We start from the raw sequence: 230,686 nt of genomic DNA on the forward strand, positions 1-230,686 counted from the left end.
GCGAACACCGGCGAAACCTCCGCCAGCTCACACCCCATCCCGACCCACTGACTCCCCTGACCCGGGAAGACAAACACCGTCCGCCCCACACCATCCGGGGCGACCTCGCCGGTGATCACGCCGGGCGCCGGCTGTCCCGTGGCGACGGCCGTCAGGCCCGACGCAAGCGCGTCCCGGTCCGTGCCGAGCACGACGGCCCGGTGCTCCAACGCCGCACGCGTCGTCGCCAACGACCACGCCACATCACCCACCGGCAACTCCGGCCGCGCCACCACATGTTCACGCAACCGGCCCGCCTGACCGGCAAGCGCCACCGCACTCTGACCCGACACCACCCACGCGGGAAGTCCCTCACCGGCCAGGACACGCGGCGCGTCACCCGCCACCACCTCCGGACGGCCCGAGCCCTCCGGCGCCTCCTCCAGGATCAGGTGCGCGTTAGTGCCGCTCACACCGAACGCCGACACACCCGCCCGACGCGGCCGCTCACCCGCCGGCCACTCCACCGCTTCCCGCAGCAGCCGCACGTTCCCCGACTCCCAGTCCACATGCGGCGACGGGTTCTCGGCGAACAGCGTCTTCGGCAGCACACCGTGCCGCAGTGCCAGCACCATCTTGATCACACCGGCCACACCGCTCGCGCAGCCGGAGTGCCCGATGTTGGACTTCACCGACCCCAGCCACAACGGCCGGTCGGCCGCACGGTCCTCGGCCTGCCCGTACGTCGCCAGCAGCGCCTGCGCCTCGATCGGGTCGCCCAGCGTCGTCCCCGTCCCGTGCGCCTCCACCGCGTCCACGTCCGCCGCGGTCAGGCCCGCGTCGGCCAGCGCCGAGTGGATGACGCGGTACTGCGAGGGCCCGTTCGGGGCGGTGATGCCGTTGGAGGCGCCGTCCTGGTTGACCGCGCTGCCCCGGATCACGCCCAGCACCTGATGGCCGTTGCGGCGGGCGTCCGAGAGCCGCTCCAGCGCGATGATGCCGGCGCCCTCGCCCCAGCCGATGCCGTCGGCCTCGGCGGCGAAGGACTTGCACCGGCCGTCCGCGGCCATGCCACCCTGCTGGGAGAACTCGAGGTACGCGTCGGGCATGACCAGCACCTCGACGCCGCCCGCCAGGGCGAGGGAGCACTCGCCCGACCGCAGCGAGCGCACCGCCAGGTGCAGCGCCACGAGCGAGGACGAGCAGGCGGTGTCGATCGTCACGGCCGGACCGGTCAGGCCCAGCGTGTAGGAGATGCGCCCGGAGACGACGGCGGTCAGGCCGCCCGTCATCTTGTAGCCCTCGGCGCCGCTGCCGTTGCCAGCCACGCCCGAGCCGTAGGCGGTGCCGCTCGCACCGACGAACACACCCGTGTCGGAACCCTTCAGCGACGTCGGGTCGATGCCGGCCCGCTCGACCGCTTCCCAGGCGACCTCCAGCAGAATCCGCTGCTGCGGGTCCATCGCCAGCGCCTCGCGCGGGCTGATCCCGAAGAACCCGGCGTCGAACTCGGCCGCGTCGTAGAGGAATCCGCCTACCCGAGCGTACCCCTCACCGGCGCGCGCGTCGGGGTTGCCGTAGGCGCGCTCCCACTCCACCCAGCCGCGGTCGGTCGGGAAGCCGCCCATGGCGTCCGTCCCGGCGGCGAGCAGGTCCCAGAACCGGTCGGGGCCGGTGATCCCTCCGGCGTAGCGGCAGCCGAGGCCGACGACGGCGATCGGCTCGCGCTCGCCGGCTTCCAGCTCCTTGACGCGCTCGCGGGTCCGATACAGATCGGCAGCGAGCTTCTTCAGAGTGTCAAGCAGCTGCTTGTCGCCGCCCGACGTCTGCGGACCACCGGTCATTACGAAAGCCCCAATTCCTTGTTGATGAAGTCCAGGACCTCGCCGGCGTCGGCGTCGTCCAGTCGTCCGGCCAGCGTCTGCTGCTCGTTCTGCCGTGGTTGCTCGGCGTCGCCCAGCCAGCGGGAGAGCACGTTCCTCAGCCGCAGGGTCACGTCGCGCCGGGCGCCGCTGCCGCCCGGCACCGCCGCGAGCGCGGCCTCCAGCCGATCGAGCCCGTCGAGCACCGGGTCGGCGCCGTTGCCGGCCCGGGTGTCGTCGGTGGCCGTGGGTCGCAGGCCGAGTTCGCCGTGCAGGTATTCGGCGAGTTCGGCCGGGGTCGGATGGTCGAAGACGAGGGTGGCGGGCAGCCGCCGCCCGGTGGCACCGGTGATCCGGTTGCGCAGGTCGATGGCCATGACCGAGTCGAAGCCGAGGTGGCCGAACGGCCGGCCCTTCGGCAGTGCTCCGGCTGTGTGGCCGAGCACGGCGGCTGCCTGGTCGCACACGATCTCCACGAGCCGGCGCAGCTGCTCCGCGTGGGACAGGCCGGCGAGCTGTTCGGTCAGGCCGGTGCCGCCCTCCGCTCCGGTCCCGGGGCCGGAGTCCGCCGGTGCCGGACGGGTCCCGGCGTCCGGCAGGTCGGCGAGGAGTCGGCTGGGACGGTGCAGGGTGAACGTCGGGCCGAACACCGGCCAGTCGATGTCCGCGACGGTGACCGCGTCCTCGCCCGCGTCCAGCGCCTGGCCGAGGGCCAGGACAGCGAGTTCCGGGGCCATGGCCCGGACCCCGTAGCGGTTGAGCCGGGTGCTCACGCTGCCGCCGCCCATGCCGCCGCCGCCCCACAGGCCCCAGGAGAGCGTCGTGGCCGGGCGTCCGGCGGCGCGGCGCGCGGAGGCGAGGCCGTCGAGGTAGCCGTTGGCGGCGGCGTAGCCGGTCTGGTCGCTCCCGCCCCAGACGGCCGCGCCGGAGGAGAACAGCACGAAGTCGTCGAGTTCGCGGTCGGCGGTCAGCTCATCCAGCCAGCAGGCGCCACCGGCCTTGGGGGCGCACACCTCGGCCAGGCCAGCCACGGTGGTCTCGCCGACGGAGCCTCCCTGACCGACGCCGGCGGTGTGCAGCACCGTGGACAGGGCCGGGCCGCCGGCGGCGTCGATCCGGGCCAGCAGTGCAGCGACCTCGGCCCGCTCGGCGACGTCGCAGGCGACGACGTCGACGGCGCTGCCCCGGGCAGCCAGGTCGGCGGCGCGGGCGGGGACGCCCTCGGCGGCCGGGCCGCGACGGCCGGTCAGCACGATGCGGCGCGTGCCGCGGTCGGCCAGCCAGCGTGCGACGTGCTCGCCGATGGCGCCGGTGCCGCCGGTGACCAGCACCGTGCCGCGCGGGGACCATGCGGCGCCGGTCGCCGGGGCCTGCGGCTGCCCGGCGCGGACCAGCCGTCGCCCGTAGGCACCGGACGGGCGCAGCGCCACCTGGTCCTCGCCGTCGCCGCCGGCGAGGACGGTTGTGAGGCGTCGCAGGGCGGGGCCATTGTCGTCGGGCCGCTGCGGCAGGTCGATCAGGCCGCCCCACAGGTCGGGGTGGGCGAGAGCGACCGTGCGGCCGAGCGCCCAGATCTGGGCGTGGACGGGCGGGCCGGCCGGTTCGCCGTCGGTGGCGGCGGCCGCGCCGCGGGTCAGGACCCACAGAGGTGCGGCGGGCGTGTCCTTTTCGTCGCGCCGGCCGGCCACGGCCTGGGCCAGGGCCAGGGTGGCGGCCAGGGCGCGCGGTACGCCGGGGTGGGCGTCGAGCGGCGCGTCGGCGTCGTCGTCGAGGGCGAGCGCGGAGACGACGCCGGAGAGGTCGTCGATGCCGGTGGGCAGCACGGCGGCCAGTGCCTCGCGGTCGGCGGTGTCGATGCTCGTCACGTCCACCGTGAGGACCCGGGCGCCGGCGGCCGTCAGGGCGTCGACCACGTCCGGTGCGGCGCCGACGAGCAGCCAGGTGCCGGTCAGCGCGGTGCCTTGGTCGGGCAGGGCCGTCCAGGCGATGCGGTAGCGCCAGCTGGCGACGGCCGACTCGGCGCGTTCGCGGTGGCGCCAGCCGGTCAGCGCGCCCAGGGCCGGGTCGGCCTGGTCGACGCCGAGCAGTTCGGCGAGCGCGGCGGCGTCACCACGCTCGACGGCGCTCCAGAAGCCCGCTTCGGCCGGGGTGCTCGCGGTGACCGGTCCGGTCAACGGCTCGGTGGGCGCCGGCCAGAACCGGTCCCGCCGGAAGGCGTAGGTGGGCAGCTCCACGGTCGTTCCGCGGCCGAGCACCGCCAGCCAGTCGACGGGCAGGCCCCGCACGTAGGCCTCGGCGAACGAGGTCAGCAGACGGTCCGCGCCGCCCTCCTCGCGCCGCAGCGTGCCCACCACGACCGGGGAGCGCTCCTCCAGGCTGTCGGCGATCGCCGGGGTCAGCACCGGGTGCGGGGAGACCTCCAGGAACACTCCGTGCCCGGCCTCATCGAGGATCCGCACGGCGCGGTCGAACTCGACCGTCTCGCGGAGCGACGCGTACCAGTAGGACGCATTCATCTCCGGGCCCGACAACCACTCCCCCGTCATGGCCGAGACCATCGGGATGCGGGCCCCGACCGGCGTGACGCCCTGCAGGACGGACAGAATCTCCTCGCGCAGCTCGTCCACATGCGCACTGTGCGACGCGTAATCCACCGGAATCATCCGGGCGCGCACCGATTCGGGGCACGCCCCGGCGAGTTCGCGGAGCGCGTCCACGTCACCGGAAACGACCGTCGCTGACGGGCCGTTCACCGCCGCAACCGACAACCGCCCGCCGTAGGGAGCGATCCGCGCGCGGACGCTGTCGACCGGCTCGGCGATCGACAGCATGCCGCCCCGACCCGCCAGCGTCTTCAGGATCCTGCTCCGCAGAGCAACAACCTTCGCGGCGTCCTGGAGGGACAGGATCCCGGCTACGGCAGCCGCCGCGATCTCGCCCTGCGAGTGGCCGACCACCGCATCCGGAGCAACGCCGGCCGCCTCCCACAGCGCGGCCAGCGACACCATCACCGCCCACAGCGCGGGCTGCACCACATCCGCAGCCTCGAAACCATGACGACCCGCCAGAACGTCGTCCAACTCCCACTCCACGAAAGGAGCAAGAGCCGCCGCACACTCCGCCAACCTCGCCGCGAACACCGGCGACGCCTCGGCCAACTCCCGGCCCATGCCGACCCACTGACTGCCCTGCCCCGGGAAGACGAACACCGCCCGCCCCACACCGTCCGGGGCGACCTCGCCGGTGATCACGCCGGGGAGCGGCCGGCCCGTGGCAACGGCCGCCAGGCCCGCCGCGAGCTCGATCCGGTCGGTGCCCAGCACCACCGCACGCTGCTCGAACGCCGACCGCGTCGTCACCAGCGACCACGCGACATCGCCGACCGGCAACTCCGGCCGCGCCACCACGTGCTCCCGCAACCGGCCGGCCTGACCGGCAAGCGTCTGCACGTCACGGCCGGAAAGCACCCATGCCGGGAGGCGGCGCGACAGGACCGGCGCGACGTTCTCGGTGGCGTCGTCGAGGACGGGCTCCGGCTCGGCCGGCGCCTCTTCCAGGATCACGTGCGCGTTGGTGCCGCTGATCCCGAAGGCCGACACACCCGCCCGACGCGGCCGATCACCCGCAGGCCACTCCACCGCCTCCTGCAACAGCCGCACATTCCCCGACGCCCAATCAACGTGCGACGACGGCTCCTCGGCGTGCAGCGTCTTCGGCAGCGTGCCGTGCCGCAACGCCATCACCATCTTGATCACACCCGCCACACCAGCAGCCTGCTGCGCATGCCCGATGTTCGACTTCACCGAACCCAGCCACAACGGCCGATCCTCGAACCGCTCCTGACCGTACGTCGCCAGCAGCGCACCAGCCTCAATCGGGTCGCCCAACTCCGTACCGGTGCCGTGCGCCTCCACCACATCCACATCCGCCGCCGACAGCCGCGCGTTGGCCAGCGCCGCGCGGATCACCCGCTGCTGCGATGGGCCGTTGGGCGCCGTGAGGCCGTTGGAGGCGCCGTCCTGGTTGATCGCGCTGCCGCGCACCACACCGAGCACCCGGTGGCCGTTGCGGCGCGCGTCGGAGAGGCGTTCGAGCACGACGATGCCGACGCCTTCGCCCATGCCCATGCCGTCCGCGCCCTCGCCGAATGCCTTGCAGCGGCCGTCGGCCGACAGGGCCCGCAGCCGCGAGAAGCCGACGAACTCGCCCGGGTCGGCCATCACCGTCACACCACCGGCCAGGGCGACGTCGCATTCACCGCGCAGCGACTGGACCGCCTGGTGCAGCGCGACCAGCGACGACGAGCACGCCGTGTCCACCGTCACCGCCGGGCCCACCAGGCCCAGGGAGTAGGCGATCCGACCCGACAGCACACTCATCGCCGTGCCGGTCATGCGGTGTCCTTCGGACCCCGCCGTCTCCTCGACCACACCGAGGTAGGCGGAGCGGGCCGCGCCGACGAAGACGCCCGTCGCGGAGCCGTGCAACGCCTGCGGATCGATCCCCGCCCGCTCGACGGCCTCCCACGACGTCTCCAGCAACAGCCGCTGCTGCGGGTCCATGGCCAACGCCTCGCGCGGACTGATCCCGAAGAACCCCGCGTCGAACTCGGCGGCCCCGGTCAGGAAGCCGCCCTCCGCGACATAGGTCTTGCCCTCGGCGTCGGGGTCCGGGTCGAACAGACCATCGGTGTTCCAGCCGCGGTCCACCGGGAAGCCGCCGATCGCGTCCCCGTGCTCGGCGAGGAGCGTCCAGAGCTCCTCGGGGGTCCGGATGCCGCCGGGGTAGCGGCAGGCCATGCCGACGATCGCGATCGGTTCGGCCGGGGCGGCGACCACGGCGGGCGCCGGTCCGGTCGCGGCCGTCCCGGCGCCGAACAGCCGGGACAGGATCTCCTCGGCCAGGGCGGCCGGGTTGGGCTGGTCGAACACGACCGTGGCCGGCAGCCGGACGCCCGCGGCGGCGTTCAGCCGGTTGCGCAGTTCGACGGCGGTCAGCGAGTCGAAGCCCAGCTCCCGGAAGGCGCGCGTGGTCGGGACGTCGGCCGCGGAGCCATGGCCGAGGGCGGCGGCCGTGTGCGCGCGGACCAGTTCCACCACCGCGCGTCGGCGCTCGGCCGCGGTCAGGCCGGCGAGACTGCGGGACAGTTCGCTCGTGGGTTCGCCCGGCTGCGTCACCCGGGCGGCCGCCGTGCCCCGGTCCTCCTGCTCCTGTGCCTCGGGGATGGCGTCCAGCAGCGGGCGCGGGCGCGCCGCGCGGAACACCGGCGCGAACTTCTCCCATGTCACATCGGCGAGAGCGATGAACGTCTCGTCGTCCGCGAGCACTTGGTCCAGTGCTGTCAACGCCCGCTCGGTCTCCAGGAAGTTCATCCCCTGCCGGCGCAGCCGCCGGGGCGTCACCCGGCCGGGGCTGTGGTCCATCAGGTCGTCGACCGCGTCCCAGTCCCGGGAGTCCCAGACGCCCCAGGCGATCGACGTTCCCGGCAGACCCCGGGCCCGACGGTCCTCGGCCAGGCCGTCCAGGAACGCGTTCCCCGCCGCGTACGGGCCGTGGTCGTTGCTGCCCCACGTCGCGGAGATCGACGAGAACAGCACGAACTCGTCCACGTCCAGCCCGGCTGTCGCCTCGTCGAGGTGGGTGGCGCCGGCCGCCTTCGCGCCGAGGGCCGCGGCCAGGCCCTCCCGGGTGGTGTCCTCGACCCGGGCCAGGTAGCCGGTGTTGGCCGAGTGCAGCACCGTCGACAGGCCCGGTCCGGAGGCCTCGATCCAGGCGACGAGGTCGGTGACGTCACGGCGGACCCCGGTGTCGCAGCTGACGATGTCGACGGCCGTCCCGGCGGCCGCCATCGCGGCCGCGAGTTGCACCGCGCCCTCCGCGTACGAGCCGGAACGGCTCGTCAGCACGACGCGCTGCGTGTCGCGCTCGGAGAGCCAGCGCGCGACGCAGGCGCCGATCGAGCCGGTGCCGCCGGTCAGCAGCACGGTGCCACGGGCCCGCCAGGGACCGCTGCCGGCCGATCGCGGCTCGGCCCGGACCAGGCGGCGCGCGAAAGTGCCGGACGCGCGCAGGGCGACCTGGTCCTCCGTACCGTCCGCGAGGACCGCGACGAGCCGGGCCCCGGTCTGCGCGTCGAACACCGGCGGGAGGTCGACCAACCCACCCCAGCGATCCGGGAGTTCCATGCCGATGACGCGGCCCATGCCCCACAGCTGGGTCTGCACCGGATCGGTCGTCACCTCGTCCGGTCCGGTCTGCACCGCGCCCCGGGTCAGCAGCCACAGCGGGGCGTCGATGCCGGCCCGGCGCAGCGCCTGGACGAGATCGACCGTTGCGGCCGTGCCGCGCGGGACCCACGGATACGCCGGGTCGTGTCCCTCCTCCAGCGCCAGCAGGGACACCACACCCGACACGGCGCCGGTGGCCGCCTCGCCGAGCGTCTCGACTCCGGTGCGGACGACCTGTGCGCCATGGTCGGTCAGCGTCTGGGCGCACGCGTCGGCAACGGCGCCCTCGCCGACCAGGAGCCAGGTGCCGCGCAGGGCCGGGACACCGGGCACGGCCGCGCCCGACTGCTGCCACCGGATCCGGTAGCGCCAGTCGTCGACGCCCGCCGCACTCGCCGACTGGGCCGGGGCCGCCGGCCAGTACCGCTGGCGCTGGAAGGCGTAGGTCGGCAGCTCGACGGCCTCGCCATCGCCGAGCACCGCCGCCCAGTCGACGGCCGCGCCGCCCGTGTACGCCTCGGCGAGCGAGGCCAGCAGGCGGTCGGCGCCGCCCTCGTCGCGGCGCAGCGTGCCGACCACGACCGGGGAGCGCTCCTCCAGGCTGTCGGCGATCGCCGGGGTCAGCACCGGGTGCGGGGAGACCTCCAGGAACACTCCGTGCCCGGCCTCATCGAGGATCCGCACGGCGCGGTCGAACTCGACCGTCTCGCGGAGCGACGCGTACCAGTAGGACGGATCCAGCTCCGGACCCGACAACCACTCGCCGCTCAGGGCCGAAACCATCGGGATCCGCGCCTCATGGGGCTGGATCCCGTGCAGCGTCTCCAGGATCTCCTCGCGCAGTTCGTCCACGTGCGCACTGTGCGAGGCGTAGTCCACCGGGATCACCCGCGTACGGACGAATTCCGGGCACGACTCCGCGAGTTCGCGCAGCGCATCCGCATCACCGGACACGACCGTCGCCGACGGGCCGTTCACCGCCGCAACCGATAGGCGGGTGCCGAACGGCGCGATCCGCGCGCGGACACCCTCCACCGGCTCGGCGACCGACAGCATCCCGCCGCGCCCCGCCAACACCGTCAGAGTCCTGCTCCGCAGGGCGACGACCTTCGCCGCGTCCTCGAGGGACAGGATCCCCGCGACAGCGGCGGCGGCGATCTCACCCTGCGAATGGCCCACCACCGCGTCCGGGGTGACACCGGCCGCCTCCCAGACCGCGGCCAGCGACACCATCACCGCCCACAACGCCGGCTGCACCACATCCGCAGCCTCAAAACCATAACGACCAGCCAGAACATCGCCCAACTCCCACTCCACGAAAGGAGAAAGAGCCTCGGCACACTCCGCCAACCTGGCCGCGAACACCGGCGAAACCTCCGCCAGCTCACGCCCCATACCAACCCACTGACTCCCCTGACCCGGGAAGACAAACACCGCCCGCCCCACACCACCAGGAGCAAGTCCGCCGGTCACCACACCAGGCGCCGGCTGCCCCGTGGCCACCGCCGCCAGACCCGCCGCAAGCTCACCCCGGCCGCTGCCGAGCACCACCGCACGCTGCTCGAACGCCGACCGGGTCCTCGCCAGCGACCACGCCACATCGCCCACCGGCAACCCCGGCCGCGCCACCACATGTTCACGCAACCGGCCCGCCTGATTGGCAAGCGCCGCCGCACTACGACCCGACACCGCCCACGCCGATGCCGCCGTCGACAGGACGGGCGCCGCGCGTTCGTCGTCCGCCGCCTCCGTCGCGGCCGGTGCCTCCTCCAGGATCAGGTGCACGTTCGTCCCGCTGGCGCCGAACGCCGAGACCCCGGCCCGCCGCACCCGGTCACCCGTCGGCCACTCGACCGGCTCCTGGAGCAGCCGCACGTTCCCCGACGCCCAATCGACGTGCGAGGACGGCTCCTCGGCGTGCAGCGTCCTCGGCAGCGTGCCGTGCCGCAGCGCCATCACCATCTTCATCACGCCCGCGACACCGGCGGCCTGCTGCGCGTGGCCGATGTTGGACTTCAGCGAGCCGAGCCACAGCGGCCGGTCCTCGGCACGCCCCTGCCCGTACGTGGCCAGCAGCGCACCAGCCTCGATCGGGTCGCCCAGCGTGGTGCCGGTGCCGTGCGCCTCCACCACGTCCACGTCGGACGCCGTCAGGCGGGCGTCGGCCAGGGCGGCACGGATGACCCGCCGCTGCGCGGGCGCGCTCGGCGCCGTGAGGCCGTTCGACGCGCCGTCCTGGTTCATCGCGCTGCCGCGGATCACCGCGAGTACACGGTGCCCGTTGCGCCGCGCGTCGGACAGTCGTTCCAGCAGCAGGAGCCCGGCGCCCTCGCCCCAGCCCGTGCCGTCGGCGCCCTCGGCGAAGGCCTTGCAGCGTCCGTCGGAGGCGAGGCCCTGCTGCCGGGCGAAGTCGGCGAACATCACCGGGGTGGACATCACCATCACGCCGCCGGCGAGAGCCAGCGAGCACTCGCCCGACCGCAGTGCCCGGGCCGCCAGGTGGACGGCGGCCAGCGACGACGAACATGCCGTGTCGACGGTCACCGCGGGTCCGGTGAGACCCAGCGTGTACGACACCCGGCCGGAGAGCACGCTGATCGCGCTGCCGGTCACCAGGTGCCCCTCGCTGTGACCGTGCTCGCGTGCGTACCAGTCGTAGCCCGACGCACTCGCCCCGACGAACACGCCGGTGTGCGAGCCGCGCAGTGTCCGCGGGTCGAACCCGGCGCGCTCCAGCGTCTCCCAGGCGACCTCCATCACGATGCGCTGCTGCGGGTCCATCGCGAGCGCCTCGCGCGGGCTGATCTCGAAGAACGCGGCGTCGAACTCGGTCGCGTCCGGCAGGAAGCCGCCGCGGCTCTCGTAGCCGTGGGCCGCCGCGTCGCCCGGGTCCCAGCCCCGGTCGGTGGGGAAGTCACCGACCGCGTCGGTCCCGGTGGCCACCAGGTTCCACAACTCGTCCGGCGTGCGCACGCCACCCGGGTAGCGGCAGCCCATGCCGACGACGGCGATGGGTTCGCCGGTCACGGTCTCCAACTCGCTGACACGCTCGCGGCTCTCGTGCAACTCGGCCGTGACGCGCTTCAGGAAATACCGGAGCTTGTCCTCGCTCACGCGTTCCACCTCGGGGTGCTCGGACTGTGGGTGCTCGATCCGGGCAGCGCTCGGGCGGCCCGCGGCAAGGTCGGTGGTGCGGTCATTTGATGCCGAACTCCTTGCCCAGGAGGTCGAAGACCTCGTCGTCGTCCGCGGCGGCGAGGCGCTCGGAGACGCCCTGGCCGGTGCCGGTACCGATGCCGGCGGCATGTCGCTGGAGTCGTTGCCACTTCGCGGTCAGTGCGGCGAGCTGCGCCGCGATCGCGTCGTCGTCCTCGTCTGTCCCGTCGGGGTCCTCGCCGAGCCGTTCCAGGAGGCCCGACAACGAGGCGTCCAGCCGGTCGAGCTCCGTGAGAACGGAATCCTGGCCGACGCCGAGGGCCCGCAGCAGGTGTGCGGCGAGGGCGGACGACGTCGGGTGCTCGAAGACGACGGTGGAGGGCAGGGTCACCCCGGTGGCGGCGGTGAGCCGGTTGCGCAGTTCGATGGCCGTCAGGGAGTCGAAGCCCAGGTCCCGAAAGGCGCGTTCGGCGTCGATGTCGGCGGTGCTCTCGTGGGACAGCACCCGCGCGGCCTCCGTGCGCACCAGGTCCGTCGCCACGGCCAGCCGGCGGGCGGCGGGCAGGGTGAGGACGGTGCGGGCGAACTCGGGGACGGCGCCGTCGTCGGCGGCGGCCCGGTCCGCCGCCGGGGCGGCCGCTTCCGGCAGGTCGGCGAGCAGCGGGCTCGGGCGGTGCAGCGTGAACGCGGGCGCGAAGGTCCGCCAGTCCACGTCGGCGATCGTCACGAGCGCATCGCGGCCGTCCATCGCCTGGCCCAGCGCCCGCACCGCGGTCCTCGGGTCCAGGACGCCCAGGCCGTGCCGGACGGAGGATTGCGCGGGGGCGCCGCCGGCCCAGGGGCCCCAGGCGACGGAGGTGGCGACCTGCCCGCGGGCGCGACGCTGCTCCGCGAGGGCGTCGACGAAGGCGCTCCCCGTGGCGTAGCCGGGCACCAGGGTGCTGCCCCAGGTCGCGGCGACCGAGGAGAACAGGACGAAGTCGTCCAGCTCCAGGTCCGCGGTCAGCTCGTCCAGCCAGCGGGCCCCGGCCGACCGGGCGCCCGCGACGACTGCGAGCTCCGCCACGGTGGTGTCCGCGACGGGGGTGGCCTGTCCGGCGCCGACGGCGTGCACGACACCACGCAGTGCGGGGCCGCCGTCGGCGGTGATCTGCCGGAGCAGGCCGTCGAGTTCGGCGCGCTGGGTGGTATCGCAGGCGGCGATGGACAGTTCGGCGCCGGAGGCGGCCACGTCGGCGGCGAGCTGTGCGACGTCGGTGGTCAGCGGTTCGCCCGCGGCGAGCACGACGCGTTCGGCCCCGCGCCCGGCGAGCCAGCGACCGACCTCGGCGCCGATCGCGCCGGTGCCTCCGGTGACCAGCACGGTGCCGCGTCCGGGGCGGGGGGTGCCGGTTGCCGCGGCGGCGCGCACGAGGCGGCGGGCCAGGACGCCCTGCGGGCGCAGGGCCGACTGGTCCTCGCCGACGGCGCCGGACAGCAGGGCGGCCAGCCGGGTGCCGGTCCGGATGTCCCAGCCGTCCGCGGGCGGCAGGTCGATCAGTCCGCCCCAGTGCTCGGGGTGTTCGAGTCCGGCGACCCGGCCCAGTCCCCAGACCTGGGCCTGGGCCGGGCTGCCGGCCTCGCCGGGTCCGGTGGCGACCGCGCCGGAGGTGAGCACCCACAGCCGGGCACCGGGCGTGCCGGCGCCGAAGAGCTGGATGAGGTCGAGCGTGGCGGCGACGCCCCGGGTCATGGTCGGGTGGTCGTGGTCCGGGGTCTCGTCCAGGGCCAGCAGGGACACCACACCGGCGATGGACGGGTGCGCGGCGAGGGCGTCGCGGTCGATGTCCGGCAGGGTGACGACCTCGGTGGCGCCGTGGTCGGTCAGCGCCCGGGCGACCCGGTGGGCGGTGCCGGGGTCGGCGGCCGCGCCGACCAGCAGCCAGGTCCCGGACAGCGCCGGGGGTTCGGGGCGGTCGGCGACGCGGGTCCAGGTGATCCGGTAGCGCAGGCCGGTCAGCGCGTCGTCGGCCGCGGGGGCGGCCGGGCGGGCGGGTTCGGGCCAGTAGCGGCTGCGCTGGAAGGCGTAGGTGGGCAGTTCGACGGACGTGCCGGGGCCGTGCACCGCCGCCCAGTCGACGGGCGCCCCGGCCGTGTACGCGGTGGCGAGCGAGGTGAGCAGGCGTCGGGCCCCGCCGTCCTGGCGCCGCAGCGTGCCGGTGACGGCCGCCGTGTCGCCGAGGGTGTCGTCGACGGCGCCGATCAGCGCCGGGTGTCCGGACACCTCGATGAACACGCGGTGCCCGCTTTCGCCGAGGGTCCGGACGGCCTGTTCGAACTCGACGGTGCCGCGCAGGCTCGCGTACCAGTAGTGGGCGTCCAGTTCCTGGCCGGCCTGCCACTGCCCGGTGAACGCGGAGACCAGCGGGACCAGGGCGGCGCGCGGCTCGATGTCCGCCAGCGCGGTGAGGATCTCCTCCCGCAGCTCCTCCACCTGGGCGCTGTGCGACGCGTAGGCGATCGGGACCCGTGTGGTCCGGCAGGTCGCCGGACAGGCGGCCGCGAACTCGTCGAGCGCGTCGGGGGCGCCGGAGACCACGCAGGACCGGGGGCCGTTGACCGTCGCGAGCGACAGCCGTCCCTCGAATCCGGTGAGCCGTTCCCGCACCACGTCGGCCGACTCCGCGACCGACAGCATGCCGCCGCGTCCGTCCAGTGTCCGCAGCGCCCTGCTGCGCAGGGCGGCGACCTTCGCGCCGTCGGCCAGGGACAGGGCCCCGGCGACGGTCGCCGCGGCGATCTCGCCCAGCGAGTGGCCGACGACCGCGTCCGGGGACACCCCGGCCGCCTGCCACACGGCCGCCAGCGACACCGACACCGCCCACACGGCTGGCTGGAGCACGTCGGCCGCAAGGAAGTCGTGCCGGCCGGCCAGGACGTCCGCAAGGTCCCAGTCGACGTACGGTGCCAGGGCCGCCGCGCACTGGGCGAGCCGTTCGCGGAAGACCGGTGAGACCTCGGCCAGTTCCCGGCCCATGCCGACCCACTGGCTGCCGTGGCCGGGGAAGACGAACACGGTGCGGCCGGTCCCGCCGGGCGCCACGGAGCCGGTGACCACGTCGGCCGCGGACTGTCCGATGGCCACCGCCGCGAGTCCCGGCAGCAGCTCGGCGTGGTCCGCCCCCAGGACCACGGCACGGTGTTCGAACGGCGGGCGCGTCGTGGCCAGTGACCAGGCCACGTCGCCGACGGGCAGGTCCGGGCGGGTCAGCGCGAACTCGCGCAGCCGGCCCGCCTGGGCCGCCAGGGCGCGGGGGTCCCGGGCGCCGACCGGCCAGGCGACCGGCCCGCTGGACAGCACCGGGCCTGGACCGGCGTCCGTCGTCGCGGGTTCCGGGCGGGCAGGCGGTTCCTCGACGATGACGTGGGCGTTGGTGCCGCTGACGCCGAAGCCGGAGACGCCCGCCCGTCGGGGCCGGTCGCCGTCCGGCGCCCAGTCGACGGGCCGGTGCAGCAGGGCGACGTGGCCGGCGGACCAGTCGACGTGCGAGGACGGCGTGTCGGCGTGCAGCGTGCGCGGCAGCTGCCCGTGCCGCAGGGCCAGGACGATCTTCATGATCCCGGCGACGCCGGCGGCGGCCTGGGTGTGCCCGATGTTGGACTTGACCGAGCCCAGCCACAGCGGCCGGTCCGCCGGCCGGTCCTGCCCGTAGGTCGCGAGCAGGGCCTGGGCCTCGATCGGGTCGCCCAGCTCGGTGCCGGTGCCGTGCGCCTCGACGGCGTCCACGTCGGCCGGTGCCAGCCCGGCGCCGGCCAGCGCGGCGCGGATGACCCGCTGCTGGGAGGGGCCGCTGGGGGCGGTGAGCCCGTTGGACGCGCCGTCCTGGTTGACGGCGCTGCCACGGACCAGTGCCAGGACCCGGTGGCCGTTGCGGCGGGCGTCGGAGAGCCGCTCGACCGCGAGGACGCCGACCCCTTCGGCCATGCCCATGCCGTCGGCCCCGGTGCCGAACGCCTTGCACCGGCCGTCGGCCGCCAGGCCGCGCTGCTGGGAAAAGCCGACGAGGTCGCGCGGAGTGGGCATCACGGTGACGCCGCCGACCAGGGCGAGGTCGCACTCGCCGACGCGCAGCGCCTGGGCGGCGGAGTGCAGGGCGACCAGCGACGAGGAGCAGGCCGTGTCGACGGTGAATGCGGGGCCCTCCAGGCCGAGGAGGTAGGAGACGCGGCCGGACAGCACGCTGGTGGCGGTGCCGATCATGGCTTGGCCCTCCAGGTGGTGGCCAGCCTGCCCGGCGGCGCCGGCGGTGAGGTGGTCGTAGCCGGAGCCGAAGCCGCCGACGAACACGCCGGTGCGGCTGCCGCGCAGGCCGGTGGGGTCGATGCCGCCGCGCTCCAGGGTCTCCCAGACGACCTCCAGCAGCAGCCGCTGCTGCGGGTCCATGGCCAGCGCCTCGCGCGGGCTGATGCCGAAGAAGCCGGCGTCGAACTCGGCGGCCTCGTGCAGGAATCCGCCCTCGCGGGCGTAGAAGGTGCCCGGCCGGTCGCAGTCCGGGTCGTAGAGGGCGGCCAGGTCCCAGCCCCGGTCGGTGGGCAGGCCGGTGATGGCGTCCCGGCCGGCATCAAGCAGCTGCCACAGCTGTTCGGGGGTGTGGATGCCGCCGGGCAGGCGGCATCCCATGGCGACGATCGCGACCGGGTCGGCGAGCGGGTCCGCGCCGGTGGCGCGCGACGGTCCGGCCGGGGCAGCGGCGGTGTCCGGCCCGCCGCCGACCAGCCGGGTGCGCAGGTGCGTGGCGAGCACGAGCGGGTCCGGGAAGTCGTACAGCAGGGTGGCGGGCAGCGCCAGGCCGGCGGCCGTGCTGAGCCGGTTGCGCAGTTCGACCGAGGTGAGGGAGTCGAGGCCGAGTTCGCTGAAGGCGCGGCCGGGCTCGATGTCCGCTGCCGAGGCGTACCCCATCACGGTGGCGGCCTCGTCCCGGATCAGGTCGCAGAGCAGGCGGTCCTGCGCGTCGGCGGACGTCATCGCCGACAGCCGGGCGGCCAGGGGGCGGTCCGCGTCGGCCGTCTCCGGCGCCGGGGCCGCCGCGTCCGCCCCGTCGGCGGCCCGGATCTCGGGCAGGTCCCGCATCAGCGGGGCCCGGCGCAGCTGTTCAGAGCCGCGGGCAGTGGCCATCGCGGCGAAGTCGACAGCCATGAGCGACAGCACGGCCAGCCGCGGGTCGCGGTCCTCGACGGCGACGGCGAGGGCGCGGACCGCGTCCTCGGGCTCCATCAGGACCTCCCACTTGTTGCGGGCGAGCCGTCGGCGGGCGCCTTCGCTGGCCTGGCCGACGCCGCCGCCCGCCCACGGGCCCCACGCCAGCGAGGTGGCGGGCAGTCCGCGGGCGCGGCGCTGTTCGGCGAGCGCGTCCAGGTAGGCGTTGGCGGCGGCGTAGTTGCCCTGTCCGCCGTTGCCGAAGGTGGCGGAGATGGAGGAGCAGAGGACGAAGGCGTCGAGCTCCAGGTGGGCGGTGAGCTCGTCGAGGTGGGCGGCGCCGCCGGCCTTGCCGTCGAAGGTGCGGGCCAGGCGGGCGGCGTCCAGGCGGTCCAGAACGCCGTCGTCCAGGGCGCCGGCGGCGTGCAGCACGGTGGACAGGGCCGGTCCGGTGGCGGCGATGCGCTCGAGCACGGTAGCGAGCGCGGGGCGGTCGGCGGTGTCGCAGGCGAGGACGTCCACGGCTGCGCCGGCGGCGGCGAGTTCGGCGGCGAGTGCCGCGGTGTCCGCGGCGGCGGGGCCCGAGCGGCTGGTGAGGACGATGCGGCGGGCGCCGCGCTCGGCAGCGAGCCAGCGGGCGGCGTGGCCGCCGATGTGGCCGGTGCCGCCGGTGACGAGGACGGTGCCCCGGGCTGCCAAGGGCTGCCGGTCCGCGGCGCGGGGCGGCTTCGGGGCATGGGCGAGGCGTCGCAACCGCAGGCCGTCGGCGCGCAGCGCGACCTCGTTCTCGTCGCGGGCGGCGAGGACGGCGGCCAGGCGGGCGGCGGCGCGGTTGTCGAACCGGGCGGGGTCGGTGGGCAGATCGACCAGCCCGCCCCAGCGGTCGGGGTGTTCGGCGGCGACGGTCCGTCCCAGGGCCCAGACGGGGGCCTGCTGCGGGTCGGCGGCGCCCGCGCCGGGGTCGGTGGAGACGGCGCCCGCCGTCAGGACCCACAGCGGGGCCGCGACGGCGGCGTCGCCGAGGGCCTGGACCAGGGCCAGGGTGGCGGCGAGGCCGCGGGCCACGGCGGGGTGGGCGGCGAGCGGGCCGGTGTCGAGGGCCAGCAGGGAGACCGCTCCGGCGGGTTCGGCGCCGTCCAGCGCGGCGGCGATGCGCTCCGCGTAGCCGGTGCGGTCGGCCTCGGCGGTGTCCAGCTCGACGATGACTATCCGGGCGCCACGGTCGGCGAGCGCCGCGGTGCAGGGGTACGCGGAGTGTCCGGCGGGGGTGAGCACGAGCCAGGTGCCGGTGAGCAGGGCGGAGGCGGGCTCGGGGGCGTGGGCCCACTCGATCACGAACCGCCAGTCGTCGGTGGGGTCGGCGGCCGGGTCCTGCGCGGCGGGGGTCGCCGGGGCGGGCCGGGTGGCCGGCCAGAAGCGGCGGTGCTGGAAGGCGTACGTCGGCAGTTCGACACGCCGTGCGGCAGCCTGCAGGGCGGCGGACGCGGGCAGCACGGCGACCCAGTCGACCGGCAGGCCATGGACGAACGCGGTGCCGAGCGAGCGCAGCAGCCGGTCGGCGCCGCCGTCGTCGCGGCGCAGCGTGTCGATCACCACCGGGTCGGTCAGGCCGGTCCGCCCGGCCAGCACCTCTTCGACGGCGGGCAGCAGCACCGGGTGCGCGGAGACCTCCAGAAAGGCCCGGTGTCCGGATGCAGCGAGGGCTTCGACGGCCTCGCCGAAGCGGACGGTGCGCCGCACGTTGGCGTACCAGTACGGCGGCCCCAGCTCCTCGCCGTCCATCACACGCCCGTGGACCGTCGAGAAGAACGGGATGTCGCCCGGGCGCGGCTCGATGCCGGCCAGCAGCTCCGGAAGCGTCTGCGCCAGCGGCTCGCACAGCCGGGAGTGCGCCACGAAGTCGGTCACCGGCACGCGCCAGCGCATCGCCTTGCGCCGGCGCAGCACCCGTTCGAATTCGACGAGCGCGTCGGGCTCGCCGGAGACGACGGTCGCGGCGGGCGCGTTCACCGCCGCGACGGCGAGCCGGTCGCCGAAGGGTTCCAGCAACTCCCGTACCAGCTCGACCGGCAGCACGACCGAGAGCATGCCGCCCTCGACGCCCAGCCACGCCAGCGCCGCCGCGCGGACGGCGACGATCCGGGCGGCGTCCTCCAGGGTCAGCACGCCGGCGACCGTCGCCGCGGCGATCTCGCCCTGGGAGTGGCCGACCACGGTGTCGGGGGCGACGCCGGCCGCCCGCCACACGGCGGCGAGCGAGACCATCACCGCCCACAGCACCGGTTGCATCACCGCGGCCCCGTCGAGCGCGGGGGCGTCCGGGTCGCCGGCGAGCACGGCGTGGGGGTCCCAGTCGACGTACGGCCGCAGGGCCTGCGCGCACTCGGCGAAGCGCGCTGCGAACACCGGTGACTGCGCCGACAGCTGCCGGCCCATCCCCGCCCACTGGCTGCCCTGGCCGGGGAAGACGAATACCGTCCGGCCCTCGCGGGCCGTGCTCTCGCCGATGAGGGCGTGGTCGGCATTCTGTCCGGTCATCAGGGCGGCCAGGCCCTGGCCGAGTTCGGCGTGGTCGGTGCCGATGACCACGGCGCGGTGGTCGAAGGGGCTGCGGGTGGTGGCGAGCGACAAGGCCACGGCGCCGGGCGGCGGTGTGTCGGGGGCGAGGGCGAACTCGTGCAGCCGGCCGGCCTGCGCGGCCAGGGCGTCCCGGCCGCGGGCGGTGACCGGCCAGGCGGTGACGGCCGTATCGGCGGCGAGCAGCGACTGTCCCGCAGGGGCGGCAGGGTCGTCGTACGGCGGGTTCGCCTGTTCGGGGAGCTGCTCGATGAGGACATGCACGTTGGTGCCGCTCATGCCGAACGCGGAGACGCCCGCGCGACGCGGCACGCCCTCCGGCGTCGTCCACGGCCGCCGTTCGGTCAGCAGCCGCACCGCGCCCGACTCCCAGTCGATCTCCCGGGAGGGCTCGTCCGCGTGCAGGGTGCGCGGCAGCGTCCCGTGCCGCATCCCCAGCACCATCTTGATGAGGCCCGCGAGGCCGGCGGCGGTCTGGGTGTGGCCGATGTTGGACTTCGCCGAGCCGAGCCACAGCGGCCGGTCGGCAGGCCGGTCCTGCCCGTAGGTGGCCAGCAGGGCGTGGGCCTCGACGGGGTCGCCGAGGGGGGTTCCGGTGCCGTGCGCCTCGACCGCGTCGACCTGGCCGGGCGTCAGGCCCGAGGCCTCCAGGGCGGCGCGGATCACGCGTTGCTGGGACAGCCCACTGGGCGCGGTGAGGCCGTTGGAGGCGCCGTCCTGGTTGACCGCGGTCCCCCGCACGACCGCCAGGACGGGGTGGCCGAGGCGCCGCGCGTCGGAGAGCCTTTCGACCGCGATGGTCGCCGCCCCCTCGGACAGGCCCATGCCGTCGGCACCGGCGGCGAAGGGCTTGCAGCGGCCGTCCGGGGCGAGGCCGCGCTGCCGGGAGAAGCCGACCAGCTGGCTGGGGGTGGACATCACCATCACGCCGCCGACCAGGGCGAGCGCGCACTCGCCCGCTCGCAGTGCCTGGCCCGCCAGGTGCAGGGCGACCAGTCCGGAGGAGCACGCGGTGTCGATGGTGACGGCGGGCCCCTCCAGTCCGAGGGCGTAGGCGACGCGGCCGGAGATGATGCTGCTGGAGTGGCCGGTGACCAGGTATCCCTCGGCGGCCGGGTCGTCCTCGGCCAGTCCGTCGCCGTAGCCGGTCAGGGTGGCGCCGGCGAACACGCCGACGGGGGTGCCGCGCAGCGATTCCGGGGCGATGCCGGCGCGCTCCAGCGCCTCCCAGGAGGTCTCCAGCAGCAGCCGCTGCTGGGGGTCCATGGCGAGCGCCTCGCGCGGGTTGATGCCGAAGAAGGCGGCATCGAAGTCGGGGGCGTCGTGGAGGAAGCCGCCCCGGTGGGTCACGGACTTGCCCTGACGGATGGGGTCCGGGTCGTAGAGGTCGGGGTCCCAGCCGCGGTCGGTGGGCAGGCCCCCGATCACGTCGGCGCCGGAGGCGAGCAGGCCCCAGTACTGGTCGGGGGTGGTGACGCCGCCGGGTAACCGGCAGCCGATGCCGACGATGGCGAGCGGTTCGCCGGGAGCGGACGCGGCAGCGGACGCGGCGGGCGTGGTGGTGGCGTCGGTGCCGAGGGCGGTCGCGGCGAGGTGGGCGCCCAGCGAGGCCGGGGTGGGGTGGTCGAAGACGATCGTGGACGGCAGCCGCAGACCAGTGGCCGTGGCCAGCCGCTTGCGCAGCTCGACCGCGGTCAGCGAGTCGAAGCCCAGGTCGCGGAAGGCGCGGTGGCCGGCGATGTCGCCGGCGTCGCGGTGGCCGAGGACGGCCGCCGCGTGGCTGCGCACCAGGTCCGTGGCCAGGCGTTCCTGTTCGGGCGTGCCGGCCGTGTCGGCCAGGGCGCGGGTGAAGTCGTTCGCGGGGGCGTCCGCAGTGTCCGCGACCACGGCGGACGACCCGGTGGCGGCCGCGCCGCTGTCGAGGGCGTGGCGGGCCTCGGGGATGCGGTCCAGCAGGGCGCTTCGACGGGCCGCGGTGAAGACCGGCGCGAATTCCGCCCAGGCCATGTCGGCGAGGGCCAGGTAGGGGCCGGTGACGCCGGACCCGTCGGCGAGGACGCGTCCGAGCACATCCAGCGCGCGGCCGGGGTCCAGGAACCGAGTGCCCTGGCGGCGCAGGACGTCCCCGGTGATGGTGGCCGGCCCGTGCGGGCCGAAGGCATCCGGCGCCGCCCAGTCGCGCGTATCCCACACGCCCCAGCCGAGCGAGAGCGCGCCGTCGCCGCGCGCCCTGCGCCGCTCGGCGAGCGCGTCGAGGTGGGCGTTGGCGGCGGCGTAGGCGCCGTGCTCGGCGCTGCCCCAGGCGGCGGCAATCGACGAGAACAGGATGAACTCGTCTGCCTCGGTGACCAGTTCGTCGAGGTGGTCGGCGCCGGCCGCCTTGCCGGCCAGAGAGGCGGCCAGGCCCGCGAGGTCGGTGTCGTCGAGGCGGGTGAGGTGGAAGGCGTTGGCCGCGTGCAGCACGGTGGACAGGCGTGGCCCGGTGGCGGCGGTGCGGGCGAGGAGCGCGGCCACGGACGGGCGGTCGGCGAGGTCGCAGGCGATGACTTCGACCGCAGTACCGGCGGCGGCGAGGGCGGCGGCATGGGCCGCGAGCGCCATGCTCGGCCCGGAGCGGGTGGGCAGCACGAGGCGCGGGGCGCCGCGCCCGGCCAGCCACGCGGTCAGGTGCGGGCCGATGGAGCCGGTGGCGCCGGTGACGAGCACCGTGCCGCGCGGGGACCAGGTGCCGGCAGGCCCGACCGGGTCGGGGGCGGTGCGCGACGCACGGACCAGTCGCCGGGCGAACGCTCCGGCGTGGCGGACCGCCACCTGGTCCTCGGCGCCGTCGGCGAGGACGGCGGCGAGGCGGGCGGCGACCCGGTCGTCCCACTGCTCGGGCAGGTCGACCAGTCCGCCCCAGCGGTCGGGGTGTTCCAGCGCGGCGACCCGGCCGAGTCCCCAGATCTGTGCCTGGACCGGCGTGGGCGGTGCGTCGTCGCGAGCGGCGGAGACAGCGCCGCGGGTGACCGCCCAGAGCGGGGCGCTGATCGCAGCGTCGCCGAGCGCCTGCACCAGGGCCAGGGTGGCGGCGGTGCCGTGCGGAACGGCGGGGGCGCCGGGCAGCGGCCGGGTGTCCAGCGCGAGCAGCGACAGCACACCGGCCGGCGCCGCGGGCGCTCCGGGGAGGGCGGAGGCGAGCTGTGCTGTGAGGTCGGCGGCGAGCGCGGTGCGGTCCACCGCCTCGGTGCTCAGCACCACGGCCTCGGCGCCGTGCGCGGTCAGGGCCGCGACGTGGCGGGCCGGGTCGGTACCGTCGCGGGTGACGACCAGCCACGTCCCGGTGAGGGCGGGGGAGGTGGGGCCGAGCGGCTCCCACGCCGTGCGGTAGCGCCAGGTGTTCTCCGCGTCGGCGACCGCGGCCGCCGACGCGGCCTCGGCACGGCGGGGCCAGTAGCGGCTGCGCTGGAAGGCATAGGTGGGCAGGTCGACTCGCTCGGCGCGGGGCAGTACTGCGGCCCAGTCCACGGTCGCGCCGTGCGCGTACGCCTCGCCGAGGGAGGCCAGCAGCCTGGGGGCGCCGCCGTCGTCGCGGCGCAGCGTGCCGACGACCACGGGGTCGCGGTCCGCCAGTTCCTCGCCGACGGCCATGGCCAGCACGGGGTGCGGGGACACCTCGACGAAGGTGTCGTACCCGTCGTTGCCGAGCGTGCGGACGGCCCGGGCGAACTCGACGGTCTCGCGCAGGCTGGCGTACCAGTAGGCAGGGTCGAGCTCCGGCCCGGAGAGCCACTGCCCGTTCATCGCAGAGATCATCGGGATGCATGCTTCCCGGGGCTCGATTCCCGCCAGGGCGGTGGTGATGCCGTCGCGCAGCTCCTCGACGTGCGCGCTGTGCGAGGCGTAGTCCACCGGGAGGATGCGGGTGCGGACGCCGTGGTACCGCGCCGCCAGCTCGTGCAGCGCGTCCGGATCGCCGGCGACCACCGTGGCCGAAGGGCCGTTGACCGCCGCCACCGACAGGCGCTGCCCGAACGGCTCCAGCCAGCCGCGGACAGTGTCGGCCGCGCCGTCGACGGCCAGCATCCCGCCGCGCCCGGCGAGCGCCGTCAGGGTCCTGCTCCGCAGGGCGACGACCTTCGCCGCGTCCTCGAGGGACAGGATCCCCGCGACAGCGGCGGCGGCGATCTCACCCTGCGAATGGCCGACCACCGCATCCGGCACCACACCGGTCGCCTGCCACACCGCGGCCAGCGACACCATCACCGCCCACAACGCCGGCTGCACCACATCCGCAGCCTCAAAACCATGACGACCCGCCAGGACATCGTCCAACTCCCAGTCCACGAAAGGAGCAAGAGCCTCGGCACACTCCGCCAACCTGGCCGCGAACACCGGGGACGCCTCCGCCAGTTCGCGGCCCATGCCGACCCACTGACCGCCCTGACCCGGGAAGACGAACACCGTCCGGCCGGAGCCCTCGGCCCGGGCCTCGCCCGTCACGACGTCCGCGGCGGGCTCCCCGGCGGCCAGCGCGGCCAGGCCGTCGGTCACGCCGGGGCCCAGCACCACGGCGCGGTGCTCGAACGCGGTCCGGGTCGTGGCCAGCGACCAGGCGACCTCGGCGGTCGCAGGCCGAGGGTGCGCGGCGAGGTACGCGGAGAGCTTCCGGGCCTGCGCGGCCAGCGCCTGCGGCGTGCGCCCGGACAGCACCCAGGCGGTCGCCCCGGGCAGGACGGGCGGGACGGGCAGCTCGCCGGGCTCCGTCGTCGGTTCCTGCGGCTCCGGTGCCTCCTCCAGCACCAGGTGCGCGTTGGTGCCGCTGAGGCCGAACGCCGAGACCGCCGCCCGCCGGGGGCTGTCGTCCGCGCACCGCGGCCAGTCCACCGGCTGCTGCAGCAACCGAATCCGGCCGGCCGTCCAGTCGACGTGCTCCGAGGGCCGCACGGAGTGCAGGGTGCGGGGCAGCACGCCGTGCCGCAACGCCATCACCATCTTGATGACGCCGGCGACGCCGGCCGCGGCCTGGGTGTGCCCGATGTTGGACTTCACAGACCCCAGCCACAGCGGCCGGTCCTCGGTCCGCCCCTCCGCCTGCCCGTAGGTCTCCAGCAGGGCCTGTGCCTCGATGGGGTCGCCCAGCCGGGTGCCCGTCCCGTGCGCCTCCACGGCGTCCACGTCGGCCGCCTTCACCTGCGCATTGTCCAGGGCGTCCCGGATGACGCCGCGCTGCGACCGCCCGTTCGGAGCGGTCAGCCCGTTGGAGGCACCATCCTGGTTGACCGCGCTGCCGCGGATCACCGCCAGGACGGGGTGCCCCGCCCGCCGCGCGTCCGACAGCCGCTCCAGGACCACCATGCCGGCGCCCTCGCCCCAGCCCGTGCCGTCGGCGTCCGCCGAGAACGGCTTGCAGCGGCCATCCGCGGCCAGTCCCTGCTGCCGGGAGAACTCCCGGAACAGCACCGGCGAGGACATCAGGGTCACGCCGCCCGCCAGAGCAAGGTCGCATTCCTCGGTGCGCAGCGCCTGCACCGCCAGGTGCAGGGCCACCAACGAGGAGGAACAGGCCGTGTCCACGGTCACGGCAGGGCCGACCAGGCCGAGCGTGAAGGAGATCCGGCCGGAGAGCACGCTGTTGGCAGTGCCGGTCAGCAGATGGCCGGTGGCCTCGGCGAAGTCCAGGTCCCCGCCACTCCCGTAGGCCGCGGCGGAGGAGTAGACACCCGTGAACACGCCGGTGCGAGAGCCGTGGAGCGCGGCCGGGTCGATGCCGGCGCGTTCCACCGCCTCCCAGGAGGTCTCCAGCAGCAGTCGCTGCTGCGGGTCCATCGCCAGGGCCTCGCGCGGGCTGATCCCGAAGAACGCGGCGTCGAAGTCGGCCGCCTCGTACAGGAATCCGCCCTCGCGGGTGGTGGAGCCGGGCAGGTCCGGGGAGTCGTAGAGCCCCGCAGTGTCCCAGCCACGGTCGGCGGGAAAGCCGGCGACCGCGTCGGTGCCGTCCGCGACCAGCCGCCACAGCGCCTCGGGACCGTCGACGCCGCCGGGGTACCGGCAGCCCATGCCCACGACGGCGATGGGCTCGTGCCTGAGCCTGTGCAGCTCCGTCCGAGTGCTGCGCAGTTTGGCAGTCACGACCTTGAGGTAATCGCGAAGCTGCTGTTCGTCGGCCATGCCGGACCTGCTCCCCCGTACCGAAACTGCGAGTCAACGTGTGGCTGCATGCGTGCACGACGAACACAGCCCTGCCACCGAATACGTGCTCTTCACGACATTGCTTCCGCCGGGAACCCGCGGAAGGCCGTGACCGACCGCTCCTCGCGGTGGCCACGCTTCTCCGCGGCGCCCGACAGTGGTTCCTGCGCGGCCCCGGCGCAGGAGTCGGTTTCAGTCCTCGCAGGGCGAGGACGTCCGTACCGTCAGGACGCGACCTTGGCCGCCTCGTTGGCGGCCTGCTCGCCCTCGCCGCCCTCGCCGCCCTCGGCCACGATCGGCTGGGCGGGCACGCTCAGGCCCGGGATGGACAGCTCCGGAACGGCCTTGACGGCCTCGAAACCGGCCTCGATGGCCTCGGTGAGGGTCGGCGTGACCTCGTCCTCGAAGTCGATTCGGGTGACGGGAACGTCAGCATTCGTCGGGAGGGTGTCGTCGACGAACGAGACGTCGGCGCAACTCGCCTCCTTCAGGGTGACCTTTTCCCGATCGTTTATTTCCCGGTTCAGGACAAGCGAGAATCGGTGCGTCATGGTTGGCTACTCCTCTAGTGAATGCGAGAGTCATTCTTCAGGCATATTGTTGGCCGATTTTGACATCATCGGCGCCTCAATAAAGGCGCAAGATCCCACGGGAATTCCAGGCACAGACCAGAAATCGAGTCCTCTGACGGGAAGCGCCCTATTCGGACGGCGGCCCTGCGAAGCACGGACTCACGGGCAGGACAAAATCCTCCGGAGTGGCAGGTTCCCCTATACCGGGTTCCTCACCGCGCTCCGGCCGTCGCATGTCAGGCGCCGCCGCGAGCGACACCCCGGCCACCCTTGCCACCTGGCACAGCGAGGCATCCGGTTTCCCCTGAGGAGCTCCGCCGCATGCAGCCGTCCCGCCGCACCGTTCAGCGGACAGGCCTTGCCATCCCGGCCGTAACGGAATCCCGATACCGCCACGGATACAGACGAACGCCGCAACTCAACAATCGTCCGCACACTGGGGCGGGTTGACACCGCGACCGCTCGGTCCGACAGGGACACGGGACTGGAGAATCCGGAATGCCGCTTCGGCGCGAGCAACCCCCGCCGACAGCCGACCAGCTACCCTCGGCGCCCGTTCCGGACGCCTCGACTGCACCGCCCGGCCCCGACCGTCAACCGAGCCGACCGGAATCAGACCGGCACGCAAGAGCTCCCCCATACTAAACTCCCCCTTCGAAAACCACTCCGAGCCAAGTCCGCACCATGCCGGGAGAACACCGCATGCGGAATCACCGGCATTGATTACTTCATTCGCAGGCCCCGGAAGCAGAATTCAGCACTCTACTTTTCCATTCCCCCGGATCCAGCCGATGCCCAACTGCGATACAACAGCAGTTGAAGCCCCCTGGCTAGTCATGGCCCATCCGGCCCCCCCTCAGGGATTCCGGTCAGTATCAACTCTGCACTGAGCATATACGTAGGCACTAAGGTCACGCAAGATCTTTCTTTCCCATCCCTTCACATCGCTCACTGCAGTCGTACCTGCCACAGCAGACGCAGTTCGGATATCCGACAAGGTGGGTTCCGCTTTCTCATCCTCCTGCTCAAATAGCGGATGGTTTCGTCTCTCCCCCTCTTTCCCGCCGGTGGCGGGTCGTCGTGCTGAGCCCGGAGTCGTCCGGAGGGGGCGGGGGCCGGCTGCGCTGCCGGCGGGGTCGGTGGTGGTCACCACCAGCCGGATTGCTCCGTCGCCCCCCGCCAGCCCAGGCGGGCTTCGGCAGCCCATCAGGTGACGGTGCGTCCGTTGTGGAAGGTGCGGGTGACCGGTTGCCGGTCGCCGGGCCTGCCAGGGCCGCGCCAGGCCAGTTCGCGGGCAGCGACTACGGATCGGAAGGCATCTCTGTGCTTGCCAGGTACCGTGGCCCCGCTGGAGGGCCATGACGAACGGCAGGCGGGCATCGGACAGTTCGCGGCGGAAGCTGCCGTGGCCGCCGTAGGCACGGTCGGCCGCCACCGTCCGGAAGGACACCCCCGCTTCCACGGCCCGGCGGGCCGGAGCGGCCCCGATCGGCAGCTTCGTACGGAACTGTGGATCATTCCTCCCGTGCGGGAAGTGATGGGCGGGTGCAGGGGACGGCATGCAGCGGGCAGGAGACGCGCTCGTCCGCCCAGCAGGTAGTCACTGTCACAACCCCGCGGTCGATCTTGCCGACCGAGCCCAGGTACTGGGCTGCTTGCCCGCATGTGCGGCCGCACTGCCGTCCTTGCGGCCCCCCGGAGTCGTCGACCACCAGCACCCCGCCCTCGTGCGGGGCGGTGGCAGGATCTGCGAGCAGCAGCTCCAGCCGACAGGCAGCGCGTCGAACCACCCGACGCCGCGCAGCCGTTCGCGCACCGCGTCCAGCGACAGCGCGGTCACCCAACCGGAACATGACGGCGGGGGCCCGCGCCGCCTGCTCCGGTCTCGCGCCACATACCGCTTCAGACAGCGAACGATCTCTCTCCGGGTCTTCCCCTCCGCCACACGCCGCTCGTAGTACACCTGCGTGCGCGCATCCCAGCGCAGCCGGGACTGCACGATCCGGTACAGCGCGGCATTGGCCTGCCGGTCACCACCCCGGTTGAGCCGATAGCGACGCCGGCGGCCGGAGGAGCACTCGACGGGGCTGCCCCCGCACAGCGCCGCGAACGACGCCTCACTGCACAAGCGTTCCGGATTGTCGCCCATCGTGATCAGCAAGGTGGCGGCACTGTCCGGGCCGATACCCACCGGGACGAGCAACTGCGGGAAATGGCTCTCCAACAGCTCGGCCAGGCGCCGCTCCAGATCCCGGATCTGCCCCGTCAGCTGCCCGATCCGCCGAGCCAACAGACACAGCGTGATGCGGGTGGCCCGCGCCACGGCGTCCCTCTCACCGTCGGCACCCTCACCTTCGCCGAACTGCGCGCAAACGCGGACGAGAGCCGGCGTCCTCAGGCCGGCCAGCCGCTCACGCAGATCGGGATCTGCGGTGATCAGAACCGCCTTGAGCTGATTGACCGCCTGCGTACGGGCCTTGGTCGCGGAGTCCTTGGCTAACTTGAACAGACGGGCACACTGCACCGGTCCATCCCCGGACTTGGCCTGGGAGTGGGCGCGACCGCTGAGCACCGCCCGCGCCGCCTCCTGCGCATCCACTGCGTCCGACTTGCCCCGCCGCCGGCGTACCGAGCGATCGGGGCGGTTCACCTCGAACACCTCAACCTGGTGTGCCAGCAGGCAGCGGGACAGGGCCGCTCCGTAGCTGCCAGACCCTTCCACCCCGGCCCTGCGCACCGTACCCAGCCCACTGGCCCACGCCCAGAGTTCGCGATAGCCCGCCGCTGTGGCGGGGAAGGATCTGGTGTCCATGACCACCCCCACCATGGAAAGCACGGCCGCCACATGGGCGTCCCGGTGCGTGTCGACACCGAGGACGACCTCGCCCTCAACAACCGGCCACATCCTTGTACTTGGGATAGCCAGGAAGCACCTCCTGCTCTATAGCCTGCCGGTCCGCGCCACCGGACCGGCAGGGCGGTCAGCGGTGAGACAGTGCCCAGTTCACGGCACGCATACCCTCGAGACACGCCCGGAGCAGTCCGGTGGCAGTGCTCCCACGCTGGAGGTCGGCGAAGGTAGGACAAGACACCCGGTCCGAGATGTCACGAGCCAGAGCCCGGCACGGCAGCACAACACCCCCTATACCCAGGTCCCGACGGCCCGCGATCGCTCGAAGCACTGATTCCAGAACGTAGTTTTCTTGCGGACCAGCGCGCTGACTGCTCCGCTCCCTCGGCGGTGGCACGCAGCCAGCCTGTCGACGTGGCCAGCCGACAATCACGCCGACTCCGACCGCTCGACCTCGTTAAGTTTCCCGCACACGCCCCGTCAGCGGTCTGGTCGCGGGGGTGGGGTTCGAGGGCTTGGCCGCAGCCCATCGCGGGATGAAGTGGGCTTCCGGTGTCGCTTGCGGCGTCCTGCAGCACAGCGCCGCGGCGTTCAGCGAGTTCGCAGGCGACAGCCAGGCCGAGCCCGGCGCCGCCGGAGGTGGCCGGGGGGTGGGTCCAGAGGCAGGCAACCAGGCGGGCAGGCGGGCGTGCTCGGGGGCGTGCAAGTACTGCGGGCCCGGGTGAAGTGGAAGAGGCCCCGTGGGCGTGAGAAGGCCCCGCCCCGAGATGGCGCACGTCATCGGCCAACTTCCTCCATAGCACCGGTCACAGTGGTCGCGTAGTTATTCTGTGGTGCCGGGCGGCCCGGGACGTGCCGGGGAAAGGCGCGGCCGAAGAGGGTGTCTTGACCGGGGTGTGCAGTACTCCTCTGGTGGCTGCCCGGCCAGCCGTCCCCGTGTTGCGGAAACCATTCACCGGCGCTGCGGCCGCGATTGCGCGGCCAGTGGCCCCTCGGGTATGTGGCCGAGATGCAAGCGCAATGACCGGACAGGAATGGACCAGGCCAACCTGACCGGATCCGTACGGCCAAATCGGGCCGTTACGCGGACCCTTGCCCGGCCTCTAACGTCAAGGGCTTGAAGTATCTGCTTCACCGCCCGCCCCGGGCCGGAACGGCTCGTCAACTCGCCAGACCGGAAAAGCACAGCCCGTCGTGGAGATTCGCCGCGCGGCGACGGGCTGCCGCAGTGCGCAGAGCGGCGCCCGCTGTGCGAAAAGTCCCGGAAGACCTCCCCAGCGAACCAGTATGCCTCTGTGGCCGAGGAGTGAGTGATCATGACGACCACGTACACCGCTGCAACGCCCTACTGTGCCGATGTCTCCGACATACTCATCCAGGACGTGGTGGCCACGGCGGGGCTCACCGTGGATCTCGGGGTGACGACCCCGGTCGCCGCCTTCGCCAACCCGCACACCGCCGCGGCCCACGAAGCACTGGTCATCGCCAAGCGTCCCGGGCACAGCGCGACGGAGCTGCTGTGGCTCCGGCGCGACGCCACGTCGCGCTCCGGATGGGCCGCGAGCCCCCTCTCGCACGCCAAGGGTCTGTCGGAGGTGGTGGGCCCCTGGCCGGCAGGCCCGGACAAGGAGACCTTGGCCTGCTTCTTCCGCTGCGACGACGGCGTGTTCACGGCGCTGCTGCACGCCGACGGCCGCGGCTGGGGCACTCCTGTCAAGGCGGGCGATGACGTACAGAAGATGTGCCGGCTCAGCATCCGCCCCGCCGTCCGACGCCCTCATTCAGGCCGAGCTCGACCCGCCGTCCAGTACGACGGGTCCTCCGCCCGGCGTGCGCATCCGCGATGCTCGACCCGACCATCGACTTCCTGGCCGCACCCCGATCGCATCCACTCCCTGGCAGGCCCCAAGGCCACTCGGCGAACCCCGACTCGCACGCGACAGAGCTCCCGACTGACACGCGCCAGCGGGGGCTCTGCAGCGCCTGTTCTGTCACACGCGTGTCACGGACACCACCGACGCGCCCGGACCACAAGGACCCCGTCTACGCGAACGGCACCGTCTCGGACCACGTGGACGTCAGAAGACGGCTCCGCCTACCTGTGCCAGGTGGTCCCGAGCGCGGCGCCCAGCACGAGTACGGGGGCGTCGTCGGGACCATCAATCCGGTGCTGCAGGGTCTTCTCACTCACCCGGCCACGCTACCGACTCTCTGACAAGATCCTGACACCTGGGTCAGGAAGAGCTGCCGGATTGCGACCGCCGGGCGCGTCCGAGGTGGGGTTTGCGCAGGTCAGGGCCTCGCTGTGGAGATGGTGTGGACGACCGGGTAACCCGGCTCGTCGTAGCTCACCATGATCCGCCGGTACGGACGCGGGTGCCTTGCTCGTGACCAGGACCGGGGCGTCTACCGGCCCATCAAAGCGGCCTTGCAGGGTGTGTCAATATCTCACTCACCCCCTTCACGCTCTCAGATCTCACCGACTAACGCGGGCGTCACTGCCACGCAGTCCTGATGGCCCGATCGTGGTGTCAGGGTTCGCGCCCGCCTGCCGCTCCAACCCTGACATCCGCTCTACCCAACGTTGTTGCTGGTGAATGAAGGTTCATTAGGCAAGTGCGTTGTCGGGCAACGAGGTGTCGGCTGCTTTCGGCCGTGGGACTGGTGGGCTCGCAAGTTGAGGTGTCGCGTATTCCTCGTGCCGATGTGGGCACTGGGGGGACGGCACCCGACTGGTGCTGACCTCTCCCGAGCCCGGATCACTTGCGAAGCCGAGAACGGTACTCGCCCGGGGCCGTGCCTCGGGCACGTCTGAAGGCACGGCTGAAAGCGTGCGGAGAGCCGTATCCGACCGCGCCGGAGATCGACTCGACCGGCTCATCGGTATCGCGGAGCCGGACGGACGCCAGGTCGATGCGCCACTGCGTCACGTACGCGCCCGGCGTCTGTCCGAGGGCGGACCGGAAGCGCCTGGACAGTGTCGCCCGGGAGACGCTCGTCGCAGCGGCCAGGGTCTCCGTGGTCCAGGGGTGTTCCGGTTGGGCGTGGACACATGCCAGAGCGTCGCGCACGACCGGATCACGCATCGCTCCCAGCCATGAGCCGGACTGTTCCTGCGGGTGGCGGGCCAGCCAGGCGCGTACGAACTGGACGAGCAGAAGGTCGATGATGCTGTTGATGGCGGCGGTGGTGCCGATCTGCGGCTGTGCGAGCTCCGCAGCGAGAAGTTCGACGGTCCTTCTGAGCTGCGCGTTCTCCCGGGCTGTGACGTGCATCGGCCGAGCGAGGGAGGTAAGCACCGGTGTGCGCACCTCCGGGTCCTGCTCGTAGTGCAGCACGATCACTTCCGTCTGCACCGGCGCCGAGCCCAGACGCAGGGCTCGGCCATCGCCAAAAGACCGGGCCGCCGCCTCACGGTCGCAGGAACCCATCGTCACGCCGGCGCCGCCGGCTATCCCGTGTGCGGTGCCCGGCGACACCAGGACGGCGTCTCCGGCCTGCACCTGAAGAGGTTTCTCGCCTGGGATGTGGAGCCACATGGTGCCGCGGGACACCACGTGCAGTGCCGCTCCTGGAGAGGAGTCCAGCCACAGGCCCCAGGTTCCTCCGGCCTTCAGCATGACCCCGAGCGCCCCACGCGCACCCGAAACACGCAAGACCTCCGCCAGCACATCCATGGGTCCATTCTCGTCCACCACGGCGAACCGCCCACCGGCGGGCGAGGCGCATGTGTCCTCGTCCACAGCGTCAGGCCACGTCAAGAACGGCCTTTCCGTGCACCTTCCGCGCGAACAGCGCCTGGACGGCGTCGTCCACGTCCTGCCAGTCGCCTCGCAGTCCGACCGGTGCCGAGAGCCTCCCGGCGGCCATGAGGCCCAGCAGGTCCGTCAGCTCCCCGCTGGTCGGCGTCATGTCGCCGTAGGTGGCGATGCTGCGGGGTTCGCCGAAGCCGAACAAGGTCCCTGACGGGAACGTGGTTTCCTGCCCCGAGGAGTAACCGACCAGGTGGATGGTGCCGCCCTCGGCGAGGGAACTCCACGCCTGGGCCACCAGCGGCCCGCCGACCGTGTCCAGGACGAGGTCGAACCGGTCCCCGGTCCCGGCCAAGTCGGTCAGGACCCTGTCGGCCCCGAGTTCACGGAGCCCGGCGGCCCGCTCCGGCGAACCGACGAGTGCCGTCACCCGGGCGCCCGCCAGCGCCGCCAGCTGGACGGCGAAGTGCCCCACGCCCCCGCTGGCGCCGGTGATCAGAACGTTGCGCGCCAGCAGGGAACGCTTGCGCAGCACCCGGAATGGGGTGACTCCGGCGATCCCCAGCGCGGCGGCGTCGGCCAGGTCCACGCCCTCGGGGACGGTGCCGAGCGAGGCGGGGCTGACTGCCACCCGCTCCGCCCACGCGTGGGGAGCCATTCCCACTGCGACGCGCGTACCTTCGGGCGGCCCCGAGCCGTCGGATGCGGCGCGCACCACGACGCCGGCCGCGTCGTGACCGTGCACAGCGCCGGCCGGCCACTGGTCCACGTAATTCAGCTCTCCGAAGTTGAGACCGATATGCCGTATCTCCACCAACGTCTCACCGGCGGACGGTACGGGCTCATCGACGTCGGCGAACCGGACGGGTCCGGCCTCACTGTGATCGACCACAAGGGCGCGCATAAGGGGTGTGATTCCTTCTCTCGTAGGTGCGCCTGAACACTCGGCGCGGCAACAGATCGAGTGCGCAAATGCTGCACTGCCGCCTTCTTGGAACCCTTTCGCAGGACCGGGACAGCGAACAGACCCGTGAGAATCAATCAGTTGACGATCTGTGTCAGTGCGACTCGCGGCGCGTCGAGCCCTGCACCTATCCGGTGGATGACGCTGTGACGGGCAGACATGCGGGGCCGAGTTCGCCGATGCCGATGCCGATGCCGCTGTCCGGGTGGATGGCCGGGTACAGAGCACGAGGCTGCCACGGAGGCCCCGCTTCAGGGGGCAGCCGCCCGAGCCCTGCGGCTTTGAAGGCGAGCAGAGTGATCCGGAGGGTGTGACGGTGATCCGGATAGCCGGTCAGCTGTCCGAGCGCGTCGTGCGTGACCACGACGTCCGGGCGGAACTGTCTTATGTGCCGCACGACCTGGCCAGCGGCCTCGTCGAGAGGTAGGCCGACGAGCCGGGCCCGGCCGGGGGCGGACGACGGGTTGCGGGCATCGGTGTGGCCGAGCATGCGCGGTTCGCCCGCGCCGAGCACACGCAGGGCGTCGGTGAGTTCGACCGCGCGGGGACTGTCCACTGACGCTGCCATCGCCCAGGCCCTCCTCGACAACGACCAGGCAGACCTCGTCGCTGTCGGCCGCGCCTTCATCGCGAACCCCGACCTCGTGCAGCGCTGGCAGACCCAGGCACCCCTGAACCAGCCCGACGTGAACACGTTCTACGGAGGCGACCACCGCGGTTACACCGACTACCCGTCCATGTAACGAGGGCCCGGGGGACCAACGAAGTCACCCTCGATCGCCGAGGAGACCGGCGAAGCCTCCCAAGCCGTCATCGGTGCCCGCGGCACCAACCCCCGCAAGAGCGACAGCCACACCTGGCAGGACGTCCACGCCGAGGTCGCCGACGTCATCATCACGGGCATGGTCGCCCTCGCCCGCATGCGCCCCGACGACGCCGAGCCCTACCTCCGACGTCGTGATCAGTAAGGTGGCGGCGCTATCCGGGCCGATTCCCACCGGGACAAGCAGCTGCGGAAAGTGACGCTCCACCAGCCCAGTCAGGTGCCGCTCCAGGTCACGAATCTGCCTGGTCAGCTGATCGATCCGCTGGGCCAACAGGCGCCTCCTCCGCTCCGCGCAACTCCCGGTCGGCAGCCTCCAGGGCGCCCAAGGCGACGACGGCGTGCCGCAGTAGGGCACGACCCGAGCCGGTCAGCCGGACACCGCCGGCGTAGCGGTCGAAGAGCCGGGCGCCGGTCACCTGTTCCAGCGCGGCCATCTGCCGGGAGACGGCCGACTGCGTGTACCCGAGCGCGTCTGCCGCGGCCGTGAAGGTACCCCGCTCCGCCACCTCGCGCAGCACCCGCAACCCGACCAGCGTCATCTCCATGAGGGCCCTCCATGAGTAATCGGCATATCCATGATGCCGAACATTCGTTGGCGGAATGCCCCCTCGTTCCTAGCGTGGAGGGCATGAACGAGCACCCCGCCAACGGAACTTCCGGACTGGGCGGCCGGTTGCCCCTCCTTCCTCCCGATGCCCTCGATGAAGCACAGCGCACTGCGCGACCGTCTGCTCGCCACGCGGGCGCGCAACGCGGAAGAGGGCGGACTGCACGGCCGCCCTGCCCGACGGGTGGTTCATCGGCCGTTCAACGCCCTGCTGCGCACTCCGCGCATCGCCCGGCCTCTGCTGGAGTGGGCCCAGGCGCTCACCCGGGCCGGCATTCCGGCGGATGTCCGAGAGGTGGTCATCCTCACCGTGGCCGCTCACTGGCGGGCCGAGTACGCGCTGTACGCCCACACTGCGGCTGCCGAGAAGGCCGACCTGCCCGGCCCGGCCATCGCATCCCTGCTCCACGCTCCCTGCGGTCTGCGTCCCGACGCTGAACTCGCCCACCGTCTGGCCACTGCGCTGGTCCGCGACCATCGCGTGGCGGACGGCCTCTATGACGAGGCAGCAGCGGCGTTCGGCAAGAACACACGCATCGCCCTGGTCAACCTCGTCGGCCCTGCTGGCCTCCTGGCCTGTTCCAGGTACCGGCTCCCTCCCCGGACCACACCCAGGCACCCGCCACCTGAACGCCGACACGCAGGCGACGCTGGCGACGCTGGCGACGCTGGCGACGCTGGCGACGCTGGCGACCCAACCCAAAGAATCCAGAAAAGAGAAGGAAGGCAATAGATCATGCCTCTGATCAACATCTACCTGCGCCAGGGGACCACCTCCGAGTACCGCCGGAATGTGTCCCTGGGCATCCACAAGGCGATGGTCAACGTGCTGAAGGTCCCCCAGGACGACCAGTTCCACGTCTTCCACGAGGTCTCGCCCGACGACTTCCAGATGCAGCCGGTCGTGTTCGGCCTGCGCCGCAGCGAGCGCGCCATGTTCATCCAGCTGTCCCTCAACCACCGCACCGCCGAGCAGAAGGCCGAACTGTTCCAGGCGATCGTCAACAACCTTGGGCTGTTCGCCGACGTCCCCGAAGAGGACATCCTGATGACGATCACCGAAACAGCCAGAGAGAACTGGTGGGCTGCCGGCCGCGTCGTCAACCCCACCACCGGCTACGACGAGCGCATGAACGACGTCCTCACTGGCGCCGAGGCCACGAGCTGAGGCGAGCGCCGACCGCCCCGCCCACGTCCTGCTCGAGCTCGAACACGACCGCACTGGCCGAGCACGAAGATCACGAAGAGTCGCGAGACGTTACCGAGAAAGGGTCATTGCACTGCCCCGTACCCATCCACAGGCCCTTTTCGCCTCATCTCTCTGCTCAGCTCCACGTTCCGGGCCACATTGCGTGGCAGTTCGTCGTCTCGTACGGCGTGCCCGGGTTGGGCTGCGTATTGGTCTGTCCGGGTGATATTCGAGTCAATGCGGTAGCGCTCTATTGGCCATTTCGGGTTAATGGTGGGGACCGTTTTCCGGTGGGTTGCCCATCTCTCCGGGGAGAGATGGGCAACCCCTGTGGTGCGCGGGTGCGTGGTACATGTCGGCGTGCCCTCTTTCTGTCCCGGTGTGCAAGCGGTGTCCGGTTCGCGTATACCGGCGCCGTGCGACGCGGGCCCCGGCGGGAGTTCTTGGGCGGCCCTCTCAGCTGAGAGAGGTTTGTCATGGAACCGATTACGGGTTGGTGGGGAGCTCCGGCGGTAGCCGGCGGGGTTCGGCCGGTTGTACCGGCCGGTGGATCCGAGGTGGCCGCGGTACGGGGGCTTGCGGTCGCGCCCTTCAGTGCGGCGTTCTCCACGGTGACCATCCCGGCGGGCACGAGCCCGCTGGCGGTGACGGTGGCGCCGAACGGCAACGTCTACGTCGGCAACGCCAATTCCAACAACGTGACGGTGATCAGCAGCACCACGAACACCGTCCTGGCCACCGTCCCCACCGGTTCGAACCCGGCCATGATCGCGGTGGCGCCGAACGGCAACGTCTACGTCACCAACCAGAGCTCGAGCAACGTGACGGTGATCAGCAGCGCCACGAACACCGTCCTGGCCACCGTCCCCGTCGGCGGGGGCCCGTTCGCACTGGCGGTGGCGCCGAACGGCAACGTCTACGTCGCCAACAGCACTTCGAACAACGTGACGGTGATCAGCAGCGCCACGAACACGGTCCTGGCCACCGTCCCCGTCGGCGCGGTCCCGGACGCGGTGGCGGTGGCGGCGAACGGCAACGTCTACGTCGCGAACCGGAACGCGAACACCGTGACGGTGATCAGCAGCGCCACGAACACCGTCCTGACCACCCTCCCCACCGGTGGTTTCCCGGGCGCGGCGGCGGTGGCGCAAAACGGCAACGTCTACATCGCCAACCAGACCTCGAACAACGTGACGGTGATCGACAGCGCCACGAACACCGTCCTGGCCACCGTCCCCGCCGGCACGGTCCCGGGAGTGATTGCGGTGGCGCAGAACGGCAACGTCTACGTCACCAACACCGTTTCCAACAACGTGACGGTGATCGACAGCGCCACGAACACGGTCCTGGCCACCGTCCCCACCGGCGGGGGCCCGTTCGGAGTGGCGGTGGCGCCGACCGGCAACGTCTACGTCGGCAACAGCAATTCCAACAACGTGACGGTGATCAGCAGCACCACGAACACAGTCCTGGCCACGGTCCCCGTCGGCGCGTTCCCGTTCTCGGTGGCGGCAGCGCAGAACAGCAATGTCTACGTCACCAACGCCAATTCGGCCAACGTGACGGAGATTTCGCCGTTGACGGTGACGACCTCACCGGCGTCGCCGGTGTGCGGGCAGCCGGTGACGTTCAACATTTCCGGGGGGACTCCCAACGGGACGGCGGTGGTGGACTTCGGGGACGCCAGCCCCACGGTCACCGTCCCCCTGGACGCCACCGGGAGCGGGCAGACCACCCACACCTACACCGCGGGTACGTTCACCGCGACCGTGAACGGCAACCCCACCTCCGTCACCCTGAGCCCCAACCCCACAACGACGGCGCTGTCGGTGACGCCGAACCCCTCCACCTGCGGGCAGAGCGTGACCGTGTGCGCCACCATCACCCCGGCACCAGCCACCACCTCCGTGCCGACCGGCACGGTCACCTTCACCCTCCCCAACGGCCAGACTCAGATCGTCCCCGTCAACGCATCGGGGCAGGCCTGCTTCACCACCACCGCCCTGACCACCGGCACCCTCACCGCCACCTATAGCGGTGACAGCTGCTTCACCGGCTCCCCCGCCGGCACCCCCGTCACCGTGAACCCCACCCCCACCACGCTGACCGCGCAGCCAGGCACGATCCGGCTCCGGCTGACCCCGCTGCCCGAGTTCTACATCCCCACCCTCAGCGCCACCCTGACGACCACCTCGGGGATGCCGGTGGCCGGTCAGCCGGTGACCTTCACCGCCACCACGCTCTTCGGACCGGTCAACCTCGGCACCGCCGTCACCGACGCCAATGGCACCGCCACCCTCCACAACGCCGTCGTCCCCGTCTTCGCCGTCGCCACCCCCTTCTACACCGCCACCTTCCCCGGCACTGCCTGCTACACCGCCGCCACCGCCCACAACATCCTGCTGTTCATCCCCCTCCCCGGCTGACCTCGCCGGATCCGAGCTCGGCCCCCACCGGCGCCACCGCCACCCCCGCTCCGGCCCGGGCCCACCACATGAGCTCCCAGACCGACACATCGAACGTGGCGGGCGTCTTGTGCAGGATGACGTCGTCGTCTCGCAGGGGGTACCGACGCTGCATCCACGCCAGGCGGTTGACGACCGAACGGTGCTCGATCATCACGCCCTTCGGAGTGCCGGTGGAGCCCGAGGTGTACAGGACATAGGCCAGGTCCGTGGGCCGGGACGTGGCCGGAACGGGCCCTGCGGCGCGCTCCGGGTCTGCGTCGGAGGCGTCACCCTGCGCTGAAGCGGCGGCCGGCACGGGCCGGATGCCCAGCGAACCGAGGAGGCCCTCGGACTCCTCGTTGCAGATGGCCATCCGTGCCTGGCAGTCCGTCAGCAAGGACCGGACGCGTTCCTGCGGGTGCTGCGGGTCGACGGGTACGTAGGCGCCCCCCGCCGCATGTACGGCGTGCACCGCGATCAGGAACTCCCTGGACCGCGGCAGCAGAACCGGCACGCACTCCTCCGGCCGCAGCCCGGCGTCCCGCAGCCGCTGAGCGAGCCGGGAAACGCGCCCGAGGAATTCCGCGTAGGTCAGCGTATGGGTGCGCCCGTCGGCATCGGACCCGACGACGGCCGGGCGGTCCGGTGTGCGGACGGCCTGCGCCGCGACCAGCCGGTCGAGGGTCGCCGTCTCGTCGAGTTCGGCCGTGTGAGGGCGTTCGAACGCATCGATGCGGGCGGTTTCGTCGGGGCCGAGCATCGCCAGCGTACGCAGCGGTGCATCGGCCGACCGCAGTCCCCCGTCGATGAGCCGGATGACATGTCCCATCGCCGCCTCGACGCGGAAGGCGTCGTCGAAGACGTCGTCGGCGTAGAAGAGGTCCACGTCGAGCGAGCCGTCGCTCTCGTGTTCGCGCACGACGATGTTGACGGCGTCGAGCGAGTACCCGGAGGAGAGAACGGTCAGCTCGACGTCGTCCGGCCGGTCGAGCGGGCTGTCGGGAACCGTGATGTACGAATAGGTGACGTCGAACAGGCCCTGCCCCCGATGGCCTTCGTCGCGCAGCGCGGCGAGCAGTTCGCCCAGTGGGAACCGTTGATGGGACGTGAGGTCCCAGACGTCCGAGCGGATCCGGTCGGCGAGGTCGAGCAGCGTGCTGTGCTCGTCGACGGGCACGTGGAGGGGCAGAATGTTCGCGACATCCGACATGGTCGCGAGGTCCTCCGGAGTCCGCCGGTTGAGCAGGGGGACTCCGAGGACGATGTCGCCGTCGTGGTGCAGCCGGCGCAGACAGGTGGCGAGGGCGGCCGCGGTCACCGCGAAGATCGAGCGCCCCGTGTCCCGTACGCGGTCGGCGAGGTGGGAATCGACGTGGACGGACCGCCGCAGCCTGCGCCGGCCGCTCACGGTCGCGGCACGGGGGAACAGCGCGGGCGACAGCCCGCCCACCGCGGCGACCAGCGCATCCCTGTCGGCCTGCCGGCTCGGTGAAACGCGGTACGCGCGGTCCGCCGCGATGACGTCAAGGCAACTGGGCGCCGGGGCGGATGCGTCCGGGGCCTGGCCGTCGTGGGCCTCGAAGTGCTCGCAGATCTCCTTGAGCATGAGGTTGATGCCCCATGCGTCGGCCACGGCGTGATGGAGACGGCAGTACACGACCAGCGAGTCGGCGTCGTCGATCAGGATCGTCGTCTGCACGAGCGGTCCGTCCAGAGCGATGACGGTCTCGGTGGTCCGGTCGATCCACCGCCGGCAGGCGTCTCCCGGATCGGGGGCGTCGCGGAAGGACACAACCTCGACGTCCGGGTAGTCGGGCAGCACCTGTTGCCGCCACTCGTCGCCGTGCGGTGCGAGTCACAGTCGCATGGCGTCATGCCGACGCGCGGTGCGGAGGATCGCCGCCTTCATCCGGTCGACGTCTGTGATGCCACGCAGCCGGAGGTAGCCGCTGGGCTGGGCGACGGGTCGGTCGGGGTAGGTCAGCGCGGCCGTGACGACGTCCTGCTGATAGCTGCTCAGCGGCCACGTCGTCCCGGCTGCCGGGGTACGTTCGGCGCTCTCTCGAGGCGTCGGGTCCGCGGCGGGGAGAGGTGCGGGGGCTGACGCCGGAGCCGGGGCCGGCGTCGCGGGCGTGGGAGCCTGCGGCAGCAGTGTGAGCAGGTGCTCCACCAGCGCCGCCGGGGTCTTGTGGTCGAAGACGGCGCTCGTGGAGACGGGAAGCCCGGTGGTGTTCTTGAGGCGGTTGCGGAAGGCGACGGCGCCCAGAGAGTCGAACCCGAGGTCCTTGAAGTTCACGTCGTGGCCGACGGCCTCCGGTGTGTCATGCCCCAGAACGGTCGCGGCGACGCTGCGCACCAGGGCGAGCAGCGCCGCGCGCCGCTCGTCCTGGGTCATGCGGCCGAGGCCGTCGCCGAGCCGCGGGGCATCGTCCGCGCGCAGGCCGTTGCTCGCCACGCGCAGTCCGGGCCGTACGAATCCGCCGAGGACCGAGGGCCGTTCCCCCGCGCCCTGAGCCGCCCGGGTCCGTCCGGACGGCAGGTCGAGACGCGCGGGGACAAGCAGCGAACGACCGTTGCGCAACGCGGCGTCGAACAGCGCCAGCCCCTCCTCGGACGACATCGCCGAGAAACCCAGGCTGCGCAGACGGGCGTGGTCCATCTCGCTGAGGTGGCCGGTCATCCCGGTCTCCTGCGCCCACACGCCCCAAGCGAGGGAGGTCGCGGGGAGCCCGCGCTGGCGCCGGTGCTCGGCAAGTGCGTCGAGGAATGTGTTGGCCACGTTCGTACGCGGTACGCACCGCCTGCTCGAAGCGCACCGTCCGGCGCAGATTGCGGTACCAGTAGGCGGAGCCGAGTGCGTTCCCCTCCATCGGCTGTCCGGTGACGGTGGAGAGAAACTCAATGTCGCAGGGGGCCGGTTCGACTCCCGCCAGCGCCTGGCGCAGATCCTCCCGGAGTTCCTCGACGTAGGAGGAGTGTGAGGCGTAGTCGACGGGTATGCGGCGCACCCGTATGTCCTCGGCCTCGCAGCTGCGTACGAACGCGTCGAGTGCCGTCGCCTCGCCGGACACCACTGTCGTGCGCGGCCCGTTGACGGCGGCGATGCCCAGGCGGTCGCCCCAGCGCTCCAGGAGGGGTGCCACCTCGTCGGCGCTCAGCGCCAGGGACGCCATGCCGCCCGTCCCCGCGATGGCCACGATGGCCTTGCTGCGCAGGGTGACGATCTTCACCGCGTCCCGGAGCGAGAGCGCGCCGGCGATATGGGCCGCCGCGATCTCGCCCTGCGAATGCCCGATCACCGCCCGGGGCCAGATGCCGAACGCCTGCCAGGTGCGCGCGAGGGAGACCATGACGGCGAACAAGGCAGGTTGGACGACGTCGACGCGGTCCAGGCCCGGCGCCTGAGGCCCGCCCCGCAGGACATCGAGCAGCGACCAGTCGACGAACTCGGCGAAGGCGCATTCGCACTCCTCGATCGCCTCTTTGAACACGGCGCTGGTGCGGAGCAGTTCACCCGCCATCTGCATCCACTGCGAGCCCTGGCCGGGGAACACGAAGTCGACGGAGCCGACCGCCCCGGCCTTCCCGGTGACGGTAGCCGTGTGCGGCCGGCCCTCGGCGAGCGCGGCGAGCCCCTCCAGAGCCTGGTCGCGGCCATCCGCCAGCAGCACGGAGCGGTGGTCGAGGCGGGCCCGGCCGGTGGCCAGTGTGTGGGCGACATCGGCGAGGCGGAGTTCAGGGCGCTCGGTGAGGTGTGCGAGCAGCTTGGCGGACTGTGCGCGCAGCGCCGCCTCCGTCTTGGCCGAGAGGACGAGCGGCACGACTCCCTGGTCCTCCGGCTGCACTGCGCGCGCGGCGTCCCATGCCCGCTGCGGGGGTGCCTGCTGCACGATGACGTGGGCATTGGTCCCGCTGATACCGAACGACGACACGGCTGCGCGTCGCGGGTGGTGTGTCTCCCATTCGCCCCTGACCGGCCAGGGGGTGGTCTCGGACGTCACCCGCACGGTCCCCGCAGACCAGTCGACGGCGCCCGTCACGCGCGACAGGTGCAGGGTCCCGGGCAGCTCGGCGCGGCGTACCGCCTCGACCATCTTGATGACGCCGGCGACGCCCGCCGATGCCTGGGGGTGGCCGATGTTGGACTTGACCGACCCTACGAGGAGCGGGTCGTCAGCCGACCGGGCGGCGCCATAAGCGGCGATGAGGGCGCGTGCTTCGATCGGGTCGCCGACCTTCGTGCCCGTGCCGTGGGCCTCCACGACGGCGATGTCGCCCGGGGCCAGTCCGGCGTCGGCGAGGGCGTCGCGTATCACGCGTTGCTGGCCTGCCTCGCTCGGGGCCGACAGGCCGTCGGACGCGCCGTCCTGGCCGATCCCAGTGCCAGGCAGCAGCGCCAGTACGGTGTGACCACGACGCCGCGCGTCCGAGAGCCGTTCCAGAACCAGGACCCCGGCCCCTTCCGACACGCCGAACCCGTCGGCCTCGGCCGAGAACGGCTTGCTGCGGCCGTCGGGGGCGAGAGCCCCGAGCTGCCCGAAGCCGACGAGGATGCTCGGCGCGCAGACCACGTTGGCGCCGCCCGTGAGCGCAAGTGAGCACTCGCCGGCCCTCAGCGCCCGGACCGCCAGGTGGATGGCAGTGAGGGACGACGAGCAGGCGGTGTCGACCGTGACGGCCGGCCCCTCCAGGCCCAGCGCGTAGGAGACGCGCCCCGAGGCCACGCTCGGGGCGGTGCCCGTCGTCAGATGCCCGGAGTGGTCCGCCTCCCCGGCGAACACTCTCGGGCCGTATTCCTGGGCCACCACTCCGAAGTAGACCCCGGTGCGCGTGCCCGCGAGCCGCGTCGGATCGATTCCGGCGCGTTCGAGCGCCTCCCAGGAGGTCTCCAGAAGGATCCGCTGCTGCGGGTCCATGCCCAGCGCCTCACGGGGGCTGATGCCGAAGAACGACGCGTCGAAGTCTGCGACACCGTCGATGAACGCCCCGCCCCGCGCATACGTCGCCCCGGGAGCTCCCGTGTCGGGATTGGTGAGAGCCTGCACATCCCAACCGCGGTCGGTGGGGAACCCCGGAGCCGTGGCGCTGCCGCCGTGCGCGACGAAGTTCCACAGCTCTTCCGGTGAGGAAAGCGACGGTGGAAAGCGGCAGCCCATTCCGACGACGGCAATTGGTTCCGCAGACGAACGAGGTGTCGACATGGCTGTGACACTAACTACCGCGATCAATTCCGGGATGTCCCTGGAAGAAGGGACAGCGCGCATCACGGAATTGCGCTAGATCAGGTCGCGGGCATTCGGCGTTCGCTGTGGCTGAACGTCAGCGAGAGAGCCGCTCGCCGACCGTGGCCAGCGCGTTGACTGCGGCCCGTACGGAGGGGCGCACGGAGCCCTCAGCCCGCCACACCGCATAGACACGGCGGGTCAGTTCCGGCTCGACGGGAACGACTCGGATACCCGTAGGGAGCGGTCCGAGCCCAAGGGTGGGCACCATGGCCAGTCCCACGCCCGCTGAAACGAGGGCCAGTTGTGTGGGGTGTTCGTTGACCGTGTGCACGATGCGCGGCTCGGTGCCCTGCTCCCGCATGGTGAACAGCAGCCATTCGTGACATGTCGAGCGTCGGACCCTGCTGATCCACCGCTCGTCGACCAGCTCGCTCATCCGCACGGTCGTCTGTCCGGCCAGCCGGTGGTCTTCGGAAAGGGCCACCCGGGCCGTGTCCGTCATGAGCAGTTTCTTGCGGACCGCGTCCGGCCAGCCAATCGGCACGTGGTCCCAGTCCTGGACCAGCCCGACGTCCAGGTCCCCGCGCTCCACCTGGATCAGCGGCGAGTCGAAATCCATCTCACGTATGTGGAGCTGGAGTTCTGGGGCGCGCTTGGTGAGCAGGCGGAGTGCGTGTGGCACCAGACCACGGGCAGCGGTGGGAAAAGCGCCTAGCGTGAGCTCGCCCAGAGGCGCGCTTCGGTATGCCTGGAGCTCGGCCTCGGTCTCGTCGACCAGTGCGAGGATCTGCCCCGCGCGAACGGCCAGCAACTGGGCGATGGAGGTCAGTTCGACTCCGCGGCCGCTGCGCTTCACCAGCTGGTGTCCGGTCTCCTGCTCGAACTTGCGGATCTGCTGGGAGATGGCCGAGGTGGTGACGTGCATCCGAGGAGCGGATCACCTCGGCTCTCGCCGGCATCTGCAACGCCACTACCCCGTTGTTCACCCTTCTCGTGGCATTGAGCGTGCTGCCCGGAGAGCGGCCCAACAGGAACCGGCTCGTGGGCATGGCCATCGGGTTCCTCGGCGTGCTGGTGGTCTTCGGGATTTGGAACGGTGCGAACGTCGGCGACCCTGTGGGGGCCGGCATGGCATTGGGCGCCGCCCTGAGCATGGGTGCCGGATGGGTCTACGTCCGTCGGTTCCTCACCGACTCGGGCCACTCCAGCGTGGCACTGTCCACTGCCCAGGTCACCGCGGGTGCCGTCGAACTCGCCCTGGTCACACCCTTCCTCACCTCGGCACCCACATCTTTCCCTGTCGTACAGACGCTGTCCCTGATCGTGCTCGGTACCCTGGGGACCGGTCTGGCCTTCCTGATCCAATACGGGCTGGTGCGGGACGCGGGCGCCACAGTGGCGTCCATGGTGACCTACCTGGTGCCCATCGTCTCCACTGCCGCGGGTGTGGTCATCCTCGGCGAGATGCTGAAATGGCATCAGCCGGTCGGCGAACTGGTCATCCTGGCGGGCGCCGCACTGGCGCAGCGCCCAGCGTCTTCTGCGTCCGGGAAACACCGCGAACGAGGCAAGTGACCGCACGCGTGGTGAGGCTGCGGCCGACCGACCGGTGCGGCGTGCTGCCGTCCGGTGGGCACGAGGCTGTGCAGCCGACGATGCCGCATGTGGCGTGGTGAACACCCCCGCCTTCGGGCAGCGGCCCCGGAGGATTGTCCGGCTCCCCCTGCGGGCGACCGGCCTGTGCGACGCGGCCACGGACCAGTCGGTGCGAGCGGTTGCGTTCCGTTGTCCAGGATCACCGGATGGCTCTGGATTCGTTCGCGCGGTGGTGCCGGATGGCCGGGGTACTTTGGTAGCCGCCGATCTCTTCACGGGCGGCTCGGCGATCGAGTGGTCGTCAGCTGCTGGGGCGACGGGTACACCGAAGGCAGGTCCCTGCCACGCTATCCCGCGCTGTACGGCGGCAGCTGCCGGGTGATGCGGTCGAACAGCTCCGTCAGCGGCTCGCCGATGTCCCGCCCGAACTCGGTCAGCCCGTAGGTGACCTGGGGCGGCGTCGTCGGCTCGACCTCCCGCCAGACCAAGCCGTCCTGGACCAGCGCGCGCAGGGTCTGAGCGAGCATCTTCTCGCTGATGCCCTGGATGCTCTCGCGCAGCTCGTAGAACCGGAGGTCGTTGCTCCGCAAGGAGATCAGCACCCAGATGCCCCACCTGCTGGTCACATGGTCGACCACATTTCGCGCGGGGCAGTTGATGTGTAACACGTCATATCGCTTCCCCGCCTCGGCCTGTCTGCGCTGCACGCCTTCCGTCACGTCATGAGCTTACTTCAAGGTACGTCCTTACGAAATGTTAGCCATCCTTCCTAACGTGCAGGCAACAGAGGACATCTGACGAGGAGCTGATCATGATCGTGGTGACCGGGGCTACCGGGAATATCGGCCGGCCGTTGACGCAGGCACTGGCCGCGGCGGGCCAGCAGGTGACGGCCGTGTCCCGGCACACGGCGGCGATACCGAACGGCGTCCGCCACGTGGCGGCCGACCTGACCGAGCCGGCCGGCCTCAAGCCCACGCTGGCCGGAGCGAAGGCATTGCTCTGTTAACTGCACCATCCTCGCCTCGTTGGTCACGGTGTTACAGGCCGCGATCAGGGAGCAAGTGATGGATGTACGCAATGAGTTGATGGAGGGGCAGCGAGTCATTCCCCGCCTCGGACGAGTCGTCGAGGTGAGCCGGGCACATCCGCCGTACGCGGTTCTCGACCCGGTGGGAGCCGAGGTCGAGCCGGTCAGGGCGTTTCTGCGGGACCTGGCGCTCGGGGATTCCAGCCCGCTGACCTGCCGGAGCTACGGCTACGGGATGCTGCGGTGGTTCCGCCTGCTTTGGCTGCTGGGCACCGGGTGGGACCGCGCGACGGAGTCCGAGGTCGCGGTGCTGACGGGTTGGCTTCGCTCGGCGGCCAACCCACAGCGCCAACGGCACAGGGCCGACACCCCGGTGGCCGGAGCGGTCAATCTCCGCACGGGCAAGGCGTCTCTGGGTGCCGGGTACGCGCCGCGGACCATCAACCACGCCCTGACGGTGATCAGCGGGTTCTACGAGTTCCACGCCCATCAGGGGCACGGTCCGGTCATGAACCCGGTGCCGCACTCGCCGCAGCGGCGCCGGGCTCTGGGACACCGTAGTCCGTTGGAGCCCACGCCGTTGGTCGGACGGGCTCGGTTGCGGCAGCGGGTGTCCGACCGGCCGCCGCGCTCCATTCCCGACCGGTTGTGGGACGAACTGTTCGGCGCGATGAACTGCGACCGGGACCGGGCACTGCTGGAGATCTACGTCTCCAGCGGCGCCCGTGCCGAGGAACTTCTCGGCATCGCGGTCGGTGATATCGACTGGTCCCGCCAGCGCATCTACGTAATCACCAAAGGCACGCGGGCCAGGGAAGCGGTGCCGGTCTCCCCGCAGGGGCTGTTCCGCCTGGCCCTCTATCTCGACACGGCGGGCACGCCCACCGGGGGTGCACCGGTCTGGCGGACCATCCGCGGACCCGAGCGTCCACTGACCTACTGGGCGATGCGCCGTGTCATGCAGCGGGCGAACATGCTGCTGGGCACGAACTGGTCCCTTCACGATCTGCGGCACACCGCCGCTTACCGCATGGCCAACAGCGGGAAACTCACACTCCCCGAGGTCCAGACGATCATGCGGCACTCGGACATCCACACCACCAGCCGCTATCTGGCCGTCCATATCGAGGAGCTTTTCGACAAGCTCACCGAGCACTACTCCGCGCCCCGGCCGCCGCGGCACTACCCCGCGGGCTACGCCACTGCGGACATCGAGGCGGTCTTCGGTGGCTGACCTGACGCGCCCCACCACCGGAGTCAGCCGCCGCCACGTCCAGGTCAGCGACGAGCCCGGCTTCGCAGACCGCTTCGTCGCAGGCCAGATCGAGGCCCGCCCAGCCTCCCCGACCACACGGCCCCGCCCCTTCGGTGACCTGTCCACCGCCTCGTCACAGCGCATCGGCGAACTCGCTCACGACGTCTGTACAGCAGCTGTCGCGCAGACCGCCGATCAGCATCGGGCTTCAACCCGGCGTGTCCTGGCCTACCTTGACCGGTTCGAGGGCAGCACCTGGCAGCACCGCTGGGACGCCAGCCCACTGGGCCGGGGCGATATCAACGCCGCTGACCTGGGCACCAACCGGTACGGGCAGAACTACAGCATCGGCGTCAAGGCGCTGTTCTGCCTGCGGATCGTCCAGCCCACGCTGCTGGTGATGAAGAAGCACAACTTCAACGGGTTCGCCGACCAGTTCATCGCTGCCCAGAAGGACCCGCTGCTGGAGAAGTACTCCGAACACGTCACCGCCCATGACATCTCCTGGCCGCATAAACGTGAAGCCCTCTTCGACGTGTGCTCCCTGCTCGCGGTCCAGGGCATCGGCTTCGCGGATCTCACCCCTGCGGCCCTGCTCCACCACGCCCACGAATCGCGGAAGGTCAAAACCGCCCTGCGGCCGGGAAAGAAGGACGCCAACGTGTTCGCCGGTCGCGCTTCCTGGAACGTCCTCCACGCGATGGGGCACTTCTCGCCCAGCACACCCGCCACCATGCGTCAGGCACTGCACCGCGGCCAACTCACCCTCGAGGAACTCGTCGACCGTCACACCATCCGCAACCAGAGCGTCCGCCGGCTCCTGCTCGACTACTTCCACCGCCGCAAGGCAGACACCGACTACGCCTCTCTGGTCAATATCGTCCGACACCTCGCCCACGACTTCTGGGCCGGCATCGAAGAGATCAACCCCGAGCAAGCCGATCTGAGCATCCCGGCTGACCTCTACAGCACCTGGCGCAAGAAGATCGGCATTCGCAAGGACGGCAAGCCCCGCATCGGCGTCGACGCCATCGTCATCGCCGTCCGCAGTTTCTACTACGACCTGCACACCTGGGCCGCCGATGAACCCGACCGCTGGGCGCCCTGGGTCGCCTCATGTCCTGTCCCGCCCAGTGAACTGCGCGGACTGGCAAAGCGCCGCCGCCGGATCAACGAGCGGTCCGCCGACCGAACCCGACAGCGACAGCCACTCCTGCCACTTCTCGTCCGACACGTCGAAGAGCGCTACGACCACACCCGCACTCTCCTGGAACAGGCATCAGCATCAGCCACCAACGCGCCCTTCACCCACGTCGGCCGCACCTACCGCCGCGTCCTGACCGAGGAGGATCTCACACTCACTCGCGACGGCCACCGCACGCCCGTCCGTGTCCGGGACGACACCGGGCAGCTGATCATGATCGAAGCAGAGGAGGAGACAGCCTTCTGGGACTGGGCCGCGGTCGAAACCTTGCGTCATTCGGGCGTCCGCATCGAGGAGATGTGCGAGGTCAGTCACCTCAGTATCCGTCACTACCAACGCAATAGCGGCGAGATGGTCGCCCTCCTGGTCGTCAGCCCGTCCAAGACCGACCGGGAGCGCGTCGTCCCGATGTCCGCCGAGCTGTTCCACGTCATCGCCTCCGTCATCCGACGGCACACCCGAGACGGTAACCCCGTCCCGCTCCTGCGGCGCTTCGACCCGCACGACAAGGTCTGGAGCCCTCCCATGCCGTTCCTGTTCCAGCGCAAGATCGGCTCAACCCGCAGCGTGCTCAGCCCGGTAACCGTCCTGAGCATGCTCGAACGGCGCTGCAAGGACCTCGCTGAACGTCATCCCGCGTTCCGTTCAGTCAAGTTCACCCCGCACGACTTCCGCCGCATCTTCACCACTGAGCTCGTCAACAGCGGGCTACCGATCCACATCGGTGCCGCCCTTCTCGGCCATCTCAACGTCCAGACAACTCGTGGTTACGTCGCTGTCTTCGACGAAGACGTCATCCGCCACTATCTCGCCCACCTCAACGAGCGTCGCCGACTCCGCCCCGACGACGAATACCGTGGCGTAACGAGCGACGAGTGGGAAGAGTTCGAAGAGCACTTCGACAAACGCAAGGTCGAACTCGGCGCATGCGGACGCCCGTACGGCACCCCCTGCCAGCACGAGCACGCCTGCATCCGCTGCCCCATGCTCCAGGTCGACCCGAAGATGATCAGTCGCCTCGACGACCTCGAAGCCGACCTCATCACCCGCCTAGCCCGCGCCAAATCCGAAGGCTGGGCCGGTGAGATCGAGGGGCTCGACCTCACGCTCCAACTCCTCCGTACCAAAAGGGACGATACCCGGCGCCGGGCACAACGCCCGCTCGTCGACCTCGGTATCCCCACGCCCCGCATGCAAACCAAGGAGCAGTGAAACGTGACTACCAGGTCCGGCGATCGTGATGATCTCCCAACTCGGCCGGGGTCGGCTGCGGGTCGGGGCGCAACTTTGAGAGCGCAAGGCGAAGACTGCGTGAAACGCCACGAAGGTCCCAAGTCGTAACGGACTGGGGACCCCCGCGGCGTCATTGCCAGCAGAACTCAGCTTGGTTGGTCTCCGGTGTACCGGAAGATCTCGTTGCGGGAGTTGACGCCCCACACGGTGCCGTCAGCGCCCGCACCGATGTCGCTCAGACCGCCAGGGATCTTCACCCACGGGCTGGCGTCATTGTTCGTGTACCGGTAGATGCCGCCAGCGGAATCGACACCCCACACATTGGTCCTGGATCCGGCCGAGATCGCCGTGAGACTCCCAGAGATCAACTTCCAATCAGCCATACCGAATTCGCTCCTCTTCGCCTTGGACGTTGCATTCAGGTACTTGGCGAACAGGAGATGCAGCCAAACAGGATAGTATGCCACCAGATCATCACAATATTCCTGAAACCGATGTTTGAGGCTCGGTCATCCCCTGGAAGCAAGGCGCGCGGGCAGTCGGCCTGGGAGCCGTCTGACCGGAATCGGGTACCTCAGATAGCGGATCGACATGGCGCTCGGCCTGTGTAGCCGCGGTCATAGCGTCGGCGGCACCTGGGCCTTCGTGATCTTGGAGAAGTGGCACTCTGACCGGTCCATCACTCGACCGAATGAAGTGCAGAGAAGTTCCTCCTGCTGTCCGGCGACCTGCACGCCGCCGGGGCCAACCCGGCGGACATCATCGGCCAAGCCGCGGCCAGCGGGGTCCGCCGAGTCGTCCTGCTCTCCACGCTGGGCGTGGTGACCAGACCCTTCGGCCCCACGCGGATCGCGATGCGCGCGCTGGAGGACATGCTGCGGGAGTCCGGCCTGGAGTGGGCCATCCTGCGGCCGGGTGGCTTCGCCTCCAACGCCCTGTGGTGGGCCGAGTCCGTCCGCGCGCAACAGGTCGTCGCCGCACCTTTCGGCGACGTCGGGGTGCCGATCATCGACCCGACGGACATCGCCGCGGTCGCGGCGGCCTGCCTGCTGGAGGACCGGCACGCCGGCGGCGTGTACGAGCTGACCGGCCCTGAGGTGATCACGCCGCGCCAGCAGGCGGAGGCCATCGCCGGCGCGCTGGGCTCGCCGGTGAGGTTTCACGAGCTCACCCGCGACGAGGCCAGGACCGCCATGACCCAGAGCATGCCGGCGGAACTCGCCGACGACACTCTGGACATCCTCGGCTCCCCGAACCCAGCCGAGCTGCGCGTCAGCCCGGACGTCCAGCAGGTCCTCGGCCGCACCCCGCGCCCCTTCACCGAATGGGCCGCCCGCAACGTCGCCGCGTTCCGCTGAGACTGCTCAGCACCGCCGGAACTGCTCCTCGTACTCCGCGATCCAGTGCTGATGATCGAGGAGCCTGTTATTTCCGCGGGAGGCTTCGCGCGCTGGGTCGCTTCGAAGCGACGCAACATAGCGCGGGATCGCCGGTTAGCCAAACCGGCGATCGCACGGATCATTAAGAGTCCACCGCCGCTTCTTGAACACGCGCAGAAAACCCGTATCAGCCGTGTTTAGGCGACACCACTCTCACGCCGGAGAATGCGAAATGCACAAACAAGCCAACGAGGTGCAGGGCGCCCGATATAGCCCTACGAGCATCCGCGCAACCTGGGACGGAACGGGGAGCGTGGGGGAGGCTTCCAGGGCGTTGGGGTTCTCGCGAGCCAAGGGGTACGACCTGGTTCGTCGCGGGGAATTCCCGTGCCGTGTGCTGCGCATCGGCCGTAGTGCACGTGTCGTCACCGCGTCCCTTCTCCGCGTGCTCGAAAGTGGAGAGCCGGAGTACAGCGGTGCCCTCACCAGACATTGCGCGTCGTCGTGACCCGCCACGCACGAACCCCCGCCGGAGCAAGCGACTACTGTTGGCGGATCTGGCCCGCTGTGTTCCACTCCTCGCCCGCCGAGTACGCCGAGCCAGCCCGCGGACTGGAGGAGCGGATGGTCGCCGACCTGACCGCTGAGGAGGTCGACCGGTCCGGGAGGCTCTGCATTGCACAGGGCGGTCCCTCACCTGGCCTGGGCCGTGCAAGGAGCGCGAGAGACAGGTGAAGGTCTCCCGGTCGTTGTCTGGCCGTGTACGTCAGCTACGGCCGACGGAACGCTCGGATCGCAGACTCGCCCCCACCACACCAGCTCTTGCGATCCCACCACCGCACAACCGTCGGGGACTGCCACACGACGTTCGTTCCGCTGAAGCTTGGTGGACGCGGGCCGGGAACCGGCTGGGACCTGCACGAGTACCGCCATTCCGCCCTCACCCACCTCGGAGAACAGGGCGCCTCCCTGCTGATGCTGATGGCGAAGTCGAGGCACAAGAAACCGGAGAACGTCCGCCGCTACTTCAAGCCGTCCCCCGAGGCGATCTCGGAGCTGACCAGCCTCCTTGCGCCCGGCGACGCACGCCGCTGACGCCACGGCAGCGAGCAGGGCCCTCCGGGTGGCCAGGCGCCATCGAAAAGGCACGACGCTGGGACGGTCCGTCGAGTACCAGCCGGTCTTGCAGGATTCGATTCCCTCGGTGGGCGACCAGCTTCGACAGCGACATCTACAAGCGCCGAAGCGATCTGCTTATGGCTCCGACCGCCCTCCGCCGGAGGGAACACGGCCGAGCGGCTGGACGGCGCGCTTGAGGTGATCGCGCAGCCATTGCGATGCGGGGTCTTCGTCGACCCGCCGGTGCCATCGGAGTTCCACGTCGGTGGTGGGCAGGGCGAGGGGGACTTCGTGGTGACGCAGGGGGATGCCTTGCTCGATCAGGTGCGCGGCCGTGAGGTGGGGGATGAGGCAGATGGCGTCTCCTTCGAGGGTTGCGAGGGCTCCGGCGGTGTAGGAGGGGACGACTGCCGCGACATGGCGCGAGCGTCCGGCCTGCTCAAGGGCGTCGTCGAGTGGACCTGCGGCGAGGCCGCGTCGCGAGGCGGAGATGTGGGGGTGGGCGCACAGGTCGTTGATGGTGAGCTGGGCCGAGCGTCCCAGGTCGGAGTCGGCGGCGACGACGGCCACGAAGCGGGCGGTAAACAGCTTTGCGGTGTGGATGTCCACGGGCGGAGGACCCATCACACCGACGTCAAGGTCGACGGTGCCGTCGCGCAGGAGGTCGGGCTCCTTGGAGTTCTGAGCCAGGAAGCGGAGTTGTACTCCGGGGGCGTCCGCGGTGACCCGGCGGAGCAGTCGGGGCACAAGGATCGGCACGAGGGCGTCGTTGAGGCGGATAGAAAAGGCGCGCTGCCAGGATCGCGGGTCGCTGTCGGCGGTGTCGGCCCGTAGTTCGGCGGCGGCATCGAGCAAGGCTTTGACGCGGGATGCCGAGCGCTGCGCGAACGGCGTGGGTACGAGGCCCTGACCGGCCCGGACGAGGATTGGGTCGTTCATCGCGCGTCGCAGTCGGCCGAGTGCCCTGCTGGTTGCCGGTGCGGACAGGTGCAGGCGTACTGCGGCCTCTGCGACGCTGCCGGTGTCCATGAGCGCGTCGAAGACGCGCAGGAGGTTGAGATCCAGGTCCTCCGCCACAGCCGTCCCCTCCGTGCGTTTGGTGCAATTATTCTCTTACGAGAATGCATTGGGAATTATGCCCAGGCTGACGGAAGCTGGTCCTCGGGGAGGCGGAAACGTCTCTCGACAAGCCATCTGTCGCGCAGCCCTTCCCTGCGGGCGCGGACCAGCATCTACCGGGACCGGAGTTGACGTCATGCCCAGGATCGTGCGCCCGACCGCCTACGGCACGCCCGAGGTGCTCGCCGTGATCAGCGTGGCCGTCCCGCGAGCCGCCGCCGACGGCGTCGTCGTCCGGGTCTGGGCCGCCGGGGTGAACCCCATCGACTGGAAGCTGTACAGCGGCGCGTTCCACGCCGTGGACGACGACCATAAGGACGCCGCCGGAATCGTCGCCTCGATGCCCTCGATCGGTCTGGAGTGCGCCGGTGTCGTCACCGAGGTCGGCGCGGAGGTCACTGGGGTGGGCATCGGCGACGAGGTCATCGCGTATCCGGTGACGGCCGCCTACGCCGACTATGTGACCGCCCCGGCCACGTCGATCTTCCGCAAGCCCGCCGGCCTCGGCTGGGCGGAGGCGGGGTCGCTGATGCTGACCGGCACCACCGCGGTCCACGCGCTGGAAGCCGCGGGGGTGGGTACCGGCGACACGGTCCTCGTCCACGGCGGGTCCGGTGGGGTGGGGTTGATGGGGGTGCAACTCGCCGCCGCTCGGGGGGCCACGGTGATCGCCACCGCCGCGGAGCGCAATCATCCGCTGCTGCGCGACCTCGGCGCCACTCCCGTCGTATACGGTCCCGGGCTCGCCGACCGGGTGCGCGCCGCCGCACCGCGGGGCGTCAGTGCCGCGGTCGACTTCGCCGGCACCGACGAGGCACTCGACGTCTCGCTGGAGCTGGTGGCCGACCGGCAGCGGATCGCCTCCATCACCGGTTCCCCGCGACGCGAGGAAGCCGGCATCAAGCTGCTCGGCTACGGGCCGGGACAGGACGCCGGCACCGAAGTCCGCGCAGCCGCCCGCCGCGGTCTCGTCGAGCGCGCCGGCTCCGGGGAGCTGCGGGTCGTCGTGGCCGCCACCTACCCGCTCGCCGAGGCCGCGAAAGCCCACCGCGCCGGCCTTGCGGGGCACGTACCGGGCAAGCTCGTCCTCATCCCCTGAACATACGTGGGCCCGCGCGCCGAGCCCCGCAACGTGGAGCTTCACCCGGCCGTTGTCCTGCACCGCGATGCTGACCTTCGCGGTCGGCCCCGCCTCCGCGAGGTGCTCCTCAACGGGCTTGTCCAGGCTCAGGCCCGCGAGAACGTCCTCTCCCGCATAGCCTCCCACTCGGGCCCGACCAGGAGACAGGCGTCCGCGGGCCGGACCAGCGGTGCGAGGGGAAGGCGAACACGTCGCGGCACACCAGGGCTCGGTGCAGCTGCTCCAGTACGCACACCATGTAGGCGTCCCGGTGCACCGCGCCGTACTCCTCGACGAGACTTTGCCGTACGACGCCGCCTGCTCGTCAGTCAGAAGAACTCCGCTGGCATACGCCCGAAAGAAACGGCGTCCGCGACCGCTCGTGGATCTTCGGGCGAACTGCCCCGCAGGCCACCGCGCGGCGGCGTGCTGTTCGCCGTCGGCGGCCGGAACGGAGAGGTGTTCCCAGAGGTCAGTCGTCGTCGGTGCCGTGCTTGTCGCGCAGGGGCCGCAGGCCGCCGGGCTGCCGGATGCCGTTTTCCGCCGGCCGAACCGGCTCACCTCCGCCTGGGCGGAGCGGACCGGAGGTGAACCGAGGTGCAGGCCACAGATCCCGAAGCATCTCCGCGTTCGCGGAGCGGACCTTCGCGACCTGCGCCGTTGGGAGCGCATTGCTTGTTCTTTACTTCTTGAGGGGGCGAGGGTGAGTAGTCCGCAGCCGTAGGCGCGGCCTTGGCCGATGCCGGTGGTGAGGAGGGTTCGTAGGGCTTGGGGGTTGGTGACGTCGAGGGCTCCTTCGTAGGTGGCGGTGGTGAGGGCGACGCGGATGGGCTTGTCCTGGTGGTCGTGTTTGCCGAAGGTGTTCTTGCCGCGGTGGCGGAGCTGGAGTTGGAGGGGGATTCGCCATCGGGGCCGATGTCGTTCGGGCCGCCTGCCGGGGGGTGAGCGACCCGCCGACGTCCTGGTAGGCAGCTCCCCGCTCCGACACAGCCCACTCCCCTGCCGGAGCGCCCGAGCTCCGCACATGTCCTCGGCCCTTCGCCGACAACGACGTTCCTGCATACTGCCCTACTCTCATGCCACAGCCGCCAGCGCCGGTCCGGAGCGGCTCAGGCGGCTGGACGGTGCTCAGCAGTAGGGCTCCAGCCGCCGAAGCGGGCCACCAGCTTCCGGGCGGTGCCGCCGTCCAGACCAAGGGCGCCGGCGACCTGCTCGGCGGTCACCTCCAGCCGGCTCATTGCCGCCGCACACCTGGCAAGGACCTGTCCCGCAATCCCACGTTGCCCACGGGCTGAGGGGCATGCTCTGTCCGGATCAGCTTCGATGCCCCCCGCCGAGCGAAGCGAGCGTCCGAGGTCTCCCGCGAGGATGCGGGGGTGTCGCCACCACCACAGGCCGGGGCCGGGGCCGGGCAACCTGTGGAACTGGTGGAGTGCTTGGCCGCCGTTGCCGATGGTCGCGGCCTCGTACCGGTCGTCCAGAACTTTGAACTGTGGCTTCGTTGATTTCCAGGAACAGCGTTTGTCGACGGTCTTCGGAGGCGGTTGGCGATCATGAGGCTCCGAGATGCCGAGCAGAAATGACAGCAGCGCCGGTGGCGGAGTCTGAGGAACATCCACGTCAGGGCGCGTGCCCCCTGGCGGACGCTGGCGGTCACCCCGTTCGATGCGGTGGCTTGTAGAGGTCGTCAAGGCGGAGTGGCGCGGGCTGGGGCAGGGGTGTGCCGTCCGTCGGCAGGCAGGACTGGAGGAAGTAGGCGAGCAGGCGGCGGGATGCGGCCATGGAGGCCGCCGGGGACTCTCGCGCGACGCCGTTGTTGGCCAGGAGCAGGAGGGTGACGTCGCTGGCGTCGAAGTCGTTGCGCAGTTGTCCGGTGTCCTTCGCACGCTGTACCAGCTGAGCGAGGCATGCCTCGGCGCGGGCACGCTCACGATGGACGTCGGGCGCGTCGGGGAATTGGGAGAGGAACGCGGCGCTGAACCCGCGGTCCTGGGCCTGCATCATGCACACCTTGGTGAGGACGTTGCGAAGTCCGCGCCAGGGATCGTCGTCCTGAAGGGCCTCGTCGAGGGCTGCGACGCACTGGCCGAGTTGTTCGGAGAACGCAGCGGCGATCAGCGAGCCGCGTGTCGGGAAGTGCCGGTAGAGAGTGGCGGCACCCACGCCCGCTCTGCGGGCGATTGCGCTGGAAGATACGTCGGTGCCCTTGAGGGCGTACGCCTCGCGGGCGGCCTGGAGGAGCCGGGCGCGGTTGTGCCGGGCGTCGGCTCTCTGTCCCGGGACGGGCGAACCGGAGGCGGAGGGGGGCGAGTTCCGAGACAGTTGGCCAGGCATGTCTCCCACTTAATCACAAACGGAAGGGGTCGACCGTTTAGCGGGTTAGCGTGACTTGGTGCCGCGGTGCCCCGCGGTCACCTCTCTGCCGCAGAGGTGAGCGGCTGCGAGTTCTCTTGCTGAACGACGCGCATGTGTACGGAGGTTGTTGTCCGTGTTTGCTGTGCAGTACCACCGCTATGGCCGTTCCGAGGTCCTTGGCGTCGAGGAGGTCGAAGAGCCACACGCCGGGCCAGGTCAGGTCCGCATCACGGTGCGTGCCACCGGCGTCACCCCTGCTGACTGGTACCTGCGCTCAGGGATGCTGCGGGACATCGCCACCGTGGACTTCCCCCACATACCCGGCATGGATGCCGCGGGAATTGTCGACGAGGTGGGAGAGGGGGTGACCGGCACCGCCGCGGGCGACGCGGTCTTCGGCCTCGTCCCCTTCGTGGATCAGGGAGGCGCCGCGGCCCAGTACGCCGTGCTGGAGGCATGGGCACCCAAGCCGCGCTCGTGGTCCTTCGAAGAAGCGGGCGGCGCCGCCGGCAACATCGACACAGCCACGCGCGTACTGGAGGCCCTGGGAGCCTCCGACGGCATGACGTTGCTGATCGAGGGCGCCGCCGGAGGCGTCGGCACCATCACCGCGCAACTCGCCCGGGCCCGCGGCCTCACCGTGATCGGCACCGCGAGCGAAGGCAACCACGGCTTCCTCGACCAGCTCGGCGTCGTACCGGTCACCTACGGGGCGGGGCTGGCCGATCGCCTTGCCCCACTGGCTCCGCACGGTGTCGATGTGGTTCTGGACGCGGCCGGTAAGGGCTCTCTTGCCGAACTGGTGGCCATCACCGGCGACCCGCACCGCGTGGTGACCATCGCAGACTTCGACGCCGACCGGCACGGAGTGCGGTACCTCCGCTCCGAAGCCGACGAGTCGCCGGGCTGGGCAGGACTACCGCTGGCTGCCGACCTCGCCGACCACGGCCGCCTCACCGTCCCACTGCACGCCGTGTTCCCACTGAAGGAGGCTGCCACAGCTCATGACGTCAGCGCCACCGGCCACGCGCGCGGCAAAATCGTCCTCACCGTGCCCTGACATGGCGGACGATTCGGCCCGCAACCAGCGGCCCGCAGCAAGGCGGCCACGGCTACGGTGGCCTTCGCCAGCGCGATCCGGGCCGGACCGCACGCTGGCGCCGGCCACCACGCTGTACCGACCCGAACTGCCATAGCCCGCATGGACCGGTGCCCGCCGTCGGCCACTCATTTGTCGTCGGCGGCGTCTTTGCCGCGCAGGGGCCGCAGGCCGCCGGGCAGGTCGGGAAGCTGGAAGGAGTAGCGGCCTGGACCCCGGCGAACGCCCGCCGGTCCCCTGTCTCCTGGATCTCCCGGCTGCGTACGGGCCGTCCCGTCACGCTCGCCGTAGTGCTCGAGACACGACGGGTCCGTAATCTCCCATTGCTCCGCCAGATACCCGGGCGACCTCCGTCGGCGCCTGCCGCAGGTCCGGCAGAAACCGGCCCAGGTACCGCACGTTCGTCAGCTGGACCGCGACCGTTAGCCGGTTGTGTGCACGCCGCTTGGCCTGCACCGCAACCCGGCCACGTCGTCCAGGAAGAAGTACCTCTCCCACTCCGTACGGGAGGGCGCCCCGTAGAACGCCCCGTACCTGGCTACCTGCTTAAGCGACAGGGACTCACCACCACAAGAACTCTCCGAAGACCGACGACATCGACCCGCTCGGCGCACCAGCAGCACACAGCCGCCCCGCACGACCACGGCCGCCGATACCGGCCTCTCAACCATGCCTTTTCCCTTCATCCCGGGAACCCCATCAGCCAGTCCGGCAGCCCTGTCCGGTCCGAATCGGGAACGACCTGTCAGGAGCACCCGCGGGGCTGGTCCCCTGGTAGGGGAGGTCCCACGCTTGTTCGTCACCTGCCCTCACCCGCGGGGTTGACCCAGCCGGCGAGCGGCCCCGTCCGGCGAGCCCGCCCCCGTCCCACGCGTGTCGACCTGAGAGCCGCCCGCCACAGCCCGCACCGCGTCGAATGACATCGCGTCCCGGACGCCGGGTTGACAGCTTCGGATGCCGGGAGTCCGGTTTCGCCAGGCCGGGTTGCAGCTTTCGGCCCGCGCCAACCCGGCGGGCCGAACCAGTAACCGGCTCCGCCGCGCCAGGTACGGGCGCAGCGGATGTCGCCCAGTCCAGCGGCACGAACCCCCGAGACAACTGCCTGTGGAGTCGATGGGCCCCGCGTACACAGCCGTAATGCTGGTTCCGCACCCGACGCCGCATCACACTGCCGAACGATCAGGCGCCAGGTTCACCAGTTGCCGATCTGCGCACCAGGCAGTTCTCTCTGCGCAGGCGGAGCTCGCGGTTCTCACCTGCGAGAACTTAACGGTGCGCGGGACTCGGGCAGCCGACATCCGGTCTTAGCCCGCTGCGTTCTCGGCGGCGGCAATCGTCTGGCGCAGAAGGCGGCGCGCGGTCTCCAGGTCGGCGGCACGCTGGTCGAGGACGTTCAGCTGGTCGCGGAGGCTGGTGAGAACGCCGGGACAGGGGCGCAGCGTCGCCTCGTCAGAGGTGCAGGGCAGGACCTGGCGGATGATGCGGGTGGGCAGGCCGGCGGCCAGCAGGGCGCGGATGCGCCGCACCGTCTCCACCGTCTGGACGTCCTACTCGCGATAGCCGTTGGCGCGGCGCTCTGAGTGGATCAGCTCCATCCGCTCGTAGTAGCGCAGCAAGCGCTCGCTGACTCCGGCACGACGCGACAGTTCCCCGATCAGCACCGACGAGCTCCCTCCAGCTTGACCTTCCCACAGTGTCAGGGAGCAACAGTGCACTGGTCGGCCGCATTCCGGGCCGATCGTCAAGGAGGAGTGAATCATTGATCATCGATGCGCACAGCCACGTCCACGACCCCGTCGAGACGCATGTGGGGCTACTGGACGAGGCCGGGGTGGACCACGCCGTGCTGTTCGCCACCCGCCCACACCCGGAGCGGGCCGGTGACCTTACCTCGCTGCGCCGGGAGATGGCGATCCTGGACGAGGCCATCGGGGGGCGGGCCGGCACGGCCGAGGGGTATCGCGGCGCGTGGCGGGAATTGGACGCCGCACTCGCCGCACGGCCGGAGCGGTTCATCGGCTTCCTGTCCGTACCGCTGGACCTGGAGCCGGAACAGATTGCCGCGACCGTGGAACGCGAGGTCGTCGGGCGTGGGCTGCACGGGATCGGTGAGCTGACACCGCCGCCGGGACGGGCAGGGATGATCGAACCGGTGCTCCAGGCGGCGGCCGATCACGGTCGGCTGCCCGTGGTCGTGCACGGATTCGCCCCGACCACGGCGGACGATCTGATGACGCTGGCGGCGCTCGCCGGCCGGTATCCGACGGTTCCGCTGGTGGTCAGCCAGCTCGGAGGGCTGAACTGGATGGAGGCCATCGAGCTGGTCCGGGACACCCCGAACATGTATCTGGAGCTGTCCACGGCCAACATCGTCTTCGCGGTCCGGCTGGCCATCAAGGAGATCCCGGACCGGACCTTGTTCGGCTCGGACGCCCCGTACGGCGACCCGGTCCTGGCCCGGGCGATGGTGGAGCGGGTCACCAGCCCGGGTGAGGTACGCGACCGGGTGCTCGGCGGGACGATCGCCGAATTGGCCGGGCTCGACTGAGGCAGGCCCGACGTCACCACGTCCGACCCCGACAGGTTGAGCGCTTCAGATGACGAACATGGGTCTGGGTTCCCTGGTTGACGTGTCCTGGTGCGGTGGGTAGACCCATGGGCCCGACTCACCCCACCCGACAGGGAGCCCTATGAACCGCACGCGCCGCCTGGCGGCCCTCGCCTGCCCCCTCCTGCTGCTTTCCGCGGCCGCGTGCATCCCGCTACGACTCATGAGGACGCCAAGCCGTCGGCCGAGCCGAGCGCGACGTCCTCCGAATTCCGCTTCCTGATAGGCCATGGCCTGACCTGGTCGACCTCCGTGGGAGGGCCGCTCGTCCAGGTGACGTGATGTGCCTTGGTCTGGGGCAGCTTCGATCTGACGCCACGATGTTGCATCCGATGCAACTACGGGAGCGGGCGTGGATGGGTCGATGCGCGGGGTGCGATGCGCCTGGTGGTTCCGGGGAAGGTGCGGGCGCTGGATCCGGCGCCGGCGATGTTCGACGCGATGCTGACGGGCTGGGCCCGGCAGCAACAGAGCCGCCTGCTGGGGAGGAAGACGATCGCGGACCGTGTGAGCATGGTGCGCCGCCGCAGCGCCGGCCTCGCCGCCTTCGGCAACGGTCATCTCCAGACAGCGCCGGTGGAGCTGGAGCTTGCCCCAGCGGTCATCTACGAACGAAGGGAAGATCAACACGCCACGCCGTCAGACGCCTGGCCAGTTACGGCAGATCAGTCCGTCGCCTCGCGGACGTCCTTTCCCTGCTCGGCGAACGTCTTAAAGTCCTGCATGTGCTGTTGCGACTGCTTGCGGAAGGCGCCGGGCATCAGAAGTCCCACCAGCTTCATCAGAAAGCCGCTGAACCGGTATTCGTTCTCGCTCTCCCAGAGCGTCGTTTCCGGGCCGGCTTCGGTCAGCCGGTCGCGCACGGCGCTCCACATGCCCTCGCCGACGATCTCGCGGTCGAAGTGAACGACGCTCGATTTCGGGATCTCGCGCAGGTCTGCCGGTTCCCGGCGTGTGATGGTCTCGGTGCACTCGATCTTCCGCTGGCCCATCTGCATCACGACCCGCGACTTGGTGCCGAGCTGCCCGTGCTCCCCACTCAGCGGCTCGTGCAGCACCAGGCCCCGCAGCCATTTCGGCAGGTGTGCCGGGTCGGCGAGCAGCTGGACCACCTTCTCCCGCGGCAGGGCGATCTCGATGGAGACGGTGTATTTCATGGCACGCATCATTCTTTTCCTTTGGGACAACGTGCTTTTGCACTGCTCGTCGTGCTCCTCGGCTGAGGGCACTGCATTCTGTGTCCGTAAAGTAAAGGTAGCGAGGTACGGGGCGAGTATCTCCAGTACCTCTGTCTGTCGGCCCTGTTCGCCGAGCAGCCGTGCCCACTCCCGCGCGCAGAACCACTCCCCATGGCTGGCCCAGAACTCCACCTTCTCGGCATGGCCGAGTTCGAGAAGTCGAGAAGCCAGATGCGGCGGAATGCAACCAGACTACTTCCGGGCCCGATAGTCAAGATCAGCAGCGTCCACAGCGCGTACCGTAGCTACTCCCCCTGACACGACCTCCAGCTCCGAATATCGCCTACTGGGGATGACGCCCCCACCAGCTGGCGCCTCGAAATGGACCGCGCAGCGCCGCGAGCAGTACGCCAACGACCTGGGCGCCGACCGCAGCCTCGTGGCCGTCAGCCTGGGCCCCAACCGGACCAAGGGCGACAAGGACCCCGCCGAGTGGATGCCACCTGCCAAGGACGCCACCTGCACCTACACCACCGACTGGCTCAACCGCGAAACTCCGCTGGAAGCTGACCACCGACCCCACCGAAGCCAAGGCCCTGCGGACGATCCCGGCCGGCTGCCCGGATGCGACGGTGACGTTCACGCCGGCACCGTAGCCGCACTGACCGCCACAGACCATGGGCCCGGCGCCCCGTCCCGAAGCGCCCGCGCATCCCAAAAGAAGCTTCCGGCCGAGGCGCGGGGCGAGTGGTGGCACCCCTTTCACGGCCCGCGCATGGTTGGAGTCGACGGCGGCCCGCGACCAGTCCAGGCGCGCAGCCGTGTTCAACTCGGCCAGCAGCACCAGGCTCGCAGCTACATATGTCATCTGAACGTGGGTCGAAGCGGGTCGTCCGGAAGCAGATCGGCGCGGCACCCTGCCCACGGGGCGCACGCCAGGAGGTCCAGAGGCCCCGCGGTCGGTCAGCCGATACGGCGTTGAAGGTAGCCGGGAGCGGGGTGATGCCGGCCAATGAGGGCACCCGCTGGTCTGGCGCGACTCTTGGGCTTTGAAGATGCCCCCTCTAGGGCTATGGGAGCGGTATCTGCCGCGAGAGATCAGCTCTCGGCAGCCTCTTGCCATGTCCGATTTGAGGGCTAGTATCACTTATATGAATACTTCGCAAGCGGACGTGTACTTGACACTCAGCGGCCGCATCACCTTCGAACAGGGCATCAGCGTCGCCCAAGGCGCTCAAGTGATTGGCATGCTCCAGTCCCCCTCAGCACACCAACAATCACAATCAGTCCCCGAGCCTCTTGCCCTTCCCCCGCCACCGGCCTTGGAACCGGAAGAAGAAGCCCCGAAAGCTCCTGCGCTTGAGGAGGCTCGCCCACCGGGTCGCGCCGAGGGCCCGCGGCAAGCGCTGGAATTCTCCGGCGCGAAGACCATCCCAGAGAAGATGACTGCCTTCGCCGCCTATCTCTCTCAGGAAGAGGGACGCGAGACATTCACCCAGAGTGATATCAGACGGCTTTTTCAGCGAGCGCGCGAGCGCATCCCGTCACACTTCTCCCGAGAATTCGATCAGGCCGTGCGCGCAGGGTGGATCCACGAGGGGAAGGCCAAGGGCGAGCACTACCTCGGGGACGCAGCGAAGGACGTCCTCATAACCAAGTTTGATGCCCTTCGGGGCAAACGTGGCGACCGGCAGGACAGCGTCAGTTCCGCGGGGCGAGGAAGAATCAAAAGAAAATCTCGCTCCGTGCCCGTGCCGGAGGCATTCGCGGATCTCGACCACATCCCGTCAGGGATCGAGGGCATCACGCCGTATTTCCGGGTCAAGCTGAAGCGGGACAAGCTTCTCTGGGCCCTCAAGCTAGCCAAGGTTCTCGGCCTTGAGGGGCTGCAGTACTCCGAAGCCGCCTGGCTCACCGACAAGCTGGGTGATGCCATACGGACACGAGACATGAATGGCCACTTCACCGGGCTCCAGCGCGTCGGTTACGCCAACCGCTCGATGGGAGACAACAGCATGCGGATAACGGAAGCGGGCGAGGAGTACCTCGAGTCGCTGTCTCCGCCGTGAAACCGAGGTGTAGAGGAGTAGGCCCCAGAGACCAGAGCGTAGCGAAGGCGCCTGACGCCATCCCCTCACCACTCTTGCGAGCCTGGCAGGGACCGCGCTTCAGGCGCCTGCGAGGCGAGAGGTACAACCCCGAGCTAGAGATCGACACTTCGGGCTGCCAGCGGCAATCCCAACCCTCTGCGGCCCCTCCTAATGCTCCGCCAGAAGTAGTAAATGCCCGCCCGGCTGCGGCGGTGTAGCCCTCCGGCGGGGCGGCTCCACCGCCGCAACAACGGAACGTTCGAGTGTCCCTGCAGAGACGGAAGCGGCGAGCCGGAGCACAACCAAGACCTGTCGAACAAGGCACAGCGCAACCCCGCTGCCCGCGCTCTCACACTGGTCTCACCAACAGGGTCGACTCCCCTGGACACAAGGCCTGACCTGCCGTCTACGCCCATGTCCTGGACCACCTGGACCGCACAAGACGGTATCTACAACCTGTGCCAGGTGGTCCCGAGCGCGGCGCCCAGCACGAGTACGGGGGCGTCGTCGGGACCACCAATCCGGTGCTGCAGGGTCTTCTCACTCACCCGGCCACGCTACCGACTCTTTGACGCGATCCTTACACCCGGGTCAGGACGAGCCGTCGGAGCGTGGGCCGCCAACCGCACCCGAAGCGGGGTTTGCGCAGGTCAGAGCCTCATCGCGTAGACGACGTAGACGACGTGGACGACCGCGTGACCCGGCTCGTGGTAGCGCACCATGATCCGCTGGTACGGATGCGGTGCCACGCCCGTGACCAGGACCCGGGTGTCTCCGCCCCGGAGAAGCGGCGTTGCAGGGTGCGCGCCGACACCTCACTCACGCGCTCCACGCTCTCAGATCTCACCCGGGCCCCTGTCTGCGAGCACATCCACGCCGCCGGATACAGCCTTCCGACACCGCGCTTTGAGCGCAGGTGACCCGGCGCTGCCTCTCGCCACTACGCCCCAGCATGAGGTCATCCGCACCTGGCAACTGCACCTCGCCGATTGCCGCGGCCGGGACGGCTCACCTCCGCCTGCGCAGAGCGCCCGGGGCCCGGTGCCGGGGGCGGGGATTCCCGCCCCCGGTCCACCTCCGCCTGCGCGGAGAGCACGTTCTTGATCCCGGCAGCCCGCACCCGGCAGGCTTCCTTCAGGATGCGGGAGGACAGCTTGCCTTCAGCGAACCACGGGTAGCACTCGGGATGGACGGCCCGCCATTCCCTCTCCAGCGTCGGCGCGGACCGCGGAATCTTGGTCAGCTCGTCGCCGGTGATGCCGTAGGTCTTCTCCGCCTCCTGCTGCGCCTGCTTCCTCTGCACCGTCTCCAGGCAGAAGTTCTCCACCACCCGCGACAGACCGCAGTGACGGCCCAACATCACGGCCTGCTCCGTGGTGGGGGCAAGTTCGAACCAAAGCCCCTGCCCAGCAGATAGCAGCCCCACACCATCTGGGCACAATGTCCAACGAACCCGAGTAGAAGGACCCCACACCGTGGACCTGGACGAGATGTTCGGCGAAGGCTGGTGCATAACCCTCGCCCCCCACCCACTCACCGAAACCCTCCACCTCATGGGCGTCGCCAACCCCGTCCCCTGCCCCGAGGGCGTGAACCAAGCCGCACACTTCCTCCAAGAGCACCAGGGCGAAGGCGACTTCATCCTCGGCCGCGAAATGCCCGGCGACTGGACCCTCACCATCGAATTCGAAAGCTGGATCGGCTTCGATGACAACGTACTGCGCACCCTCGCCGCCGGCGGCCGCACCGCCATCAGCGCCTACCGCGACCCCGACACGAAGACGGCCACCATCGCCCACGACGGCGCCATCCTCGGCCGCCTCGAACTGTCCGGCGGCTACTTCGACGGGCCCTCCGACAGCGTAGACATCACCCGCCCCGTCGTCCGCTCCCTCACCGCGGCCGGCTTCGACGCCTCCGACGCCTGCGAACCCACCGGCGAAGCCGACACCGAAGAACCCGAAGGCTGCCTCATCCTCGCCGTACGCGTCCTGACCGGCATCACCCTCACCGCAGCCAACTTCGAGGGTCCCTGGACCGGCGGCCTCCGCACCGCCTTCTAACCCGGGGATCGGCTCACGCACCCTGGCCCGCCCGCTGCCCATAGTCGTCATCAGCCCTGGAGGGCTCACAACCGGTGCCCCTAGGGCTCCAGCAGTGGGGCGATCTTCCAGCAGTGGAGATCTTTTGAAAGCTGCGCGCGGCGTGTATCGGGCAGGCCGTGGGCGGCGACCGTTTGCAGTGCTTCGGGGCTGTTGGAGGTCTCAGCGTCCGAGGCGATGATTCCGGGCCAGTCGCCGCATGACCAGTACAGCCGATGCCGTCCGGGCGCCAGGGGGAGGAACCCCACCAGATTCGCCCTGTCTGTCGAGTGCATCGTCTCCGGGGTCAGGACAGCCGGTTCCTGCTGTTCCTGGTCTCCTCGGATGTCGAGGAGGTCAAGGGTCAGGGACGGCATCTGCGACAGGTCGCCTTCGTCGTCGCGGTAAAAGGTCCGGTAGAAGGGGTCTGCGGTCTGGGCGGCCCGCACGATCTGGAGGACTTCGCCGGCAGCGATGATGATCTCGTCCTGGATCAGGGGGATTTCGTAGACATTCAGGTCCGGTGCACACGCGTCCTTCGTGCCGACGGCAACGCAGACGGCTTCCTCCCCGCCCTGTGGTGGGAGCACTCCCCGCATGTAGGTGTTCCCGTGCAACGGGAGGGACAGGTGGCGCAGGACCAGGTGGACCACCTGTGTCTGTATGCGGGTGCTGTAGAGAGAGGAGGAAGGCGTCAACGTCGACTCCGATCAGCAGATCAGACAGATTCGGTCACACCCCGCATTTGGCGCGGCGGACCTTGGTCACGGCCTTCTCCGGGGTGTCGGCGACGCCGATGATGTCAGTGTCGATGACGCTGAAGCGAGGGGGTGATCGTCGTTTTCCGAGTGCTTGAACTGGGTCCGCTCACGACATCCATCCGCCCCGATGACCGTGAGATCGTCGAAACGGTCGTCCGGTACCAGTTTCTCGTCAACGTGCACGACGACGATCCCGCCCAGCGGCAGATCCACCACACGACGTGCTTCTAGCAGGTCCTGGTACTCATACCCGCGATGCGCGGCAGTCAGGTCACCCATGTCATGTGCATTATCGCCGTCGTGCGCCTACAGGAGAGAAGTGACGAAAGCCAGGAAGACGACCGTTTAGAGAAAGGGAAGGACGTCAGGATCCCACCGAGGTCCCGGGCGCAGTTCGCGCTGAGGCCGGAAGTATACGCGGGGCGATGCACCGCGTGACAGAGCCGGACCGCAGCACACGCAACGTCAGCCACCGAGCTTTTTCAACCTGGACGCCGCCACAGACCTGCCCCCGGACTGTTCGGTGACCCGGTGCAGGTTCTGTCTGGCACATGGTCATAGTTCGATGGCCCGCACTCGTCTCATGCTGCTGCGACTGGTGAGGAACTGGGTGACTGTGGCTGGTACGTCCTGCCAAACTTTAAGTGGAAACGTGGATGGGCAACAAGCGAGCGATGTGGGGCTGTTAATGAAACGTCGTGTCGGCCCGACGGGATGCATCTATTCGACCGTCGCACCGGCTTGAACGTGCTCTTTGATGAGGTCGACGCCCCCGAGACCCAGTGGGCACGTGCTCCCCGCCAGGTATCGATCGCCCTGACCAACGCCTGCGACCAGCTCGTCGTCGGCAGCCGCCGCGCGCTCGCCGACCTGCCTGCCGTGCGCACCCGGTGGCAGCACGCCACCTCACCCGCGCCGGAGAGCCTCCCGGCCTGCGCCCGCTTGCGGGGCGCGCAGCGGGCGCAAGCCCGGCCGCGGGATCGTCTGTGGCCTCGGTCCGCAGCGGCGGTGGCCGTGTTCATCGAGATCCGCGTCTGGAAAACGCTGTTTGAGCGGGCGTTGGACGGCGGCGATGTCTCCGTGGCCGCACAGGTTGACCCATCGGCGTCTCGGAACGTCGCCGGTACGGTCGTGCTGCTGCTCTCACTCGCCGCGATGGGGCTGCTCATGAAGGTCCTTGGGTGAATCAGGGCAGGTCAGGGGCGTTGTCAGTGGGGTGCGGCATGATGCGGGTACGAAAGTTTCACGGGGTGATCGCAGGCACCCCGTGAGGTCGCCCGCGCACATTCCAACCACGCCTGTCGAACGGCACGTTGGCGCCACTTCGGTGTACGAGTTCGCTCCGCCGGAATCGATCACCGAGCCGTGTCGCCGGCGCCGCGCCATACGTGGGCGACAAGCGCACGCCACACCTGGGTAACAAGCGGCGGTCGGGGTGCGATTCACCCCGTGCGACGCCCCTAGGATGAACGGCGTACGGTCAACACGACTTGACGGTGCCGGACGGACAGGACAACGGGGAGACAATGGCCAGCCCGACCCAGGCCCCAGAACAGGCCACGGCCCATGAGCCCCACCCCTACATCGGGGGGCGCAATGCCGCGCTGCGCGCGCTCACCGGGTGGCGGATGGAGCGGCCGGGCGCGCCTCGGGTCGTCATCCTGACCGGAAGTCCGGGCACCGGGTGTTCGCGGCTGCTCACGGGGTTCCTGATGCTCTGCGACCCGGAGTTTCGCAAAGGGCTCGTCGAGCTGGACGCGTTCGATCCGGCGACCGTGCCTCCGGACTTGCCCGCACCCGCGGTGCCGAGCGTCGCCGGGCTGACGGCAGCGCAGACCCTGTGGCTGCTCGCCGATCACTACGGGTTGTCCGCGACCCGCACCGCCGACATCTTCCCCGAACTCGGTCAACTCCCGTTGTCCGGGCGGCCGGTGACGATAGTGGTGCCGGATGTGGACCGGGCCGGGCCGGTGCGTGGGGCGGGTGAGCCCGCCCACGTGGTGCGGGACGTGCTGAAACCCCTCGCCGCCATCGAGTCCATACGCCTTCTCGCCGACGTGCCCCGGGAGTTCGCCGTCGAGCTTGCCGAGGGCCTGCCGCCCGGCGTGGCCCAGATCATCGACCTCGACGCACCCGAGTGGGCCGACCCCGAAGGGCTTGTGCTGCAGGCCGAGGCGATGCTCAACCCTCAATTCGGCGCCCCGGAACTGCCATTCACGACCGAGCCTGACGCTCGACGTGCGCTCGCCGAGGTGATCGCCCGGCACGCGGGGGACGGCGCGGGCAGCCGCCTGACCGTGCATCTCGCCGTGCAGTCGATCCTGATGCACCCGGAGGGGTTCGACCCGGCGGATGCGAGCCAACTGCCCGGCAGCGTCGGCGAAGTGCTCGATCTGCACGCCCAGCGACTTGACACCCACCCCCGCACCCTGCGGCAGATCCTCGCGCCCCTTGCCCTTGCCGAGGGCGTGCCCGTGCATCTGCTGACCCCGCTCGCCTCCGCCGTCGCCGATCGGGACATGAGCGAGGACATGGCGCGGGGGATGCTGCTCGTCGCCCCCTTCATCCGCCCCATCGAGAGGGCCGGCGAAGGCATCCCCGAGGACGAGCGGATGCTCCTTGGATTGCAGCACCCGGGCATCGGCGAGGCCGTTCGGGCAGGCATTCCGGATGTTCCGGGCGCTCAGGTGCGTATCGCCATGGAGTTGCTGGAGGCCGTACCCCATCAGGACTGGGCGAAGGCAGGGACGTACGTTCGCGATCACATCGCGGGACACACCCTGGAGGCCGGTTTGCTCCCCCGGCTCCTCACCGACCCCGGCCTGTTCGCCCACGCCGATCCGGTGCGGTTGCGCGCCGCGGTGGAGGCCGTACCCCCGGAGCAGTTGGACGCACCGGCGCGCACGTATCTGCGTACGGCCCCGCTGCTCACCCGCACCCAGGCACCCGCCATCCTTCGAGCGGCGCTCCTGGAGTCCGCATTTGTCGAAGACGGACTGCCGGAGTACGCGGCGGTGTTGCGCCGCACGGTACCCGAGCTTCCCTGGCACACCCTGTGGAGCGTACCGGTCGCCGGGGTCGACGCCGTGACCGTCGGCAAACTGCCCCCGTCCGCGGCCGCGTCGGACAGCGCCGCGGACGCGCCTGCAAAGCAGGAGCCTCCGGAGTCGGCCCCGCTCGCGGTCGCCGTGAGCGCGGTGCCTCAAGGCACCCCGGGTTCAAGCCCGTTGAAGGCCGACGATCCCAAGGCCCCCGCCCTGCTGGTGCAGGACCTCGCCACCGGCTCCGTCATCGATGCCGACCCGACCCAGATCCTGCGCCCCTCGGATGACGAGCGCGCCACGGGGCGGCTCGGGTTCAGCCGCGGCGCCGACTATGTGCGCGTCTGGCGTCGCGGCGAGCAGAAGGGCGACGAGAAGATCGTCACGGCCCTGATCTCCGCCACGCCCTTCACGGGAACCGACCTCTCCCCCGACGGCATCCTCCTCGTTGCCACGGAAAGCGGTGTGAAGGCGCTGCAGATCCGCCCGGCGCAGCCCTATGCCACGACCGCGCGGCGCTCCGTAACCGCCCCCCAGGCAGCCGAGCCCGAGCCCGCACAGGCCCCCGAGCCCAAACCGGAAGCCGCACAGGCTCCACAAGCCCCCGGGCCCGATGCCCACCCGACCGCCTGACACCCACCCACCGCAGACCGTTAGGCTCAAAGGCCCCGAAGCCCCGAAGCCTCTCGAAGGCGCCCGCATCAGACCGCCTGCACTCAGGCCCACTCGGACGAGGGCCGCGGAGCTCGCCCGGCACCGGCCCCGGCCGCACCGGCCCGGCCGCACCCGCCCCGCCCCGCCCGAAGACTCGATGGGAGTTCCCGTGATCAGCCAGGAGCAGGCGCTCGCGACCGCCGAGGGGTGGCTCAACCCGGAGGGACAGGAGCGCCGTGAGGTGCGGATGCAGGAGTTCGATCTGGGCTGGGTGGTGTGGGCCGCGGCCCCGCCGGCCGAGCGTGACCCGGTCACGGGCAAGCGCCGGCCGCCGGCCACGATCGGCCACTCCTGCGGTGTGGTCGACCGCCGCACCGGCGAGCTGAGCACCTGGCCGTCCGTGCCGGTCGAGGAGGTCGAGGAGGTCGTGCGGATGTATCAGCAAAAGCACGGCGGCGGCCAGGAGGCCGCGCCGCCCGCGCAGCCGCCGGTCACCGGCCCCGGCAACACCACGGTCATCACCTACGTCGACCCGCGCACCGGCGAGGAGACGAGCCTCGTCAAGAACTCCGCCCCCGGTGAGCCGCACTCCGAGTACCAGGCCCTGGTGGAGATCGATACCCTCGGCGTCCCCGCGCAGAACGTGGTCGCGATCCACACCGACCTCAGCTCCAGCCTGCTCCCCGGCGGGTACCCGGGCCGGCTGATCGGCCGTGTCTACCCCAACGCCCGGTTCTCCTGCACGCAGGAGTACGGCCTGCGGGGCGAGGAGCGCGCCGAGGCGATCGCCGGGCTGATCCAGCACGTCGAGATGATGCACCAGGTCGCGGGACAGCAGCCGCCGCCACGGCCTCACCGCGCGCCGGTGCCGACCGAGCCGCTCCGCGATGTTGCCCTGGGCCGCGAGCTGACGGAGGCTTTCGGCGCTGACGACGTATGCCACTGCCGGGCACATGCTCGCGCGTCTCCCGCATGACGGCCGAGGCGTCATGGCCGTCCGCAAGGACAAGAAAGGCCGCTTGACCGCCGCGCCCACCCTCACGCCACCATGCACCGACGCGACCGGCGGCCTCTTCCTCGGGAATTCCGGGGGTGCCGGTGGTTGGCTCGGACACGATGCCCCTCCTGGCTTGTGCCGACTCTTTGCAGCAGGGGACGGGGCACAGATGCGTGTACAACGTGCAGGGTGTCACGCGGTCACCCGCACTGCTCTACGACCCCGACTACCCGCCCAGGAGTGGGATCGACGAGCGGTCGATGCCCGCAGGCAGGGCAAAGCCCGCACGGTAGAAGTCCGGCATGTCAACGTCATCAAGGGCCGCCGCCAGTTGCGGCGTGCTGCCCTCCGGCGAGTCATGGATGCTCACGACGTCACCCACCGGGTTGTACTCGAAGACGTAGTGCAGTTGACCGTCGCTGTCGTAGGAATTCTTCTCGATTCTTTTCAACTGCCGCTGAAGGTCGATCTGTAGCGTCATCAGTGCAGCATCGTAGGTGTTGACTCGCTCCAAGTGGACCAGATATCCGGCAAGATGACCTGAATTCGCGTACCTGTGAGAGACGCTCCAGCGATAATTGCCGATGGTCTGAACGGTCAACTGGATCCCGAAGGGGATGCCCGGATGGTGCAACAGGTGATCAGTCCTGACGCTATCCGGATCGCTCGTCCAGTAATCAACGTGGAAAAGGCGGCCGGAATCGTAGAATTCGGCGAACAGAGGTGCGTCGGATTCGTTGAACTGGGCCCGCGTGTAGTCGCCCTCGTCCAGGGCTTCCTCGCGAGTGACCTCTTCCCCGGGGTAGATTCCCCAATCCAGGTAGAAGCGCTGAAGTTTACTGGACACTTTGACCTCACAATTCCATGCTCGGGTACATGGCGTACCTGCTGCTCTCGCGCATGACCGAAAAATCGATTCCCGGCAGACCGAATTCTTCAGTCAGTCTATATGCCTCGCTCGCGAAGGTGCGATCAGGATCGCCAGGGACCCTGTCCAGCAGGAAGCTAGGGACGAAACCCTTGTTGTTGTAGCTGCGGAGGTCCTTCCGCAGCTTGCGACTTCCCTCCAACGTGTTGCGATCGATGAGGCCTTGCTTGCACTTCTCCACGTATGTGTCGAATGCTTCGTCCGACACGAAGATCGCGAAGTCGACATCCTTTGCATCCGGCTTTCGCAGGGAAGAACCTTGTACCACGATACTGCCGTCGGGGAGGCCGAATTCCCGGGCGAGATCTCGCAGTCGAGAGGTGAAATGATCGAATTTCTCTTTACTCTCGAAGTGGTACGGATAGCCCCGAGGTTCGATCTCATTGGACCAGTTTTGCATCTGCTCGATTATATTGGCGTCGGCTATGAGGGTATCCCCCTCCTTTGCCTTTTTGTTCTTTATGGCGGCCACGTTGACGAAATCCGCGATCTGTAGCGGACTGAGTCCGAGCTCTTGGCCGACACGGAACACCCTGATCAGGTCTCCCGGGATCGACGGGAGGGGTGTGGCGTTGCTGCCCGAGTTCAGAGGGATGAAGCTCTGCGACCCCGTCAGCGGATCGGTATAGACGATCTGGCCGTTCTGATTCGTCGCGGCCAGTGGGTGGCTTTGGTTGTTGGTGTCCTGCGTGATGAAGACCCTTTGAGCGCCGTGCCCCTCGCTGGCGAGCGAGCTTTCCAGCTCGCTGATCGTGGTGCTTTGCTGCTGATTGGGCCGTGGAGCGCCGCCGGTCGCGTCGCGTGTGGCGGTCGCCTCGGGGGTCGACTGGGCCTCCGCCCGCTGCGAATCGGGCTGGTCTGACGATTCCGGCTGAGTTTCGTTGTCTTCCTGGGTTTCGTTGTTCGTCTGGTCGTTGCTCTCCTCGGGGGCGCGCGACGGTGTGCGGTCGGTTCCGGCCGGTTCGGCCTCGGGCGTACGGTCGGAGCCCTCTGGGTCGGCCGGAGGACGTCGGTCCGTGCCCGTCGGGTCCGATGGGGGTGTGCGGTTGGGGTCTGTGGGATGGGACGGACCCGACTGAGGTGCCTGGGTGGGCGGCGTGTTCTGGTCAGGACCTTGGGGCGGGGACGTGGTCTGGTTCTGATTGGCCAATGTTTGTGCCAACTGATCGACGAAGTTCAGGTGATTCCGAATCTCCGCGTCCTGGATCTGCTGGCTCGGCGTGCGGTACTTGCTGAGTGCCGTCTTGATTTGAGACTCGGTCTTGCCTTCCGCTCGCATCCTTTCAGCCTCGGCCGCCTCCAGATCCTTGAGGTCCGGGTCCGCCCGATAGGTCGTGCTGTAGTAGACGGGAACACCGTCCATCGCCTGGGAATCGTCGATTGTCCTGGAGCAGTTGGCGTGGCCGGCGGGATCACCGGACTCGGCGGTGGGCAGGCCACAAGGCTCACGTTCGGTGTATAGGCCCTTTACCTTGACTTTGGTCTGCTTCCGAGCTTCGCGATTCTCGTTGAGCTGGTCGATCCAATTGAGGATGTGGGACTCGGAGTGCAGCGGGCCGGCGCCGTCCATGGCAGGGGGAACCGACGAATCGACGATGTAGTGACTTTCCATGGTGTCCGGGTCGAAAACTTCTACGACCGCGTCATTCTTGCCGGAGAAGTCGGGCGAATTTCTCTCCGTCTCCTCAAGCAGCCGCTTGAGGTCCTCCACATCCCGACGGTTCGTCCCGTCGGGGTGCGATGCGAGTTCACGTCGCCAGGGATCCGTTGGTTCGTGGAACTTTCCGTCGTTGTCCCGCAGTACGTCGGCCAAGGGCACCCGGGGCGGGTCGCTTTGCAGCTGCGCCCACTGCCGCATCTGTGCCTGGACCGGGTCCAGACCGATCCGATGGACGTCGTGCGCGTCTCGAAGGTCGCCCTGTGCCGTGTCCTGAGGACGGTTCGGATGCGCATCGGTCCGTGCTTCCGGATCGGGAAGGCTCTGGTTCCGCTGCTCGCGAGTGGCTTCCGCGCTCGGGTCGTTGGACTCATTGGCCGAACCGGCCGGGCGCTGGGGCGATGTGTGGTCGGTAGCGGCAGGTGTGGTCTGGCGCTGGTTTTGCGTGGTGGGCTGGTTGGTGGCCTCGATGGGTCGACGACTGGCGTCCAACGGGATCGCGAAGACGCCGTTGTTGCCGCTGTGGAGCGGGGTGGTGCTGCTCTGGCCCGTCTGCGGGTCGGCGTAGACGATCTGGCCGTTGTGGTTGACCACGTTCCAGGCGTGGGCACGGCCGTCGGTGTTCTGGGTGATGATCACGGCCTGTGAGCCGTGGCCCTCGTTGAGGAGGGTGGTCTCCAGGTTGTTGTACGCGTCGCGGCCGTCGCCGAAGTCGTCAAACTCGGCGCCCAGGGCGCTCTCGATACGGTCGCGGCCGTTGGGCTCGGGAGTGTCGGCGGGGGTGCCGTCCTCATTCGGGCTGCGGCGGGCGGCGACCGTGGGGTTGCCCGCGTACGACCCCACGAACGCCAGGGATCCGTCGGGGTAGTTGACGCCGCGGCCGGACTCGTCGGGGTTCTGGCCGCGCAGATCGTCGACCCAGGTGCCCTCGCGCGGGTCGGGGGCCTGCTGGAACGAGCCGTCCTCGTTGCGCGGGAATCCCTCCTGCTGCGCGCGGTTGTCAGCGTCGGTGGGGTCGTCGTAGCCATCCGGCGGACCGGAGGGGCGCGTGGCGGTGGACGGGAAGACCGGTTCCCTCGACTCCGGTTGCTGGTCGGCGTCTTGAGGGTTCTGAGTGTCGTGGGGTTCGTGGGTGTCCTGGGAATCCTGAGGGGCTTGGGATTCCTGGCTGTCCTCCGTGTCCTGCGCGTTGTCGGGCTGTGGGCTGTCCTCGTCCGTCGCGTCCGAGTCCTGGGTCGTTTCCGAGTCCCGATCCGTGGTGGAGTCCGCGTCCGGGGCGGTCTCGGATGCCTGTTCCGGGTTGGACTCCTGGATGGTGCTCGTGTCCTGGATGGTGCTCGTGTCCGGGGTGGTGTTCGTGTCCGCAGAGGTGTCCTCGTTCTGCGGTGGTGTCGTCTCCCGGGTCGGCGTCGTTTCGGGGGCCGACGTCGTCTCCGGCGTTGCGGAGGATTCCGGGGTCGTCGACGGCGGTGCTGTGTCGGTGCTGCCGTCGTGCGCGTTCTGTTCGGTGGTCGAGTCGTCGTTGTCAGAGGGCGTCTCATCAGTGGACGGCTCAGTGGACGGCGAGGTGTTGGAAGGGCCGTCCGACTGAGCGTCGGGAGTTGACTGATCCGTCGGCGAGTCGGGGCCCGAGCTGTTGTTGGTGTCCGGAGTGTTCTGGGTGGACGGTTGAGGCGTCGACGGGGTCAGGAAGTACGGAGTGATCGGGTTCCGATTGGCGTCCAGCGGGGTGTAGAAGACCTCTTGGGCACCCAGGTGAATCGGATTCTCGCTGACGACGCCTGTTTGCGCGTCGACGAACAGGATCTGGCCGTTGTGGTTGACCGCGGCGAAGGCATGGCCGCCACCGCCGGGCCAGTTGACGCCGATCACCGCTGCCGAGCCATGCCCGGCCTGCGACAGCTCGTAGGCGATACGTGCGTACGGGTTGGGATGGTCCTTGCCCGCATACGTGCTGGGTGCGCCGGCCCAACGCGCCTGGTTGTCGACCGAGTCGCGCTCCGCGGAAAGGGTGTTCAGGCTGCCGTCCGCATTGAGGTCCAAGGTGCGCGGGGCGGACACCGTCGGACGGCCGAACCATGTCTCGAGGAACGAGCGGGTGCAGTCGGCGCAGTTGTTGGATCGGCCGGGCACCCCCACGCCGCCGTCGTTCTGCAGACCGACCCAGTTTCCTTGCCGCGGGTCCGCGTACACCTGTGGGGTGCCGCCGGGGTTCCTCGGGTGGGCGTTCTCAAGGTCCTGCTGATGGGTGGGGTCGGGTGTGGTCAGGCCTTCGAACGGGATGTTCAGGTCGTTACGGATGTCCGAAAGGTTGTCTGCCTGGGGCGGAGGCGGGGGCGTCGTGGGTTGCTCGGGCGCGCTGTCGTCAGCGGGAGGCTGGTTCTGATCGGGCGTCTGGTTGGTGGCGTCCGGCTGCTGACTGTCCGGCTGTTGGTTGTTCGGTGCCGGCATCCCCTGGTCGTTCGGCGTGGGAGTGGGGGACTCGGCCGGTGACTGCTGGTCCGTCGGACGGTTCGTCGGCTGCTCGCCGCGGGGCGGCGTGGTCGGGCGCCCAGGCGTCTCGGTCCGCGGATTCTCGGCACGCGGCGTGTCAGTGCGTGGTGGTGTGGTCGGGCGGCTGGGCGCTTCGGTACGCGGTGTGTCAGTGCGCGGCGTCTCGGTGCGCGGCGGCGATGCGGGTCGGTTCTGCTGGGTGCCCCGCGACGGCGTCGAGGGCCTGGTGCTCGGCTGTTCCGTACGCGACGTCGTGGCGCTGGGCGTGGCGGCCCGCCGTGTCGTCGTGGGGTTGCCTGCCGCCGGCGCCTGCGTCGGGATGGGGCCGGCCGCCGGTGCTGGCATGGCACCCGGGGTCGACGTTGAGGGCGTCGCGGACGACGGGGCCGCCTGCTGCGGGATGCCCGCCTCACCGGGCTGCGTACCGGGGGCCAGGGGCGCCGCCGTGGCGGTGGTGCTCATGAGGCCGAGGTGTTCGTCGTCCGGGTTTTGCGGGGTCGGTGTTGACGGTGTCGGCGCGTGACCCTGACCAGGGCTGGGGTTTGCGGTGGGCGTGTTGCCGGGCATGGCACCGCTCGGCATGGAGACGCGGCCGCTGCCCTGGTTCTGGTTGTCGTTGTTGTTGCCGTCGTTGGAGTCGCCCGGTATCGGGCCCTGGGCCGGTGCGGGCATGGTGGTGACCGAGTCGCGGTCGACCTGGTGCACGCCCGGTGCGGGGCGGGAGTTGTCGGGAGCCGGGGCCGGTGCGGCCTCGGGGCGGTCTGTCTCCGGCGGCGGGGACGGCATGGGCGCGGGCTCGGTGTGGCGCGGGTCCGGGATCGACGCGCCCTGCTCCGGGGTGTGGACGTCGACGCCTTCCGGGCGGCTCGGGCGAGCGCTGTCCGGAGTGGTGTCCGCCGCCGAGGAGCCATCGGCATCCGGCGTGGTGCCCGGGCCCTCGATGGGCGAGGAGTTGGAGGGCATGGACGGCTCGTTGCCCGGTGCAGTGCTCGGCGGGGCGTCCGGTGTGCTGTCCGGACGGGCGGCGTCAGGGGTGGTGTCGGGGGCCGGACCGCCCTCGACGTCCGGCCTCGTCGTGGTGGACGGCGTGGACGAGTCCGGAGACGGGTCGGGGGTGGACGAGTCGTCGCCCAGAGGGCGACCGATGCTCTCGTTGTAGGCCTGGGTGCCCACGTCGAAGGGGCTGGGCGCGTCGGAGCCACGGCTTGGTGAGGACGAGGACGACGAGGGGTTCGACGAGTCCGGGCTGCCGGTGCTGTCCGTGCTGCTGTTGGACGGCGTACTCGCGGAAGAGGAGGGCGAACTCGAAGCCGCCGGGCCATCGGACGACGAGGGCGGGCTCGACGAAGAGCGGTCCGAACCGCTCGGCGGAGATGAGGACGACGGACCGCCGATATCCGGTGCCCTGCGCCCGGAGTCGCCGCTGCTCGAACTCGGCGAATTACTGGAACTCGGGGAGTTGCTCGACGCACTGCTGTCGTTCGACGACGAGTTGGACGAGCCCGGCGAGTTCGACGAATTGGAGGAGCTGGGGGAATTGTTGGACGAACTGCTGTCGTTGGATGACGAGTTGTTGTTCGATGACGAATCGTTGGAGTTCGACGAGGTGTCGTTGCCGGAGTCCGATGAGCCGTCGCCGCCGTCGTTTCCGCTGTTGGTCAGTCCGTCGCGGGCGCCATGCCCCGCGCGGGAGCCGGCGCCGTCGCGCAGGGACTCGCCGAAGGTGGAACCGGAGTTCTTCAGGGCCTCCTTGCCCTCTTCGTAACCCTTCTTGGCGGTGCGGCCCAGGTCGTAGCCCGACTGCTTGCCGAAGTTCTGCTCGACGGTCTGGGCGACCACGTCGGAGACCATGGCTTCCAGAGCGGAGACAAAGGGTTCCTTGGCGGTCTCCAACACCGCCTGCAAGATCTGTTGGGCTATCTCCTTGAGGAGTTTGCGCAGGATCATCCGCGTGGCGGCGACCGCGCCCATCGCGCCGAGCTCGGACAGACCCAGGGTGAATGGAGCGGCGACCTGGGCCGCGGCGATCTCGATCGCCAGGATGACCAACTGGGCGATCACCGCCACTTTTAGCCCGATAATGAGCATCGCCGCGGCGTCCATGCATATGGCGATCAGCTCGGCGCCCTGGCGGGCGTCGTCGAAGTAGCCCGAGCCGCCGGCGAACTTCTCCCAGGTCTTGTTGAAGCCCTCGATGGAGTCGCCGGCGCTCTCGGCGAGGACGTTGCCGGCGGCGCTCATGCCACGGGCCTGGAGGCTCTCCACATCAGCGGCGAACTGACGCCAGGTGTTGGCGCACTCCATCATCTTGTCTTCGTTGCCTGTGGGCCAGTCGAAGCCACACATCTCGAGAACCCACTCAAGTGCGTTCGGCAGCATCAAAGCCATGACGAAGACCCCCGTTGTCGCCCATGTAGTTCGTGTCGTCCCGGCCCTGTGGGCCGACCGACCCCATCCGCCTCACCACCGGCGGAAGAGCCCTGCTTCTCTGCTGCTGCCGGAGGCGCCCATCGGAGCCTCGTGAGTGCTCAACCGGCTTGCGTCGGCGCAGAGCCATGCCCATGTCAGAGCGTACTCAACGGCGTTTATGGTCTCTCAACTCTGTTGATTTACAGTGCTGGAGCAGACATCCGGTCCAAAGCCGTCCAGCCCTCAGGTGGCAGCCCTAGCCATTGGGCCTGCGCAGACTGCGGTACAGCTCGATCGCGGAGTCCGGCGGAAAGTTGGGGACATAAATGACGGCTCCGTCGCTTTTGGAGATCACCATGTGACTGCCGCCCAACGGCGCCTGAGTGCCGGGCGGCGGTGGGGGCATGACGGCGTGGATGAGGAAGCCGATGTCGAACTCCGCCACGTACAACGGCGCCGGGTTTCCTTCCAGATCCAGTACTTCGAATCGGGCGCGAGCGGCAGCCAATGCCTCTTCGGCAGTGGCGGGGATGGGCTGTACCGGTTCCGGCGCGTCGGGATGCGACACGGACTCTCTCCTATCAGTGAAGGGGTGGCTGTGGGTCAGGCGCGGTCATGCGGTTGACCTCGGACTTGGCGCGGGTCAGTTTGCCGTCGAAACATCGAGCCGGAGCCGAGCCGACGCCGAAACCGATACGGCGCAAATACTCGACCCTGGCTGCCGCGACCGTGCTGCTGTGGCGGCCCTGCAACCCCGCTGTACGGTCGCCACACGCCCCCGTGGTGCGGGCCGTTTCACTTGCTCGCGGACTTCAGAACCCGCACCTCGCCGCCGAACTGGTTCTCCGGCTTGTGCTCCTTGATCAGAGCGTCGTTGAAGTCCTCGTTTTCCTCGTGGTTCTTCGCCATCCGCTCCAACGCCTTGCCGATTTCGTTGAGCTTGGTGGCAAGGTGCTGCATCGAGTCCGTCATGCCGTCGCGCAGGCCTTCGTATACCACGCCGAACTTCTCGCCGAGCTCGTCGTCACCCCACGGTGGGGTGCCTTCCTTGTCGCTGAAGGTGGTCAGGCCCTTCCAGGCGTCCTGGGCGACACTCGAGAACGTCGTCTCCTTCGGCGCTTCGCCTCCGCCACCTCCACCGTCACCCTGCGCGGCCAGGCCGTTCTTCAGCTTGGTGGTTGCCTGGTAGAAATCCCTGCCGATCTCGGAGAAGTTCTTCCCCTCGACCTTCAGCATCTCCGGATTGCTCTTGAACCCTTCGCCCATGACTGCGCCCCCGTTCACCAACCGGCATCATCGAGCTTCCGGTTCACGTCCGTTTCATCTCTGTGCCAGCGTACCCAGGGGCGCTGACAAGCCCTCAACCCCTGGGTGTCACAGTGCTGTCCCGGGAGCGTCCCGCCGATACCTTCCGAGACAAGGCAAGCGCCGTGTTCGGGGTAGCCGATGTAGAACTCGCCTACCGCAACGACGTCTGGGTGCTGCCAGGCCCGGTGGGACCGAACAAGGGGCGGGCCATTTCGAGGGCCTCCCCCATCGTTCACCGGTAGGCGGTGCGCCGGCGAGACGGCCCGAGCCTCCGTGGGCACGGGCCCTTGGTCCGAATCCGGCCCCGGGCTCAACCCCGGTGTCCACCCCGCCCCCGCTTGTTCGGCCCCGTGACCAGGTTGGTCGAGGGACCGTCGTGCTCGGCACGCCCCTTCTGCTCTTCCTCGTCCCGCTTGCGCTCCCACTGCTCGCGCTTCTCACGCTCGGCCTCGCGGTCCTCCATGGTCTGCGACTCGGCGGCGCGGCGGATCTCGGTCATGCGGTCGCCCAGCGCGTCCATGTAGCGCTCGTTCTTGATGGCGTCGGTCATTCCCATACGTCCCGACAGGATGCCCTGGGCCATCTCCTGGAGCGGTCCGCTCACATTGAGGTTGTTGGCCAGAGTGCGCAGCGACTTGTGGAGGCTGTGAGCCTGCTCCGGGTCCTGCGCGACGTCCATCAACTCGGAGTCGTCGATCTCCCGCTCGCCCGGTCCCGGTCCGCTTCCCGGCCTGTTGGCCATGAGATCCCCCTTCGAGCCCAGAGGGCCCCTCGCGCACACCGAACGCGGCTTTCGCACTCGCTACAGCCTGCTACAACTGTTGACGAGCTTATCCAGCCGACCGTTTGGACCATCAACCCGGGCGCATCCGCGCACCGCTCGCCGCGCTCGCGCAGCTCTCCCGTCCCGGTCCTGTCCCGTCCGAGTCGGCCTCGCACCCGCCCACATTGCGCACACCTCACAACCTTGACCAATGGGGCACAACCAGGAACGGGCGCCGAATGCAGGGCCCGGACCCGTGTGCTGGACCTGATCAAGCCATGTCGCAATGCCCTTCACTTCAGGGCGATGCCCTTGAGAAGCCGTAATCCTATCGATCACGAGGTCGGTTCTGATCGAACGGGGCGCCTGGTCGGGTGATCGTCGCGGGTGGGTGCATGAAGGCAGGACCTCTGGTGCAGCACGAGGGTCGCAATGCCAACTCGTGAGACGGGAGGCCCTGTTGATGCAGTTGTACGCGGTTTCGTCCTCAGGGTTCGACTCGGCGCCGTCGGCGTGCGATGGTCTCGCGCACCGGTTCGGAAACGCGGTTGACCGGCCGGAGAGGGTGCGAACAGCATTGACGCTCCTGGACCCAAGGCCCTGACCTGCGCCTACGCCCCTGACCTGGACCACCTGGACCGCACAAGACGTTCTTCACAACCTATGCCGGGTGGTCCCGAGCGCGGCGCCCAGCACGAGTACGGGGGCGTCGTCGGGACCATCAATCCGGTGCTGCAGGGTCTTCTCACGCACCCGGCCGCGCTACCGACACCGTGACGCGATCCTGACACCCGGATAAGGAAGCGCCGGCGGAGCGTGGCCGCCAACCGCGCCCGAAGCAGGGTTTGCGCAGGACAGGGCCTCACTGTGGAGGCGACGTAGATGACCGGGCGGCCCGGCTCGGCGTAGCTCACCATGATCCACTGATACGGACGCGGGTGCCCTGCTCGTGGTCCCGATCCTGGTCTCCGCCAGGGAGAAGGTCCTGGACCGCGACGCCTACAACGGTGCCGAGAGCATCGGCCTGAACACGGCCGCTGCGGATGACGCGGAGGCGAAGATCTCCGTGCCGGCCGTTGCATGACCTGAGCTCGTCCTCTGGCTGCGCCCTTGGGGAGCGTGTGCGAACGCGATCCGTGTGCGCGGCGTCCGATGTGCACGGTCGTCCGATGTGCACGGTCGTCCGATGTGGATGGTCGTCCGATGTGGGCGGTCGTCCGATGTCGGCGGCCGGGAACACGGATCGCGTTCTTCGTGCACGGTGGGGGCCCGGTGTGTCGTGCCGGCCGGTCCTTCTCACGGCGGGTCCATGGCCGTTGACCCCGGCTGTGGGTGTGGGCTCTGCGCAGACGGGGCGTCGCGGGCAGCGTCAGAGGGCGAGGAAGGGGGCGTGGGCGGTGGAGGGTTGGAGGGTGGGGGTGCCGGCGAAGGTGGCGTCGTAACCGCCGTTGAGGATGATCAGCGGGAGGCTGAGGATCTCGACGAGGCTTGCGGTGCCGTTGGCGTCGGTGATGGCGGTGCCCAGGAAGTGTCCGCCGGTGCTGAAGGTGATGATCTGGCCGGGGACGGGCAGTCCGGTGACCGTGTCGGTCAGCGTGGCGGTCAGGAACGGGAAGTGGAGTTGGAGGGGGAAGAGCTGGATGAGGGCGGGGGTGGCGGTGAGGCTGGTGGCGTGCGGGGTGACCACGGCTTGGTAGGTGAAGCAGCAGGCCAGGGTGGCGGTGCCGCCGGGGGTGGTGACGGTGACGGCGGCGGTGCCGGGGCTGCCGGGCGGGGTGGTGGCAGTGATCTGGGTGCCGGCGGGGTTGACGGAGACCGCGGTGGCGGGGACGCCGTTGAAGGTGACGGTGGCACCGGTCAGCCCGGTGCCGGTGATCGTGACCACGGTGCCGCCGGCCGCGGGGCCTTGTCCGGGGGTGATGCAGGTCAGCACCGGGACGGCGAGGTAGGTGAAGCCGCCTGGCACGGTGCTGGTGCCGCTCGGGGTGGTGACGACCACGGGGCAGGTGCCGGGGGTTCCGGGCGGGGTGATGGCGGTGATCTGGGTGCCGGCGGGGTTGACGATGACGTTGGAGGCCGGGCGGCCGCAGAGGGTGACGGTGGCGCCGATCAGGTCGGTGCCGGTGATGGTGACGAACGTGCCGCCGGCGACCGGCCCTTGGGTGGGGGTGATGCCGGATGTGGTGGGGGCGGCGGCGTAGGTGAATGCGCCGGGCAGGGTGACGGTGCCGACAGTGGTGGTCACCACGACGGTCGCCGGGCCGGGAACGCCGGCCGGGGTGGTCGCGATGATCTGCGTACCCGCGGCGTTGTAGAACAGGTTGGTTGCCGGATTGCCGTTGAACGTCACCGTGGCACCGGACAGATTCGTGCCGGTGATCGTCACCACTGTGCCACCCGTGGCCGGCCCCTGCGCCGGGCTGATCGAGGTCACCGTGGGGGCAAGCAGGATGACGCTGACAGTGTTCGAACCGGTGTTGGCGACGTAGACGTTGCCGCTGGGCGCGACCGCCAGCGCTTCCGGGTCGGTGCCGACAGGGACCGTGTCGGTGACGGTGTTGGTGGCGCTGTTGATCACCGACACAGTGCCCGAACCCGCGTTGGCGACGAAGACGTTGCCACTGGGCGCGACCGCCAACGAGCCGGGGAAGTTGCCGGTGGGCACGGTGGCGATGACGGTGTTGGTGGCACTGTTGATCACCGACACGTTGGCCGAACCCGCGTTGGCGACGTAGACGTTGCCGTTGGGCGCCACCGCCACCTTGAACGGGTTGGCGCCGGTGGGGAGGGTGGTGGTGATGGTGTTGGTGGCGCTGTTGATCACCGTCACGCTGTTCGAATTGGTGTTGCCGACGTAGACGTTGCCGTTGGGGGCCACCGCCACCGACTGCGGGCTGGCGCCGACAGGGACCGTGGCGATGACGGTGTTGGTGGCACTGTTGATCACCGACACGCTGCTCGAACCCTGGTTGGTGACGTAGACGTTGCCGTTGGGCGCCACCGCCACCGCGTCCGGACCGACGCCGGTGGGCACAGTGGCGATGACGGTGTTAGTGGCGCTGTTGATGACCGTCACGTTGGCCGAAATAAGGTTGGTGACGTAGACGTTGCCGTTGGGGGCCACCGCCACCGCGAACGGGTTGGTGCCGGTGGGCACGGTGGCGATGACGGTGTTGGTGGCGCTGTTGATCACCGTCACGCTGCTCGAACCCTGGTTGGTGACGTAGACGTTGCCGTTGGGCGCCACCGCCACAGAGGACGGGCTGTTGCCGGTGGGCACGGTGGCGATGACGGTGTTGGTGGCACTGTTGATCACCGACACCGTGGCCGAATTGAAGTTGCTGACGTAGACGTTGCCGTTGGGCGCCGCCGCCACGACGACCGGGGTCATGCCGACGGGGATGGTGAGGGTCGCCAGGAGAAGAGTGAGTGACGGCTGGAGCGCCGAGCCCCCCTGGGCACGGTGTGCCACGGTCGCGGTTGTGGGAAGCCCGTCCGGCGGGGAGCCCTGGGCGAGTGCGGCAGGAATCCGCGGCGTCAGCCACGGCTGAATGGATGTGCTCATGAGGAGCCCTCTCTTCGCGATGAAGGGGACTGCCCTTGATCTTCGCCCAGCCCTGTGCGGCACCGGGCATCGCGGCCCTCACGCCGGAGGCGCGTCCTCATGGCATGTGGCCACACAGGCATGGGCTGCCCATCCCCCGGGGAGGGATGGGCAGCCCACCGGTTTGCCTCAAGTAACCCATCAGAGTGGCGGCTTGGCAATGTCCTTGACGGGCGCTCACCCGGATGGCCGTGCCTGCCAGGCTGCGGCCGGGTCGTGCTCCGCCTTCAGCGCCCCGTCACCCACCAGGCGTCCGTGATCTTCGCAGCCGGAAGGCTCAAGTGCAGGCTGTGCGCGTGGTTCTCCGGCTCATCCGTCATGCCGGCGTGATCGCTGCCGCGTCGGCGGAGGTGTGCGTGCGGCAGATGCGGCGGACGCCGAGACCGGGGACGGCCGGTGCTGACAATGTTGGACGCCGTCCGGAACGCGCGACTCCGCACCCGGACCGGCGCGGGTCACGCCGGCCACCGCCAGGGCGTGGGAACACGTTGTCCACCGAGACCGGACCGGGCGCGCCCCGCACACCCTGTGGTACGGCCCGGCCCCGCTCACTCCGTCCACGCCGCGGCGCGCGCCTCGTCTTCGCCGCCGATGGGCAGCGGGTACCAGCGCGATGCCGGACCGCTAAGAAGTCGTGCGGCAGGAGCGCACGGGGATGCCGGCGGTCAGCGCGCCACGCTGTCCGTCGCCGAAGGCACCGGCTCCTGCGGCCGCCGAGCGCTCGGGCGGTGCCGGACCCACATCCACAGGGCCAGCAGGAGGCTGGCTGCCAGGCAGCCGGCTCCCGCCACGGCCAGGGGCCCGTTGTCTCCCGTTGCCGCGGGGCCGCCGGGGTCGGTCTCGGGGCCTGCGGCGACCACGCCCAGCCCGGCCGCGACGGTGATGACCGTCTTGGTCAAGCCGGCTGCTTCACCGGCGCGTTCGGGCCGGATGACGCCCTGGGTGGCGGTCAGCGTCAGGGCGTTGCCCACGCCCAGTGCCGCCCCGCTGGCGGTGACCGCAGCGAGATACGGCGGCAGTCCGGAGACGAACGCCGCGCACAGCAGCACCACCGCGCCCACTCCCAGACTCGTGGCCATCACCGGTACGGCACGCACGCTGGTCACCCGGCCCGCGAAGGGCCCCGCGGCGGCCATGGCCGTAGCGGGGGCGAGGAAGGCCACCCCCGCCACCAACGGCGTCAGATGCTGGCCCTCTTGGAGGGAGAGCGGTACGACGAAGAGGAACACCACGGTTGCGGCGTTGGCCACCGCGCCCGCAGCGGTCAGCGCCACGAAGGCGCCGTTGCGGAACAGCGCGGGGGCGATCAATGGATCTGCCGAGCGGAGTTCGATCCGTACGAAGGCCGCCAGCGAAAGCGCCACCAGGCACAGTGTGCCGAGGCCGGCGGGGGACGCCCAGCCCCATACCGGGCCACGGTCGATGAAGAGGGCCAGGGCCGCGATGGCGGCGGTCCCGGTGGCCAGCCCCGGCCAATCGACGCACCCGGAGACCGTGGTGTCCCGCGACTCCTGGGCCCGGCGGGCACAGAGCGCAGCCACCACGCCCAGCGGCACGTTGAGCCAGAAAACCGCCCGCCACGACACCATTTGGGTCAGCGCGCCACCGGCCAACGGGCCGCAGGCGGTGGCCAGTCCGCCGATGCCCAGCGCCCACCCCGTGGCCCGGCCGCGCACGGCGGGCGGGAAGACGTTCGTCAGGAGCGCCAGTCCGGCCGGCATGATCAGCGCACCGCCCGCGCCCTGTACCACGCGGGCGGCCACCAGCACCGGCAGCGAGGGCGCCAGTGCGCACCAGAGCGACGCCGCTCCGAACAGCGCCAATCCCGCGATCAGCAGGCGGCGCCGGCCGAACAGATCGCTCATGCGGCCTGCGCCCAGCATGAGTGTGCCGCACGACAGAAGGTATGCGCTGACCGCCCACTGGAGCTGTCCGGTGGATACGCCGAGTTCATCCTTGATGTGCGGCAGGGCCAGGTTCAAGGCGAACGAGTCGAGCTGGATGCAGAAGACACCCAACGCGACCGAGACCAGCGCCCAGCGGGCTCCGCTTCGCCCCTCGACGTCCCACATCACGGCCCATCCCTTCCCGCCGCCCGACCAGGCGGCGGCGTCATCTCATGAATGTCTCTGGTGGCAGGGGGTGGGGATTGCTTGCGCCGGAAGGGGCTGCGCTGAAGAGGGCCGGCCCAAGGAGGAACAAGGGGCTTCCAGCCGTGCGCGGAGCCTGCGCGAAAACTCGCCGAGGCCCGGGAGTCGTCAACACTCAAGACGCCGGAACGCGAAAGCGGGGGCGGACCCAGGCAGTGAATGCCTCGGTCGCCGACCTCCGGCTCAGTGAGGTGATTTCACCGTACATCAGCTCCCGGGTGTGTCACCGACCCACCACCGTCCGGAAGACTTCAGTCACCAACGTGTGGCGCCGGAGGAGTGGATACGCCCACCTCGGACGCGTGGCGTTCCGTTCGGAGCCGGTGACGCGGCGGCGCACTGCCACACCGACAGCGGCTTCATCACCGTGATCTACGCCGACCAGCAGGGGTACAAAATCCTGGACGGCGACCGCTGGCGGCCGGTGAATGTGCCACCGCGGCACTTCGCGGTGAACCTCGGCGACGCCGCCGAGACCCGCACCAAACACCTGCCCCGCCCAGCCGGCGCGGTCATCCACCGGGTCCCGCCCCGCCCGGCCCCGACGGCGGACGGCGGACGGCGGACGGCGGACGGCGGACGGCGGACGGCGGACGGCGGACGGCGGACGGCGACCGCTCCTACCAGCAGCACACCACCGGCCTGTACTGAAACCGACTCCCCACACCGTCTTCCCGACCAGTGGCAAGCACAAGGCGATCCGGGTGGCCTGCGCCACGGCGTCGCCGCCGTCGCCGTGGCGACCGCCGAGCTGTGCGCAAGTGCGGACCAGTGGATCGAGGCTAAGAGGCGGGTTTAGGAGTTCCTCTTATGGTCGGCCACCGATATTGCACAGCCCGTGGCCGACCTTCCTATGGGAGCTGCTCATGACATCGCCGGACCATGCTGAGCTTGCTCGGTACCGCACACTGCGCCCCTTGGTGCTGCTTCGGGGACAACCGGCGCCCGAGAGGCCGCGCCGCTACCGGCAGATGCGGGTGCTTCGCACGTTCACCGTGCCGGCCCTTTTCGCAGCAGGCGCGCTGGCCCTGTCCGCCTGTGGCGCAGGCGCCTCGTCGAGAGACGCTGACGATGACCGGAACGCCTCCGGTATCCGGATCAAGATCTCGGCGCGGGACGGTGCCACCGGTGCCGGGGTCCATCCCGGCGTGAAGGTCAGCGGCGGCCAACTGACCAGCGTGAAGTTGGTCCAGGTGGAAAACGGCGCCACGGTCAAGGGGTCGATAGCCGCCGACGGCTCCTCGTGGAAACCGTCGGTGCAGTTGGCGCGCGGCACCAAGTACAAGCTGGTCGCCGACGCCAAGAACGACAAGGGCCAGGCGACCACCGAGCACGCCACCTTCACCACCGTCTCCTCGAAGAACAGCTTCATCGGCTCCTACACCCCGGACGGCGGCGAGACCGTCGGCGTGGGCATGCCGGTGTCCTTCACCTTCGACAAGGTGATCACCAACAAGAAGGAGATCCAGTCCCACATCACTGTGACCTCCAGCAGCGGCCAGCAGGTCGTCGGCCACTGGTTCGGCACCCAGCGCCTGGACTTCCGGCCGCAGGAGTACTGGAAAGCCGGCTCCAAGGTCACCATGAAGATCGACCTGGAGAGCGTGCAGGGCGGCAACGGCATCACCGGCACGCAGTCCAAGACGGTGACCTTCACCATCGGCCGGTCCCAGGTTTCCACCGTCGATATGAACACCCAGACCATGTCGGTGGTACGGGACGGCAAGACCCTCAAGTCGCTGCCGATATCCGGCGGCAGCCCCCAGAACCCGACCTACAACGGCCAGATGGTCATCTCCGAGAAGCTCCAGCAGACGCGTATGGACGGCTCGACCGTCGGCTTCGGCAAAGACGCCTACAACTTCCCGGACGTGCCGCACGCGATGCGACTGTCGTCCTCCGGCACCTTCGTCCATGGCAACTACTGGGGCGACCCGTCGACCTTCGGCCGCACCGGCACCAGCCACGGCTGTGTCGGGCTGCGGGACAACCAGGGCGGCGGGGGCGACACCCCGGGCAAGTGGTTCTTCGACCAGTCGCTCATCGGTGACGTCGTGGTCGTCAAGAACTCGCATGAGCAGACCGTCAAGCCGGACAACGGCCTCAACGGATGGAACCTGTCCTGGTCCGACTGGCGGGCGGGCAGCGCGCTGTGATCGGCGTCCGCGCCGTACGGGAGGACGCCGGTGGGGCACCCGCAACCCGCTGCCGTCTGAGCGGATGTCCTCCGCCGTAGCGGGAGAGGGCCGCAGCCGGAATCCAAGAAAGAGCTCCCAGAGTTCATCAGGCACCAGACGCTTCGATGGATCAGCACCCACGACCGGCATCATGCCGCACGAACATCAAGTCACCTGAGACAACCTCTAAGCCTCTAAGCCTTGATTGGTGCGGCCGACCTGGCAGCCTGCTCGATCTTCGCGCAGTGGGCTGCACGGGCTTCCTCGTCGATCTGCTTCTCGAGTTCGGCGCGCAACCCGGTCCGGCCGTCGAGGCCCTCGCGCAGGATATCGGCGTGCCCGGTATGCCGGATGGACTCGCCGAGGACATGGACCATGATGGCGAACAGGTTGGAGTCGGCATAAGGCTCCGGCCACCACGGCACGTGGCCGGGGGCGTCGAGGGGAAGCTCGTTGATCGTCGCGTCCGAGTGTTCCCACGTGCGCCGGTAGAACCCGATGATCTGATCGCGGGTCTCGTCCTCGGTCGCCCACAGATCGCTGCCGTTGGAGTCCTGCCACCGGGGCAGCGGTTCCGGGGAAGGGCGGTCGAAGACCTCGCCGAAGTACCTGGCCTCGACGGTGGCCACGTGTTTGACCAGGCCGAGGAGGTTGGTCCCGGTCGCTGTCAGAGGTCGGCGGGCGTCGTATTCGGACAAGCCGTCGAGTTTCCAGAGCAGCGCCTTGCGGTCCCGCCGCAGTCTCCCGTGCAGGTTGCCTTTCGCGAATTCATCGATCATGCCGCATGAGCCTGCCAGGGGCTGCTCGTGGTCTCAAGATCCCGTACGCGGTCCGCGACGACAGGCAGAGCCGAGGCCTGGCCATGGCCGCCGCCCTGACCTGCTACAAGAAGCTCGCGAAGCTTGCCACGTGAGACAACCTCTTAGAAACATTCGCTATGGTCCCCCACGGGAGGGAACTCCCATACGCCGCCCATTCCCTTGACTCCGGCCTTTATTACTGCGTTCGGCGATACCGGCACCTGTGCCGCTGCTCGCCGCCGGCGCATCGGTCATCTGCCCTGCGCTGAGGTATCCGGCGGATTCCGACTCCACCAGCAACTCCGCCAGAACTCTGAATTCGCCGGGTTGTTCACGGAACCTTGCAGGGAAAGCTTCCCTCTCTACAGTTGCCGGAATGGTCATGATCCCACTGGCCACCAGAGTCACAGGTGGTCCAGGCACACGCGAAGTCTGAGACATTTCGCGAAAACTTCAAACAGAGAGACGGCACCAGGTCGTTGTTGCTTGCCACTGCACTTCCGGCAAATGCTCCGGCACAAGTGACAACGGCCCGTGCCCGATGGAAGGAAGAATCCCGTGTCAGTACGAACGTCAGATGCCGCTCGATGCAAGCGCAGGAACACATGGGCCGCGACGGTCACCACCGTCTTCCTCGCCGGGGCCTCGGTGCTCAGTTCTCAGGCCCCGGTCTTCGCGGACGACAAGCCCACAGTGCCCGACACCCTCTACGAGTCGGATGACCAGGTCCTGGCGGACCAAGCCAAGTGGACACCGGTCAACGACACCGAAAGCGTGATGGGCCTGCCCACCGGGCTCGACAACAAGCAGGTCAACCTGTCGGACGTCGAGGGCGGACAGGTCAACTACACAGCCGACCAGGCAATCAAGGACGCTCAGGACGCAGCGAAGAAGTTCGCGGAAGACCCCAACACCAAGGAGCCTGCCCGCGAAAGCGCCAAGCGGCTGTACGAGGAGATCCCCGGACTGACGCCGGCCCCCAGCTACACGGCTCCCCTCTTCACCACGAAGGAGGCGTACAAGGATCCCTGGACCGGCGAGAACCTCGACCAGATCTGCAACAGGCAAAACCATGACCCGGCGCGTCAGGGCCAGAAGCCGCCGTGCGCCTTTGTCGGAAAGGTCACCGAGAAATACCCAGTCAAGGGGGGCGGCGGCGACGGGCTGGCCGGCGGCGGGAAGCTGACCTACAAGATCTCCAGCTCTGTCACTGATGAAAAGAGCGAGACGGAGGGCTGGTCGGCCGGCGGCAAGATCGCCCCCAAGCTCAGTGACGGGAAGAACGAGTTCCCAGTGGAGGCCAGTTTCACCTACAGCTACGCGTCCACGTCCGTGAAAAGGCTGCAGAACACGCTGGAAACAGGCGTCGAGATCAATGTTCCCGACGGAAAGCAGAAGGGCTGGCTGGAGCCCCGGGCCAACGGCGCGTACTACACCGGCTACATCGTCTACCGGCAGAACAACGAAGCGCAGCAGCGGATGGTGGCCGTGCCCACACGCGTCTATATCCAGGCACGCGACACCACCAGCCCGCTCACCTGGTTCAAGCGCGTGAAGTAGAACCCTCTCCACCGACCGCCGTCGATGTGGGGGACGGGAAGGCACGCCAACGGCGGTCGGTGACACCCGATACACCCTCGCCAAGGAACACACCGCCTCCGGCGGCAGGGAGAAGCCTGGTCCCTGCCTCGGCCGGGACGAGCAACAACGCCACGAGCATCGCGAAAGCCGCGACGCCTGCAGGAGCCGCGATATCTGGGGGTGCCCGCACCGGTACCGGCACCGGCGTGCACGTCGGCAAGGTCAAAATCACCACGCTGCTGCGCAATGGCAGGTATCAGCTGACCGACCCCACCCGCGGCGGCCTGTCGGTCATCGACTTCGGCAACCGCGACGACCGGGAAGAATGGCCGGGCAAGCGGTTCACCGACAGCGACAACGTGTGGGGCGATGGCACCGTGCGCAGTCGCCAGTCGGCCGCCGTCGACGCCTACTTCGCTGCCGGAAAGGCCTGGGACTACTACAAGAGCACCTTTGGTCGCAAGGGCATGCGGGGCAACGGCAAGGGCCCCTCGGCCATCGTCCACTACGGCAAGGGACTCGCCGGCGCCGAACACGACAATGACCTCTGGTTCGGCGACGGAAAGGACGACAAGAACCCACTGACCGCGCTCGACATCGTGGCCCATGAGTTCACTCACGGCGTCACCTTCTCGACGGTCGGGTTTGCGGGCACGAGCGAATCCAACGGTCTGAACGAGGCCACCTGCGACATCTTCGGCACCATGGTGGAGTTCCACGCCAACCTCGCCGCCGACACCCCGGACTACCTCATCGGCGAGAAGGTCAACCTCCGCGGTGACGGAAATCCGATGCGCTACATGGGCAGGCCCTCCAAGGACGGTAAGTCCCCGGACTACTGGAAGCCCGGCATCGATCGTCTCGACGACGCCCACCATGCGGCAGGGGTGGCCAACCACTTCTTCTATCTTCTGGCCGAGGGCAGCGGTAAGAAGGTCATCAACGGCATGGCCTACGACAGCCCCACCTACGACGGCTCAAGGGTCACCGGTATCGGCCGCGAAAAGGCCGCAAGGATCTGGTACAAGGCACTGACCACCCAGTTCACCTCGACCACCCACTACAAGAACGCCCGGGCCGGCACGCTGAAGGCCGCCGCTGCCCTGTACGGCAAAACCAGTGCCGAGTACAAGACCGTTCAGGAAGCCTGGACCGCGGTCAACGTGAAGTGACCCGCTTCGGCTACCACGTCAAGCGGCCCAAGCCCAAGCCCCTCTTGCTGCATTGTCACCACGCTTCATCCGCAATGGAGGAACACGGTCATGCAGTACCGCACCTTGGGCCGCACCGGTGTGCAGGTCAGCTCCCTCGCGCTCGGCGCGATGAACTTCGGCAAGATCGGCCGCACCACCCAGGACGAGGCCACCGCCCTCGTCGACGGCGGGATCAACCTCATCGACACCGCCGATGTGTACAGCGACGGCGAGTCGGAAGAGCTGGTCGGCAAGGCCATCGCCGGCCGCCGCGACGACCTCGTGCTGGCCACGAAGGCGGGCCTGCCCATGGGCGACGAGCGCAACCACCAGGGCAGTTCGCGCCGGTGGCTGGTCACCGAGCTGGACAACAGCCTGCGCCGTCTCGGCGTCGACCACATCGATCTCTACCAGATCCACCGCTGGGACCCGCGCACCAGCGACGAAGAGACGCTGTCGGCCCTGACCGACCTGCAGCGCGTGGGAAAGATCCGCTACTTCGGTTCCTCGACCTTCCCGGCCTACCGCATCGTGCAAGCCCAGTGGGCCGCCCGCGAGCATCGCCTGAGCCGTTACGTCACCGAACAGCCCAGCTACTCCCTCCTGCAGCGCGGGATCGAGACCCACGTGCTGCCCGTGGCCGAGGAGTACGGACTCGGTGTGCTGGTGTGGAGCCCGCTGGCCTCGGGCTGGCTGTCGGGCGCGATCCGCGCGGGCCAGGAGATCACCACCAGCCGCTCCACGTTCATGCCGCAACGCTTCGACACCACCATCCCCTCCAACCGGGCCAGGCTCGACGCCGTCGAGCAGCTGGCCAAGGTCGCCGACGAAGCCGGCCTGACCATGATCCAGCTCGCCCTCGGATTCGTGACCGCACATCCCGCCGTGACCAGTGCGCTCATCGGCCCCCGCACGCTGGACCATCTGCACTCGCAACTCGCGGCCGCTGACACCGTGCTCTCCGCCGACGTACTCGACGCGATCGACGCCATCGTCGCCCCCGGCACCGACCTCGCCGCACACGAAAAGTTCGACGCTCCGCCCGCGCTGCTCGACCCGTCCCTGCGACGCCGCTGATCGTCCGGGGGACCGCCGCCACCTGCCCTCCCGCAGCTCCCGAGTCCGCGGGAAGCACGCAGGCGCCCGGCGAGAAGGTGCGCTTCCGCCGGCTCGCCGGCGCCACCGGCATCGGAAGGACTCGGAGGCCCGGAGGCCCGGGGGCCCGGAGACTCGGAGGTGAGACCGATCAGGCAGCCCCGTCACCAGCAGGACCGGCTCGTTCCTGTACAGGTGTAGCGACCGGTGCAGGAAGGCGACCCGCACCGGAAGGCGACCGGCACCGGTCGCGGAACCCGTTCAGAACTTCACGGTCGAGATCGTGTAGACCACCGGGTGCCCCGGCTCGTCGTAGCTGACCATGATCCGCTGGGACGGGTGTGGCGCCCGGTCCGTGGTCGTCGTACCGGCCCATGGCGCGTCGGTACCGAGGTTCCAGCCGACCTTGGCCGCCTCCCCGGGCGTGATGGTCTTCCGGCCCTTCTTGAGGGCGGCGGTGCTGGTGCCGACGGCCTTGAGGTAGTGCTCAAGGCCCCACTCGTTGGTCCGGAACTGCACGAACAGCGCGCTGGTCTGCCACGAATTGGTCTCGTAGTAGTAGACGGGGGTGGAGCCGACCGGGACCGGGACGTTGTAGATCCGCTGCTGGACCTTGGAGGGGAAGGCGTTGGTCAGGCCGGTGGCGGCGGCCTCCAGCTCCTTGCCCTCGCCGCTGTCCCGGCTCTGCTCGGCGGAGATGACGATATAGCCGGCCGGGATCGCGATCAGCAGGAAGACGATCAGCGCCATCAGCAGCGGACGGCGGCGCTTGGCGCGGGGCGGCGCGGAGGGGTGGTGGTCGTCGTGCACGGTGTGCAGGTCGGTGTCGGTCATCGGCGGCCGGTCCGTTCATAGCGCTCGTAGCGCTCGACGCGGCGCCGGTTGGCGCGCCGGAAGCGGCGGGCCACCAGGCGGGCCAGATCGGCGGCGCCGACCATACCGGCCTCGGGGCCCAGCTGGGCCTTGGCGATGGTGGCTTCGGGACGGTAGCCGCGGCCGGTGAGATGGCGCCGGAAGGCCTCCCTGGCCGGGCCGATCAGCAGGTCGTCGGCGGCGCTGACGCCCCCGCCGATGACGAAGCAGGACGGGTCGAGGGCGGCGGCGAGGTTGGCGATGCCGACGCCGAGCCACTGGCCGATCTCCTGGAGGAGCTCGACGCACATCGCGTCGCCCTCCCGGGCCAGCTCGGTGATCAGCGGCCCGGTGATGTCGCCGATACGGCCGCCGACCCGCTCAATGATGTTGTACGCGACCGGGGAGTCGGCGGCGGCCAGCTCACGGGCCTCGCGCACCAGCGCGTTGCCGGAGCTGTACTGCTCCCAGCAGCCGCGGTTGCCGCACGGGCAGCGGTGGCCGCCGGGGACGACCTGCATATGGCCGAATTCACCCGCGACGCCGTACTTGCCGCGCTTGACCGCGCCGTCCTCCAGGATCGCGCCGCCGATGCCCGTACCGAGCGTGATCATGACGAGGTGGTCCTGGCCGCGGCCGGCGCCGAAGCGCCACTCCGCCCAGGCGGCGGTGTTGGCGTCGTTGTCGACCATGACCGGCACCGCGAGACGGCCGGCGAGCCGGTCGCGCAGGGGTTCGTTGCGCCAGTTCAGATGCGGTGCGAAGAGCACCTTGCTGCGGTCCGCGTCGACCCAGCCGGCCGCGCCGATGCCGACCGCGTGGACGTCGTGCCGGTCGGAGAGGTCGAGCACCAGCTCGGTGATGGTGTCCTCGACGACCCGGGGGCTCTTGGACTTGTCCGGTGTCTCGGTGCGGACCTTCTCCAGGATGGCGCCGTCGGCGTCGACCACCCCCGCCATGACCTTGGTGCCGCCGATGTCGATGCCGACGGTGGGCACCCTGGGGGCGGTCAGAAGCGAGCGCCGCTCGCGGGTGCCGACCGTGCGCAGCACGGTGGCTCTGGCGGATCCTCGGTGCACCCGGTCCCGGTACATGCTCATCGACCCACCTCTTCGCCGGTACTCCCCCACTGCCCGAAGGGCGTGGGTGGTGCCCCCATGCGGCTGCTGCGTGCTCGCAAGAGTCGTCTCGTCCCTGCGGGTCTCGGGAGGCCGGGGCCTCGATGTGCTGGTTCGCTGCGATTGTGCATCACCTGCACCGTCCCGCGCACCGCGACGGAGAGTAACGGGCCCCGCGCGGCCCGGGGGCCTGCGCGGGGCGCGGTGGAGATCACTCGGGCCGGTGACCGCCGGGGAATTCGGGTGTCGCGGTGCGGGCCAGCTCGTGACTGAGCTGTTCCAGCTCGCTGCCGCCCGCCATTTGACGGGTCAGCTCTTCCAGAGCGATCTCCGACTTGGCGTGGCTGCCGGCCATCGTGCCCCGTTTGAGCAGCACGAAGCGGTCGCCGACGAGATAGGCGTGGTGCGGATTGTGGGTGATCAACACCACGCCGAGCCCGGCGTCCCGGGCGGCCGCGACGTACTTGAGGACGACGCCGGACTGCTTGACGCCGAGCGCCGCGGTCGGCTCGTCCAGGACGAGGACCTTGGCACCGAAGTAGACGGCGCGGGCGATGGCGACGCACTGCCGTTCGCCGCCCGAGAGGGTGCCGATGGGCTGGTCGACATCGCGCAGGTCGATGCCCATCCGCAGCAGCTCGCTGCGGGTGGTCTCGCGCATCGTCCGGACATCGAGCCGCTTGAAGGGGCCGGCGCCGGTGGTCGGCTCGGAACCGAGGAAGAAGTTCCGCCACACCGGCATGAGAGGGACGACGGCCAGGTCCTGGTAGACGGTGGCGATGCCGCGGTCCAGGGCCTCGCGCGGTGAGGAGAGGGTGGTCTCCTCACCGTCGATGGTGAAGGAACCGGCGTCGTGCCGGTGCAGCCCCGCGATGATCTTGATGAGGGTGGACTTGCCGGCGCCGTTGTCGCCGAGCACACAGGAGATCTCTCCCGCGTGCACCTCCAGCGAGACGCCTTCCAGGGCCCGGACGTTCCCGTAGTACTTGCTGACGTCGGTCAGCTCGACCAGCGCTGTCATGCCTTTTCCTCCGCCCGCTTGCGGACCCATGCGTTCAGGAGCGTGGCGAGCAGCAGCATCGCGCCGAGGAAGAACTTGTACCAGTCCGGATTCCACTGCGCGTAGACGATGCCCTTGCTGGCCATACCGAAGATGAAGGCGCCGACGGCGGCACCGATCGCCGAGCCGAAGCCGCCGGTCATCAGACAGCCGCCGACCGCCGCGGCGATGATGTACAGGAACTCGTTGCCCACGCCGTCGCCGGACTGGATCGCGTCGTACGAGAACAGCAGGTGCTGTCCGGAGACCCAGGCGGCGAAGGCGACGCCCATGTAGAGGCCGATCTTGGTCTTGGTGACCGGGACACCCACGGCCCGTGCGGCGTCGGCGTTGCCGCCCACCGCGAAGATCCAGTTGCCGACGCGGGTCCGCAGCAGGATCCAGGTGGCGACCGCGACCAGCGCCAGCCACCACAGGATGGTGACCTGGATGTCCACGCTGCCCAGGGTCAGATGCGAGGCGAAGAGCGTGCGGGCCGACTCGAAGCCCTCCATGTCGGCGATGGTCTTCGTCGAGACGGTGCCGCTGATCAGCTTGGTGAAGCCGAGGTTGAGGCCGGTCAGCATGAAGAAGGTGCCGAGCGTGATGATGAAACTGGGCAGTTTCGTACGGGTCAGCAGGAAGCCGTTGAACACCCCGATGGCGAGGGTGACCAGCAGCGACACCCCGACGCCCACCCAGGTGTTGGCCGTCATCTGGTAGCTGAACATCGACGAGATCAGCGCCGAGCTGACGACCATGACACCGGCCGACAGATCGAATTCCCCGCCGATCATCAGCAGCGCCACCGGCACGGCCATGATGCCGATCGTCGAGGACGCATAGAGCACGGTGGAGAGGCTGGAGGCCCGCAGGAACGGCTCGGCGACGATCGAGAAGAAGACGAAGACCGCGGCGGCACCGACGACGGAGCCCAGTTCGGGGCGGCCCATCAGCCGGCGGGCCAGGGAGCGGTGCAGCAGCCGTTCGTCGCCTCCGCTCTTCGCCGGACCGGCGGGCTGCAGCGGTGGTGCGTCCGGGCGGCTCATCGGGTCCCCCGCTTCGTGTACTCCTGCAGCGCGGCGGCGTCCTTCTTGGTGATCACCTGGGGCCCGGTGAGCACCGGCTTGCCGCCGCCGAGGACGTCGGAGTTGTATTTGTAGAGCCACAGCAGGTCGATGGCCTCGTAGCCCTGGAGGTAGGGCTGCTGGTCGACGGCGAAGCCCAGAGTGCCGTCCTTCAGGCCGGTCGCGACCTGGGCATTGAGGTCGAAGGTGTCGACCTCGGCCTTGCTGCCGGCCTGCTCCCTGGCCTTGACGGCGGTGGGGGCGAAGGGCGCGCCGAGCGTGACGACGGCGTCGATGGCGCTGTCCGACTGGAGCTTGGACTCGATGGAGGACTGCACATCGGGCATGTTGGTGCCCTCGACATAGAGCTTCTGCAGATCGCCCTTGAAGGTCTTCTCGGCGCCGTCGCAGCGCTGCTCATGGCCGACATTGCCCTGCTCGTGCAGGACGCACAGGGCCTTCTTGCGGCCGCGCTTGTTCAGCTCCTCGCCGACCGCCTCGCCGGCCACCGTCTCGTCCTGCCCGATGTGGCTGAGCGCTCCGAACGCCTTGGACTCCTCGGCGCCGGAGTTCACCGTGATCACCGGGATTCCGGCCTTCCGGGCTTTGGCGACGACGTCCTTCATGGCGTTGGGCTTGGCCAGCGAGACGATCAGCCCGTCGACCTTCTGGTCGATGTAGGACTGCACCAGCTGGCTCTGCCGCTGGGCCTCCTTGTCGTGCCCGTAGACGAACTTGATGTTGTCCTTGACGGCGGCCTGCTGGGCACCGTTCTGCACGATGTCCCAGAAGGTGTCGCCGTCTCCCGAGTGGGTGACCATCGCAAACGTCCACCTGGGGGTGTTCACCGCGGCCTTGCCGCCGGCCGCCTTGGCGGCGCGCTCCTGCTCGGCGCGCAGGCCTCCGGTGCTGCTGCACCCCGCCAGGGAGGCGCCCAGCGCCGCCGCCAGCACGGCGCCTACGACGCGTCCCCTTCTCCGAACCCGTGCCACGAGGACTCGCCCTTCCCGCTGATCTTGCCGTGTCGGCTGCGTTGGTTGTATTCGCTGTCCGGCCGGTCCGGCCGGCCGCTGTGTGGTGTCGTCCACCGGTACCGGCCGGCCGGGACCGACCGGCCAAGTATCCGTGACCGGTGATCTGTCCCGGTTCATGGGGTCCCGTCTTCCCTGGGGCTTCACCGGGTGCCTCGCCCGGTGTACTCGGTGAGCTTCGGCACGTCCTTCTCGGTGACCAGGGCGGGCCCGGTGAGCACCGGCTTGCCGCCACCGAGGACGTCGGCATTGGTCTTGTGGAGCCAGAGCAGGTCCACCGCCTCGTAGCCCTGGAGGTAGGGCTGCTGGTCGACGGCGAAGGTGAGGTCCTTGGCCTTGAGCAGCTTGACGACGGCGGAGTTCAGGTCGAAGGTCGCGATCTGCGCCCGGCTGCCCGCCTCCTCCTTGGCCTTGAGCGAGATCGCCGCCATCGGTGCACCGAGCGTGACGATCGTGTCGAGGGACTTGTCGGACTGGAGCTTGGCCTCGATCGAGGACTGCGAGTTCGGTGCGTTGGTGCCGTCCACGTCGATGTTCTCGACCGTCCCGTGGAAGGCCTTGCGGACGCCGGCGCAGCGGTCCTCCAGCGAGACATTGCCCTGCTCGTGGATGACGCAGATCACCTTCTTCGCCCGCCGGGCGTTCAGCTCGTCGCCGACCGCGCGGCCGGCCACCGACTCGTCCTGCCCGATGTGGGTGAGCGCCCCGTACGCCTCGGAGAACTCGCCACCGGAGTTGATGGTGAGGACGGGAATGCCCTGCGCCACGGCCTTGCGGACGGCCGCCTTGACGGCCTGCGGCTTGGCGAGGGTGACGATCAGCCCGTCCACCTTCTGGTCGATGTACGACTGGATCAGCGCGGCCTGCTGGCCGCCCTCCTTGTCGTGGGCGTACAGGAACTTCACCCTGTCCTTGGCGGCGGCCTGCTGGGCGCCGTTCTGCACGATGTCCCAGAAGGTGTCACCGTCGCCGGAGTGGCTGACCATGCCGATGGTCATGCGCGGGGTGCCGGCGTCCTTACCGGTGGCGTCCTGGCCGCCGGCGGCGCTGCACCCGGTGGCCAGTGCGACGGTCGTCAGTAAGGCGGCTGCGCTGCGCACAGCGACGCTGCGGACAGTGCAGGGGCCAGTCGTACGCACGCGGATCATCGTGGGACCGCCTTTTCTCCCGGCCGCCGGAATGCGGCTGGAGGAGTTTGTAACGGCGCGCGCGGAGCCACGTCAATGGTTTGTCAGAACATTCTGACGAATGAGGGTCGGACGGGGCCTGCATAGCGGGACATTCCGGGTAATAAGGCCCGGCCCCAGTCGTGCTCAGGGGTACGCGATGACTCTCCCGGCAACCCTCGGGGGCGATATGGCCCGCCCGCCCCGCTCCGCTCAGGGCCGTACCAGCAGCTGGAACTCGAAGGCGTAACGGGACGCGCGGTAGACATGCGAGCCGAATTCGACCGCACGCCCGGTGTCGTCGAAGGTCGTCCGCTGCATCGTGAGCAGCGGGGCGCCCTCGGGCTCGTCGAGCCGCTCGCCCTCCTCGACGGTCGCGGCACGGGCCCCGACGGCCTGACGGGCGCTGTGCAGGGTGATCCCGGCCGACCGCATCAGGCGGTACAGGCCGGTCTCCTCCAGCTCGGCGGTCTCCAGCCTGAGCAGCCCGGCGGGGAGGTGGTTGCGCAGATGCGCGACGGGCTCGCCATGGGCCAGCCGCAGCCGCTCGACCAGCGCGACCTCCGCCCCCTCGGCGATGCCCAGCGCGGCGGCGACCTCGGCGTCGGCCTCGGTGGTGGTGTTGAGCAGCACACGGGTGGCCGGCTTCTGCCCGGCCGCCTCCAGGTCGTCGTAGAGGCTGCTCAGCTCCAGCGGGCGCTTGACCTGGCTGTGGACGACCTGGGTGCCGATACCGCGGCGGCGCACCAGCAGGCCCTTGTCGACCAGCGACTGGATCGCCTGCCGCACCGTCGGCCGGGACAGGCCGAGCCGGCCGGCCAGCTCGATCTCGTTGCCGAGCAGACTGCCGGGAGCCAGCCGGCCGTGCTCGATCGCGGCCTCCAGCTGCTGGGACAGCTGGAAGTACAACGGGACCGGACTGCTCCGGTCCACGCTGAACTGGATGGGGCCGTCGGCGCCCAGGGCTTGTTCTGTATCGCGTTTCCCCACGCTCGCGAGCGTATCCGCCCCGGCAGATGACGGGAAGTCCGGAGGTCACATTGTCCGGACAAGGCGGGCGACGAGGGGGCTCCCCGTGGGCCCGCCCGGCCGGGGAACCGTGCGCGGGCTCGTGAGGTCTTGCCGTACGTCGGAGTACGTTGCCGATGACAGCCGTGACCGCACACCGGACCGGGCCGGCCCGCCCGTGCGCCGACCGCCCGCACGTCCCGAAGGAGCGCCCATGCCCGTACGCCGTGTCGTTCCCGACATCCACTCCGACGACCTGGACGGCAGCCGCATGTTCTACGGCCTGCTGGGATTCGAGGAGGTCATGAACCTGGGCTGGGTCATGACCCTCGCCTCCCCCGCCAACCCCACGGCCCAGCTCATCTTCATGACCCACGACAAGACCGCCCCCGTCACCCCCGACATGAGCATCGAGGTCGACGACGTGGACGCGGCCTACGCCGCCGTCCTGGCCGCCGGGGCACAGATCGTCCGGCCGCTCCAGAACGAGGAGTGGGGCGTCCGCCGTTTCTTCGTCAAGGACCCGAACGGCCGGGTCGTCAACGTCCTCGGCCACCAGACGTCAGCGCACGGCACCGGGAGCACCACGGCTGCCGCCCCCGACGCCGACGGCTGAGCCCGCCGCGCACCGGCTGCTCCGCACCACCGCCGCCGCCCACCGGCCCGTTGAGCGGCATCGCCGTCCCCTGCGCCACCGCGCAGCCTGCTGAACGGCTGTGCCGCCAGGGCCTGTTGCACCGCCGCGAGATCGAACCCCGCACTCGCCTGCTGTGAACCTGCCCTCTCGTCCTCCGTCTCTCGCCATCTACCCGCAAGCCCGACCGGGCAGGAGCCGATCCTCCCGAACGCCACGCAGCAACCGCCCCCGCTACTTCATCCACGCATCCTCGTACTTCTGGTACGTCCCGTCGTGGGTGGCCAGGTGTACCCACTGGTCCACATACGCCTTGAACTCGTCGTCGCCGCGGGGCAGGGCGTAGGCCTTCTCGGAGAAGGAGAAGGGCTTGTCCGGGTGGAGCGAGCAGAGTTCGGGGTGAATCTTGGCCTGGTAGCGGGTCTCGCTCGCGTCGGTCATCATCACATCGGCGCGGCCCGCGATGATCTCGTCGAAGATCGTGGTGTTGTCCGGATGGACCGTGAGGGCGGCCCGGTGGAGCTGGGCGCGGGCGAATTCCTCGTTGGTGCCGCCGGGGTTGACGATGACGCGCGTTCCTGGCCGGTCGATCTGCTGCAGGGTCCGGTACTTGTCCTTGTCCGTGCAGCGCACAAGGGGCGTCTTGCCGTCGGTGCGGGTGGGTGCGCTGAAGTACACGGAGCGGGCGCGCGGGAGGGTGACCGAGACACCGCCCATGGCGATGTCGCACCGGCCGGCCGACAGATCGCCGACGAGCCCGGCCCAGGTCGTGGCCACGTAACGCGGTGTGGCGCCCAGACTCCTGGCGAGATCCCCGGCCATCTTGATGTCCACACCGCTGTACTTGCCGGTCGCGGGGTCGAGGTGGCTGAAGGGGCGGTAGTCGCCGGTGGTGCAGACGCGCAGCACCCCACGCCGGGGGACGGTGTCGAGGGCCGAGGCCTTCCCGGCGGCCGAGGCGTTCCCGGCGGAGGCGGTGGGGGCGCCTCGTCCCGCGGCGGGGGTCTCCGAAGCCGCCGGGGCAGCGGCGGTGACGGCGAGCAGACAGGCGAGGGCGGAGAGGGTGACGGCGCGCTTCATGGGGGCTCCTGTGGACTCCGGTACGCGGCGGCGTGGTCGCATGATCGAAGCGCTCAGGGTGGCAGAGCCCGGGGTGCAGGTGAACCCCCTGACCGGGCAGTGGGATGCCCGACGGGGGCCGGGCGGCGGCGAACCGACCCACCGTCAGCCTTGCACCCGGGCCCGCCGTCCGCCTCGTCCCCGGACCCGGACCCGGACCCGGACCCGGACCCGCCGTCAGCCTCGCCCCCGGCCCCGCCGTCAGCCTCCGTACCGGGCCCGCCCTCAGCCTCCGTACCGGCCCCCTCAGTCCGCTCAGAAGTCCGCGGCGCCTCGGATCGTCGGGCGGTCCGGGGCGGCCTCCTCAAGCCGGATGAGGAGATCGGCGGCGCGCTTGGCGACGGTGTCACGGTCACCGTCGGAGAGAGCCGCGCCCATACCGACGGCAACGGCGCCCGCGGCAATCCACTCCGGCGCGCTGTCGACCGTCACCCCGCCCGTCGGCAGCAGCGGCACCTGCGGCAGCGCGGCACGGACCTCCGTCAGCCAGGACGGGTCGTGTGCCGAGGCGGGGAACAGCTTGAGCGCGTCCGCCCCGAGCTCCAGACCGCGGACTATCTCGGTCGGCGTCGACACCCCGGGGAAGACCGGGACGCCATAGCGGTGGCCGGTACGGATGACCTCGGCGTCAAGGCTCGGCGAGACCAGGAAACGGGCACCCGCGTCGACCGCCATCCGGGCCGATACCGCGTCAAGGACCGTGCCGGCGCCGATGACGGCGTCGTCGCCCAGCTCCCGGGTGAGCGTGGTGACCGCTTCCAGGGCGAAAGGGGTGGTGAGGGATATCTCCAGGCTGGTGATGCCCGCCGACAGCAGCGTGTCGGCGGTGGCGCTGGCCTCGTCATAGGTCCGGCTGCGGACGATGGCGAAAACACGCTGCGCCAGTGCGGCCCGGGTGATTTCCCAGCGATACACGGCAGTTCGCCGTCCTTCCTTGTCTGTGACGCTCCATGCCGCCTCGCCTGCCCTACGGCGGATACGGCACTTTCCGGGGCGTGCCGCAGCAGCTGACCGCACATGGTCTTTTTCCGCTGATGCCCGCCCGCTCCTCGTTTTCCCCGAAACGCTACCGGGAGCCACTGACAATCCTCCCTCGGGGGTGCGCCCCGTGCGCCCCTTCTGCCGAGAATGGGGAGAAGAGGGAGGTGGGAGGGGGCGCACAGCACGGGCCGATGGCACGGGTGCACAGCACGGCGGCGGCCGGGGTGCGTGTGCACCCCGGCCGCCGCGGGTTCCGGGTCACGGGCTCGGTCGGCCCGCCACCCCTGGTGTTCAGTTGTCCTGACGGCCGGCTGGCCACGGCCCGTCGACTGTCAGGCCTGTCGACCGCCATCAAGCCCGTCGGCCGCCGTCAAGCCCGTCGGCCCGTCGGCCTCAGCAGCCGCGGTCGACGAGATCGAACGTCTTGTAGTGGTCGGCGGTGTAGTAGTCCTCGTCCTTCTTGTCGCCGGTCACGATGCGCCGCGCACCGCGGTCGGGCGAGCCCGGAGTGACGACGGTGAACTCGTGGTAGTAGCCGGTGCTCTGGGACGGGAGGATGCCCTCCCGGTTGTCGAAGACCGTGCCGTCCTTCGGATACGGATAGGGCCCACCCTTCTCGATCAGATCGAGGGTGTCGTGGGCCTGCGAAGGCAGCTTGGAGTAGCAGACCTTGCCGACGTCCTGGACGTACGCGGACGCGACATGCGCCGTCGTGGCGTACGAGGTGGCCGCGTGCGTCGTGGCGACGGCAGGGGTGGCGGTGACCGCGGTACCGCCGATGAGAAGGGCCGAAGCGAGGGCGCCAACGGCGCCGAACCTGGTGATCCGTGGGGGGATTCTCATGCCTTCCAGAATGACGCGCGTAGACATGATCCTGTCAATCCCAACAGGCGGAAGTTTTCCTTGAGTTCACAAGGCCACCCCACCAACTGCCGCAAATTTCCGCATATCACGGCCACCCGAGCGCCACCCCCTTTTGCCTACACGTCCAGTGGGACCGCGTCGAGTACATCAACCAGCACTTCCGGCCCGGCTGAGCCGGCCCCAGGGCGCAGGTCGTCGGGCGCAGGCCGGCGGGCGCATTTCACCCCTGGGCCGTTTTGCCTCTGAGGCAAATCTTTTGCCTCAGAGGTGAAAGGTCGTTATACCGGGGTTATGACCGAGCTCCCCGACGAGCCCACCGGCGGTCCGCCGGATGAGCTGTCCACCGTCGCGCCGCGCCTGCGTGACCTGCGGCGACGTAGTGGTCTCACGCTGGAGACCGCGGCCCGGCTGGTGGGGCTCTCGCCTGCGCATCTGTCGCGGCTGGAGACCGGTCAGCGCCAGCCCTCGCTGCCGATGCTGCTGGCGCTGGCCCGCACCTATGGCACCACGGTATCCGAGCTGCTCGGCGAGACCGCTCCGGAGCGGGACCCGGTCGTGCGGGCCGGGCGGGCGGAGGCGTCGGAGGCCGGCGGCTGGACGTACTGGACCGTGGGCGGTGCCGGGCGGGCGATGCAGGCGCTACGGGTGCGGGTGCCGCAGCGGGCGCAGGGCGATCTGGTGCGGGTGCATCCGGGCGAGGAGTGGCTGTACGTCCTCAAGGGGCGGCTGCGGCTGACGCTCGGCGCGGCCGTGCAGGTACTGGAACCGGGGGACGCGGCGCACTTCGACTCGCTGACCCCGCACCGTATCGCCGCCGCCTCGCAGCGCGGGGTGGAGCTGCTGTTCGTCCACACGCTGCTGCAGAGCGGGGCCGCCGAGCTGTGTCTCGGCGACGACACGAGGCGCCGCGGGCTGTGAGCCCTCGGCACCGTTCTTGAGGGAAGGACCCCACGTCGTGCCCGATCAGACCATTCCTGCCACTCCCCCGTCGCCGGAACCGCTGTCCGAGGCGGTGCCCGCGCGCAAGTACGTCGAGAACAAGCCGCCGCGCGGGCTATATGTGCGGGTGTTCATCTATGTCATCGCGACACATGTGCTGTTGGCGATGATGAGTCTCGTGGTGATCGCCGCGAACTCCCGGTAGGGCGCATCCCGCGAGGTGGGGTGCGGCGCCGGTGTGGGCGGGGTGCTCCGCGGGGCGGCAACGTCCATCCCTTCGGCCCGAAAGTCCATTGCCCCGGTGCGGTGGCCAGGTGAAGCCTGCTGGCGCGAAGAGGTCCCACGACTCTCGCCCCAGAACCTCGCTGCACCGAGGAGGACCGAAGGATGCACCGTACGCGCACCGCGGCGGCCACCGCGTTGGCCATGGCCCTGGCCGTGCTCCCCCTGACGGGCATGGCGGGGCCGCCGGGCGTCGGAGGGAAGGCGGGGCGGGACGGCGCCCGGGACAGTCCCGCAGGCGCCGTCTCCCGTGCCATATCCCCCACGCCCCGGTCCGTATCCCCCACGCCCCGGTCCGTCCACAGCCGGTCCGACCGGGTCACCATCACCCCGTCCGTGACCGTCGTCGCCGGGCCGCGAGCCGATGCGCCGGCGCTGGCCGTCGTCGAGAAGTCGCTGAAGGACGCCGGTGCGCAGCGGGTCGTACGGGCCGAACGGGCACCGGGCGACACGCAGTTGACGGTGTTTGTGGACGGTGCGGGCGCGACGCGGGCACTGGCGGAGCTGGGCGCGCGGGGCGTCGGCGGGCTGCCCGCCGAGGGCTATGCGCTGGCCGTCGGCAAGGGGCGGATCGCATTGGCCGGGAACGACGCCACCGGCACGTACTACGCCGCGCAGTCGCTGCGGCAACTGCTGCCGCGCGGGGAGCGGCCGGGCGCCCAGGTGCGGGGCACCGTCGTACGGGACTGGCCGGGCACCCCGCTGCGCGGCGTCATCGAGGGGTTCTACGGCACCCCTTGGTCGCACCGGGCCCGGCTCGACCAGCTCGACTTCTACGGTGCGCACAAGATGAACATCTATGTGTACTCGCCGAAGGACGATGCCTATCTGCGGGAGAAGTGGCGGGACCCGTATCCCGCGGAGCAGCTGGCGCAGATCAAGGAACTGGTGGACCGGGCGCGGGCGCGGCATGTGGAGTTCACCTATGCGCTCTCGCCGGGGCTGTCCGTCTGCTACAGCTCCGACGCGGATCTCCGGGCGCTGACCGCCAAGTTCGAGACCTTGTGGGACATCGGTGTGCGGACCTTCGCGGTGCCGTTGGACGACATCAGTTACACGGACTGGAACTGCGCGGCGGACAAGGACCGGTTCGGGACCGGCGGCGGGGCGGCGGGGGCCGCGCAGGCGCATCTGCTCAACCGCGTCAACCAGGAGTTCATCGCCCGGCATCCGGGCGCCGAGCCGCTGCAGATGGTGCCGACCGAGTACTACGACGTGAAGCCGTCGCCGTACAAGAAGGCGCTGGCCACCCAGCTGGACAAGGATGTGCTGGTGGAGTGGACGGGGGTGGGGGTGATCGCGCCCACGATGACCGTCGCCCAGGCCCGGCAGGCCCGGGAGGTCTTCGGGCACCGGATCCTGACGTGGGACAACTACCCGGTCAATGACTATGTGACCAACCGGCTGCTGCTCGGGCCGTTCAACGGCCGGGAGAAGGGGCTGCCGGGGCAGCTGGCGGGGATCACCGCGAATCCGATGATCCAGCCTGCGGCGTCCAAGCTCGCGCTGTACACGGTCGCGGACTTCGCGTGGAACGACACGGCGTATGACGCCCGGACGTCCTGGGGCGGGGCCATCGAGGAGCTGGCGGGTGGCGACGCCCGTACGGCACGGGCGCTGCGGGCCTTCGCGGACGCCCATTACTCCTCGTCGCTCAACCCGCAGCAGGCGCCCGAACTGGCGGCCGCCATCGAGGCGTTCGGCAAGGACGGCGAGGCGCGGCGGCTCGATGCGGTGCTGCGGAACCTGCAGGACGCGCCGGCGGTGCTGCGCGACCGGCTCGCCGACCGGGGCTTTGTGCAGGACAGCGAGCCGTGGCTGGACGCGACCCGGGCCTGGGGAGTCACGGCGCGTACGGCGCTGCGGCTGATCGAGGCGACCAGGGCGGGCGACGGCCCGCGGGCCTGGCAACTGCGGCAGCGGATACCGGAGTTGGTGCGGACTGCCAAGTCGTTCGCCTATGTGGACATGGCCGGGAAGAGGATTCCGGTACTGGTGGCGGACGGGGTGCTGGACACCTTCGTCGAGGACGCGGTGGCCGCGCACGACAGGGCGCTGGGGGTCACCGGCCGCCCCAAGGCATCGACGGATCTCTCCGTCTACCAGGACAACGCGGTCTCCCGTATGACCGATGGTGCGGACGCCACGTACTTCTGGAGCGGCGCGGGGCCCAAGGCCGGTTCCTTCCTGGCGCTGGATCTGCAGGCCGAGCGCCCGCTGGGCACGGTCACCCTGGCGATGGGCAAGAGCGGCAGTCCGGAGGACTATCTGCGGCACGGCGTCCTGGAGTACTCGTCGGACCACAAGAACTGGCAGCGGCTGGCCGCGTTCGACGGGAAGGCCGAGGTGCGCGTCGAACCGCCGTCCGGTGCCCGGGCCCGGTACGTCCGCGCCCGGGCCACCCAGGCGCAGGACAACTGGCTGGTGGTACGGGAGTTCGCGGTGGCCGGGGCCGAAGCGGTGACGGTGGCCGGTGGCCCGCCCGCGGCGGAGGGCAGCGCGCTGCGGGCGGCGGCGGACGGTGATCCGGCGACCGTCTATCGCGCGGCGCGGGCGGCGCAGCCCGGTGAAGCACTGGAGTTCGCACCCGACACGCCCCGTACGGCGCATTCCGTGGTCGTCCTGCGGCCGCAGGACGCGCCGGCCGGGGCGGCGGAGGTCGAGGTCCGTACGGGCGGCGCCTGGCGCACGCTCGGCACGCTGTCCGGCGCCTATACGCGGCTCGCGGCGGGTGACGGCCCGGTCGAGGGCGTCCGGCTGACGTGGCGGGACGGGGCGGCGGCCCCTGTGGTCAATGAGGTGGTGGTGCACTGAGGGGTGCTTGTGCACCGGGGAGTGGGGCCGCCCGGTCTCACTGCCCGGTGCACGGATGACGCGGCACGGAATGGGGCCGCCCTTCCCCCTCTCCGGTGCATGGATGACGCGGCACGCCTGGCGGTGTGCCGCGTTTCCCGGTCGCGGCGCCCCGTGTTCCGCCCGGCGGCGTCGCGCCATCTGCCCCGCCGCCGCCCTGCGCCCTAATCTGAGGTGCTGGCCGCCGCCCTCGCCCCGGAGGAGACCGACCCATGGCCCGAACCGCTCCCGATGCCCCCCGCCCGACCGCGTCCGCCGTACTGGACGACGCGGTCCGTGCACTCGCCCCGGACTCCGCCGCCAACCAGCTGGTCGCGCAGATCGAGGCGGGTGCGGCACCGCGCTCCGTGTTCGCCACGTTCGCCCTCGAACAGCACCAGGTGATCGCCGCCGACCGCCTCAGCTTCCAGCATCTGGCGCGGCGGGCGGACGGTGACCCGCCCGTCGCCGACTTCTTCGATCTGCTCGCCCAGGGCGAGACGCTGGCGCTGAAGCAGCTGGCCGGGCTGGCGGATGCCTGCGAGCTGACCGGGCGGGAGATCGCGGAGTACCAGCCGCGGCCCGGCTGTCAGGCGTACCCGTCCTACGCGGCGCGGCTCGCGCTGGGCGGCGAGCCGGCCGATGTGGCGATCGCACTGACCGCCAACTTCGCCGCCTGGGGCGGCTATTGCGCGATCGTCGCGGCGGCGATGCGGGACCACTACGGCTTTCCCGAAGCGGCCCGTGACTTCTTCGGGTTCTTCGCCGAGCCGGCGCCGGCCGTGGACGAGAAGGCGCGCAAGGCGGTACAGCACGGCCTCGACACCGGCCAGGCGCAGCCGGCCACGGCGCATCGCTACGGCCGTCTCCTCCAGGCGTACGAGCTCATGTTCTGGAACTCCGTCGCGGAGTGAGCCGGTCGTGGGCGCGGATGCCTCGGCCGGTGCCGCGGCTGCCCTCCGGCTGAGGTGACCGCCCGGCGCGATTCCGGCGCAGTTCCGGCGCGATTTCGGCGCAGTCCCGGCGCAGTCCCGGCGCAGTCCCGGCGCAGTCCCGGCGCAGTTCTGACAGGTCACCAGAATCGCGCCGGGCTCGTCGCGGTCGGCCGCTCAGCCCGTCGCGGTCGGCCGCACAGCCCATCGCGGTCGGCCGCACAACTCGTGGTGGTCAGCCGCTCAGCTCGTCGTGCCGCGCGCCCAGGCGGCGCATGCCGTCCGCGGTGAGTGAGCCGTGCAGGCGCAGCCGGGCGATGCCGCCGTCGGGGAAGATGTCGATCCGGACGTGGGTGACGGGTGGTGCGTCGGCCAGGAGGAAGCGGTGCACGGTGTCGGGCTGCAGACGGGTGCGGGGCAGCAGTTCGGTCCAGTCGCCGCGCTCGCCGTCGCGGCCGAACAGGGCCGCCCAGCCCGCCGAGTTGCCCTTGAGGCAGCCGGTGTCGATCTCCACCGCGCGGATCACGGACCGCTCGGTGAGGCGGTAGCGGACCCAGTCGTTGCCGGTGCCGCGGCGGCGCCGGGTCTCCCAGCCGTCGTCCATCTTGCGGGAGCGGCCCGGCTGGATGGTGTGGGTGGGCGAGGAGTAGAAACGGTCCGAGGCGTCCTCGACCCGGCCGCCGTTCTCCAGCGCGGCGACATCGAAGGTGCCCAGCGCGGCAAGCCAGTCCGGTGCCGGGACGACCTCTCCGTGGACCCGGAGGCGCGCGACTCCGCCGTCGGGATGCTGGTTGAGGCGCAGATGGGTGAAGCGGCGGCCGGTATCGACGAGGAAGCCGTTGGCGGCGTGGCCGCCGATGGCGGTCCGCGGGACGAGGGGCGTCCAGGTCACCTCGCCGGCGAGGAGTTCGGCCGGCGACGGGGAGCCCTCGACGCAGGCGGCCTCGACACTGACCGACTGCGGGTAGTTGCCACGGAAGTGGGCGGTGTCGACGACGATGCCGTGGATCACGCCGGGGGCGCCGAGCCGGATCAGCGCCCAGTCGTGGTCCCCGTCCGCCGGGAACGGGTGGTCACCGTCGGTGCCGCGCCGTCTGCGGGTCTCCCAGCCGTCCATGATCTTGCCCTTGTGGCCGAAGGCCTCGGGGTCGAAGTGGGCGGGCGCGGGCGTGAGGAGGTTCTCCCGCTCGGCGAAGAACTCGTCGTTCGCCGCGATGACGCCCGCACCCAGCCGCCGGTCGGCCAGGTCGGGGAGGTGGGTGAAGGGGAAGCCGGCGGGGCCGGGGGTGCGGTAGTCCGCGTACGGGTCGCCGCCCGGGTACGGGGCGGCGTCGCCGGTGTAGCGGGGAAGGTCGGCCGTGTAGCGGGGAAGGTCGGCGGTGGTCATGCGCGGTGCGGCCTTTCGAGCAGCTCGCCGGTGGGCCCGGTGAGGGTGGTGCCGTCGTTGATCCGGTGGCCGCGCAGCCAGGTGGACCGTACGACGCCGTACAGGGTCATCCCGGCGTATGCGGTGATCTTGTTGCGGTGCTGGAGGGCCTGCGGGTCGACGGTGAAGGTCTCGTCGGGGGCGAGGACCGCGAAGTCCGCGTCCCGGCCGGGCTCGATGGCGCCCTTCCGGTCGAGGCCGGCCAGCGCCGCCGGCGCGGTGGCCATCCAGCGCACCACGTCGTCGAGGGTGTGGCCGCGCTCGCGGGCCTCGGTCCAGATGACGGGCAGGCCGAGCTGGAGGGAGGAGATACCGCCCCAGGCCGCGCCGAAGTCCGCGGTCTTGAGGTCGGCGGTGGACGGCGAGTGGTCGGAGACGATGCAGTCGATGGTGCCGTCGGCCAGGCCCTCCCACAGGGCGTCCTGGTTGGCGGCCTCGCGGATCGGCGGGCAGCACTTGAACTCCGTTGCGCCGTCCGGGATTTCCTCGGCGGTCAGGGTCAGGAAGTGCGGGCACGACTCGACGGTGATCCGGACGCCCGCGCGCTTGGCGGCGGCGATCAGCGGCAGCGCGTCGCTGGAGGACAGATGCAGGACGTGGACCCGCGCATCGAGCCGCTGGGCGAGCGCGATCAGCCCGGCGATGGCGTCGTTCTCGGAGATGCGCGGGCGGGAGGCGAGGAAGTCGGCGTACTTGGGGCCGTGCGGCTCGGGTGCCGCGTCCAGGTGGCCCGGGTCCTCGGCGTGCACGATCAGCAGACCGCCGAAGCCCGCGATCTCACCGAGGGCGGCGGCCAGTTGCTCCTGGTCGAGCTCGGGGAACTCGTCCACACCGGAGGGCGACAGAAAGCATTTGAAGCCGAAGACCCCGGCGTCGTGCAGTGGGCGCAGGTCCTTGACGTTGCCGGGGACGGCGCCGCCCCAGAAGCCGACGTCGATATGTGCCTTGCTGCGGGCGACCGCGCGCTTGGTGTCGAGGTGGGCGGGCGTGGTGGTGGGCGGGAGGCTGTTGAGCGGCATGTCCACGAGGGTGGTGATACCGCCGGCCGCGGCCGCGCGGGTGGCGGTCCAGAAGCCCTCCCACTCGGTGCGGCCGGGGTCGTTGACGTGGACGTGGGTGTCGACGAGGCCGGGCAGCAGGACGTCGTCACCGAAGTCCTCGACCCGCGCCCCGGCCGGAGCCGGGTCGTCGTACGGCAGCACCGCGGCGATCCTGCCGTCCTTGACGGCCACGGACGCGGCGCGCGTCCCCTGTGGGGTGACGACACGCCTGGAGCGCAGCACCAGCTCTGTTTCGGACACCCGGTCCCCTCCTCGTAGCTGTTTTCATCGTGGCGTGAGGGCGTGTGGGGTGCACGGCCGCCGAAGGGGCCGTGCACCGGGACCGCGTCCTTCGCGCCGGGGCGATATGCGGTTTCAACAGTCTGTTGAATGAGTCTTCACTCCGGACCCCGGCCCGTCAAGACCCCTCGGCCGGCATCGGCACGACGACCGCCCCGGCCCCTTCGGAGCTCGCAGGCTCCGGGCTCACAGCGGCGCTGACCTGCGACGGGATGATCTCGTCCGGGACCGGGGCGGCGCTCACGGCGGACCGGTCCCGGCCCGAGACCAGGAGGTAGAGCACGCCGGCGAGCCCCATCCCGAAGATCCAGGAGAACGGCGCCACCACGTCGAAGGCCGGGACCAGAGCGAGCGCGGCGGAGACCGCGGCGGCCGGCAGGAAGGCGACCACGGCCTTCGGGTTGTAGCCGTGGCGGTAGAAGTACGCGCCGCGGGCATCGGCCGAGAACAGCGCATCGACATCGATCCGGCCCCGGCGCACCAGGTAGTAGTCGACGAGCAGAATCGCCACCAGCGGCCCGAGGAAGGCACCGAGGGCCCCCAGGAAGTACTGGATCACCAGCGCCGAGGAGTACAGCTTCCAGGGCATGACGACGATGGCCAGCACCGCGGTGATCATGCCGCCGCGCTTGAAGTTCAGATACTTCGGCGCGAGATTGGCGAAGTCGTAGGCGGGCGAGACGAAGTTGGCGACGACATTGATGCCGATGGTGGCGACGATGAAGGACAGCGCGCCGACGACGGTGACCACCGGGTTGTCGATCTTCTGGATCACCTTCACCGGGTCGTAGATCGCCTCACCGAAGACGGCGATCGTGCCCGCAGTGACCAGCACGGCGACCATCGCGAAGGCGGTGAAGTTCACCGGCAGTCCGATCAGATTGCCGCGCCGGTAGGAGCGGTGGTCGGGCGTGAAGCGGGCGAAGTCCGCGTAGTTGAGAACCAGGGTCAGAAAGGTGGCCACGGTCAGACTGACCGCAATGAGGCTCTGTTCGAGCTGCGCGGAGCCGCTGAGGCCGGTGAGACTGCGGGTCAGCGAGATGTCACCGCCGGCCTTGACGACCAGGTACACCGCGAGCGCGAGCACCACGAGCCAGACCACCGGGCCGGTCGCGAAATCCTGGACCTTGCGGATGAACTCCATCCCGCGGGTCAGCAGGACGGCCTGCAGCCCCCACATCACCAGGAACGCGATCCAGCCCAGGGTGGACAGCCCCAGCACCGAGTTGTGGTGATAGACCTCCAGGCCCGGCGCGAGCTGCAGGGTCAGCAGGACCACGGCCGTCGAGGCCAGCCAGGTCTGGATGCCGTACCAGGCCACGGCCATGACCGCGCGCAGCAGCGCGGGGATGTTGGCGCCGTAGACGCCCCAGCTCGCCCGGGCGAGCACCGGATAGGGCACCCCGGTCCGGTGCCCGGCGTGCCCCATGCGGTTCATCAGCCAGTAGACGATCGAGATGCCGGCCAGCAGCGCGACGAACACCTCCCAGGCCGGCAGGCCCAGCACGAACAGGCTGGAGGCGAAGGCGTAATTGCTGATCGCGTGGGTGTCGGACATCCACAGCGCAAAGATGCTGTACGTGCCCCATTTGCGCTCGGGGGCGGGCGCGAGGTCCTCGTTGAAGAGGCGCGGATCCGGCTGCGGGGCCTTCGGGGATGTGGTCACGAGTCCTCCCAGGCAGTTGGGTGGAGCATACGGGGGTCAGTTGTCAGATGCCTGATGTCTGTGCGGAAAATTCAGTGTGCCGCGGGGAGCCCTGAACGCCTCCCGGGGACAGATGGGCGCTCAACGGCCAGGAGCCGATGACCTTCGGGCGGGGCGGCGCGAAACTGCGCCCCGTACTGGTGGTCAGCCCGAGGCCGACGACCGCCTCCGCGAACTTCACCGCCGCGGCGACGCCGTCCACCACCGGCACTCCGAGTGCTGCGGCGACCTTCTCCTGGAGCCCGGCCATCCCGCCGCAGCCCAGGCAGATCACCTCGGCGCCGGCCCGGACGGCATCACGAGCGGTCTCGATGATCAACTCGACGGTGCGCTCCGCGTCCTCCTCCAGCTCCAGGACGCCGAGTCCGGTGCCCCGGACCGCGGCGCAGCGCTGCAGCAGTCCGGCGGTCAGCAGCCGGTCCCGGATCTGCGGTACGGCACGGTCGAGGGTGGTGACGATGCCGTAGGCGTGGCCGAGCATCATCGCCATCTGGGCGGCGCTCTCGGTGATGTCCAGTACGGGTACATCCAGCAGCTCCTGGGCGCCCTCCCGGCCCGGTTCGCCGAATCCGGCCATGACCAGCGCGTCAAAGGCCAGGTCGAGGGTGGCGAGCCGGTCCAGGACGGCCGCGGCGCTGAGATAGCCCTCGAAGTGGCCCTCGATCGACTCCGGCCCCCACAGGGGTTCGGTGGCGACGATCTCGGTGCCCGGGGCGGCGGCTGCGGCGGCGGTGGCGCGGATCGAAGCGGTCATGGAAGCCGTGGTGTTCGGGTTCATGACGAGAAGGCGCATGACGCTCCAGCGATTTGGAGGATTCCACAGAATGGACAGTATGTTTCGCGCAGCAGAACGTAGCTATGGCCACTGGCACCGTCAAGAGATCGCGGCTAGGTGTGTGCCCGGCGGGTCCAGTCCGTGGGACAAAGCAGGCCTGACCGGCGGGAACGAGTGTGCGAGAGTCCGTGTGCCAACGTAGGGGGACCGGTAGGCTTCTCCGGTCGGGCCCGGCGCCCGCACGTGCCAGCCGAGACCGATCTGCCCCGCCCCGAAAGGAACGCTCCGTGCCGCCGTCCAGCGCCAGCACCTCCGCCGCCGAAGCCAAGCCAGGCGCCAGCGGCGGCGTCCAGTCCCTCGAGCGCGCCTTCGACCTGCTGGAGCGGATGGCCGACGCCGGTGGCGAGGTCGGCCTGAGCGAGCTCTCCACCAGCAGCGGGCTGCCGCTCCCCACCATCCACCGCCTGATGCGCACGCTCGTCGCCTGCGGCTACGTCCGCCAGCAGCCCAACCGCCGCTATGCGCTGGGCCCCCGGCTGATCCGGCTCGGCGAGAGCTCCTCACGGCTGCTGGGCACCTGGGCCCGCCCGTTCCTGGCCCGTCTGGTCGAGGAGACCGGCGAGACCGCCAACATGGCGCTGCTCGACGGCGACGAGATCGTCTATGTCGCCCAGGTCCCGTCCCGGCATGCGGTACGGATGTTCACCGAGGTCGGGCGCCGGGTGCTGCCGCACTCCACCGGCGTCGGCAAGGCCCTGCTGTCCAACCACCCCCCGGAGGAGGTCCGCGCGCTGCTCGGCCGTACGGGCATGCCCGCCGCGACCGAGAAGACGATCACCGACCCGGACCGTTTCCTGGAAGCGCTCGCCGACGTCCGCCGCCTCGGCTACGCGGTCGACGACAACGAGCAGGAGATCGGCGTCCGCTGCCTGGCGGTGCCGGTACCCAACTCCCCCACCTCGGCGGCCATCTCCATCTCCGGCCCGACCGGCCGGGTGACCGAGGCCTCGACGGACAAGATCGTGCCGGTGCTGCAGGACGTCGCGGCGCAGCTGTCGGTGGCGCTCGCGAACCAGGCGCCGGCGTAGCGGGGCCCGGCAGGCCCGGTGCGGGCCCCGGCAGGGGGCGTGGGGCGCGCCGGTCCGCGCACGGCTGCCGCGGCGCACACCACCGGTCCGCGAGCCGGCGCAGCACACCGGCGCACCGGACTCGGGTCCGGACTCCGGTCCGGGCTGCGCGGGGGCGATCAGCGGGCGCGCGGCAGCTCGCCGAAACGGTCGATGCCCTCGCGCACCTCTGCCAGCGCGGGTGACAGGGCACTCACCGATCCGACCGCCCCGGCAATCAGCAGGAGCGAACGGCGCAGCCGGGGCACCTCGGGCATCCCGTGGCTCACCATCGCGTCCAGTGCGGCCAGCTCGTCGTCGGCGGCCACCCGATCCGGTAATTCCCCTGGAAGTACGGCCAGTTGGCGGCGCAGCCGGGACACTGCCCCGCGCAATTCCTGGACCCGTGGGTCACCCTCGACCCCGGTCACTCGTCTGTCCCTCTGCAGCTGTTCCACAACGACGGCGTCCTCCAAAGCCGTTGCCCGTTCCACAATGCGGGCCAGTTAACGCCACTCTGCGCTGATCGCGCCATACGGAGAGCGAAAAAACCGGATCACTGAGTGAATCCGGGTGGCCTGGCCAGGGCTGACGCCTCTGTATTTTTCCCCGCCGCCCACCCCCCGGCCCCGAGGGCCGGGCAGGGCGCCCCCTGCCCGGCCAGGTGCGGCAAGCCGCAAGCCCGCCTCAGGAATTCTGCTCGGGCTCCACCGCGTTGCGCCACACCCGGACGTCAACGGTCATGTAGCTGCTGGGGTCCGACTTCGGCGCGTAGCCCTTGAAGGTGATCAGCGCGACATGGCCGTACTTGGTGGTGAGGCACATCTGCGCGCCCTTGGAGAGCTGCTTGGTCAGGATGGTGTCGGTGAACCGGGTCTCGCTGCGGCAGGTGGCGAGCGTGCCCTCCTGGCCGGGCTTGAGCAGCACCAGCTTGCCGGTCTCGGTGTCGACCTCGTCGTCCGTGTAGGTGTTGTCCGTGTACGAGAAGTCGACGTCCGTGTCGCTGTCGGAGTTGGTCGGATGGACCGGCTCGTCGGACAGCGAAATGTGGTAGTCGTCGGGCAGGTTGACGGTCTTGTAGTCGACCGGGTCCGGGTCCTGCGCGGGGGTGGCCGGGGCGTCGCTCCCGCCGTCGCCGGGGCTCGCGGTCGGGTCGGCGGCGGGCGTCGGCGAGGAGTCGCTGTTCGCCGTCTTGCTGTCGTCGCCGGCCTGGTCCGACTTCTTCTGGCCGTCGCCCTTCATGACGGTGTAGACGAGGGCACCGCCGGCGCCCGCGAAGGCCAGCAGACAGACCAGCACCAGGGCCGCGATCAGCCCCTTGCGCTTCTTCTTCGGCGGCTGCGGGGCAGGCACGGCGGCGGTCGGGCCGGTCGCCGCCGGGCCGGTGGCCGTCGGTATGGCGGCGGTCGGCACGGCGGCGGTCGGCCCCGTGGTCACCGGGGCGCCGGTCCCGGCGGCGGTCGGCGCATAGGCCGCCGGACCGAACCCGGGCGGCGGGGTCTGCGGGTGGTTCAGCTCGGTCGGCACCGGCGCGACCGGCGCCGTGGGCGGGACCGGCGGCTGCGCCGGCTGGACCGGCTGGACCGGCGACGGGGCAGGCGGATTCGGCGGCTGGGCCGGAGCGCCCGCGGTGGGCGCCTCCAGCGGGGGCGGCGGCGTCTGGGCGGGCGCGGGCGCGGCAGCGCGCGTGGTGATGTCGGCGGCGACGGCGGTGGGCAGCCATTCCTCGGGGCGGCGCAGCTGCGTCTGTCCGGAAGCCGCACCGCACAGTGCGATCACCTCGGCGACGGACGGCCGGTCCGTCGCCTCCTTGGACAGGCAGCGGGTGACCAATTCCCGTAGTTCGTCGGGGAGTCCGGTCAGATCCGGCTCTTCGTGGACGATGCGGTAGAGCACTCCGTGCGAGGTGCCCTCACCGAACGCCGGGGTGCCGATGGCCGCGTAGGCGGCGACCTGGCCGAGCGCGAAGACATCGGTGGCGGGGCTGATGGTGCTGCCCGCGGCCTGTTCGGGCGCCATGAAGGTGGGGGTGCCGACGGTGACGCCGCTGCTGGTCAGGGACGTGGCGTCGGCGGCGCGGGCGATACCGAAGTCGATGACGCGCGGGCCGTCGGCGGCCAGCAGCACATTGGACGGCTTCAGATCGCGGTGCACGATGCCCGCGCCATGGATGACCTGCAGGGCCTCGGCGATCCCGGCGACCAGCAGCAGCACGGTCGGCACGGGCAGCTTGCCGTGTCCGGCGACCGCCGCCGCGAGCGAGGGGCCGGGAACGTACGCGGTGGCGAGCCAGGGGCTGGGGCCTTCGGCGTCGCTGTCGATGACCGGCGCGGTGAACAGGCCCTGTACGCGCTGCGCGGACTGCACCTCCTGCTTGAAGCGGCGGCGGAACTCCGCGTCCTCACTGAACTCGGGGCGGATCACCTTGATGGCCACCGGCCGCCCGCCGGGCGTGTAGGAGAGATAGACCTTGCCCATGCCACCGGACCCGAGCCGCGCCGTAAGGCGATAGCCCGCGATCACCCGCGGATCGTCACCTTCCAGTGGCTGGAATATTCCGGACCCGCCCGCACTGTTCACCACTACTACGTCCCCCGACTCAAAAAGGCCCGCCACTTCGGCATGACAGCCATGATGTCCGCAACGGGGCAGAACCATATCCGGCCAGGCGTCACACCCTCACATCGCCGGTGGACGAACGGGGCGCCTTGTCCGAAGGGCCGGTTTCGCGACGGGTTTTGGCGGCCGGGACCACCCGGAAACGGCCCTGCCGCGCGGTGCCCATAAATGGCCTGATGAGGCGTCGGCACATACGTTCCCCCGGGCACCCTTTGGTGTGGGCACACGTGATCCGATGCGTAGGGCGCGACACGTTGGAGCATTCTCCCTTTCAAGGAAATATCCGGCATATCACTGGATCGGAGAATGCCATGGACCCCAACTCCGGCCCCGACACCGGCTCGAACCCTCACCGCGTCAGCGTCGTACAACTCATCTGCCGCGCGTACGGCCTGTCCGACGCATCGGAAATCACGATGGAGCACATAGACCGCTACGTCGCCGAGCGCCGGCGGGCGGAGGAACGCACGCACCATCTGCGCGACCGGTTCCGACCGCACATCCCCCGGCCACGGGCCGCCGGTGACGCGGCCTGACCCGGCCGGCCCCGCCCCAACAAGCCACGGGGCACGGCGCCATGAGGTAAGCAGTCCCCATGGGACCGACAGCACCGAGAGACCCGAGAGACCCACGAGAACAGTCGCGCCGGGCCCGGCCGGACACCCCTGAGGGGGTGCGGAACGCCGGGCGGCCCGAGGGGAGGGTGGCCGGTCTGCTGCTCGCCGCGGGCGGTGGGCGGCGACTGGGGGGACGACCCAAGGCGCTGCTCGACCACCGGGGACGGCCGCTGGTCGAGCACGCCGCACGGGCCCTGCGGGACGGCGGCTGCGACCCCGTACACATCGTGCTGGGCGCGGCCGCCGCTGCCGTGCGCGAACGGGCCGGGCTCGCGGCGTACGGCATCTCGGAGAACCCGGACTGGGCCCAGGGCATGGGCTCTTCGCTGCGGATGGGGCTGGCCGCACTGGCGGAGTCCGGGGCGGATGCCGTGGTGGTGTCCCTGGTGGACCAGCCGGGCATCGGTGCCGCGGCGGTGAGCCGGGTGGTGACGGCGTACGGCGGCCGCACCTCGCTGGTCTCCGCGGCGTACGACGGCCGGCGCGGCCACCCGGTGCTCTTCGGCGCCGACCGCTGGGCGGACATCGCGGCGACCGCGGCGGGCGACCGCGGCGCACGCGACTACCTGCGGCGGCATGCGGACGCCGTCACTCTCGTCGACTGCTCCGACATCGCCGAGCCGTACGACATCGACACGCCGGAGGATCTTCACCGTCTGGAGTGAGAGCGGGCGCCGGCCGGCGGCCTCCGGGCCCGGGGTGGAAGTAATGCAGAGTGACCGGCGTGGCACCGAGAGCCATTCGATCACCGCTTCTGTCGACCCTGAGAATCTCGACATCAACAAACCATTGAAGTTCCGCGATAAGGAAACTAGTCTCCACTGGTCAGAAGCGCCCTGAACCCCAGTCGGCGCCCGCGACCGTATCCGGGAGCCCGCGGCACCCCGTGCCGCCCGGTGTCCCGGCGGCCGCCGGGCACCGCCGCTGAATGGAGTGACAGCTCATGTCCGCACCAGCGCCGTCCCCGCTGGCCATCGCCGAAGTCGATCCCGCGCACACCCCCGAACGGCAGGGCGAGGTCCTCACCGACGCCGCGCTCACCTTCGTCGCCGAGCTGCACCGCCGGTTCACCCCGCGCCGCGACGAGCTGCTCGCCCGCCGCACCGAGCGCCGCGCCGAGATCGCCCGGACCAGCTCGCTGGACTTCCTGCCCGAGACCGCGGCCGTCCGCGCGGACGACAGCTGGAAGGTGGCCGAGGCGCCCGCGGCCCTCAATGACCGCCGGGTGGAGATCACCGGCCCCACCGACCGCAAGATGACCATCAACGCGCTCAACTCGGGTGCCAGGGTCTGGCTCGCCGACTTCGAGGACGCCTCCGCCCCGACCTGGGAGAACGTCGTCTGCGGTCAGCTCAATCTGATCGACGCCTATGAGCGCCGGATCGACTTCACCGACGCCGCGTCCGGCAAGTCGTACGCCCTCAAGCCCGCCGAGGAGCTCGCCACCGTCGTGATGCGGCCGCGCGGCTGGCACCTCGAAGAGCGTCATCTGCAGTTCGAGGGGCGGCCGGTGCCCGGTGCGCTGGTGGACTTCGGGCTGTACTTCTTCCACAACGCCAAGCGCCTCCTGGCCCTCGGCAAGGGCCCGTACTTCTACCTGCCGAAGACCGAGTCGTACCTGGAGGCCCGCCTCTGGAACGAGATCTTCGTCTTCGCCCAGGACTACGTCGGCATTCCCCAGGGCACGGTGCGCGCCACCGTCCTCATCGAGACCATCACCGCCGCGTACGAGATGGAGGAGATCCTCTACGAGCTGCGCGACCACGCCTCGGGCCTGAACGCCGGCCGCTGGGACTACCTCTTCTCCATCGTCAAGAACTTCCGTGACGGCGGCGCCAAGTTCGTCCTCCCGGACCGCAACGCGGTCACGATGACAGCCCCGTTCATGCGCGCCTACACCGAACTCCTCGTCCGTACCTGCCACAAGCGCGGTGCGCACGCCATCGGCGGTATGGCGGCCTTCATCCCCAACCGCAGGGACCCGGAGGCCAACGAGACGGCGCTCGCCAAGGTCAAGAACGACAAGGACCGGGAGGCCAGCGACGGCTTCGACGGCTCCTGGGTCGCCCACCCCGACCTGGTCCCGGTCGCCCGTGCGTCCTTCGACGCGGTCCTCGGCGACCGGCCGAACCAGAAGGACCGCCTGCGCGAGGACGTCTCGGTGTCGGCCGCCGATCTCATCGCCATCGACTCCCTCGACGCCAAGCCCACCTACCAGGGCCTGATCGACGCGGTCCAGGTCGGCACCCGCTATATCGAGGCCTGGCTGCGCGGACTGGGTGCCGTCGCCATCTTCGGCCTCATGGAGGACGCCGCGACCGCCGAGATCTCCCGCTCCCAGATCTGGCAGTGGGTCGACGCCGGTGTCGTCTTCGAGAACGGCGAGAAGGCCACCGCGGACCTGGTGCGCTCGGTCGCCGCGGAGCAACTGGCCGCCATCCGCGCCGAGGCCGGCGAGGACGCCTTCACCTCGGGTAAGTGGCAGCAGGCCCATGACCTGCTGCTCAAGGTCGCGCTGGACGCGGACTACGCGGAGTTCCTGACGCTGCCCGCGTACGAGCTGCTGGTCTGAGCGGGCCCGGCGCGCGTCCCCGTGGTGCCGCGGTTCCGTTCCGGAGCCGCGGCGCCACGGCGTTTCTGCCGCCGCCGTGCGACGGTGCGGGTGTCCCGGCACGGTGTGGTGTCATGTGGTCACCCAGTGGAGAGGCAGTCGGATGGATGGTCGGCCAGGAGATCACGGTGAGCCGTCGGCCGCGGGCGGGGACGACCCGGACGCGGGCCAGGAGTTGGGGATGACGGTGGCCGAGCGGCTGCGCCGGGTCCAGGGCTCCCTGTCGCCCGCGGAGCTCAAGATCGCCCGCGCGCTGATGGCGCACTACCCCGCGGCGGGCCTGGAGTCGACATCCGGACTGGCCGGCCGGGCAGGGGTGAGCCCGCCGACCGTGGTCCGCTTCGTCGCCCGGCTCGGCTTCGAGGGCTACCGGCAGTTCCAGCAGTCACTGCGCGACGAGGTGCAGGCGCGCCGGGCCTCGCCGCTGACCCTGCGGCCGGTGGTCAGCGAGAGCTCGCCGACCTCGGACCTGGTCGAGGCGGCGGCGGAGGTCGGCCGGGGGGCCTTGAGCCACACCTTCGCCGCGCTGCCGGAGCAGGAGTTCGACCGGGCCGTCGAGCTGATCTGTGACCCGGCGCGGCGGATCGTGAGCTTCGGCGGGCGGTTCTCCCGTCTTCTGGCCGAGTACCTGGATCTGCATCTGCGGCTGCTGCGGCCGGGCACCCAGGTGCACATACCGGCCCCCGGCGGGGACGGCGGCTTCCGGGTGGATCTCGGCCGGCGGGAGGTGTGTGTGGTCTTCGACTTCCGGCGCTATCAGCGCGACACGGTGGAGCTCGCCCGCTATGCGCATGAGCGCGGGGCGCGGGTCGTGCTGTTCACCGATCCATGGCTGTCCCCCGTGGCCGAGTTCGCCGATGTCGTGCTGCCCGTGCGGGTCGAGGCCCCCAGCCCGTTCGACAGCATCGTGGCGCCCGTGGCGGTGGTGGAGACGCTGGTGGCCGCGGTGCACGTACGCCTGGGAACGGCGGCGGAGGAGCGGATGAGGGCCGCGGAGGAGGCGTCGGGCGACCGCACCATGGAATGACGCCCATGAAATGAATATTTCATGCACACCCATTGACGCACCTCCTGGAACGTATGTTTCATGACGGGACTCGGGCTGCTGTGGACGCAGCCCCGTCTCCTCCTCGGAGCGCCCTGTGTCGAATCCCCCTCGAACACGCAAGCTGCGCTTGTGGGAAGCGCTTACTCTCTCCGTCGGCCTCATGGGGCCGACGCTCGCCATGAGCCTCAACGGGGCCGGCGTGGCCGCCACGGTCGGCAAGGCCGTCCCCCTCGTCTTCCTGCTCGGGCTGCTCGGTGTCGGCCTGGTCGCGTACGGCTTCTGGCGGCTGACCCAGCACTTCCACCAGGCCGGTTCCGTCTACGCCCTGGCCGGCGCCACGATCGGCCCCCGCGCTGGATTCTTCGGCGGCTTCGCCCTGCTGGGCACCTATCTCGCCTTTCTCGTCTGCACCCTCGCCGCGACCGGTGTCTTCGCCCAGGCGTTCCTGCACGCGACGGGCGTCCGGTCCACCGGGCCCTGGGTGGCCGTCGCGCTCCTCGCGGCCGTCGGCGTCACCGCGCTCAACTCCCGGGACGGCCGCACCACCGCCCGCACCCTGCTGATCGTGGAGGGCATCGGCATCCTCGCCATGCTGGTGCTCGCCGCCGTCATCATGGGGCGGGCCAGCACGGGATCGGCACCCCGGCACCAGAGTCTCGACCTCTCGGTGTTCACCGCCGGCGGCACCACCTACAGCGCGGTCATGACGGCCACCGTCTTCGCTTTCCTCTCCTGGGCCGGGTTCGAGGCCTGCGCGTCGCTGGGTGAGGAGACCGACGACCCCCGGCGCAACATCCCTCGCGCGCTGGCCGGCAGCGTGCTGCTGACCGGCTGCCTCTACGTCCTGATGATGTTCGCCCAGACCATCGGCTTCGGCACCGACGCCCAGGGGGTGAGCGAGTTCGGCGCGGCGGAGTCGGCCCTCTCGACGCTCTCCGGGCAGTACATCGGCACCTGGTTCGCGCTCGTCATCGCCTTCACCGCGGTCGCCTCCGCCTTCGCCGCCGCGCTGTCCTCCTCGGCGGCGGCCGCCCGTATGGTCCAGGCGCTGGCCCGGGACGGCTTCGGGCCGCGCGCCCTCGCCCGCACCCACCCCGTCACCGGTGCCCCGACCACGGCACTGCGGCTGTGCGGCGCCGTTGCTGCGGCACTGACCGCCGTGATGTACGGCACCGGCGCCGCCGCCTTCGACACGTACTACTGGTACGCCACCCTCGGCGTGCTGTGCCTCTTGGTCGCGTATGCGGTCGCCGGGGTCGGGGTGATCGTCTTCACGGTCTCCGGCCGGGGCCGCATCCCCCGCTACGAGCTGGTGGTGCCGGTCGCCGGGCTGGGCTATCTGGGCTTCGTCTTCCTCCAGCAGTCGACCGGCCAGAGTGCGCCGTACACCTACTTCCCCTGGATCGCCGCAGCCTGGTGCCTGGCCGGAGGCGCGGTCGTCCTCTTCGCGCCCGCCCTCACCCGGCGCATCGGCGCCCGGCTGACCGGCGAGCTGGTCACCGACGCGCCCCCGACCGACCCGAACCGAAAGGTGCCCGCATGACCCTGGTGCACGCGACGGGGACGGAGCCGGGACTCCTCGGTCCCGCCACCGTTCCCGGCCCCTCCCCCGCCCTCCGCGCCGCACCCGAGGAACCCCCGATGACCGACGCCGCCACCGTCTTCGTCGCCACCTGTGATCTGGCCGGGCAGGTACGGGGGCGGGCCGTGCCCTCCTCGGACCAGGGCTCCGCGCTGCGCTCCGGCACCGGATGGGTCCCGGCCGATCTCGCGATCTCCGCGTTCGGCCCGATCGCGCCCGACAACGTCTTCGGTTCGCGGGGCGACCTGCGGCTGGTCCCCGATCCGGCCACCGGGGTCGACATCCCGGCAGACGGGGACGCGCCCGCCCTCCGGCTCTACCTCGCCGACCAGACCCTGCCCGACGGGGAACCCTGGCCCTGCTGTCCGCGTACCTTCCTCCGCAACGCGGTCGAGGAGCTGCGGGAGCGCACCGGGGTTGAGGTGGTCGCCGCGATCGAGCACGAATTCGTGCTCGGCGGACTGCCGGCGAGCCCGCCGTTCTCGCTGCAGCGCTTCCGGCAGGCGGAGCCCTTCGGCTCGGACCTCGTACGGCTCCTGGAGCGGGCCGGGCTGCAGCCGGAGAACTGGCTCCCGGAATACGGGGACGGCCAGTTCGAGATCACCCTGCGCCCCGGTACCGCGAGGTCCGCCGCCGACCGCGCCGTACTGCTCAAGGAGCTGGTGCGCGACCTGGCCCGCCGTCGTGGTCTGCCGGTCAGCTTCGCGCCCCTCCTCGCACCCGACGGGGTGGGCAACGGGGTCCACGTCCATCTGAGCCTGCAGGACGCCGAGGGCCGTCCGCTCCTCTTCGACCCCGCACGGCCGGGCCGTCTCTCGGCGCTTGGCGCCCGGTTCTCCGCCGGCATCCTGCGCCATACCCCGGCCCTGACCGCCTGGACGGCACCGAGCCCGGTCTCCTTCCTCCGGCTCACCCCCCATCGCTGGAGCGCCGGAGGGATCTTCCTGGCCGAGCGCAACCGCGAGTCGCTGCTGCGGATCTGCCCCACGACGCAGCTCGCCGGGGGCGACGCCGCCGGGCAGTTCCACCTGGAGTACCGCGCGGCGGACGCCACCGCCAACCCCTGGCTCGCCCTGGGCGTCCTCCTCCGCGCCGGGCTGGAAGGACTGGTACGCGACTACGACGAGCCCACGGTGTGGCCGGAGGACACCGACGCCTCGGTGCTCGACGGTGTCCCCGCTCTCCCCTCCTCCCTCGAAGAGGCCCTGCACGCGCTCGAATCGGACGAGGTCGTGCGGTCGTGGTTCGACCCGCGGCTGCTCGCCACCCAGCTGTCCGTCAAGCGGTCCGAGCTCGCGCAGCTGGCCGGGCTGGACGACACCGCACGCATCCGGAAGGTCGCCGATGTCTACTGATGCCCTGGCCGCGGCGATCGCGGAACTGCCGCTCGTGGACCACCATGTCCACGGCGCGCTCCGCGATGACGTCGACCGCGCCGGACTGGAGCTGATGCTCACCGAGTCCGACCGCCCGGTCCCGCCGTGGATGACCCAGTTCGACTCGCAGCTCGGCTTCGCGGTGCGGCGCTGGTGCGCCCCGGTCCTCGGCCTCGCCGCGCACACCGCACCGGACGCCTATCTCACCAGGCGCCGGGAACTGGGAGCGGCGGAGGTCACCCGCAGACTGCTCGCGGCGTCCGGCATCGCCCACTACCTGCTGGAGACCGGCTACGGGGGCGCGGAGATCCTCGGCACCGACGGCATGGCCGGCGCCTCCGGACGCCCCGTCGACGAGATCGTGCGGCTGGAGTCCGTGCTGGAGGACGTGGCCCGCAGCGGTGTGGCCGCGGCGGATCTGCCCGAGCGGTTCCGCGAGACCCTCGCCGCGCGGACCGTCGACGCGGTCGGCCTCAAGAGCATCGTCGCCTACCGGTTCGGCTTCGACTTCGACCCCGGGCGGCCGGGCGACGGCGAGGTGGCCGCCGCGGCCGGGCGATGGCTGGCCGAGTGTGAGCGCACCGGGACCGTACGGGTCACCGACCCGGTGCTGCTCCGCTTCGTCCTGTGGTCCGGAGTCGACCGGGGACTGCCCCTCCAGCTGCACGCCGGGTACGGCGATCCGGACGTGGAACTGCACCGCTGCGACCCGCTGTTGCTCACCCGGTTCCTCAGGAGCGTGCAGCCGCACGGGGTCGACCTGCTGCTGTTGCACTGCTACCCCTTCCACCGCAACGCCGGCTATCTGGCGCAGGTCTTCCCGCATGTCTTCTTCGATGTCGGGCTCGGTGTGAACTACACCGGAGTGCGCTCCGACGCCGTGGTGGCCGAATCGCTGGAGCTGGCCCCGTTCGCCAAGATCCTCTTCTCCAGCGACGCCTGGGGACCGCCCGAACTGCACCATCTAGGCGCGCTGTTGTGGCGCCGCGGCATGCTGCGGGCGATGGCGCCGTGGGTCGACAGCGGCGAATGGGACCTCGATGAGGCGATCCGGGTGGCCCGCATGATCGGACACGACAACGCCCGCCGGGTCTACGGTCTGGAGGGCGGTGCATGAGCCTCGACGACACCCTCACCGCCCTCGCGGCGCAGCTCGAACGGGAGCTGGACGACGCCGTCGAGCTGCGCCGTCAGCTCCATGCCCGGCCCTGTCTGTCCGGCGACGAGGCCGCGGCCCGTGAGCTGGTGCTCGCCGCGCTGCCCGGCCGGCACGCCGCTGCCGAGGTCGCCGGCACCGGAGCCGTGGTCCGCGTGGGCGGCAGCGGTCCGGCCATCGCCGTCCGCGGTGAACTCGACGCCCTGGCGGTGCACGAGGAGACCGGTGTGCCCTGGGCGTCGCAGCACCCCGGTGTGATGCACGCCTGCGGTCATGATGTGCACCTGGCGGCACTGGTCGCCCTCGCACGGGCCGTGGACCGGCTCGGCGGCCCGGCCCCGCTGCTCGCCGTGCTGCAGCCCCGCGAGGAGACCTACCCCTCCGGCGCACAGGACGTCACCGAGGACGGGATCCTCGAACGGGAGCAGTGCCGGGCGGCTATCGGGGCGCATGTCCAGCCGCTGCTCGTGGCGGGCACCGTCGCCTGTACCCCCGGTGGCGTCAACGCCTCGGCGGACGAGTTCACCGTGACCGTCCGGGGCCGCGGCGGCCACGCGGCCTACCCGCACCTCACCCGCGACCCCGTCGTCACCCTCGCCCATGTCGTGGTCGCCCTCCAGAGCCTGGTGAGCCGCGGGATCGACCCGATGTCCTCCGTCGTGCTGAGCGTCACCACGCTCACCGCCGGGACCGCGGCGAACGTGGTCCCCGGCTCCGCCGAGGCCCGCGGCACCCTTCGCGCGATGCGTACGGCCGACCGCGAGGCCCTCCATGAACGGCTGGTGGAGACCGCCGAGTCGGTGGCCCGGGCCTACGGCTGCACCGCGGACGTCCGGATCACCCGCGGGGAGCCGGTACTCGACAACGACGCGACGCTGACCGCCGCGACCCGGCCGCTGCTCGCCTCACTCGGCCTGAAGGTCGCCGCCGACCTGCGGTCCGCGGGCGCGGACGACTTCTCGTACTTCTCCGAGCGGATGCCCGCGCTGATGCTGTTCGTGGGGACGCACGGCGGCACCGAGCAACTGCACTCCCCGACCTTCCTGCCGCCCGACGAACGGGTACGGGACGTCGCCCACGCCCTGCTCGCCGGCTATCTGGCCGCCGCGGAGCAGTTCCTCCCACGGCCCTGAGCGGACCCGCCCTGATACGCCACACCCTCGGCGCCCAGGCCTCCCCAGCCGCCGGCACTCCCACAATCCCCGCACTCCTCGCACCCCCGCACCCCCGCACCCCCGCACCCCCGCACCCCCGCACCCAGGAACAGAGGACCCGCACGTGACCACCACCGACACCGCCGACACCACCGGCGGCCGCCCGGCCGGCTCCGGGACCGCGCTGCACATCGACCTCGCCGAGACCGCGACCGCCCGCAACTACAGCCCGCTGCCGGTGGTCCTCACCTCCGGCCGGGGCGCCTGGGTGACCGACGTCGACGGACGCCGCTATCTGGACTGCCTGGCCGGCTACTCGGCACTCAACTTCGGCCACGGCCACCCCCGGCTGCTGGCCGCGGCCCGGGAACAGCTCGAACGCCTCACCCTGACCAGCCGCGCCTTCCACAACGACCGGCTCGGCCCGTTCTGCCGGGATCTCGCCGAGCTCGCCGGGATGGACTCCGGCCCGGCAACCACGGCTCGACCTTCGGCGGCAACCCGCTGGCCGCCGCCGTCGGCCACACCGTCGTCGAGCTGCTGCGGACCGGCGAATACCAGGAACGGGCCGCCCGGCTCGGCGAGCAGCACCGCACGCGGCTCGAAGCCCTCATGGGCCACGGCGTCCGTGCCGTCCGCAGCCGTGGGCTGTGGAGCGGTATCGATATCGACCCCGGGCTCATGTCGGGGCGCGAGGCCTGCGAACGGCTCCTGGCCCGCGGCATCCTCGCCAAGGACACCCACGGCTCCACGGTCCGTCTCGCCCCTCCCCTGGTCATCGAGGCCGACGAGCTCGACTGGATGACCGACCAGCTCGCCGAGGTACTCACCGCACCCCGCCCCTGATGTGCGGCCGCCATGACGGGCACAGGGCGGCACACTTCGAGGAGAGGGCGGTGGCGAGCCCGCCGATACCGCCGCCGACGACGGTCGCCGTGCGCTGTTTCCGGGTCATGCCGGGACGGTACTATGCCTGTAGTGGATCGGCACTACAAACATAGTAAAAGTCATGGCGAAGGGCGCTCAGGGTGGCACGACGGCGGGAGCAGGTACTGGACGCGGGGATTCAGGTACTGGGGAGCGAGGGGGCGCGGCGGCTGACCTACCAGGCCGTCGACACCGCCGCCGGAGTCCCGTCGGGCACCACCTCCAACTACTTCCGCAACCGGGCGGCGCTGATCGACGGCATCCTCGACCACCTCCAGGTCCTGGAGCGCCGCGACTGGGAGCACTTCGCCGCGGCCGCCACCCCGGCCGACGCCGGTGAACTCGCCGGCACCGTCACCCGGTTCCTGCAGTACGCGACCGGACCCGAGCGGGCCAGGACCGCCGCCCGCTTCGCGCTCTACCTGGAGGCCACCGCCCGGCCCGAACTCCGCCCGACGCTCACCCGCGGCCGCGAGACCGTCGCCGGCTGGGGGGCGGAGTGGCTGCAGCGCTTCGGTTCACCGACCCCGCGGCGGCACTGCGAGCTCCTCTTCGACTACATGGACGGTGTCGCCTTCCATCAACTCGCCTTCCCCGCCGAGGACTTCGACCCGGGACCGGGCATCCGCGAGCTGCTGCGCGGCCTGCTGGGCTGAATCCCGCAGGCCGGCCTTCCGCACCGCCGCCGCATATCGACCGACGGCCCGTAGGGGGCTCCCGCTGCCGCTCCCCTACGGGCCGTCGGTCCGCCCGGCGTCAGGGGGCGGGCGCCGCCGCGGGCTCGCCGATGTCGTCCGTGGTGCCGGGGGCGGGGCGCGGTGGGGTATCCGGGTCGCCGTGGGCCGCGGCCGTATCGTCCGCAGCGTCCCCGTCCGCCGCCTTCCGGCCGAAGTGGTTGAAGGCGAGGTTGAGGACGATGGCGACCAGACAGCCGGTGCTGATGCCGGAGTCCAGGACGACCAGCAGGTCCTTGGGGAGGTGGTGGTAGAAGTCCGGGGCGGCGATCGGGATCAGGCCGATACCGACGGACGCCGCGACGATCAGGGCGTTGTCGCCCTTCTCCATCGCGGCGGAGGCCAGCGTCTGGATGCCGCTGGCGGCCACCGAGCCGAAGAGCACGATACCGGCGCCGCCGAGGACCGGCAGCGGGACCAGCGAGATGACCGAGGCGGCCACCGGGCACAGACCCAGCACGATCAGGATCAGACCGCCGGTGGCCACGACGAAGCGGCTGCGCACCTTGGTCATCGCGACCAGGCCGATGTTCTGGGCGAAGGCGCTGTTGGCGAAGCCGTTGAACAGCGGGCTGATCGCGGTGCCGAGGGTGTCGGCGCGCAGTCCGCCCTCGATGGTGCGCTCGTCCGCCGGGCGGTCGACGATCCTGCCGAGGGCGAGCATGTCGGCCGTCGACTCGGTCATACAGACCAGCATCACGATGCACATGCTGACGATCGCGGCGATGTCGAACTGCGGGGCGCCGAAGTGGAACGGCGTCGGGAAGCCGAGCAGGGAGGCCTCGGAGAGCGCCGAGAAGTTGGTGATGCCGACGGGTATCGCGATCAGCGTGCCGGCGATCAGACCGAGCAGGATCGCGATCTGCTGGAGGAAGCCGCGCAGCACCCGGCGCAGCACCAGCACGATCAGGAACGTCAGCGCGGCCATCCCGATGTTCGTCAGCGAACCGTAGTCCGGTGCCCGGTCGTTGCCGCCCTGGGACCAGTTGAACGCCACCGGCAGCAGCGAGACGCCGATCAGGGTGATGACGGTGCCGGTGACCACCGGCGGGAAGAACCGTACGAGTCTGGAGAAGTACGGCGCGAGGAGGAATCCCAGCACACCGGCGACGATCACCGCGCCGAAGATGATCGGGAGGGCGTTGCCGGGGCTCTGGGCCTTGCCGATGGCGACCATCGGCGTGACACCGGCGAACGAGACGCCGTTGACGAAGGGCAGCTTGGCGCCGATCTTCCAGAAGCCGAGGGTCTGGAGGAGGGTGGCGATGCCCGCGGTGAAGAGGCTGGCGCCCATCAGGAAGGCGGTCTCGGTGGCGCTCAGCCCGCAGGCCGGACCCACGATCATCGGCGGGGCCACCACACCCGCGTACATCGCGGCCACATGCTGGAGGCCGCTGGTGAACATCTTGAAGGGCGGGAGGGTCTCGTCGACCGGATGCTTCCGGTCGCCCTCCGACTTCTGCCCGGTCATTGCGGCCACTGCGGGCCTCCTTCGTTTTCTGCGTCGCCGGGGGCCGGCGAGGCGAGGCTGTCACGGAGGGCTTGCCATGTGGTGCGTACTGCGGGAGTCGCCTGGTGAGCGTGGTGCGGCACGGCGCGCTGGTGGCGCGTGGACGGCGGTGTGCCGGGCCTACCGGCCCCGGGGGTACGGGAGTTCCCGCAGCCCCGGGGTCCGGCGCTTGTGGATCCCGCTCGGATCCACAAGCCCGGCCGGGAGCCGTCCCTCCCGGCCGAGTCAGGGGTGTGCGTCGGTCCGGTGACCGCGCCGTGGGGGTCAGCCCTCGGCGGCGATCCGGGCCAGACGCTGTGCCTCCGCCCGCGCGGTGCGGGCGATGGTGTCCTCGTCGACGTTGCTGAGGTGGTTGTCCTCGACGACCGGCCGGCCGCCCACGAGGGAGAGAGTGACCGGCGCGGCGGCGCCGAAGACCAGCGCGGTGACCGGGTCGGCGATGGAGGAGTGGCCGAGGCCGTCCAGCTTCCACAGCACCAGGTCGGCGAGCTTGCCGGCCTCCAGCGAGCCGATCTCGGACGTCCGGCCGAGGACCTGCGCGCCGCCGTAGGTGCCCAGCCGCAGCGCCTTGCGGGCGTTGAGGGCGGCCTCCCGGTGGGCGCCGAGGCGGTTGATGAGCAGGGCGTTGCGCAGCTCGGTGTGGAGTTCGCCGGACTCGTTGGAGGCGGTGCCGTCGACGCCGAGGCCGACCGGGACGCCGGCCGCCAGCATGTCGGGGACCCGGGCGATACCGGCCGCGAGGCGGGCGTTGGAGGACGGGCAGTGCGCGACGCCGGTACCGGTGCGGGCGAAGGCGGCGATGTCGGAGTCGTTCATGTGGACGCAGTGCGCCATCCACACGTCGTCACCGAGCCAGCCGGTCGACTCGAAGTAGTCGGTCGGCCCCATGCCGAACAGCTCGTGGCAGAACTTCTCCTCCTCCACGGTCTCCGAGCCGTGGGTGTGCATCCGTACCCCCTTACGGCGGGCCAACTCGGCGCCCTGCCGCATGAGTTCGGTGGAGACGGAGAACGGCGAGCAGGGCGCGGCGGCGAGGTGCACCATCGAGCCGAAGGAGGCGTCGTGGTGGGTGTCGATGGCCTCCTCGGTCGCCAGCAGGGCGCCCTCGGTGGTCTCGACGGCGAAGTCCGGGGGCAGCCCGCCGTCCTTCTCGCTGCGGTCCATGGAGCCGCGGGCCAGGGTGATCCGGGCACCGATCTCCGCGGCCGCCGCAAGCTCCGCGCCGACGAGGTCGCCGGAGCCCCGGGGGAAGACGTAGTGGTGGTCGGAGGCGGTGGTGACACCGCCCTTGACCATCATGCCGAGCGAGCCCTGGGTGGCTGCGGCGAGCATCGGGGCGTCGATCCGGGCCCAGGTCGGGTACAGCGCGACCAGCCAGTTGAAGAGGTTGTGGTCGGTGGCCAGGCCCCGGGTGATCCACTGGTAGAAGTGGTGGTGGGTGTTGATCAGGCCGGGGGTGACCAGGTGTCCGGTGCCGTCGATCCGGCGGACCACGTTCGCCAGGCCCTCGGGGGCCGGGCCGGCGCCCACCGACTCGATGATGCGGTCGGCGACGACCACATGGCCGGTGGCGTACTCGGTGTCGTGGGCGTCGACGGTCGCGATGGCACAGTTCTCGATGACGAGGCGCTGCTTCACCGCGCTGTCAGGGGATGCCGGTGCAGCCATGGTGCGGTTCCTTCTTTCGGTACTGGCGGTGGGCACGGCATGGCCCTAGGGGATTTGAGTGCCGGTGCCGGACGAGGCGGCTGACAGTACCGCTGCCCGTGGGGTGCTCCGGGTGCCGAGAGGGTGGAAGAACGGGTTGAGCGCGACCGCGGTCTGGGCTCCGGCGCTGGCCGCCGGCTTCTCGTCCACCGGATGGACCGGGGACGCGGAGTGGTGCGGGTCGTGCGAGTGCTGTGCCATAGGTCGTTCCCCTCAGGATGTGCGTTCCCCTCCCCGCTGCGGGGGTGGGGAGGGGAACGCACGGCACGGCGTTGCGTCGGAGCCGCTCAGAGGTTCGTCAGATCCACCGGGATCTTGGGCTCGACACCGTCGCGCAGAACAGTGGCTTCGATCAGGCCGTACGGGCGGTCGGCCGCGTAGTACACCTCGTTGTCGTTCTTGAGCCCGAACGGTTCGAGATCCACGAGGAAGTGGTGCTTGTTCGGGAGCGAGAAGCGGATCTCGTCGATCTCGGACCGGTTGTTGATCACGCGCGCCCCCATTTGGTACAGGGTCTGCTGGAGCGAGAGGCTGTAGGTCTCCGCGAAGGCCTGCAGCATGTGCTTCTTGACCTGCTCGTACGAACGCTCCCACTGGGGCATCCGCTGCTCGTCGTCGGTCCAGTTGAACCGCCAGCGGCCGGACACCTCGGTGGCGAGGATGCGGTCGTAGGCCTCCTTCAAGGTCGTGTACTTGTCCTTGATGTAGCCCCAGAACTCCGAGTTGGTGGAGTTCATCACCACGAGGTCCTTCAGCCCGGAGATGACCTGCCACCGCTCACCGTCGTAGGTGATCTCGGTCAGCCGGGTCTCCTGGCCCTGGCGGACGAACGAGTGCTGGACCTCGTCGGCGCCGATGAAGCGGGAGTTGGCGTCGGAGGTGGCGATCCGCTCCCAGGCGTACTCCTCGATCCGGATACGGGCCCGGTGGATGGGCTCCTGGCTGCTGACGAAGTGCCGGGCCAGGTGGATGCCGAACTGCTCGGCCGACTCGATCCCGTATTCCTTGGCGAAGGCGTACACGGTGTTCTTGGTCGTGTCCGTCGGCAGGCAGTGGGCGTTGGAGCCGGAGAGGTGGACCTCTTCCAGGTCGCCGGAGAGCGACACCGAGACGTTCAGGTCCTTGATGTGGTGGGTGTCGCCGTCCCGGGTGATCTTGACGACGCGGTTCTCCGCTTTGCCGTACTGGTTCTGGCCGAGCATCACAGGGCGGGCCGGGCGGGAATCGGCAGCGCGGGCCGGGCGGGAATCGGCAGCGCGGGCCGGGCGGGAATGGGCAGTCATGTCGGTGCTAGCTCCCTCGGTATACGGAGTAGCCGAACGGGTTGAGCAGCAGCGGTACGTGATAGTGCTCGCCCGGCTGGACGGCAAAGGTGATTGCCACCTCCGGGAAGAAAGCTCCGCTGTCCCTTACGCGGGGGGCGTCCTGCTGTTCCTCGGCTTGCTGGTGTGCCTTGCGGTCTGCGCGGTGCTGGTGCGAAACGAAGTACTCCTCGACGGCGAAGTCGAGGCGCACATGGGTGGTGCCGGCCGGCAGGGCCGGCAGGTCCTTGCAGCGTCCGTCCGCATCGGTCGTGGACGCGCCGTGGGCGGTCCAGGCGCCGTCGCTGCCGGAGCGCACCGAGAGCGTGAGGGCGACGCCCTCCGCGGGGCGGCCCACGCTGGTGTCCAGGATGTGGGTGGACACCGACGTCGGTGCAGCCGTCTCGCTGCTCATGCTGCGTCTCCTTCTGCGTGCTCCGCGATACGGGTCAGACGAATGCGGTTGATCTTGCCGAGTTCCGCACGAACGATCTCTCGTTCCTGTTCCGGCGTGTTGTCGATCCGGTTACGGATCGCGTCACGCATCTGCTCTCCGGTGCGGCCGGAGGCGCAGATCAGGAAGACATGCCCGAACTTCTCCTGGTAGGCCAGGTTGAGTTCGAGCATCTCCGCCTTGAGCGCGTCGGAGGCGCCCGCCATACCGCTCTGCTCGCGGCGCGAGGTCGGGTCACCGGGCTTCGGCCGGCCGATGGGCGGGTGTCCGGCCATCGCCTCGGCCAGATCCGCCGCGGTCAGCCCGGCCATGGCGGCGTCGCTTGCGGCGAACAGGGCGTCGGTGGTGGCGTAGGGGCGCCGGGCGAGCATCCGCTCGCCCCATGCCCTGCTGGCGCACACCTCGTGCAGTGCGGCGCGTGCCGTACCGTCGTCGGCGCTGTTGAACCGGGTGAGCCCCGTCGGGGGCACGGGGGTGTCCCCCGTCGAGCGTGGTGAACTCGAAGACACGGGAAGCCTCCGTGGCCTGGTGGTGCTGGACAGCTCTGCTTGGCTGGAAACAGCTAAGACCCCCGGCAACAACACGTCAACACTTTGTTGAAAACTCGGCGACACAAAAGCCGCTGTCCGCAGTTGCTGGTCCCGCCCCCGAAGCCGCTGTCCACTCCCTGTTGCTCAGCGGAACGCCGGCCCGCTCACTGCGCGGCCGACAGGGGACGCGGCCAGTCTCCGGCGCCCCGGCACGCCCCGCACCCCCGACCCAGCCAATCGGGAAACGCATCGGGAAACGGCATCGGGAAACGGCATCGGGAAACGGCGCGGCAGCCGGCCCCGGAAGGGACTCGGCCGCCACGGCCGGCGAACCGCCCGGCTGTGGGAATGGCCGCTACGAGCCCTCCACCTGCGGCTTCGCGTCCCGCGACGCGTTCTCCCGGTTCAGGTAGTTGTACACGGTGAAGCGACTCACCCCGAGCGCACCGGCGACCGTCTCCACGCCGTGCCGGACCGAGAAGGCGCCGCGGGACTCCAGAATCCGGACCACCGACTGCTTGGTCTTACGGTCCAGATCCGCCAAGGGCACCCCGTGCCGGCGCTGGAGCTCGGCGAGGATGTGGTCGAGCGAGTCCGACAGGTGCGGGAGCCGTACGGCCACCCGGTCCTGCCCCTCCCAGGCCAGGACGACATCGTCGCCCTCGGCCAGGTCCGGTGCGACCATCTGGCCACCCATCGCGTCGACCAGCGGTTTGACCGCCTGGACGAAGGGGTGGTCGGCGGGATCCGTCACGTCGCGTCCCCCTCGCCCTGACCGGCCTCACCGATGACATTGACCTGCACGGAGACCCTGGTGGCACCCGCCTGCAGGGATTCACGCAGCAGGGCGGTCACCGCATCGAGCACCCGATCGGCGTCGCCCTCGGCCGTATTGCCGAACGGACCGACGTCAACGGCGTCCAGCTCGGCGCCCGTGACGACGTCCCGCGCCACCACCGCATGCGCCGGCGCCTCGTCCAGGTCGAACGGCTCCGTCGTGAACTCCACTCTCAATCGCACGCCGCTCAACCTACGCGCGGTTCGGCCCGGCCACCAGAAATTGCCCCGGGGCCCCCTTGACAGCCTCCGAGCCTGCCAGGCAGTGTTCCATTAAGCAGAAAAACAGTTCCACTATCCGGAAGGGCGCCGCCGTTATGGGTTTCCCGGACACGCGCTTCAACGTCAATCTGTCGATCCTGTTCACCGAGCTTCCGTTGCTGGAGCGGCCGGCGGCCGCACGGGCGGCGGGCTTCACGGCGGTGGAGCTGTGGTGGCCGTGGGTGGATGCCCCGGTGCCGGATCGGGCGGAGCTGGACGCACTGCGCGAGGCGCTCCACGACGCGGGGACGCGGCTGGTGGGGCTGAACTTCTATGCCGGGCAGCTGCCGGGGCCGGACCGTGGTGCGCTGTCGGTTCCGGGCCAGGAGTCGGAGAAGTTCCGCGCGAACGTCCCGGTGGCGGTGGAGTTCGCCCGCTCACTGGGGTGCACGAGCTTCAACGCCCTGTACGGCAACCGGGTCGAGGGCGTCGATCCGGCCGAGCAGGACCGACTGGCACTGGAGAACCTCGCGCTCGCCGCGCGGGCGGTGGCAGCGGTGGACGGCACGCTGCTGATCGAGGCGCTCAATGCGCCCGAGTCGCCGCACTGCCCGATCGTCTCGGCGCCGAAGGCGATCGAGGTCGTGGACGCGGTGAATGCGGCGACGGGCCTGGACAACGCCCGCTTCCTGATGGACCTCTACCACCTGTCGATGAACGGTGAGGACCTGGACGAGGTCATCGACCGCTACACCGCCAAGACCGCGCATGTGCAGATTGCCGACAACCCCGGCCGCGGCGCTCCCGGCACCGGCGAGCTCGACTTCACCGGACTGCTCGACCGCCTCGCCAAGGCCGGTTACGACGGCTGGACCGGCCTGGAGTACAAGCCCGGCGACGCCCCCAGCGCCGAGGCCTTCAACTGGCTCCCGGCCGACCATCGTGCAGCCCACTCCTGACACGTCGCACGCTCTTCGAAAGAGACACTCATGAGCAATCTTCCCAGGATCGCGTGGATCGGTCTGGGCATCATGGGCTCGCCCATGGCCGAGAACCTGATCAAGGCCGGCTACTCGGTGACCGGCTACACCCTGGAGGCCGACAAGCTGGCGCGGCTGGCCAGGAACGGCGGGCGCACGGCCGGCTCGATCGCCGAGGCGGTCACCGACGCCGACGTCATCATCACCATGGTCCCCGCCTCCCCGCAGGTCGAGGCCATCGCCTACGGCCCCGACGGCATCCTGGCCCATGCCCGGCGCGGGGCGCTGCTGATCGACATGTCCTCGATCACCCCGCAGACCTCGGTCGACCTGGCCCACGCCGCAGGCGAGAAGGGCCTCCGGGTCCTGGACGCCCCGGTCTCCGGCGGCGAGGCCGGCGCCATCGAGGCCGTCCTGTCGATCATGGTGGGTGGCGAGCAGGCCGACTTCGACGCCGCCCGCCCCCTCCTGGAGGCGCTGGGCAAGACCATCGTGCGGTGCGGGCCACACGGCTCGGGCCAGACCGTGAAGGCCGCCAACCAGCTGATCGTCGCCGTCAACATCCAGGCCTGCGCCGAAGCCGTCGTCTTCCTGGAGAAGTCCGGCGTCGACCTGCCCGCCGCCCTCGACGTCCTGGGCGGCGGACTGGCCGGCTCCACCGTCCTGGCCCGCAAGAAGGACAACTTCACCACCCGCGACTTCCGGCCCGGCTTCCGCATCGACCTCCACCACAAGGACATGGGCATCGTCACCGACGCCGCCCGCACAGTCGGCGCCGCCCTGCCCGTCGGCAGCGTCGTCGCCCAACTCGTCGCCGCCCTCCGCGCACAGGGCGACGGCGGCCTCGACCACTCCGCCCTCCTGCGCGGCGTCGAACGCCTCTCCGGACACACCACCGAAAGCTGAGTCCGTGGCGGCGCAGCGGATCCCGCTCCGCAGGCGGCCGCCCCCCTTCGTCTGCCTCGACCGGCCCTCCTGGAGGTCCGGGGCGTCCAGACGCTTCCCACCCGCTTCCGGGCGGCGGCCGCGCCGACACTTGTCCTGTCGCGCCCAGGCGTGGCCGCCGTCCGGAACACTCCCGGACACCCCAGGTTTGCTTCAACAAACCGTTGACGTTTGGTCGGGGCGCTTCTTACGCTCCCGACATGCGGAAGCCAACTTCCGCGCTCTCGTACGGAAGGTCACCATGTCGAAGCCCACGCTGCCGGCGCGCTTTCTCACTACGGAGGCTGGCGCCCCCGTCGCCGACAACCAGAACTCCGCCACCGCCGGCGTCGGCGGCCCGATCGTCCTCCAGGACCAGCACCTGCTGGAGAAGCTCGCCCGCTTCAACCGCGAGCGCATCCCGGAGCGTGTCGTGCACGCCCGTGGCTCCGGGGCGTACGGCTACTTCGAGGTGACCGATGACGTCACCGGCTTCACCCACGCCGACTTCCTCGACACCGTCGGCAAGCGGACCGAGACGTTCATCCGCTTCTCGACCGTCGCCGACAACCTCGGTGGCCCGGACGCGGCCCGTGACCCGCGGGGCTTCGCCCTGAAGTTCTACACCGAGGAGGGTAATTACGACCTCGTCGGCAACAACACCCCGGTGTTCTTCATCAAGGACCCGATCAAGTTCCCCGACTTCATCCACTCGCAGAAGCGTGACCCCTTCACGGGCAAGCAGGAGCCGGACAACGTCTGGGACTTCTGGGCGCACGCCCCCGAGGCCACCCACCAGATCACCTGGCTCATGGGCGACCGCGGCATCCCGGCCTCCTACCGCCACATGAACGGCTACGGCTCGCACACCTACCAGTGGACGAACGCCGAGGGCGAGGCCTTCTTCGTCAAGTACCACTTCAAGACCAACCAGGGCATCCGCTGCCTGGACGCCGAGCAGGGCGCCGAGCTGTCCGGCAAGGACCCGAACAGCCACCAGACCGACCTGCTGCAGTCCATCGAGCGGGGCGTGTACCCCTCCTGGACCCTGTATGTGCAGATCATGCCGGCGGCCGAGGCGGCCCAGTACCGCTTCAACCCGTTCGACCTCACGAAGGTGTGGCCGCACAGCGACTACCCGCTGCAGCGGGTGGGCCGCCTGGTCCTGGACCGCAACCCCGACAACGTCTTCGCCGAGGTCGAGCAGTCCGCGTTCTCCCCGAACAACTTCGTGCCGGGCATCGGCCCGTCCCCGGACAAGATGCTCCAGGGCCGGCTGTTCGCCTACGCCGACGCGCACCGCTACCGCCTGGGCGTCAACCACACCCAGCTGCCGGTGAACGCCCCCAAGGCGACCACCGCCGCCAACTACGGCCGGGACGGCCTCATGGCGGCCAACGGCTACGACCGGTACGCCAAGAACTACGAGCCCAATTCCTACAGCGGCCCGGCGGAGACCGGCCGGCCGCTCTCCGCCCCGCTCGCCGTCTCCGGCCACGTCGGCACCCATGAGGCCCCGGCGCACACCAAGGACGACGACTTCTTCCAGGCCGGTGAGCTCTACCGGCTGATGTCGGAGGACGAGAAGAAGCGTCTGGTGAACAACATCGCCGGCGGCCTCTCCCAGGTCGGCCGCGACGATGTGATCGAGAAAAACCTCGCCCACTTCCACGCCGCCGACCCCGACTACGGCAACCGCGTCGAGGCCAGGGTCCGCGAACTGCGCGAGGACTGACGGGAGGTCAGTTCCTTGTGCGTCCGTACCGGCCGGCCCGCTGAGGGGTGGCCGGCCGGTACGGAGAGGGAGCGCGGGCTCCCCGGCACACGGGGAGCATGCAGTGCGGTGGCAGCGCTCGCCCGACAGGAAGGGTGAGCCGCTCCCCCGCCGCGGAGCCCGCCTCCACCACTCCACCCCCGCAGACTCCGTCCGGCGGTGCGATGCCCTGTCGCGCCCGATCACTCGCGCTGTCGGACGGGAACCACAACAGGGCCCGGTATCCGTACGGTCACGGGTGCCGGGCCCTGTGTATGGGGGGGGAGTCGCAGGTACCCGAACTCTGTGGGGCGTCGCCGCTACCCAGCCCTATGGGGCGTCGCCGGCACCCGAGCCCTGTAGGGCGTCCCAGATACCCAAGCCCTGTGAGGCCTCGCCGCTACGACGAGGGCCTTGTGCGCCGCGGTGCGCTCCCTCCGTGCGCCGTGGCTCCCCGGCGTTCTCCCCCACCCGGGGCTCTCCGCGGCAATTCGGCCCCCTGCAACCGGGTTTGGAGAGACCATGGGGGCAGCAGCAGATCCGACCTGTCTGCCGCCCGATCTGCCAGGAGCCGACCATGGCCGACAGCGTGCCGGTGCGGTGCCCCACGTGCCGCCGCGAGAACGCCTTCACCCCGCCCACCTTCCCGTGCGCATGCGGTGCCCCGCTCACCCTGCCCGTGCTGCGCGGCGGAGTGCCCGTCGAGATACTGCACCGCACCTGGCAGGCCTCCTGGGTGGAGGTGCGCTGCGAGGTCTGCGGACGGCAGGACGAGTGGCCGGCACCGGAGTCCGGCTGCGCCTGCGGCACGGTCGTCCGGGTGCCCGTCGCCCCGGCGCCCACCCCGCCGCCGCCGAACTTCCCGTCGCCCGGACCGCCCGCGCGAAGGTCCGCGCCACCACCCGCCGCCGACCCTCCGCGCGCCGTCCTGCGGCCCGCGTTCCGCCCGGTCACGATCCGTACGGCCCGCGACTGTGTCACCGCCGCCGAGCAGTATCTGAAGTGGCTGGGCTACGCCGATACCGCACGGACCCAGGAGCGCACCGCCTCCGGGGTGGACCTGCGCGGGACGGGTGTGGTCGCCCAGGTCGACCCGACCACCCGCGCCACCAAGCTGCGCGAGATCGAATGCCTCTGGCTCAACGGCCTCAACGACTCGGCCATCGCCGTCTTCTTCTCCCTCGCCGGCTATGCCCGCGACGCCCGTGCCCGCGCCGACGAGCTGCACCTCCCGCTGTTCGTCATGGACCTCACGGGCACCCCGCAGCCGGTCAACGACCCGGCCGACGAGCTGATCAAGTACGGCGCGGCGGGGCGGTGAGCGGGGCGGTGAGCGGGGCGGTGAGCGGGCCGTCCGCGGCCGCCGTCGTCAGCAGCCGCAGCGCGTCGGCCGACGGCGACCCGGACTCGGCGTGATAGATCACCACCCGCTGCCCCGGGTCGTCCGGCAGCGTCAGCAGCTCGTCGGTCAGCGTGAGCGGCCCGACGACCGGGTGCCGGTAGGTGCGGGTGTGGGTCGCGCAGGTCCGCACCGGATGGGCCGCCCACAGCTCCCTGAACTCACCGCTCTCCCGCTGCAGTTCGGCGATCAGACCGGCCAGCCGCGGGGCGTCCGGCCACCGCCCGGCGATCAGCCGCAGGTCGCCCACCGTGTCACGGCACTTGGCCGGCCGGTCCGGGTACAGCGCCCGGGTGTGCGGATCGAGGAACATCATCCGGGCGATGTTCGGCCGCTCGGGCGGGCCGCCGGAGCCGTCGCCGCCGCTGTGCTCCGGCGCGTCGAACGGCAGATGTCCGGCGAGCAGCGCATGCCCCGCGCGGTTCCAGGCCAGTACGTCCACGAAGCGGCCGAGCACCAGCGCCGGAACGTCCCCCAGCGTCCCGATCATGTTCCTTACGGACGGCCGCAGTTGCTCGGCCGGGCACTCGGGACGTTCAGCGGCGCGGGCGGCCCGCCGTTCCGGCCGGGCCAGCCCGTACAGATGCCCCCGTTCCGTCGCGTCCAGACGCAGCACCCGGGCGAGCGCGTCCAGGACGGCGTCGGAGGCTCGGGAGCCGACGGTGCCCTGCTCCAGGCGGGTGTAGTAGCCGACGCTGATGCCCGCCAGCCGGGCCAGCTCCTCACGCCGCAGGCCCGCCACGCGCCGCCGGCCGCCGTAGTCGGTCAGCCCGGCATCCCGCGGTGACAGTCGCGCCCGCCGGGTGCGCAGAAACTCTCCCAGCTCCGGTGTCCGGTCCATGGCGCAAGTGTGCCGGGCGGGCGCCGGCTGCACCTGACAGGGGTAGGACCGGCGTTCCTCCCCTCAGCAGAGGGCTGGGTGGGCGGCCGGAGAACCGGCAGCATCGGCCCTATGAAGATCATTGTGATCGGAGCGACCGGCACCCTCGGCAGCGCCGTCGCCCGGCAACTGGAACACCGCGGCCATGAGGTCGTCCGCGCCGCGCGCCGCGGCCCCGTCCGGGTCGACCTGACGGACAGGGCCTCCGTCGACGCCCTCTTCGCCTCCGTGGGGGACGTGGACGCGGTCATCTGCTGCGCGGCGAGCGGCCGTCTGACGCCGCTGGACTCCCCCTCGGACGAGGAGTTCACGACCGGCCTGCAGGGCAAGCTCCTCGGCCAGGTCCATCTGGTCCGCCATGCGCTGCCCCATCTGCGGGACGGCGGCGTCATCGTCCTCACCAGCGGAGTGTTCGAGCAGCCCACACCGGGCGGGGCGTTCGGTGCCCTCGTCAATGCCGGCCTCGATGCCTTCGTACGGGCCGCGGCCATCGAGATGCCGCGTGGCCTGCGCCTGGCCGTGGTCAGCCCCGGCTGGGTCGCCGAAACCCTCACCGGTATGGGGCTCGATCCGTCCGACGGCACCCCCGCCGCCGAGGTGGCCCGCGCGTACGTCGCGCACCTCAACGCCCGCGCGCCGGACGGCCGGCGGCGGTGAGCCTCCGGGCGTCACCGCCCGCGAGCGGTCCACCGGCCGCCCACGGAAATCACTCGCCCCCGCCGCCGGAACCGGCGACACTGACCTCGTGATCATCCAGGTACCCGCCCTCGACGAACTGCCCGCGCTGCGCGCCATCGAGCGAGCGGCCGGGGAGCCCTTCCGCGGACTCGGTATGGCCTCGGTCGCCGACGACGAGCCGCCGTCGCCGGCGCAGTTGACGGCGTTCCAGCGGGCGGGGCGGGTGCTGGCCGCGTACGAGGAACCAGGGCCGGGCGGCGCGGGCCGCCGCCCGGTCGGCTATCTGCTCTGGGAGCCGGTCGACGGCTGTACGCACATCGAGCAGGTGTCGGTGCACCCGGACCGGGCCCACCGCGGCATCGGCCGGACACTCATCGACCGGGCGGAGCGGGACGGTGGCCCGGTCGCGCTGACCCTGACCACCTTCACCGAGGTGCCGTGGAACGCGCCGTATTACGCCCGGATCGGGTTCCGGATCCTCCCCGAGGCCGAACTCACCCCGGGACTACGGGCGATCCGCGCCCATGAGGCGTCCCTGGGGCTCGACCGCTGGCCACGGGCCGCGATGCGCCGCGAGCCCGGCCCACTCGGGTGCCACGAGCCGACCGTCGGCGCACCCCCGCCGCGGTGAAACCTGCGGCCGCGCGAGCCCACCACGGCCGCGGCCGGCTCCCGGCCGCGAGAATGTCAGGATGATCGACGCGAATGCCCTGCGGGCCGTCTGCCTGGACTTCAATGGTGCGAGCGAGGAGTTCCCCTTCCCGCGGCACCCGGATGTGTCGACCTTCAAGGTCGGCGGCAAGATCTTCGCACTGACCACACTGACGGATGCGCCGCTCACCGTGAGCCTCAAGTGCGAGCCCGAGCTGGCGGAGCGGCTGCGGGCGGCGCACCCCGAGGTGGTGCCGGGCTATCACCTCAACAAGCGGCACTGGAACACCGTTTCACTGGACGGAGACCTTCCCGACCGGCTCGTGCTGGACATGATCGAGGACTCGTACGACCTCGTCGTCGCCTCGCTGCCCAAGGCTCAGCGCCTGTTGCTGGACTGGCCCGGTGAGCGGCGGGCGTGAACCACCGCCCCCGGCCGGGAACCCGGCCACCGCTCTGGCCGCCCCGCCTCTCCGGTCCCGCTCGCACCGTGGCGTGGCCCGTCCGGCCACGCCACGGCACCCGGGCACCCGGGCCGGTCGATCTGGGGTACGTCCCGCAGGAGGCGGCGCGGCCCCGCTGAGCGCCCGCGCCCGGCACCCCGGGCGCGCGGTCACTGCGGCACCCGCCCCAGCTCCTTCGCCAGCCGCTCGCGCAGTTCGATCTTGCGGACCTTGCCGCTGACGGTCATCGGGAAGGCGTCGAGCACCACCAGGTGGCGCGGCACCTTGTAGTGCGCGAGCCGGGACCGGCAGTAGCGGGCCAACTCGTCCTGGGTGAGCGGGTCTTCGGGGTCGCGGAGGATGACACAGGCGGCGATCTCCTCGCCGTACTTCTCGTCGGGGACACCGACGACCTGGACATCGGCGACCTTGGGGTGGGAGTAGAGGAACTCCTCGATCTCGCGCGGGTAGACGTTCTCACCGGCCCTGATGATCATGTCCTTGATGCGGCCGACGATCCGGACATAGCCGTCGTCGTTCATCACCGCGAGATCGCCGGTGTGCATCCACCGGGCCGCGTCGATGGCCTCGGCGGTGTGCTCGGGGTCCGCCCAGTAGCCGAGCATCACGCTGTAGCCGCGGGTGCACAGCTCCCCGGGGGTGCCGCGGGGCACGGTCACCCCGCTCGTCGGATCGGCGACCTTCACCTCGATGTGCGGCAGCACCCGGCCGACGGTCGCGGTGCGGTGTGCGAGGTCGTCGTCGCGGCGGGTCTGGGTGGAGACCGGTGAGGTCTCGGTCATGCCGTAGCAGATGGAGACCTCGGTCATATGCATCTCGGCGACCACCCGCTTCATCACCTCCTCGGGGCACGGCGAGCCCGCCATGATGCCGGTGCGGAGGGAGGAGAGGTCGTAGGAGGCGAAGTCGGGGTGGTTGAGCTCGGCGATGAACATGGTGGGGACGCCGTAGAGGGAAGTGCAGCGTTCGTCCTGGACGGCGCGCAGGGTGGTGGCGGCGTCGAAGGCGGGGGCCGGGATGATGATGCAGGCGCCGTGCGAGGTGCTGCCGAGGTTGCCCATGACCATGCCGAAGCAGTGGTAGAAGGGCACCGGCAGACACACCCGGTCCTGTTCGGTGTAGGCGAGGGTCTCGCCGACCCAGTAGCCGTTGTTGAGGATGTTGTGGTGGGAGAGGGTGGCGCCCTTGGGGAAGCCGGTGGTGCCCGAGGTGTACTGGATATTGACCGGGTCGTCGGCGGTCAGGGCCTTTTCGCAGTCGGTGAGCCGGTGCTGCGGGAGGGTGGCGCCGGCGGCCAGCAGCTCGCCCCAGGTCCGGTCGCCGATGTAGACCACCTCGCGCAGCTCCGGGCTCTCGGTGCGTACCTGCTCGATCATCCCGCGGTAGTCGCTGGTCCTGTGGTGGGTCACGGAGACCAGGAGGGTGATACCGGCCTGCCGCAGGACGTAGGCCAACTCGTGGACGCGGTAGGCGGGGTTGACATTGACGAGGATCGCCCCGATCCGGGCGGTGGCGTACTGGACGAGGACCCATTCGGCGCAGTTGGGTGCCCAGATGCCGACCCGGTCGCCCTTGGCGACGCCCTTGGCCAGCAGACCGAGCGCCACCTCGTCGACCGCGCGGCCCAGTTCGGTGTAGGTCCAGCGGCGGCCGCTCGCCACCTCGACGAGCGCCTCGCGGTCGCCGAACCGGGCGATGGTGCGGGCCAGATCGGTGCCGATGGTATGGCCGAGCAGCGGCTGCTCGGCGGTCCCGCAGGCGTATGACAGCTCCGGGTGCTGCTGGCTCATCGGTGGTTCTCCTCCCAGTACTCGGCGCCGCCGTCGCCCTGCGCGGTGCGCTCGCGCAGCTCGATACGGCGGATCTTGCCGGAGACGGTCTTCGGCAGGTCGGCGAACTCCGGCCGCCGGATGCGCTTGCAGGGGGCCAGGACGTCGCGGGAGTGCTCGAAGATCAGCCTTGCGGTCTCCGGGCCGGGCGACCACCCTGCCGCCGGCACCGCATACGCCTTGGGCACGGACCGCCGCAGCGGGTCCGGGGCCGGCACCACAGCGGCCTCGGCGACCGCCTCGTGCTCCAGCAGGGCGCTCTCCAGCTCGAACGGGGAGATCGTGCAGTCGGACGCCTTGAACAGACCGCCCGTTTCAGGCAACAGATCTCCACCAAACCTCATCCGGAGATCACCCCGTCCCCGGACCTCAAGGGGCGCAAGCATCACTCCGCCCTCCGGGGGCGCCTCCCCCGGCACATCCACCCATGCGTCCATCAGCCGCTCCCAGAAGCCCGACGTCAGCCATCGCTGCCATACACCCGCAAGGTTGCCCACCGGAGCGTCCAAGCCACTCCAAGGACACCCGGTACGCACCTTGTACAGCGTGGCGTCCAGGGTGCCCCGAGGATCTCGCAGCCGCCTACCCTTTCGATCTACGAAGACAGGCTCGACCTTCGCCCATGCCTCGTCCGTCAACAGAGGAACGCGACGAGCACGCTCACGGAACCACGCACTGACGCCGTCATCGCTCCGCACCTTCCTCGGGGGTCCCACCCAGGAGGGTGACCTGGATCTCCAACAGGTCGAGAACCATGGCCTGTTGCTCCGGCCCCATGTCGCGCAAGCGGTGCCGGGCCAGTTCGACCAGCTTCTGAAGGTCACGCCCTCGCTGCGCGGCATCCTCAGCTTCCTGCCGCCACAACTTGGTGTCCTCCAGAAGCTGTACGGTGTGCTGCCGCTCCTTGGCCAACGTGAGAACTGCTTGCTCGATGGCGACCTTGGCATCCGGCTGCTTGGCAGCCGCGACCACAGCCGCCGAAATGGCAGCGTCGTTTGCCGCCACCTGCTTTTCCAGGTCGGCAATCCGGCGGGCGTAATCCACCTGACCCACCTGACCGAAATCGATCCAGTCCTCTGCCATGGCCACCAGACGGTCCGGGTCCTCAAGCGACGCGCAGGCTTCGTTCCACACCCTCCTCTCCAGCACACCGGCATTGATCTGTGCACAGTCGCATCGCTGTGCACCGGCATATTGCTGGTTCTTACCAGTGCAGCGATATGCCCGTCCGTCATCTCTGCCGATACGGCTGGTGCCGGTGTAGTGCTTGCCGCATGCCCCCACGATGCGTCGACTGAGGGGATGAATGGTGGCTTCCGGTACAGACCCGCGAACCGTGCGGGCCAGAGCGACGTTGAGGCGCTTCAGCTCCTCCTTCGTGAAAAGCGGCGGCAGCTGGATGACAACCGTTTCGCCGTACAGCGGCTTTCCTTCGTTGTTCAGTCACGTGCCCCGCCTACCGCTGTTGCTGGAAGGATCCCTGTGGACGCGAATTGCTTCTTGAACCGCGCGGCCGGTCAGGATATGACGCAGCGATCCGCGCGGTCAGTAGCCCTTCGTCGGGCGAGGAATCCCCTTCCTGTTGAACTCGTCCTCTACAGCGTGCGGAGCCACTCCTTCTTCGACGATGCGCTTCCACGCCTGATGCAGCAGAGGCGCCGTGTGTTCGTCATCCAGGATGATTCGGCTCTTACCGCGCTTCCCTTTGTTCTCGATGCGCCAGCCGTACGGAGCGACGCCGCCGGGATGCCCTCCCTCCTCGGCTCCTGATTGATTCGTGCGACAACCGCCTGCAACTCGCCGGCGACGCGCTGACTACGTCACGTGCTGCCGCCAACTACTCCGAACTGCGCCAGGCGTTGTTCTTCGGCTCCGCCCAACACGGCACCGAACCGCAGACCCGCCTCAAGCCCACTGCGCGAGTCCCTCCATCGCTCTCCTGGATGCCATTGCCGACGCTGAGCACTGACTGGCATCCACAGGGCGTTCGTCGGCGGTTCCGTAACCGCCAGCCGAAACGCAATCCGACGAGGCCATTCTGGACGGAGTTGAGAAAGCGCCGTGCGCTCCGGACCTGGAGCGACAAAGATGCCGCAGAGGAACTGTTGGTCTGTCCGGCCCCGCCCGCCGCCAAGAAAGTGAACCATCTTGAGGAACAAGCCCGACACCGCCGAGTTCGTCTCCGGCGGTACCCGCCACATCATCACCCGCGCCCAGGTCGAAGCCGCCGCCTCACGCCTTACCGCAGCACACAGTGCGACTTTCAGCCAGAACCGCGAGTGGTACGCCCTCGTCGGCACCGGCCTCCACTACGTCCTTGATCTGATCGCCGAGGCCACCGGCATCAACCCATCCGACGTGAGGACCGCCCGCCTCGCCCTCGACGCCCTGGGCTTCCCGATTGTGTGCTGGGCCTGGGGTGATCTCCTCAAGGCCGGCCATTCCAGTCACACCGCATCCGCATGAGGCGTCGAAGTGAGCGTGCTGTACCCGGAACCGGGCCACGTCGGCGATATGGAAATCCGGCCGAAATCCGAGAAGGCGCTGAAGGTGATGTCCACGGTCCACCGAGCCGCTTGGGTGGAAGCGATGGAGGAGGCGAAAGAAGACATCCTTAGTTAAGGCGTTGCGCTGTCCTGAAATTCCACACAACCGGCAGGACGTCACGTAAGGCTAAGGACAATCTGGCGATTATAGACGTTGACTCGGAGAACCGTTACGAGGAAGTCGTCGCCTACCTGGAGCCTCCGCTGCGGATCGTCGGGATCGGTTTCCGGCAGTCGGGGGAAGATCAAGCCTGAGAGGCCGTCGGCAACCTCTGCGAACACGCCAATCGGCCCGATGCGTGAGACGCGGACCGGGATGGTTTCACCGAGCTTATCCTGAGCAAACTCCAGCATCGGGTCCGGGATCAGAGCCTTGAGCGACAGTCGGATCGCACCGTGCTTTACCTCGGTGTCCAGCACCTGCACCGTGACGTCTTGGCCCGCGCGAAGGATTTTCGACACATCCTCCTGACGTTTCCATGAGATCTCCAGACGGTCGATCAGGCCCTCAGCGTCACCGAGGTCCACATATACCCCAAAATCCATGATTCCCGTGACGATTCCCTTACAGATATCGCCTGGCTGGATTTGATCAGGTTTGTTCCGAAATTCCATAATCCTCTTCCTCTGTTTGGCTCTGGCAAGCTCCACTTCCCGCTTCGACGTCACTGAGTCCTGTTGGAATACCCATCGATAGAGTCCCACCAGACGGGTTCACCGTCGATCAGTTCGTTGAAGCGAGGGATCTTATCCGTGGGCATGGCCCACTCATACTCATCCCTACCTCGCGAATTTATATGCGACTGCCGATACTTATCAGACGGGAATTCATCGCGAAATTCTGACTTCATGGTGTACTCCTAGAAACCCGGCTCGAATCCCCCTTCTCCCGCATACCGTGCAGCGACGACTTCGTCGTCACCAAGATAGGCCGTTCCTTGGTGAAGCTTGCCGTCAGCGCTACAAGTGGCTGGGTGCTCCGCCGGGTCCAGTCCCTCCCTGGCCGACTCGCGTCGGCCCAGCTGCCAAGCCGAGATGATCCGTCTGAGCGTGCGGGTTGCGAACATAGGTTCGCGGGTTGGGTCCTGCGGTCAGTCCCAGGAGGTCGGGCGAGAGTGAACGGGGCCGCGACCTGCGCGGCAATCACCTCTGCGGCCAGGATGCCGAGTTGGACCAGCGCGCCGATCTTCGCGCCCTCGATGAGGACCGCGACGCCGTCCATGGCGGTGGCCGCCATGCGGCCGCAATCGGCAAGACCCTTCAGATGCTGGCCGTTGATCTTGCCCCAGTGCGCGTTCAGCGCCTCGACTGCCAGTGAGCCGCCCGCCGAGCCCACCAACCCCTGGATAGCGGTGCGCGCTTCGTTCGCGCCTTCATCGATGTCGTCGGCGAACTCCCGCATGGCCGTCGCCGTCTCGCGGTAGTCGTCCTCATCCACATTCGGCCACGACACGCCGATGATGTCGAGAACCTCATCAGCCCACCCAGGCAGCACAACACCCACGACCGACCGCCCCCCGTAAAACACTTCTCAGATGATCAGATACCTGCAGGCGGGCAAACGGTTCCTCAAGTGCTCCATGAGTCGCATAGGGCACCGCACCCAGCCAAGGCCGCCGTGAGAGGGGCAGCATGCTGCTGATCACCAGCGCGAACCTGACCGCCTCCGGAGCCACCAAGAACATCGAAACCGGCGTCCTCATCCGCGGTGGTACCACTTCCGCCCGAGCGGTCGAGCACATTCGTCAGCTTCAATCGGCTGGCGTTCTATACCGCTTGTAGTGAGGCGGCTTGATAGAGCACCTGCCAGGATCCACGCTTTGTCACCAAGTCGCGCAGAGATCCTGCACGGTTTCATAGAGCTGGCCGACGTCAGCGGATCTCCTCATGCCCTCCAATTGCCCGCAGGGTTACTTCTACGAGGTCGACTCCGAGCTGAAGACCGAGGACATCACCGGCCACACCACCAACCGCGCGGTAGCCGCGGCGTTCGAGAGCAACTACCTCTCCGGCACCGCCATCGCCGTCCGCCCCGACGCCTACCCCCTCGGGGCCGACGGCTGCCTCTACCCACCGGACATCGCCGTCATCCGCGACATCCTCGCCGGCTGTGAGGGCACCGTGCGGTGGGGCGGTGACGCCAGCCGCCCTCGTCCCGGGAGGCCGGGGCCGAATCCGCATCCGCGGCCTGCGCACCTCCCAGTGAATCGTCCGCTTCGGGGCGGGTCGGCAGGATGTACTCCTGGCTGAGGCCCCGCCAGATGCAGGGGCACAGGGAGAGCCAGTGCCTCGTGCGGGACTTCCCCTGCCCTACCCGGGGGATACGCCCGGCGGGTGGCGACATTGGGTCTCGCGTAGGAGGCCGACCTTCAGTTGATTCCCCGGTCGAGCCCGGACCAGTACGGCTGGCGGAGCTTGAACTTCTGGATCTTGCCAGTGGCTGTGCGGGGGATGCTGTCGCGGAACTCGACCGACGTGGGTGCCTTGTAGCCGGCCATGTGCTGCTTGCAGTGGGCGATGATGTCGGACTCCTGAGCCGTCGCGCCCTCGGCGAGGACCACGAGGGCCTTGATGGTCTCGCCCCACTTCTCGTGTGGCACGCCGATGACGGCGACCTCGGCGACCGCCGGGTGACTGAAGATCGTGTCCTCCACCTCGATCGACGACACATTCTCACCGCCGGTGATGATCACGTCCTTCTTCCGGTCCGAGATCGTCAGATAGCCGTCGGCGGCGTCGATCGTGCCGCCGTCGCCGGTGCGGAACCAGCCGTCCTCAAGAGCAGCCGACGTCTCCTCCGGCTTGTCCCAGTACCCGTCGAGCACCGTATTCGAGCGGGCCAGGACCTCGCCGGAGTCGGAGATCTTCAGCTTGACACCGAGGGCGGGCAGCCCCGCCCGGGACAGCTTGCGCGCCCGCTCCTCCGCGGAAAGCTCTGCGTCGCCGGGCTGGGGCCGGTTGAAGGTGAGCAGCGGCGATGTCTCGGTGAGGCCGTAGATCTGCATGAACTCCCAGCCCAGCTCCTCCCCCATCCGCTGGATCACCTTGCTTGGGGGCGGGGCCCCAGCGCAGATGATGCGTACGCGGTCGCGGCCCGGGATCTCGCCCTCCCACATCGCCGCGGCATCCAGCACCATGTTCCACACAGCCGGCGCACCGCACATGAGCGTGACGCCGTGCTCATCCACCCGCCGCAGGATCTCCGCGCCGTCGACCTTGCGCAACACCACCTGCTTGACGCCCAGGCCCGCCATCACATACGGCATTCCCCAGCCGTTGCAGTGGAACATCGGCAACGTGTGCATATACACATCGCGCTCCCACACCCGGGTGTGCAGGGCGAAGGTCAGGCCGTTGACCCAGATGTTGCGGTGGGTCAGCTGCACGCCCTTGGGACGGGCGGTGGTGCCCGAGGTGTAGTTGATCGTCGCGGAGGCGTCCTCGTCCGGGTTCGGCCACGGGCGCGGCTCGATCCCGAACCGCATCAGCTCGGTCTCGGTCTGCTCGCCGAGCACGAAGCGGTGGCGTGTCTTGACGCCGGACAGTGCGGCGTCGAGTTCCGGGTCGACGAGGAGGACCGAGGATCCGCTCTGCTGGACCACGTATGCGACCTCTTCCGGCTTGAGGCGGAAGTTCACCGGGACGCAGATGCGGCCGCTCATCGGCACCGCGAACAGCAACTCCAGCATCCGCGCGGAGTTGTGGCTGACCACCGCCACCCGCTCCCCCTCGCCGACCCCGAGGGCGTCCAGCCCCGCCTGCCACGCACGGACTCGTTCGCCGAACCGCCCATACGTCGACACGGGCACCGGTGGGGCGGGCTGATGCGGCTCGTCGACCACCCCCGGGCTGTCGCGGAAACCCAGCTCGGCCCGGTCGAGGAAATCCGCGATCGTCATCGGTGTCCGCATGCTCTCTCCTGTGCTCGGATGGACCCGGAACAAACACGTCTGCAAGCTGAAAGGGAGTCCGGCAGTTGCCGCGGCAACAGCAGTTGAAGCAACAAATTCCGCGACGCCAACGGTCAAGCAGTCAGCCGCATTGGGAAGGGAATGCCCCCTGACTCGGACGCCTTGAAGACATCGTCAGCGCGTCCGACATAGGTGATCCAGCCGTCGCGGTCACGGATGCCGATGTCGCCGGTGCGGTAGTAGCCGTCGGCCATCGCCTCCGCGGTGCGTACCGGGTCGCCGTGGTAGCCGGTCATCAGGCCGACCGGCCGGGCGGAGAGGTCGAGGGCGATCTCCCCCTCGTCGGCCGGTGCGCCGCTGACCGGGTCGAGAAGGACGACGTCGAAGCCGGGGGTGGGACGGCCCATGGAGCCCGGCTTGACGGTCAGGCCGGGGGTGTTGGCCACCTGGACGGCGGTCTCGGTCTGTCCGAAGCCGTCCCGGATGGTGACGCCCCAGGACTGCCGCACCTGCTCGATGATCTCCGGGTTGAGCGGTTCGCCGGCCGCGACGATCTCCCGCGGCGGATGGCGGAGCGCGGACAGATCGGCCTGGATGAGCATCCGCCAGACGGTCGGCGGGGCACAGAAGCTGGTGACGTGGGCCCGGTCCATCTCCGCCATCAGCCGGGCCGCGTCGAAGCGGGTGTAGTTGTGGATGAAGACGGTGGCCTCGGCGTTCCAGGGCGCGAAGAGATTGGACCAGGCGTGCTTGGCCCATCCGGGCGAGGAGATGTTCAGATGCACATCGCCGGGCCGCAGACCGATCCAGTACATCGTCGCGAGATGGCCGATGGGGTACGAGGCGTGGGTGTGCTCGACGAGCATGGGGCGGGCGGTGGTGCCGGAGGTGAAGTAGAGCATCAGGGGGTCGTCGGCCCGGGTGGGCCCGCCCGGCTCGAAGGTCTCGGGGCTGTCGTAGGCGTCCTCGTACGCCAGCCAGCCGTCCGGCGCGCCGCCCACCGCGATCCGGGTGTAGTCGCCCGCCACATCGGCGAACTTGGCGGTGTCCGCGGCGCGCACGAGGACATGCCGGGCCCGGCCGCGGTCGATCCGGTCGGCGAGATCGGCGGCGCCGAGCAGCGGCGTGGCCGGGATGACGACAGCCCGCAGCTTCATCGCGGCAAGTGCCGACTCCCACAGCTCTGCCTGGCTGCCGAGCATCATGACGATGCGGTCACCGGCCCGTACCCCGTTGGCGGACAGCCAGTTGGCGGCCTGGTCGGAGCGGCGGCGCATCGCGTCGAAGCTCAGCTCGGTCTCGCTGCCGTCCTCCTCGACGAGGTGCAGCGCGGTGCGGTCGTTGCCGTGCGCGAGGGTGTCGAACCAGTCCAGTGCCCAGTTGAAGTGCTCCGGGCGGGGCCAGCGGAACGCCGCGCGGGCCGCGTCATAGTCCTCCCGGTGCCGCAGCAGGAGATCCCGCACCGCCCGGAACGCCTCGGTGGCGGCCGGTGCGCGGCCCGTCGCACCGGATTCCGTGTCCGTCATATGTCCTCCTCATTGCCGCACCGCTACCTGCCATCGTGTAGTCAGTGGCGCAGGTCTCACTACCCCCGAACGGGGGGAAGCGGAGGTTTCGGCGTGCGGCACGAGCCGGGTGCGAACGAGGCGGTGGACGTACGGGCGGCGCTGGCGCGGCTGCGGCGGGCCAGCGGCTGCCGGTGGCGTTCGGCGGTCTGCTGGCCGGTGCGGGGCTCTATCGCATCAATGAGCTCGCCGGTACGGAGACCACGGTGCTGCGCGGCCTGGACATCGTGCAGGGCAACGGGCTCGGCGGGAAGGCCGTGGCACTGTCCCGGCCGCTCGCGGTGACCGACTACAGCGCCTCATCGGTGATCAGCCATGAGTACGACGCAGCGGTGGCCGCGGAGGGGCTGCGATCGGTGCTCGGGGTGCCGGTGATCGTCCGGCGCCGGGTGCGCAGGCTGGCGCAGCGGGTCGGTGATCCGCTGCTGCGGCAGCAGCTGCTGGCGGCCTGTGGACGACTCGCGGCGGCCTCGTCACCGCGGCGCGCCGGTCGGGGGCGCTGCCGTAGGCCGCCGGGTGCGGCGGTGGGCCATGAGGGCCGGGCGGCCGCCGGCCCTTCCCAGACCGGTGACGGTCCCGGCCGGCCGCTGAAGGACAGCTCATTGACCACGCGCTTCATGCCGTAGGACTTGGACGGCCCGGCGACTTCCCCCGTGCGCTGTGCGGCATCACGCCACCATCAGTCGGTAGACGACCGCACAACTGGCCACCAGCAGAACGAAAATGACCCAGGCGGCGCTGGTCCACGCAACACCTTTTCTGACGGCGCCTACGCACTCGGCCAGAGCGATCACGGAGGCCAGCAGGCCGATACCACCGACCACCGCGGCGGTCACATACGCCCACGTCTGGTCGCCCAGGGTGTGTAACAGCAGCAGGGCGACAGCGAGCGGGACCACTGGCCAGGCATCACCTCGAACGGAGGCTTTGGTCTCAGACCGTGCGAGATGCGAAGTGTCGCTCATGTCTTCCTTGGGGTTTTGGAGGTGCAATGTTATGAAGCAGTTTCATACAGGAGCGCGGCCGGTGGAACAGTGAATCCCGCCAGCCGCTCATCACCTGCGGTGGCGCACTGCCCCGGGTGACTCACAGGCCCAGCTGTGGGTGGGTACTTACTTCCTGGACCATTACCGTCACTCTCTCGGCGGGGATCCGGTACGCGTCCACGAACGCATCAGTGGGGTCAGGCCCGCTCCCCCTGAGCCCGGCGGCGCTCCCCGGCGGGGCAATTCCCTTGCCGCCGTGCCGCCGCCCGGACATCATCCCCCCATGATCGATGCCACCGCACTCTCCGAGAAGCCGGTGCTCACCGGCGCCCGGGTCCGTCTCGCCCCGCTGTCCATACGGCATGCGGCCGCCTTTCACGCCGCCTGTCAGGACCCGGAGATGCGCCGGCTGACCGGTACCCACCATGACTTCACGCTGGAGGAGCTGCAGACGTGGTGCGCCGGCAGCGCCGACCGCGCGGACCGTCTGGACCTCGCCGTCGAGGACCGGGAAAGCGGCGACTTCCTGGGCGAACTCGCCCTGAGCCAGATCGATCCGCCGAACGCCCACGGGAGCTTCCGGATCGCCCTCGTCCCGGACGCCACCGGCCGCGGGATCGGCAGCGAGGCGATCCTCCTTCTCCTCGACTACGCCTTCGACCGGGTGGGCCTGCACCGGGTGCAGTTGGAGGTCTTCGACTACAACCCGCGCGCCCGGCGGGCGTACGAGAAGTGCGGCTTCGAGGTGGAGGGCCGGATGCGCGAGGCCCTCTTCTGGGACGGCGCGTGGCATGACGTGCTGGTGATGGCGGCACTGCGGTCGCGGCAGGCTGGGGGCGCGGGCTGAGGACCGGGACCGACCCCTCGGCCGGCCCGCGCCCACCGCTCAGCCGCCAGCCGCCCCTCAGCCGCTCCCCCCGCTCAGCCCCCCACCCCCTCAGCCGCCGCCCCGCTCAGTCGCTCTCCGCGATGAAAGGCAGCCACTCGGTCGCCAGCGCGGCGTCCAGGCGGCGGACCGCGCCCGGGGTGTGCTCGGTCGCCAGTCCGGCGTGGACGAAGTGCCGCAGGGGGGTGCCGCCGAGGTAGCAGGACGCCAACTCCCGTACGTCCAGGGAGAGATCGGGTGCCTCGTCGGTGGGATGCCAGGTGGCGCCCTCGGGGCCGGCGGTCAGCCGGAAGCGGCCCGCGTTGACCGGCAGGGCGGTATCGCGCAGATCGACGACGAGGTCGACGGGGGCCGCCCAGGAGCGGGCGGTCAGCGCGGCGTGGACGTCCACGAGCCGGATCCACAGGGAGGGTTCCTGGGCGGTGACGCGTACCTGGTCGCGGTCGGCGACGAGATACAGGAGCGGGTCGTCGGCGGGGCGGGCCGGGACCCGTACCGTCGAGGTGAGGTCGATCGCGGCGAGGTAGGACCACAGGGCGGCAGCGGCCGGTGCGGAATCCGCCTCCAGCTCCTCGACGGAGACGGTTCCGGCACGGACGTCGCCCGATCCACGGGTGCGGTAGACCGCGTAGCCCGCGGGCACCTCGCCGGGCGCACCCAGCACCACCACCCGCACCGCGCCGAAACCGTCCCGGTCGTCGCCGCCGCGCGCCCCGTCGAGGTCCAGCACCCCGTTGCGCCACCAGAACTCGTCGCGGACGAACCGGCCGGCGCGCTGCGGCAGAGTGGCGTCGTAGCGCGGTGCGAGCACGGCGGGCGCGTCGGCCGGGTCGATCAGCCGCAGCGGGCGGCTGTCGGGGGTGATGCGCAGCGCGAGCGGGCGCGAGGAGTCGATCTCGATGCGGAGGGACTCGGTGGCGGCACCGTAGCCGAAGCGGCCGTAGATGCCGCTCTCGGACGCCCAGAGGCAGGACACCGGCCGCCCCTCGTCGGCGCAGCGGCGCCAGAGCTCGTCCATCATCGAGGCAAGGACTCCGCGCCGCCGGTGCGTGGGGGCGACGGAGACGAAGTCCAGCACTGCGCAGGGAAGTTGACCACCGGGAACGGAGAAGTCGAGGCGGTGGGCACCGGCCACCCCGACCAGCCGCCCGCCGTCGTAGGCGCCGATGCGGGCGCAGTCCTGCAGCAGGTCCCGGTGGTATGTGCGGGTCTTGTCGGCGAGCTTGAGGTGGAAGGCGAGACAGACCAGGTCCATGGCCTGGTCGAGTTCCGACTCGGGGATGTCCCGGATATCCGTGGTCGTGCGTGCGTCGTCGTCAGTGGTCACCCGGGGACGCTAACCCGGCACCGGGTCAGCTTCACCCGGATTTTTGCCACCGCGGCCGACCCGGGTCGACGCCCACGACCCACGGCTCGTCAGGGTGTGCCGGGCTCCGCGCCGCGCTCGTCGTAGGCGGCGCGGGCTGCCGCGATTTCCGTCTGGTGTTCCTCGGTCCACGCCACCAGGGCCTGAATGGTGTCGTGCAAGGTGACGCCCAGCGGCGTCAACTCGTAGTCCACCCGCGGCGGCACGACGGGGTGGACGGTGCGGCGCACGAGGCCGTCACGCTCCAGCTGGCGAAGGGTGACGGTCAGCATGCGCTGGCTGATGCCGTCGATCTCGCGACGGAGTTCGGTGAAGCGCAGCACCCGCCGGTCGAGCAGGGCGATGGCGAGCAGCGACCACTTGTCCGCGACCCGGTCGAGGATCTGGCGGACCTCGCAGCCCTCGCGGACGTCCCACTGGCGCGCGTCGTTGTCGTGGTCGGCGGGGGCGGCCGCCTTGGTTCCCCCGGGGTGCGTCGGTGACTTCGAAGTGCCTTCTTCCATAGCTCTCCACGGTGCCGCACGATGCGGTCAGTAACAAGAGGTAACCGCCGGCGTGTTCAGCACCGGGCCGGCCATTGACGCAAGGAGCACTGTGATGTCCCGATCCGCCGCACCGTCCTGGGCGTTGCTTCTCGTCCTGTGCGGGGCGATCTTCCTGGAGGGGATCGACATCGGCATGCTGAATGTCGCCCTCCCGCCGATCCGCGCCGAACTCGGCCTGACCACGGGCGAGTTGCAGTGGGTGATGAGCGGATACGTACTGGGCTACGGCGGGTTCATGCTGCTGGGCGGGAGGGCCGCCGACCTGTTCGGCCGGCGTCGGATGTTCCTGGTGCCGCTGGCCGTCTTCCTGGTCTTCTCCGGGTTGGGCGGGCTGGCGACCGAGGGCTGGATGCTGATCGCCGCCCGCTGCGTGACCGGCGTGTGCGCCGCGTTCATGGCGCCGGCCGGGCTGTCGATCATCACCACGACCTTCCCGGCCGGGCCGCGCCGCGAACGTGCCCTGCTGGTCTACTCGGGCACCGCGGGCGGTGGCTTCTCGATCGGGCTGGTGGCCGGCGGACTGCTGACCGCCGCCGACTGGCGCTGGGTGTTCTTCGCCCCGATCGTGCCCGCCCTGCTGGTGCTGCTCGCCGCGCTCCCGCTCGTCCCGAAGGACTCCGCACCGCGGCAGCCCCGTCCGAGGGTGGATGTGGCCGGTGCGATCACCGTCAGCGTGGCGGTGCTGCTTCTGGTCATGACCGTGGAACGGGCCGCGCACGCAACGGCGTTACGGACCACGGGGACCCTCGTCACCGCCCTCGCCCTGCTCGCCGTCTTCGTCACGATCGAACGGCGGACTGCCACGCCCCTCGTCCGCCTGGGCATCCTCCGCTCCCGGCCGCTGGTGCGCGCCGGCGCCATGGGGCTGCTGTTCACCGCCGCCTTCTTCGGCTTCCAGTTCCTCGCGGTGCTCTACCTCCAGGAGTTCCGCGGCTGGTCGGCCGCAGAGACCAGCTTCGCGCTGCTGGCGATGGGCGCCGATGCGGTACTGGCGCCGACGCTCACCCCACGGCTCGTACGGCGCTTCGGGCACGCCCGGGTGATCGTCGCCGGTCTGCTGCTCGCCGCGCTCGGCTATGCGTTGTTCCTGCCGGTCGGCGCGGACTGGACCTATGCCGCGATGTTTCCGAGCCTGCTGCTGGTCGGCATCGCCTTCGCGCTGGTCTACGGGCCGCTGGCGATCGTCGCCACGGACCGGGTCGCGGCCGGTGAACAGGGCCTGGCAGGTGGTCTGTTGTACACCTCGTTCCAGTTCGGCGCGGCCTTCGGGCTGTCGGCGGTCACTGCCGTGATCACCGCCGCGGGCAGCGGCGCCCCCGCCACGCCGCTCGGCAGCTATCGTGCGGGCCTGATCGTCCCCACCGCGGCGGTCGTCATCGCCCTGCTCATCGGGGTGCTGGGGATGCGTGAGCGGCGGCCCGGGCGTGCGGTACGGAGCGGTCAGCGGGCGATCGGTTCCACCGAGCCCGTGGGCACCGGCGCCGGCGCCGGCTCCGGCACCGGCACCGGCTCCGTCACCCGGCCGGAGTAGGCGAATAAAGGCGATGGCCCCGGCCGGGTCGCAAACCGGACAGCGCCGGGCCCCGGGCCCGCTTGACGACGCTCCCCGATGCCCCGGCAGTCCTAGGGCCTGTCCGAGGGGTCGGGTGACGGGTTCACCGTCGGGTCGTTCTGTCTGGTGTGGGGCGGGGCGATCTGTGTGACACGGAGTGGGCTCGGTTGGAGCCGCACCTTCCGAATGTGGGACGAGGCGGGCGTTGGAAGAACCATCGCACCGTCATCAACGGGATCCTCTGCCGCCAGCGGACCGGCATTCCCTGGCGGGATCTGCCCACGCGGTTCGGGAAATGGAAGACGGTTCATGACCGTCACCGGCGATGGCCGGCGGACGGCACATGGGACAGGATCCTGCAGGGCGTCCAGGCCGATGCCGACGCTGAGGGTCGCATCGACTGGAGTGTGGTGAGCGTGGACTCCAGTGTGTGCCGTGCCCACCAGCATGCTGCCGGAGCCCGTCACCGGCCGGCACGGATACCGGGACGACGCAGTCGGCCCGTTCAGCATCGGCCCGACGAGGCGGTAGGCCGCTCACGCGGCGGGTTCACCACCAAGATTCACCTGGTGAGTGAAGGTGGCAGTCGCCCGCTGGCCATCCTGATAACGCCTGGGCAATGAGGTGACGCGCCGCAGTTGATCCCGGTCCTGGACCGTATCCGTGTCCCACGCCCGGTCGGTGGGCGCCCGCGGACCCGCCCCGACCACCTGTGTGGCGACAAGACACCCCATGCAGCTATCGGGTCAAGCAGCTGCTGCGAGCGGGGGCAGTGCCGGCGGGGCGAAGGCGATCGCTTCGTCGAACTTCTGGCGGGTCGTCAAGCAGTGGTGGAGCTGGCCGAGCATGCGGTTGAAGAGGCGGCGGAGGGCAGTGTGGTAGCGATAGCCGGTGTCTCGTCGGCGGTTGTAGTGAGCATGGGCTCCGGGTGAGGCGGTGAGCGCGGCGAACGCCCAGTGCCGGCCGGTGTCGGCCAGGCGGCTGTTCTTGATCCGGCGATGGCTGACACGGCGGCTCTTGCCGGATTCACGGGTCACCGGGGCGCTTCCGGCATAGGCCTTCAGGTCCCGGGCCGTGTCGAACCTGGTGCGGTCGTCACCGATCTCGGCGAGTATCCGAGCGCCGGCGAGCACGGCAAGACCGGGAAAGCTCGTAATGATCTCCGCGTCGGGATGCTGAAGAAAGAGCTCCTCGGTGTCACGCGCCAGGTCCTCACAGGCCCGGCAGGCCGCGTCGAGCTGGGCGAGCAGTGCGAGTGTCTGACGCCCCATCGCCGTCTCCACCAAGGCCGGTTGGCGCAGCGAGGGCCGGCGGAACACCTCAAGGAGCCGATCGGTCTCGGCCTCGATCCGGCGTTGGCGGCCGACGCGCGTGACAGCGGCCCTCAGCCGGCTGCGGGTGAGGCGGACGGCCTCGGCCGGGGTGGGAGCGATTGCCAGGATCGCGCGGGCCTCACGCGCCAGCAGCCGCTCCCGCTTGTCTGCGAACGCCTCGAGGATCGCGAGGTAGTACTCGCGCAGGTGCGACCGGAGCCGGTTGTGGGCTCGGGTGCGGTCCCAGACCGCATCCTGCTGGGCTCTGGCCAGGACGGCGATCGCCCTGGCCAGGTCGGAGTCATCCGGCAGCGGTCAGTGCTGCTGGGCGTCGGTCCGCAGGATGTTCGCCAGGACAAGTGCGTCCTGGTGGTCGGACTTCTTGCGGGAGACGACATGACGGTCGCGGTAGCGGGCGACAGCCATCGGATTGATGGCGTAGATCCGGCGGCCGGAGGCCCGCAGGCAGGCCACGAGGAGTCCGCGGGAGGTCTCGATCGCGATCGGGATCGGATCGTCCGGGCTGTCGCCGTTCTCGGCGAGCAGTCGCAGCAGGTCCTGGAAGCCCGCCGCGTCGTCGCTGATCCTGAGCTTTCCGAGCATTCGGGCATCGGAGTCGACCACTGCCACGTCGTGGTGGTCCTCCGCCCAGTCGATTCCGCAGGTCACGTGCATCACGTGCGCCCTTCGAGCCTTCGCTGTCCCTCGGCATCGAGCCGAGGCGGGACCACCCGGCGACCTAATAGAAGCGCTCGCTGGCGCACCACCCCATCAGCCGTCCGTGGCCCCAGCTGAGCCCAGGGTCCTCGCTCTCGTGAAGAGCTCCACGGCTCCGGCTGTTCGGGAGGTGGCCCTGGGGACGGCTCGAACTACGGCACGGTATGCCGACCGAATTCGACACGGCAGGGGCCGCGTATGCGTCCCTCTTGTCGAAGCGCTCCCAGGCGCTGCGTACAGACCAGACGTCTCACCCGACCCCTGCCAAGACTGGCCTAACGGCCAACCCACGGCGCCTATTAGGCGTACAGCTCCCGTAGCAATCGCCGATACCTGCGACGGAGACAGATCCGGCACACCATTCCCGAGCGCAGGGACCAGCGGGCCAACCGCCAACGACGTGGCAGCCATGGCGGTCGGCCCACCGGTTTCGACCGGGTGCGGTATACGCGCAGAAATGAGGTCGAACGAACGATCAATCAACTGAAGGGATTCCGCGCCGCTGCGACCCGTTTCGATAAGCGGGCCTATGTTTTTCACGGCACCGTAACTGTGGCCGCGGTCCGGCTCTGGCTCCGCTCATGACCCGCCGGGCAGTCCCTAGGGCGAGGGCAGCGGTTTCGCTACACGGTGTTCCGTGTGTAGTCGCTGTCGCGGAAAATGTAGATGGCGGTGCTGCTTCCAGGGATGGAGCAGGCGGCTTGGGGGACAATGAAGGGCGTGTTGGCCAGCGCCGGCCAGCCGTCCGAGGTCATCGCGGGTCCTTCGACGAGCTTGTTGTCGCGCATGTTGTAGCGCACATACCGGTCGTACCTGAACAGCAGGACGTCCGTAGCGCTCCCGGGAACCGGGCAGGCGGCTTCGATCCCAAGGGCGAAGACGGTCAGGACCAGCGCCGGCCAGCCCCTGACCACCAGGCCGGACTTGACGACCTGTTTGCTGACGGTGTTGTAGCGCATGTAGTCGGCCTTGCTGAACAGGAAGATGTCGCTGATGCTGCCCGGCACGGAACAGGCAGCGTCGACCTTGGAGGCGAAGTTGGTGCCGGCCAGGCCAGGCCAGCCGGCGCCGATACTCGTGGGCCCGGAGACGATGCGGTGGTTTGCGGCGTCGTACTTGACGTACTGGCTGCCCCTGAACATCCAGACCAGCTCGGGACTGCCGGGGTCGTTGCAGGCGGCGTCGATCCCGAATCGGAGGTCGGTGCCGGACAGGCCATGCCAGCCCGAGGAGATGTTGATGCGCATGCCGGAGGGGACCGGGGGTTCGTCACCCGTGTAACCGACGTAGAGGGTGAAGTTCCCCATACCGTCGTCGCTGGCGTCGAACTTCCAACGGAATTCACGGGTCGTGTAGTACATGGCGGCCAGGTCCTCGGGGCCGAAGGCGATGCCGCGCGAGAGCACCAGGTCGTCCTTGTTGCGCATCGCCTCCCAGAGTTGGGAGATGAAGCCCAAGGCGTCGACCATGTGGCCGTAGAGGTCCAAACCGGGGACCATCCCGGCGTAGACGCCGGTCAACGCCAGTGACGAGGCGGCATCGTTCAGGGCCTTGCCCAGCGCGGCGTACCACTCGCTGGTGGACTGGTCGGCTTCCCACAGCGTGATGAGGACCGACCCGCATCCGTCGAGGCGGGTGTCGAAGAACGACAGGCTGCCGGTGCGGTGGTCGCCGGAGATGGGGTACGACTTGCCCTCGGTGACCGCGCCGGTCTCTCCGGTACGGGTGGTGTGCTGGTAGCCCGTGGCGTTGGAAGCCGCGGTCCAGTAAATCTCGTCCCTCCCTCCCCCCTGGTCGCCGACCGCCTCGTCGCAGAAAAACCTGCGCCACTCCAGACGGGCCCTGAACGGCCCATTCATCTGCGCCCCGGCTTCCTCGTCATCCTTGCCGGTGAAGGCGGTGACGCCGTAGCCGTACTCGGCCAGCGCCGCAGTGAATTCTGGGGTGTCGACGTCTTCCCCCGCGGCGAGCTTGGCGCGGTCCACGACGGCTACGTTCGGCAACTCGGCGATCTGCGGCAACCGCTCAGCCAGCGCCGCCTTGTACTCCTCCGGGCCGAACCCCTCCTGAAGGCTCCGGGACACGACCGCCTGCGACAGAGCGGCCACGGACCCGCCCTCGGCCCGCTGTTCAAGGTAGAGCTGCCCGATGGCGAGCACTTCCTCCTCTCCCAGCACCCCGCACAAGGGCGCCAGGATGGACCGCTCCAGCTCAGTCAGCTCCAACCCCTGCCCCGCCCGGGCCGCCGCGTGCAGCCACACCCCGAACAGCACACTCTCCGCCCCGCCCCTGCGCAGCCGCGCCCCTTCCGCTTCCTTGGCGCCCACCCCGGACAACAAGGCCCGCCACTGCTCCAACCGCTGCGCCCGCGCCTGCTCTGTGCTCGATGCTTCGCTCATTGCCGCCCCCTATCGGGCCGACCGTACGGCCGAGGCATACGGTCCGACCGTGCAGGAGCCTAGGGCTGCATTGTTCGCATGTAATGCGTTTGCTCATAAAAGGCTGAAATCACCCCATACTGGTGAAAGGGTTACGGAAAGTCACCGCTTCAAACGAATCTCAACGAGGTGGCGCCCCTGCTTGATGCTCGCTCACCCCAGGGCAGCCGCAACAATTTTGGAGCGTCGGACGGATGGCGGTGACGGCGTGTGGATCCGCCGGACACGCCCTAGTGACCTCGGTGACCTATGTGGCCTCGGTGACCTCTACGGCCTCGGCGGCCTCGCCCCAGCCCCTCAGGCCACCGACCCGATCCGCCCCAGTGACCGGCCCGTGTCGTGGTGGATAGGGGTGTGCGCACCGGTCAGCGGGACGCCGGTGCCGCCGCGGCGGTTGGCGACGATCTCGGCGGCGATGGACAGTGCGGTCTCCTCGGGGGTGCGCGCGCCCAGGTCGAGTCCGATGGGCGAGCGCAGCCGGTTCAGTTCGAGCTCGGTCAGTCCGACGTCCCGCAGCCGCTGCTGGCGGTCCAGGTGCGTGCGGCGCGAGCCCATCGCGCCGACGTAGGCGACCGGGAGCCTGAGCGCCCGCTCCAGCAGCGGTACATCGAACTTGGCGTCGTGGGTCAGGACGCACAGCACCGTGCGGGAGTCGAGCTGCTGGGAGTCCAGGTAGCGGTGCGGCCAGTCGACGACGATCTCGTCGGCGTCCGGGAAGCGGGTCCTGGTGGCGAAGACGGGGCGGGCGTCGCAGACCGTGACGTGGTAGTTGAGGAACTTGCCGACCCTGACCAGCGCGGCGGCGAAGTCGATGGCACCGAAGACGATCATGCGGGGCGCGGGGACGGCGGATTCGACGAGGAGGACCACGGGTTGGCCGCATCGCGACCCGCTCCGCTGTGCCTCGTCGTCGCTCTCCGCGCCCTCCCCGGGTGCGAAGCCGGTGCCGATCTCCAGGCTGGTGGTGCGCCCGGCGTCCAGCAGGGCGCGGGTCTCCTCGATCGCGGTGCGGTCGAGGGCCGGGTGGCCGCCGAGGGTGCCGGTGTGGCTGCCGTCGGCGCGCACCAGCAGGGCACGGCCGAGGAGTCCGGCGGGCCCCTGGACGACCCGGGCGACCGCCGCCGCCTCTCCGGACGCGGCGGCGGCCAGCCCGGCGGCGAGCGTGGCGGCGGTGCGGTCCACCCGCGCTCCCGCGAAGCCGCCGTCGCCGGCGGTCGCGGGGGCGCTCGTCCGGATCGGCTGGACGAGGATGTCGATGATGCCGCCGCAGGTCAGGCCCACGGCGAAGGCGTCCTCGTCGCTGTAGCCGAAGCGCTCCAGGACCGGTTCACCGGTCTGCAGCGCCTGTTGGCACAGTTCGTACACCGCTCCCTCCACACATCCGCCGGAGACCGACCCGATCGCCGTGCCGTCACTGTCGACGGCCAGCGCGGCCCCGGGCTGGCGGGGCGCGCTGCCGTTGGTGGCCACCACGGTGGCCACCGCGAACTCGCGGCCCTGCTCGACCCACCGGTGCAGCTCTTCGGCGATGTCCAGCATGTCGGTCTCCTCACGGACGGGGGGAAGCAGACGGGCGGTTACTTGACGCCCAGCCACTGCTCGATCGGATGGAGCGAGAAGTAGACGGCGAAGACGGCGGTCAGCACCCACATGAAGCCGCCGACCTCGCGCCACTTGCCCTGCGCCGCCTTGATGGCGGCGTAGGCGATGACACCGGCGCCGACGCCCGCGGTGATGCTGTAGGTGAACGGCATCAGGGCCACGGTCAGGAAGACCGGGATGGACACCGAGCGGTCGCGCCAGTCCACATGGCCGGCGGCGCTCATCATCATCGAGCCGATGACGACAAGGGCGGCCGAGGCCACCTGGGCCGGGACGAGCTGGGTGAGCGGGGTGAAGAACAGGCAGGCCGCGAAGAACAGGCCGGTGATGACGGACGAGAGGCCGGTTCGCGCGCCCTCGCCGACGCCGCTCGCCGACTCGATGAACACGGTCTGACCGGACGAGCCGGTGATACCGCCGATGGCACCGCCCGCGCCGTCCACGAACAGCGCCTTGGACAGGCCCGGCATCCGGCCCTTGTCGTCGGCCAGCTTGGCCTCGGTACCGACGCCGATGATGGTGGCCATGGCGTCGAAGAAACCGGCCAGCACCAGGGTGAAGACGATCATGCCGACGCTGAGCGCGCCGATGGAGCCCCAGCCGCCGAACTCGACATGACCGAAGAGGCCGAAGTCGGGCATCGCGACCGCGCCACCGTCCAGCTCCGGGGGCGTGCCGCCCCAGTCCTTGGCCGTCAGCCCGCCGATCCTGGTGGCGGCGATGGACACGACGCTGCCGACGACGATGCCGATGAGGATGGCGCCGGGCACCTTGCGGGCCTGCAGCATGAAGATCAAGAGCAGCGTGACACAGAAGAACAGGACCGGCCAGCCGGACAGCTGCCCGTTGAGGCCGAGGGTGACCGGGCCGCCCTCACCCTTGCCCACGAAACCGGCCTTCACCAGCCCCAGCAGCGCGACGAACATCCCGATGCCCATGGTGATCGCGTGCTTGAGCGCGAGCGGGATGGCGTTCATGATCATCTCGCGCAGGCCGGTGACCACCAGCAGACAGATGACCACGCCGTACACCACACACATCCCCATGGCCTGCGGCCAGGTCATGTTCGGGACGACCTGGGCGGTCAGCGCGGCGGAGACGTTCAGGCCGGCCGCGAGCGCCAGCGGCACCTTGCCGATGAAGCCCATCAGCAGCGTCGAGACCGCCGCGGCGAGTGCCGTCGCGGTGACCACGCCCGCCCGCGCGAGAGTGTGCTTCTCCACGTCCGGTGTCGAGAGGATCAGCGGGTTGAGCAGCAGGATGTAGCACATCGCCATGAAGGTGGTGATGCCGCCGCGCACCTCTTGCGCGACCGTCGATCCTCTGTCGGATATGTGGAAGTACCGGTCGAGCCAGGAGCGGCCGGCGGGCTGACGCGAGCCGGCGCCCGCGTCTTCCGCCGTCGTCCTCGGCTCGGTGGACTGCTGGGTCATGGTGCCTTACTCCCAAGGTTCACAGGGGCACTCGCACCGGGTGCGAGATTTGGGATGAAACTCCGGCTGCACGACCCGGGGAACGGCCCGAGACGAACTGGGGGTACTGGCTCCGGCGGACCGGAGCAGCGACTGCGTACGGCGGGTTTTCGGTCTCCGGGCGGTACGCGGAGGAGGACGGACAGGGACACCCCTGACACGCACCGCCCGGAGGCCGGTGTCCGGGGTCGCCCCCGGACGGCTCTCTATGTGCCGGTGAGGTGTTCGGGCCGCACCGGCGTCTTGTTGAGCTCCAGCCCGGTCGCGTTCCGGATCGCCGCGAGGACGGCCGGGGTCGACGACAGGGTGGGGGCCTCACCGATACCGCGCAGCCCGTACGGGGCGTGCTCGTCGGCGAGTTCGAGCACATCGACCGGGATGGTCGGCGTGTCGAGAATCGTGGGGATGAGGTAGTCCGTGAAGGAGGGGTTGCGCACCTTCGCGGTCTTGGGGTCGACGATGATCTCCTCCATGACCGCCACGCCCAGGCCCTGGGTGGTACCCCCCTGGATCTGGCCGACGACGGACAGCGGGTTGAGCGCCTTGCCGACGTCCTGGGCGCAGGCCAGCTCGATGACCTTGACCAGGCCGAGCTCGGTGTCCACCTCGACGACCGCGCGGTGGGCGGCGAAGGAGTACTGGACATGGCCGTTGCCCTGGCCGGTGACCAGGTCGAAGGCCTCGGTCGGCCGGTGCCGCCACTCGGCCTCGATCTCGACAGCCTCGCCCTCCAGGACGTCCACCAGGTCGGCGAGGACCTCGCCGCCGTCGGTGACGATCTTGCCGCCCTCCAGAAGGAGTTCGGCGGTGGCCCACGCCGGGTGGTACGTGCCCATCTTGCGGCGGCCGATCTCCAGGACCTTCTCGCGGACCAGCTCACAGGAGTGCTTGACGGCGCCGCCGGTGACGTACGTCTGACGGGAGGCCGACGTCGAACCGGCGCTGCCCACCTGGGTGTCGGCGGGGTGGATCGTCACCTGGGTGACACCGAGCTCGGTGCGGGCGATCTGCGCGTGGACGGTGACACCGCCCTGGCCGACCTCCGCCATCGCCGTGTGCACCGTGGCGACCGGCTCGGCGTTGATGACCTCCATGCGCACCTTGGCGGTGGAGTAGTCGTCGAAGCCCTCGGAGAAGCCGACGTTCTTGATGCCGACGGCGTAGCCGACACCGCGGACGACACCCTCGCCATGGGTGGTGTTCGACAGGCCGCCGGGCAGCTGACGGACGTCGGCGCCCTCGCTGGACTCCCACTGGCGCTCCGGCGGCAGCGGGCGGGACTTGACGCGGCGCAGGATCTCGGCGACCGGGGCCGGCGAGTCGACCGGCTGCCCGGTCGGCATGAGCGTGCCCTGCTCCATGGCGTTGAGCTGGCGCAGCTCGACCGGGTCCATGCCCAGCTTGGCCGCCAGCTTGTCCATCTGTGCCTCGTACGCGAAGCACGCCTGGACCGCGCCGAAGCCGCGCATGGCGCCGCAGGGCGGGTTGTTCGTGTAGAGCGCGACGGCCTCGATGTCGACGTCGTCGATCACGTACGGACCCACCGCCAGCGAGGCGGCGTTGCCGACCACGGCCGGGGACGCGGAGGCATAGGCACCGCCGTCCAGCACGATCCGGCACTTCATGTGCGTGATCTTGCCGTCCCTGGTGGCGCCGTGCTCGTACCAGAGCTTCGCCGGGTGCCGGTGGACGTGGCCGAAGAAGGACTCGAAGCGGTTGTAGACGATCTTGACCGGCTTGTTGGTGCGCAGTGCCAGCAGGCAGGCGTGGATCTGCATCGACAGGTCCTCGCGGCCGCCGAAGGCGCCGCCGACGCCGGAGAGCGTCATCCGGACCTTCTCCTCGGGCAGACCGAGGACCGGGGCGATCTGGCGGAGGTCGGAGTGCAGCCACTGGGTGGCGATGTAGAGGTCCACCCCGCCGTCCTCGGCGGGCACCGCGAGGCCGGACTCCGGGCCGAGGAAGGCCTGGTCCTGCATGCCGAAGACGTACTCGCCGGAGACGATGACATCGGCCTTCGTGGCGGCCGCGCCGGCATCGCCGCGGACGATCGGCTGCCGGTGGACGATGTTGGGGTGTGCGACGTGCCCGGCGTGGTGGTCGTCGCGGCCCTCGTGGAGCAGCGGCGCGCCGTCGGCGGTCGCGGAGGCCTCGTCGGTGACGACGGGCAGCTCCTGGTACTCGATCTTGATCTTGGCGGCCGCGCGCCGCGCCGTCTCCGGGTGGTCGGCGGCGACCAGGGCCACCGGCTCGCCGTGGTGGCGGACCTTGCCGTGCGCGAGAACCGGGGTGTCCTGGATCTCCAGGCCGTAGTTCTTGATCGAGGTGGGCAGGTCGTCGTAGGTCAGCACGGCGTAGACGCCGGACTGGGCGAGCGCCTCGGAGGTGTCGATGGAGACGATCTCGGCGTGCGCGACGGTGGAGCGGAGCGTGAAGCCCCACAGCATGTCCTCGTGCCACATGTCCGAGGAGTACGCGAACTCGCCGGTGACCTTCAGCGTGCCGTCGGGGCGCAGGGTGGACTCGCCGATACCGCCCTTGGTCTGCGAACCCTGGGTGATCTTGGTGGGGGTGCCGGTGGTTCCCATGGTCAGACCACCTCTTCCTGACCCTGACGGGCGGCCGCGAGCCGTACCGCGTCCAGGATCTTCTCGTAGCCGGTGCAGCGGCAGAGGTTGCCGGAGAGCGCCTCGCGGATGTCCGCGTCGGTCGGCTGCGGGTTGTGCTCCAGCATCTCGTCGGCGGCGACCAGCAGGCCGGGCGTGCAGAAACCGCACTGGACGGCGCCCGCGTCGATGAACGCCTGCTGGATCGGGGAGAGTTCACCGCCCTCACCGGTCTGCGAGTCGGTGCCCTTGGCCTGCCACTGCTGCGCGGCCTGGAGGGAGGTGCCACAGGCGCCGGACGGACAGCCCGCGCCGGGGTGGGCGTCCTCGCGGTGCTTGGCGTAATCGGCGAGGCCCTCGACCGTGACGACCTCGCGGCCCTCGACCTGGCCCGCGGCGACCAGACAGGAGCACACCGGCACACCGTCCAGCCGGACCGTGCAGGAACCGCACTCGCCCTGCTCACAGGCGTTCTTGGAGCCCGGCAGGCCCATCCGCTCCCGGAGGACGTACAGCAGGCTCTCGCCTTCCCAGACGTCGTCGGCCTCCTGGCGGCGGCCGTTGACGGTGAATGTCACGCGCACTGTGCGCTCCTCTCGTTTCCGCGGTAGGACTCCCAGGTCCAGCCGAGGGTGCGGCGCGCCATGATGCCGACCGCGTGCCGGCGGTACTTCGCGCTGCCGCGCACATCGTCGATCGGGTTGCAGGCGCCGGAGGCGAGCTGCGCGAACTGCTTGGCGACGGACGGCGGGATGGGGTTGCCGGACTCCCAGAAGCCGCCCTCGTCCAGCGCCGCGGCGAGGAACTCCTCGGCCGCGCGGGCCCGTACGGGGGTGGGCGCGGCGGAGCCGATGCCGGTACGCACCGTGCGGGTCCCGGGGTGCAGCGCGATGCCGAAGGCGCACACCGCGATCACCATGGCGTTACGGGTGCCGACCTTGGAGAACTGCTGCGGTCCGTCAGCCTTCGGCAGATGCACCGACCGGATCAGCTCGTCGGGCTCCATGGCGTTGCGCTTGACGCCCACGTAGAAGTCGTCGACCGGGATCATCCGGCGGCCGCGCACGGACTCGACCTCGACCTCGCCGCCCGAGGCGAGCAGCGCGGGGTGCGCGTCGCCGGCCGGGGAGGCGGTGCCGAGGTTGCCGCCGACACCACCGCGGTTGCGGATCTGCGGGGAGGCGACCGTGTGCGAGGCCAGGGCCAGGCCCGGGAGTTCGGCCCGCAGCTGCTCCATGATCTGGGTGTAGGGAACGGAGGCTCCCAGGCGCACGGTCTTCTCGCCGACCTCCCACTCGCTCAGGTCACCGATGCGGTTCAGGTCGAGCAGGTACTCGGGGCGCCGGTGGTCGAAGTTGATCTCGACCATCACATCCGTGCCGCCCGCGATGGGCACAGCGGTAGGGTGCTCGGCCTTAGCGGCGAGCGCCTCCTCCCAGCTGGCGGGGCGAAGGAAGTCCATGGTTGGCCTCTTCTACGAAATCGGTCGTTCGTTACTCATGGTGAGGACGCTGGGCTCACCTCGCCATGGAGCCGTTCATGTCTCGTTAACGGTTGAGGCTTAGTGAACGCGCCCCGGCCCCGCCCGGTGCAGTCACCGAAACCATGAAGCGGTTGGCTGGCCAAGCCACCTGTCTTGTAGATTCGAACGAAAGACGAGGCTCTGAAACCTCGCGGCATTCCACCGGCAACACCAGACAGCAAAGAACGGCGGGCGAGGTCATGCGGCTCCGCGCACTCCTGGACACCCCATCCCTGGGCCTTCGGCTGCTCGGGGGCGAGGACGAGCTGGACCGCACCGTACGCGGCGTGATGACCACCGACCTGCGCGACCCCAGCCGCTACCTCTCCGGCGGCGAACTGGTGCTGACGGGCCTGGCCTGGCGCCGCGCACCCGAGGACTCCGAGCGGTTCGTCCGCATCCTGGCCACCGCCGGGGTCGCCGGGCTCGCCGCGGGCGAGGCGGAACTGGGCTCGGTCCCGGACGACCTGGTGGCGGCCTGTGTCCAGCACCGGCTGCCGCTGTTCTCGGTCGTCGAGGACGTCTCGTTCGCCTCCATCACCGAGCACGTCGTCCGCCAGGTTTCCAGCGAACGGGCCGGTGACCTCGCGGCCGTGGTGGACCGTCACCGGCGGCTGATGACCTCGGGCCCCACCGGCGGCGGTCCGGAGGTGGTCCTGGACCTGCTCGGCTCCGACCTGGATCTGCGGGCCTGGGTGCTCTCCCCCACCGGTCGGCAGATCGCCGGTTCGACGCTGGCCGGCGCCGGGCCCGAGCTGTCCGCCGGGACGGCCGCCCGGCTCGCGGGCGAGCATCTGGCAGCCGCCCGCAGCGGCCGCCGCGGCCCGCACCGCGTCACGGTCGAGGGCGCGCAGCCCCGCGAGGAGGGGCGGCGGCCGGGCGACGGGGCGGGGGGCGCCACATTCTCGCTGTTCCCGATCCGCCACGACGGCCGTGACCTGCGCCAGACGCTGCTCAGCGACTGGCTGCTGGCCGTCGAGGCGGACGCCGGCGACTGGCCCGAGGAGCGCCTCGACCTGCTGCACGGCGTCACCCAGCTGATCGCCGTGGAACGCGACCGGCGCGATGCGGCCCGTACGGTCCGCCGCCGGCTCGCCCAGGAGGTGCTGGAGCTCGTCCAGACCGGCGCACCGCCCGCCGAGATCGCGGCCCGGCTGCGGGTGGCGGCCCCGGTGCTGCTGCCCGGCCTGGGCACCGCGCCGCACTGGCAGATCGTGGTGGCCAGGGTCGAGTGGGAGGACGGCGATGTTCCCGGCGGCCCGGTGGCCCAGAGCCTGCTGGAGGAGATGCTGGTCGACCCGGGCACCTTCGGTCCGGAGCCCTCCGACCGGATCGCCGTGGCCCACACCGGCGACGAGGCGGTGGCGCTGGTGCCGCTGCCCGTCCCGGACGAGCCCGGGGACGCCTCGACGGCCGGTCTGCACGCCAGTGAGCTGCTCGCCGTCGTCCAGGAACCGCTCGGCCGCGGGCTGGCGGACGACGGGCGGCTGACGGTCGGCGTGAGCGCCTCGGTGCACTCGGCGGAAGGGCTGCGCGGCGCGCTGGAGGAGGCCCGGCACGCCCGCCGGGTCGCCGCCGCCCGTCCGGGCCGGGTCTGCGCCGCCGGCCACGAGGAGCTGGCCTCGCATGTGCTGCTGCTGCCGTTCGTGCCGGACGACGTCCGCCGGGCCTTCACCGCCCGCCTCCTGGACCCGCTGCGTGACTACGACCGCCGGCACCGCGCCGAGCTCATCCCCACGCTGGAGGCGTTCCTGGACTGCGACGGCTCCTGGACCCGCTGCGCCGGCCGCCTCCACCTGCACGTCAACACGCTCCGCTACCGGGTGGGCCGGATCGAGCAGCTCACCGGCCGTGACCTGTCCCGCCTGGAGGACAAGCTCGACTTCTTCCTCGCGCTGCGGATGAGCTGACGGCGCAGCCGGTGAGCTGACGGCGGCCGGGCGCCGCGGGTCCTGTCCCCGGACGTCGGGGGCGCGCGCCCGCGGGTTCCGCCGGCGGATTCGACCCGGCCGGCCCGGACTGCGCCGTTCGGGGTCATCCGATCGGGCGGCATCCCGTTCACGGCGTCCGGGCGCCGGCCGGGCGCGGCACGCCACGGCGCATCCGATCAGCGCCGCGCCCCCCATCAGGACCGCGCTCCGAGCGATTGTGAAAACATTCACCCATCCCCTTGGCCCCGCGACGGAATCCGTGCTGAGATTCGCCCACGGTCTCCAACATCCAGCTCAATGGCGCGCTCGGGGAGGGCAATGTGGCGGATACCGCCATGTCAGGATCCGCGGATCCCGTGGATCCGGTCAGTTCTGCGGATCCGGTACCGATCGCGGTACCGGGACCCGCATCCGCACCGGAGGTACCGGCGAACGGCACGGTCGAGGGGGACAGTCCCCTCGACCGTGCCGTTTGGCGACTGCGCTCCCGCGGCTGCTGGGACGACGCGGCCGCGCTGCTGGAACCACACTCCGTCCATCACGCCCCGTCCGCGCTGCGTCGCGCTGCGCTCCTGGTCGAGCGCTGCATGTTCACGGCCACCGGCTGGGCGGGGGCGGAGGACGCGCTGCGCACCGCCGAGGCGCTGGCGCATGACGACGACGAGCGGGGCGGCGCGGCCTGCGAACGGGGCCATCTCGCCTACGCCGCCACGGTCCTGGGCGTCCGCGACCGGGCCGACGAGGCGCGTTCGGCGCTCGGCCGGGCCGCCGCGCTGCTGGCACCCGCCGCGCCCGGCCGCCCGCTGCTGGACTTCCGCCGCGGGCTGATGGCCGAGCATGTCGCCGACAGCCCGGATGCAGCGCGCGCCGCCTACCGCCGCGCGCACGCCGGCGCCACCGCGCACTGCGACAGCCTGCTGCTGTCCTTCACCTGGCGCCATCTGGCCGGGCTGGCGCTGCGCGACGGCGAACTGGCGGAGGCCAGGCACGGATTCGCCGAATCGCTGCGGATCCGTGAGGAGCTGGGCTTCCTCATCGGCACGGCACCGGCCCTCGCCGCGCTGGCCGACGCCGCCCCGGACACCGACGCGCCCCGGCTGCGCGCCGAGGCCGCCCGGCTGTTCCGCCTCATGGGCGGTGTACCCACCTGGCTCGCCGACCACCTGTCGGCCGCCGTCACGGCTACGTAGATACCGCTGGCATACTACGGCCAATCACTCGCCGGCTGCGAGTGGTTGGCCGTCGCCCGTTCGTCACCGCCCTTACCTCTTCGCCCCTCCCCGTCAACCCCCCGTCGTCAGCCATGCCCACTCGCGCTGCGATTGGCCGGATCTGGACGGTCCCCGCGGTGGATCGGCCGGGGCGCGACGGTTGCGGTACCCCGCTGCGGTCGACGAGCCGGGTGAACCATGAGGTGGGACCATGGGCGGAAGCCGGGGGCAGTGGTGTCCCATCACGCCCCACTGGCCCCGAGAATGGCCGCAAGTCGCACTGTGAGGCGGCGGCAGGGACTTGGATGCTGGTCCGGGACCGGCTGAGGTCCCCACCCACTGGCACAGCCTTTACAGGAGGCCATAGATGACAGCAGGAGTGACGAACACGACCACTGGAACCGACTGGGGCAAGGCAGATTTCGAGGCGATTTACAACTGCCCGGATCCCCGTCGGTACTTCACCACACTGCAGCCCCTGGACTACCAGATTCCGCACCACGGCCAAGCGGTCTTCCGCGCCGTGGCCGAGACCCTCCAACGGCACCGGAGCGACCGCCCGCCACTGAACGTCGTCGACCTCTGCTGCTCGTACGGGGTCAACGCCGCACTGCTCAACCACCGGCTGTCGCTCTCCGACCTCTACGGCCGCTACGCCGCGCCCGGTCCGGGAATGCCGACCACCCGCCAACTCATCGAAGAGGACCGCACGTTCTTCGCCACCCGGCGCAGCGCCGAACCCTTCCGGATCACCGGTATCGACTCGGCGGACCACGCGGTCGCCTATGCGCGAGAGGTCGGTCTGCTCGACCACGGATTCGCGGAGAACCTGGAGCTCGACGAGCCGAGCGCGGAGTTGCGGCGGGTCCTGGCCGACACCGATCTGATCACCGTCACCGGCGGCGTCGGCTACATCACCGCGCGTACCTTCGCCCACCTCTTCGACAATGTGTCCTCCCCGCCCTGGGTCGCCGCGTTCGTGCTGCGTACGGTGTCCTACCAACCCGTCTCCGCACTGCTGGCCCGGGCCGGCCTGGTGACGGAGAAGCTCACCACCCGTACGTTCCGGCAGCGCCGGTTCGCCGACGGCGGCGAACGGCGGGCGACGTTCGATGCGCTGGCCGGCCACGGTCTGTCCACCGCAGGCAAGGAAGCCGACGGCTTCTACCACGCCGAGCTCTATCTCTCCCGGCCCGCCGCCGATGTCGCGGCGCTGCCGCTGGAGGAGCTACTGCCGGACTGAGCCGCACGACAGGGACCAGGGAGCCCAGGGCCTGTCCCGCGACCCCGGCAATGATCCGCCGGACAGGCCCTCGGGGAGACACCCTCCAGTGCGTATGCCGCGCCTAGTGCGGATGCCGCGCCACCGAAACATGCTCGCGCGCGATCCGCTCGACGACCGCGTACTCCTGGGCCACCAGGGCGTCGAGCAGCGCCGTGTGCTCGGAGGCGTCGGCCAGCAGATCGGCCGTACGCAGCCGGGAGCCGCCGGCCGGCCACTGGGCGCGGCGCAGCAGATCGCCAGCGACCTCGGTGAGCCGGCGGTTGCCGGTGAGCGCCATCAGGGCGACGTGGAAGGCGTGGTCGGCCTCGGCGTAGCCGACCCGGTCCCCGCGGGCGGCGGCCGCCACGCCCGCCGCGGCGAGCGGGCGCAGCTCCTCCCAGCGCTCCGGGGCCAGCGCCCGCGCCAGCCGGATGATCGCGGGCACCTCCAGCATCCGGCGGACCTCGGCCAGCTCGGCGAGGTCGCGGGAGCTGCACTCGGCGACCCGGAAGCCGCGGTTGGGCACGACCTCGACGGCGCCTTCGCCCGCGAGTTGCTGCATGGCCTCCCGGACCGGGGTCGCGGAGACGCCGTAGCGCTCGGCGAGCGCGGGGGCGGAGTAGACCTCGCCGGGGGTCAGCTCCCCGCCGACCAGCGCATGGCGCAGCGCGGCCAGCACCTGGCCGCGGACGGAGTGCCGCCGGGGCGCGGCAGGACCGGGCTGCGCGGGCACCCATGCCCGCGCCACCGGCTCCTGTTCCACTGTGCCCTGTTCCATGACGGATCCTCCTGACGTATCCCAGCACCATAGGCGGCGCGGGCCACAGTACAAATCCGTGCGCCGGTCCCGGAACCTCGCCGGGCTTCCAGGACTGACGCCCAACGAGCGCGGGTAAAGTCTTCGGGTAAGGTAAGCCTTACCTGTTAACGATCGCGATTCGGTGGTCTCCCCATGACTTCTGCTCTCGCCGCCCCGGCCGCGACCCACCCCGTCACCGAGGCCTACGCCCGGCTCTCCGCGGCATTTCCCGGTCTGCAGGTGACCACCTGGCACGCGGCGCCACCCAGCGGCGACGGCTGGGTGTGCGCCGCCGGGCTCGCGGCCGGCGGCGAGGCCCTCGATGCCTTTCTCGCCTGGGACGACGCACAGATCATCCGGGATTACGGCCAGACCGCCCGGCCGGACGTGGTCGCGAGCTTTGCCCTGCACCGCTACGCCTGGCCCGCCTGCCTGCTGATCACCGTCCCCTGGTTCCTGCACCGCCGGGTCCCGCAGCTGCCCGTACAGGACGTCTCGTTCCAGCGCGAGCTGGGCCGGATGGCCGTGCGCATCAGCTCGTTCGCCTGCCTCCCGGACGATCCGGCGGCGACACTGCCCGGCGCCCGGGTCGTCCCGGACGAGAAGGCGCTGCGCGCGGAGGTCCGGGCGGCGGTGGCCGCGCATCTCGGCCCGGTCCTGGACGGCTTCCGCACCCGGATGCGGCGCGGGCCGCGAGCACTGTGGGGAATGGCGTCCGACGAAATCGTCGAGGGCCTCTGGTATGTGGCACAGCTACTGGGCGAGGAGCCGCGTGCGAGGGCCGCACTGGAGCGCCTGCTGCCGGGCGCCACCACGCCCTACGTGGGGAGCGCGGGCTTCCGCGACCTGACCGGCCCCCGCGGCGAGCCACTGCCGACCCGGGACCGCGCCAGCTGCTGCATGTTCTACACCCTGCGCCCCGAGGACACCTGCGTCACCTGCCCCCGCACCCGCGACGAGGACCGCGTCAAACGCCTCAGCGCAACCGCGTGACGCCCGCGCAGGTGCCGACGCCATCCGTTGGGGCCCTCACACCTTGCACCGTTCGCGCGCATCCACGTTACGCAGACCTGCGACCCGCAGACGGCCCGACGTTGCGCCGGGCCCGGTGACGGTCAGGCCTGGTAAGGGGAAGCTGATGCCGTCACCGACGGTGACCAGCAGGACGGTGGCGGTCCTGACCTCGATGCCGGGCATCGAGGTCAGGACCCTGGTCGCCGGTTGCCGGCCGCAAGGTTCTTGCCGGCGGACCGGCCGCTACTGCGGGGAGAGACGTACTGCGTAGCCAGAGTTGGCGGTCATTACTGGCTTCAGGACAGTCGACGAGTCGACGACCTGCACCTTCGTCACCACTCCCATGTCGGGGTTACTCGGGTCCTGCTCGAAGATCGCTGCCCGGTATTTCACACCTGCCGGCAGGATGTTCGCCAAGGAGATGTTCGCGGTTCGGCTGACAGCGGAGAGACTCCCGATCCACCATTCGTTTCCGGACTTCCTGGAGACGGTGGCGTACTCCTCATTTTTCGCTTCCAGGAACTTGGTGTAGTCCCATGTTGTGGGGAGGTTGTCCCACAGTTCGGGTGTCGTGTTGTTGATCTTTGCAGGTGTGTCATACCAGTACAAGAACTGAAGCGGGCTGTAGAAGGCGACCGCTCCGGCGTAACGGAACGACTTCGAGGTGTGGCGAGCCAACGAGTGGGTCCAAGTGTGGTCCGCAGCGCCGTTCACTCCTCGGGTAAAGAGGGTTCGAATGTCGCCCGCTGCATCGGGGTTCTCCTCGTCACCGCGGACACCCTCCATGGTGAGGAGGTTCGGGTAGGTTCGCTCAACCCCTGTCGACAGCATCTCGTCGTGGATATCGACTACCAGCTTGTGGCTGGCTGCCATCTTCACCCAGTCGTAAACCATTCCGGTGGTTGCCTGAGACCCGACCGGGACGAACCCGAACTTGACTCCGTCAATATTCCATTCGGAGAATTGCTGGAAGAGGCTGTCGAGCTTACCTTGCTGGTAGTAGCTGACGAGCCCACGATAATTGACGTACAAGATGACCTTCTTGCCCTTGGAATGAGCGTAGTCACCAATCGCCTTCGGGTCGAAATTGGGAATCGGAATTATCGGGTTGTTTTTGGCCGGGTCGTTCTCGCTGCCGTACCAGCCTGCATCGATCCCCAGGTAGTCAATATTGCGGGCCACCATGGTGTCGATCACGTTCTTGCAGTCCGCCGTGTTCAGGCTCATCGGCCGCAGTACGGTGCCGGGTTTAATCCATGACGTGTCGGCATAATTCGGGTTCGCTACCGTGTCCGGAGCCGGGCTGAGTGTCTTGATCAGGTGGCTCCGCTCGACGACCATACCCTCGTTGTCCCCAAGGACGAAGGTCCGCCACGGTGAGGAAAAGTCCTTGGCGGAACGGTCAACACTTACCGGGTTTTCCTTCAGCCAGGACTGGAGCGTTCCCGATTCAGTTGTTCCCGGCGTAGCGCCGACCGGCTTCAACATCATCCGAGCGTAGTCGTTCTGATTCGCCTCAGTGAGCCCCACCGCGTACCCGTTACCAACGACCGTCATTGGCCGAGCGTAGATCGCTGACGGATCGTTCAGTTGGTCTACGGACTTCTTGACGACCGCCGCCTGCTGACTCTCGTTCGGCGACACGTAGGCGGTTGCTGTGCGGTCGAGGTTGAACTCACTGCTTTCCTTGCCGATCTTGAACGTGGGCACTGTCGCACTCTTCGGGAAGACATACTTGAACGCGACACCCTCGTCATAGGCACGGAACACAATGTCAAATCGAAAACCGTTTGGAGCTTGCAGCTTCACTGTGAGCTCCCGGTAGTTATCCGACATGGTGGATCGCGACCCGAAATTATCTTGCCACGAGCCACTATGATCACGGAAACCCACATTCGGGTCCCCCACGACCTTAAGGCCGCGAGTGTAATCCATCCGGTCGGCGATGACATCAGGGGTCGTGACGGTGACGAGCCCCAGCCGCGAATTCTCAATTACCTTCTTGCCCTTGTAGTCCACTTCGTATCTGGGTTCGCCGTCCGAGCCAAGCCAGAAGCGCACCTTTTGGTTTCCGTGGTCCAATCTGAGCGGGTCTGCCTGCGTTCCCGCCGCCGCGGCAGCAGGGACCGCGCCCAGTAGCAGCGAGCCGGCAGCCAGCAGGGCGGAAATAAGAGCGGCGACCAAGCGACGGGACAATTTATGGCCGCTTCCGGAGATCGGCGGTGGCGGCGACGGACTAAATAGCATGCGCACTCCATCATTGATCGGTACGAGCGATTCCAAGAGCCTGTCCATCTGATAAATTATGAATTTAAGATGTTACGATTTGCCTGTCAAGGCCTTGTACACGGGTTCTTTCGCGCACGGCGGCGGCGCAACGGCTCCTTGCCCTTCCGGCCGAGCCGGCGATGCCAACCTGGCCCTTGGCCCGCTGAGTTCGGAGGACAATCGAAATTGATCATTCGGTGTGTCAACTACCGGACGTGGAAGCGCTTTTCACCCGAGCCCGTGCCCCCCAAGGCACACGAAGGCGGCGCAGCGAGACCCGTCATGGCGGAACGCACTCACCAACACCGAAGGCATCGTTGCCGACCACTTCACCCAGGGGCCTGGTGAGTCGGTGGCAGCGGACGAGGGCTCGCGGGCGGTGGAATCCACCGCTCGGTGCTGTCCGACTCCGAATGTCAGGCAGAGATGTCACAGCCACCGCTGTCGGCGCACCCCGTGCCGACGGCACACAGCCGGCGCTGTCCGGTGCCGCAGCCGGTCGGGGTCTTCCATGCTGTCCGCCCCGGCACACCTCCCCGATGCCGGCTCGACGCGGCATCTTCCGCTCCCCCAGGTCACGGGAAGATGCCATCCGCTGGGCGCTCAGCATTTCGGCGTCGTGGAACCGCAAGGAAGCGCCGTCATACCAGGTCAGCGGGTACCTGACTCATCCATGTACGGCCAGCGTCAGGCATGAGCGGTGGATCGGGGGTCCATGGAGCGCCATTTTATTTTCATAAAAAAGGGATTCATGGATTAGGATGCTCAGAGCGTAGCCGACTGAAGGAGCCTTCCATGCCCGCAAGCTCCCTGGGGTGGCAATCCGGTGCCCGCTTTGCCGGCCGGGTGGCGGTAGTGACCGGTGGTGGCGCCGGGATTGGCGCAGCGACCGCGGCGCGCCTTGCCGACGAAGGGGCCGCCGTGGTCGTCGCCGATGTCGCCGATGCCGGCAGCATGACCTGCTCGCGCATCACGCAGGCCGGTGGGACAGCTGTCTTCGTCCAGGCCGACGCAGCCGAGGAAGACGCCTGGTCGTTGGTGATGGACGCGGCGCACGAGTTCGGCCCGGTCTCGGTCCTCGTCTCCAACGCGGCCAGGGTCGAAGTGTCCCCCGCCCATGAAACCTCGCGTGAGTCCTGGGAGCGTCAGCTCAACGTCGGCCTCACCGGCACGTTCCTGGGAGTGCGTGCGACGCTCTCGGACCTGAGAGCTCAGCGGGGCTCGATCGTGGCGATGTCTTCGGTGCACGCACTGTTCGGCCTTCCCGGTCATCCCGCGTACGCGGCGGCCAAAGGCGGCCTGACTGCCCTGTGCCGCCAACTCGCCGTCGAGTACGGGCCCGAGGTGCGGGTCAACACGGTCCTGCCGGGTCCCATATTCACCGCCTCCTGGGACCAGATATCGGAGGCCGACCGGTTGCGCAGCGTCGAGCAGACCGTGGCGCGCCGATTTGGAGCTCCGGAGGAGGTAGCGTCCGCCGTCGCATTCCTCGCATCCGGCGAGGCATCGTTCATCACCGGTGCAAGCTTGCTCGTCGACGGCGGGTGGAGCGTCGTCAAGGCATCTGCCTGAGACGGGGATCCGCAGAACATGAAAGTGGGAAAGAAGAGCATGGCATACGCAATTCGCGGGGTTCACGGCCAGGCGGTGGACACGCTCGCACGCCGGATCCTGAGCGGCGAACTCGGTGAAGGCTCAACCCTTGATATGCCTGCGCTCCAGGCCGAGTTGGACATCAGTCTCACGGTGTTGCGGGAGGCACTGAAGGTTCTGGCGGCCAAGGGGATGATCGACGCCCGCCCCAAACGCGGCACCTTCGTCCGGCCCCGCTCCTTCTGGAACCTGCTGGACGCAGACCTCCTGCGTTGGCAACTCTCCGGCCACCGAGTGGACCAGGGACTGCTGGCGGACCTCACCGAAGTGCGCTCCATCATCGAACCCGCGAGTGCCCGACTGGCCGCTGCACGCTGGAACGACCAAGACCTTGCCGCCCTCGACGCAGCCCTGAGCGCGATGGCGGCGGCAGGCGGTGACCCCGCTGCTGAAATCGAGGCCGACCTAGCGTTCCACCGGGCACTTTTCAGCGCAACCCATAACGAACTGCTCCAGCGCATGGAGATCGTCCTTGAGGCGGGGCTGGCCGAACGTGACCAGCTAGTTCACAGCGATCACCCGCACAGTGATCCAGAGCCGAGCCACCGGGCCGTCGCCGACGCGATCCGGGCTCGCGACGCCGATGCCGCCGAGCAGGCCATGCGCGACCTGATCGTCGAAGCCGAGCGCGATCTGGACGCGGTACGTCGTCACAACTCCGAGGGAGACATATGAAGATCACCCGTCTCGAGACGTTTCTGGTGCCTCCCCGTTGGCTGTTCTGCCGTATCGAGACCGACGAGGGAATCGTCGGCTGGGGCGAACCGGTCGTCGAGGGCCGCGCCGAGGTTGTGCGCTACGCCGTGGACACCCTCGCCGAGTACCTGATCGGTGAGGACCCCCTGCGGATAGAGGACCACTGGCAGGTGCTCACCAAAGGCGGCTTCTACCGGGGCGGGCCCATCCTCTCCAGTGCTGTTGCCGGGATCGACCAGGCCCTTTGGGACATCGCCGGCAAGACCTACGGAGCCCCCGTCCACGCCCTGCTCGGCGGACCGGTGCGCGACCGGGTCCGCGTCTACAGCTGGGTCGGCGGCGACGAACCCGCACAGATCGCCGACGCGGTCGCCGCCCAGGTAGAGGCCGGTTTCACCGCAGTGAAGATGAACGCCAGCGGGCGCATGCTGCCCATAGCCGGCCCTGCCGACACCGACCACATCCTGGACCGAGTCGCGAGAGCCCGTGAAGTCCTGGGCCCCGACCGCGATGTCGCAGTCGACTTTCACGGCCGCCTGACACCCGCCAACGCCCGACGCATTCTGCTTCGGCTGGATGGCCTGCACCCCCTGTTCGTCGAGGAACCGCTGCTCCCCGACCAAAGTCACCTGTTCGACGGGCTCGTCGCCGCCAGCCCGGTCCCGCTGGCCACCGGTGAACGCCTCTACAGCCGCGCCGAATTCCTGACTCCGCTGCAGGCCGGGGTGGCGGTGGTTCAACCCGATCTATCCCATGCAGGCGGTATCTCCGAAGTACGCCGTATCGCCTCACTCGCCGACACCTTCGGCGCTCACCTGGCCCCGCATTGCCCGCTCGGCCCGATCGCGCTCGCGGCAAGTCTCCAAGTCGCCTTCGCGACCCCGAACTTCCTCATCCAAGAGCAGAGCCTGGGAATTCACTACAACACCGAGGCCGATTTCCTGTCCTACGTCATGGACCCCGAGCCATTCCGGTTCCATCACGGCCATGCCATCCGCACCGGCGCCCCCGGACTGGGCGTCACCATCGACGAGGCCGCCGTCCGCGCCATTGGTACCCGCGGCCACACCTGGCGCAACCCTGTCTGGCGCCACCACGATCACTCCTTCGCCGAGTGGTGACGTCGGCGTGAGCACACCGACCCGGCTGCAGTGCGCAACCGATTCCCGCTACGGCGGCCGGTGGACCTCCCTACGCGGCGGCGGCCGTGAATGGCTCTGGTCCCGCCCAGAACCGCAACGCCTCGCCGCACGCCCCGGCACCGCATTCGCCGACGCCGGCGGACTCGAGGAGTTGGACACGCTCCGGATGCGCCTGGAAGCCGAGGGTCAGCCGACCTCCGTCGCTCTGTGGAGGAACATGGTCGGCTTCCCACCCTCGGCGCCATACCGGAGCCTCGGCATCGAGCCAATGCTCGGCACGGTTTTCGACCTCGCCGAAGCCGATGACACCGAGAGCGCGATCGTGCCCCCTGCGGGAGTCCTCCGCTGGCATCTGACCGTCACTGCCGAACAAGACCGCACACAGACAAAGGGGACCTGACCGTGGACCTGAGAACCCTCCTGCGAATCGGCCGAGTCATGGCGATCGTGCGCGGTCGCGATGCTGATGCCGCCCTTCGCACCGTGCTGGCCCTGGTGGCGGAGGGCATCGAACTCGTCGAGGTTTCCCTCACCAGCCACCGTGCCTTCGACGTCCTCGCCCAGGCCCGCGTGGAGCTGGGAACCGGCGCGGCTCTGGGCGCCGGAACGGTCGTCACCGCCGACGACACCCGCCGTGCTGTGGAGGCAGGCGCCTCCTTCATCGTCACGCCAGGTCTGGGCGCAGGCCTCGATGAAGCCCAGCGCCTCGACCTGCCCGTCCTGGCCGGAGCCCTGACACCCACCGAGGTTGCGGCGGCCGCCGGCCGCGGTGCCACAGCAGTCAAGCTGTTCCCGGCGTCCCTGGGAGGCACCGACTACCTCAGGGCTCTGCAAAGTCCGTTCCCACAGGTGCCGCTCGTCCCCGTGGGTGGGGTGGACGCCAACAGTGCACGGGACTTCCTTGAGGCCGGCGCCCTCGCGGTGGGCGTCGGCGCACCGCTGGTCGGCGACGCCGCCGATGGCGGGGACCTAGGTGAGCTACGGGCACGTGCCCGGGCGCTCTTGGCTTCGGTGCAGTCGTGACCACCGGACAGATCACCGTCTGCGCCCCCGACCGCCTGCACCTGGGCGAGGGCGGCCGCTGGGTGGACAGCCGACTCGTGGCTGTGGACATCATTTCCGGTCGGCTCCTGGAACTGGGTCCCGACAGCGCCGTCCCGCTGCGCGTACTGGCCGCCCTCGACACCCCTCTCGGCGCAGTCGCGCCTGTCGCGGGCGCACCTGCAACCTGGATCGCAGCCGCGGGCACCGGGATCGCCCTGCTCGGACCATCCGACCACCGGCACTGGCTCGGCCGGCCGGCCGGCTGCGCCTCCCGGATGCGTATGAACGACGGAGCCGCCGACCCGACCGGCAGTTTCTGGGCCACATCGATGGCCCACGACGCAGCACCTGGCGCGGGTGCGGTGTACCGGGTCGACCCCGCAGGAAACATCACCCAGGCCCTGGACGGCATTACCATCCCCAACGGCCCCGCCTTCAGCCTCGACGGAACGACCATGTACCTCGCCGACAGCGCGAGTGGAACGGTCACGCGGTTTCCGGTCGACCCCACCACGGGCCAGCTGGGCTCCCCCTCGCCGTTCCTGGGATTCGGAGCCGGACAGGGCAGCCCGGACGGGATGACCATCGACTGCGAGGGAAACCTGTGGGTCGCCCTGTGGGGCGCCGGAGCCGTCCACCGCTACCGGCCCGACGGGACACTGGACCGAATCGTCGAGGTCCCGGCCCGCCAGCCGACCAGTGTCTGCCTCGGAGCGCCGCACGGCCGACGGCTGTACATCACGACCGCTTCCTACTCCCTCGATCCGGCCGGTCCCCTCGACGGCGCCGTGCTCGCCCTCGACGTCGACATTCCCGGCCCGCCCGCAGCGATGTTCCGCCCTCGCCTTGGCGCCGCCGCAGGCTATCCCTTTCGGGAGGACCACACATGACGCCGCCTGCCACGAAGCCCCGGCTGCAGCACCCCACCGCCGTCGCGTGTCTGGGCGAGACGATGGCGAGCCTCGCACCCGCTGCAGGCGCATCGTTGCAAGCCGCCGGCCAGCTTCGCCTCGACATCGCAGGTGCCGAATCCAATGTGGCGATGTACCTGGCCGACCACGGCGTTGCGGCACGCTGGGTGTCCGCAGTCGGCGATGACCCCTTGGGCCGCCTCATACGACGCCGTGTCGCCCAGGCCGGAGTGGACGTGAGCGGCGTACATACGGACCCGAACCGTCCGACCGGCGTGATGTTCAAAGACCCGGGCCCGAACGCCACCCGCGTTCACTACTACCGACGCGGCTCGGCAGCGGCAGCCATGACTCCCACCGTGCTCGACCAACCCTGCGTGACCACCGCAAGTCTCCTGCACCTCAGTGGCATCACCCCAGCACTGTCAGACACCTGCAGAGATCTCGTCCGCACTGCCACCGGGCTGTGCCACGGTCCCCGGCACCGTCCAGCGGTGAGCTTCGATGTCAACTTCCGGCCGGCCCTGTGGCGCAACCACCCGGGCACGTTTCTGCGCAGACTCGCCAATCAGGCGGACATTGTGTTCGTCGGGCTTGACGAGGCCGCCAGCCTGTGGGGCCGTTGCCCGACGGCCGACACCGTAAGAGCCCTGCTGCCCCGCCCACGCATTCTCGTGGTGAAGGACGGGGCCGTCGGTGCAACCGCCTACTGCGGTGGTGAATCCGCTTTTGTGCCTGCCCTCGCCATCGATGTTGTCGAAGTGGTCGGTGCCGGAGACGCGTTCGCCGCCGGCTTTCTCGCCGGTGTGCTGGAAGCCGACGACCTCGTACGAGCACTCCGGCTCGGGCACCTCACCGCCGCAGCTGCGCTGCGAAGTTCTGCCGACCACGGCCCGCTGCCCCAGGTGGACCTGGTCGCACAGCTCCTCACCGCCGACACCGCCGCCTGGGCCTCGGCTCGCATCCCCGAGATGTGACCACCGCCGAGCTCCCATGGAGTGCAGCGACACCGCCGGGGTGCGGCCGTCGCCCGGGGGCGCAACCGCGCGGCTCCGCAGAGCGGTCGTCAGGTGAACCCCAGCCCGGCGGCGGGCTTCGCCGTGCCCGCAATTGCTTCGGCCGCAAAGGGCTTTCGCCTGCACATTTGGCCGAAATCACGAACACGTATACATCAATCCCTTTTTTATGAAGATATCTTGACGCTGCGGTTGCCGGATGGAAGGGTTCAACCAGCTCCAGCCTGCTGCCGGCAGGACGGCGAAAGCGCCTTGGCTTGGGATACGTCCAGGGCGATCCGCGTCCGTTCCCTGGCGGCCCACGCGTCAGTTTCTTCGATCGGGCCACTAGGCCCCGTCCCAGCAGTCTTCGTGTTCGCCCTCTGCGCCCCCTCAGCCGCACGCCGACGACAGCACTCACTCATCCGCCACCTGGCAGCGCCCTCAGCACACAAGACGGACCGCAGCCCCCCCAAGCCGTGCCCCACCCGGCCCCGGCAGCCACTCGCCCCGCCCCCGGCGTCCCCAGCCCGAGACGCCCCGTTTTGCCCGCCAAGGAGTAGCGACATGTTCACTTCACGCAGTCACCACAGACTGGCCGCGGCCGTCAGCGTCATCATCGCGATCGGTCTGACCTCCTGCTCGACTGGTCGTGAGACCACCGGCGCGGCCGGCACAAACGCCAAGGTGAGCGGGAAGATCTCCCTCGTCTACCTGCAAAAGCAGGGCGATCAGCAGTACTTCATCGACGAGGCAGAGGGCGCCAAGGCCAAGGCCACCAAGCTGGGCATCGACCTCAAGGTGGTGAACCTCGGCAGCGACGCCAACCAGGCCGTGAGCGAGGTACGGTCCGCCATCGCACAGCACAGCAACGGTCTGATCATCGTCGTGCCGGACCCGGCGGTCGGGCCGCAAGTTGCGCGGCTCGCCAAGGACGCGAACGTTGCGCTGCTCACCTCCGACGACCAGATTTGCACCACCGGCCCGGACCCTGCCTCCTGTACGAAGGAGAACCTGGTGCCCAGAATCGGGTTCAGCGGTGCTCAGATGGGCGGGGAAGTCGGTAAGCGGGCGGCTCAGGAATTCAAGAAGGCCGGCTGGAAGCCGGCCGACACCCGGATCATCTCCGCCTCGAAACAGGACGTGACGGTCTGCGGCGACCGGGTCAAGGCCGCCAGCGACACGTTCGCCGCCCGCGCAGGTGAGGTGCGGAAGATCAACGTGGCCACCGACAACACGCCAACCGGGGCCCAGAGCCGAGTCGCCGCAACCATCACGGCCAACCCGGGCGTGAAGCACTGGGTGGTCTGGGGCTGCAACGACGAAAACGTCCAGGGCGGCGTCACCGCCCTGCAGAATGCCGGCGCCGGCCCCGACAACATCATCGGCGTCGGCCTCGGCGGGTACCTCGCGTGCAAGGAGTGGGGAGGCGGCAAGGCGTCCGGAATGAAGGCCGCGCTGTTCATCAACGGCCGTGACGTGGGTGCCCTCGCGGTGCAGACCATGTACGACAGCCTCAAGAAGGGTAAGCGCTTCCCCGCCGAAGCATTCGCCCCGACCAAGATGGTCGACCGCAGCAACTGGCGGGCCTCGGGCCTCACCTGCAGCTGACCCGATCCCACGCTCCCCGTCCGGGGAGGCATCGAGCGTCTCCCCGGACCGGCCGTCGTTCGACATCCAGGAACTGCGAGGTGTCCCGCTATGACCATCCCGACCACCCCCGTCACCCGCCACGGCCCCCCGGTCGGCGGAGGCATTGGCGTCCAGGGGATCACCAAGCGCTTCGGTGCCGTGCAGGCGCTGGGCGGGGTCACCTTGGACTTCCCAGCCGGCAAGGTGACCGCCCTGATGGGCGAAAACGGAGCCGGCAAGTCCACCCTCCTGAAAATCCTGACCGGTGATCACCAGCCCACCCGTGGCCGGATCCTGCTCGACGGCGTCCCCCTTGCCCTCGACTCCCCAGCCGATGCCCGCGCAGCCGGAATCCGGATCATCCCGCAAGAGCCCGAGATCATCCCGCACGTCTCGGTGGCCGAGAACGTTTACGCCGGGTCCCTGCCACGCAGGGCAGGCCGCCGCCTCGACCGTGCCGAGCTGCGTCGTCGCATGACGGCCGACCTGGCGCGACTGGGCTTCGGCCGGGCACTGGACCCGGATCTGCTGGGGTCACAACTGACTGCTGCCCAGCGGCAGTTGGTAGAGATCATGCGCTCCTTGAGCGGAGATGCCAAGGTGATTGCCTTTGACGAGCCGACCTCCTCGCTGTCCGAACATGAAGTTGAGGCGTTGTTCGCGCTCATCAACCGGCTTCGCGACCAGGGCATCGCCGTCGTCTACGTATCCCACCGGATGCGGGAGATCTTCCAACTCGCCGACCAGGTAGCCGTCTTGCGCGATGGTGAACTGGCCGGTGTGCTGGACGCCCATCAGGCCACCGAAAATGACCTGGTGCGGATGATGGTCGGCCGCGACTTGTCCGCCATGTTTGTTCGGCAAGGACGCCCAGGGCACCACGTCACCGATCGAGTCGTCCTCGACGTATGCCAGGTCACCACAGACGCCGTTCGCGACATCAACCTGCGGATCTGCGCCGGCGAGGTGGTCGGCCTGGCTGGGCTCATCGGCGCGGGACGCTCCGAACTGGCCCTTGCGCTGGCAGGCGACCTGCCCATCCACAGCGGCAGAGTCCTTCTGGAAGGGAAGCGGCTGCGCCCCGGCCGCCCCCGCGAGGCGATCAAGGCCGGTGTCGGGCTCGCCCCCGAAGAGCGTAAAGCCCAGGCGCTGTTCCTGCACCGCTCGATCCGCGACAACACCTCGCTGGTGGTATTGGAACGGCTGCGCAGGCTGCGCTTCGTGCGGCGAGGAGCGGAGCGTTCCCTCGCCCAGGAGTTCACCCGGCGACTGCGCGTACGCACCCCCTCGATCGAGCAGGAGGCACGCAAGCTCTCCGGCGGAAACCAGCAGAAGGTCGTCCTCGCCCGCTGGCTTGCCCGCAAACCGAAGCTCCTCATCCTCGACGAGCCCACCCGCGGCATCGACGTCGGCGCCAAGGCCGAGATCTACCAGATCATCGCCGGCTTGGCGGAGGAAGGTATCGCCCTCCTCGTCATCTCCTCCGAACTTCCCGAACTCCTCGGTCTCGCCGACCGGATCGTCGTCATGCAAAACGGCCGGATCACGGGCGAACTCAGCCCCGAGGAAGCATCCGAAGAAGCCATCCTCTCCCTCGCCATGGCCGACGACCTTGCCACCACCGCCACCCCTGGAGACAACCGATGAGCACGATCACGACTGGCCCCAGCGCCCCGGCGGAGGAGGACACCTCCTCGTCAGCTGCCCGATGGGCCTCTTCCCTTCTCCGCTCGGTCGGTGGCCAGAATGTCAGCCTCATCGGCGCCTTGGCAGTAGTGCTGGTGCTGTTCGGCTCGCTCAACGACAACTATCTCGGATGGAACAACATCCAGGGGATCGGCGAGGCCATCACGATCATGGGCCTCTTGACAGTGGTCCAGACGGTGGTCATCATCTGCGGCGGCTTGGACGTCTCGGTCGGCTCGCAGGCCGGCCTCGCCTCCGTGGTCAGCGCAATGGCCTTCACCTCGACGGGCTCCAATGCGCTCCTCGGCATGGGCGCGGCCATCGGCATCGGCGCCTTCGCGGGGCTGCTCAACGGCTTGATCATTGTCTACGGGCGGGTGAACCCGGTCATCGCCACCCTGGCAGGGCTCGCAGCGTACAAAGGCATCGCCCAGCTGATTTCCGACGGCCGCGCCCAGGGCTACGTACTCAACGACAGCATCTTTATCTTCCTGGGCCGCGGTAAGGTCGCCGGACTGCCGGTGATGGTGTGGATCCTGATCCTGGTGGCGCTGGGTGTGCATGTGCTTCTGAAGTACACCGACATCGGCCGCAACGTCTACGCGATCGGCGGCAATGACACAGCCGCCCGGCTGGCCGGCATCAACATCAACAAGTACCTGGTCTGTGTGTACATCCTCATCGGCGCCGTCTCCGCCGTCGCAGGCATCCTCTTGACCGCTCGCACCGGCTCCGGCCAGCCAGTCTCGGGCAGTGAAGGCCTCGAACTCAAGGCGATCACCGCCGCCGCCCTCGGCGGCTGCGTGCTCAAGGGCGGCAAGGGCGGCATTGGCGGGATCATACTGGCGGTCGCCCTGCTCGGTGCCCTCGAAAACGGCCTGACGGTCCAAGGCATCAACGCGTTCTGGCAGAACGTCGCCCAAGGAGCTCTGCTCGTGGTCGCAGTGGTGATCCAGCAACGACGCAACGGTGAACGCGCTGTCGGACTACCCGCCTAACTGGCGAAGGCCCCTCGGAGTCCGGCTTGAAAACTCACTCACCACCAAGCCGAGTCCGGGGCCTGCAGTGTCATCGACGACGCAGGCATGGGGATGAACCAGGACGAGGCGGAGTTCACCACCGGTTGCTCTCCGGCCGGCATGCGGTCCTGTTGAGCGAGCTCGGGATCGGCTTCACCTCGCTGCACGAGAACCTGGACGCCACCCTCAGGCGGCCGCCAGGGTGATCTCCATCGAACTCAACCACCCACGAGCGCACGACAGTTCGAAATCAGGTGGCTTCATCGCACCCCTTGGCGTTCTCTTGCCACGAAACCCCCTGGGACCGGTGCCGGTTCCGTCAGGATGTCGCGCGAAATCGCGTACCCGAGGCAAAGGGATCCCAGAATGAGAACGACCGACATATCGCTGGACTGGCTGGTTCCCGGCGCCCTGCTGCTCGTCGGCGTGCTCGCGGCCGCGGCGCTGGTGGTGCGCGGGAAGCGCGCGGCCGCACGGTCCGCCGGTGGGGACTCCTGGGAGCGCAGCGAGGAGCGCCGCCGCCGTAAGGAAGCCGTTTTCGCCTCGGCCTCCTATCTGCTGCTGTTCTGCTGTGCGGCGGTCGCCGCCGCGCTGTCCTTCCACGGACTGGTCGGCTTCGGCGTACAGAACCTCAACCTCTCCGGGGGCTGGGAGTATCTGGTGCCTTTCGGGCTCGACGGTGCGGCGATGTTCTGCTCCGTGCTTGCCGTACGGGAGGCCAGCCACGGCGATGCGGCGCTCGGCTCCCGGTTGCTGGTGTGGACGTTCGCGGGCGCCGCGGCCTGGTTCAACTGGGTGCACGCGCCGCGCGGCCTGGACCATGCGGGCGCACCGCAGTTCTTCGCCGGGATGTCGCTGTCGGCCGCGGTCCTCTTCGACCGGGCGCTCAAGCAGACCCGCCGGGCGGCGCTGCGCGAGCAGGGCCTGGTGCCGCGGCCGCTGCCGCAGATCCGGATCGTCCGCTGGCTGCGCGCTCCCCGCGAGACCTTCGCGGCCTGGTCGCTGATGCTGCTGGAAGGCGTACGGACGCTGGACGAGGCGGTCGAGGAGGTCCGCGAGGACCGGCGTGAGAAGGAGCAGAACCGTCACCGCCGGCGCGAGCAGGGCAAGCTCGACCGGGCCCGCATCAAGGCCATCAACCGGCAGCACCGCACCTGGGGCATCGGCCGGGGTGGCGGCCGGCAACTGGCGGTGACCCAGGCGGCGGCCGCGCCCGCGGAGGTGGCCGGCCCCGACCCCGCCATAGCCGGCGGCGCCCCGCCGCTGCTCACCGGAGAGCTGCCGGTGCGCTCGCGCCCGGCCCTCAAGGCCGTGGCCGGGGCTGAGCCCGAGGGCGCCGGGGCCCCGGCCGGGGCCCCGCGGACCGTGGATCTCACCGCCGAGGACGACACCCAGACGATTCCCCGCCTGGACTCCCTCGAGGAGAAACTCGCCGAGATCGAACGGCAATTCGGCTGACCGGTGGCGGACCGCGCCGACCGACGCCCCCTCCCATGGGTCAGGCCGGTCCGCCGCCCAGCTCGAACCACACGCTCTTCCCGAGGCTCTCGGTGCGTATCCCCCATGCGTCGGCTAAGGAACGCACCAGCATCAGCCCTCTGCCGGACGTCCCGTCGGTGGTCGGTGCGCGCGGCTCGGGCCGTCCGGGTACAAAGTCCCTGACCTCCACCCGCAGCCGGTCGCTGACCCTGGCCGTGACGACGGCGCCGCCCTCGGCGTGCACCAGGGCATTGGTGACCAGCTCGCTGATGAGCAGCGTCGCAACCTCCGCGAGCTCGCCATCCCCCGGCACCGTCCAGCGGCTCAGCAGCTGGCGCAGCTCCCTGCGCACCTCACCGACGGCCTTCAGATCCGCATGCCGCACCTTCCGCTCCAGCACTCTTGGCGCTCGCGCGGTGGTCCCCCCGTTCCGGCCCCCGTCGGCCGTTTCCTGTCTTCTGTCCCGTTCCTCGCGCCGCACAGGCTGACGCATTCTCTCCCCCGCCCCCAACGAACTTCGGCGCTCTGCCTCGAACAGCCTCACGGTCAGCATGCCCATCGGATCTGCCGCCATGCTTCCGCCTGGCGCTTCCGCCCGCCAGGTCGCCGGTCCGCCGCCCGCGCGCCGGGTGGGCCCGGTGGGGCCCCAGTGGGTATGCCTGACCCGAGCCTGTCGCGGAACCCCGGCCGGTACCCGGACACGAGGAAGCACTCCTCGTGTCCGGGTAGCCGCCGGGGCAGCCCGCCCGCGCCCCCGGGTGTGGGGAGTACGAGCGTGAGGAGCCGCTGTGCACGACGACCGACTACTGGTGGAGGGGCGCCTGGAGCGGGCGCTGAGGCAGTTCATCAGGCCCGCGCAGTACGCGGCGCGGGTGCCGCTGCGGCTCTCCGTCTGGCATGCCCCCGGAGAACCGGTGCCGGTGAGCGAGGCGCTGCAGGCCACGTACGAGCCGTTCGCGGTCGGCGAGCCCTGGGGGCCGCCATGGTCCACCAGCTGGTTCCGGCTGGCGGGTGAGGTGCCGCGGGAGTGGGCGGGGCGGCGGGTGGAGGCCGTCATCGACCCCGGTTTCAGCGGCGACGGTCCCGGGTTCCAGGCCGAGGGGCTGGTCCACGATGCCGAAGGGGTGCCGCTCAAGGGCATCCATCCGCGCAATCGGCACGTCCCCGTCGGCGCGCCGGTCAGCGGCGGTGAGGAGGTGCGGCTGCTGCTGGAGGCCGCCGCGAACCCGGCGGTGCTGCGGGACTTCCGTCCCACCGATCTCGGCGATGTACAAACCGCGCCCGGCCGGCCGCTGTACCGCTTCACCTCGGCGGACCTCGCGGTGCTCGACGAAACCGTCTGGCAGCTGATCCTCGACATCGAGGTGCTGTCGGAGCTGATGTACGAACTGCCCGCCGACGGCCCGCGCCGGCACGAGATCCTGCGGGCCCTGGAGGACATGCTGGACGCGCTGGATCTGCACGACGTCGGCGGCACGGCGGGCGCGGGGCGGGCCGCGCTGGCGGACGTACTGAGCCGCCCGGCCACCGCGAGCGCCCATCGGGTCTCGGCCACCGGGCATGCGCATATCGACTCCGCCTGGCTGTGGCCGCTGCGGGAGACCGTGCGCAAGGCCTCCCGTACCTTCGCAAATGTCATGCAACTGGCCAAGGAATACCCGGAGTTGGTGTTCGCCTGCTCCCAGGCGCAGCAGTACGCCTGGGTCAAGGAGCACCAGCCGCACCTCTGGGAGCGCATCAAGGAGGCCGTACGGGAGGGAAATTGGGCTCCGGTCGGTTCGATGTGGGTGGAGTCCGACGCCAACATGCCCGGTGGTGAGGCGCTGGCCCGGCAGATCGTGCACGGCAAACGCTTCTTCCTGGAGGAGCTGGGGGTGGAGACCGAGGAGATCTGGCTGCCGGACTCGTTCGGCTACACGGCCGCCTTCCCGCAGCTGGCCCGGCTGGCGGGTGCGAAGTGGTTTCTGACCCAGAAGCTGTCGTGGAACCAGACCGACAAGATGCCGCACCACACCTTCTGGTGGGAGGGCATCGACGGCACCCGCGTCTTCACCCACTTCCCGCCCGTCGACACCTACAACTCCCGTTTCCACGCCCGCGAACTCGCCCACGCCGAACGCAACTTCGCCGACAAGGGCCGCGCCACCCGCTCCCTGGTCCCCTTCGGCTGGGGTGACGGCGGAGGCGGCCCGACCCGCGAGATGCTGGAACGGGCCCGCCGGCTGCGGTCCCTGGAGGGCTCACCACGGGTCGAGATCGAACCGCCGGCCCGGTTCTTCGAGTCCGCCCACGAGGAGTACGGGGCGGCGGCGCCGGTCTGGTCGGGCGAGCTGTACCTGGAGTTCCACCGCGGTACGTACACCTCGCAGGCGAAGACCAAACAGGGCAACCGGCGCAGTGAACACCTGCTGCGTGAGGCGGAGTTGTGGGCGGCGACGGCGGCGGTACGGGCGGGCGCCGACGCCTCGTACGCCTACCCGTACGACGCCCTCGACCGCCTCTGGAAGACCGTACTGCTGCACCAGTTCCACGACATCCTGCCGGGCTCGTCCATCGCCTGGGTCCATCGCGAGGCCCGCGCCACCTACGCGGCGGTCGAGGCCGAGCTGACCGGGATCATCGAGACGGCGCTCGGGGCGCTGGCAGAGACCGGCGGGGCCGCGGCGGCCGGGGAGCCGACGGTGTTCAACGCCTCGCCGTACCCCCGGGACGAGATCGTCGAGCTGCCGGCGGCGGGCCCGGAGCCGGGCGGGCCGGCCGCCGTCGCGGTCCATGTCCCCGCGCTGGGTTCGGCACCCGTCCGCCCGCCCGGTCCGGACTCCCCCACGCCACCGCCCCCGCCCGTACGGGCGGACACCGGCGCCGAGGGCACCGTCACGCTCGACAACGGACTGCTGCGGGTGCACCTCGACGCCGACGGTCTGCTGACCTCCGTACGCGATCTGCACGCCGGCCGGGAGGTTTTGGCACCGGGCAGCCGCGGCAATCTGCTGCAACTGCACCCCGATCACCCCACCCAGTACGACGCCTGGGATCTCGACCGGCACTACCGCCACCGGCACACCGATCTGACCGAGGCCGAGTCCGTGGAGCTGGCCGCGGCCGGGCCGCTGGCCGCGACGGTACGGGTGACCAGGGCGTTCGGCGCGTCCCGGATCACCCAGGACCTGACCCTGCGCGCCGGTGCACACCGTCTCGACATCACCACCGCCATCGACTGGCACGAGTCGGAGAAGGTCCTCAAGGCCGCCTTCCCCCTGGATGTGCACGCCGAACGGTCCACCTCCGAGGTGCAGTTCGGACATGTGCACCGCCCCACGCACACCAACACCAGCTGGGACGCGGCCCGTTTCGAGATCTGTGCGCACCGCTGGCTGCGGGTCGCCGAGCCGGGCTACGGCATCGCGCTGCTCAACGACTCGACCTACGGCCATGAGGTGACCCGCGCCCCGCACCCCGAGGGCCTGGGCACGACGGTGCGGCTGACACTGCTGCGCGCCCCCCACAGCCCCGACCCGGAGACCGACCAGGGCACCCACCGCTTCACGTACGCACTGCTGCCGGGCGCCGGCGTCGGCGACGCGGTCGCCGAGGGCCTGGCCCTCAACCTGCCCCTCCGGCCGGCCACCGCACCGCCCGTGCCCCCGCTGATCCGCGTCGACCACCCCGCCGTCACCGTCGAGTCGGTCAAGCTCGCCGAGGACCGCAGCGGCGATGTGGTGGTGCGCCTGTACGAGTCCCAGGGCGGCCGTGCGACCGGCACCCTCTCCCCCGGCTTCCCCGTCGAACGCGCCACGGTGACCGACTTGTTGGAACGCCCGCTGCACGAGGAGGAGGGAGGCCCGACATCCGATGTGACGGTCGCGCTGCGCCCGTTCCAGATCCTGACCCTCCGGCTCCGGCCGCAGCAGCCTCCTGCGGTGTGAGCCAGGGCGTCGCGCCGGGACCGCCGGGCGGATCAGAGGCGGAGACAGTGGCCTGACAGCTCATCGGCCGGGACCCCGTGGTGGGGCCCCGGCCGAGTGCCGGCGAGCGCGCGTGATCGTGGAGTTCACCGAAACCGCCCGGTTTCAGGCCCTCATCGGCGTCGGCCGGGCCCTGAGCGCGGTGAACGCACGCTCGCAACGATCAGACGATCCAAGCGAGCGACCTAGCTGTCGGCGCCGACCAGGCCGCCGCCGCCGGTGTGCACACCGCCGGCCGGCTTGTGGTGGTGCTTCTTGGCGTGGTGCTTCTTGACGTGGTGCTTCTTCTTGGCGTGCTTGACGTGCTTGACGTGGTGGTGGTGGTGCTTGACGACGTGGTGACGGTGCACCACCCGGCGCTCAATGCCGCCGTTGATGCAGGTGTTACCGAAGGCCGGGTTCAGCAGCCCCACGATATTGATGGTGTTGCCGCACACATTGACCGGAATGTGGATCGGGACCTGAATCGCGTTGCCCGACACCACTCCCGGCGAATTGGCCGCGCCGCCGGCCGCGCCACTGTCTGCGAACGCTGCCGACATGCCACCCAGGGCAGTACTTGCCGCAAGCGCGGCCAGAGCAGTCACCCGCGTGATCCGTGACATAACAATCTCCCGATCGCTCCAAGCGGCTCACTGCCGCTTCCTGTACTTCCCTTCGGCGCGTGCGGCCCAACACTGAGAGAATTTGCTAACATTTCACTCTTACCGGGGATAAATGTGGTTTAGAGATCGCAGGGGTAGGTAAGGGGCGTCGGCGGGGTCGGGTGCCCCGGCGGCAGCGCGTCGGTCACGGCCTCGTGGCGCCTGGGCCCGTGGCCCTTGGCCCAGGGCCCAGGGCAAAGAACGGCCGGGTCAGGTAACTCCGTTCCGTCACGGCGCACCAAGTACCCTTGCCGCGTGACGATGCAGCGGACCGTCGACGTGAGTGTTGACGCGATGATCGAGGACCTCAGGACACTCGTCGAAGTCGAGTCTCCCTCGCGTGATCTCCACGCCCTGAGAGCGTCGGCCGAAGCTGTCGCCGCTGTCATCGAGCGGCGCCTCGGCGGGCAGGCCACCCTCGTGGAGAGCGAAGCCGGGCCGCACGTCCACTGGTCGGCCGGTGGCGATCCCCAGGTGCTGATCCTCGGTCACCATGACACGGTGTTTCCGCTCGGCACTCTTGAACGCCGCCCGTTCATGGTCGAAGACGGGCAGGCAACCGGCCCCGGGGTCTTTGACATGCTCGGCGGACTGGTACAGGCCATTCATGGCCTGGCGTCGCTCGCCGACCGGTCGGGCGTCGAGATCCTGGTGACCGCTGACGAAGAGGTCGGCTCCCGTTCCTCTCGTGCGCTCATCGAAGAGCGCGCCCTTGCCTGCGGCGCGGTACTGGTGTGTGAGGGCGCTGCCGATGGCGGAGGCGTGAAGACCGGCCGTAAGGGCTGCGGCACGTTCGAAGTCACCGTCGCGGGCCGGGCGTCGCACGCCGGGCTGGAACCCGCGGCCGGGGTCAATGCCCTGATCGAAGCAGCTCACCAGGTGCTGGACATCGCAGCGCTCGGCCGCCCCGATATCGGCACGACCGTCACGCCGACCGTCGCGTCCGCGGGAACGCTGGACAATGTCGTTCCCGCAGCGGCGACCGTCACCGTCGACGTCCGGGTCGAGTCGGCCGACGAGAAGGAACGCATCGAATCCGCCTTTGCGGCACTTGCTCCGCATCTCGACGAGGCGGAGATCACGGTTCAGGGAGCCATCGGCCGGCCCCCGATGCCCGAGTCGGCGTCGGCCGGGCTCTTCGCGGTCGCGCAGCAGCTGCTTCCCGGCCTCGAAGCCAGGGCGGTCGGCGGCGGCAGCGACGGGAACTTCACGGCCGCGCTGGGGGTGCCCACACTCGACGGCCTGGGAGCGGTCGGGGGCGGTGCCCACGCCGACCATGAGTACCTGGTGATCGAGTCCATGGCCGAGCGGGCGAACCTGATTGCCGGACTGGTGCACGCCATTCAGCACGCGGAGGAGAACGGGATCACGCACGGCCTGTGAGCGATCACGCGCGCCGGTGCTCCGCGCTCAGCTCATCTGCCGGACACGGGGTGCGTGCCGCCGCCCGACTCGCCCGTTCTCCTGGCCGGGGCATTCCCTAAGGCCGGGGAATGTTCCGCAAGTTGGAGCGGGCCATCTGCAGCATGCGGCCGACTCCGCCGTCCAGGACCATTTTGCCGGCGGACAGCGCGAAGCCGGACACCATATCGGCGCTGATCTTGGGCGGGATGGACAGGGCGTTGGGGTCGGTGACGATGTCGACCAGTGCCGGGCCCTTGTGGCGGAAGGCGTCACGCAGGGCGCCGCGTAGCTGCTTGGGCTTCTCCACCCGGACGCCGTGTGCCCCGGCCGCGCGGGCGATGGCCGCGAAGTCCGGGTTCTGGTTGGTGGTGCCGTAGGCCGGCAGACCGGATACCAGCATCTCCAGTTCCACCATGCCCAGCGAGGAGTTGTTGAACAGCACCACCTTCACCGGCAGGTCGTACTGGACCAGGGTGAGGAAGTCGCCCATCAGCATCGAGAACCCGCCGTCGCCCGACATGGAGACGACCTGGCGTCCGCGGTCGGTGAACTGGGCGCCGATCGCCTGCGGCAGGGCATTGGCCATCGAGCCGTGGCTGAACGAACCGATCACCCGGCGGCGGCCGTTGGGGGTGAGGTAGCGGGCGGCCCAGACGTTGCACATGCCGGTGTCGACCGTGAAGACGGCGTCGTCGGCGGCCTCCTCGTCCAGGACGGAGGCGACGTACTCCGGGTGGATGGGGGTGTGCTTCTCGACCTTGCGGGTGTAGGCCTTGACCACGCCTTCCAGCGCGTCGGCGTGCTTCTTCAGCATCCGGTCGAGGAACCTGCGGTCCGGCTTCGGCGTGACCTTGGGGATCAGACCGCGCAGCGTCTCGCGGACATCGCCCCAGACGGCCAGGTCGAGCGTGGTGCGGCGGCCCAGGTGTTCGGGCCGGACATCGACCTGGACGATCTTGACGTCATCGGGCAGGAACGCGTTGTACGGGAAGTCCGTGCCGAGCAGGATCAGCAGATCGCATTCATGGGTGGCCTCGTAGGCCGCGCCGTAGCCGAGCAGCCCGCTCATGCCCACGTCATAGGGATTGTTGTACTGAATCCATTCCTTGCCGCGCAGCGCATGTCCGACCGGGGACTTCACCCGCTCGGCGAACTCCATCACCTCGGCGTGCGCGCCCGCCGTGCCGCTGCCGCAGAACAGCGTGACCTTGTCGGCCTCGTCGATCATCCTGGCCAGGGCGTCGATCTCGGCGTCGCCGGGGCGGACGGACGGGCGCGCGGTGACCAGGGCGTGTTCGATGGCGCGCTCGGGGGCCGGTTCCCCGGCGATATCGCCGGGGAGGGCGACGACCGCGACGCCGCTCTGTCCGATGGCGTGCTGGATCGCGGTCTGCAGCACCCTCGGCATCTGCCGGGTGTTGGAGATCAGCTCGCTGTAGTGGCTGCACTCGGTGAACAGCCGGTCGGGGTGGGTCTCCTGGAAGAAGGTGGTACCGATCTCGCTGGACGGGATGTGGGAGGCCAGGGCGAGGACCGGGGCCATGGAGCGGTGGGCGTCGAACAGGCCGTTGATGAGGTGCAGATTGCCGGGGCCGCAGGAGCCGGCGCAGGCCGCGAGGGTGCCGGTGAGCTGCGCTTCCGCCCCCGCGGCGAAGGCGGCGGCCTCCTCGTGCCGGACCTGGATCCAGTCGATTGCGGAGTTCCGGCGGATGGCGTCCACCACCGGGTTCAGGCTGTCGCCGACGACGCCGTAGAGCCGTCGCACCCCCGCCCGCACGAGGATGTCCACGAACTGCTCGGCCACGGTCTGCTTCGCCATGTCGCTGCCGCTCCTTCGACGGGTGGGTGACTGCCTGACGCAGTGGGGCCTGGCACCATGAACCCATGGGGTGCCCCGGCCCGCCTCCGCTGCACCACTCCTCCGGTCCGCGCTCCGGGACCGCGTCCGCCCGCCGCTACGACTCCCACACCCCGACGGCCGTACGGTCCTTCGGATGGCCCGCGACCCGCAGTTGGGCGGCGGCGAGGAAGGACACCATGCCCGGCGGCTCGGCGGACCACTGTCCGGCCAGCCAGGCGGCGAACGCGGGCTCCTGCTGCAGCGGCTCGGCGAGGCCGGCGCTGCACAGCAGCAGGGTGTCCCCCGGACGGGCGAAGGCCGTCCGGAAGAGGAACGGCTCAGGCCCGTCGGGGCCGTCGGGGCCGTCGGCCGGCGACCGGCCGGAGGCGGAACGGAGCCGTCCGCCGGTGCCGTCCGGCCCCTCCTTCGCGGCCTGTTCCGGCAGCGGGGGCTCCAGGTCCTCCCAGGCACCGTCGCGGAGCCGGAAGAGGCCGCCCGCGCCGATGCCGAAGAACACCCGGGTACGGCAGTCCGGGTCGGCGGGCAGCAGCAGACAGCGCAGCGCGGCCGTGTACCGCTCCGGTGCGACGTCCAGCTCCCGTGCCCGGCCGCGCAGCCTGCCGTAGCTGCGGTCGGTGAGCCGCTGCAGCCCGGATTTGAGGGCGCTGCGGTGGTCCGTACGGATGTCCTCCGCCAGTCGGGTATAGCTGCGGCCGACCGCGCCGCCGATCCAGGCGCAGGCGTCATGGGCGGCGCGATGGCCGCCCTCGGCGGCCGGCCGGCCGGTGGCGACGGCGACCAGGATCAGGGCGTGCCGGCCGGCCCCGAAGCGGGCGGTGAGCAGCGCGTCGCGGCGTACGTCACCGCGGTGGCGGGCGAGGTCGCCGCGCCGGGAGGCGGCGAGCAGGGTCAGCGAGCCGTACCGGGCGCCGTCCAGCGCGGTGTCCGGGACCAGTTCGTCGAGGGCGGCCGGGTCCGCGGCGGGCAGGGTGCCCAGCTCGGGTTCGGACTGCGGCGGCCGGTCGCCCGTGCTCCCGGTGGGGGCCGGTGCGGGGGTGTCACGAGGTGCCTGGGGCGCGGACGGGGTGGCCGGCCGGGCGGGGGACGACGGGCGTGGGCCCGGCCCGGTGGCCTGGAGCGGGATCGGCGCCGGCTGGGATGCCGCGGGGCGGGCCGGGGGCGGCTGCGGTGCCGGCGCCGCCCGCCGCTGCGCTGCCCGCCGCGGCGCGGCCACCGCCCGGAGCGCCGAGGCGACCCGGTCGTCGAGGGTGTCCGGGGTGTCGGACGGCCCGGCATCGCGCACCGCGGCGCGTCCCGGGGTGTCCCCTCCCCCTCCCTCGCCGTACAACTGCCGCCACCAGTCGTCCTCCTGGCCGCACCCGGCCCCCTGCTGGTTCATGCGCCGTATTGTCCCCGCGCGGCCGCGCCCTCAACAGGGCGCGAAAGAGCGTCCACCGGGCGTTCGGCCTCCCAAGAGTGACCGTCCGGCGGAGTCGGTGATCAGCGCATGTCATCGGGGCGGGCCATGGACCTTCTGACCGAATCGCCGTGGGCAGTGGCCGGTTCGGCCCCGGCGGGACCGGTACGGCCGTCGCGCGCTCCGGGGCCCCGCGCTCCGGCTGCCCGCCGGCAAGCGCTTCCGGGCCGCTTCCGGCACCCTGGCCCCATGAGAGTGTGCAGCGTACGAGCCGTCACGGGGCGTGCGCCCGCCGGGAGTGAGGCCGGCGTGTGAGTGAGTGCGGCGAGCGGACGACGGAGAGGCGCGCGCGGGTCGAGGGCAGGCGGGCCGGGCGAAGTGTGGCCGGCGCATGAGTGTGTGGCAGCTGGTCGCGGCCGGTCTGGTGATGCTGCTCGGGGTGCTGGTGCCCGGTATTCCGGGGCCGCTGATCGTCTGGGCGGGCGTGATGTGGTGGACGCTGTCGGAGAAGTCCGCGCTCGCCTGGGTGGTGCTCATGGCCGCCACCGCCGTGCTGCTGCTCAATCAGGTGCTGAAGTGGCTGCTGCCGGTCCGCAGTCTGCGGGCCGCGGGCGCGCCGTACCGGGCACTGTTCCTGGCGGGGGTGGCCGGCATCGTGGGGTTCTTCGTGATCCCGGTGATCGGGGGTCTGCTGGGCTCGGTCGGCGGTCTCTATCTGCTGGAGCGGATCCGGCTCGGCAGCCACGGCGATGCCTGGGCCTCGACCCGTACGGCCCTGCGCGCCATCGGTCTGAGCGTGCTGGTCGAGCTGTTCGCCTGTCTGCTGGTGGTCGGCGCCTGGACCGGGGCCGTGGTGGCGGGCTGAGGCGTCACCGGGCGCGACCGGCCGTGGCATACACGAGTGGCTCCGCCGCTCCTGACACGTCCGCCGCCCCTGACACCTCGACCGCCCCTGACACGTCCGCCGCCCCTGGCACCTCCGCCGCCCCCGGTATCTCGCCCGCCGGAAGCAGCCCGGCGCGCCAGAGATGGTGCAGGGCGTAGGTACCCCAGGGCCGCCACGCGGCCGGGCCCGCCGCCGCGCCCCGCTCCTGGTTCCTTCCCGGCGCCGTGCCCACGTCGGGGTCGCCCAGCGCCCGCATCCTGAGGTACGCGGCGGCGCGTGGGCCGACCCCGGGCAGGGCGGCCAGTGCCCGCTCGGCGGCGCCGCGGTCCGCACCCGCGTCCAGCGTGACCGTGCCGTCGGCGAGTGCGGTGCACAGGGTGCGCACCGGCTCCGTGACCTCCGCGCCGGTCAGTTCCCCGGGCGCCGGGAAGAGGTGGGTGAGCCCGCCGTCCGCCACGTCCAGCGGTTTGCCGTACGTCCGCGCCAGTGCGGCGGCGTGTTCCGGCGGGCCGCCGAGCACGGTGCGTACCGCCAGTTCCTCGGGGTCCGCGGTGCCGGGTGACCGCAGGCCCGGCCGTGCGGCCACCAGCGGGCCGAGCAGCGGATCGGCGCCGAGCCGCTCGGCGACCGCGTACGGGTCGGCGTCCAGGTCGAACAGGCGACGGATGCGCTGGACGGCCGTCGACAGATCCCGCAGATCGGTCAGCCGCAGCCGGCACTCCAGCCAGCCGCCGTCCGTGCCGCGCGCCGCCGGACACACCAGGCCCGCCGGCGGGCGACGCCGCCGTCGCGGCCCGGCGGGCTCGTCGACCTCGGCGATGCCGCTGCCGTGGGTGAGCCGCAGCGTACGGCGGTAGGTGCGCTCCCCGCGGGCGCCGCGGGTCTCCTCGACCCCCGGTACCGCCCGCAGCTGCAGGAAGTCGAAGATCTCGGCCGCCGCATACGGCCCGCGGTAGGCGAGCCGCAGCGGAATGCCGGCGGGCGCGGCGCGGTGTTCCGCCCCGGGGCCCGGCCCGGCCGCGGTGGTGTGGCGGGCGGCGGCACCCCCGTTCCCGGCCGCCGCCCGCAGCTCACTGGGGGTGCCCGCGTAGATCTCCCGGATCGTGTCGTTGAACTGCCGGATGCTGGCGAACCCGGCCGCGAACGCCAGCTCGGTGACCGGCAGCGCGGTGGTCTGCAGCAGCACCCGCGCGGTGTGCGCCCGGCGGGCCCGCGCCAGCGCCACCGGTCCCGCGCCGAGCTCCGCGGTCAGCTGCCGCTGGACCTGTCGCGGGCTGTATCCCAGCCGCCGCGCCAGCCCGCCGACGCCCTCCCGGTCGACCACGCCGTCCCCGATCAGCCGCATGGCCCGGCCGACCAGGTCGGCGCGCACATTCCACTCCGCGGACCCCGGCACGGCGTCCGGCCGGCACCGGCGGCAGGCCCGGAACCCGGCCGCCTGCGCGGCGGCGGCCGACGGGAAGAACCGCACATTCACCCGCTTGGGAGTGACCGCGGGGCAGCTCGGCCGGCAGTAGATACCGGTCGTCACCACGGCGAAGAAGAATTCCCCGTCGAACCGGGCGTCCCGGCTGGTCACCGCTTCGTACCTGGCCTCGTCGTCCCTCACGCCCTCAGTGTGCGCCGTGCGCGGCGCCCCGGCTGGCGGAAATCGGACGTGGCGTTCCGCGGGCGGGGAGGGCTGTGCGGACGGCCCTCCCCCACCCCTTGTCTCACCCCTGCGGCCCCCGCTTCCGCTCCATCAGGTGCCGCCCCAGTGCCTGCTTCTGCTTCCAGTCGCGGCGGATCTCGGCGCGCACCCGGGCGTCCGTCTTCGCCACGATGCGCTGGTTCTCGCGCTGCAGCTTCCGGTAGCTCTCCAGCCGGCGGGCGGGCAACTCCCCGCATTCGACGGCCTCTTGCACGGCACAGCCGGGCTCCGCCCGGTGCGCACAGTCGTGGAAGCGGCACTCCTCGGCCAGCGTCTCGACATCCGAGAACGTCCGGGCGAGCCCGGACTCGGCGTCCCACATCCCGACACCGCGCAGCCCGGGGGTATCGATCAGCACCCCGCCGCCGGGCAGCGCCCGCAGATCCCGGGTGGTCGTGGTGTGCCGGCCCTTGCCGTCGCGGTCACGGATGGCCTGCACCAGCTGGACGTCCTCCCCGAGCAGGGCATTGACCAGCGTGGACTTGCCCGCACCGGACTGGCCCAGCAGTACGGACGTACCGCCCGCGAGGACGGCGGCGAGCACATCGAGCCCTTCGCCGGTCGCCGAGCTGACCGCCAGTACCTGCACCCCGGGCGCCGCGGCCTCGGCATCCGCGACGAGATACGCCAGACCGTCCGGGTCCCCGGCCAGATCCGCCTTGGTCAGCACGACCACCGGATGTGTGCCGCTCTCCCCGGCGGGTGCGGAGGTATGCAGCGGCCCCTCAGCGCCCGCGCTGGACATCGCCAGCGCGAGGAACCGCTCGATCCGCCCGAGGTCCAACTGGTCCGCGAGCGACACACAGATGACGATGTGGTCGATGTTGGTGGCCAGCACCTGGCCGTCGGAACGCTTCGACGAGGCCGACCGTACGAACGCCGTCCGGCGCGGCAGCAACGTCCGTACGACACCGTCGACATGATCGCCGCTGCGCCCGTTCGCCAGGTCGAGTACGGCCCAGTCGCCGGTGCACGGCACCCGCATCGGGTCACGGGTCGCCACCAGCGCGGTGTCCGCCAGAACGGTACGGATGCCGGCGCCGTCCGCCACGACGGCATCCACCCGCCCGCGGTCCACGCGGACGATACGGCCGGGCACGAACCCCTGCCCGGCAAAGGGGGTGAAACTCTGCGCGAACCCGTCGTCCCAGCCATAGGCCGTCAGCGGGTGCGCAGCAGAGAGAGGAAAGTCGAACAACGGGATGACCCTTCGAGAAGGAGCGGTCCCGGCTGTGCGCACGATCCGCGCGCGAAGAAAGGTGAAAGGTGACGCCGAGTCAGCCGGAGACCGCGGGGAGGAAGTTGATGATCTTCTGGATGCGGGCAGCGCCCTTCGCAACGACAGTCATCAGTACTCACCTCCCGCTCTTCTCCACAGCCGACGGCGACGGCCGCAGGCCGTCCTCCCGAACGCTGCAGACCCTAGACCGGTCCCGCGCGTCGGCGCCAACCATTTTCCGACCCCGGTTTTCCAGCGGTGCACCACGGCCGCCCGGACGCGGCGCCCGAACGGCCGTGGGTGTCATCGCTCAGCGGGCTTGGCGCTCCCTCCCCATGAAGCTCTCAGACCTGCCGGATGAAGCTCTCAGACCTGCCGGATGAAGCCCTCAGACCTGCCGCATGAAGCCCTCAGGCCTTCCGGCCTCAAGCGCCCGTGACACCGTCGATGCGCTCCCTGAGGAGATCCGCGTGGCCGTTGTGGCGTGCGTACTCCTCAATCATGTGGACCAGGATCCAGCGCAGGGAAACCGTCGCGTCACCGAGGTGTCCGGCCTCCTGTTCCGAGAGCGTCCCGGAGTCGTCGAGGGAAGCGGTGGCCATCAGCTCACGACTCCGGGCGACTTCCGCGCGCCAGTCGGCCAGCGCCTCGTCGATCCCGCGGTCGGGGTCGAGGGTGAACCCGTAGCCCTTCTCCGCCTCGTACACCGGCGGTATGTCCTGTCCGGCGAACACCCGCTGGAACCAGTTCCGTTCGACCTCCGCCAGATGCTGGACCAGGCCCAGCAGCGTCATGGTGGACGGAGCCACCGAGGTCTCGCGGAGCTGCCGGTCGTCCAGGCCCGCGCACTTCAGCGGGAGCGTGGCACGGTGAAACTCCAACCAGCTCTCCAGCATGGTGCGTTCATCGGCGTGCGGGGGCGGAATGGGTCGCCCGTCCGGTGTCATTCCCATGCTCCGAAGCCTTGCACAGGCCACTGACAATCGGTCCGGACGAGCGGCACGGCGTGACGGCGAGGTGACGGCGAGAAGGGGGGTATCCGGAGTCCGCTCCGGCTGCGCACCCGAGTGACCCGGCGCACGGCGCCTTCTTTGGGAGCACAATGCTAAATATGGGTCATGCCGGAAATTTTCGGGCGAGAAGGTGACGATTCACCCGCGTCACCATGCTCCCCGGGGCAGCGCCTGCGCTCGCTGCTGAACGGTCACAGCGTCGCGGGCCAGATGTTCGTGCTGCAGCTCGCCCTCGCGGTGCTGCTGGTCATCGCGGCCGTCCTGGCACTCGTCTTCCAGGCGCAGGGCGCGAGCGCGCAGGAGGCCCGCCGGGTCTCGACCGTCGGGGCCGAGACCTTCGCCCATGCGCCGGGCACCCGCGCCGCCATGCAGTCCGCCGACCCCAGCGCGCTGCTGCAGCCCCAGGCGGAGGCGGCCCGGAAGGCCTCCGGCGTCGACTACATCGTGGCGTTCCGTCTCGACGGCACCCGCTGGCCCCACCCCGATCCACATCTGATCGGCAAGCACATCGTCGGCGGCAATGACCCGGCGGCGCTCAACAAGAGGCACCACACCTCCACCTTCTCCTCGGCCCTCGGCCCCGCGGTGAACACGACGGTCGCGGTCCGCGAACGGAACGGCACCGTCGTCGGGCTGGTGGCCGCCGGGATCCGCGTGCAGCGGGCGAACGCACAGGTGGTGCACCAGCTGCCGCTGCTGCTCGGCTCCGCCGCCGGGGCGCTGCTGCTGGTCACCGGAGGGGCGGCCCTGGTGAGCCGTCGGCTGCGGCGGCAGACACACGGTCTGCACCCGGCCGAGATGCGGCGGATGTACGACCACCACGACGCGGTGCTGCACGCCGTACGGGAGGGCGTACTGATCATCGGCAGTGACGGGCGGCTGCTGCTGGCCAACGACGAGGCCCGGCGGCTGCTCGAACTGCCCGCGGACGCGGAGCGGCGTCCGGTTGCGGACCTGGGCCTGGAACCGCAGCTGAGCGCGCTGCTTTCGTCGGGGCGGGAGGCGACCGACGAGGTGCTGCTGGCGGGTGACCGGCTGCTCGCGGTGAACGCACGACCGACCGCCCCCTACGGCGAGCCCGCCGGGACCGTGGTGACGCTGCGGGACACCACCGAACTGCGGGCGCTGGCCGGCCGGGCGGGCGTGGCCCAGGAGCGGCTGAAGCTGATCTACGACGCGGGGCTGCGGATCGGCACCACGCTGGACGTGGAGCGGACCGCCGAGGAACTGGCCACGGTCGCGGTGCCCCGGTTCGCCGATGTGGTCACCGTCGAGCTGCTGGAGCCGGTGCTGCGGGGCGACGAACCGTCGGCCGGGACGCACGCCGACCTGCGGCGGATGGCGGTCAACGGGGTCCCCGAGGAATCGGCGATCTACCGGACCGGCGAGCTGATCAGATATGCGCCCGGTACGCCGATGGCGACGGGCCTGACGAGCGGCCGGCCCGTCCTCGTCGGCGATCTGCGCGCTTCGGACGCGTGGCGGCGGCAGGATCCGGAGGACACCCGGCGGGTGCTGGACGCCGGTATCCGGTCGCTGATCGCCGTACCGCTGCAGGCGCGGGGTGTGGTGCTGGGGCCGGCCAATTACTGGCGGACCGCCGCCGCCGAGGGCATGGAGGGCTCCGAGGGGGTGGAGGGCTCCGCGGGTGTGGAGGGCTCCGCGGGATTCGAAAGCTTTGAGGGCTTTGAGGGCTTCGAGGAGGAGGATCTGGCGTTCGCCGAGGAGCTGACCGCGCGGGCCGCGGTCGCGGTCGACAACGCCCGCCGCTACACCCGCGAGCACACCACGGCCGTCACCCTGCAGCGCAGTCTGCTGCCGCAGACCCTGCCCGAGCAGTCCGCCCTGGAGGTCGCCCACCGCTATCTGCCCGCGCATGCCGGGGTCGGCGGCGACTGGTTCGATGTCATCCCGCTGCCCGGTGCCCGGGTCGCGCTGGTCGTCGGCGATGTCGTCGGACACGGTCTGCACGCCGCCGCCACCATGGGCCGGCTACGGACCGCGGTCCACAACTTCTCCGCCCTCGACCTGCCGCCCGACGAGCTGCTGAACCACCTGGACGAACTGGTCACACACATCGATACGGACGAGGCGCGGGCGGCCGGCCTCGCCACCGGCGACAAGGGTGCCGACGACGGCGAGGGGGCCTGGTCCGGCGGCACGGACGGCGACAACGACGAAGTACCGGCGCACCTGGGGGGCACCGGCATCACCGGCGCGACCTGTCTGTACGCCATCTACGATCCGGCCACCGGCCGCGCCACCCTGGCCACTGCGGGGCACCCCGGACCGGCCGTGATCCGCCCCGCCGGCACCGTCTCGTTCCCCGAGGTGTCTGTCTCCCCTCCCCTGGGGCTGGGCGGCAGCGTGCCGGTGGAGACCACGGAGCTCACGCTGCGCGAGGGATCCCGGCTGGTGCTGTACACCGACGGGCTGGTCGAGAACCGCGACCGCGATATCGCCACCGGACTGGAGCTGCTCCGCACGGCCCTGGCGGCCGGGGCGGACCGCACCCCCGAGGAAACCTGTGCGGCGGTCCTCGACGTGATGCTGCCCGACCAGCCCAGCGATGACATCGCCCTCCTGGTGGCCCGCACCCAGCTGCTGGATCCCGCCCGGGTCGCCGAATGGGAGGTGTCCTCCGACCCGGCGGCCGTCGCCCCCGTCCGTGCGGCCTGTCTGCGCATGCTGGAGTCCTGGGGGCTGGCGGCGGTCGAGTTCACCACCGAGCTGATCCTCAGCGAGCTGATCACCAATGCCATCCGCTACGGCGCCCAGCCGATCCGGGTCCGGCTGCTGTACGACCGCGCCCTGATCTGCGAGGTCTCCGACGGCACGAGCGCCTCGCCGCATCTGCGCCGGGCCGCCACCACGGACGAGGGCGGCCGCGGCCTCTTCCTCGTCGCCCAGTTCGCCCATCGCTGGGGCACCCGTTACACACCGGACGGCAAGGTCATCTGGACCGAGCAGTCCCTCGACGGCGGCCGGCCGGAAACGCGACCGGACTCGGCCGAGGACGTCCTCGACCAGTGGGACGACGTTCCTGCCCTGTGACGCCCTCCCTGCCCTGTGACGGTGCCGGGCGCCGGGTACGGGTGCGCAGTGCGGGGCGCGGGGTGCCGGGCGCGGGTAGCTGGGCGCGGGGTGCCGGGCACGGGTTGCCGGGCAGGGGTTGCCGGGCTCGCGGGATGCGGGCCGCCGGGCACGCGGAGTGCGGGATGGCACTCCTTGTCGCCCGCTCTCGTCCGTTGCCCCGCGCAGCGGCCGCCGGATGCAGCCCCCTTGCCCCCTGGCTAAGCTCGGTGAGGGGGCCGAAACTGATCTTGGAGGCTCCCATGGTGCAGTTGCCCGAAGCGCGAGATCTGGCTCCGCGTCTGGCCGTCGGTGCCTTCATCCTGGATGCCGGGCTGACGCTGCTGCGGGCCGACCGGGCGACCGCCGAGGGCGTGCACAGCATGGCGTGTGTGGGCTATCCGTTCCTGACCAAGATCCGCGCCGAGCAGTTCACCCGCCTGCTGGCATGTACCGAACTCGCGGTCGGCGGTGCGCTGCTGGCTCCGCTCGTCCCCACCCGGCTGGCCGGACTCGCGCTGACCGGGTTCTCCGGCGGGCTGGTCGGGCTGTATCTGCGGACTCCCGGGATGCGGCAGCCAGGGAGTCTGCGGCCGACCCAGGAGGGCATTCCCCTGGCCAAGGATGTCTGGATGCTGGGCATCGGACTCGGATTCCTGGGTGCGGCGAGCCGGCGGCGACGGGTCGCGGCGTCCCGGTACCGGCGCGCGGCCTTCGCCCGGCGCCGCAGGTGCTGGTGCCGGGGCTGAAGCCCTACCCGACCCGCGCACCCCACGCGCCCGTCCACCGGGCAGGCCGTCAGCCCGCCGGGTGCCGGCCGACGGCCCGTCCGACGACAGCGCAGCCCGCACCCACGACACCGGCGAGGAGAAGGACGAGCAGGCTCATCCGGTCCTGGGACTGGAAGGCCAGTTCGGAGTGCTGGTGGAGTACGAAGCCGTCGTAGAACATCCAGGACACCAGGGCCACGACGGGCACCAGAACCGGGCGGGCGCGCAGCGCCACGGCCACGGTCAGCGCGGCGAAAAGCGCCAGCACGGCGGATGCGTGGACGGTCTCACCGGTCAGCATCAGGGCGGTGACCAGCAGCGCCGCCCCCACGGCCCCGAGCGGCAGGGCGAGATCACGGGCGAGGGTGTCCGGCGGCACCCGGTGGGCCGGGTGCGTAACGGGGGGCCTGACCTGCGGGAACCGGGTGGTACGGGGGCGGTACGGGCGGGGCGAGGGCGCTGGGCGGTGAAGGGTGGTCACGGCGAGCACCTCCTGCTGCGGCCCGCTGCGGCGGACCGGTGTGGTCCCGTGGACCCGCGGTGGACCCGTGCCGCCAGAGTGCGCGCCGCAGACGGTGCGGGAGCGCCGTGGCGCAGTCCTTAACGCCGTACGTATGGTCGGCGGACGCTTTCTGACACCGCCTTGACACCTGGGGCGCGCGCACCGGCCGATGCCGCCGGCCCCGGCTCGGCCCGGCGCCCCGGATCCACGTCGGCCCGGCGCCCCAGGTCCACGTCGGCCGACGCACCAGGTCCACGTCGGCCGACCCACCGTGGCCGGCACATCGCGGCCGGCGCCCGGAGGCCCGGCCGGTGCCCCGGCTCCCCCGCCCGCCGGCTGTGACAGGCTGCGTACCGATGCCCGGCCTGTCCGGACGCCGGGCCGGAGAGAGCGGGAAGCACCGTCCATGAACACCTCGCACCCCGCGGGCAGGGCGGCCGTCGGTCCGGCTGTGCACCGCGCCGCCGTCGCGACCGAGACCGCCGCCTTCGTGACGGCGCTGGACGGCGCGGACCTGTCGGTCCCCGTGCCCGGCTGCCCCGAATGGACGCTCCGCGACCTGGTCCAGCACACCGGAAGTGTGCAGCGCCTGTTCTCCGTCCTGCTGCGCCGGCTCGTCCAGGAACCGCCGCGCAGCCGTGAGGTGGAGCTGCACTTGCCGACGGCGGAGGACGGCTGGGCCGACTGGCTGTCGGCGAGTGCCGCGGAGACCGCGGGCGCGTTCGCCGACACCGACCCGGATGCCCCGATGTGGGCGTGGGGCGTCGATCAGCATGCCCGGTTCTGGATGCGGCGGATGCTGTTCGAGACGCTGGTGCACCGCACGGACGCGGAACGGGCGGTCGGCCGCCACCCGGTGATCGACCCGGCCCTCGCGACGGACGGTGTGGACGAGTTCCTGACCAACCTGCCGTTCGCCACGCCCTTCGCACCCCGTGTGGCCCGGCTGCGCGGCCATGGCGAGACGCTGCGCTTCCGGTGCACCGACACGGACGGCGACTGGCTGGTCCGGCTGCGGCCCGACGGCTTCGGAGCCGAGCCGCGGACCGGGGACGCGGCAGCCGCCTCCGCCGACGCCGCCGTCCAGGGCACCGCGGCGGATCTGCTGCTGCTCCTGTACGGGCGTCTGGACCGCGGCGCGGACACGGTCGAGACCCTGGGTGACGCGGAGTTGCTGACGCACTGGTTCTCCAACTCCGCGTTCTGAGAACGGTGTTGCCGGCGCGCATGCCGCTGCGGGCCGGCAACTCCTCCAGGCGGTGCGTCCGTTCAACCCGGGCTATGTCCCGGCGCCGGACCGCAGGGCACGCAGGACGGCTCGTCCGGATACGGCTCCACGCCCGTCAGCCCGCATTCCGGACGGTCAGCTCCGTCGGCCGAGCGCCTTCGCCCGGGTGTGGGACCAGCCCGTCAGCAGCACACCCACCACGACCAGCGCCAGGTGCACGGCCAGGGTGAGCGAGAAGCCACCGTCGAGCCAGCCGAGGAATCCGGTGTCGGTGTGGTCGAAAAGCAGCCGGATCGCGCCCTGCGCGAAGAACACCATCATGATGGCGCCGGCGATCTGCAGGATGTCGTACTTCATCGGTCCCCCAAAGTCCTGTCGATAAGTCCCCTGTCCCCCAAGGGCGTTACGAACGTATCATTCTGAAAGTGGCCATCAGCGGCCTGATTACTGGGGAATTCGATTTACGTCACACAATTTAGGGTTTCGGAAAGGGAATTGTGCGTGCGGAAAAAGGGCGGGCGAGAGGGCCGTTGTGCCGGATGTGCCGCACGGCCCTCGCGCCGGCGGGGCGGGGCCGGCCGGCGCTCTACTGCTCACGCAGCTGTCAGGCCAGGGCCTACCGGCGGCGCAAGCAGACCCCGGTCCCGGCGGCCGAGCGGCCGGCGGTGGGCAAGGGCGACCCGTCGGGCAAGCGGCTGCGGATCGCCGAGGCGCTCTGGCGGATCGCCGCCGGGCGGGGGCTTCATGCGGCGAGCCTGCGGGAGGTCGCGGCCGAGGCCGGGGTGTCGCTGCGCACGGTCCAGTACCACTTCGAGAGCAAGCACCGGCTCCTGGTCGACGCGCTGCATCTGCTGCACACGGAGAACGAGCGCATCGCCCGCTCCCGAATCCGGTTCGACGCCACGGAACCCCGGGCTCTGCTGCGGGCGGTGCTGGAGGAGTTCCTGCCGGTGGACCCCCAACGGGCCACCGCACTGCGGGTGTTCGCCGCGTACTACGCCCGCAGCCTGACGGACCCGGCCCTCGCCGAGATCTTTCTGCCTGCCGAGCAGCCGCTGGAGCGGCTGGTGGCGGACCTGATCACCGCGGCGCAGGCCGACGGGCGGACCGCGCCCGGTCTCGACCCGTGTCGCGAGGCCGATCTGCTGGTCGCCGGTGCGGTGGGGCTGGGCGGTGATGTGCTCCATGACCGCCGCACGCTGGACGAGGTGCGCCGCACCCTGGACTACCACCTCGACAAGATCTTCGCCGGAGACCGGCGCACACTGCGCTGATCTCCGGCGAAGTCGAAGGCGAAGGTGAAGGCGAAGGGGCTGCCGGCCGCCCTCAGCGGGTGGCCGGCTCCGGGTAGAACTCCCGTGGCCGGCCGCGGTGGTCCTTGAGCCGGCCGAGCAGGCTCGACGGATATTCGATGAGCCAGTAGCTCGCCGCCGCCACGGGCAGCGCCGTCAGGAACACGATCAGCAGGGCCAGCGGGAAGCCCGACTGACCGGCGGGCAGCAGGCCTGCCTTGTGGAGCTGGAGCATGACCGGCTCGTGCCAGATGAAGAGGCTGTAGCTGACCAGCCCCACAGCGGTCAGCCAGCGGGCCGTCAACAGGCCCTGCCAGAAGGTCTGTTGACGCACGTGGAGAGTGCTGAAGATGAGCACCACCCACAGGGCCGAGGCGATCGGATGGTAGAAGGTGAAGGTGAAGTTCTCCGGCCCCGAGTCCAGGGAGAGCGCGAACAGTCCGGCCAGCGCGAGCCCGGCCAGCGGCAGTGCGGTGCGCGGGCCGAGACGGCCCCGGTCACCGAGGGCGGCCGTCAGCACCGCCAGCCCCATCCCGGCCGCGAAGCCGCCGAAGCGGGCCTGCGGGCCGAAGTACACCACCCAGTCGGTGTGCGGCACCCCGAACCGGTAGTGGGCGACGGCGATCCAGGCGAGCGGCGCGGCGTACAGGAACAGGCACCCGGCCGCGCACACCGTCACCCTGGTGCGGCGCCGGCGCAGCGGACGGCAGGCGCGGACCGCCAGCGGCCCGAGCGCCACCAGGACGAGGTAGAAGAGCACCTCCAGGGACAGCGACCAGGTGGGGCCCAGGGTGTAGAAGATCCGCTGCTGGTCGAAGACATGGGTGAAGGTGAGGTGCTCGGCCAGGTCCTGCCAGTTGCCCGGCAGGGTGGGATTGCGGCTCGCCCAGACGACCAGCACCGCCAGGAAGTACAGCGGCAGGATCCGGATCGCCCGCCGGAAGAGGAACAGCCGGGCCGGCCGGGTCGAGCGCCCGTCGAGGGCGGCCCGTGCGTACGACAGCGTCAGCAGATACGCGGACAGCACGAAGAACAGGTCGATGACTTCGAGGGAGAGGACAGCACCAAGGACCGGGTTGTCGACCGGCGGGTGGCCGCCCTGTGCGTCATAGCGGAAGTACTGCTGCCAGACGTGGAAGGCGACGGTGCTGAGCGCGGCGAGCCCGCGGAAGCCGTCGACGGCACTGGCCCGGCCGCGGGCCGGAGCGGCGTCCGTGCTGCTCATCGGCGGGCCACCGCCTTCGCGGCGACGGCCCGTGGGGTGACCCGCCACTGCCGGTCCCCCAACGCCTCCTTCAGATGGGCCTGTCGGGCCACCATGTTCTTGAAGTGGCTGTAGAAGAAGGTCGAGACGAACAGATAGAACCAGAACCACCGGCCACGGGCGCGGAGTTCGGGGACCGCCAGCCGCCAGGCGAACAGCGCCTGCACCGGGCCGGCCGCCATGGTGAACAGCACCGCCAGTACGCACACCGGGACCGCCCAGTCGAGCCGCTGCAGCCCGCCGGCCCGCCAGGCCGAGTACAGCAGGATGGGCAGGATCTGCAGCGTCAGCCACGGCTGCACCTCCCGCCAGCCCAACAGGACGAAGAGTCCCAGTTTCTGACGGGCTGTGAAGACCGGGGAGCGCAGGCCCCGCCACAGATGCTTGAGCGAGACCTGGAGCCAGCCCTGCGCCCAGCGGGAGCGCTGGTTCCACAGCGCCTTCAGGGTGGTGGGCGCCAGTTCACGGGAGATGAGGGTGCGGTCGACGGCGAACCGGGCGCCCTCGCCCAGGGCGCGCAGCGTCGAGTCGATGTCCTCGGTCAGCATCGAGCCGTGCATCCGGGTACGGGCGAGCAGATCCGTACGCCAGAATCCGTTCGAGCCGCCGAACACGCCGAAGCCGTACAGCCGGGTGCGGCCCGGGTGGCTGACCGCGTAGATCGCCTCGAACTCCACCGCCACCAGCTCGGCGACCCGGGAGCTCTCGCCGTTGCGGATCACGCAGTGCCCCTGGACGACGTCATGGCCGTTGGACAGCCAGTGCCAGGCGTCCCGGAATGCGGTCCGGGCCGGGTGGTGGTCGGCGTCGAAGATGCCGACGAACTCGCCGCGGACCCGGGTGACCGCGGCGTTGATGTTCTGTGCCTTGGAGGTGCTGCCCGCGACCGGCAGCAGCACCAGCCGTGGGTCCCGGGCCGCGATCTCGCGGAGGGTGTCCTCGACGGGCAGCGGATGCGGTGTGTTGTACGCCAGCAGGATCTCCAGCTCACCGGGGTAGTCGAGGCGCAGGAACGACTCGACCGTCTCGACGATGGTCGCGGCCTCGTTGGGCAGATACGCGGCGATGACGGCGCTGGCCGGCGGGTACGGCGCACCGGGTGTCTCGGGCCGGGCGGCCGCGTCCAGGGAGAAGAGGCACTCCAGGACGATCAGGAGCGCGGACAGCACCAGTCCGGCCACCACCACCCAGTACATGGCGGAGCCGAGGTCCCAGCCCAGCGCGTAGGTCTGGAGGTAGAGCACGAACGGCACCGCGACGCCGAGCAGCAGCGCCAGGACCGGGGAGAGCGCCGAGAGGGCGGGCCGGATCAGCGCGCTGAACGAGGGGCGCCGGTGGCGGTGCGGTGCGCCGTGCATCCAGGGCGCGTACCGGACCGGGCGCAGATCCCGGTGCCGGAGCGCCTCTTGTACCGCGTCCCGGGCCTGGCCGGTGGCCCGGTCGCCGTCCGTGCAGCCGGTCAGCGGCAGCCAGCCGATCGCCGGGGTGAGGCGGACGTTCTCGTCCGCGACGATGAACCGGGTACCGGCCACGGTCGCGGCGAACTTCTCCAGCCCGCGGCGGGCCGTCTCCTCGTCGACCCCGGGCAGCAGCATCAGCAGCTGGCCGTCGTCGTCCCAGCCGAGCCGGTCGCAGAAGCTGCCGAGCCGCTCCGCGACGCCCGCCAGCCGCTCGGCGACCTCGCGGCGTATGCGCTGTCCGAGCCGGGCCTCCAGGGCGGCCATCTCGGCCACGCCGACCACGGCGAGCACCCCGCCGTTCCGGGCGGCCTCGGGGCGCTGCAGTTCGCGGTCGAGCTCGTCCAGGAAGTGCGCCTGGGAGTACAGACCGGTGCGCGGGTCGCGCGGCAGGTTCTCGACCGGTACGGGGACCCGCCGGAGTTTGGCCTCGATACGGGCGGACAGCTCGACCGGGTCGGAGGCTTCCGGAATGCAGTCGTCGGCGCCGTGGCGCAGCAGGTCCGCCACTCCGGAGGGCTCCGGGCCGGCGGTGACCATGAGCAGCGGGAGCGCCCGCCCGGCGGGGACGGTGCGGACCTCGCGGATCACGTCGAGGCCGCTGTCGTCGTGGGCGCCGGGTGCGCCCCGGTCGTCGAGGGCCACGATGGCGTCGGGATGTGCCTGCGCCATCCGCCGGTCGACCTCGCCGGGCGGGGCGTGGCTGACCTGGTGGCCGGTGGCGCGCAGGGTCCGGGTGAGCCGCTCGCGGCGCGGTCCCGGTACGCCGACCACCAGGACATGCCCGCTGCTCCGGAAGTCGTCGGCAGGGGCGGTGGGGACGGAGTGTTCCACGGTGTCGAGCAGGGCCGTGGGTGAGCCCTGGGAGGTGGTGCGGTGCGAAGTGAGCACCTGGGAATGTCCTTTCGTGCAAGGAGGCATGCGAAAGCGGGCCCGGACCGCTGCATCGGTGGCAGCGGTCCGGACCTCTAGCTGAATGTCAGATGCATGACATGTGCGCGGGTCGCGGTCGCCCTTCGGGTCCGTCTCTCCGCGGTACGGACGCGGGCGCGCGGGCGCACAGCTGCTAAGGCAGGCTCCAAGCCTCGGAACGCGCAGGCGCGTTCCAGCACTGATCGCATATGTGGGGTCCCATCCTGATCGGATCGTGGGGGGAGGACCGGGTGTCAGGAGTGCCGCCGGCCGGCCCCGCACGGCGGAGCCCGTCGACCACATCAGCCTCGACGGAGACTGTGACACCACACCTGCTTCTGCGTAACGCTCTTATTACGTCCCGCCGTCCACACGGTCTCGACGCATCGCTACCGCCCGGTAAGTACCGAGGCATCGGCTATACCCACTAAGCGAGTTGATGCGTGAAATCGGACAGATAGCGCACATCCCCCACTCGCCCGCCCCCATGGCCTCGCCCGCCTTCGAGTCGAAGGGGAACTGGAGATTCGTACCTATCGACCATCTGTTAATCTGCCCGCTCCTGGATGTTCCTCCATGCCCTCTCCCCCCAAGCACCCCTCGTTCGCCGGGTGCAGCGAGGTGTCCCGTACGTGTACAGCACTCCCTTCTCCCCCGCCGAGGCCAGATCCGCGCGGGCCCGGGTGGGCCTGAGTACGGCTCAGGTCGCCCAGTCCATGACGGCGTGCGGTACGCCGGTCCGCCCCGAGCTGGTCGAAGCGTGGGAGTACGGCTCCCAGGTGCCGACCGAACCGCAGCTGTTCGTCCTGGCCGATGTCCTGTGGTGCCCGCCGACGGCGCTGATGGGCGTCGAGCCGCGGACCCTGGCCGAGCACCGGATGGCCCGCCAGCTGAGCGTGGAGCGGCTGTCGCAGCTGATCGGCATGGACCCGGCGCTGTACTGGGCGGCCGAGTCGGCACAGCAGTGGAGCGGCGACTACCGGCAGACCAAGGCGCTGGTGGAGGCGCTGGGGCTGTCGCTGCGGAAGCTGATCGGGGTGATGGGCCGGGACGACGAGCTGTCCGGGCATCTGCGGGCGGCCATCGACGGGCGCTGGAAGACGCATGTCGGGCCGGTCGCCAAGATCACCACGTTGAACAAAACGCGGGTGGGCGACGCACTGCGCACGATGCATGCGGAGTTCGCGGAGTTCTCCGAGCGCTACATGGGGCACGTGGTGGCGCGGAACGACGACTCCCGGCTCAAGGAGGTCGCGGCCGAGCGCTCGGCGTATCTGCGGCGGCTGGTCGACCACTTCTGGGAACTGATCGGGGATGCGGGCGAGGCTCCGCCGTTCAACACCGTGCCCACCTACTGACACCGGCCGGTGCGGGCACCGGCGAAAGCGGGCGGGGAGGGAACCGGATGTCCGGCTCCCTCCCCGCCCGCGGCCGTTGGCGGACTCAGCGGCCGGGTATCCCCCAGTCCGGCCCGCCCTGCGGGTGGTGCGGTCCCTGCGGGTGATGCGGCCCCTGCGGGGTGTGCGGGCCCGGGTGCGCCTGCGGGGCGTACGGGTCCGCCGGACCGTGCGCGCCGAACGGCTCGTGCGTCTCCGCCGGTTCGTCGCCCTCGATCTCGTCCCAGTCGATCTCCATCGTCTTACGGCGGGTGAAGACGTTGAAGAAGAGGTTCAGCAGGACGGCGGTCAGGCTGCCCAGTGTGATCCCGCTGTTGAGGACCGCCCGGACGTCCTCCGGCATCCGCTCGAAGAACGGCGCGACCGCGTTGGGGAGGAGGGCGGCGGCGAGGCTGACCGCGAGGATCAGGGCGTTGCGCTCCTCGCGCAGATCCACCTTGCCCAGGATTTGGATACCGACCGCGGCGACCATGCCGAACATCGCGATCGCGGCACCGCCGAGCACCGGGTGCGGAATCGCGGCCACCACACTGCCCGCCTTCGGCAGCAGCCCCATGACAATCATGAAGCCGCCGGCCGCGACCACCACGAACCGGCTCATGACCCGCGACATCCGCACCAGGCCGATGTTCTCGGCAAAGGCCACGTAGGGGAAGGAGTTGAAGACGCCGCCGAGGACAGTGGCGACACCATCGGCGCGCAGGGCGTTGGCAACGGTGGCGTTGTCGACCTTTTTACGGGTGATCTCCCCGATGGCGTAGACGTCTCCGGTGGTCTCCACCATGGTGATCAGCATGACGACGACCATGGCGATGATCGGGAACAGCTCGAACTTCGGCATTCCGTAGTGGAAGGGCGTGCTGACGCCGAACCAGTCGGCATTCTTCACCCCGCCGAAATCCACATCGCCAAGGAGCCAGGCGACCCCGGTACCGGCGACCAGGCCGAGCAGTACGGCGAGGCTGCTCAGGTACGGCTTGCCGAGCCGGACGATGAGCAGGATGAAGAGCAGGGTCCCCAGCGCGTAGGCGAGGTTCTTGGGATCGCCGTATTCGGCGTGTCCCTTCAACTGCGCACCGCCGGCCGCGTCCTGCAGCCCTTGCGGGATCAGGGTGAGGCCGATGACGGTGAGGATCGTGCCGATGACGATCGGCGGGAAGTACTTCACCAGCTTGCTGAAGAAGGGCGCGACGAGGAAGGTCGCTATGCCCGCGGTGATCACCGCGCCGTAGACGACGAGCAGACCGGCGGTGCCGCCGCCCGCGCCCAGCCCGATGGCGATCATCGGGGAGACCGCGGTGAAGGTGACGCCCTGGACCAGCGGCAGCCTGGCGCCGATCTTCCAGACGCCGAGGGCCTGGATGATCGAGGCGATACCGCAGGTCAGCAGGTCCGCGTTGATCAGATAGACGAGCTCCTCGCGGGACAGACCCAGGGCGTTCCCGAGAACGATCGGGACGATCACCGCTCCCGCGTAGAACGCGAGGACGTGCTGGAAACCGTAGAGGGTGAGTTTGCCGACGGGGAGTACCTCGTCGACGGGGTGAGCCCGCTGCTGGGAGAACTGCTCGGGATCTTGTCGGGAGACTCGTGCCATCTCTGCCTTGCCTTCGGGAGGTAGGTGAATAAGAAGGGACCGGCCCGTCGTGTCCCGGAGGACGGACGGGCCGGCTGGGTCTTACAAAGCCGACGTTCAGCGGTGTTACCGACACCACGTAGCCCTGCACTGCACTGTGCGTCCCGGGTTCCACAGGACTTCTTGCGACCAGCGCAGCAAATTCCGGCATTTCCATGGAATTTGCAGGTGGGACCAATCGGAGCGTTCACCCTAGTTGACCTGTGCCGTTTCTCGCGAGTAACCGGTCGTATTCGCTCGGATAAAGGGTGATCATGCCCCGAAATACCGTTTTGGGAAGGGGACTTTGTGTGCCGCGGCGCTACCGCGCCAACAGGCGGAGCCCGGCGCGCGGCCGTAGCATTTTGGTATGGCTGAGCGGCAGGATGCGCCCACCGCGCCGGAACTCGTCATCGAGTCCGACGGCAGCACCCAGGTGATGAGCCCCAGCCGCATCTACCACGTCGGCCGGGACCCGGACTGTGAACTCGTGCTGCACGACGCCCGGGTTTCCTGGCATCACGCGGTGCTGCGGACCAAGTCGGGCCACTGGACGGTGGAGGACGAGGACAGCACGAACGGCACGTTCGCCGACGGGCGGCGGATCCACGAGACCGGTGTCGGGCCCGGCAGTGTGATCCGGTTCGGCAACCCCGCGGACGGTCCGTGTGCGGTGCTCTCCAAGGTGTCACCACCGCCGGCACCGCCTGCCTCACCGGCACCGCCGACCCGCACCGAGCGGCCCTCCGCCGTCTCGCATCCCGCCGGCACCCATACCTTCCGTCAGCCCAGCTCCGTACGGCCGCTGCCGGCCGCCCGGACCACCCGGATCGGCCGCGCGCCCGAGAACGACCTGGTCGTCGACGACCTTTCGGTCTCCCGCCGGCACGCGGAGCTGCGCGCCGGCGCCGAGGGCTTCGAGATCGTCGACCTGGGCAGCCACAACGGCACCTACCTCAACGGCCAGCCGGTGGACCGGGCCCCGATGATCCCCGGCGATATCGTCGGCATCGGGCACTCCGCGTTCGCCCTGGTCGGCGATGAACTGCAGGAGTTCATCGACACCGGCGAGGTGTCGCTGGACGTGCAGGACCTGGCCGTACGGGTCGACAACGGCAGGAAGACGCTGATGGAGCAGGTGTCCTTCCCGGTGGGTGAGAAAACCCTGCTCGCCGTGGTCGGACCGAGCGGCGCGGGCAAGTCGACGCTGCTCAACGCGCTGACCGGACTGCGCCCCGCGGACGACGGCACGGTGCTCTACGACGGCCGTGACCTCTACCGCGACTACGCCGAGCTGCGCCAGCGCATCGGACTCGTCCCGCAGGACGACATCCTGCATCTGCAGCTGACCGTGCGCCGGGCCCTCGGCTACGCCGCGGAGCTGCGCTTCCCCGAGGACACCGCGAAGGCCGAGCGGCAGGCGCGGGTCGACGAGGTGATCCATGAACTGGGCCTCGACCAGCGGGTGAACCAGCCGATCCACAGCCTCTCGGGCGGCCAGCGCAAGCGCGTGAGCGTGGCCCTGGAGCTGCTGACCAAACCCTCGCTGCTCTTCCTTGACGAGCCGACCTCCGGTCTCGACCCCGGGATGGACCGCTCCGTGATGCATATGCTGCGCGGGCTGGCGGACGACGGCCGTACGGTCATCGTCGTCACCCACAGCGTGCTGAGCCTGGACGTCTGCGACCGGCTGCTGGTCCTGGCACCGGGCGGCACCATCGCCTACTACGGGCCGCCGGAGGAGGCGCTGGCGTACTTCGGGTTCCAGCAGTGGCCGGAGGCGTTCGAGGCCTTCGAGAACGACAAGGACCGTGACTGGGCCGGTCGGTTCCGCGCCTCGCCCGAGCACCGGCGCTATGTCGCCGCGGACTCCCATCAGCCCCCGCGCGCCCCCGAGGCCCCGGCGGGCCCGGTGGCCGCGCCGAAAGCACAGAGCTGGGGCAAACAGCTGCACACGCTGGTCCGGCGCTATGCGGCGGCGCTGACCGCCGACCGGACCTTCCTGATCATCATGGTCGCGCTGCCGTTCGTGATGGGAGCGATGGCGCACGCCCTGGCCGGGTCCGCACTCACCCAGGACTCGGCGGTCAACGCGCTGCTGATCCTGTGCGTCGGAGCGGTGCTGACCGGCGCCGCCAACGCGGTACGGGAGCTGGTCAAGGAGCGGACCATCTATCAGCGGGAGAGAGCCGTCGGCCTGTCCCGCTCGGCGTATCTGATGTCCAAGGTGCTGGTGCTGGGGCTGATCACGATCGTCCAGGCCGTGGTGCTGACCCTGGTGGCACTGATCGGCGTCAAGCTGAACGCGCCGGGAGGCAAAGGGGTGTTGCTGCCGCCACTGATCGAAATCACCCTCGCGGTGGCGCTGTTGGCGTTCACCGCCATGATGCTCGGCCTGTTCGTTTCCGCGGTGGTGCGGAAGGAAGAGGTCACCATGCCGCTGCTGGTCCTGCTCGCGATCGTTCAGGTCGTGTTCTGCGGTGCGCTGCTCAAACTGAACGGTGTGCTGGTGCTGGAGCAGCTGGCGTGGCTGGTGCCGTCCCGGTGGGGGCTCGGAGCCATGGCGGGCACCATCGATCTGCACCACATCATGCCGCAGGGGACCTCGGACCCGCTGTTCCAGCACAAACCGGGGATCTGGCTGCTGAACATGGGCATGATGATCGTGCTCTCCCTGCTTCTCGGATTCGTGGTCGTCAAGCTGCTGCGGCGGCACGAGCCCGAGATCATGCGCAAGTAGCGCCGAGGAGCCGCCTGTGACCTCGCCGGAATTCCTCCCCAGCCATGTCGTCCCCCCGGAGGGTATGGCGACCTGGTCGGCCCCGGACACCACCCGGCCCTCCGCACCGCTCGATCCGCTGCTGCCGGTCCAGATCATCGACCGCCGCGGTGACTGGGCGCTGGCGCTGTGCTCCAACGGCTGGTCGACCTGGGTGGACGGCCGGCTGCTGCTGGCCGTCCCGCGCGAACCGCCGGCCGCCGCGCAGGGCGCCGCCCGGACCGCGGACCCCCGTCCGCTGCTGGGCGCCGCGGAGGGCGAACTGAGCCGCTACCGGAAGCTGATCGAGGAGCTGGCCACCGGGCAGCTGGACGGCGAATCCTTCACCCGGCGCACCCGGGGCACCCGGCTGGGAGTCGTCGTGGACGGCGATGCGGTCTGGCTCTACGACGCCCGGCACGAGCGGTGGTGCTACTGCGACGGGGTGTCGCTGCAGACGTACGCGGTGACGGCGGGGCCGTCGTCGCGGTCCGGGGAGCGGCAAGGGTCCGGGGTGGGCGCGGAGGCACGGGACGAGCCGGCTCCCGCGGCGGCTCCGCCGGCCCCCTCGGGCGCCGGAGCACCCGGACCGGCACCGGACCCCGGGGCGCCGGGCCCCCCGGACGGGCCGTCGGCACCGCCACCGGACCCCGGCCAGACCCGCGCCCTCCACCCTGGTGAGCCGCCGCCCCCACCGCCGAACCCCGTGGGTGAGATCCGGTGAACGGCGAGCCCGGCCGGTCTCAGGAGCGCTCCACCGCTCCCGACTCCTCCGGGCTGCGCGGGCGGCAGATCGCCGAGTATCTACTCCAGGACGAGATCGGCCGGGGCGGGATGGCGGTGGTCTACCGCGCCGAGGACCTGCGGCTCGGCCGCACGGTGGCGCTGAAGCTGCTGGCACCCGAACTCGCCCGGAACGACACCTTCCGCCAGCGCTTCGCCCATGAGTCGCGGGTCGCCGCGGCGATCGACCACCCGCATATCGTCCCGGTCTTCGAGGCCGGGGAGACCGAAGGCGTGCTCTACATCGCGATGCGCTACGTCCAGGGGCGGGATCTGCGGGCGCTGCTGGACCGCGACGGGCCGCTGTCGCTGGAGACCACCTGCCGGATCGCCCTCCAGGTGGCCTCCGCACTGGACGCCGCCCATGCGCACGACCTCGTGCACCGGGACGTCAAACCGGGCAACATCCTGATCGCCGAGGGCACCGACAGCGACCGCCCCGAGCATGCCTATCTCACCGACTTCGGGCTGACGAAGAAGTCCCTGTCGCTGACCGGGTTCACCAGTGTCGGCCAGTTCGTCGGCACGCTGGACTATGTGGCGCCCGAGCAGATCTCCGGCCGGCCGGTGGACGGCCGCTGCGATGTCTACAGCCTGGCCTGCGTCCTGTTCGAGATGCTGACGGGGGCGCCGCCGTTCCGCCGTGATGACGACATGGCGCTGCTGTGGGCGCATCAGTACGATCCGCCGCCGGCCATGACGGAACTGCGGCCGGATCTGCCGGAGGCCGTCGACGCGGTGTTCGCCCAGTCCCTGGCCAAGGCGCCCGACAACCGCTACGAGACCTGCCGGGGGTTTGTGGCGGCACTGCGCGCCGCCGGACGGGCCACGGTCCCCCCGGCGCCGGCCGGCACCCCCCAGGCGCATCCCATGACGCAGGTCGACGCCCAGCCGGACCAGGGCGGCCGGCGCAGCGCGGCGCCCCCGCCCCCGCCGCGCTGGGCGACCCCGATGTTCCCGGGCCGCGCGGGGTAGGGCGCACCGGCCGTCACGGCTCGGGTGCCCCGCGCGGCTCCCGTACCTCACCCGGATGCCGTACGCCCCGCGCCAGCAGGCTGCCGAGGAAGCCGGTGACCAGGCCCCAGACGAGGCCCACCCCCACCAGCCGGAGCAGCTGGGGTTCCAGGGTGACCTCGCCGCCCAGGTCACCGCCGAGGTCACCGACGCCGACGACGGAGAGCCCGTAATGGGCGGAGATCCGGGTGAGCAGTCCGACGACGAACAGGGTGAGCGCCAGCGCCACGGCCATCTCGACGGCGTGCCGCCAGGCCGGCAGCCGGGCCGGGGAGCGGACCGCCGCGGTGAAGGCGGCGGCGAGCAGCACCACGGCCGCCACCGCCACCAGCAGCCAGGCCCGGCGGTCGTGCTCGGCGAGCGAGCCGAGGTCGAGGGTCCGCTCTCCATGGGTGCGGAGCACCTGGTCGAGAAGGTGCGGCAGGGGCAGGCCCAGGGCCTTGTCGATATGTCCCACCCAGGCGCCGCCGGTGCCGATGCCCAGCGCCATCCAGGCCAGGTTCGGCAGGCCGAGGAAGATGACGGCGAGGGTCTCGGCCGGACGGTCGTTGGTGATGAGCTCGACAACGCCGGCGACCAGCCCGATCACGACATAGGCCAGCAGGGTCAGCAGCATCGCGAACGCGGGTGGCCGTACGGAGCCCTGGAAGTGCAGCAGCCGGGGCGAGAGCGGGGCCCGGCGGGAGATGAGGAAGGTCAGCGCGAGCACCGCCAGCACCCACAGCAGCCCGGCACCGAGCGTCGCGGGCACATCGGCGCGGAAGCCGATGGTGGGTGTGGTGCCCAGCTCGGTGCCCAGTTGATCGGCGAGGTCGTTGCCCACGGAGATCTTGAAGCTGTGCCGGGCGACGAGCGTGATCAGCAGCAGAAGCACCAGCCAGCACACCGCCGTGCGGGCGATCCGGCCGAGCAGCTCCCGGGTGCCGGCCACCGCCCGGTGGCGCAGCGGCAGCAGGAAGACGGCGGCGAGCACCAGCGCTCCGGCGAGTGTGACCGACAGCGGTACGACGTCCAGCGCGGCATCGGCCTCCGCGATCACCCCGGCGTCCCCGGACAGACCCACCGAGCCGCCGGCCGCGACGAGCACGGTGGCCGCGACCACGGACGGGAACGCCCCGCCGGGGAGGTCCGCCGCGCCCGCCGCCCACAGGCCGAGGGCGGCGACCACGATCATGGTGACGAGGCCCGCCACGGCCGCGCCGAGGGCCTGGGCCCAGGCCCGGACGGCGGGCGGTGCGCCACGAGGATGTACCGGGCCAGGGGAACCGGCTGACGCGGGGCCTCGCATCTGGCTCAACCTCTCTTCTGCCGGTCGCGGGACCGCGATACCCACGGTCCGCCTGGGACGACGCCTGCGCCGGCGGGCGACGGAAGGTGCTTTCCCCTGCCGCAGAACACGCATTTCCGTGCATCTACCGCAGGGACGGCATGCACGCACCACCGTAAGCACCGTCGTGCCGCCCCGCTTGCGGACGGCGCCACTCCCGGGCACACAATGTCCTTGACATAGACAAACACGGGCAAAATTCGCATCGCCGGATGGCCCACACGCGTCGGAAGAGGCACCCGTGACATCTCCACCGCCGCCTGACAGCCACCCGACAGGGCCGCCGTCGGGCCCGCTCTCCGGTACGCCGTCCAGCCCCGGCCACGAGCCGACACAGGTGGGCTCGTGGCCGGGCCAGGCACAGCCGGAGGAGCCCACCGCGCCCGGCTACCGTCCTCCCCCGGGCGGGCCCGGTAAGGGCGGCGGAGGGGGCGGCGGAGGCGGCGGCGGTGGCGGCGGCGGCCGCGCCGGCGGAGGTGCCGGAGCCGGCGGGCCCTGGTGGCGGTCCGCGCCGCGGGTCGCGATCATCGCGACCGCCGTGGTCGTGGCCGTGATCCTCATCGTCGTACTCACCCGTCCGGGGGGCGGCACCAGCGAGGTGTTCGCCGAACCGGCCGCCTCGACCGGCCCCGACCCGGTCACCAAGTCGTCGGCGAACGAGTCCTCCCCGACCCCGTCGGCCACACCCAGGCCGCCGTCCGGCGGCGGGAACAGCAAGTTCTCGGGCGGGACACCCGGTCTCTACGGCGGCACCGAGAGCAGCGCGAGCTGTGATGTCGAGAAGCAGATCACCTATCTGACGGAGGCCCCCGCGAAGAACCAGGCGTTCGCCGGCGTCCTGGGCAAGAAGCCGGGCGACGTGCCGTCCTATCTGCGGTCGCTGACGCCCGTTCAGCTGACCTATGACACCCGGGTCACCAACCACGGCTTCAAGGACGGCAAGGCCACCACCTTCCAGTCGGTCCTGCAGGCCGGCACCGCCGTCATGGTCGACTCGTACGGCGTGCCACGGGTGCGCTGCAAGTGCGGTAACCCGCTGACGCCGCCGACGGCACTCAAGGGAGAGGTGAAGACGGTCGGCACCAAGTGGCCCGGATACCAGTCCTCGAACGCGGTCGTCGTCACCCCCACGAAGTCCAAGATCAAGGAATTCACCCTGCGCGATCCGAAGACGGGCAAGTGGTTCAAGCGTCCCGAGGGCACCACCGGCGGCGAGGACCGCCCGACGGCCCCGCCGGCCGAGACCCCCAGCGGACCCACCTCGTCCCAGCCCCCGCCGGGCCAGTCGCCACCGTCCGGCGAGACCAGCCCCGGGTCCACCGAACAGCCCACCGGCACCGGCACCGCTCCGTCGGAGACCGGCGGAACGGGGTCCCCCGGCAGCCCGACCGACAAGCCCTCCGGCGATGGGGGCACCACGGACGGTGGCACCTCGCCGGACGGCGGGACGACCGGCTCGACCACCACCGGGAGCACCAACGGCGAGACCACCACGGGGAGCGCCACCGGCGACAACACCACCGGAAACACCACCACCGGGAGCACGACCAACGGGGACACCGGCGGTCAGTCGACCCAGGGCGGGGCCTCGGGCGGCGACACACCGCCGTCCACCTGACACCGGGGCGCTCCCGGAAGAGAGACGAAGCGGCGGGCGGCCGGAAGGCCGTCCGCCGCCGCTTTTTCACGCCCCGATATCGAACTGTGTCCTATTCCTCAGATGCACGGGACAACCACTTCAGCGGACAAGCCCTCTGATTATGCGGCGGGTGCAATGGCGGCCCTTGAAGGTCACCCCCTGACGGGCCGGGCTCCGCCACTGCCAGTTGTTCTGCTTTGGAGGGACCCTCGTGCACGCCGGACCACGCCGCCACCCTGCCCGGTTGATACCCGCCCTCACCGCGGCGGCCGCGCTGCTGACCGCGTGCGGGGGAGGTGCCGATGCGTCAAAGGCCGACCAGCCGGCGGCCAAGGTGACCGTCACTCCGGCCGCCGGGGACGCCCCGGCCAAGCTGGGCTCGGAGATATCCGTACGGGCCAAGGGCGGCAAGCTCACCTCGGTCGAGGTCGAGAACGACAAGGGCGGCAAGGTCTCCGGACGGCTCTCCGGTGACGGCGCGTCATGGAACTCGGACGGCAAGGTCATGCCGGAGACCACGTACACCGTGCGGACGAAGGCCAAGTCCGACGGGGGCAAGGAGTCCTCGGCCACCTCGAAGTTCACCACGGAGAAGGCCGGCAAGGTCAACAAGCTCACCAACACCCCGTCCGGCGGGGCGACCGTGGGCACCGGAATGCCGGTCTCGATCCTCTTCGACAACCCGATATCCAAGGACCGGCAGGCCGACATCGAGAGGGCGCTGAAGGTCACCACCCAGCCGAAGGTCGAGGGCTCCTGGGGCTGGGTCAAGGACTACTCCGGCAAGGACCGCATCGACTGGCGGCCCAAGGACTACTGGCCGTCCGGCACCAAGGTCTCCGTGAAGGGCGCGCTGTCCGGTATCAACTCCGGTGACGGCGGCTGGTTCGCCCGCGACTACAACTTCGGCTTCACCATCGGCGCCGACCACAAGGCCGTCATCGACGTCCCCTCGCACACCCTGACGATGTACGAGAACGGCAAGAGCGTCGGCAGCATCCGCGGCTCCGCGGGCTCCCCCGAGGACCCGACCCGCGGTGGGGTGCACACCGTACGCAGCAAGAACGCGGCCGAGACGATGGACTCCTCCACCATCGGCCACGGCGACGAGTGGAGCCTGGACTCCAAGTGGGTCACCCACCTCACCGCGTCCGGGACCTTTCTGCACTCCGCCCCGTGGAACAAGTCGATCGGCGTGGACAACAACAGCCACGGCTGCTTCGGCATGACGACCTCGGACGCCAAGAAGATCTACGACTTCCTGACGATCGGCTCCACTGTCGAGGTCAAGGGCACCAGCAACACCAACAAGACCGATGTCGGCAACGGCCTGGAGGTCTGGCAGGAGAGCTGGCAGCAGTGGCAGCAGCGCAGCGCACTGCAGCACTGACCTGGGCGCCCCTCCGCGAGGCCCGCGGCTGCGGGTGACGGGCAGCAACGAGAACAGCGAACGCCGCCACCCGGCCATCCGGGGGGCGGCGTTCGGCGTTTCGGCGTTCGGCGTTTCGGCGTTCGGCGTTCGGTGTCCGGGACGATCCGGTCCGGCCGGGTGTCCGCCCGGCCGGCGAGCGGCGCCGTGCGCCCGTGGCACGGCGCCCCGTCAGCGGATCTCGCTCGCCGTACGGCGGTAGGTGGAACGCCGGTCGTCGATCTCGGCCCAGCGGTCGCCGTAGACGTTCTCGATGATGGCTGGCTCCCGCAGGAAGTCGTGCGGGAAGCCCAGCGAGACCGCGCTGGTCCGGTCGAGCCGGGCCAGCGCGTCGGCGTCCAGCGTGATGTCGACGGCGCCGAGATTGTCGAGGAGCTGGCTCTCCTTGGTGGCGGCGATGATCGGGATGATGTTGCCGGGCCGGCTGCGCAGCCACGCCAGGGCCACCTGCGCGGGGCTCCAGCCGCCCTGCTCGGCGATCTCCAGCACCGCGGTGACGGTCTCCTCCTCGCGGTGATCCCCCGTGGCGCTGCCGTCCACACCGTCCAGCCGGCCCTTCTCGCCGCGGCGGTACTTGCCGGTGAGCTTGCCGGCCGCGAGCGGCGCCCAGGCCAGCACGGCCAGATCGAAGGCGCGGGCCTGCGGGAGCAGTTCGCGCTCCGGTGTCCGCTCCAGCAGGTTGTAGCGCAGCTGCGAGCCCGCGAAGGCGGTCCAGCCGCGCAGCTCGGCAAGCGTGTTGGCCTGCGCGATCTCCCAGGCGGGCCAGTCGGACACACCGACGTAGAGCACCTTTCCCGACCGCACCACGTCATCCAGCGCCCGCATGACCTCCTCCACGGGTGTGAAGTTGTCCCGTGCGTGCACCCACAGCACATCGAGGTGGTCGGTGCGCAGCCGGTCCAGGCTCGCCTCCACCGAACGGACCAGGTTCTTGCGGTGGTTGCCCGCCGCGTTCACCTCGCCCTTGCGGGTCGCGCAGGTGTACTTGCTCGCCAGGACGAAGCGGTCCCGGCGGCCGTCGAGCAGCTCACCGAGGATCCGCTCGGAGCTGCCCTCGGTGTAGTTGTTGGCGGTGTCGATGAAGTTGCCGCCCGCGTCCGCGTAAGCGTTCAGGATCCGGCCGCTGGTGTCCTTGGCGGCGCCCCAGCCCCAGTCCTCGCCGATGGTCATGGCGCCCAGGCTCAGCTCGCTCACCCGCAGACCGGTTCTGCCGAACAGTGTGTAGCGCACGATGTTCCCTTCGTTCAGCAACTGCTGTAGGTCGTGCGCCCACGCTAGGAGTTGGAGCGCACTCCACGGCAAGCGACGGCGCCGGTCCGGGCCGCGGCGGTGCCCGGGTTGGCCGGTGCACCTGGTGCGTCCTGCCCGCCGGGCCGGTCAGCTCGTACCGGCTGCGACTACGGCTTGCCTACTGACCGCGCGGGGCCGGCCGGGGGCAGCGCAACGGGGCGCCCGCCGTGCGACGGACGCCCCGTGCTCCGTCGGCGAACCGGCGGAAAGAGCGTGGTGGAAAGGGCGTCGTGGGCCGCTCAGCCCGTGATGATCGCCGGGTCGCTCACACCCGCCTCGCCGGTCTCCACATGGCCGGCGAACCGGCGCAGGAAGGTGCTGTCCGTGTCGGAGGTGACCGACAGGTCGTACCAGCGCTTGCTGGCGCGCAGGTCGATGAACTTCTTGACGGTGGCGCCCGCACGGACCGGGTAGGTCTCGCCGGCGCCGCCGTAGGCCTGGGTGACGGTGAGATGGCAGTCGGTGCGGCCGGGGTTGGTCAGGGTGAGCTCAACGCGGCCGGCGGTCGCGTCATGGCGGGCGGTCACCTCGGGCCCGGTCTTCTTGCCGTCGCCCTTGAAGGTGCGCAGGAAGCCGTTCGGGCCGTGGACCGTCAGGTCGTAGACGTCCTTGGAGTAGGAGGTGTTCCAGGTGTCGGAGATCTTCTTGCCGGCCTCCGTGGTGTACGACCAGGGGCCGTCGGTGCGGTTGCCCGCGGTGACGGTGAAGCAGGCGCCGGCCTTGTCACCGCTCTTGAAGGTGAGGGTGAAGCGGCCGGTGGAGGGGGTCGCGGACCCGTCGACGAGCGGTGCGTACGGCAGCGGGCGGGCGGGGCGGGAGCCCGGCTCCTGCTTGGGCAGCACGGGGTTGGCGGGCGGCTTCGCCACCAGGCCCTTGTGACGCTCCTTGTCCGGCGGCTGGTAGCCGTCGGTGGCGGGGAGCGAGGCCGGCTTGGTGTCCTCCAGGCCGAAGTCGAAGGCGGAGGTCAGATCGCCGCAGATGGCGCGCCGCCAGGGCGAGATGTTCGGCTCGTGCGCGCCGAACCGGCGCTCCATGAACCGGATGATGGAGGTGTGGTCGAAGACCTCGGAGCAGACGTAGCCGCCGGTGCTCCAGGGGGAGACGACGATCATCGGGACACGCTGGCCGAGGCCGTAGGGGCCGGCCGCGAATTTGGCATCGCCGGAGAAGTGGTCGAGCGTGGTGTCCACGGTCGACTTGCCCCGGTCGGCGGAGCCCGGCGGGAAGGGCGGGGCGACGTGGTCGAAGTAGCCGTCGTTCTCGTCGTAGGTGATGAACAGGGCGGTCTTGCT

Annotated in this window: 166 protein-coding genes and 24 pseudogenes (1 of these 190 cut by a window edge); 86 read left to right on the forward strand and 104 right to left on the reverse strand. The window is 70.3% G+C overall.

All coding sequences use genetic code 11. The annotated features are described in order from the left end of the window. The 10 genes and pseudogenes from AB0C46_RS09325 to AB0C46_RS09370 all read right to left on the reverse strand — a co-directional run. Positions 1–1,823: type I polyketide synthase (locus AB0C46_RS09325; protein WP_362827032.1), on the reverse strand; the 1,823-nt coding region annotated here is incomplete at its 3' end. Beyond that, positions 1,823–11,182: a type I polyketide synthase gene (locus AB0C46_RS09330; RefSeq protein ID WP_362827033.1), complete on the reverse strand. Its 9,360-nt coding sequence runs from the start codon at positions 11,180–11,182 to the stop codon at positions 1,823–1,825. The genes AB0C46_RS09325 and AB0C46_RS09330, both read right to left, overlap by 1 nt. An 82-nt stretch (positions 11,183–11,264) precedes the next feature. After that, positions 11,265–25,127, reverse strand: coding sequence for an SDR family NAD(P)-dependent oxidoreductase (locus AB0C46_RS09335; protein ID WP_362827034.1), 13,863 nt, complete (start codon positions 25,125–25,127; stop codon positions 11,265–11,267). Positions 25,128–25,372: 245 nt separating this feature from the next. Next, positions 25,373–25,699, reverse strand: coding sequence for a hypothetical protein (locus tag AB0C46_RS09340; RefSeq protein WP_362827035.1), 327 nt, complete (start codon positions 25,697–25,699; stop codon positions 25,373–25,375). Positions 25,700–27,234: 1,535 nt separating this feature from the next. After that, entirely contained in the window at positions 27,235–27,573 is a 339-nt protein-coding gene (locus AB0C46_RS09345) for a transposase (protein WP_362827427.1), read from the reverse strand. A 44-nt stretch (positions 27,574–27,617) separates the two neighbouring features. Beyond that, positions 27,618–28,625, reverse strand: a pseudogene (locus tag AB0C46_RS09350) (IS110 family transposase); the annotation flags it as partial. Positions 28,626–30,672: 2,047 nt separating this feature from the next. Beyond that, positions 30,673–30,762, reverse strand: a pseudogene (locus AB0C46_RS09355) (3-oxoadipate enol-lactone hydrolase); the annotation flags it as partial. A 568-nt stretch (positions 30,763–31,330) separates the two neighbouring features. Then, positions 31,331–32,248: an AraC family transcriptional regulator gene (locus tag AB0C46_RS09360; RefSeq protein WP_362827429.1), complete on the reverse strand. Its 918-nt coding sequence runs from the start codon at positions 32,246–32,248 to the stop codon at positions 31,331–31,333. Positions 32,249–32,318: 70 nt separating this feature from the next. Continuing rightward, the gene (locus tag AB0C46_RS09365; RefSeq protein WP_362827037.1) at positions 32,319–33,227 is read right to left on the reverse strand and encodes a zinc-binding dehydrogenase; all 909 of its coding nucleotides are present in this window, start codon (positions 33,225–33,227) and stop codon (positions 32,319–32,321) included. Between the two features lie 250 nt (positions 33,228–33,477). Then, a pseudogene (locus AB0C46_RS09370) lies at positions 33,478–33,840 on the reverse strand (PIG-L family deacetylase); the annotation flags it as partial. Between AB0C46_RS09370 and AB0C46_RS09375 the strand changes: the two are divergent. Then, positions 33,776–34,030: a hypothetical protein gene (locus tag AB0C46_RS09375; protein WP_362827038.1), complete on the forward strand. Its 255-nt coding sequence runs from the start codon at positions 33,776–33,778 to the stop codon at positions 34,028–34,030. The pseudogene AB0C46_RS09370 and the gene AB0C46_RS09375 overlap by 65 nt on opposite strands. Before the next feature lie 24 nt (positions 34,031–34,054). Here the strand turns inward: AB0C46_RS09375 and AB0C46_RS09380 are convergent, their stop codons facing one another. Further along, positions 34,055–34,384: a hypothetical protein gene (locus tag AB0C46_RS09380; protein ID WP_362827040.1), complete on the reverse strand. Its 330-nt coding sequence runs from the start codon at positions 34,382–34,384 to the stop codon at positions 34,055–34,057. Between the two features lie 16 nt (positions 34,385–34,400). Further along, positions 34,401–34,658 (reverse strand): annotated as a pseudogene (locus AB0C46_RS09385) (LysR family transcriptional regulator); the annotation flags it as partial. Positions 34,659–34,814: 156 nt separating this feature from the next. Here AB0C46_RS09385 and AB0C46_RS09390 point away from each other — a divergent pair. The 3 genes from AB0C46_RS09390 to AB0C46_RS09400 all read left to right on the forward strand — a co-directional run bounded on the left by AB0C46_RS09390 (position 34,815) and on the right by AB0C46_RS09400 (position 38,335). After that, complete coding sequence (locus AB0C46_RS09390) at positions 34,815–35,453, forward strand: carboxymuconolactone decarboxylase family protein (protein ID WP_362827041.1); 639 nt, start codon at positions 34,815–34,817, stop codon at positions 35,451–35,453. A gap of 3 nt (positions 35,454–35,456) precedes the next feature. Continuing rightward, positions 35,457–35,888: a tautomerase family protein gene (locus tag AB0C46_RS09395; RefSeq protein WP_362827042.1), complete on the forward strand. Its 432-nt coding sequence runs from the start codon at positions 35,457–35,459 to the stop codon at positions 35,886–35,888. A gap of 578 nt (positions 35,889–36,466) precedes the next feature. Next, the gene (locus AB0C46_RS09400) at positions 36,467–38,335 is read left to right on the forward strand and encodes an Ig-like domain repeat protein (RefSeq protein WP_362827044.1); all 1,869 of its coding nucleotides are present in this window, start codon (positions 36,467–36,469) and stop codon (positions 38,333–38,335) included. Here the strand turns inward: AB0C46_RS09400 and AB0C46_RS09405 are convergent. From AB0C46_RS09405 to AB0C46_RS09425, 5 genes and pseudogenes are all read right to left on the reverse strand, one after another. Next, positions 38,316–40,178: an AMP-binding protein gene (locus tag AB0C46_RS09405; RefSeq protein WP_362827045.1), complete on the reverse strand. Its 1,863-nt coding sequence runs from the start codon at positions 40,176–40,178 to the stop codon at positions 38,316–38,318. The two genes, AB0C46_RS09400 and AB0C46_RS09405, sit on opposite strands and share 20 nt — an antisense overlap. Positions 40,179–40,211: 33 nt before the next feature. Continuing rightward, positions 40,212–40,751 carry a phosphopantetheine-binding protein gene (locus AB0C46_RS09410; RefSeq protein WP_362827430.1) on the reverse strand — a complete coding sequence of 180 codons (540 nt, stop codon included), beginning with the start codon at positions 40,749–40,751 and terminating at the stop codon, positions 40,212–40,214. A 336-nt stretch (positions 40,752–41,087) separates the two neighbouring features. Beyond that, positions 41,088–41,135 (reverse strand): annotated as a pseudogene (locus tag AB0C46_RS09415) (hypothetical protein); the annotation flags it as partial. Between the two features lie 49 nt (positions 41,136–41,184). Then, positions 41,185–43,620: pseudogene (locus tag AB0C46_RS09420) on the reverse strand (type I polyketide synthase); the annotation flags it as partial. 55 nt (positions 43,621–43,675) lie between these two features. Next, positions 43,676–44,506, reverse strand: a complete 831-nt coding sequence (locus AB0C46_RS09425; protein WP_362827047.1) for a LysR substrate-binding domain-containing protein — start codon at positions 44,504–44,506, stop codon at positions 43,676–43,678. 53 nt (positions 44,507–44,559) lie between these two features. On the opposite strand from AB0C46_RS09425, the pseudogene AB0C46_RS09430 reads away from it, so the two are divergent. Next, positions 44,560–44,604: pseudogene (locus AB0C46_RS09430) on the forward strand (hypothetical protein); the annotation flags it as partial. A 24-nt stretch (positions 44,605–44,628) separates the two neighbouring features. Beyond that, on the forward strand, positions 44,629–45,156 hold the full coding sequence (locus tag AB0C46_RS09435; RefSeq protein WP_362827431.1) for a DMT family transporter: 528 nt from the start codon (positions 44,629–44,631) through the stop codon (positions 45,154–45,156). A 368-nt stretch (positions 45,157–45,524) separates the two neighbouring features. Here AB0C46_RS09435 and AB0C46_RS09440 read toward each other — a convergent pair whose 3' ends face one another. Beyond that, complete coding sequence (locus AB0C46_RS09440) at positions 45,525–45,896, reverse strand: helix-turn-helix domain-containing protein (protein ID WP_362827048.1); 372 nt, start codon at positions 45,894–45,896, stop codon at positions 45,525–45,527. A gap of 92 nt (positions 45,897–45,988) precedes the next feature. Between AB0C46_RS09440 and AB0C46_RS09445 the strand changes: the two are divergent. The 3 genes and pseudogenes from AB0C46_RS09445 to AB0C46_RS09455 all read left to right on the forward strand — a co-directional run. Then, positions 45,989–46,177: pseudogene (locus AB0C46_RS09445) on the forward strand (NAD(P)H-binding protein); the annotation flags it as partial. A 67-nt stretch (positions 46,178–46,244) separates the two neighbouring features. Continuing rightward, positions 46,245–47,441 carry a site-specific integrase gene (locus tag AB0C46_RS09450; RefSeq protein ID WP_168483465.1) on the forward strand — a complete coding sequence of 399 codons (1,197 nt, stop codon included), beginning with the start codon at positions 46,245–46,247 and terminating at the stop codon, positions 47,439–47,441. Then, on the forward strand, positions 47,434–49,878 hold the full coding sequence (locus tag AB0C46_RS09455) for a site-specific integrase (RefSeq protein WP_362827049.1): 2,445 nt from the start codon (positions 47,434–47,436) through the stop codon (positions 49,876–49,878). Before AB0C46_RS09450 ends, AB0C46_RS09455 begins: the two co-directional genes overlap by 8 nt. Positions 49,879–50,045: 167 nt before the next feature. Here AB0C46_RS09455 and AB0C46_RS09460 read toward each other — a convergent pair whose 3' ends face one another. Beyond that, positions 50,046–50,282, reverse strand: a complete 237-nt coding sequence (locus AB0C46_RS09460; RefSeq protein ID WP_362827050.1) for a tectonin domain-containing protein — start codon at positions 50,280–50,282, stop codon at positions 50,046–50,048. 324 nt (positions 50,283–50,606) lie between these two features. On the opposite strand from AB0C46_RS09460, the pseudogene AB0C46_RS09465 reads away from it, so the two are divergent. Beyond that, positions 50,607–51,257: pseudogene (locus tag AB0C46_RS09465) on the forward strand (NAD(P)H-binding protein); the annotation flags it as partial. Between the two features lie 912 nt (positions 51,258–52,169). Further along, positions 52,170–52,373 (forward strand): annotated as a pseudogene (locus tag AB0C46_RS09470) (site-specific integrase); the annotation flags it as partial. 159 nt (positions 52,374–52,532) lie between these two features. On the opposite strand, the gene AB0C46_RS09475 reads toward AB0C46_RS09470, so the two are convergent. Beyond that, entirely contained in the window at positions 52,533–53,474 is a 942-nt protein-coding gene (locus AB0C46_RS09475) for a LysR family transcriptional regulator (RefSeq protein ID WP_362827052.1), read from the reverse strand. A gap of 178 nt (positions 53,475–53,652) precedes the next feature. Here AB0C46_RS09475 and AB0C46_RS09480 point away from each other — a divergent pair, with 178 nt between their 5' ends. Beyond that, entirely contained in the window at positions 53,653–54,615 is a 963-nt protein-coding gene (locus AB0C46_RS09480) for an NADP-dependent oxidoreductase (RefSeq protein WP_362827054.1), read from the forward strand. 99 nt (positions 54,616–54,714) lie between these two features. Here AB0C46_RS09480 and AB0C46_RS09485 read toward each other — a convergent pair. The 4 genes and pseudogenes from AB0C46_RS09485 to AB0C46_RS09500 form a co-directional block, all read right to left on the reverse strand. Next, a pseudogene (locus AB0C46_RS09485) lies at positions 54,715–54,913 on the reverse strand (hypothetical protein); the annotation flags it as partial. A 428-nt stretch (positions 54,914–55,341) separates the two neighbouring features. Then, positions 55,342–55,698 (reverse strand): annotated as a pseudogene (locus tag AB0C46_RS09490) (type I-E CRISPR-associated protein Cas6/Cse3/CasE); the annotation flags it as partial. A gap of 47 nt (positions 55,699–55,745) precedes the next feature. Next, a complete protein-coding gene (locus AB0C46_RS09495) occupies positions 55,746–55,874 on the reverse strand; it encodes a hypothetical protein (RefSeq protein ID WP_362827056.1) in 129 nt (42 codons plus the stop codon). A 415-nt stretch (positions 55,875–56,289) separates the two neighbouring features. Further along, positions 56,290–56,970, reverse strand: a complete 681-nt coding sequence (locus AB0C46_RS09500; RefSeq protein WP_362827058.1) for a TetR/AcrR family transcriptional regulator — start codon at positions 56,968–56,970, stop codon at positions 56,290–56,292. 154 nt (positions 56,971–57,124) lie between these two features. On the opposite strand from AB0C46_RS09500, the gene AB0C46_RS09505 reads away from it, so the two are divergent. Next, positions 57,125–58,051, forward strand: coding sequence for an NADP-dependent oxidoreductase (locus AB0C46_RS09505; protein WP_362827060.1), 927 nt, complete (start codon positions 57,125–57,127; stop codon positions 58,049–58,051). A gap of 315 nt (positions 58,052–58,366) precedes the next feature. On the opposite strand, the gene AB0C46_RS09510 is transcribed toward AB0C46_RS09505, so the two are convergent. The 3 genes from AB0C46_RS09510 to AB0C46_RS09520 all read right to left on the reverse strand — a co-directional run bounded on the left by AB0C46_RS09510 (position 58,367) and on the right by AB0C46_RS09520 (position 59,751). After that, positions 58,367–58,588 (reverse strand): DUF4158 domain-containing protein, encoded by a 222-nt coding sequence (locus AB0C46_RS09510; RefSeq protein ID WP_362827062.1) that lies wholly within the window; start codon positions 58,586–58,588, stop codon positions 58,367–58,369. Between the two features lie 806 nt (positions 58,589–59,394). Next, the gene (locus AB0C46_RS09515) at positions 59,395–59,625 is read right to left on the reverse strand and encodes a MerR family DNA-binding protein (RefSeq protein ID WP_362827064.1); all 231 of its coding nucleotides are present in this window, start codon (positions 59,623–59,625) and stop codon (positions 59,395–59,397) included. A gap of 12 nt (positions 59,626–59,637) precedes the next feature. Next, positions 59,638–59,751: a MerR family DNA-binding transcriptional regulator gene (locus tag AB0C46_RS09520; RefSeq protein ID WP_362827065.1), complete on the reverse strand. Its 114-nt coding sequence runs from the start codon at positions 59,749–59,751 to the stop codon at positions 59,638–59,640. Positions 59,752–59,849: 98 nt separating this feature from the next. Here AB0C46_RS09520 and AB0C46_RS09525 point away from each other — a divergent pair, with 98 nt between their 5' ends. Next, complete coding sequence (locus AB0C46_RS09525) at positions 59,850–60,638, forward strand: amidohydrolase family protein (protein WP_362827067.1); 789 nt, start codon at positions 59,850–59,852, stop codon at positions 60,636–60,638. Between the two features lie 725 nt (positions 60,639–61,363). On the opposite strand, the gene AB0C46_RS09530 is transcribed toward AB0C46_RS09525, so the two are convergent. Then, on the reverse strand, positions 61,364–61,855 hold the full coding sequence (locus AB0C46_RS09530; protein WP_362827069.1) for an SRPBCC family protein: 492 nt from the start codon (positions 61,853–61,855) through the stop codon (positions 61,364–61,366). Positions 61,856–63,027: 1,172 nt separating this feature from the next. On the opposite strand from AB0C46_RS09530, the gene AB0C46_RS09535 reads away from it, so the two are divergent. After that, entirely contained in the window at positions 63,028–63,945 is a 918-nt protein-coding gene (locus tag AB0C46_RS09535; protein WP_362827071.1) for a hypothetical protein, read from the forward strand. Between the two features lie 479 nt (positions 63,946–64,424). Here the strand turns inward: AB0C46_RS09535 and AB0C46_RS09540 are convergent. Both AB0C46_RS09540 and AB0C46_RS09545 read right to left on the reverse strand, forming a co-directional pair. After that, a pseudogene (locus AB0C46_RS09540) lies at positions 64,425–64,514 on the reverse strand (3-oxoadipate enol-lactone hydrolase); the annotation flags it as partial. Positions 64,515–64,924: 410 nt separating this feature from the next. Next, positions 64,925–65,521 carry a helix-turn-helix domain-containing protein gene (locus AB0C46_RS09545; protein WP_362827072.1) on the reverse strand — a complete coding sequence of 199 codons (597 nt, stop codon included), beginning with the start codon at positions 65,519–65,521 and terminating at the stop codon, positions 64,925–64,927. On the opposite strand from AB0C46_RS09545, the gene AB0C46_RS09550 reads away from it, so the two are divergent. Continuing rightward, the gene (locus tag AB0C46_RS09550; RefSeq protein ID WP_362827074.1) at positions 65,442–66,029 is read left to right on the forward strand and encodes a DUF6461 domain-containing protein; all 588 of its coding nucleotides are present in this window, start codon (positions 65,442–65,444) and stop codon (positions 66,027–66,029) included. The two genes, AB0C46_RS09545 and AB0C46_RS09550, sit on opposite strands and share 80 nt — an antisense overlap. Before the next feature lie 80 nt (positions 66,030–66,109). Here the strand turns inward: AB0C46_RS09550 and AB0C46_RS09555 are convergent, their stop codons facing one another. After that, complete coding sequence (locus AB0C46_RS09555; protein WP_362827076.1) at positions 66,110–66,637, reverse strand: hypothetical protein; 528 nt, start codon at positions 66,635–66,637, stop codon at positions 66,110–66,112. Between the two features lie 174 nt (positions 66,638–66,811). Further along, on the reverse strand, positions 66,812–67,087 hold the full coding sequence (locus AB0C46_RS09560) for a hypothetical protein (protein ID WP_362827077.1): 276 nt from the start codon (positions 67,085–67,087) through the stop codon (positions 66,812–66,814). A 468-nt stretch (positions 67,088–67,555) separates the two neighbouring features. Between AB0C46_RS09560 and AB0C46_RS09565 the strand changes: the two genes are divergently transcribed. The 3 genes from AB0C46_RS09565 to AB0C46_RS09575 all read left to right on the forward strand — a co-directional run bounded on the left by AB0C46_RS09565 (position 67,556) and on the right by AB0C46_RS09575 (position 71,479). Further along, a complete protein-coding gene (locus AB0C46_RS09565) occupies positions 67,556–67,993 on the forward strand; it encodes a hypothetical protein (RefSeq protein WP_362827458.1) in 438 nt (145 codons plus the stop codon). A gap of 341 nt (positions 67,994–68,334) precedes the next feature. Continuing rightward, positions 68,335–70,482, forward strand: a complete 2,148-nt coding sequence (locus AB0C46_RS09570) for an ATP-binding protein (protein WP_362827078.1) — start codon at positions 68,335–68,337, stop codon at positions 70,480–70,482. A 190-nt stretch (positions 70,483–70,672) separates the two neighbouring features. Next, on the forward strand, positions 70,673–71,479 hold the full coding sequence (locus AB0C46_RS09575) for a nucleic acid/nucleotide deaminase domain-containing protein (RefSeq protein WP_362827080.1): 807 nt from the start codon (positions 70,673–70,675) through the stop codon (positions 71,477–71,479). 247 nt (positions 71,480–71,726) lie between these two features. Here the strand turns inward: AB0C46_RS09575 and AB0C46_RS09580 are convergent, their stop codons facing one another. The 6 genes and pseudogenes from AB0C46_RS09580 to AB0C46_RS09605 form a co-directional block, all read right to left on the reverse strand. Next, positions 71,727–72,347: a hypothetical protein gene (locus AB0C46_RS09580; protein WP_362827081.1), complete on the reverse strand. Its 621-nt coding sequence runs from the start codon at positions 72,345–72,347 to the stop codon at positions 71,727–71,729. 7 nt (positions 72,348–72,354) lie between these two features. Next, on the reverse strand, positions 72,355–78,966 hold the full coding sequence (locus AB0C46_RS09585) for a toxin glutamine deamidase domain-containing protein (protein ID WP_362827083.1): 6,612 nt from the start codon (positions 78,964–78,966) through the stop codon (positions 72,355–72,357). A 277-nt stretch (positions 78,967–79,243) separates the two neighbouring features. After that, positions 79,244–79,555 carry a hypothetical protein gene (locus AB0C46_RS09590; RefSeq protein ID WP_362827085.1) on the reverse strand — a complete coding sequence of 104 codons (312 nt, stop codon included), beginning with the start codon at positions 79,553–79,555 and terminating at the stop codon, positions 79,244–79,246. A 227-nt stretch (positions 79,556–79,782) separates the two neighbouring features. Next, positions 79,783–80,253, reverse strand: a complete 471-nt coding sequence (locus AB0C46_RS09595; RefSeq protein WP_362827086.1) for a hypothetical protein — start codon at positions 80,251–80,253, stop codon at positions 79,783–79,785. Between the two features lie 352 nt (positions 80,254–80,605). Further along, complete coding sequence (locus tag AB0C46_RS09600) at positions 80,606–81,037, reverse strand: hypothetical protein (RefSeq protein ID WP_362827088.1); 432 nt, start codon at positions 81,035–81,037, stop codon at positions 80,606–80,608. Positions 81,038–81,721: 684 nt separating this feature from the next. After that, a pseudogene (locus AB0C46_RS09605) lies at positions 81,722–81,811 on the reverse strand (3-oxoadipate enol-lactone hydrolase); the annotation flags it as partial. A gap of 196 nt (positions 81,812–82,007) precedes the next feature. Here AB0C46_RS09605 and AB0C46_RS09610 point away from each other — a divergent pair. Continuing rightward, positions 82,008–82,142, forward strand: a complete 135-nt coding sequence (locus AB0C46_RS09610) for a hypothetical protein (RefSeq protein ID WP_362827090.1) — start codon at positions 82,008–82,010, stop codon at positions 82,140–82,142. A 285-nt stretch (positions 82,143–82,427) separates the two neighbouring features. Here AB0C46_RS09610 and AB0C46_RS09615 read toward each other — a convergent pair whose 3' ends face one another. Then, a complete protein-coding gene (locus AB0C46_RS09615) occupies positions 82,428–84,623 on the reverse strand; it encodes an IPT/TIG domain-containing protein (protein WP_362827091.1) in 2,196 nt (731 codons plus the stop codon). A gap of 704 nt (positions 84,624–85,327) precedes the next feature. Next, a complete protein-coding gene (locus AB0C46_RS09620; protein ID WP_362827093.1) occupies positions 85,328–86,734 on the reverse strand; it encodes an MFS transporter in 1,407 nt (468 codons plus the stop codon). Between the two features lie 298 nt (positions 86,735–87,032). Here AB0C46_RS09620 and AB0C46_RS09625 point away from each other — a divergent pair, with 298 nt between their 5' ends. Together AB0C46_RS09625 and AB0C46_RS09630 are read left to right on the forward strand one after the other, a co-directional pair. Continuing rightward, positions 87,033–87,611: a 2OG-Fe(II) oxygenase family protein gene (locus AB0C46_RS09625; RefSeq protein ID WP_362827094.1), complete on the forward strand. Its 579-nt coding sequence runs from the start codon at positions 87,033–87,035 to the stop codon at positions 87,609–87,611. A gap of 172 nt (positions 87,612–87,783) precedes the next feature. Next, on the forward strand, positions 87,784–88,968 hold the full coding sequence (locus AB0C46_RS09630) for an Ig-like domain-containing protein (RefSeq protein WP_362827432.1): 1,185 nt from the start codon (positions 87,784–87,786) through the stop codon (positions 88,966–88,968). Between the two features lie 215 nt (positions 88,969–89,183). Here AB0C46_RS09630 and AB0C46_RS09635 read toward each other — a convergent pair whose 3' ends face one another. Then, complete coding sequence (locus AB0C46_RS09635) at positions 89,184–89,768, reverse strand: DinB family protein (RefSeq protein ID WP_362827096.1); 585 nt, start codon at positions 89,766–89,768, stop codon at positions 89,184–89,186. Positions 89,769–89,773: 5 nt separating this feature from the next. On the opposite strand from AB0C46_RS09635, the gene AB0C46_RS09640 reads away from it, so the two are divergent. The 4 genes from AB0C46_RS09640 (at position 89,774) to AB0C46_RS09655 (ending at position 93,640) form a co-directional block, all read left to right on the forward strand. Next, a complete protein-coding gene (locus AB0C46_RS09640) occupies positions 89,774–89,902 on the forward strand; it encodes a hypothetical protein (RefSeq protein WP_362827097.1) in 129 nt (42 codons plus the stop codon). Positions 89,903–90,347: 445 nt separating this feature from the next. Further along, positions 90,348–91,349 carry a hypothetical protein gene (locus AB0C46_RS09645; protein ID WP_362827098.1) on the forward strand — a complete coding sequence of 334 codons (1,002 nt, stop codon included), beginning with the start codon at positions 90,348–90,350 and terminating at the stop codon, positions 91,347–91,349. Positions 91,350–91,408: 59 nt separating this feature from the next. After that, positions 91,409–92,542, forward strand: a complete 1,134-nt coding sequence (locus AB0C46_RS09650; RefSeq protein WP_362827099.1) for a M4 family metallopeptidase — start codon at positions 91,409–91,411, stop codon at positions 92,540–92,542. Between the two features lie 90 nt (positions 92,543–92,632). Next, complete coding sequence (locus tag AB0C46_RS09655) at positions 92,633–93,640, forward strand: aldo/keto reductase (protein WP_362827101.1); 1,008 nt, start codon at positions 92,633–92,635, stop codon at positions 93,638–93,640. Positions 93,641–93,919: 279 nt separating this feature from the next. On the opposite strand, the gene AB0C46_RS09660 is transcribed toward AB0C46_RS09655, so the two are convergent. The 7 genes from AB0C46_RS09660 to AB0C46_RS09690 all read right to left on the reverse strand — a co-directional run bounded on the left by AB0C46_RS09660 (position 93,920) and on the right by AB0C46_RS09690 (position 100,864). Beyond that, entirely contained in the window at positions 93,920–94,492 is a 573-nt protein-coding gene (locus tag AB0C46_RS09660) for a hypothetical protein (protein ID WP_362827102.1), read from the reverse strand. Beyond that, complete coding sequence (locus AB0C46_RS09665) at positions 94,489–95,610, reverse strand: ROK family glucokinase (RefSeq protein WP_362827103.1); 1,122 nt, start codon at positions 95,608–95,610, stop codon at positions 94,489–94,491. The genes AB0C46_RS09660 and AB0C46_RS09665 overlap by 4 nt, the downstream gene beginning before the upstream one ends. Before the next feature lie 229 nt (positions 95,611–95,839). Next, on the reverse strand, positions 95,840–96,649 hold the full coding sequence (locus AB0C46_RS09670) for an ATP-binding cassette domain-containing protein (RefSeq protein ID WP_362827105.1): 810 nt from the start codon (positions 96,647–96,649) through the stop codon (positions 95,840–95,842). Further along, positions 96,646–97,716 carry an ABC transporter permease gene (locus AB0C46_RS09675; RefSeq protein ID WP_362827107.1) on the reverse strand — a complete coding sequence of 357 codons (1,071 nt, stop codon included), beginning with the start codon at positions 97,714–97,716 and terminating at the stop codon, positions 96,646–96,648. Before AB0C46_RS09675 ends, AB0C46_RS09670 begins: the two co-directional genes overlap by 4 nt. Next, positions 97,713–98,687 carry a sugar ABC transporter substrate-binding protein gene (locus AB0C46_RS09680; RefSeq protein WP_362827434.1) on the reverse strand — a complete coding sequence of 325 codons (975 nt, stop codon included), beginning with the start codon at positions 98,685–98,687 and terminating at the stop codon, positions 97,713–97,715. Before AB0C46_RS09680 ends, AB0C46_RS09675 begins: the two co-directional genes overlap by 4 nt. 221 nt (positions 98,688–98,908) lie before the next feature. Then, a complete protein-coding gene (locus AB0C46_RS09685; RefSeq protein ID WP_362827109.1) occupies positions 98,909–99,913 on the reverse strand; it encodes a substrate-binding domain-containing protein in 1,005 nt (334 codons plus the stop codon). A 231-nt stretch (positions 99,914–100,144) separates the two neighbouring features. After that, positions 100,145–100,864 (reverse strand): GntR family transcriptional regulator, encoded by a 720-nt coding sequence (locus AB0C46_RS09690; RefSeq protein ID WP_362827435.1) that lies wholly within the window; start codon positions 100,862–100,864, stop codon positions 100,145–100,147. Between the two features lie 289 nt (positions 100,865–101,153). Between AB0C46_RS09690 and AB0C46_RS09695 the strand changes: the two genes are divergently transcribed. Further along, positions 101,154–101,555 carry a VOC family protein gene (locus AB0C46_RS09695; RefSeq protein ID WP_362827110.1) on the forward strand — a complete coding sequence of 134 codons (402 nt, stop codon included), beginning with the start codon at positions 101,154–101,156 and terminating at the stop codon, positions 101,553–101,555. 252 nt (positions 101,556–101,807) lie between these two features. Here AB0C46_RS09695 and AB0C46_RS09700 read toward each other — a convergent pair whose 3' ends face one another. The 3 genes from AB0C46_RS09700 to AB0C46_RS09710 all read right to left on the reverse strand — a co-directional run bounded on the left by AB0C46_RS09700 (position 101,808) and on the right by AB0C46_RS09710 (position 104,516). Further along, on the reverse strand, positions 101,808–102,653 hold the full coding sequence (locus AB0C46_RS09700) for a transporter substrate-binding domain-containing protein (RefSeq protein WP_362827112.1): 846 nt from the start codon (positions 102,651–102,653) through the stop codon (positions 101,808–101,810). Between the two features lie 294 nt (positions 102,654–102,947). Continuing rightward, positions 102,948–103,607, reverse strand: a complete 660-nt coding sequence (gene eda / locus AB0C46_RS09705; protein WP_362827114.1) for a bifunctional 4-hydroxy-2-oxoglutarate aldolase/2-dehydro-3-deoxy-phosphogluconate aldolase — start codon at positions 103,605–103,607, stop codon at positions 102,948–102,950. Positions 103,608–104,066: 459 nt separating this feature from the next. After that, positions 104,067–104,516: a ribonuclease domain-containing protein gene (locus AB0C46_RS09710; RefSeq protein WP_362827115.1), complete on the reverse strand. Its 450-nt coding sequence runs from the start codon at positions 104,514–104,516 to the stop codon at positions 104,067–104,069. Between the two features lie 312 nt (positions 104,517–104,828). Between AB0C46_RS09710 and AB0C46_RS09715 the strand changes: the two genes are divergently transcribed. From AB0C46_RS09715 to AB0C46_RS09730, 4 genes are all read left to right on the forward strand, one after another. Beyond that, a complete protein-coding gene (locus tag AB0C46_RS09715; protein ID WP_362827117.1) occupies positions 104,829–105,455 on the forward strand; it encodes an XRE family transcriptional regulator in 627 nt (208 codons plus the stop codon). 37 nt (positions 105,456–105,492) lie between these two features. Then, on the forward strand, positions 105,493–105,681 hold the full coding sequence (locus AB0C46_RS09720; RefSeq protein ID WP_362827119.1) for a DUF6126 family protein: 189 nt from the start codon (positions 105,493–105,495) through the stop codon (positions 105,679–105,681). A 182-nt stretch (positions 105,682–105,863) separates the two neighbouring features. Then, positions 105,864–108,572, forward strand: coding sequence for a beta-N-acetylglucosaminidase domain-containing protein (locus tag AB0C46_RS09725; RefSeq protein WP_362827120.1), 2,709 nt, complete (start codon positions 105,864–105,866; stop codon positions 108,570–108,572). Positions 108,573–108,823: 251 nt separating this feature from the next. Beyond that, positions 108,824–109,504, forward strand: coding sequence for a transcriptional regulator (locus AB0C46_RS09730; protein ID WP_362827122.1), 681 nt, complete (start codon positions 108,824–108,826; stop codon positions 109,502–109,504). A gap of 253 nt (positions 109,505–109,757) precedes the next feature. On the opposite strand, the gene alc is transcribed toward AB0C46_RS09730, so the two are convergent. The 4 genes from alc to AB0C46_RS09750 form a co-directional block, all read right to left on the reverse strand. After that, positions 109,758–110,909 carry an allantoicase gene (gene alc, locus AB0C46_RS09735; RefSeq protein ID WP_362827123.1) on the reverse strand — a complete coding sequence of 384 codons (1,152 nt, stop codon included), beginning with the start codon at positions 110,907–110,909 and terminating at the stop codon, positions 109,758–109,760. Continuing rightward, complete coding sequence (gene allB / locus AB0C46_RS09740) at positions 110,906–112,249, reverse strand: allantoinase AllB (RefSeq protein WP_362827125.1); 1,344 nt, start codon at positions 112,247–112,249, stop codon at positions 110,906–110,908. Before allB ends, alc begins: the two co-directional genes overlap by 4 nt. A gap of 157 nt (positions 112,250–112,406) precedes the next feature. Next, the gene (locus AB0C46_RS09745; protein ID WP_362827127.1) at positions 112,407–113,954 is read right to left on the reverse strand and encodes an NCS1 family nucleobase:cation symporter-1; all 1,548 of its coding nucleotides are present in this window, start codon (positions 113,952–113,954) and stop codon (positions 112,407–112,409) included. 43 nt (positions 113,955–113,997) lie between these two features. Further along, on the reverse strand, positions 113,998–114,786 hold the full coding sequence (locus AB0C46_RS09750; protein ID WP_362827129.1) for an aspartate/glutamate racemase family protein: 789 nt from the start codon (positions 114,784–114,786) through the stop codon (positions 113,998–114,000). A gap of 269 nt (positions 114,787–115,055) precedes the next feature. Between AB0C46_RS09750 and AB0C46_RS09755 the strand changes: the two genes are divergently transcribed. Next, positions 115,056–115,856 (forward strand): IclR family transcriptional regulator, encoded by an 801-nt coding sequence (locus AB0C46_RS09755; protein ID WP_362827131.1) that lies wholly within the window; start codon positions 115,056–115,058, stop codon positions 115,854–115,856. Between the two features lie 158 nt (positions 115,857–116,014). On the opposite strand, the gene AB0C46_RS09760 is transcribed toward AB0C46_RS09755, so the two are convergent. Both AB0C46_RS09760 and AB0C46_RS09765 read right to left on the reverse strand, forming a co-directional pair. Then, entirely contained in the window at positions 116,015–116,305 is a 291-nt protein-coding gene (locus AB0C46_RS09760) for a DUF5955 family protein (protein WP_362827133.1), read from the reverse strand. A 256-nt stretch (positions 116,306–116,561) separates the two neighbouring features. Beyond that, positions 116,562–118,457 (reverse strand): protein kinase, encoded by a 1,896-nt coding sequence (locus AB0C46_RS09765; protein WP_362827134.1) that lies wholly within the window; start codon positions 118,455–118,457, stop codon positions 116,562–116,564. A gap of 347 nt (positions 118,458–118,804) precedes the next feature. On the opposite strand from AB0C46_RS09765, the gene AB0C46_RS09770 reads away from it, so the two are divergent. The 9 genes and pseudogenes from AB0C46_RS09770 (at position 118,805) to AB0C46_RS09810 (ending at position 128,883) form a co-directional block, all read left to right on the forward strand. Beyond that, positions 118,805–119,029: a hypothetical protein gene (locus AB0C46_RS09770; RefSeq protein ID WP_362827135.1), complete on the forward strand. Its 225-nt coding sequence runs from the start codon at positions 118,805–118,807 to the stop codon at positions 119,027–119,029. Positions 119,030–119,196: 167 nt separating this feature from the next. Next, positions 119,197–119,775, forward strand: a complete 579-nt coding sequence (locus tag AB0C46_RS09775) for a nucleotidyltransferase family protein (RefSeq protein WP_362827436.1) — start codon at positions 119,197–119,199, stop codon at positions 119,773–119,775. Between the two features lie 278 nt (positions 119,776–120,053). Further along, positions 120,054–121,682, forward strand: a complete 1,629-nt coding sequence (aceB, locus tag AB0C46_RS09780) for a malate synthase A (RefSeq protein WP_362827137.1) — start codon at positions 120,054–120,056, stop codon at positions 121,680–121,682. 142 nt (positions 121,683–121,824) lie between these two features. Beyond that, positions 121,825–122,748 carry a MurR/RpiR family transcriptional regulator gene (locus tag AB0C46_RS09785; protein ID WP_362827139.1) on the forward strand — a complete coding sequence of 308 codons (924 nt, stop codon included), beginning with the start codon at positions 121,825–121,827 and terminating at the stop codon, positions 122,746–122,748. Positions 122,749–122,863: 115 nt separating this feature from the next. Next, complete coding sequence (locus AB0C46_RS09790; protein ID WP_362827140.1) at positions 122,864–124,312, forward strand: APC family permease; 1,449 nt, start codon at positions 122,864–122,866, stop codon at positions 124,310–124,312. Continuing rightward, positions 124,309–125,706 carry a glutamine synthetase family protein gene (locus tag AB0C46_RS09795; protein WP_362827142.1) on the forward strand — a complete coding sequence of 466 codons (1,398 nt, stop codon included), beginning with the start codon at positions 124,309–124,311 and terminating at the stop codon, positions 125,704–125,706. The genes AB0C46_RS09790 and AB0C46_RS09795 overlap by 4 nt, the downstream gene beginning before the upstream one ends. Next, positions 125,696–126,844 (forward strand): amidohydrolase family protein, encoded by a 1,149-nt coding sequence (locus tag AB0C46_RS09800; RefSeq protein WP_362827144.1) that lies wholly within the window; start codon positions 125,696–125,698, stop codon positions 126,842–126,844. Before AB0C46_RS09795 ends, AB0C46_RS09800 begins: the two co-directional genes overlap by 11 nt. Next, positions 126,841–128,016 (forward strand): M20 family metallopeptidase, encoded by a 1,176-nt coding sequence (locus AB0C46_RS09805; protein ID WP_362827146.1) that lies wholly within the window; start codon positions 126,841–126,843, stop codon positions 128,014–128,016. Before AB0C46_RS09800 ends, AB0C46_RS09805 begins: the two co-directional genes overlap by 4 nt. A 205-nt stretch (positions 128,017–128,221) precedes the next feature. After that, a pseudogene (locus AB0C46_RS09810) lies at positions 128,222–128,883 on the forward strand (aminotransferase class III-fold pyridoxal phosphate-dependent enzyme). Here AB0C46_RS09810 and AB0C46_RS09815 read toward each other — a convergent pair. Further along, the gene (locus AB0C46_RS09815; protein WP_362827147.1) at positions 128,864–128,992 is read right to left on the reverse strand and encodes a hypothetical protein; all 129 of its coding nucleotides are present in this window, start codon (positions 128,990–128,992) and stop codon (positions 128,864–128,866) included. The pseudogene AB0C46_RS09810 and the gene AB0C46_RS09815 overlap by 20 nt on opposite strands. Positions 128,993–129,065: 73 nt before the next feature. On the opposite strand from AB0C46_RS09815, the gene AB0C46_RS09820 reads away from it, so the two are divergent. Further along, positions 129,066–129,620, forward strand: a complete 555-nt coding sequence (locus AB0C46_RS09820) for a TetR/AcrR family transcriptional regulator (RefSeq protein WP_362827149.1) — start codon at positions 129,066–129,068, stop codon at positions 129,618–129,620. A 100-nt stretch (positions 129,621–129,720) separates the two neighbouring features. Here AB0C46_RS09820 and AB0C46_RS09825 read toward each other — a convergent pair whose 3' ends face one another. From AB0C46_RS09825 to AB0C46_RS09860, 8 genes are all read right to left on the reverse strand, one after another. Next, positions 129,721–131,169, reverse strand: a complete 1,449-nt coding sequence (locus tag AB0C46_RS09825) for a nucleobase:cation symporter-2 family protein (protein ID WP_362827438.1) — start codon at positions 131,167–131,169, stop codon at positions 129,721–129,723. A 303-nt stretch (positions 131,170–131,472) separates the two neighbouring features. Next, complete coding sequence (locus AB0C46_RS09830) at positions 131,473–132,876, reverse strand: 8-oxoguanine deaminase (RefSeq protein ID WP_362827150.1); 1,404 nt, start codon at positions 132,874–132,876, stop codon at positions 131,473–131,475. A 45-nt stretch (positions 132,877–132,921) separates the two neighbouring features. Continuing rightward, on the reverse strand, positions 132,922–133,116 hold the full coding sequence (locus AB0C46_RS09835) for a hypothetical protein (protein WP_362827151.1): 195 nt from the start codon (positions 133,114–133,116) through the stop codon (positions 132,922–132,924). Positions 133,117–133,202: 86 nt separating this feature from the next. Next, on the reverse strand, positions 133,203–134,117 hold the full coding sequence (gene pucL, locus AB0C46_RS09840; protein WP_362827440.1) for a factor-independent urate hydroxylase: 915 nt from the start codon (positions 134,115–134,117) through the stop codon (positions 133,203–133,205). Positions 134,118–134,205: 88 nt separating this feature from the next. Then, entirely contained in the window at positions 134,206–134,631 is a 426-nt protein-coding gene (gene uraH, locus AB0C46_RS09845) for a hydroxyisourate hydrolase (protein WP_362827153.1), read from the reverse strand. After that, positions 134,628–135,140: a 2-oxo-4-hydroxy-4-carboxy-5-ureidoimidazoline decarboxylase gene (uraD, locus tag AB0C46_RS09850; RefSeq protein ID WP_362827154.1), complete on the reverse strand. Its 513-nt coding sequence runs from the start codon at positions 135,138–135,140 to the stop codon at positions 134,628–134,630. Before uraD ends, uraH begins: the two co-directional genes overlap by 4 nt. A 415-nt stretch (positions 135,141–135,555) precedes the next feature. Then, positions 135,556–135,954, reverse strand: a complete 399-nt coding sequence (locus AB0C46_RS09855; protein WP_362827156.1) for a helix-turn-helix domain-containing protein — start codon at positions 135,952–135,954, stop codon at positions 135,556–135,558. Further along, a complete protein-coding gene (locus tag AB0C46_RS09860) occupies positions 135,951–136,220 on the reverse strand; it encodes a hypothetical protein (RefSeq protein WP_362827158.1) in 270 nt (89 codons plus the stop codon). Before AB0C46_RS09860 ends, AB0C46_RS09855 begins: the two co-directional genes overlap by 4 nt. 134 nt (positions 136,221–136,354) lie before the next feature. Here AB0C46_RS09860 and AB0C46_RS09865 point away from each other — a divergent pair, with 134 nt between their 5' ends. From AB0C46_RS09865 to AB0C46_RS09880, 4 genes are all read left to right on the forward strand, one after another. Beyond that, positions 136,355–137,197: a TIM barrel protein gene (locus AB0C46_RS09865; RefSeq protein ID WP_362827160.1), complete on the forward strand. Its 843-nt coding sequence runs from the start codon at positions 136,355–136,357 to the stop codon at positions 137,195–137,197. A gap of 30 nt (positions 137,198–137,227) precedes the next feature. After that, positions 137,228–138,124, forward strand: coding sequence for a 2-hydroxy-3-oxopropionate reductase (locus AB0C46_RS09870; RefSeq protein ID WP_362827162.1), 897 nt, complete (start codon positions 137,228–137,230; stop codon positions 138,122–138,124). A gap of 295 nt (positions 138,125–138,419) precedes the next feature. Beyond that, positions 138,420–139,877 (forward strand): catalase, encoded by a 1,458-nt coding sequence (locus tag AB0C46_RS09875; RefSeq protein WP_362827441.1) that lies wholly within the window; start codon positions 138,420–138,422, stop codon positions 139,875–139,877. A gap of 595 nt (positions 139,878–140,472) precedes the next feature. Then, entirely contained in the window at positions 140,473–141,216 is a 744-nt protein-coding gene (locus AB0C46_RS09880) for a hypothetical protein (RefSeq protein ID WP_362827163.1), read from the forward strand. Here AB0C46_RS09880 and AB0C46_RS09885 read toward each other — a convergent pair. Beyond that, positions 141,191–142,135, reverse strand: a complete 945-nt coding sequence (locus tag AB0C46_RS09885) for a helix-turn-helix transcriptional regulator (RefSeq protein WP_362827164.1) — start codon at positions 142,133–142,135, stop codon at positions 141,191–141,193. The two genes, AB0C46_RS09880 and AB0C46_RS09885, sit on opposite strands and share 26 nt — an antisense overlap. A gap of 111 nt (positions 142,136–142,246) precedes the next feature. Between AB0C46_RS09885 and AB0C46_RS09890 the strand changes: the two genes are divergently transcribed. From AB0C46_RS09890 to AB0C46_RS09900, 3 genes are all read left to right on the forward strand, one after another. Then, positions 142,247–142,831, forward strand: coding sequence for a short chain dehydrogenase (locus AB0C46_RS09890; protein WP_362827166.1), 585 nt, complete (start codon positions 142,247–142,249; stop codon positions 142,829–142,831). Positions 142,832–142,919: 88 nt separating this feature from the next. Further along, entirely contained in the window at positions 142,920–143,483 is a 564-nt protein-coding gene (locus AB0C46_RS09895; RefSeq protein ID WP_362827168.1) for a GNAT family N-acetyltransferase, read from the forward strand. A 61-nt stretch (positions 143,484–143,544) separates the two neighbouring features. Further along, positions 143,545–143,925, forward strand: coding sequence for an MmcQ/YjbR family DNA-binding protein (locus AB0C46_RS09900; RefSeq protein ID WP_362827169.1), 381 nt, complete (start codon positions 143,545–143,547; stop codon positions 143,923–143,925). A gap of 191 nt (positions 143,926–144,116) precedes the next feature. On the opposite strand, the gene AB0C46_RS09905 is transcribed toward AB0C46_RS09900, so the two are convergent. The 5 genes and pseudogenes from AB0C46_RS09905 to AB0C46_RS09925 form a co-directional block, all read right to left on the reverse strand. Then, on the reverse strand, positions 144,117–145,757 hold the full coding sequence (locus AB0C46_RS09905) for an AMP-binding protein (protein ID WP_362827171.1): 1,641 nt from the start codon (positions 145,755–145,757) through the stop codon (positions 144,117–144,119). Beyond that, positions 145,754–146,101 (reverse strand): annotated as a pseudogene (locus AB0C46_RS09910) (AMP-dependent synthetase); the annotation flags it as partial. The pseudogene AB0C46_RS09910 and the gene AB0C46_RS09905, both read right to left, overlap by 4 nt. Positions 146,102–146,242: 141 nt before the next feature. Continuing rightward, a pseudogene (locus AB0C46_RS09915) lies at positions 146,243–146,512 on the reverse strand (transposase); the annotation flags it as partial. Continuing rightward, on the reverse strand, positions 146,481–146,930 hold the full coding sequence (locus AB0C46_RS09920) for a hypothetical protein (RefSeq protein WP_362827173.1): 450 nt from the start codon (positions 146,928–146,930) through the stop codon (positions 146,481–146,483). The gene AB0C46_RS09920 and the pseudogene AB0C46_RS09915, both read right to left, overlap by 32 nt. After that, positions 146,931–147,239: pseudogene (locus AB0C46_RS09925) on the reverse strand (recombinase zinc beta ribbon domain-containing protein); the annotation flags it as partial. Positions 147,240–147,944: 705 nt separating this feature from the next. Between AB0C46_RS09925 and AB0C46_RS09930 the strand changes: the two are divergent. Continuing rightward, positions 147,945–148,262 carry a hypothetical protein gene (locus AB0C46_RS09930; RefSeq protein ID WP_362827174.1) on the forward strand — a complete coding sequence of 106 codons (318 nt, stop codon included), beginning with the start codon at positions 147,945–147,947 and terminating at the stop codon, positions 148,260–148,262. 9 nt (positions 148,263–148,271) lie between these two features. Next, the gene (locus AB0C46_RS09935) at positions 148,272–148,418 is read left to right on the forward strand and encodes a hypothetical protein (RefSeq protein WP_362827176.1); all 147 of its coding nucleotides are present in this window, start codon (positions 148,272–148,274) and stop codon (positions 148,416–148,418) included. 41 nt (positions 148,419–148,459) lie between these two features. Here the strand turns inward: AB0C46_RS09935 and AB0C46_RS09940 are convergent, their stop codons facing one another. Beyond that, complete coding sequence (locus AB0C46_RS09940; RefSeq protein ID WP_362827178.1) at positions 148,460–148,957, reverse strand: S1 RNA-binding domain-containing protein; 498 nt, start codon at positions 148,955–148,957, stop codon at positions 148,460–148,462. A 232-nt stretch (positions 148,958–149,189) separates the two neighbouring features. Continuing rightward, the gene (locus AB0C46_RS09945; RefSeq protein ID WP_362827180.1) at positions 149,190–149,846 is read right to left on the reverse strand and encodes a hypothetical protein; all 657 of its coding nucleotides are present in this window, start codon (positions 149,844–149,846) and stop codon (positions 149,190–149,192) included. A gap of 128 nt (positions 149,847–149,974) precedes the next feature. Between AB0C46_RS09945 and AB0C46_RS09950 the strand changes: the two genes are divergently transcribed. Continuing rightward, a complete protein-coding gene (locus AB0C46_RS09950) occupies positions 149,975–150,124 on the forward strand; it encodes a hypothetical protein (RefSeq protein ID WP_362827182.1) in 150 nt (49 codons plus the stop codon). Between the two features lie 105 nt (positions 150,125–150,229). Further along, a complete protein-coding gene (locus tag AB0C46_RS09955) occupies positions 150,230–150,592 on the forward strand; it encodes a hypothetical protein (RefSeq protein ID WP_362827184.1) in 363 nt (120 codons plus the stop codon). Positions 150,593–150,711: 119 nt separating this feature from the next. Here the strand turns inward: AB0C46_RS09955 and AB0C46_RS09960 are convergent, their stop codons facing one another. Together AB0C46_RS09960 and AB0C46_RS09965 are read right to left on the reverse strand one after the other, a co-directional pair. Next, a complete protein-coding gene (locus AB0C46_RS09960; protein WP_362827186.1) occupies positions 150,712–152,253 on the reverse strand; it encodes an AMP-binding protein in 1,542 nt (513 codons plus the stop codon). Positions 152,254–152,405: 152 nt separating this feature from the next. Beyond that, positions 152,406–153,779, reverse strand: a pseudogene (locus AB0C46_RS09965) (AMP-binding protein); the annotation flags it as partial. A gap of 93 nt (positions 153,780–153,872) precedes the next feature. Between AB0C46_RS09965 and AB0C46_RS09970 the strand changes: the two are divergent. Further along, positions 153,873–154,213 (forward strand): annotated as a pseudogene (locus tag AB0C46_RS09970) (helix-turn-helix transcriptional regulator); the annotation flags it as partial. A gap of 273 nt (positions 154,214–154,486) precedes the next feature. Here the strand turns inward: AB0C46_RS09970 and AB0C46_RS09975 are convergent. After that, positions 154,487–154,717, reverse strand: a complete 231-nt coding sequence (locus tag AB0C46_RS09975) for a hypothetical protein (protein WP_362827187.1) — start codon at positions 154,715–154,717, stop codon at positions 154,487–154,489. A 370-nt stretch (positions 154,718–155,087) separates the two neighbouring features. On the opposite strand from AB0C46_RS09975, the gene AB0C46_RS09980 reads away from it, so the two are divergent. Then, the gene (locus AB0C46_RS09980) at positions 155,088–155,651 is read left to right on the forward strand and encodes a GNAT family protein (RefSeq protein WP_362827189.1); all 564 of its coding nucleotides are present in this window, start codon (positions 155,088–155,090) and stop codon (positions 155,649–155,651) included. Between the two features lie 106 nt (positions 155,652–155,757). Here the strand turns inward: AB0C46_RS09980 and AB0C46_RS09985 are convergent, their stop codons facing one another. Further along, positions 155,758–157,017, reverse strand: a complete 1,260-nt coding sequence (locus tag AB0C46_RS09985) for a GNAT family N-acetyltransferase (RefSeq protein WP_362827191.1) — start codon at positions 157,015–157,017, stop codon at positions 155,758–155,760. 89 nt (positions 157,018–157,106) lie between these two features. Then, positions 157,107–157,559, reverse strand: a complete 453-nt coding sequence (locus tag AB0C46_RS09990; protein ID WP_362827192.1) for a helix-turn-helix domain-containing protein — start codon at positions 157,557–157,559, stop codon at positions 157,107–157,109. 94 nt (positions 157,560–157,653) lie between these two features. Here AB0C46_RS09990 and AB0C46_RS09995 point away from each other — a divergent pair, with 94 nt between their 5' ends. Both AB0C46_RS09995 and AB0C46_RS10000 read left to right on the forward strand, forming a co-directional pair. Then, positions 157,654–159,132, forward strand: coding sequence for an MFS transporter (locus AB0C46_RS09995; RefSeq protein ID WP_362827193.1), 1,479 nt, complete (start codon positions 157,654–157,656; stop codon positions 159,130–159,132). Between the two features lie 149 nt (positions 159,133–159,281). Further along, positions 159,282–159,878, forward strand: a pseudogene (locus AB0C46_RS10000) (IS5 family transposase); the annotation flags it as partial. Between the two features lie 21 nt (positions 159,879–159,899). On the opposite strand, the pseudogene AB0C46_RS10005 reads toward AB0C46_RS10000, so the two are convergent. Next, positions 159,900–161,141, reverse strand: a pseudogene (locus AB0C46_RS10005) (IS110 family transposase). 345 nt (positions 161,142–161,486) lie between these two features. On the opposite strand from AB0C46_RS10005, the pseudogene AB0C46_RS10010 reads away from it, so the two are divergent. Continuing rightward, positions 161,487–161,768: pseudogene (locus AB0C46_RS10010) on the forward strand (transposase); the annotation flags it as partial. A 38-nt stretch (positions 161,769–161,806) separates the two neighbouring features. Here the strand turns inward: AB0C46_RS10010 and AB0C46_RS10015 are convergent. The 6 genes from AB0C46_RS10015 to AB0C46_RS10040 all read right to left on the reverse strand — a co-directional run bounded on the left by AB0C46_RS10015 (position 161,807) and on the right by AB0C46_RS10040 (position 170,763). Further along, positions 161,807–163,582, reverse strand: coding sequence for a hypothetical protein (locus AB0C46_RS10015; RefSeq protein ID WP_362827194.1), 1,776 nt, complete (start codon positions 163,580–163,582; stop codon positions 161,807–161,809). Positions 163,583–163,918: 336 nt separating this feature from the next. Beyond that, complete coding sequence (locus AB0C46_RS10020) at positions 163,919–165,160, reverse strand: XdhC/CoxI family protein (protein WP_362827195.1); 1,242 nt, start codon at positions 165,158–165,160, stop codon at positions 163,919–163,921. 38 nt (positions 165,161–165,198) lie between these two features. Beyond that, on the reverse strand, positions 165,199–166,656 hold the full coding sequence (locus AB0C46_RS10025) for an NCS2 family permease (RefSeq protein WP_362827196.1): 1,458 nt from the start codon (positions 166,654–166,656) through the stop codon (positions 165,199–165,201). A 245-nt stretch (positions 166,657–166,901) separates the two neighbouring features. Further along, entirely contained in the window at positions 166,902–169,283 is a 2,382-nt protein-coding gene (locus AB0C46_RS10030; RefSeq protein WP_362827198.1) for a molybdopterin cofactor-binding domain-containing protein, read from the reverse strand. 2 nt (positions 169,284–169,285) lie between these two features. After that, positions 169,286–169,885, reverse strand: a complete 600-nt coding sequence (locus tag AB0C46_RS10035) for a (2Fe-2S)-binding protein (RefSeq protein ID WP_018089056.1) — start codon at positions 169,883–169,885, stop codon at positions 169,286–169,288. After that, positions 169,876–170,763: an FAD binding domain-containing protein gene (locus AB0C46_RS10040; protein WP_362827199.1), complete on the reverse strand. Its 888-nt coding sequence runs from the start codon at positions 170,761–170,763 to the stop codon at positions 169,876–169,878. Before AB0C46_RS10040 ends, AB0C46_RS10035 begins: the two co-directional genes overlap by 10 nt. A gap of 260 nt (positions 170,764–171,023) precedes the next feature. Between AB0C46_RS10040 and AB0C46_RS10045 the strand changes: the two genes are divergently transcribed. The 3 genes from AB0C46_RS10045 (at position 171,024) to AB0C46_RS10055 (ending at position 175,208) form a co-directional block, all read left to right on the forward strand. Beyond that, positions 171,024–172,733: a PucR family transcriptional regulator ligand-binding domain-containing protein gene (locus tag AB0C46_RS10045; RefSeq protein ID WP_362827201.1), complete on the forward strand. Its 1,710-nt coding sequence runs from the start codon at positions 171,024–171,026 to the stop codon at positions 172,731–172,733. A gap of 356 nt (positions 172,734–173,089) precedes the next feature. After that, on the forward strand, positions 173,090–173,944 hold the full coding sequence (locus tag AB0C46_RS10050) for a hypothetical protein (RefSeq protein WP_362827202.1): 855 nt from the start codon (positions 173,090–173,092) through the stop codon (positions 173,942–173,944). 400 nt (positions 173,945–174,344) lie between these two features. Continuing rightward, positions 174,345–175,208 carry a hypothetical protein gene (locus AB0C46_RS10055; protein ID WP_362827443.1) on the forward strand — a complete coding sequence of 288 codons (864 nt, stop codon included), beginning with the start codon at positions 174,345–174,347 and terminating at the stop codon, positions 175,206–175,208. Between the two features lie 103 nt (positions 175,209–175,311). Here AB0C46_RS10055 and AB0C46_RS10060 read toward each other — a convergent pair whose 3' ends face one another. Continuing rightward, positions 175,312–176,007 carry a GntR family transcriptional regulator gene (locus AB0C46_RS10060; RefSeq protein ID WP_362827204.1) on the reverse strand — a complete coding sequence of 232 codons (696 nt, stop codon included), beginning with the start codon at positions 176,005–176,007 and terminating at the stop codon, positions 175,312–175,314. 174 nt (positions 176,008–176,181) lie between these two features. Between AB0C46_RS10060 and AB0C46_RS10065 the strand changes: the two genes are divergently transcribed. Then, the gene (locus AB0C46_RS10065) at positions 176,182–177,021 is read left to right on the forward strand and encodes a (2Fe-2S)-binding protein (RefSeq protein WP_362827205.1); all 840 of its coding nucleotides are present in this window, start codon (positions 176,182–176,184) and stop codon (positions 177,019–177,021) included. A 36-nt stretch (positions 177,022–177,057) separates the two neighbouring features. Here the strand turns inward: AB0C46_RS10065 and AB0C46_RS10070 are convergent, their stop codons facing one another. Further along, positions 177,058–177,225, reverse strand: coding sequence for a hypothetical protein (locus AB0C46_RS10070; RefSeq protein ID WP_362827206.1), 168 nt, complete (start codon positions 177,223–177,225; stop codon positions 177,058–177,060). A gap of 60 nt (positions 177,226–177,285) precedes the next feature. Then, entirely contained in the window at positions 177,286–179,337 is a 2,052-nt protein-coding gene (locus AB0C46_RS10075; protein WP_362827208.1) for a glycoside hydrolase family 97 N-terminal domain-containing protein, read from the reverse strand. Positions 179,338–180,105: 768 nt separating this feature from the next. Between AB0C46_RS10075 and AB0C46_RS10080 the strand changes: the two genes are divergently transcribed. The 11 genes from AB0C46_RS10080 (at position 180,106) to AB0C46_RS10130 (ending at position 191,546) form a co-directional block, all read left to right on the forward strand. Then, on the forward strand, positions 180,106–180,882 hold the full coding sequence (locus AB0C46_RS10080) for an SDR family oxidoreductase (protein WP_362827209.1): 777 nt from the start codon (positions 180,106–180,108) through the stop codon (positions 180,880–180,882). A gap of 18 nt (positions 180,883–180,900) precedes the next feature. Then, positions 180,901–181,638: an FCD domain-containing protein gene (locus AB0C46_RS10085; RefSeq protein WP_362827210.1), complete on the forward strand. Its 738-nt coding sequence runs from the start codon at positions 180,901–180,903 to the stop codon at positions 181,636–181,638. Then, positions 181,635–182,780, forward strand: coding sequence for a galactonate dehydratase (dgoD, locus tag AB0C46_RS10090; protein ID WP_362827212.1), 1,146 nt, complete (start codon positions 181,635–181,637; stop codon positions 182,778–182,780). Before AB0C46_RS10085 ends, dgoD begins: the two co-directional genes overlap by 4 nt. Before the next feature lie 7 nt (positions 182,781–182,787). Beyond that, positions 182,788–183,201: a hypothetical protein gene (locus tag AB0C46_RS10095; RefSeq protein ID WP_362827214.1), complete on the forward strand. Its 414-nt coding sequence runs from the start codon at positions 182,788–182,790 to the stop codon at positions 183,199–183,201. Positions 183,202–183,203: 2 nt separating this feature from the next. Further along, positions 183,204–183,824, forward strand: coding sequence for a bifunctional 4-hydroxy-2-oxoglutarate aldolase/2-dehydro-3-deoxy-phosphogluconate aldolase (locus tag AB0C46_RS10100; RefSeq protein ID WP_362827216.1), 621 nt, complete (start codon positions 183,204–183,206; stop codon positions 183,822–183,824). After that, positions 183,821–184,735 (forward strand): SMP-30/gluconolactonase/LRE family protein, encoded by a 915-nt coding sequence (locus AB0C46_RS10105; protein WP_362827218.1) that lies wholly within the window; start codon positions 183,821–183,823, stop codon positions 184,733–184,735. The genes AB0C46_RS10100 and AB0C46_RS10105 overlap by 4 nt, the downstream gene beginning before the upstream one ends. Continuing rightward, entirely contained in the window at positions 184,732–185,733 is a 1,002-nt protein-coding gene (locus tag AB0C46_RS10110) for a sugar kinase (protein ID WP_362827219.1), read from the forward strand. The genes AB0C46_RS10105 and AB0C46_RS10110 overlap by 4 nt, the downstream gene beginning before the upstream one ends. Before the next feature lie 585 nt (positions 185,734–186,318). After that, entirely contained in the window at positions 186,319–187,362 is a 1,044-nt protein-coding gene (locus tag AB0C46_RS10115) for a substrate-binding domain-containing protein (protein ID WP_362827220.1), read from the forward strand. Positions 187,363–187,542: 180 nt separating this feature from the next. Then, a complete protein-coding gene (locus AB0C46_RS10120) occupies positions 187,543–189,030 on the forward strand; it encodes a sugar ABC transporter ATP-binding protein (protein WP_362827222.1) in 1,488 nt (495 codons plus the stop codon). Continuing rightward, complete coding sequence (locus AB0C46_RS10125) at positions 189,027–190,067, forward strand: ABC transporter permease (RefSeq protein ID WP_362827223.1); 1,041 nt, start codon at positions 189,027–189,029, stop codon at positions 190,065–190,067. Before AB0C46_RS10120 ends, AB0C46_RS10125 begins: the two co-directional genes overlap by 4 nt. A 387-nt stretch (positions 190,068–190,454) precedes the next feature. Then, positions 190,455–191,546: a DUF2637 domain-containing protein gene (locus AB0C46_RS10130; protein ID WP_362827224.1), complete on the forward strand. Its 1,092-nt coding sequence runs from the start codon at positions 190,455–190,457 to the stop codon at positions 191,544–191,546. Between the two features lie 40 nt (positions 191,547–191,586). On the opposite strand, the gene AB0C46_RS10135 is transcribed toward AB0C46_RS10130, so the two are convergent. Then, complete coding sequence (locus AB0C46_RS10135) at positions 191,587–191,964, reverse strand: ATP-binding protein (protein WP_362827445.1); 378 nt, start codon at positions 191,962–191,964, stop codon at positions 191,587–191,589. Between the two features lie 391 nt (positions 191,965–192,355). On the opposite strand from AB0C46_RS10135, the gene AB0C46_RS10140 reads away from it, so the two are divergent. Further along, positions 192,356–195,493 (forward strand): glycoside hydrolase family 38 C-terminal domain-containing protein, encoded by a 3,138-nt coding sequence (locus AB0C46_RS10140; protein WP_362827226.1) that lies wholly within the window; start codon positions 192,356–192,358, stop codon positions 195,491–195,493. Between the two features lie 410 nt (positions 195,494–195,903). On the opposite strand, the pseudogene AB0C46_RS10145 reads toward AB0C46_RS10140, so the two are convergent. Continuing rightward, positions 195,904–196,137, reverse strand: a pseudogene (locus tag AB0C46_RS10145) (chaplin); the annotation flags it as partial. Positions 196,138–196,431: 294 nt separating this feature from the next. Here AB0C46_RS10145 and AB0C46_RS10150 point away from each other — a divergent pair. Then, positions 196,432–197,559 carry a M20 family metallopeptidase gene (locus AB0C46_RS10150; protein ID WP_362827227.1) on the forward strand — a complete coding sequence of 376 codons (1,128 nt, stop codon included), beginning with the start codon at positions 196,432–196,434 and terminating at the stop codon, positions 197,557–197,559. A gap of 97 nt (positions 197,560–197,656) precedes the next feature. Here AB0C46_RS10150 and AB0C46_RS10155 read toward each other — a convergent pair whose 3' ends face one another. Both AB0C46_RS10155 and AB0C46_RS10160 read right to left on the reverse strand, forming a co-directional pair. Further along, entirely contained in the window at positions 197,657–199,399 is a 1,743-nt protein-coding gene (locus tag AB0C46_RS10155; protein WP_362827229.1) for a pyruvate dehydrogenase, read from the reverse strand. A 136-nt stretch (positions 199,400–199,535) separates the two neighbouring features. Then, positions 199,536–200,819, reverse strand: coding sequence for a protein phosphatase 2C domain-containing protein (locus tag AB0C46_RS10160; RefSeq protein WP_362827230.1), 1,284 nt, complete (start codon positions 200,817–200,819; stop codon positions 199,536–199,538). A 409-nt stretch (positions 200,820–201,228) separates the two neighbouring features. Between AB0C46_RS10160 and AB0C46_RS10165 the strand changes: the two genes are divergently transcribed. Next, entirely contained in the window at positions 201,229–201,702 is a 474-nt protein-coding gene (locus tag AB0C46_RS10165; RefSeq protein WP_362827232.1) for a DUF456 domain-containing protein, read from the forward strand. Positions 201,703–201,706: 4 nt separating this feature from the next. On the opposite strand, the gene AB0C46_RS10170 is transcribed toward AB0C46_RS10165, so the two are convergent. From AB0C46_RS10170 to AB0C46_RS10180, 3 genes are all read right to left on the reverse strand, one after another. Further along, positions 201,707–203,332: an AlkA N-terminal domain-containing protein gene (locus AB0C46_RS10170; RefSeq protein WP_362827234.1), complete on the reverse strand. Its 1,626-nt coding sequence runs from the start codon at positions 203,330–203,332 to the stop codon at positions 201,707–201,709. A 103-nt stretch (positions 203,333–203,435) separates the two neighbouring features. Next, positions 203,436–204,611: a ribosome small subunit-dependent GTPase A gene (rsgA, locus tag AB0C46_RS10175; protein ID WP_362827236.1), complete on the reverse strand. Its 1,176-nt coding sequence runs from the start codon at positions 204,609–204,611 to the stop codon at positions 203,436–203,438. Between the two features lie 446 nt (positions 204,612–205,057). Further along, the gene (locus AB0C46_RS10180) at positions 205,058–205,585 is read right to left on the reverse strand and encodes a DinB family protein (RefSeq protein ID WP_362827238.1); all 528 of its coding nucleotides are present in this window, start codon (positions 205,583–205,585) and stop codon (positions 205,058–205,060) included. Positions 205,586–205,750: 165 nt separating this feature from the next. Between AB0C46_RS10180 and AB0C46_RS10185 the strand changes: the two genes are divergently transcribed. Next, positions 205,751–208,699: a SpoIIE family protein phosphatase gene (locus AB0C46_RS10185; RefSeq protein ID WP_362827239.1), complete on the forward strand. Its 2,949-nt coding sequence runs from the start codon at positions 205,751–205,753 to the stop codon at positions 208,697–208,699. A 281-nt stretch (positions 208,700–208,980) separates the two neighbouring features. Then, the gene (locus AB0C46_RS10190; RefSeq protein ID WP_362827240.1) at positions 208,981–209,466 is read left to right on the forward strand and encodes a hypothetical protein; all 486 of its coding nucleotides are present in this window, start codon (positions 208,981–208,983) and stop codon (positions 209,464–209,466) included. 49 nt (positions 209,467–209,515) lie between these two features. On the opposite strand, the gene AB0C46_RS10195 is transcribed toward AB0C46_RS10190, so the two are convergent. Continuing rightward, a complete protein-coding gene (locus AB0C46_RS10195; RefSeq protein WP_362827241.1) occupies positions 209,516–209,968 on the reverse strand; it encodes a DUF4118 domain-containing protein in 453 nt (150 codons plus the stop codon). Positions 209,969–210,395: 427 nt separating this feature from the next. Here AB0C46_RS10195 and AB0C46_RS10200 point away from each other — a divergent pair, with 427 nt between their 5' ends. Then, positions 210,396–211,196 (forward strand): maleylpyruvate isomerase family mycothiol-dependent enzyme, encoded by an 801-nt coding sequence (locus AB0C46_RS10200; protein WP_362827243.1) that lies wholly within the window; start codon positions 210,396–210,398, stop codon positions 211,194–211,196. A gap of 156 nt (positions 211,197–211,352) precedes the next feature. Here AB0C46_RS10200 and AB0C46_RS10205 read toward each other — a convergent pair whose 3' ends face one another. Further along, a complete protein-coding gene (locus AB0C46_RS10205) occupies positions 211,353–211,574 on the reverse strand; it encodes a hypothetical protein (RefSeq protein WP_362827244.1) in 222 nt (73 codons plus the stop codon). Between the two features lie 182 nt (positions 211,575–211,756). Between AB0C46_RS10205 and AB0C46_RS10210 the strand changes: the two genes are divergently transcribed. Continuing rightward, positions 211,757–212,491 (forward strand): TetR/AcrR family transcriptional regulator, encoded by a 735-nt coding sequence (locus AB0C46_RS10210; protein ID WP_362827246.1) that lies wholly within the window; start codon positions 211,757–211,759, stop codon positions 212,489–212,491. 52 nt (positions 212,492–212,543) lie between these two features. On the opposite strand, the gene AB0C46_RS10215 is transcribed toward AB0C46_RS10210, so the two are convergent. Both AB0C46_RS10215 and AB0C46_RS10220 read right to left on the reverse strand, forming a co-directional pair. Next, positions 212,544–213,734, reverse strand: coding sequence for an acyltransferase (locus tag AB0C46_RS10215; protein ID WP_362827247.1), 1,191 nt, complete (start codon positions 213,732–213,734; stop codon positions 212,544–212,546). Next, entirely contained in the window at positions 213,731–216,121 is a 2,391-nt protein-coding gene (locus AB0C46_RS10220; RefSeq protein ID WP_362827249.1) for a glycosyltransferase, read from the reverse strand. Before AB0C46_RS10220 ends, AB0C46_RS10215 begins: the two co-directional genes overlap by 4 nt. Before the next feature lie 653 nt (positions 216,122–216,774). On the opposite strand from AB0C46_RS10220, the gene AB0C46_RS10225 reads away from it, so the two are divergent. After that, positions 216,775–217,500, forward strand: coding sequence for a transcriptional regulator (locus AB0C46_RS10225; RefSeq protein ID WP_362827251.1), 726 nt, complete (start codon positions 216,775–216,777; stop codon positions 217,498–217,500). Between the two features lie 85 nt (positions 217,501–217,585). Here the strand turns inward: AB0C46_RS10225 and AB0C46_RS10230 are convergent, their stop codons facing one another. Continuing rightward, complete coding sequence (locus AB0C46_RS10230) at positions 217,586–219,136, reverse strand: nucleobase:cation symporter-2 family protein (RefSeq protein ID WP_362827252.1); 1,551 nt, start codon at positions 219,134–219,136, stop codon at positions 217,586–217,588. A gap of 388 nt (positions 219,137–219,524) precedes the next feature. Between AB0C46_RS10230 and AB0C46_RS10235 the strand changes: the two genes are divergently transcribed. From AB0C46_RS10235 to AB0C46_RS10245, 3 genes are read left to right on the forward strand one after another with little or no spacing between them, the layout of a single operon-like run. Continuing rightward, complete coding sequence (locus AB0C46_RS10235; RefSeq protein WP_362827254.1) at positions 219,525–221,894, forward strand: FHA domain-containing protein; 2,370 nt, start codon at positions 219,525–219,527, stop codon at positions 221,892–221,894. Between the two features lie 16 nt (positions 221,895–221,910). Beyond that, the gene (locus AB0C46_RS10240; RefSeq protein ID WP_362827255.1) at positions 221,911–222,636 is read left to right on the forward strand and encodes a hypothetical protein; all 726 of its coding nucleotides are present in this window, start codon (positions 221,911–221,913) and stop codon (positions 222,634–222,636) included. Then, on the forward strand, positions 222,633–223,670 hold the full coding sequence (locus tag AB0C46_RS10245; RefSeq protein ID WP_362827257.1) for a serine/threonine-protein kinase: 1,038 nt from the start codon (positions 222,633–222,635) through the stop codon (positions 223,668–223,670). Before AB0C46_RS10240 ends, AB0C46_RS10245 begins: the two co-directional genes overlap by 4 nt. A 13-nt stretch (positions 223,671–223,683) precedes the next feature. On the opposite strand, the gene AB0C46_RS10250 is transcribed toward AB0C46_RS10245, so the two are convergent. Next, positions 223,684–225,006, reverse strand: coding sequence for a streptophobe family protein (locus tag AB0C46_RS10250; RefSeq protein ID WP_362827259.1), 1,323 nt, complete (start codon positions 225,004–225,006; stop codon positions 223,684–223,686). A gap of 271 nt (positions 225,007–225,277) precedes the next feature. Between AB0C46_RS10250 and AB0C46_RS10255 the strand changes: the two genes are divergently transcribed. Then, positions 225,278–226,654, forward strand: a complete 1,377-nt coding sequence (locus tag AB0C46_RS10255) for a DUF6777 domain-containing protein (protein WP_362827261.1) — start codon at positions 225,278–225,280, stop codon at positions 226,652–226,654. Positions 226,655–226,919: 265 nt separating this feature from the next. Continuing rightward, positions 226,920–228,065, forward strand: coding sequence for an Ig-like domain-containing protein (locus tag AB0C46_RS10260; RefSeq protein WP_362827263.1), 1,146 nt, complete (start codon positions 226,920–226,922; stop codon positions 228,063–228,065). A 210-nt stretch (positions 228,066–228,275) separates the two neighbouring features. Here AB0C46_RS10260 and AB0C46_RS10265 read toward each other — a convergent pair whose 3' ends face one another. Together AB0C46_RS10265 and AB0C46_RS10270 are read right to left on the reverse strand one after the other, a co-directional pair. Further along, positions 228,276–229,334 carry an aldo/keto reductase gene (locus AB0C46_RS10265; RefSeq protein ID WP_362827264.1) on the reverse strand — a complete coding sequence of 353 codons (1,059 nt, stop codon included), beginning with the start codon at positions 229,332–229,334 and terminating at the stop codon, positions 228,276–228,278. A gap of 299 nt (positions 229,335–229,633) precedes the next feature. Further along, on the reverse strand, positions 229,634–230,686 hold the 3' portion of the coding sequence (locus AB0C46_RS10270) for a phosphocholine-specific phospholipase C (RefSeq protein WP_362827266.1). 1,005 nt of this gene lie beyond the right edge of the window; the window shows 1,053 of its 2,058 coding nt (coding positions 1,006–2,058); its start codon lies beyond the right edge, outside the window; it ends in the stop codon at positions 229,634–229,636.

Origin of the sequence: Streptomyces sp. NPDC048637, from assembly GCF_040650675.1 — a bacterium.
In the GTDB taxonomy this organism is placed as follows: Bacteria; Actinomycetota; Actinomycetes; order Streptomycetales; family Streptomycetaceae; genus Streptomyces.

Bases quoted from the DNA above. Each gene is read 5' to 3' on its own strand.
- AB0C46_RS09335 (WP_362827034.1), bottom strand. From the start codon at position 25,127: ATGGCCGACGAACAGCAGCTTCGCGATTACCTCAAGGTCGTGACTGCC.
- AB0C46_RS09340 (WP_362827035.1), bottom strand. From the start codon at position 25,699: ATGACGCACCGATTCTCGCTTGTCCTGAACCGGGAAATAAACGATCGG.
- AB0C46_RS09345 (WP_362827427.1), bottom strand. From the start codon at position 27,573: ATGTTCCGGTTGGGTGACCGCGCTGTCGCTGGACGCGGTGCGCGAACG.
- AB0C46_RS09360 (WP_362827429.1), bottom strand. From the start codon at position 32,248: ATGGATGTGCTGGCGGAGGTCTTGCGTGTTTCGGGTGCGCGTGGGGCG.
- AB0C46_RS09365 (WP_362827037.1), bottom strand. From the start codon at position 33,227: ATGCGCGCCCTTGTGGTCGATCACAGTGAGGCCGGACCCGTCCGGTTC.
- AB0C46_RS09375 (WP_362827038.1), top strand. From the start codon at position 33,776: ATGCGCGGTTCGCCCGCGCCGAGCACACGCAGGGCGTCGGTGAGTTCG.
- AB0C46_RS09390 (WP_362827041.1), top strand. From the start codon at position 34,815: ATGAAGCACAGCGCACTGCGCGACCGTCTGCTCGCCACGCGGGCGCGC.
- AB0C46_RS09395 (WP_362827042.1), top strand. From the start codon at position 35,457: ATGCCTCTGATCAACATCTACCTGCGCCAGGGGACCACCTCCGAGTAC.
- AB0C46_RS09410 (WP_362827430.1), bottom strand. From the start codon at position 40,751: ATGACCCAGGACGAGCGGCGCGCGGCGCTGCTCGCCCTGGTGCGCAGC.
- AB0C46_RS09425 (WP_362827047.1), bottom strand. From the start codon at position 44,506: ATGCACGTCACCACCTCGGCCATCTCCCAGCAGATCCGCAAGTTCGAG.
- AB0C46_RS09435 (WP_362827431.1), top strand. From the start codon at position 44,629: ATGGCCATCGGGTTCCTCGGCGTGCTGGTGGTCTTCGGGATTTGGAAC.
- AB0C46_RS09450 (WP_168483465.1), top strand. From the start codon at position 46,245: ATGGATGTACGCAATGAGTTGATGGAGGGGCAGCGAGTCATTCCCCGC.
- AB0C46_RS09460 (WP_362827050.1), bottom strand. From the start codon at position 50,282: ATGGCTGATTGGAAGTTGATCTCTGGGAGTCTCACGGCGATCTCGGCC.
- AB0C46_RS09480 (WP_362827054.1), top strand. From the start codon at position 53,653: ATGCCCAGGATCGTGCGCCCGACCGCCTACGGCACGCCCGAGGTGCTC.
- AB0C46_RS09495 (WP_362827056.1), bottom strand. From the start codon at position 55,874: ATGAGCCGGCTGGAGGTGACCGCCGAGCAGGTCGCCGGCGCCCTTGGT.
- AB0C46_RS09500 (WP_362827058.1), bottom strand. From the start codon at position 56,970: ATGCCTGGCCAACTGTCTCGGAACTCGCCCCCCTCCGCCTCCGGTTCG.
- AB0C46_RS09530 (WP_362827069.1), bottom strand. From the start codon at position 61,855: ATGAAATACACCGTCTCCATCGAGATCGCCCTGCCGCGGGAGAAGGTG.
- AB0C46_RS09535 (WP_362827071.1), top strand. From the start codon at position 63,028: ATGAATACTTCGCAAGCGGACGTGTACTTGACACTCAGCGGCCGCATC.
- AB0C46_RS09545 (WP_362827072.1), bottom strand. From the start codon at position 65,521: ATGAGGTGGAGGGTTTCGGTGAGTGGGTGGGGGGCGAGGGTTATGCAC.
- AB0C46_RS09560 (WP_362827077.1), bottom strand. From the start codon at position 67,087: ATGGGTGACCTGACTGCCGCGCATCGCGGGTATGAGTACCAGGACCTG.
- AB0C46_RS09570 (WP_362827078.1), top strand. From the start codon at position 68,335: ATGGCCAGCCCGACCCAGGCCCCAGAACAGGCCACGGCCCATGAGCCC.
- AB0C46_RS09585 (WP_362827083.1), bottom strand. From the start codon at position 78,966: ATGGCTTTGATGCTGCCGAACGCACTTGAGTGGGTTCTCGAGATGTGT.
- AB0C46_RS09595 (WP_362827086.1), bottom strand. From the start codon at position 80,253: ATGGGCGAAGGGTTCAAGAGCAATCCGGAGATGCTGAAGGTCGAGGGG.
- AB0C46_RS09600 (WP_362827088.1), bottom strand. From the start codon at position 81,037: ATGGCCAACAGGCCGGGAAGCGGACCGGGACCGGGCGAGCGGGAGATC.
- AB0C46_RS09615 (WP_362827091.1), bottom strand. From the start codon at position 84,623: ATGAGCACATCCATTCAGCCGTGGCTGACGCCGCGGATTCCTGCCGCA.
- AB0C46_RS09620 (WP_362827093.1), bottom strand. From the start codon at position 86,734: ATGTGGGACGTCGAGGGGCGAAGCGGAGCCCGCTGGGCGCTGGTCTCG.
- AB0C46_RS09630 (WP_362827432.1), top strand. From the start codon at position 87,784: ATGCGGGTGCTTCGCACGTTCACCGTGCCGGCCCTTTTCGCAGCAGGC.
- AB0C46_RS09635 (WP_362827096.1), bottom strand. From the start codon at position 89,768: ATGATCGATGAATTCGCGAAAGGCAACCTGCACGGGAGACTGCGGCGG.
- AB0C46_RS09640 (WP_362827097.1), top strand. From the start codon at position 89,774: ATGAGCCTGCCAGGGGCTGCTCGTGGTCTCAAGATCCCGTACGCGGTC.
- AB0C46_RS09655 (WP_362827101.1), top strand. From the start codon at position 92,633: ATGCAGTACCGCACCTTGGGCCGCACCGGTGTGCAGGTCAGCTCCCTC.
- AB0C46_RS09660 (WP_362827102.1), bottom strand. From the start codon at position 94,492: ATGACCGACACCGACCTGCACACCGTGCACGACGACCACCACCCCTCC.
- AB0C46_RS09665 (WP_362827103.1), bottom strand. From the start codon at position 95,610: ATGAGCATGTACCGGGACCGGGTGCACCGAGGATCCGCCAGAGCCACC.
- AB0C46_RS09670 (WP_362827105.1), bottom strand. From the start codon at position 96,649: ATGACAGCGCTGGTCGAGCTGACCGACGTCAGCAAGTACTACGGGAAC.
- AB0C46_RS09675 (WP_362827107.1), bottom strand. From the start codon at position 97,716: ATGAGCCGCCCGGACGCACCACCGCTGCAGCCCGCCGGTCCGGCGAAG.
- AB0C46_RS09685 (WP_362827109.1), bottom strand. From the start codon at position 99,913: ATGATCCGCGTGCGTACGACTGGCCCCTGCACTGTCCGCAGCGTCGCT.
- AB0C46_RS09695 (WP_362827110.1), top strand. From the start codon at position 101,154: ATGCCCGTACGCCGTGTCGTTCCCGACATCCACTCCGACGACCTGGAC.
- AB0C46_RS09700 (WP_362827112.1), bottom strand. From the start codon at position 102,653: ATGAAGCGCGCCGTCACCCTCTCCGCCCTCGCCTGTCTGCTCGCCGTC.
- AB0C46_RS09710 (WP_362827115.1), bottom strand. From the start codon at position 104,516: ATGAGAATCCCCCCACGGATCACCAGGTTCGGCGCCGTTGGCGCCCTC.
- AB0C46_RS09715 (WP_362827117.1), top strand. From the start codon at position 104,829: ATGACCGAGCTCCCCGACGAGCCCACCGGCGGTCCGCCGGATGAGCTG.
- AB0C46_RS09725 (WP_362827120.1), top strand. From the start codon at position 105,864: ATGCACCGTACGCGCACCGCGGCGGCCACCGCGTTGGCCATGGCCCTG.
- AB0C46_RS09730 (WP_362827122.1), top strand. From the start codon at position 108,824: ATGGCCCGAACCGCTCCCGATGCCCCCCGCCCGACCGCGTCCGCCGTA.
- alc (WP_362827123.1), bottom strand. From the start codon at position 110,909: ATGACCACCGCCGACCTTCCCCGCTACACGGCCGACCTTCCCCGCTAC.
- AB0C46_RS09750 (WP_362827129.1), bottom strand. From the start codon at position 114,786: ATGCGCCTTCTCGTCATGAACCCGAACACCACGGCTTCCATGACCGCT.
- AB0C46_RS09770 (WP_362827135.1), top strand. From the start codon at position 118,805: ATGGACCCCAACTCCGGCCCCGACACCGGCTCGAACCCTCACCGCGTC.
- aceB (WP_362827137.1), top strand. From the start codon at position 120,054: ATGTCCGCACCAGCGCCGTCCCCGCTGGCCATCGCCGAAGTCGATCCC.
- AB0C46_RS09785 (WP_362827139.1), top strand. From the start codon at position 121,825: ATGGATGGTCGGCCAGGAGATCACGGTGAGCCGTCGGCCGCGGGCGGG.
- AB0C46_RS09795 (WP_362827142.1), top strand. From the start codon at position 124,309: ATGACCCTGGTGCACGCGACGGGGACGGAGCCGGGACTCCTCGGTCCC.
- AB0C46_RS09800 (WP_362827144.1), top strand. From the start codon at position 125,696: ATGTCTACTGATGCCCTGGCCGCGGCGATCGCGGAACTGCCGCTCGTG.
- AB0C46_RS09805 (WP_362827146.1), top strand. From the start codon at position 126,841: ATGAGCCTCGACGACACCCTCACCGCCCTCGCGGCGCAGCTCGAACGG.
- AB0C46_RS09815 (WP_362827147.1), bottom strand. From the start codon at position 128,992: ATGACCCGGAAACAGCGCACGGCGACCGTCGTCGGCGGCGGTATCGGC.
- AB0C46_RS09825 (WP_362827438.1), bottom strand. From the start codon at position 131,169: ATGACCGGGCAGAAGTCGGAGGGCGACCGGAAGCATCCGGTCGACGAG.
- AB0C46_RS09830 (WP_362827150.1), bottom strand. From the start codon at position 132,876: ATGGCTGCACCGGCATCCCCTGACAGCGCGGTGAAGCAGCGCCTCGTC.
- AB0C46_RS09835 (WP_362827151.1), bottom strand. From the start codon at position 133,116: ATGGCACAGCACTCGCACGACCCGCACCACTCCGCGTCCCCGGTCCAT.
- pucL (WP_362827440.1), bottom strand. From the start codon at position 134,117: ATGCTCGGCCAGAACCAGTACGGCAAAGCGGAGAACCGCGTCGTCAAG.
- uraH (WP_362827153.1), bottom strand. From the start codon at position 134,631: ATGAGCAGCGAGACGGCTGCACCGACGTCGGTGTCCACCCACATCCTG.
- AB0C46_RS09865 (WP_362827160.1), top strand. From the start codon at position 136,355: ATGGGTTTCCCGGACACGCGCTTCAACGTCAATCTGTCGATCCTGTTC.
- AB0C46_RS09870 (WP_362827162.1), top strand. From the start codon at position 137,228: ATGAGCAATCTTCCCAGGATCGCGTGGATCGGTCTGGGCATCATGGGC.
- AB0C46_RS09880 (WP_362827163.1), top strand. From the start codon at position 140,473: ATGGCCGACAGCGTGCCGGTGCGGTGCCCCACGTGCCGCCGCGAGAAC.
- AB0C46_RS09885 (WP_362827164.1), bottom strand. From the start codon at position 142,135: ATGGACCGGACACCGGAGCTGGGAGAGTTTCTGCGCACCCGGCGGGCG.
- AB0C46_RS09890 (WP_362827166.1), top strand. From the start codon at position 142,247: ATGAAGATCATTGTGATCGGAGCGACCGGCACCCTCGGCAGCGCCGTC.
- AB0C46_RS09900 (WP_362827169.1), top strand. From the start codon at position 143,545: ATGATCGACGCGAATGCCCTGCGGGCCGTCTGCCTGGACTTCAATGGT.
- AB0C46_RS09905 (WP_362827171.1), bottom strand. From the start codon at position 145,757: ATGAGCCAGCAGCACCCGGAGCTGTCATACGCCTGCGGGACCGCCGAG.
- AB0C46_RS09940 (WP_362827178.1), bottom strand. From the start codon at position 148,957: ATGGAATTTCGGAACAAACCTGATCAAATCCAGCCAGGCGATATCTGT.
- AB0C46_RS09950 (WP_362827182.1), top strand. From the start codon at position 149,975: ATGCTGCTGATCACCAGCGCGAACCTGACCGCCTCCGGAGCCACCAAG.
- AB0C46_RS09955 (WP_362827184.1), top strand. From the start codon at position 150,230: ATGCCCTCCAATTGCCCGCAGGGTTACTTCTACGAGGTCGACTCCGAG.
- AB0C46_RS09960 (WP_362827186.1), bottom strand. From the start codon at position 152,253: ATGCGGACACCGATGACGATCGCGGATTTCCTCGACCGGGCCGAGCTG.
- AB0C46_RS09980 (WP_362827189.1), top strand. From the start codon at position 155,088: ATGATCGATGCCACCGCACTCTCCGAGAAGCCGGTGCTCACCGGCGCC.
- AB0C46_RS09990 (WP_362827192.1), bottom strand. From the start codon at position 157,559: ATGGAAGAAGGCACTTCGAAGTCACCGACGCACCCCGGGGGAACCAAG.
- AB0C46_RS09995 (WP_362827193.1), top strand. From the start codon at position 157,654: ATGTCCCGATCCGCCGCACCGTCCTGGGCGTTGCTTCTCGTCCTGTGC.
- AB0C46_RS10015 (WP_362827194.1), bottom strand. From the start codon at position 163,582: ATGAGCGAAGCATCGAGCACAGAGCAGGCGCGGGCGCAGCGGTTGGAG.
- AB0C46_RS10020 (WP_362827195.1), bottom strand. From the start codon at position 165,160: ATGCTGGACATCGCCGAAGAGCTGCACCGGTGGGTCGAGCAGGGCCGC.
- AB0C46_RS10025 (WP_362827196.1), bottom strand. From the start codon at position 166,656: ATGACCCAGCAGTCCACCGAGCCGAGGACGACGGCGGAAGACGCGGGC.
- AB0C46_RS10030 (WP_362827198.1), bottom strand. From the start codon at position 169,283: ATGGGAACCACCGGCACCCCCACCAAGATCACCCAGGGTTCGCAGACC.
- AB0C46_RS10040 (WP_362827199.1), bottom strand. From the start codon at position 170,763: ATGGACTTCCTTCGCCCCGCCAGCTGGGAGGAGGCGCTCGCCGCTAAG.
- AB0C46_RS10045 (WP_362827201.1), top strand. From the start codon at position 171,024: ATGCGGCTCCGCGCACTCCTGGACACCCCATCCCTGGGCCTTCGGCTG.
- AB0C46_RS10050 (WP_362827202.1), top strand. From the start codon at position 173,090: ATGTCAGGATCCGCGGATCCCGTGGATCCGGTCAGTTCTGCGGATCCG.
- AB0C46_RS10060 (WP_362827204.1), bottom strand. From the start codon at position 176,007: ATGGAACAGGGCACAGTGGAACAGGAGCCGGTGGCGCGGGCATGGGTG.
- AB0C46_RS10065 (WP_362827205.1), top strand. From the start codon at position 176,182: ATGACTTCTGCTCTCGCCGCCCCGGCCGCGACCCACCCCGTCACCGAG.
- AB0C46_RS10070 (WP_362827206.1), bottom strand. From the start codon at position 177,225: ATGCCCGGCATCGAGGTCAGGACCGCCACCGTCCTGCTGGTCACCGTC.
- AB0C46_RS10075 (WP_362827208.1), bottom strand. From the start codon at position 179,337: ATGGACAGGCTCTTGGAATCGCTCGTACCGATCAATGATGGAGTGCGC.
- AB0C46_RS10080 (WP_362827209.1), top strand. From the start codon at position 180,106: ATGCCCGCAAGCTCCCTGGGGTGGCAATCCGGTGCCCGCTTTGCCGGC.
- AB0C46_RS10085 (WP_362827210.1), top strand. From the start codon at position 180,901: ATGAAAGTGGGAAAGAAGAGCATGGCATACGCAATTCGCGGGGTTCAC.
- dgoD (WP_362827212.1), top strand. From the start codon at position 181,635: ATGAAGATCACCCGTCTCGAGACGTTTCTGGTGCCTCCCCGTTGGCTG.
- AB0C46_RS10110 (WP_362827219.1), top strand. From the start codon at position 184,732: ATGACGCCGCCTGCCACGAAGCCCCGGCTGCAGCACCCCACCGCCGTC.
- AB0C46_RS10115 (WP_362827220.1), top strand. From the start codon at position 186,319: ATGTTCACTTCACGCAGTCACCACAGACTGGCCGCGGCCGTCAGCGTC.
- AB0C46_RS10125 (WP_362827223.1), top strand. From the start codon at position 189,027: ATGAGCACGATCACGACTGGCCCCAGCGCCCCGGCGGAGGAGGACACC.
- AB0C46_RS10130 (WP_362827224.1), top strand. From the start codon at position 190,455: ATGAGAACGACCGACATATCGCTGGACTGGCTGGTTCCCGGCGCCCTG.
- AB0C46_RS10155 (WP_362827229.1), bottom strand. From the start codon at position 199,399: ATGGCGAAGCAGACCGTGGCCGAGCAGTTCGTGGACATCCTCGTGCGG.
- AB0C46_RS10160 (WP_362827230.1), bottom strand. From the start codon at position 200,819: ATGAACCAGCAGGGGGCCGGGTGCGGCCAGGAGGACGACTGGTGGCGG.
- AB0C46_RS10165 (WP_362827232.1), top strand. From the start codon at position 201,229: ATGAGTGTGTGGCAGCTGGTCGCGGCCGGTCTGGTGATGCTGCTCGGG.
- AB0C46_RS10180 (WP_362827238.1), bottom strand. From the start codon at position 205,585: ATGGGAATGACACCGGACGGGCGACCCATTCCGCCCCCGCACGCCGAT.
- AB0C46_RS10185 (WP_362827239.1), top strand. From the start codon at position 205,751: ATGCCGGAAATTTTCGGGCGAGAAGGTGACGATTCACCCGCGTCACCA.
- AB0C46_RS10190 (WP_362827240.1), top strand. From the start codon at position 208,981: ATGGTGCAGTTGCCCGAAGCGCGAGATCTGGCTCCGCGTCTGGCCGTC.
- AB0C46_RS10200 (WP_362827243.1), top strand. From the start codon at position 210,396: ATGAACACCTCGCACCCCGCGGGCAGGGCGGCCGTCGGTCCGGCTGTG.
- AB0C46_RS10205 (WP_362827244.1), bottom strand. From the start codon at position 211,574: ATGAAGTACGACATCCTGCAGATCGCCGGCGCCATCATGATGGTGTTC.
- AB0C46_RS10210 (WP_362827246.1), top strand. From the start codon at position 211,757: ATGTGCCGCACGGCCCTCGCGCCGGCGGGGCGGGGCCGGCCGGCGCTC.
- AB0C46_RS10215 (WP_362827247.1), bottom strand. From the start codon at position 213,734: ATGAGCAGCACGGACGCCGCTCCGGCCCGCGGCCGGGCCAGTGCCGTC.
- AB0C46_RS10230 (WP_362827252.1), bottom strand. From the start codon at position 219,136: ATGGCACGAGTCTCCCGACAAGATCCCGAGCAGTTCTCCCAGCAGCGG.
- AB0C46_RS10235 (WP_362827254.1), top strand. From the start codon at position 219,525: ATGGCTGAGCGGCAGGATGCGCCCACCGCGCCGGAACTCGTCATCGAG.